At 52.3% G+C, this 230,686-nt stretch carries 185 protein-coding genes, 8 tRNA genes, 1 other RNA gene, 2 pseudogenes and 1 riboswitch (2 of these 197 only partly in view); of the genes and pseudogenes, 75 read left to right on the top strand and 121 right to left on the bottom strand.

Annotated elements, in window-relative coordinates; genetic code table 11:
* The 3 genes from ALIPUT_RS02800 to polA all read left to right on the top strand — a co-directional run.
* Window positions 1–449, top strand: the 3' portion of a protein-coding gene (locus ALIPUT_RS02800; protein WP_004328141.1) for an Lrp/AsnC family transcriptional regulator. The gene continues 34 nt to the left of window position 1, outside the view; only the last 449 of its 483 coding nucleotides appear in the window; its start codon lies off the left edge, out of view; its stop codon occupies window positions 447–449.
* A gap of 116 nt (window positions 450–565) precedes the next feature.
* Window positions 566–1,036 carry a 6-pyruvoyl trahydropterin synthase family protein gene (locus ALIPUT_RS02795; protein ID WP_022460721.1) on the top strand — a complete coding sequence of 157 codons (471 nt, stop codon included), beginning with the start codon at window positions 566–568 and terminating at the stop codon, window positions 1,034–1,036.
* 6 nt (window positions 1,037–1,042) lie between these two features.
* Window positions 1,043–3,922, top strand: coding sequence for a DNA polymerase I (gene polA / locus ALIPUT_RS02790; RefSeq protein ID WP_004328139.1), 2,880 nt, complete (start codon window positions 1,043–1,045; stop codon window positions 3,920–3,922).
* A gap of 259 nt (window positions 3,923–4,181) precedes the next feature.
* On the opposite strand, the gene ALIPUT_RS02785 is transcribed toward polA, so the two are convergent.
* Together ALIPUT_RS02785 and ALIPUT_RS02780 are read right to left on the bottom strand one after the other, a co-directional pair.
* Complete coding sequence (locus tag ALIPUT_RS02785; RefSeq protein ID WP_004328138.1) at window positions 4,182–5,522, bottom strand: sensor histidine kinase; 1,341 nt, start codon at window positions 5,520–5,522, stop codon at window positions 4,182–4,184.
* Entirely contained in the window at window positions 5,506–6,183 is a 678-nt protein-coding gene (locus ALIPUT_RS02780) for a response regulator transcription factor (RefSeq protein ID WP_004328137.1), read from the bottom strand. The genes ALIPUT_RS02785 and ALIPUT_RS02780 overlap by 17 nt, the downstream gene beginning before the upstream one ends.
* A gap of 221 nt (window positions 6,184–6,404) precedes the next feature.
* Between ALIPUT_RS02780 and ALIPUT_RS02775 the strand changes: the two genes are divergently transcribed.
* On the top strand, window positions 6,405–8,636 hold the full coding sequence (locus tag ALIPUT_RS02775; protein WP_004328135.1) for an inorganic phosphate transporter: 2,232 nt from the start codon (window positions 6,405–6,407) through the stop codon (window positions 8,634–8,636).
* A 170-nt stretch (window positions 8,637–8,806) separates the two neighbouring features.
* Entirely contained in the window at window positions 8,807–10,180 is a 1,374-nt protein-coding gene (locus ALIPUT_RS02770) for a porin (protein ID WP_004328134.1), read from the top strand.
* 518 nt (window positions 10,181–10,698) lie between these two features.
* On the opposite strand, the gene ALIPUT_RS02765 is transcribed toward ALIPUT_RS02770, so the two are convergent.
* From ALIPUT_RS02765 to ALIPUT_RS02730, 8 genes are all read right to left on the bottom strand, one after another.
* Window positions 10,699–11,169 carry an ExbD/TolR family protein gene (locus ALIPUT_RS02765; RefSeq protein WP_004328132.1) on the bottom strand — a complete coding sequence of 157 codons (471 nt, stop codon included), beginning with the start codon at window positions 11,167–11,169 and terminating at the stop codon, window positions 10,699–10,701.
* Between the two features lies 1 nt (window position 11,170).
* Window positions 11,171–11,782 carry an ExbD/TolR family protein gene (locus ALIPUT_RS02760; protein ID WP_004328131.1) on the bottom strand — a complete coding sequence of 204 codons (612 nt, stop codon included), beginning with the start codon at window positions 11,780–11,782 and terminating at the stop codon, window positions 11,171–11,173.
* Window positions 11,783–11,792: 10 nt separating this feature from the next.
* Complete coding sequence (locus ALIPUT_RS02755) at window positions 11,793–12,212, bottom strand: hypothetical protein (RefSeq protein WP_004328130.1); 420 nt, start codon at window positions 12,210–12,212, stop codon at window positions 11,793–11,795.
* Between the two features lie 30 nt (window positions 12,213–12,242).
* A complete protein-coding gene (locus ALIPUT_RS02750; protein ID WP_004328129.1) occupies window positions 12,243–13,034 on the bottom strand; it encodes a MotA/TolQ/ExbB proton channel family protein in 792 nt (263 codons plus the stop codon).
* Window positions 13,035–13,346: 312 nt separating this feature from the next.
* Complete coding sequence (locus ALIPUT_RS02745) at window positions 13,347–14,375, bottom strand: asparaginase (RefSeq protein WP_004328127.1); 1,029 nt, start codon at window positions 14,373–14,375, stop codon at window positions 13,347–13,349.
* A complete protein-coding gene (locus tag ALIPUT_RS02740) occupies window positions 14,372–15,235 on the bottom strand; it encodes a TatD family hydrolase (RefSeq protein WP_004328126.1) in 864 nt (287 codons plus the stop codon). Before ALIPUT_RS02740 ends, ALIPUT_RS02745 begins: the two co-directional genes overlap by 4 nt.
* An 18-nt stretch (window positions 15,236–15,253) precedes the next feature.
* Window positions 15,254–15,715 (bottom strand): hypothetical protein, encoded by a 462-nt coding sequence (locus ALIPUT_RS02735; RefSeq protein WP_004328125.1) that lies wholly within the window; start codon window positions 15,713–15,715, stop codon window positions 15,254–15,256.
* Window positions 15,716–15,750: 35 nt separating this feature from the next.
* Window positions 15,751–16,863 carry a DNA-processing protein DprA gene (locus ALIPUT_RS02730; protein WP_004328124.1) on the bottom strand — a complete coding sequence of 371 codons (1,113 nt, stop codon included), beginning with the start codon at window positions 16,861–16,863 and terminating at the stop codon, window positions 15,751–15,753.
* A 194-nt stretch (window positions 16,864–17,057) separates the two neighbouring features.
* Between ALIPUT_RS02730 and ALIPUT_RS02725 the strand changes: the two genes are divergently transcribed.
* Window positions 17,058–17,128, top strand: a tRNA-Cys gene (locus ALIPUT_RS02725).
* Between the two features lie 73 nt (window positions 17,129–17,201).
* On the opposite strand, the gene ALIPUT_RS02720 is transcribed toward ALIPUT_RS02725, so the two are convergent.
* The 14 genes and pseudogenes from ALIPUT_RS02720 to ALIPUT_RS02655 all read right to left on the bottom strand — a co-directional run bounded on the left by ALIPUT_RS02720 (window position 17,202) and on the right by ALIPUT_RS02655 (window position 33,193).
* Window positions 17,202–17,588 carry a hypothetical protein gene (locus ALIPUT_RS02720; RefSeq protein ID WP_004328123.1) on the bottom strand — a complete coding sequence of 129 codons (387 nt, stop codon included), beginning with the start codon at window positions 17,586–17,588 and terminating at the stop codon, window positions 17,202–17,204.
* A gap of 10 nt (window positions 17,589–17,598) precedes the next feature.
* Window positions 17,599–19,638 carry a radical SAM protein gene (locus tag ALIPUT_RS02715; RefSeq protein WP_004328122.1) on the bottom strand — a complete coding sequence of 680 codons (2,040 nt, stop codon included), beginning with the start codon at window positions 19,636–19,638 and terminating at the stop codon, window positions 17,599–17,601.
* Complete coding sequence (locus ALIPUT_RS02710) at window positions 19,638–21,206, bottom strand: ATP-binding protein (RefSeq protein WP_004328121.1); 1,569 nt, start codon at window positions 21,204–21,206, stop codon at window positions 19,638–19,640. Before ALIPUT_RS02710 ends, ALIPUT_RS02715 begins: the two co-directional genes overlap by 1 nt.
* A 6-nt stretch (window positions 21,207–21,212) precedes the next feature.
* Window positions 21,213–22,886: an ATP-binding protein gene (locus ALIPUT_RS02705; RefSeq protein ID WP_004328120.1), complete on the bottom strand. Its 1,674-nt coding sequence runs from the start codon at window positions 22,884–22,886 to the stop codon at window positions 21,213–21,215.
* A gap of 2 nt (window positions 22,887–22,888) precedes the next feature.
* Window positions 22,889–24,079, bottom strand: coding sequence for a hypothetical protein (locus tag ALIPUT_RS02700; RefSeq protein WP_004328119.1), 1,191 nt, complete (start codon window positions 24,077–24,079; stop codon window positions 22,889–22,891).
* 111 nt (window positions 24,080–24,190) lie between these two features.
* Complete coding sequence (locus ALIPUT_RS12030) at window positions 24,191–24,868, bottom strand: hypothetical protein (protein WP_004328118.1); 678 nt, start codon at window positions 24,866–24,868, stop codon at window positions 24,191–24,193.
* An 18-nt stretch (window positions 24,869–24,886) separates the two neighbouring features.
* Window positions 24,887–25,957 carry a relaxase/mobilization nuclease domain-containing protein gene (locus ALIPUT_RS02690; RefSeq protein WP_004328117.1) on the bottom strand — a complete coding sequence of 357 codons (1,071 nt, stop codon included), beginning with the start codon at window positions 25,955–25,957 and terminating at the stop codon, window positions 24,887–24,889.
* On the bottom strand, window positions 25,947–26,303 hold the full coding sequence (locus tag ALIPUT_RS12330) for a plasmid mobilization protein (protein ID WP_004328116.1): 357 nt from the start codon (window positions 26,301–26,303) through the stop codon (window positions 25,947–25,949). Before ALIPUT_RS12330 ends, ALIPUT_RS02690 begins: the two co-directional genes overlap by 11 nt.
* A 73-nt stretch (window positions 26,304–26,376) precedes the next feature.
* Window positions 26,377–27,315, bottom strand: a complete 939-nt coding sequence (locus tag ALIPUT_RS02680; protein ID WP_004328115.1) for a toprim domain-containing protein — start codon at window positions 27,313–27,315, stop codon at window positions 26,377–26,379.
* Window positions 27,305–29,113, bottom strand: coding sequence for a reverse transcriptase/maturase family protein (locus ALIPUT_RS02675; RefSeq protein WP_004308094.1), 1,809 nt, complete (start codon window positions 29,111–29,113; stop codon window positions 27,305–27,307). Before ALIPUT_RS02675 ends, ALIPUT_RS02680 begins: the two co-directional genes overlap by 11 nt.
* Window positions 29,114–29,669: 556 nt before the next feature.
* Window positions 29,670–29,843: pseudogene (locus ALIPUT_RS02670) on the bottom strand (toprim domain-containing protein); the annotation flags it as partial.
* Window positions 29,844–30,100: 257 nt separating this feature from the next.
* Window positions 30,101–31,306, bottom strand: a complete 1,206-nt coding sequence (locus ALIPUT_RS02665) for a primase-helicase family protein (protein WP_004328112.1) — start codon at window positions 31,304–31,306, stop codon at window positions 30,101–30,103.
* 277 nt (window positions 31,307–31,583) lie between these two features.
* Window positions 31,584–31,973, bottom strand: coding sequence for a virulence RhuM family protein (locus ALIPUT_RS02660; RefSeq protein WP_004328110.1), 390 nt, complete (start codon window positions 31,971–31,973; stop codon window positions 31,584–31,586).
* Entirely contained in the window at window positions 31,970–33,193 is a 1,224-nt protein-coding gene (locus ALIPUT_RS02655; protein ID WP_004328109.1) for a site-specific integrase, read from the bottom strand. The genes ALIPUT_RS02660 and ALIPUT_RS02655 overlap by 4 nt, the downstream gene beginning before the upstream one ends.
* 284 nt (window positions 33,194–33,477) lie before the next feature.
* On the opposite strand from ALIPUT_RS02655, the gene ALIPUT_RS02650 reads away from it, so the two are divergent.
* The 4 genes from ALIPUT_RS02650 (at window position 33,478) to ALIPUT_RS02640 (ending at window position 38,630) form a co-directional block, all read left to right on the top strand.
* Complete coding sequence (locus ALIPUT_RS02650) at window positions 33,478–33,921, top strand: Hachiman antiphage defense system protein HamA (protein ID WP_147554507.1); 444 nt, start codon at window positions 33,478–33,480, stop codon at window positions 33,919–33,921.
* A complete protein-coding gene (locus tag ALIPUT_RS02645; RefSeq protein ID WP_004328107.1) occupies window positions 33,914–36,016 on the top strand; it encodes a DEAD/DEAH box helicase in 2,103 nt (700 codons plus the stop codon). Before ALIPUT_RS02650 ends, ALIPUT_RS02645 begins: the two co-directional genes overlap by 8 nt.
* A gap of 495 nt (window positions 36,017–36,511) precedes the next feature.
* On the top strand, window positions 36,512–36,817 hold the full coding sequence (locus tag ALIPUT_RS12315) for a hypothetical protein (RefSeq protein ID WP_004328106.1): 306 nt from the start codon (window positions 36,512–36,514) through the stop codon (window positions 36,815–36,817).
* A 79-nt stretch (window positions 36,818–36,896) separates the two neighbouring features.
* Window positions 36,897–38,630, top strand: coding sequence for a DUF262 domain-containing protein (locus ALIPUT_RS02640; RefSeq protein ID WP_004328105.1), 1,734 nt, complete (start codon window positions 36,897–36,899; stop codon window positions 38,628–38,630).
* An 853-nt stretch (window positions 38,631–39,483) separates the two neighbouring features.
* Here ALIPUT_RS02640 and ALIPUT_RS02630 read toward each other — a convergent pair.
* The 9 genes from ALIPUT_RS02630 to ALIPUT_RS02590 form a co-directional block, all read right to left on the bottom strand.
* Window positions 39,484–40,212 (bottom strand): restriction endonuclease, encoded by a 729-nt coding sequence (locus ALIPUT_RS02630; protein ID WP_004328103.1) that lies wholly within the window; start codon window positions 40,210–40,212, stop codon window positions 39,484–39,486.
* A 359-nt stretch (window positions 40,213–40,571) separates the two neighbouring features.
* Entirely contained in the window at window positions 40,572–41,495 is a 924-nt protein-coding gene (locus ALIPUT_RS02620; protein ID WP_004328101.1) for a helix-turn-helix transcriptional regulator, read from the bottom strand.
* Window positions 41,496–41,725: 230 nt separating this feature from the next.
* A tRNA-Gly gene (locus ALIPUT_RS12665) sits at window positions 41,726–41,827 on the bottom strand.
* A 1,154-nt stretch (window positions 41,828–42,981) separates the two neighbouring features.
* Window positions 42,982–43,440, bottom strand: a complete 459-nt coding sequence (locus ALIPUT_RS02615; protein WP_004328099.1) for a HEPN family nuclease — start codon at window positions 43,438–43,440, stop codon at window positions 42,982–42,984.
* Window positions 43,441–43,445: 5 nt separating this feature from the next.
* Complete coding sequence (locus ALIPUT_RS02610; protein ID WP_004328098.1) at window positions 43,446–45,377, bottom strand: PL29 family lyase N-terminal domain-containing protein; 1,932 nt, start codon at window positions 45,375–45,377, stop codon at window positions 43,446–43,448.
* Between the two features lie 413 nt (window positions 45,378–45,790).
* Window positions 45,791–46,069: a hypothetical protein gene (locus tag ALIPUT_RS02605; RefSeq protein ID WP_004328097.1), complete on the bottom strand. Its 279-nt coding sequence runs from the start codon at window positions 46,067–46,069 to the stop codon at window positions 45,791–45,793.
* Entirely contained in the window at window positions 46,066–46,455 is a 390-nt protein-coding gene (locus ALIPUT_RS02600; protein ID WP_004328096.1) for a DUF6908 domain-containing protein, read from the bottom strand. The genes ALIPUT_RS02605 and ALIPUT_RS02600 overlap by 4 nt, the downstream gene beginning before the upstream one ends.
* Before the next feature lie 410 nt (window positions 46,456–46,865).
* Window positions 46,866–47,987: a hypothetical protein gene (locus ALIPUT_RS02595; protein ID WP_004328095.1), complete on the bottom strand. Its 1,122-nt coding sequence runs from the start codon at window positions 47,985–47,987 to the stop codon at window positions 46,866–46,868.
* 60 nt (window positions 47,988–48,047) lie between these two features.
* Window positions 48,048–48,536, bottom strand: coding sequence for a hypothetical protein (locus ALIPUT_RS02590; RefSeq protein WP_004328094.1), 489 nt, complete (start codon window positions 48,534–48,536; stop codon window positions 48,048–48,050).
* 584 nt (window positions 48,537–49,120) lie between these two features.
* On the opposite strand from ALIPUT_RS02590, the gene ALIPUT_RS02580 reads away from it, so the two are divergent.
* A complete protein-coding gene (locus tag ALIPUT_RS02580) occupies window positions 49,121–49,960 on the top strand; it encodes a hypothetical protein (protein WP_004328092.1) in 840 nt (279 codons plus the stop codon).
* Between the two features lie 165 nt (window positions 49,961–50,125).
* The gene (locus tag ALIPUT_RS02575) at window positions 50,126–50,659 is read left to right on the top strand and encodes a hypothetical protein (protein ID WP_231290532.1); all 534 of its coding nucleotides are present in this window, start codon (window positions 50,126–50,128) and stop codon (window positions 50,657–50,659) included.
* Window positions 50,660–50,722: 63 nt separating this feature from the next.
* On the opposite strand, the gene ALIPUT_RS02570 is transcribed toward ALIPUT_RS02575, so the two are convergent.
* Both ALIPUT_RS02570 and ALIPUT_RS02565 read right to left on the bottom strand, forming a co-directional pair.
* Entirely contained in the window at window positions 50,723–51,928 is a 1,206-nt protein-coding gene (locus ALIPUT_RS02570) for a site-specific integrase (protein WP_004328090.1), read from the bottom strand.
* Window positions 51,929–52,107: 179 nt separating this feature from the next.
* Window positions 52,108–52,180, bottom strand: a tRNA-Gly gene (locus tag ALIPUT_RS02565).
* 122 nt (window positions 52,181–52,302) lie between these two features.
* Here ALIPUT_RS02565 and ALIPUT_RS02560 point away from each other — a divergent pair.
* Both ALIPUT_RS02560 and ALIPUT_RS02555 read left to right on the top strand, forming a co-directional pair.
* Complete coding sequence (locus ALIPUT_RS02560; RefSeq protein ID WP_040293371.1) at window positions 52,303–53,286, top strand: acyl-CoA reductase; 984 nt, start codon at window positions 52,303–52,305, stop codon at window positions 53,284–53,286.
* Window positions 53,287–53,798: 512 nt separating this feature from the next.
* Complete coding sequence (locus ALIPUT_RS02555; RefSeq protein ID WP_004328087.1) at window positions 53,799–54,914, top strand: DUF4595 domain-containing protein; 1,116 nt, start codon at window positions 53,799–53,801, stop codon at window positions 54,912–54,914.
* Window positions 54,915–54,987: 73 nt separating this feature from the next.
* Here the strand turns inward: ALIPUT_RS02555 and ALIPUT_RS02550 are convergent, their stop codons facing one another.
* The 15 genes from ALIPUT_RS02550 to ALIPUT_RS02480 form a co-directional block, all read right to left on the bottom strand.
* Window positions 54,988–55,761 (bottom strand): S1/P1 nuclease, encoded by a 774-nt coding sequence (locus tag ALIPUT_RS02550; protein WP_004328086.1) that lies wholly within the window; start codon window positions 55,759–55,761, stop codon window positions 54,988–54,990.
* 13 nt (window positions 55,762–55,774) lie between these two features.
* Window positions 55,775–57,376 carry a transcription termination factor Rho gene (gene rho, locus ALIPUT_RS02545; RefSeq protein WP_004328085.1) on the bottom strand — a complete coding sequence of 534 codons (1,602 nt, stop codon included), beginning with the start codon at window positions 57,374–57,376 and terminating at the stop codon, window positions 55,775–55,777.
* Between the two features lie 352 nt (window positions 57,377–57,728).
* A tRNA-Leu gene (locus tag ALIPUT_RS02540) sits at window positions 57,729–57,814 on the bottom strand.
* Between the two features lie 48 nt (window positions 57,815–57,862).
* Complete coding sequence (miaA, locus tag ALIPUT_RS02535) at window positions 57,863–58,765, bottom strand: tRNA (adenosine(37)-N6)-dimethylallyltransferase MiaA (protein WP_004328084.1); 903 nt, start codon at window positions 58,763–58,765, stop codon at window positions 57,863–57,865.
* Complete coding sequence (locus ALIPUT_RS02530; protein ID WP_022459724.1) at window positions 58,758–59,264, bottom strand: IS1096 element passenger TnpR family protein; 507 nt, start codon at window positions 59,262–59,264, stop codon at window positions 58,758–58,760. Before ALIPUT_RS02530 ends, miaA begins: the two co-directional genes overlap by 8 nt.
* A 108-nt stretch (window positions 59,265–59,372) precedes the next feature.
* Complete coding sequence (gene thiD, locus ALIPUT_RS02525; RefSeq protein ID WP_004328082.1) at window positions 59,373–60,185, bottom strand: bifunctional hydroxymethylpyrimidine kinase/phosphomethylpyrimidine kinase; 813 nt, start codon at window positions 60,183–60,185, stop codon at window positions 59,373–59,375.
* Window positions 60,186–60,236: 51 nt separating this feature from the next.
* Entirely contained in the window at window positions 60,237–60,887 is a 651-nt protein-coding gene (locus ALIPUT_RS02520) for a TenA family protein (RefSeq protein ID WP_004328081.1), read from the bottom strand.
* Between the two features lie 9 nt (window positions 60,888–60,896).
* The gene (locus ALIPUT_RS02515) at window positions 60,897–61,595 is read right to left on the bottom strand and encodes a class I SAM-dependent DNA methyltransferase (protein ID WP_004328080.1); all 699 of its coding nucleotides are present in this window, start codon (window positions 61,593–61,595) and stop codon (window positions 60,897–60,899) included.
* 25 nt (window positions 61,596–61,620) lie between these two features.
* Window positions 61,621–62,316 (bottom strand): HesA/MoeB/ThiF family protein, encoded by a 696-nt coding sequence (locus ALIPUT_RS02510; protein WP_004328079.1) that lies wholly within the window; start codon window positions 62,314–62,316, stop codon window positions 61,621–61,623.
* Between the two features lie 2 nt (window positions 62,317–62,318).
* Window positions 62,319–63,428, bottom strand: a complete 1,110-nt coding sequence (thiH, locus tag ALIPUT_RS02505) for a 2-iminoacetate synthase ThiH (RefSeq protein ID WP_004328078.1) — start codon at window positions 63,426–63,428, stop codon at window positions 62,319–62,321.
* 12 nt (window positions 63,429–63,440) lie between these two features.
* On the bottom strand, window positions 63,441–64,208 hold the full coding sequence (locus ALIPUT_RS02500; protein ID WP_004328077.1) for a thiazole synthase: 768 nt from the start codon (window positions 64,206–64,208) through the stop codon (window positions 63,441–63,443).
* Window positions 64,205–64,831, bottom strand: coding sequence for a thiamine phosphate synthase (locus ALIPUT_RS02495; RefSeq protein ID WP_004328076.1), 627 nt, complete (start codon window positions 64,829–64,831; stop codon window positions 64,205–64,207). Before ALIPUT_RS02495 ends, ALIPUT_RS02500 begins: the two co-directional genes overlap by 4 nt.
* 210 nt (window positions 64,832–65,041) lie before the next feature.
* Window positions 65,042–65,632 (bottom strand): thiamine phosphate synthase, encoded by a 591-nt coding sequence (locus tag ALIPUT_RS02490; protein ID WP_004328074.1) that lies wholly within the window; start codon window positions 65,630–65,632, stop codon window positions 65,042–65,044.
* The gene (gene thiS / locus ALIPUT_RS02485) at window positions 65,629–65,829 is read right to left on the bottom strand and encodes a sulfur carrier protein ThiS (RefSeq protein WP_004328073.1); all 201 of its coding nucleotides are present in this window, start codon (window positions 65,827–65,829) and stop codon (window positions 65,629–65,631) included. The genes ALIPUT_RS02490 and thiS overlap by 4 nt, the downstream gene beginning before the upstream one ends.
* Before the next feature lie 38 nt (window positions 65,830–65,867).
* Window positions 65,868–65,974: riboswitch (TPP riboswitch) on the bottom strand.
* A gap of 318 nt (window positions 65,975–66,292) precedes the next feature.
* Window positions 66,293–66,502, bottom strand: coding sequence for a hypothetical protein (locus ALIPUT_RS02480; RefSeq protein WP_147554506.1), 210 nt, complete (start codon window positions 66,500–66,502; stop codon window positions 66,293–66,295).
* Window positions 66,503–66,682: 180 nt separating this feature from the next.
* Between ALIPUT_RS02480 and ALIPUT_RS02475 the strand changes: the two genes are divergently transcribed.
* Complete coding sequence (locus ALIPUT_RS02475; RefSeq protein ID WP_004328070.1) at window positions 66,683–67,099, top strand: hypothetical protein; 417 nt, start codon at window positions 66,683–66,685, stop codon at window positions 67,097–67,099.
* Between the two features lie 179 nt (window positions 67,100–67,278).
* On the opposite strand, the gene ALIPUT_RS02470 is transcribed toward ALIPUT_RS02475, so the two are convergent.
* The 3 genes from ALIPUT_RS02470 to lepA all read right to left on the bottom strand — a co-directional run bounded on the left by ALIPUT_RS02470 (window position 67,279) and on the right by lepA (window position 71,112).
* Window positions 67,279–67,350: transfer RNA gene (locus tag ALIPUT_RS02470), tRNA-Gly, on the bottom strand.
* A 64-nt stretch (window positions 67,351–67,414) separates the two neighbouring features.
* Window positions 67,415–69,319: an AMP-dependent synthetase/ligase gene (locus ALIPUT_RS02465; RefSeq protein WP_004328069.1), complete on the bottom strand. Its 1,905-nt coding sequence runs from the start codon at window positions 69,317–69,319 to the stop codon at window positions 67,415–67,417.
* 2 nt (window positions 69,320–69,321) lie between these two features.
* Window positions 69,322–71,112 (bottom strand): translation elongation factor 4, encoded by a 1,791-nt coding sequence (gene lepA, locus ALIPUT_RS02460; RefSeq protein WP_004328068.1) that lies wholly within the window; start codon window positions 71,110–71,112, stop codon window positions 69,322–69,324.
* A 157-nt stretch (window positions 71,113–71,269) separates the two neighbouring features.
* Here lepA and ALIPUT_RS02455 point away from each other — a divergent pair, with 157 nt between their 5' ends.
* From ALIPUT_RS02455 to ALIPUT_RS02445, 3 genes are all read left to right on the top strand, one after another.
* Window positions 71,270–72,145: a UbiA-like polyprenyltransferase gene (locus ALIPUT_RS02455; RefSeq protein WP_040293366.1), complete on the top strand. Its 876-nt coding sequence runs from the start codon at window positions 71,270–71,272 to the stop codon at window positions 72,143–72,145.
* A 60-nt stretch (window positions 72,146–72,205) separates the two neighbouring features.
* On the top strand, window positions 72,206–74,677 hold the full coding sequence (gene pheT, locus ALIPUT_RS02450) for a phenylalanine--tRNA ligase subunit beta (protein ID WP_004328066.1): 2,472 nt from the start codon (window positions 72,206–72,208) through the stop codon (window positions 74,675–74,677).
* A gap of 72 nt (window positions 74,678–74,749) precedes the next feature.
* Window positions 74,750–75,088 (top strand): TIGR04076 family protein, encoded by a 339-nt coding sequence (locus tag ALIPUT_RS02445; RefSeq protein WP_040293119.1) that lies wholly within the window; start codon window positions 74,750–74,752, stop codon window positions 75,086–75,088.
* Window positions 75,089–75,184: 96 nt separating this feature from the next.
* Here the strand turns inward: ALIPUT_RS02445 and ALIPUT_RS02440 are convergent, their stop codons facing one another.
* Window positions 75,185–75,688: a S41 family peptidase gene (locus ALIPUT_RS02440; protein WP_004328064.1), complete on the bottom strand. Its 504-nt coding sequence runs from the start codon at window positions 75,686–75,688 to the stop codon at window positions 75,185–75,187.
* Window positions 75,685–76,932 carry a S41 family peptidase gene (locus ALIPUT_RS12960; RefSeq protein ID WP_004328063.1) on the bottom strand — a complete coding sequence of 416 codons (1,248 nt, stop codon included), beginning with the start codon at window positions 76,930–76,932 and terminating at the stop codon, window positions 75,685–75,687. Before ALIPUT_RS12960 ends, ALIPUT_RS02440 begins: the two co-directional genes overlap by 4 nt.
* 621 nt (window positions 76,933–77,553) lie before the next feature.
* On the opposite strand from ALIPUT_RS12960, the gene ALIPUT_RS02430 reads away from it, so the two are divergent.
* From ALIPUT_RS02430 to ALIPUT_RS02410, 5 genes are all read left to right on the top strand, one after another.
* Window positions 77,554–78,552: an IS110 family RNA-guided transposase gene (locus tag ALIPUT_RS02430; RefSeq protein WP_004328062.1), complete on the top strand. Its 999-nt coding sequence runs from the start codon at window positions 77,554–77,556 to the stop codon at window positions 78,550–78,552.
* Window positions 78,553–78,646: 94 nt separating this feature from the next.
* On the top strand, window positions 78,647–79,435 hold the full coding sequence (gene mazG, locus ALIPUT_RS02425) for a nucleoside triphosphate pyrophosphohydrolase (protein WP_004328061.1): 789 nt from the start codon (window positions 78,647–78,649) through the stop codon (window positions 79,433–79,435).
* A 24-nt stretch (window positions 79,436–79,459) separates the two neighbouring features.
* Window positions 79,460–79,990: a gamma carbonic anhydrase family protein gene (locus ALIPUT_RS02420; RefSeq protein WP_004328060.1), complete on the top strand. Its 531-nt coding sequence runs from the start codon at window positions 79,460–79,462 to the stop codon at window positions 79,988–79,990.
* 93 nt (window positions 79,991–80,083) lie between these two features.
* Window positions 80,084–80,554, top strand: a complete 471-nt coding sequence (locus tag ALIPUT_RS02415) for a Spy/CpxP family protein refolding chaperone (RefSeq protein ID WP_022459738.1) — start codon at window positions 80,084–80,086, stop codon at window positions 80,552–80,554.
* Window positions 80,555–80,695: 141 nt separating this feature from the next.
* Window positions 80,696–83,629 (top strand): outer membrane beta-barrel protein, encoded by a 2,934-nt coding sequence (locus ALIPUT_RS02410; protein WP_004328058.1) that lies wholly within the window; start codon window positions 80,696–80,698, stop codon window positions 83,627–83,629.
* 157 nt (window positions 83,630–83,786) lie between these two features.
* On the opposite strand, the gene ALIPUT_RS12660 is transcribed toward ALIPUT_RS02410, so the two are convergent.
* The 9 genes from ALIPUT_RS12660 to ALIPUT_RS02370 form a co-directional block, all read right to left on the bottom strand.
* The gene (locus ALIPUT_RS12660; RefSeq protein ID WP_004328057.1) at window positions 83,787–84,101 is read right to left on the bottom strand and encodes a hypothetical protein; all 315 of its coding nucleotides are present in this window, start codon (window positions 84,099–84,101) and stop codon (window positions 83,787–83,789) included.
* Between the two features lie 43 nt (window positions 84,102–84,144).
* Window positions 84,145–85,344, bottom strand: a complete 1,200-nt coding sequence (locus ALIPUT_RS02405) for an ABC transporter permease (protein ID WP_004328056.1) — start codon at window positions 85,342–85,344, stop codon at window positions 84,145–84,147.
* 2 nt (window positions 85,345–85,346) lie between these two features.
* Complete coding sequence (locus ALIPUT_RS02400; RefSeq protein WP_004328055.1) at window positions 85,347–86,525, bottom strand: ABC transporter permease; 1,179 nt, start codon at window positions 86,523–86,525, stop codon at window positions 85,347–85,349.
* 17 nt (window positions 86,526–86,542) lie between these two features.
* Window positions 86,543–87,532, bottom strand: coding sequence for an HlyD family secretion protein (locus ALIPUT_RS02395; RefSeq protein ID WP_004328054.1), 990 nt, complete (start codon window positions 87,530–87,532; stop codon window positions 86,543–86,545).
* Between the two features lie 14 nt (window positions 87,533–87,546).
* Window positions 87,547–88,995 (bottom strand): TolC family protein, encoded by a 1,449-nt coding sequence (locus ALIPUT_RS02390; protein ID WP_004328053.1) that lies wholly within the window; start codon window positions 88,993–88,995, stop codon window positions 87,547–87,549.
* Window positions 88,996–89,107: 112 nt separating this feature from the next.
* Window positions 89,108–90,190 carry a dihydrofolate reductase family protein gene (locus ALIPUT_RS02385; RefSeq protein ID WP_004328052.1) on the bottom strand — a complete coding sequence of 361 codons (1,083 nt, stop codon included), beginning with the start codon at window positions 90,188–90,190 and terminating at the stop codon, window positions 89,108–89,110.
* Entirely contained in the window at window positions 90,187–91,359 is a 1,173-nt protein-coding gene (locus ALIPUT_RS02380) for a metallophosphoesterase (protein WP_004328051.1), read from the bottom strand. Before ALIPUT_RS02380 ends, ALIPUT_RS02385 begins: the two co-directional genes overlap by 4 nt.
* A 606-nt stretch (window positions 91,360–91,965) precedes the next feature.
* Entirely contained in the window at window positions 91,966–95,085 is a 3,120-nt protein-coding gene (locus tag ALIPUT_RS02375; protein ID WP_040293363.1) for an efflux RND transporter permease subunit, read from the bottom strand.
* Entirely contained in the window at window positions 95,085–96,146 is a 1,062-nt protein-coding gene (locus ALIPUT_RS02370; protein WP_004328047.1) for an efflux RND transporter periplasmic adaptor subunit, read from the bottom strand. The genes ALIPUT_RS02375 and ALIPUT_RS02370 overlap by 1 nt, the downstream gene beginning before the upstream one ends.
* 392 nt (window positions 96,147–96,538) lie before the next feature.
* Between ALIPUT_RS02370 and ALIPUT_RS02365 the strand changes: the two genes are divergently transcribed.
* Window positions 96,539–97,906, top strand: coding sequence for a DcaP family trimeric outer membrane transporter (locus ALIPUT_RS02365; protein ID WP_004328044.1), 1,368 nt, complete (start codon window positions 96,539–96,541; stop codon window positions 97,904–97,906).
* 220 nt (window positions 97,907–98,126) lie between these two features.
* On the opposite strand, the gene ALIPUT_RS02360 is transcribed toward ALIPUT_RS02365, so the two are convergent.
* Window positions 98,127–99,770, bottom strand: a complete 1,644-nt coding sequence (locus ALIPUT_RS02360; protein WP_004328042.1) for an outer membrane beta-barrel family protein — start codon at window positions 99,768–99,770, stop codon at window positions 98,127–98,129.
* Between the two features lie 490 nt (window positions 99,771–100,260).
* Window positions 100,261–100,548: pseudogene (locus ALIPUT_RS13360) on the bottom strand (carboxypeptidase-like regulatory domain-containing protein); the annotation flags it as partial.
* Window positions 100,549–100,844: 296 nt separating this feature from the next.
* On the opposite strand from ALIPUT_RS13360, the gene ALIPUT_RS02350 reads away from it, so the two are divergent.
* The 3 genes from ALIPUT_RS02350 to ALIPUT_RS02340 all read left to right on the top strand — a co-directional run bounded on the left by ALIPUT_RS02350 (window position 100,845) and on the right by ALIPUT_RS02340 (window position 104,515).
* Entirely contained in the window at window positions 100,845–101,405 is a 561-nt protein-coding gene (locus ALIPUT_RS02350) for a helix-turn-helix domain-containing protein (protein WP_004328039.1), read from the top strand.
* A 145-nt stretch (window positions 101,406–101,550) separates the two neighbouring features.
* On the top strand, window positions 101,551–103,764 hold the full coding sequence (locus tag ALIPUT_RS02345) for a heavy metal translocating P-type ATPase (RefSeq protein ID WP_004328038.1): 2,214 nt from the start codon (window positions 101,551–101,553) through the stop codon (window positions 103,762–103,764).
* Window positions 103,765–104,206: 442 nt separating this feature from the next.
* Window positions 104,207–104,515 carry a DUF4491 family protein gene (locus ALIPUT_RS02340; protein WP_004328036.1) on the top strand — a complete coding sequence of 103 codons (309 nt, stop codon included), beginning with the start codon at window positions 104,207–104,209 and terminating at the stop codon, window positions 104,513–104,515.
* A gap of 49 nt (window positions 104,516–104,564) precedes the next feature.
* On the opposite strand, the gene ALIPUT_RS02335 is transcribed toward ALIPUT_RS02340, so the two are convergent.
* The gene (locus tag ALIPUT_RS02335; protein WP_004328035.1) at window positions 104,565–105,482 is read right to left on the bottom strand and encodes a DMT family transporter; all 918 of its coding nucleotides are present in this window, start codon (window positions 105,480–105,482) and stop codon (window positions 104,565–104,567) included.
* Window positions 105,483–105,575: 93 nt separating this feature from the next.
* Here ALIPUT_RS02335 and ALIPUT_RS02330 point away from each other — a divergent pair, with 93 nt between their 5' ends.
* A complete protein-coding gene (locus tag ALIPUT_RS02330) occupies window positions 105,576–106,679 on the top strand; it encodes a CapA family protein (RefSeq protein ID WP_004328034.1) in 1,104 nt (367 codons plus the stop codon).
* A 167-nt stretch (window positions 106,680–106,846) separates the two neighbouring features.
* Here the strand turns inward: ALIPUT_RS02330 and rbr are convergent, their stop codons facing one another.
* Window positions 106,847–107,425 (bottom strand): rubrerythrin, encoded by a 579-nt coding sequence (gene rbr / locus ALIPUT_RS02325; RefSeq protein WP_004328033.1) that lies wholly within the window; start codon window positions 107,423–107,425, stop codon window positions 106,847–106,849.
* Window positions 107,426–107,625: 200 nt separating this feature from the next.
* Here rbr and ALIPUT_RS12020 point away from each other — a divergent pair, with 200 nt between their 5' ends.
* The 9 genes from ALIPUT_RS12020 to ALIPUT_RS02275 all read left to right on the top strand — a co-directional run bounded on the left by ALIPUT_RS12020 (window position 107,626) and on the right by ALIPUT_RS02275 (window position 117,858).
* Window positions 107,626–108,336, top strand: a complete 711-nt coding sequence (locus ALIPUT_RS12020; RefSeq protein WP_004328031.1) for an energy transducer TonB — start codon at window positions 107,626–107,628, stop codon at window positions 108,334–108,336.
* Window positions 108,337–108,348: 12 nt separating this feature from the next.
* A complete protein-coding gene (locus tag ALIPUT_RS02310) occupies window positions 108,349–109,086 on the top strand; it encodes an energy transducer TonB (protein ID WP_004328030.1) in 738 nt (245 codons plus the stop codon).
* A gap of 234 nt (window positions 109,087–109,320) precedes the next feature.
* Complete coding sequence (gene ettA / locus ALIPUT_RS02305; protein WP_004328029.1) at window positions 109,321–110,994, top strand: energy-dependent translational throttle protein EttA; 1,674 nt, start codon at window positions 109,321–109,323, stop codon at window positions 110,992–110,994.
* Window position 110,995: 1 nt separating this feature from the next.
* The gene (gene hisS / locus ALIPUT_RS02300; protein WP_004328028.1) at window positions 110,996–112,339 is read left to right on the top strand and encodes a histidine--tRNA ligase; all 1,344 of its coding nucleotides are present in this window, start codon (window positions 110,996–110,998) and stop codon (window positions 112,337–112,339) included.
* Between the two features lie 272 nt (window positions 112,340–112,611).
* Window positions 112,612–114,204, top strand: a complete 1,593-nt coding sequence (locus tag ALIPUT_RS02295; protein ID WP_004328027.1) for a S41 family peptidase — start codon at window positions 112,612–112,614, stop codon at window positions 114,202–114,204.
* Window positions 114,205–114,416: 212 nt separating this feature from the next.
* Window positions 114,417–114,737 carry a DUF3276 family protein gene (locus ALIPUT_RS02290; RefSeq protein WP_004328026.1) on the top strand — a complete coding sequence of 107 codons (321 nt, stop codon included), beginning with the start codon at window positions 114,417–114,419 and terminating at the stop codon, window positions 114,735–114,737.
* A gap of 52 nt (window positions 114,738–114,789) precedes the next feature.
* Window positions 114,790–115,809, top strand: coding sequence for an MnmA/TRMU family protein (locus ALIPUT_RS02285; protein WP_004328025.1), 1,020 nt, complete (start codon window positions 114,790–114,792; stop codon window positions 115,807–115,809).
* 363 nt (window positions 115,810–116,172) lie between these two features.
* Window positions 116,173–117,117 (top strand): polyprenyl-phosphate transporter, encoded by a 945-nt coding sequence (locus ALIPUT_RS02280; RefSeq protein ID WP_004328023.1) that lies wholly within the window; start codon window positions 116,173–116,175, stop codon window positions 117,115–117,117.
* Between the two features lie 6 nt (window positions 117,118–117,123).
* Window positions 117,124–117,858 carry a shikimate dehydrogenase family protein gene (locus tag ALIPUT_RS02275; protein WP_004328022.1) on the top strand — a complete coding sequence of 245 codons (735 nt, stop codon included), beginning with the start codon at window positions 117,124–117,126 and terminating at the stop codon, window positions 117,856–117,858.
* Window positions 117,859–118,087: 229 nt separating this feature from the next.
* Here the strand turns inward: ALIPUT_RS02275 and ALIPUT_RS02270 are convergent, their stop codons facing one another.
* Complete coding sequence (locus ALIPUT_RS02270; RefSeq protein ID WP_022459981.1) at window positions 118,088–118,300, bottom strand: putative signal transducing protein; 213 nt, start codon at window positions 118,298–118,300, stop codon at window positions 118,088–118,090.
* A 539-nt stretch (window positions 118,301–118,839) separates the two neighbouring features.
* Between ALIPUT_RS02270 and dnaE the strand changes: the two genes are divergently transcribed.
* The 3 genes from dnaE (at window position 118,840) to htpG (ending at window position 125,123) form a co-directional block, all read left to right on the top strand.
* Entirely contained in the window at window positions 118,840–122,499 is a 3,660-nt protein-coding gene (dnaE, locus tag ALIPUT_RS02265; RefSeq protein WP_040293100.1) for a DNA polymerase III subunit alpha, read from the top strand.
* A 28-nt stretch (window positions 122,500–122,527) separates the two neighbouring features.
* Window positions 122,528–122,842, top strand: a complete 315-nt coding sequence (trxA, locus tag ALIPUT_RS02260; RefSeq protein WP_004328018.1) for a thioredoxin — start codon at window positions 122,528–122,530, stop codon at window positions 122,840–122,842.
* Between the two features lie 220 nt (window positions 122,843–123,062).
* Complete coding sequence (gene htpG, locus ALIPUT_RS02255) at window positions 123,063–125,123, top strand: molecular chaperone HtpG (RefSeq protein ID WP_004328017.1); 2,061 nt, start codon at window positions 123,063–123,065, stop codon at window positions 125,121–125,123.
* Between the two features lie 176 nt (window positions 125,124–125,299).
* On the opposite strand, the gene ALIPUT_RS02250 is transcribed toward htpG, so the two are convergent.
* The 7 genes from ALIPUT_RS02250 to ALIPUT_RS02220 form a co-directional block, all read right to left on the bottom strand.
* Window positions 125,300–125,707: an acyl-CoA thioesterase gene (locus ALIPUT_RS02250; protein ID WP_004328016.1), complete on the bottom strand. Its 408-nt coding sequence runs from the start codon at window positions 125,705–125,707 to the stop codon at window positions 125,300–125,302.
* Between the two features lie 4 nt (window positions 125,708–125,711).
* A complete protein-coding gene (locus ALIPUT_RS02245) occupies window positions 125,712–126,467 on the bottom strand; it encodes an FAD synthetase family protein (protein WP_004328015.1) in 756 nt (251 codons plus the stop codon).
* Between the two features lie 7 nt (window positions 126,468–126,474).
* On the bottom strand, window positions 126,475–127,128 hold the full coding sequence (locus tag ALIPUT_RS02240) for a redox-sensing transcriptional repressor Rex (protein WP_004328014.1): 654 nt from the start codon (window positions 127,126–127,128) through the stop codon (window positions 126,475–126,477).
* A gap of 1 nt (window position 127,129) precedes the next feature.
* Window positions 127,130–128,980, bottom strand: a complete 1,851-nt coding sequence (locus ALIPUT_RS02235) for a LysM peptidoglycan-binding domain-containing protein (protein WP_004328013.1) — start codon at window positions 128,978–128,980, stop codon at window positions 127,130–127,132.
* Between the two features lie 3 nt (window positions 128,981–128,983).
* Window positions 128,984–129,757: a 3'-5' exonuclease gene (locus ALIPUT_RS02230; protein ID WP_004328012.1), complete on the bottom strand. Its 774-nt coding sequence runs from the start codon at window positions 129,755–129,757 to the stop codon at window positions 128,984–128,986.
* A gap of 5 nt (window positions 129,758–129,762) precedes the next feature.
* Entirely contained in the window at window positions 129,763–130,887 is a 1,125-nt protein-coding gene (gene dnaN / locus ALIPUT_RS02225) for a DNA polymerase III subunit beta (RefSeq protein ID WP_004328011.1), read from the bottom strand.
* Window positions 130,888–131,103: 216 nt separating this feature from the next.
* Window positions 131,104–131,979 carry a nucleoside phosphorylase gene (locus ALIPUT_RS02220; RefSeq protein ID WP_004328010.1) on the bottom strand — a complete coding sequence of 292 codons (876 nt, stop codon included), beginning with the start codon at window positions 131,977–131,979 and terminating at the stop codon, window positions 131,104–131,106.
* A 138-nt stretch (window positions 131,980–132,117) separates the two neighbouring features.
* Here ALIPUT_RS02220 and glmM point away from each other — a divergent pair, with 138 nt between their 5' ends.
* From glmM to glmS, 4 genes are all read left to right on the top strand, one after another.
* A complete protein-coding gene (gene glmM / locus ALIPUT_RS02215; protein ID WP_004328009.1) occupies window positions 132,118–133,506 on the top strand; it encodes a phosphoglucosamine mutase in 1,389 nt (462 codons plus the stop codon).
* A 4-nt stretch (window positions 133,507–133,510) separates the two neighbouring features.
* A complete protein-coding gene (locus ALIPUT_RS02210) occupies window positions 133,511–133,936 on the top strand; it encodes a copper resistance protein NlpE (protein WP_004328008.1) in 426 nt (141 codons plus the stop codon).
* Between the two features lie 9 nt (window positions 133,937–133,945).
* Window positions 133,946–135,310: a dipeptidase gene (locus ALIPUT_RS02205; RefSeq protein ID WP_004328007.1), complete on the top strand. Its 1,365-nt coding sequence runs from the start codon at window positions 133,946–133,948 to the stop codon at window positions 135,308–135,310.
* Window positions 135,311–135,795: 485 nt separating this feature from the next.
* Complete coding sequence (gene glmS / locus ALIPUT_RS02200; protein WP_004328005.1) at window positions 135,796–137,640, top strand: glutamine--fructose-6-phosphate transaminase (isomerizing); 1,845 nt, start codon at window positions 135,796–135,798, stop codon at window positions 137,638–137,640.
* Between the two features lie 267 nt (window positions 137,641–137,907).
* Here the strand turns inward: glmS and ALIPUT_RS02195 are convergent, their stop codons facing one another.
* The 3 genes from ALIPUT_RS02195 to glyA all read right to left on the bottom strand — a co-directional run bounded on the left by ALIPUT_RS02195 (window position 137,908) and on the right by glyA (window position 141,014).
* Entirely contained in the window at window positions 137,908–138,864 is a 957-nt protein-coding gene (locus tag ALIPUT_RS02195; RefSeq protein ID WP_004328004.1) for an alpha/beta hydrolase, read from the bottom strand.
* A gap of 176 nt (window positions 138,865–139,040) precedes the next feature.
* Window positions 139,041–139,727: a DUF2461 domain-containing protein gene (locus ALIPUT_RS02190; RefSeq protein WP_004328003.1), complete on the bottom strand. Its 687-nt coding sequence runs from the start codon at window positions 139,725–139,727 to the stop codon at window positions 139,041–139,043.
* A 6-nt stretch (window positions 139,728–139,733) separates the two neighbouring features.
* Window positions 139,734–141,014, bottom strand: a complete 1,281-nt coding sequence (gene glyA / locus ALIPUT_RS02185; protein ID WP_004328002.1) for a serine hydroxymethyltransferase — start codon at window positions 141,012–141,014, stop codon at window positions 139,734–139,736.
* 262 nt (window positions 141,015–141,276) lie between these two features.
* On the opposite strand from glyA, the gene fabG reads away from it, so the two are divergent.
* From fabG to ALIPUT_RS02170, 3 genes are all read left to right on the top strand, one after another.
* Window positions 141,277–142,023 (top strand): 3-oxoacyl-[acyl-carrier-protein] reductase, encoded by a 747-nt coding sequence (fabG, locus tag ALIPUT_RS02180; RefSeq protein WP_004327999.1) that lies wholly within the window; start codon window positions 141,277–141,279, stop codon window positions 142,021–142,023.
* Window positions 142,024–142,100: 77 nt separating this feature from the next.
* A complete protein-coding gene (locus ALIPUT_RS13260) occupies window positions 142,101–144,284 on the top strand; it encodes a S8 family serine peptidase (RefSeq protein ID WP_004327997.1) in 2,184 nt (727 codons plus the stop codon).
* A gap of 18 nt (window positions 144,285–144,302) precedes the next feature.
* The gene (locus tag ALIPUT_RS02170; RefSeq protein ID WP_004327995.1) at window positions 144,303–145,274 is read left to right on the top strand and encodes a PorV/PorQ family protein; all 972 of its coding nucleotides are present in this window, start codon (window positions 144,303–144,305) and stop codon (window positions 145,272–145,274) included.
* Between the two features lie 111 nt (window positions 145,275–145,385).
* Here the strand turns inward: ALIPUT_RS02170 and ALIPUT_RS02165 are convergent, their stop codons facing one another.
* From ALIPUT_RS02165 to ALIPUT_RS13255, 3 genes are all read right to left on the bottom strand, one after another.
* Window positions 145,386–145,865, bottom strand: a complete 480-nt coding sequence (locus ALIPUT_RS02165) for a low molecular weight protein-tyrosine-phosphatase (protein ID WP_004327994.1) — start codon at window positions 145,863–145,865, stop codon at window positions 145,386–145,388.
* A 211-nt stretch (window positions 145,866–146,076) separates the two neighbouring features.
* Window positions 146,077–147,132 carry an alpha/beta hydrolase gene (locus ALIPUT_RS02160; protein WP_004327993.1) on the bottom strand — a complete coding sequence of 352 codons (1,056 nt, stop codon included), beginning with the start codon at window positions 147,130–147,132 and terminating at the stop codon, window positions 146,077–146,079.
* Between the two features lie 11 nt (window positions 147,133–147,143).
* Entirely contained in the window at window positions 147,144–147,707 is a 564-nt protein-coding gene (locus ALIPUT_RS13255; protein WP_004327992.1) for a sugar O-acetyltransferase, read from the bottom strand.
* Window positions 147,708–148,051: 344 nt separating this feature from the next.
* Here ALIPUT_RS13255 and ALIPUT_RS02150 point away from each other — a divergent pair, with 344 nt between their 5' ends.
* Genes ALIPUT_RS02150 through ALIPUT_RS02135 form a run of 4 tightly spaced genes read left to right on the top strand, consistent with a single transcriptional unit; the run spans window position 148,052 to window position 152,047 of the window.
* Window positions 148,052–148,525 carry a DoxX family protein gene (locus tag ALIPUT_RS02150; protein ID WP_050751447.1) on the top strand — a complete coding sequence of 158 codons (474 nt, stop codon included), beginning with the start codon at window positions 148,052–148,054 and terminating at the stop codon, window positions 148,523–148,525.
* A gap of 43 nt (window positions 148,526–148,568) precedes the next feature.
* Window positions 148,569–149,090, top strand: coding sequence for a hypothetical protein (locus ALIPUT_RS02145; protein ID WP_004327990.1), 522 nt, complete (start codon window positions 148,569–148,571; stop codon window positions 149,088–149,090).
* Between the two features lie 9 nt (window positions 149,091–149,099).
* Window positions 149,100–150,332 carry a BamA/TamA family outer membrane protein gene (locus ALIPUT_RS02140; protein WP_004327989.1) on the top strand — a complete coding sequence of 411 codons (1,233 nt, stop codon included), beginning with the start codon at window positions 149,100–149,102 and terminating at the stop codon, window positions 150,330–150,332.
* A 5-nt stretch (window positions 150,333–150,337) separates the two neighbouring features.
* Window positions 150,338–152,047: a phosphoethanolamine transferase family protein gene (locus tag ALIPUT_RS02135; protein ID WP_004327988.1), complete on the top strand. Its 1,710-nt coding sequence runs from the start codon at window positions 150,338–150,340 to the stop codon at window positions 152,045–152,047.
* A 293-nt stretch (window positions 152,048–152,340) separates the two neighbouring features.
* Here ALIPUT_RS02135 and ALIPUT_RS02130 read toward each other — a convergent pair whose 3' ends face one another.
* Window positions 152,341–152,514, bottom strand: coding sequence for a hypothetical protein (locus ALIPUT_RS02130; protein ID WP_022459962.1), 174 nt, complete (start codon window positions 152,512–152,514; stop codon window positions 152,341–152,343).
* 193 nt (window positions 152,515–152,707) lie between these two features.
* Between ALIPUT_RS02130 and feoB the strand changes: the two genes are divergently transcribed.
* The gene (feoB, locus tag ALIPUT_RS02125) at window positions 152,708–155,068 is read left to right on the top strand and encodes a ferrous iron transport protein B (protein ID WP_004327985.1); all 2,361 of its coding nucleotides are present in this window, start codon (window positions 152,708–152,710) and stop codon (window positions 155,066–155,068) included.
* Between the two features lie 788 nt (window positions 155,069–155,856).
* Here feoB and ALIPUT_RS02120 read toward each other — a convergent pair.
* From ALIPUT_RS02120 to ALIPUT_RS02095, 5 genes are all read right to left on the bottom strand, one after another.
* The gene (locus ALIPUT_RS02120) at window positions 155,857–157,515 is read right to left on the bottom strand and encodes a putative transporter (RefSeq protein WP_004327982.1); all 1,659 of its coding nucleotides are present in this window, start codon (window positions 157,513–157,515) and stop codon (window positions 155,857–155,859) included.
* Window positions 157,516–157,648: 133 nt separating this feature from the next.
* Window positions 157,649–158,341, bottom strand: coding sequence for an LrgB family protein (locus ALIPUT_RS02115; RefSeq protein ID WP_004327981.1), 693 nt, complete (start codon window positions 158,339–158,341; stop codon window positions 157,649–157,651).
* Complete coding sequence (locus tag ALIPUT_RS02110) at window positions 158,341–158,676, bottom strand: CidA/LrgA family protein (protein WP_040293354.1); 336 nt, start codon at window positions 158,674–158,676, stop codon at window positions 158,341–158,343. Before ALIPUT_RS02110 ends, ALIPUT_RS02115 begins: the two co-directional genes overlap by 1 nt.
* A gap of 516 nt (window positions 158,677–159,192) precedes the next feature.
* Window positions 159,193–159,596, bottom strand: a transfer-messenger RNA (tmRNA) gene (gene ssrA / locus ALIPUT_RS12305).
* Between the two features lie 713 nt (window positions 159,597–160,309).
* The gene (locus tag ALIPUT_RS02095; protein ID WP_050751445.1) at window positions 160,310–163,498 is read right to left on the bottom strand and encodes a response regulator; all 3,189 of its coding nucleotides are present in this window, start codon (window positions 163,496–163,498) and stop codon (window positions 160,310–160,312) included.
* 314 nt (window positions 163,499–163,812) lie between these two features.
* Here ALIPUT_RS02095 and ALIPUT_RS02090 point away from each other — a divergent pair, with 314 nt between their 5' ends.
* The 4 genes from ALIPUT_RS02090 (at window position 163,813) to udk (ending at window position 168,952) form a co-directional block, all read left to right on the top strand.
* Entirely contained in the window at window positions 163,813–164,556 is a 744-nt protein-coding gene (locus ALIPUT_RS02090) for a cell division ATP-binding protein FtsE (RefSeq protein WP_004327974.1), read from the top strand.
* An 86-nt stretch (window positions 164,557–164,642) separates the two neighbouring features.
* On the top strand, window positions 164,643–165,821 hold the full coding sequence (locus ALIPUT_RS02085) for a hypothetical protein (protein WP_004327973.1): 1,179 nt from the start codon (window positions 164,643–164,645) through the stop codon (window positions 165,819–165,821).
* Between the two features lie 146 nt (window positions 165,822–165,967).
* The gene (gyrB, locus tag ALIPUT_RS02080; RefSeq protein WP_004327972.1) at window positions 165,968–167,926 is read left to right on the top strand and encodes a DNA topoisomerase (ATP-hydrolyzing) subunit B; all 1,959 of its coding nucleotides are present in this window, start codon (window positions 165,968–165,970) and stop codon (window positions 167,924–167,926) included.
* A 405-nt stretch (window positions 167,927–168,331) separates the two neighbouring features.
* Window positions 168,332–168,952: a uridine kinase gene (gene udk, locus ALIPUT_RS02070; protein WP_004327970.1), complete on the top strand. Its 621-nt coding sequence runs from the start codon at window positions 168,332–168,334 to the stop codon at window positions 168,950–168,952.
* Between the two features lie 193 nt (window positions 168,953–169,145).
* On the opposite strand, the gene ALIPUT_RS12010 is transcribed toward udk, so the two are convergent.
* From ALIPUT_RS12010 to ALIPUT_RS02045, 5 genes are all read right to left on the bottom strand, one after another.
* Complete coding sequence (locus tag ALIPUT_RS12010; RefSeq protein ID WP_004327969.1) at window positions 169,146–170,351, bottom strand: WG repeat-containing protein; 1,206 nt, start codon at window positions 170,349–170,351, stop codon at window positions 169,146–169,148.
* Window positions 170,348–173,014, bottom strand: a complete 2,667-nt coding sequence (gene mutS, locus ALIPUT_RS02060) for a DNA mismatch repair protein MutS (protein ID WP_004327968.1) — start codon at window positions 173,012–173,014, stop codon at window positions 170,348–170,350. Before mutS ends, ALIPUT_RS12010 begins: the two co-directional genes overlap by 4 nt.
* A gap of 244 nt (window positions 173,015–173,258) precedes the next feature.
* A complete protein-coding gene (locus ALIPUT_RS02055; protein WP_187117658.1) occupies window positions 173,259–174,170 on the bottom strand; it encodes a GIN domain-containing protein in 912 nt (303 codons plus the stop codon).
* A gap of 127 nt (window positions 174,171–174,297) precedes the next feature.
* Window positions 174,298–174,873, bottom strand: a complete 576-nt coding sequence (locus ALIPUT_RS02050) for a hypothetical protein (RefSeq protein WP_004327965.1) — start codon at window positions 174,871–174,873, stop codon at window positions 174,298–174,300.
* 247 nt (window positions 174,874–175,120) lie between these two features.
* Window positions 175,121–176,536: an ATP-dependent DNA helicase gene (locus tag ALIPUT_RS02045; RefSeq protein ID WP_004327963.1), complete on the bottom strand. Its 1,416-nt coding sequence runs from the start codon at window positions 176,534–176,536 to the stop codon at window positions 175,121–175,123.
* Between the two features lie 70 nt (window positions 176,537–176,606).
* Here ALIPUT_RS02045 and ALIPUT_RS02040 point away from each other — a divergent pair, with 70 nt between their 5' ends.
* The 5 genes from ALIPUT_RS02040 to ALIPUT_RS13355 all read left to right on the top strand — a co-directional run bounded on the left by ALIPUT_RS02040 (window position 176,607) and on the right by ALIPUT_RS13355 (window position 179,038).
* On the top strand, window positions 176,607–177,251 hold the full coding sequence (locus ALIPUT_RS02040) for a hypothetical protein (protein WP_004327962.1): 645 nt from the start codon (window positions 176,607–176,609) through the stop codon (window positions 177,249–177,251).
* Window positions 177,223–177,843, top strand: coding sequence for a DUF3822 family protein (locus ALIPUT_RS02035; RefSeq protein ID WP_004327961.1), 621 nt, complete (start codon window positions 177,223–177,225; stop codon window positions 177,841–177,843). Before ALIPUT_RS02040 ends, ALIPUT_RS02035 begins: the two co-directional genes overlap by 29 nt.
* Window positions 177,834–178,367 carry an RsmD family RNA methyltransferase gene (locus ALIPUT_RS02030; RefSeq protein ID WP_004327960.1) on the top strand — a complete coding sequence of 178 codons (534 nt, stop codon included), beginning with the start codon at window positions 177,834–177,836 and terminating at the stop codon, window positions 178,365–178,367. Before ALIPUT_RS02035 ends, ALIPUT_RS02030 begins: the two co-directional genes overlap by 10 nt.
* A gap of 57 nt (window positions 178,368–178,424) precedes the next feature.
* Window positions 178,425–178,498: transfer RNA gene (locus tag ALIPUT_RS02025), tRNA-Asp, on the top strand.
* A 168-nt stretch (window positions 178,499–178,666) separates the two neighbouring features.
* Window positions 178,667–179,038: an Arm DNA-binding domain-containing protein gene (locus tag ALIPUT_RS13355; RefSeq protein ID WP_081443355.1), complete on the top strand. Its 372-nt coding sequence runs from the start codon at window positions 178,667–178,669 to the stop codon at window positions 179,036–179,038.
* A gap of 500 nt (window positions 179,039–179,538) precedes the next feature.
* On the opposite strand, the gene ALIPUT_RS02015 is transcribed toward ALIPUT_RS13355, so the two are convergent.
* Genes ALIPUT_RS02015 through ALIPUT_RS02005 form a run of 3 tightly spaced genes read right to left on the bottom strand, consistent with a single transcriptional unit; the run spans window position 179,539 to window position 183,710 of the window.
* Window positions 179,539–181,023, bottom strand: coding sequence for a fibronectin type III domain-containing protein (locus ALIPUT_RS02015; protein ID WP_004327957.1), 1,485 nt, complete (start codon window positions 181,021–181,023; stop codon window positions 179,539–179,541).
* A gap of 10 nt (window positions 181,024–181,033) precedes the next feature.
* A complete protein-coding gene (locus tag ALIPUT_RS02010; protein ID WP_004327956.1) occupies window positions 181,034–181,711 on the bottom strand; it encodes a hypothetical protein in 678 nt (225 codons plus the stop codon).
* 10 nt (window positions 181,712–181,721) lie between these two features.
* The gene (locus ALIPUT_RS02005; RefSeq protein WP_004327955.1) at window positions 181,722–183,710 is read right to left on the bottom strand and encodes a hypothetical protein; all 1,989 of its coding nucleotides are present in this window, start codon (window positions 183,708–183,710) and stop codon (window positions 181,722–181,724) included.
* 457 nt (window positions 183,711–184,167) lie between these two features.
* Here ALIPUT_RS02005 and ALIPUT_RS02000 point away from each other — a divergent pair, with 457 nt between their 5' ends.
* The gene (locus tag ALIPUT_RS02000; protein ID WP_004327954.1) at window positions 184,168–185,562 is read left to right on the top strand and encodes a mechanosensitive ion channel family protein; all 1,395 of its coding nucleotides are present in this window, start codon (window positions 184,168–184,170) and stop codon (window positions 185,560–185,562) included.
* Between the two features lie 294 nt (window positions 185,563–185,856).
* Here ALIPUT_RS02000 and ALIPUT_RS01995 read toward each other — a convergent pair whose 3' ends face one another.
* The 9 genes from ALIPUT_RS01995 to ALIPUT_RS01955 form a co-directional block, all read right to left on the bottom strand.
* Window positions 185,857–186,633, bottom strand: coding sequence for an SDR family NAD(P)-dependent oxidoreductase (locus tag ALIPUT_RS01995; RefSeq protein ID WP_004327953.1), 777 nt, complete (start codon window positions 186,631–186,633; stop codon window positions 185,857–185,859).
* A 103-nt stretch (window positions 186,634–186,736) separates the two neighbouring features.
* On the bottom strand, window positions 186,737–187,660 hold the full coding sequence (locus tag ALIPUT_RS01990) for a bifunctional methionine sulfoxide reductase B/A protein (protein WP_040293347.1): 924 nt from the start codon (window positions 187,658–187,660) through the stop codon (window positions 186,737–186,739).
* 245 nt (window positions 187,661–187,905) lie between these two features.
* Window positions 187,906–189,144, bottom strand: coding sequence for an imidazolonepropionase (gene hutI / locus ALIPUT_RS01985; RefSeq protein ID WP_004327951.1), 1,239 nt, complete (start codon window positions 189,142–189,144; stop codon window positions 187,906–187,908).
* Window positions 189,144–190,628 (bottom strand): histidine ammonia-lyase, encoded by a 1,485-nt coding sequence (hutH, locus tag ALIPUT_RS01980; protein WP_004327950.1) that lies wholly within the window; start codon window positions 190,626–190,628, stop codon window positions 189,144–189,146. The genes hutI and hutH overlap by 1 nt, the downstream gene beginning before the upstream one ends.
* A gap of 154 nt (window positions 190,629–190,782) precedes the next feature.
* A complete protein-coding gene (locus tag ALIPUT_RS01975; protein ID WP_004327949.1) occupies window positions 190,783–192,804 on the bottom strand; it encodes a urocanate hydratase in 2,022 nt (673 codons plus the stop codon).
* Between the two features lie 18 nt (window positions 192,805–192,822).
* Entirely contained in the window at window positions 192,823–194,523 is a 1,701-nt protein-coding gene (gene ftcD, locus ALIPUT_RS01970) for a glutamate formimidoyltransferase (protein ID WP_004327948.1), read from the bottom strand.
* A gap of 242 nt (window positions 194,524–194,765) precedes the next feature.
* Complete coding sequence (locus tag ALIPUT_RS01965) at window positions 194,766–196,769, bottom strand: TonB-dependent receptor (RefSeq protein ID WP_040293090.1); 2,004 nt, start codon at window positions 196,767–196,769, stop codon at window positions 194,766–194,768.
* A 156-nt stretch (window positions 196,770–196,925) separates the two neighbouring features.
* Window positions 196,926–197,183 carry a hypothetical protein gene (locus ALIPUT_RS01960; RefSeq protein WP_004327946.1) on the bottom strand — a complete coding sequence of 86 codons (258 nt, stop codon included), beginning with the start codon at window positions 197,181–197,183 and terminating at the stop codon, window positions 196,926–196,928.
* Window positions 197,184–197,195: 12 nt separating this feature from the next.
* Window positions 197,196–197,456, bottom strand: coding sequence for a GlsB/YeaQ/YmgE family stress response membrane protein (locus tag ALIPUT_RS01955; protein WP_004327945.1), 261 nt, complete (start codon window positions 197,454–197,456; stop codon window positions 197,196–197,198).
* 286 nt (window positions 197,457–197,742) lie between these two features.
* Here ALIPUT_RS01955 and ALIPUT_RS01950 point away from each other — a divergent pair, with 286 nt between their 5' ends.
* The 7 genes from ALIPUT_RS01950 to ALIPUT_RS01920 all read left to right on the top strand — a co-directional run bounded on the left by ALIPUT_RS01950 (window position 197,743) and on the right by ALIPUT_RS01920 (window position 208,311).
* Window positions 197,743–200,052: a TonB-dependent receptor gene (locus tag ALIPUT_RS01950; protein WP_004327944.1), complete on the top strand. Its 2,310-nt coding sequence runs from the start codon at window positions 197,743–197,745 to the stop codon at window positions 200,050–200,052.
* Window positions 200,053–200,084: 32 nt separating this feature from the next.
* Window positions 200,085–201,488, top strand: a complete 1,404-nt coding sequence (locus ALIPUT_RS01945; protein WP_040293089.1) for an HmuY family protein — start codon at window positions 200,085–200,087, stop codon at window positions 201,486–201,488.
* Window positions 201,489–201,642: 154 nt separating this feature from the next.
* Window positions 201,643–205,731: a cobaltochelatase subunit CobN gene (locus ALIPUT_RS01940; protein ID WP_004327942.1), complete on the top strand. Its 4,089-nt coding sequence runs from the start codon at window positions 201,643–201,645 to the stop codon at window positions 205,729–205,731.
* A gap of 9 nt (window positions 205,732–205,740) precedes the next feature.
* On the top strand, window positions 205,741–206,481 hold the full coding sequence (locus ALIPUT_RS01935) for a hypothetical protein (protein WP_004327941.1): 741 nt from the start codon (window positions 205,741–205,743) through the stop codon (window positions 206,479–206,481).
* A 15-nt stretch (window positions 206,482–206,496) separates the two neighbouring features.
* Entirely contained in the window at window positions 206,497–207,099 is a 603-nt protein-coding gene (locus tag ALIPUT_RS01930) for a MotA/TolQ/ExbB proton channel family protein (protein ID WP_004327940.1), read from the top strand.
* A complete protein-coding gene (locus ALIPUT_RS01925; protein WP_004327939.1) occupies window positions 207,096–207,428 on the top strand; it encodes a DUF2149 domain-containing protein in 333 nt (110 codons plus the stop codon). Before ALIPUT_RS01930 ends, ALIPUT_RS01925 begins: the two co-directional genes overlap by 4 nt.
* Before the next feature lie 16 nt (window positions 207,429–207,444).
* Window positions 207,445–208,311 (top strand): ChaN family lipoprotein, encoded by an 867-nt coding sequence (locus tag ALIPUT_RS01920; protein WP_022459937.1) that lies wholly within the window; start codon window positions 207,445–207,447, stop codon window positions 208,309–208,311.
* A 91-nt stretch (window positions 208,312–208,402) separates the two neighbouring features.
* Here ALIPUT_RS01920 and ALIPUT_RS01915 read toward each other — a convergent pair whose 3' ends face one another.
* From ALIPUT_RS01915 to ALIPUT_RS01905, 3 genes are all read right to left on the bottom strand, one after another.
* Window positions 208,403–209,695 (bottom strand): cysteate synthase, encoded by a 1,293-nt coding sequence (locus tag ALIPUT_RS01915; protein ID WP_004327937.1) that lies wholly within the window; start codon window positions 209,693–209,695, stop codon window positions 208,403–208,405.
* A gap of 17 nt (window positions 209,696–209,712) precedes the next feature.
* Window positions 209,713–210,843, bottom strand: a complete 1,131-nt coding sequence (gene nspC, locus ALIPUT_RS01910; protein ID WP_004327935.1) for a carboxynorspermidine decarboxylase — start codon at window positions 210,841–210,843, stop codon at window positions 209,713–209,715.
* Window positions 210,844–211,028: 185 nt separating this feature from the next.
* Window positions 211,029–212,219: a saccharopine dehydrogenase family protein gene (locus ALIPUT_RS01905; protein WP_004327933.1), complete on the bottom strand. Its 1,191-nt coding sequence runs from the start codon at window positions 212,217–212,219 to the stop codon at window positions 211,029–211,031.
* Between the two features lie 128 nt (window positions 212,220–212,347).
* Between ALIPUT_RS01905 and ALIPUT_RS01900 the strand changes: the two genes are divergently transcribed.
* Window positions 212,348–212,420, top strand: a tRNA-Lys gene (locus ALIPUT_RS01900).
* A 180-nt stretch (window positions 212,421–212,600) separates the two neighbouring features.
* Here ALIPUT_RS01900 and ALIPUT_RS01895 read toward each other — a convergent pair.
* The 4 genes from ALIPUT_RS01895 to ALIPUT_RS01880 form a co-directional block, all read right to left on the bottom strand.
* The gene (locus ALIPUT_RS01895) at window positions 212,601–213,656 is read right to left on the bottom strand and encodes a site-specific integrase (protein ID WP_040293085.1); all 1,056 of its coding nucleotides are present in this window, start codon (window positions 213,654–213,656) and stop codon (window positions 212,601–212,603) included.
* Window positions 213,657–213,818: 162 nt separating this feature from the next.
* A complete protein-coding gene (locus tag ALIPUT_RS01890; RefSeq protein ID WP_004327927.1) occupies window positions 213,819–214,742 on the bottom strand; it encodes a bile acid:sodium symporter family protein in 924 nt (307 codons plus the stop codon).
* A 32-nt stretch (window positions 214,743–214,774) separates the two neighbouring features.
* A complete protein-coding gene (locus ALIPUT_RS01885) occupies window positions 214,775–215,224 on the bottom strand; it encodes a GatB/YqeY domain-containing protein (RefSeq protein ID WP_004327926.1) in 450 nt (149 codons plus the stop codon).
* 34 nt (window positions 215,225–215,258) lie between these two features.
* Complete coding sequence (locus ALIPUT_RS01880) at window positions 215,259–216,731, bottom strand: sodium:solute symporter (protein WP_004327925.1); 1,473 nt, start codon at window positions 216,729–216,731, stop codon at window positions 215,259–215,261.
* Window positions 216,732–217,307: 576 nt separating this feature from the next.
* Between ALIPUT_RS01880 and ALIPUT_RS01875 the strand changes: the two genes are divergently transcribed.
* Complete coding sequence (locus ALIPUT_RS01875) at window positions 217,308–219,167, top strand: biotin/lipoyl-containing protein (protein WP_004327923.1); 1,860 nt, start codon at window positions 217,308–217,310, stop codon at window positions 219,165–219,167.
* Window positions 219,168–219,525: 358 nt separating this feature from the next.
* Window positions 219,526–219,999, top strand: a complete 474-nt coding sequence (gene mscL, locus ALIPUT_RS01870) for a large-conductance mechanosensitive channel protein MscL (RefSeq protein ID WP_004327921.1) — start codon at window positions 219,526–219,528, stop codon at window positions 219,997–219,999.
* Between the two features lie 41 nt (window positions 220,000–220,040).
* Here mscL and ALIPUT_RS01865 read toward each other — a convergent pair whose 3' ends face one another.
* Window positions 220,041–220,727: a potassium channel family protein gene (locus ALIPUT_RS01865; RefSeq protein ID WP_004327920.1), complete on the bottom strand. Its 687-nt coding sequence runs from the start codon at window positions 220,725–220,727 to the stop codon at window positions 220,041–220,043.
* Window positions 220,728–220,874: 147 nt separating this feature from the next.
* Here ALIPUT_RS01865 and ALIPUT_RS01860 point away from each other — a divergent pair.
* Window positions 220,875–220,948: transfer RNA gene (locus ALIPUT_RS01860), tRNA-Met, on the top strand.
* A gap of 186 nt (window positions 220,949–221,134) precedes the next feature.
* Here ALIPUT_RS01860 and ALIPUT_RS01855 read toward each other — a convergent pair.
* Entirely contained in the window at window positions 221,135–222,712 is a 1,578-nt protein-coding gene (locus ALIPUT_RS01855; RefSeq protein WP_004327919.1) for a M14 family metallopeptidase, read from the bottom strand.
* Between the two features lie 44 nt (window positions 222,713–222,756).
* Window positions 222,757–223,344: an HAD family hydrolase gene (locus tag ALIPUT_RS01850; RefSeq protein ID WP_004327918.1), complete on the bottom strand. Its 588-nt coding sequence runs from the start codon at window positions 223,342–223,344 to the stop codon at window positions 222,757–222,759.
* A 275-nt stretch (window positions 223,345–223,619) separates the two neighbouring features.
* On the opposite strand from ALIPUT_RS01850, the gene ALIPUT_RS01845 reads away from it, so the two are divergent.
* Both ALIPUT_RS01845 and ALIPUT_RS12005 read left to right on the top strand, forming a co-directional pair.
* Window positions 223,620–224,018: a BlaI/MecI/CopY family transcriptional regulator gene (locus ALIPUT_RS01845; protein ID WP_004327916.1), complete on the top strand. Its 399-nt coding sequence runs from the start codon at window positions 223,620–223,622 to the stop codon at window positions 224,016–224,018.
* Entirely contained in the window at window positions 224,015–225,586 is a 1,572-nt protein-coding gene (locus ALIPUT_RS12005; protein ID WP_004327915.1) for a M56 family metallopeptidase, read from the top strand. Before ALIPUT_RS01845 ends, ALIPUT_RS12005 begins: the two co-directional genes overlap by 4 nt.
* A gap of 148 nt (window positions 225,587–225,734) precedes the next feature.
* On the opposite strand, the gene nqrF is transcribed toward ALIPUT_RS12005, so the two are convergent.
* The 6 genes in view from nqrF to ALIPUT_RS01810 are tightly spaced (at most 21 nt apart) and all read right to left on the bottom strand, a layout consistent with a single transcriptional unit that may run on beyond the window.
* Window positions 225,735–226,997 (bottom strand): NADH:ubiquinone reductase (Na(+)-transporting) subunit F, encoded by a 1,263-nt coding sequence (gene nqrF / locus ALIPUT_RS01835; protein WP_004327914.1) that lies wholly within the window; start codon window positions 226,995–226,997, stop codon window positions 225,735–225,737.
* A 21-nt stretch (window positions 226,998–227,018) separates the two neighbouring features.
* Window positions 227,019–227,627 carry an NADH:ubiquinone reductase (Na(+)-transporting) subunit E gene (gene nqrE / locus ALIPUT_RS01830; RefSeq protein ID WP_004327913.1) on the bottom strand — a complete coding sequence of 203 codons (609 nt, stop codon included), beginning with the start codon at window positions 227,625–227,627 and terminating at the stop codon, window positions 227,019–227,021.
* 11 nt (window positions 227,628–227,638) lie between these two features.
* On the bottom strand, window positions 227,639–228,292 hold the full coding sequence (locus tag ALIPUT_RS01825) for an NADH:ubiquinone reductase (Na(+)-transporting) subunit D (RefSeq protein WP_004327912.1): 654 nt from the start codon (window positions 228,290–228,292) through the stop codon (window positions 227,639–227,641).
* Window positions 228,285–229,217 carry an NADH:ubiquinone reductase (Na(+)-transporting) subunit C gene (gene nqrC / locus ALIPUT_RS01820; protein ID WP_004327911.1) on the bottom strand — a complete coding sequence of 311 codons (933 nt, stop codon included), beginning with the start codon at window positions 229,215–229,217 and terminating at the stop codon, window positions 228,285–228,287. Before nqrC ends, ALIPUT_RS01825 begins: the two co-directional genes overlap by 8 nt.
* A gap of 7 nt (window positions 229,218–229,224) precedes the next feature.
* Window positions 229,225–230,331 carry a Na+-translocating NADH-quinone reductase subunit B gene (locus ALIPUT_RS01815; protein ID WP_004327910.1) on the bottom strand — a complete coding sequence of 369 codons (1,107 nt, stop codon included), beginning with the start codon at window positions 230,329–230,331 and terminating at the stop codon, window positions 229,225–229,227.
* A 2-nt stretch (window positions 230,332–230,333) separates the two neighbouring features.
* Window positions 230,334–230,686: the 3' end of a Na(+)-translocating NADH-quinone reductase subunit A gene (locus ALIPUT_RS01810; protein WP_004327909.1), read on the bottom strand. 997 nt of this gene lie beyond the right edge of the window; only the last 353 of its 1,350 coding nucleotides appear in the window; its start codon lies off the right edge, out of view; the stop codon is at window positions 230,334–230,336.

The raw sequence follows: 230,686 nt of genomic DNA, 5'->3' as shown, positions 1-230,686 counted from the left end.
AGATTCTCCAGTACCTCGTCCGGAATGCACGCATGCCGTTCCTCGAGATCGCACGCGAGTGCGGGATTTCGGGTGCGGCCATTCACCAGCGTATCCGCAAGTTGCACGATTCGGGGGTGATCCTGGGAAGCCGCCTGATCGTGGACCCCAAGATGCTGGGTTTCGACGTATGCGCTCTGATCGGTATTTGCGTGCAGGATCCGATGTATATGATGCAGACGATGGAGAAACTCAAGGAGATTCCCGAAATCGTGGAGTGCCACTTCATCACCGGAAATTTCAACATTCTGGTAAAACTCTACTGCCTGGACAACGAACACCTGATGAAAACCATTTTCGACGGAATTCTGCGTATCCAGGGCATTTCGACCACCCAGACCTTCATTTCGCTCAACGAGGCTTTCCAACGCCAGGTGAGCATCGATTTCATCCGGGCTGCGGAGCGTTGAAAAGAGGACGGGAATAGGAAACGACGGGACGTGCCTGCGGGTGCGTCCCGTTTTTTATGGCTCCCGGGTCCTGCATCCTTGCGAATCCCGAAAATTGTGACTACCTTGCAGAGGCTATGGAAAATGAGAAAAAACCGACGATCATTCGTCTTACCAAGGAGTTTACATTCGAGGCGGCTCATGCGCTGGAGGGTTACGACGGCCTTTGCCGCGAGATTCACGGCCACTCCTATCGCCTGTTCGTGACGGTCAAGGGGACGCCTTGCGCCGACGAGTCGAATCCCAAGTTCGGCATGGTGATGGATTTCGGAGAGCTGAAACGGATTGTGAACGAACAGATCCTCTCCCGCCTCGACCATGCTTTCGTCATGCGCCGCACGGCCGAAAGCACCCGTGTAGCGGAACAGATCGGCTGTCGCTTCGGCCGCATCGTGCTGGTCGATTATCAGCCTACGTGCGAGAATATGCTCGCGGATTTCGCCGCCCGCATCGAAGCCAACCTGCCGTCCCATGTCAAGCTCCACGCCCTGCGTCTGCACGAAACGGCGACTTCGTTCGCCGAGTGGATGGCCGAGGATAACCGATAGAATCCGATGAAAAAACTCTTTCTTGTCGATGCCTATGCATTGATTTTCAAGTATTATTATGCGTTCATGGGGCGTCCCATGCGCAATCGTGCGGGGATGAATACCTCGGTGGTGTTCGGTTTCACGAAATTTCTGCGCGACATCCAGAAACGGGAACATCCCGACCTGCTGGGCGTCGCGTTCGACCCGAAAGGCGGCAGTTTCCGCCGCGAAATTTTCCCCGAATACAAGGCCAACCGTGCCGAAACGCCGGAGGATATCCTGTTGTCGGTGCCTTATGTCAAGCGGATCGTCGAGGCGATGTGTATTCCGGTGCTGGAGGTGCCCGGTTACGAGGCCGACGATGTGATCGGCACGCTCGCGCACAAGGGCGTCGAGGCGGGTTACGACGTTTTCATGGTTACGCCCGACAAGGACTACGGACAGTTGGTGTGCGACAACTGTAAGATCTACAAACAGAAAGGCAACGACGGTATCGAAATCGTCGGCCGGGAGGCGATCCGCGAGAAATACGGCATCGAGAATCCGCAGTTGGTCCGTGACATCCTGGCGTTGTGGGGCGATGCTTCGGACAACATTCCCGGCGTGCCGGGCATCGGGGAAAAAACCGCCTGCAAGCTGGTGCAGGAGTGGGGGACGGTGGAAAATATCCTGCAAAACGCCGATCGGATCAAGAGCCGGCAGGGTGAGAAGATCGCCGAGTGGGGCGACAAACTCCTGTTGGCCAAGCGGCTGACGACCATCTGCCTGGACGTGCCGATCGACTTTCGGGAGGAAGATTTGACGGTGTGCGCCCCCAGGATCGACGAGCTGAAGGCCCTTTTCGCCGAACTGGATTTCCGGATGTTCCTGAACGATCTGACGAACCTGGCTCCTGCCGAACCGCTGCCCGAAGGGCCCCGTCAGGCGGCCCAGACCCAGCTGGCCGAAGTCGCGCGCGCGAAGTCCGCAGCGGCTAAAAAGGCGGCGTTGGCGGGGCAGGGAGATCTGTTCGCCCCCGCAGCCGATTCTGGGGAATCCCCGGCATCCGACCGGGAGTCGGCGTCGTCCGATGAACAGACGGCGGAAAGCGAGGAGTTCGCCACGGCGCAAACCACACCCCACGCCTATACGATCGTGCGCAATGCGCAGGAGCTGGAGGCTGTTCTGCGCGAAGTGGCGGCCTGTCCGGAGTTTTGTTTCGATACCGAAACGACGGGATTCGACATTTTCAACGACCGGATCGTGGGGCTTTCGCTTGCGGTACGTCCTTACGAGGCGTGGTATATTCCGTTCAATGAATCCAATACGGCCGAATATGCGGCCCTTATCCGGCCGCTGTTCGCCGACGGGAAGATCGCCAAGATCGGACAGAACATCAAGTTCGACCTGATGGTGCTCGCTCGCCTGGGGGTCGAGATTCGCGGCCGGCTTTACGATACGATGATCCTCCATTACCTGCTCGATCCCGAGTCGCGTCACAACATGGATGCGCTGGCGATGCGCTACCTCAATTACCGGCCGATTTCGATCACTTCGCTCATCGGCAAGGGAGCCCGGCAGCTGACTATGGACATGATTTCGCTGGAGCGGGTGGCCGAATACGCTGCCGAGGATGCCGACGTGACGCTGCGCTTGAAACAGGTGCTGTGGCCGAAGGTCGAGGAGTTGGATCTGGCCGGGCTGTACCTGGAGATCGAGGAGCCGATGATCGCTGTGCTGGCCGAGATCGAGATGGCCGGGGTGCGGATCGATTCGGAGGCATTGGCCGAGTATGCCGTTGAACTCAATAAGACGCTCAACGACCTGGAGGGAGATATCCGCCGTCTGGCGGACGAGCCGTCGCTCAACGTCAATTCGGCGCGGCAGTTGGGCGAGGTGCTCTTCGGGAAGCTCCGCATCGCGGAGAAGCCCAAGATGACCAAAACCAAGCAGTTTTCGACCGAGGAGGAGTACTTGCAGACCTTCGCCCACAAATACGAGATCGTCGATAAGATCCTCGAATACCGGGGCGTGAAGAAGCTGCTTTCGACCTATGTGGAGGCATTGCCTCTGCTGGTCAATCCGGTGACGGGCAAGATCCACACGTCGTTCAACCAGGCCGTGACAGCGACCGGACGGCTCTCCTCGACCAATCCCAACCTGCAAAATATTCCCGTGCGGGACGAGTTGGGACGCCGGATCCGGAAGGCGTTCATCCCTTCGGACGATGAGCACCTGCTGCTTTCGGCCGATTACAGTCAGGTGGAACTGCGCCTGATGGCCCACTTGAGCGGTGACGAGTCGCTGATCGCGGCTTTCGAACACGGCGAGGACGTACATGCGGCCACCGCCGCACGGCTTTTCGGCAAAGAGGTGGCCGAGGTGGACAGCGACGAACGCCGCAAGGCCAAGACCGCCAATTTCGGTATTATTTACGGAATTTCGGCTTTCGGCCTGAGCCAGCGGCTTGACATTCCCCGCAAGGAGGCCAAGGAGATCATCGAAGGTTATTTCGCCTCCTATCCCAAGGTCAAGGAGTACATGGACCGGGTGGTGGAAGAGGCCAAGCGCGACGGCTATGTTTCGACGATCTTCGGCCGCCGCCGCTACCTGAACGACATCGCTTCGCGCAACGCCGTGGCCCGCGGCCTGGCCGAGCGCAACGCCGTGAACGCCCCGATTCAGGGAAGCGCCGCCGACATCATGAAGATCGCCATGATCCGCGTGAGCCGCCGTTTCCGCGAGGAGGGTATCCGCTCGAAGGTGATCCTGCAGGTGCACGACGAGTTGGTGGTCGATATGCTTCGTTCGGAGCAGGAGCGCGTCATCGCCATCGTTACCGAGGCCATGGAGTCCGCCGCTGCGCTGCGCGTGCGGCTGGTGGTGGACTGCGGCGTGGGCGACAATTGGCTCGAAGCGCACTGATGCCCCGTTTCGACAGAATAGAATCCCCTGCCGCCCGATCGGGCGGCAGGGGATTCTATCTGGAAAGTGCATGCGGCAGGGTGCTTCGGACTGTTGTCTTCGGCGATATGTCCTTTGTGTGATTTCGACTTACGCTATGCCGTTTTCTCCGGAGGGGCTTTCGGAAGTTCTGCGCGGCACAGTTTCAGGGCTTGAATCCGTGCGGGAACCGGGCCTTTGTGGGTTGAAACTGCCTGCAAGGGATTTCGAAGGGGAACGGCTATCTCTTCGCCTCCCCCTTCTTGGCGATCGAGAACCGGAACACGAGTCCCCCTTCCGGGCGGTTCGCCACTTCGATTCGGCCGCCGTGGAAAAGTATGGCGTTGCGTACGATCGCCAGGCCGAGTCCGGTGCCTCCCGCCCGGCGCGAACGCCCCTTGTCGATCCGGTAGAAACGTTCGAAGAGGTAGGGCAGGTGTTCGGGATTGACGCCCGTGCCGTTGTCCGAGAATGAAAATTCGTAGCGGTCGTCCGTTTCGTCCGTCAGGGCGATGTCGATCCGGTTGCCGCCCGAGTAGTTGAGGGCGTTGTCCGTCAGGTTGCGGAAAACGGAGTAGAGCAATCCTTCGTTGCCCTCGACCGTCAGGGGACGGTCGCATGTCCAGTGTACCGTAAATCCGCGTCGGGCGCTTTCCGGGGCCGTGTCGGTTATCACTTCGCCGATCAGGGCGCGGAGGTCCACTTCGGTACGGTCGATCATCTGTCCTCCTTCGTCCAGCCGGGTGATCGACGATACGTCCTGCAACAGTTGCCGGAGCCGTTCGGACTGGGTGAAACACTTTTCGAGGAAGGCCCGCTGCGTCGCTGCGTCGATATGCGGATTGGCGATGAGGGTTTCGAGGTAGCCGTGGATGGAACTTACGGGGGTTTTCAACTCATGGTTGATATTGTTGGTCAATTGCCGCTTGATGCGGATTTTTTCCTGCTCCTCGTGCAGTGCGGCGGCATGTTCGCGGTCGCGCTCTGCGAGGGTCGCCTCCATTTGAACCATGTTTTTCGTGAACTGGCGGACCACGTAGTAGCCGACCAGACACAGCAGCAGGGTGACTGAACCCATGAACCACAGAAAGTTGCGGTCGGCGTTCAGCACCTGCGACAACGACACGGTGTAGGGCAGCGACGAGCGGACGATCCGGTCGCCGATGCGGGAGGCGGAGTAGAAGTAGGTGCGCCCGTTGTTCTCCGACTGGCGGCGGATCGTATAGCCGTGACCGTCGGTGAGGGCGGCCGCCACTTCCGGCCGGTCGAGGTGGTTCGACATCTCGGCCGGGGGTTCTTCGGAGTCATAGACGACCGTACCGTCCAGGTCGATCAGGGTGATGCGCAGCCCCTCGAAGAAGTCGGAGTGCGCATCGAAAAAGTCGTGGGGAGTGCGTGCATTGCTCAAAGCCTCTTCCAGTTGGGCGTTGATGATCTGCAACTGCGAATCGAGCAGCTCCGTGCGCAGCTCCTTCTCCCGGTGGTATTGGAAGCCGACGAAGCAGACGATGAGCAGCCACGAGAAGCCCAGCAGCCAGAGGAACGATTGCGTCTGATAGGAGTGTTTACTTTTCAAATCCATAGCCGTAGCCCAGGCGGGTCACCAGATGCGAGCCGTAGGGCCCGATTTTCTTGCGCAGGCGCGTGATGTTTACGTCGATCGTGCGGTCCAGGACGATCACTTCGTTGTTCCAGACCCGGGCGAGGATCTGTTCGCGCGAGAAGATCACCCTAGGGTGGGAAAGGAGCAGGGTGAGGATTTCGAACTCCTTTTTGGTCAGGGGAACCTCCTGTCCGTTCACCCGGCAGACCTTGCTCTGCAGGTCGAGGCAGAGCCCTTCGAAACAGATGGCTTCCTCCTCCTGCCGGGCTTGCGAGCGGCGCAGCACGCTCCGTACCCGGGCCGTCACTTCGCGCATCGAGAAGGGTTTGGAGATATAGTCGTCGGCACCCAGGTTCAAGCCCGCAACGGTGTCGTCTTCGGTGTCTTTGGCCGTGCAGAAGATGATCGGCACGGCAGCCGTTTCGGGCGAGGACTTGAGCATACGGGCCATTTTGAAGCCGCTGATCTCTCCCATCATTACGTCGAGCAGCAGCAGCGAATAACGTTCGGGATGCATCGCCAGCGCTTGTTCGGCGCTGTAAGCCACATCCACTTCGTATCCTTCGAGTTCGAGGTTGAATTTCAGGATTTCACACAGCGACTCTTCGTCGTCCACCACCAGAATTTTGTATTTCCCCATGACCTTCGTATTGATTCGACGCGTCAAAATTAGGGAATAAAACGGTTTCGCAAATCCGGAAGGATCGAAATTTCACGGAATTGTAACAGACGGTTCATAAAAACGAGGCATTTCCCGGATTTTGTAACGGGTTTGTAACAGGTTTGAAACGTCGTTATCATTTCCGCCCGGTACTTTTGTTCCCGAATGATAACTTTAGGCGTAAAACCAATTAAAAAAGTATGGAATCAATCTATTTAGGCATTGTCCTCTTCCTCTTTCTGCTGGCGATTTTCGATCTGGTGGTGGGTGTCAGCAACGATGCCGTGAATTTCCTGGGGTCGGCCGTCGGCGCCCGGGCCGCTTCGTTCAAGTGGATCATGGGTGTAGCTGCGGTGGGTATCCTGTGCGGCGCCGTCATGAGCAACGGTATGATGGATGTCGCCCGGCACGGGATTTTCAGGCCCGAACAGTTCTATTTCCAGGATATCATGTGTATCTGCCTGGCGGTCATGGCAATCGACGTGATTCTTCTGGACACCTTCAATACCCTGGGGCTGCCGACTTCGACTACCGTGTCGATCGTTTTCGAGTTGCTGGGAGGTGCGTTCGCTCTGGCGATGGTCAAGCTGGCCGCAGACGATACGGGGCTTACCTTTGCCGATATGCTGAATTCGGAAAAGGCTTTGTCGGTCATCATGGCCATCTTCCTTTCGGTGGCGATCGCATTCGTATTCGGCGCAGTGGTGCAATATATCGCCCGATTGATCTTTACTTTCAATTATAAGTCGCACATGAAGTGGTCCGCCGCGCTGTTCGGCGGTGTGGCGATGACGGCGATCATCTATTTCATTCTGATCAAGGGTATGAAGGATTCGTCGTTCATGACACCCGAACTGTCGGAGTGGATTTCTACCTATACCCGTCACCTGGTGGCCGGCTGCTTCATCTTCTTCTGCCTTCTCTCGCAGGTGCTCCACTGGTGTCGGATCAATATTTTCAAGGTAGTCACGCTGCTGGGAACTTTCGCCCTGGCACTGGCCTTCGCCGGAAACGACCTGGTGAATTTCGTGGGCGTACCTCTGACGGGCTACTCTTCCTATATGGATTACGTCGCCAACGGCAACGGATCCGAAACCTTCCTGATGGATTCGCTGAACGCGCCTGCCCGGACGCCCTTCATTTTCCTGGCTCTTTCGGGCGTGGTGATGATCGTCGCCCTGACCACTTCGCGGAAGGCCCGGGGCGTTATCAAGACCTCGGTGGATCTGGCCCGTCAGGATGCCGGCGACGAGATGTTCGGTTCGTCGGGGCTGGCCCGGAGTATCGTGCGTGCTTCGTCGTCCCTCGCTACCGGAATCGACAATGCGATGCCGCAGGGACTGAAGCGCTGGCTCGGGAAACGCTTCGATAAGGACGAGGCGATTCTGGAGAACGGTGCCGCTTTCGATATGGTACGTGCGGCGGTCAATCTGCTGCTGGCCAGCTTGCTGATCGCATTGGGCACCTCGCTCAAGTTGCCTCTTTCGACTACTTACGTGGCCTTTATGGTGGCGATGGGTTCTTCGCTGGCCGATAAGGCCTGGGGCCGCGAGAGCGCCGTATTCCGCATTACGGGTGTGATTTCCGTGATCGGCGGCTGGTTCATTACGGCCGGTGCGGCTTTCGTGGCGACGTTCCTGCTCGCGCTTGCTATCTATTACGGCGGTACGATCGCTATGGTCGTGGTCGTAGCGCTGACGATTCTCTTCCTGATACGCAGCAATATCCGCTACCGCCGGAAGATGAAGGCCGAGCACGATGATGTTTTCAAGGGGATGATGACTTCCCGCGACAAGGCCGAAGTGTGGACGTTGCTCCGCCGACATATGACCGAGTCGCTCATGGCATCGGTAACGTTCGCCGAATCGACCTTCCGTCAGATTACCGACGGTTTGCTGAAGGAGGATATCAAGAGCCTGCGCAAAGCTGAACGGGCGCTCGGAGGAGAAAAAGACCTGCTCAAGCGGGTGCGTCGTCGGCAGATGCTCGCCATGCGCCGTATCGACCGCAACCTGGCGCTCGAAAAGAACACCTGGTTCCACACGGCGAGCAATGCTTCCGAGCAACTTTATTACTGTCTCAAACGTCTTTGCGAGCCGTGCAAGGAGCATGTCGGCAATAACTTCAACCCGATGCCCAAAGTTTATCTGCGGGAGTTCCTGCCCATTCGGACCCGGATTTTCAACCTGATGGTCGAGATTCGCCGCATGATGGAGCAGAACGACTATTCGGATATCGAGAACGTGCTGATCGAAGCCGAAGGGTTGCGCGAATCCATCTCGACCGAGCGCAAGACCCAGATGTACCGGGTGCAGGAGGAGGGCAACAGCCTGCATGTTTCGCTCGTCTATCTGATTACGCTGCAGGAGTCCCAGGAATTAGTCGATACGTTGCGTCAGTTGCTGAAGGCTTGTAATAAGTTTACCAAATAAGTAATAAGTCGTATTTTGAACCTGCGATAGACAAAAACAGTGTCATTTGCACTGTTTTTGTCTATATTTGCGGAACACGAGATATTTTGAAAGGGTTAAATAGGTTTCAATCAATGTATTATGCCTGTGGCCCGTATCTGACGACAAGATAAAAGAGAATAGAGTTGCCTATGGAGAATTTTACCCGCAGAGTGGCCGGATGGTTTTTATTATGCCTTGCGATGAGTATGTCGTTGTCCGCAGCGGCCCAGCAACCTCCGGTGGAGAGGGTGGATGTGGAAACGATACCCGTGCAGGACGATCTGGAAGAGATGGTCATCGAGTCGCAGCCGGAGAGTACGAATCACCCGAAACAGGAAAAAGATGTCGATACGGATGACGACGATCGTGCCGCTGCGGTGCGGACGGATGCCGGGCAGGACGAGAACGTCGGGCAGGGCGAGCTTTCGCAGAAGGACAGGAGGCGTGACAAGGGCGACGGTCGTGAGAACGACGATGAGGATGATGACGAAGATGAGGATGATGACGAGGACGAAGGAGTCCGAGTTCAGACTCATTTCGAAATTTCGGCAGCTTCGGGAGCACAAAAGGAGGAGAAAAAGGCTCCACCCGTGACGATCGACCTGTTGGGAACGCTCCGGGCCAAATTCGAGTACCAGCCCGGCGAGGGCGATGCCCGCTTCCAGGTTCGCAACGCCCGCTTCGGCGTGGCCGGCGAGATCTATTCGAAACTGGCTTACTGTATGGAGATCGACCTCTCGGACGAGGGAAAGATCAAGATGGTCAATGCGTATCTGGGGACCAAACTCTATAAGGGACTCGGTTTCACGATCGGATTTATGCGGGTCCCGTTTACCATCGATGCTCACCGTTCCCCCCATACGCAGTATTTTGCGAACCGTTCGTTCATCGCCAAGCAGGTGGGCAGCGTCCGCGATGTCGGAGCCACCCTGGGCTGGAAATTCGGCGAGAAGGTTCCGATCAACCTGCAAGTCGGTATGTTCAACGGGTCGGGTATCGACGACCAGAAGGATTTCTGGACCGACAAATTCAACTATGCGGCAAAGGCGCAGTTCGGTTTTGCCGAGGGGATGAATTTCGTGGTGAGCTACCAGACGACCCGTCCTGCCGATACGCGGATTCACCTTTACGACGTGGGGTGCTCCTACCGCTTGGGCGGTTGGTTCTTCGAGGCCGAGTATCTGCGTAAGGAGTATGCCCGCAATTCGTTCGCGGGCGTGAATGCCTTCGACGGATTTTTCTGTTATGACCTGCCTTTGCGCCGTGTCTTCAAAAAGATGTCGTTCGCAGGCCGTTACGACTATATGTCCGATCACAGCAACGGCATTCCCGACGACAACGGTCTGCTGTTCGTCAATGATCTGGAGCGTCATCGCGTCACGGCAGGCATTACGTTCAGCTTCGGATTGCCTTTTATGGCCGATATCCGGCTCAACTATGAGATGTATTTTTACGACAAGGGTGTCGTCCCCAAAGTTTCCGAACACGACAAGATCGTCCTGGAATTTATGGCTCACTTTTAGCCGTTTTAAGGATTTGAGAAAAGAAAACCCCGCATTCTATATGTGCGGGGTTTTCTTTTGCCGGTTCGGAAACATTTCGTAGCTCGTGTCGGAGAAGTCCGGAAGGGAGGGTAGAGGAGTAGGAGTAGGAGTAGGAGTAGGAGTAGGAGTAGGAGTAGGAGTAGGAGTAGGAGTAGGAGTGTCGGTAATCGCCCCGTTTTTTCTGTTTCGGCTTGGTTTCCGATTCCCGCTCTTGCGACCTCTTTTTTGGCGCTCGATCGTGGGCTTGGCCCTGTTTGTCCTGTATCTTTCTGTTTTTTTGTTTTTTATCCCGAGGCTCTTTCCGAACCGGCGAATAAAAAGACGGTGTATCATAACAGGCAAACCGCTTCGTTATTATCGGTATCGCGGCTCGATTATGTACGGTCAGGACACGTTCTTCGCCGTGAACCTCGATGTCTGTTCTTACATACCTGAAAGGGGATGCGCCAAATTTCTCAATTTGACACATCCCCTTCGGGAATGAATCCTTCCTGAAATTAGTATCCCAGGGTTTTCGCAGCCGCGTAGGAAATTTTCAGGGCATTCGCGCGGCGAAGTTCCTGCTTGATCTCCGTGATACGGCCCATAGTCGTATATCGGTCGGCCTTCAGACAGATCGTCATCAAGGCACGCTCCGACTCATTGAGCTTGTCACGCTCGGCAGCTACGAACTGGCCGATATCCTGAGCGGTTTTGAAGGCATCGTTGAGCTGAATACGGGGTGCAGGACCGTACTGTTCCCGCCAAACGCCGATCGGCTCTCCGATGTGGATGTAACTTACGAGTGATTTCTTCTCCAGTTTCTGCACCTCGGTTGCTTCTGGAACTTGGTATTTTACATGTAATTCCTGATCGCGCATGGTCGTAGATACCATGAAGAAGAACAGGATCATGAAGATCACGTCCGGCAGCGAGGCGGTAGAGATCGGGGGCAAACTTTTGTTGCCTTTCTTTTTAATTACTGCCATACTACTTTTTTCCTCCTAAATCTCTGGGTTCTGCTTCCGAGATACTCATGGGAACGGCTTTGGCTACGATACCGCGCTCCGCTTCTCCGAGATCCGAGAATTTCATTTGGAATTTATTCTTCGAAACTTCGTCACGGATTTCGTTGATCGCACGCGTCAGCTCGTTCTGTACCATGATGTAGATCTGATATTGGGTATCTTTGGTCGTTTGCAGCGAGAGTACGCCTTTTCCGACCGGATAGCTCCATTTGCTGCCGTCGGGGAGCTCGAACTCCTCGACCTCTTTTTCGGGCAGGTTGGGATCGTCCATCACATTGAGGAGGAAGTCCTTCGCCCGGTCCTTCAACTGGTGGATATCGACGTACTCCTGTTCGCCGGCCCTGCCCACGAAGATATCGCCGCGGCCGTTCACCAGAACGGGCAGAAGGTTACGTATCTTCACCTTCATATCCTCGACCTTTTGATCCTCGGGGGGCATCGGCGGCAGGTTACGGGCGATACCCGTATCGACGTTCATCGTCGTAGCCACCAGGAAGAATATGAGCAGCAAGAAAGCGATGTCGGCCATTGAACCGGCATTGATCTCCTGTACTTTTCTTTTATCTATAGGCATCGTTCAAACTCTATTTGAAAGCTTTGTATATCTCTGTGAAAATAGCTGTCAGAACAGCGGCACCCAGAGCTACGTAGGTTACCAGAATGCTGGCTTCCGTGATAACGGTTTCAGGATGCGGGAAGAAGCCTCCGTTCGCGACGTCCGGAATTTCGATCGTATGTCCGCGGGCGATCAGGTAGGCTGCCGCGACGATGACGATGATCAGAAGTGTCGAAAGCAGCGTTCCTTTGATGCCTTTGGAACTGTTGACCATACCCCAAACGGCCGTGAACAGTGCTGTTGCAATACCGACTGCGATCAGGATATAACTCCAGATGAGGTTCAGGTTGATCGCCTCGTTGCTGCCGCCGGCCACCATTGCATATACGGTCAGAATCACCGTAATCAGCAGGATGACGCCCAGCAATATGTTTAATATTTTTTTCATAATAGGGAATAAAGTCTTTATAAGTGCGAATTATTTCTTGTAAGCCGTCAGGATATCCATCAGGGTGATGGACGAATCCTCCATATCGTTTACGAGCGAGTCGATCTTGGAAACGATATAGTTGTAGAACAACTGAAGAATAACCGCAGCGATAAGACCCAGCAGGGTGGTCAGCAGGGCGACCTTGATACCGCCGGCAACCAGCGTCGGAGAGATATCGCCCGCAGCCTGGATGGCGTCGAACGCCTCGATCATACCCACGACGGTACCCATAAATCCGAGCATCGGGCTAAGTGCGATGAACAGACCGATCCAGCTCAAGCCCGACTCCATGCGGCCGGTCTGTACCGAACCGTAGGAAACGACGGCTTTCTCGACACTGTCCAAACCCTGGTTGTAACGATCCAGACCCTGATAGAAGATCGATGCGACCGGACCGCGCTTGTTGCGGCAAACTTCCTTGGCAGCTTCGATACCGCCCTTTTTCAGCGCTTCTTCGACCTGTGCGATCAGTTTCTTGGAGTTGATGGTGGAAAGGCTCAGGTAAAGCATACGCTCGATGGCAATGGCAAGACCGAATACCAAGCAGAGGAGCACCGGAAGCATCCACTCCCAACCGCCTTCGAGGAACTTCTGCATCAGCACCTGGTGCATCGGCTTAGCTTCGGCAAGCTGAGTGTCCGAAGCCGGAACTTCGTCCACTACGGTTTCTTCAACGACTGCGGTCTCCTCGGTTGCAGGCGTAGTCGTCTCCTGGGCGAAAGCGTTAACAGTACCAAGCGAGAAGATGGCGACTGCTACAATCAAAAAAAGTTTTTTCATGGTTGTTTAATTAAAATTTTGATTAGTTGATCGTTTTTTCGTTTGCGTTTTTTATTTCAAAAAATGTAATTTTTTTTTGTCCTGTCTGGCTTATCGCGGTTCAAATTCGTTTTATTTTAGCTTTTTTCGACAATCCGGCTGTCTGGTCGGAAAAATGCCCCGGTTTCTCTTTTCGGCAGTAATATTCTCTGCAATGAATTGAGCGGTAATGTTTTATCCTTTTTCGGACAGTCTGCGTGCCTCTCTCCGAGACCCTGTCGATGCGATTTTTAGCTCCGAAATATACAAAATTATTTTCGTACGCACAATGTTTTAGTCGGTAAATTCTCCTTTGAGGGGCGTGCGGAGCAGGTCGAGCGTTTGCTCGCGGGGCAGTTCGAGTCCGAGGACGTACATCAATTTTGTGACGGCCGCTTCGGTGGTCATGTCGTGGCCGCAGAGCACGCCGATCCGCTGCAGGCGGAGTCCCGTTTCGTAGAGTTCCATCATGACCCGACCGCCCCGGCACTGCGTGACGTTGAGGACGATCAGTCCCCGGTCGATCGCCTCTTCGAGCACGCGGATGAACCATTCGCTGGTCGGGGCGTTTCCTGCGCCGAAGGTTTCGAGCACGACGCCCCGGAGCCCTTCGGCCGAGAGCATCGCGCGCAGGGTCCGTTCCTCGATGCCGGGGAAGAGCTTGACGACGGCGATACCTCCGCTCAGGCGGGCGGCGATGTGCAGGGGTTCGTCGTAGCGCTCCGGCTGGAGAATGTATTCGGTGTGGTAGGTGATATTGACGCCCACGTCGGCCAGGGCCGGATAGTTGTACGACCAGAAGGCGCTCAAGTCTTCCGAACTGCGTTTGGTCGTGCGGTTGGCGCGGAACAGACAGTTCTGGAAATAGAGCGACACTTCGGGAACGGCGGGGCGGCCGTCGATGCGGGCCGAAGCGATTTCGATGGCCGTCATCAGGTTTTCGCGCCCGTCGGTGCGCAGCACGCCGATCGGAATCTGGCTGCCGGTGAAGACGACGGGTTTGGCCAGGTTTTCGAGCAGGAAGCTCAGGGCCGAAGCGGTGTAGGACATCGTGTCGGTGCCGTGCAGCACGACGAACCCGTCGTAGCGGGCGTAGTTGTCGCGGATGATCGCCGCCAGGTCGAGCCAGTTGCGGGGGCTGACGTTCGATGAGTCGATCACGGGGTCCATCGTGAATACCTCGATGCCGATGTTCAGGCTTTGGAGGGTCGGGAACTCCTCGAAGATGCCGCTGAAGTCGAACGGTACGAGGGCGCCGGTCGTCGGGTCGGGCTTCATGCCGATCGTGCCGCCGGTATAGATAATCAGGATCGAAGGTTTCATATCGATTCGGTAGGGCTTGAATGGTCGTTTGTCGTCTGTCGCGCCGCGTCGAAGCCGAACATCCGCCGGGCGTTGCGGGTCGTGGCTGCCGCTACCTCTTCGGGTGTCGTGCCTTTCAGCGCTGCGATTTTGTTGCAAATATAAGGAATATATCCGGATTCGTTTCGCTGGCCGCGATAGGGAACCGGCGTCAGGTAGGGACAGTCGGTTTCGAGCACCAGGTCGTCGAGCTCCATTTCGCGTACGGTATCGGCCAGCCGGCTCTTTTTGAAGGTCACCACACCGCCGATGCCGAACAGGAAGTCGCCGCACTCCTTCAACTGCCGGTAGGTGTCGGCGTCTTCGGCGAAGGCGTGGAAAACACCCCGCAGGCGCAGCCCTTTTTCGCGGGCGGCCTTCGTTTCCGTTTCGACAGTGCGGCACATATCTTTCCAGGCCGCCCGCGTATGGATGGCGACGGGAAGGTCATAGGTCGCGGCCAGGCGGCACTGTTTCGTGAATGCCTCGAGCTGTTCGGCCTTGAAGCGGTCGTCCCAGTAGTAGTCGAGTCCGATTTCGCCCACGGCGCAGAATCGTCCGACGCCTTCGGGTGGCGAGCAGAGGTAGCGTTCGACCAACGCCAGCTCTTCCCGCCAACGGGGATTGTCGTTGATGGAGGTCGGGTGCAGCCCCATCATCGGGGTGCAGTGGTCCGGATAGCGGCGCACGGTGTCGAAGAGGCGCCCGTGGCTCTCGGAGTCGATCGCCGGCAGCAGCAGCCGCTCCACCCCGGCTTCGCGGGCGCGGCGGATCGCCTCGTCGCGGTCGGCGTCGAACTCTTCGGCGTAGATATGCGAGTGGGTGTCGATCAGATAATTCAATGTTTCGGAAATTTTGTCTTAAAATATTTTGTTTATAGAGTTGGTGTCTCGTTGTTCTGATTCGGTGGGTATATTATTTAATTCGGATTTTTTTGCTTTTATTTCATCAATAATGTTGTTTATTTCCTGAATTGAATCTACATCTTTACTCAACAAGTAGTGAGTTGTACTTGATGTACTGCCATATCCGTTTCCGCTGCTTCCAGATACTTTTACATATGCTTGCTCGAATTTCCAACCCAATGCGGACATAATGTTAAGTGCTTCCACCCGGGAATAGAAGATTTCAGCTTTTTCATTTTCGTTTTCGAGTCTGATATCTTTCTTTTTATTGCGTTCTTGCCCGTAATCGAGGTATATTCGAGTTTTTTTCTGACTTACGATTTGTTCAATAATTTCACAGAAAATTTTGTTTTGTGCAAAAGTGAAACTGATTGGGCTGATAGTAAATAAAAGAAATAAGATGACGAATTGTTTCATAGGATTGGGATAGTGTATTTTGTATTTATTTTTTATTAGCGTAGTTTCATATATCGGTTCCCCGGAAGCTGCCGGACGGCTCCGGCCATTTCGAGTCCCAGCAGCAGGGCCGAAAGTTCGCCGAATCCGAGCCCCGAGAGTTCGCAAAGCTCTTCTGCGGATATCGGGTCGTCGGTGCGGAAGCAGCCCAGCAGCCCCTCTTCGTCGCGCGTGAGTGCTGCGGGAGCCGCTGTCGGCCGGTCGATCAGATCGCCGGGGCGGTTCTGGTCCCACATCATTTCCCGCACGATATCTTCGCCCGTGCATACCATTTGGGCACGCTGGGTCCGAATCAGCAGATTGGCTCCGGCCGAGGCGAAGTCCGTCGCGCGTCCAGGGACGGCCATCAGCGTGCGGTTGTAGCCGTCCGCCAGCCGTGCCGTATCCATCGACCCGCCTTCGACGGGCGATTCTACGACGACCGTACCGCCGCTTATGCCTGCCAGCAGACGGTTGCGGGAGTGGTAAAAGTTGCCGTTCTGCCTGGTTTGGGAGTGCAGCTCCGAAACGACGGCTCCGCCGTGTTCGATCATATCCCGGGCGACGGCCGTGTGCTGTGCGGGCGTGATGCCGGGAAGGGCCGAGGCGATGATGCCGACGGTCGGCATGCCGAAAGCGAGCGCCGCACGGTGACAGGCCGTATCGATGCCGAAGGCTAGGCCGCTCACGATCACCGTATCCGCCACCCGGTCTGCCAGTTCGCCGATCAGCCGGTCGGCCATCTGTTGCCCGTACGGAGTCATCCGACGCGTGCCGACCATCGTAAGCGTCGTCTTGCCGAGCGCTTCCGGGGAACCCAGAACATACAGCACATGCGGGTAGTCGGCGGTTTCGCGCAGCAGGGCCGGGTATTGTGCGTCGGTGGAGGCGATGATCTCGATCCCGTGTTTGCGGCAATGTTTGACTTCGCGCTCTGCGTCTGCGAACGCTTTCTTTTGGAGGATCGCCCGCGCGAGTTCCGGTCGGAGTCGGGCTTTTTCGATGAGTTCGTCGGCCGAAGCGGAGAAAACCGCCTCTGCCGAACCGAATACGTCGAGCAGATGGACCGCCCCTTTCGGGCCTATTCCCGGCGTGAGGGTAAGGGCTATGTCTGGAATTTCGCGCTTCATTTTCCGTATCCGGCAATCCCCGAATGAGTTCGGCTCCGCCTCTTTTGGGCGAAACCGTAGGTTCCGGACCCGCTTCGGGGCTTCGGTTAGCGGTTGTAAAGATAGGTTTTTGCCGATAAAAATGCAAAGTTGCCCGGAAGTTTTGCAGAAAAGAGAAATCTTCGTATATTTGCAAACCCGATCCAGGGAATCAGGGTCTGATGGCCGAGTGGCTAGGCAAAGGTCTGCAAAACCTTGTACAGCGGTTCGAATCCGCTTCAGACCTCACAGAAACCGCGTTGCAGCTATCTACAACGCGGTTTTATTTTTGAATTGTCATACATTTGTAATACCAACCTTTATTCGTGGCTGGTTTCTTCAATATAAGATAACAAGCTATAGATATCCAGATGAATTTGGCGGGTTGCTCGATTCATTTTATCATCTAATTCTTGCCATCGTTTTTGGGCTGCATTTGGTTTGATAGCTTCCTCATATGTTCCAACAACATGTTCTACTTCTTTTTCCAAAGTATGCGATAACTGAAATATCGTTTGTTCATCAATATAAGACGGACGACATTTCTCATTCAACTCTACAACCTTATTAAATAATGTTTGAGCATTTGATTTATACTTAAATCCATTCGGCTTTTGAGTACCATAACCATGTACATATTCTCCATAAGGTGCTGCAACTAATGAATCATATAGTTGTTTTATTTCTAATAACAATACATTTTCCATAACAATATATTTATTTGATTTTTTGCGTCCGTCTTAATTCTTTGAGCGGATTTTGGTCATATACTTGTTTTAGTTTATACAGATCCGTATTAGGTTCGATAATAGCTTGTCGATAGCTGACATAATATCCCAGTAACGTATCGACATAAGAATTTCCAGTATGATATGATTTGCTAAAATCATTTTTATGAATAATATTCAACGCCATTTCCCATTCTTTGGATGATACATTTTCCTTGCAAGTACAAAAGGCTTTCCACCACGAGTGGGCCGATGCATTGCATATCGAATCATTTCCTAAAATCTCAATAGCCGTTTTCTTTCCGCCATTTTCCAGCCCAAGCCATTCGAAGAAATAACGATAAATAATCATGGTTTCTGGCATTTCAAGAAGCTTATGGTATTCCTCGATATTTTCGCCAAAAGCTTTCATGAAAAATGATGTTCCCTTGCCAATCTTACCTTTTGTACTATTGAGAACAGCCTGAATAGCTCGGATATACTTACGATTCCAGTATTTGCCAATATAGTCTCGATTGTGAGAATAATCCTCATCCATATCTTCCGTGCGACGGATGGGGTGGTATTTCATGGGAAAAGAATAGATACTCACATTTAATCGATCACACAATTCTACATTGATCCTTAACCGATGATATAAATCATCTGGATGATCATCGAAGTTATATAACAAGTAGTTGGAGAAATCTTTCAATCCAACCTTGCTGCTCATTTCAATCGCGCGAGTATATTGTGCTTCCGTTTTTATATTATCGAAAGCTATTCTTAACGGGCGTATTGCGATTCTGCTTAACTGCTTGACATTCTCTTCGGTAAATAAACGAGCATCTACACCTTGGTTGAAATCGACATAGCGATGACGAGGAGCAGGTTTAAAATGTTTCTTATAAATATCCTTTATTTCGTCATATGCGGCGAGCAGGTGTTCTTTTGTAGTCGTAAGAAGCTTATTAATTTTATATTTTTCAAAAATGATTTTATATATCTCAAATGATTCTTCGCCTTTTAATTTTTGGTAAAATTCCATAATTAAGGACTGGGCTTTTCTAATATTTGCCCGTTCGTTAATCACAGGTGTAGAGCGCAAATGAGCAATGGATAACGCAAGTAAATCTGGTTGAATAAATATAGCGTCTTTACCAAATCCGCAAGCTACAATATCATTGATAATCGTATCGAACTCCGAAGAGGCTAATATGTTATTATCCATTAATAAAAGGTCTTTTTGATCACCGTATTGTTTTCGGGTTTCTTCGATTCTCTCTCGAAGAGGAATATAGGAATTATAAACAGGTTCTAATTTGGGAACAGCGCAAAACGGACATTTTCTTATGCATCCACGTGTGGTATATCCATAATATGCATTGTTCATTGGATATTTATATTCAATTTCATCAAGAATTGAATAATCTAAAGGCAAATTATCGATAATGAGTTGATTCCTTTTATCTAGTTGTCCGGGAATGTTTAAAATTCCTTTAAATGGCTTGATCCCAGTTGCCTCGTAAACCTCTTTTGCTTGAATGGTTGCTAATACACCTCCAACCATCAAATTTTTTGTGTCTTTAACTAGTTTTTTTGCAAAATTGATGGTGTCGATAGTAATGCGCCAATGGAACGTGAACAAAGTTGTTACAAAGACGCGATCCCATTCGGGATCTGCTTCCCAGTTTTTTTTCCAATAATAATCTTTAAACTGATTAATTTTGTTTGTCAAAAGAATCTCCATATTTGTGGAGCTAATCGGGATTTGAACTAAGAAATCCCGCCGCCTTGTACGAATATACTCAACAAACAAATCTTTGTAAAGATTCCAATTAATGTTTTCATCTATTTTATAAAACTCATCAATACATTTATTGGCAATGCGTTCTATAACAAACTGTTTTAAATCCCCTTTATAGAAAACGACTTCATGACCTAACATTTTATGATAGGTCGATAATTTCATAAGCCCAATTGGTGGATACTTATTTGAATAGTTTGGCTCTATAAGCAGTATCTTTAATTTTTTTCGAGGTCTTGCCATTATTCTTCTATAAGTTCTCTTATAGCTTTTCGTTGTAATTCTCTAATTAATTTAATATGTGAAACCGGACAGTTTCTTTGATATGACATACACACTCTGCGAATTAATGCTGCAAGGTCTTCGGGATAGTGATTATTCAATATTTCAAAGTCATCGAGCTCAGGTTCAACCTGCGGGATAGGACTTGATATAGGTAATTCAGATGCAGGTATGCACGGTATCTCTTGGTCCATCTCTGTATGTAAGTCTTTGATTCGCCGTTTATACGACTCCAGTACTTTTTGTGCTACAGGATTGGTTGCATTCTTGGATTTGGTGATACTCTTAAGTTTTTTGCAAGCATCTGTTAATTGTTTTTGAGCATTAACGATATTTTCAGTTGCGGGAGCTTGAATTATTTTGTAAGCATCTATATAACGCTCGACTGCTTTTTTTGTATCATTGGCTAAATGATATAACTTAACTAATCCATCGAAGAAATTTCGAATTAGACACTTTAGGCATTCTGCTTCTGGGGTAGGAGCTAATCCGTCACGGGCACTATTTAGTTTGATTTTTTGATTCGCAATATGGATTTCTCCATAAAAATATTTATTACCTCGGGTTTCATTACGAGGGAAATAAGTTGTTAGCATATCGGCTTCTCCAACTTGAATATTGTGTTTTCGGAGCCGAAATTGGCTGCTTGTATCTGATACGGGAATTGCTTTGGTAAAATCGGTCAAGGCGTACCAGCCCCATGCTAACAATCCGTATGTATCATCTTTTAACGAGAAATACTCTAATCCGTTGATTGTATCATTTGTTCCAACGACACGTAATCCGTATCGTTTTTCTATCGCCGTGCCGTTAATTGAGATTGGGAAATATCCAACATTTTTTTGTAACTCTTCATATTCCCCTGACACACTGGTCATAATCAATTGATTCCTAAATTGAGCTGAATAATCGACTGGAGCAACTTCCCTTAAATAGTCTGCAATAATGTCTTTATTCAACAATGCTGGATATTGTAAATCAATATTGCATAAAGTAACTATAAAATAATGGTCATCTTTATTTTCATCGTATAAATTGCGAGATGACGCGGAATCTATTACATCCGTGGCATCGCGTTTATCGTTTTCGTCATTAAGAATCGCCTTGATTTTATCAATATCGAAAACAATTTCCGAAGCAAACTCTTCTCCTTTGTAGGTTGTTCTAAATGATAATTTTTTACAGAAATAGCCGCCAACTAATCGCCCTATGCCGAACTGACCTGCGGATGATTCTCCGTCCTTATTGGAATCTGCTATATCCAGCAAAACGGATTCGACTCGTTCTACGGGTATGCCAATGCCATTATCCCTAATTTCTATAAACCTCTTGGCAGAATCAATAGTAATAGAAATTCTACCATCGGTTATAGCTCCTAAAATACCGTGATTGACGGCATCATTGATAGCGTCTCGTGCATTTTGAACATATTCACGATAGATCAGCTTTTCATCCCCATACATTTGAAACATGAGCATGTTTATAAGCCCTTTACCAATGCGGGATTTATGCGTTTTCAGCTCTGCCATAGTTTATTATCCGTTGGGAAATTGTTTGTATGTCGGCCTTGGGAATCTAATATTTACAATCGATCGTAATGCCGGATTGGAAATAATATATTCCCCGGGAGATAATCTCGTCATCATATTTTGATAGACCTTAGGCACGTATTTGTAATCGGCTTTTGATATTTCGATAGCATTAGTCCGACCATAAGCATGAGTAGAACAATTGCCCTTAACTCGATCGTGTATAGCACTTCGGAATTGCTCCACCGAAAATAGAATAATGCCTAATGATCGGCCTCGCTCTGTGATTTCCAATAATTGACGTAGAATTGGGGAGTTTTTCGGAATATCGTTCGAAGCATATTTATTCAATTCATCAACAAACAAAATTATCTTATCAGGAATATTATCACGATCAGCGCCCAGTTTCATTTCATATATTGCACGGGCTACACTACCAAAAACGAAACTTTGAGAGTTTTCGTCTAATCGGGCAATATCGATTACCATAACCTGATTAGCTGTCAGATTGTGTTGAATCTCGCTTGTGAGGTCTACTTCTCCTACGTTATCATGTATTACTTTTGAGAAAATATCATTCTTGATCGCTTTACTAACACATCTCTTAAATTTTCTCCAGCTAGTTACTTGAATTTCATTCTTTACACCTCCATTGGCAGCGGTTTTTGTATACTCATCCAATTTATCTTGAAAATCTTTCCAATTATTCACACCGGCAAAATACCCTTCTCCATTTATGACATAATTAACGCAGCTTTCTAAAGTTCCAGTACTATCATCTTCATTGGCCAACAATAAATCCAATTTATCTTGAGATTTGTCATAGGTGAATTTATATGTAAAGGCTTTGTGATTTTTCTTTTGTCGTTCAACGTCTTGAGGATGAGCGTATGATTGCGCATGTTGCATTATTTCATCCTTTGTGTAAGGATAGTAATAGCGAACATTCTTAAAGGGTTCTATTGATAACCCTAAATCCGCATATATCTTTTTATCTTTCTCCGGCAGCTCTGTATTCGTTTCATCAATGGCCATAAGATCTCGTCCTTTGACATTGAAAAACACAAAAGCCACACTACTTCCGTCTATATCTTTGAATTTATGTTGAATTGCATTAAGGAGGAACATTGAATAAGATGTTTTTGCTGCTAATCCTGAAATACCGGATATATTCAAATGCGCTCCGTCTGGTCCAATTAAAAAGTGAGAATTAAGCTCGACTTTAACTTTTTTGGCTGCATTGCCTTGGTACATTTCCAAATAACCGCACACCAAAGGATTTTTTACATCATTTAGTCCTAAAGCCGTTCGAATATCCTCTTCGTCACAAAGCGAGACTTGTTTGCCATCCAGTACTGGGGTATAAATATCATCAGTATTGCAAACGACTTTTGCTTTTACGTAATTCATTCCAAGCCGATTCATTTGCCCAATAGAATCAGCTGTATCACCAAAATTACTTGATATAAAATTAGTGAAATGGCTCGCAGCATCCGTTACATGCGTAATTTCTTCGATAACTCCATATGTAATAGACTTATCGCTATTAGAGGATACATGTTCAACTTTAACTATGTCGAACGGACTCAAAATTTGTCCTTTATCTGTCCAAAAATAGAAATTATCAATGGTAGATGGCATCTTTTCAGTTGCCGATACTTTTCCAATAACCTGTAACATCTTTAGAATAAATTTAATATTATATTCGAATCCACATATTTCGATTTGCAAAACGATTCTGTCAAGAAAATTGGATATAGGTGATTTGCCCAGCGTGTATCAACGCCATAGCAAACTGGATAAGCTTCTCGAATTAAATTTGCGCTTATCATATCAACCTTGTCTGTTTCCAATTTGTCATTTTCATCCATCAAGACCATTTCGCACTTTACGATGTCAGAAAAATGTGTTTCTCGAAAATCGTGGTTACGTAATCGCACATACCACACGGCAAAATATGATTTTCCACCTTTGTGGTCTGATTCATAACGGTAAACTTTAGTTCGTTCGTAAGGTCCTAAATTTGCAATAGTTTTCGATAACCGATTCCCTTCAAAATCCGGCAACAATTCAGGGTCGAAGAGTTTTGAAACGCCAACTACATGCTGATAGTTGCTTCTTAAGTTATCCCATTGAGTTCTGTTTAAATTTGAGAAACTCGGATTATATTCCAAAGAACCATCTTTAATCAACCATGATTCATTATGTAACTTTCCAACTTTACATAATCTCTCAACCATCAATTGTTCTTCATCGGTCATTTCGTTCTGAATACATGCAATGCCCCGATGTTTGTAATTATCCCGGCCTTGTTCTTGTGGATTAATATTAGTCCTGTACAAAAGCAATTTATTGATGCCTAATTGCAAATCTTTTAATTTTGATATCTTATCTATTACTTTAGAATTAATAGTTTCACAAAATGACCGGCAAAAATTCTCACCGCCATCGTCATCGTCATAATCATCTGGCATTGCCATAACAATTTTGTTATTCAGTTGCCAGCATTTAAAGGTATCGCGATCTTTTCGCTTGCAACACCCAACAATAATTTGTCCTGCAATGATTGGAAATATCTTTTTGCCAATACCGATATCATCTATTTTGAAAGTGTGTCGCGATCCATCCAAAAAATATTGAAAAATGGGTGGAGGAACTTTGGGTGACTTGAACAAATATGCGATGGATACTGTTTTTACACGAGAATGATCTGTTTCCGCGAATGTACTTTTAGTAGCATTTGCGATTGTTTTATCATCATAATTATAGGCAATAGTGTCATTATCTACTGAATCAAGACATATCTTTTTTGTCTTGAAGCATTGATATTTGCCCTTTCCTGCCTGTTCTATATAGTCGAGAATCATTCCCATATTTTAATTCCAGTCAGATTATGGCTGCGTTATATTCTTTAAAATTTAATACTCATACAAAATTAAACAATTTATGTTAATCATCAGGCTTTCTAATAGTAAAATACATTTTTAATCTGCCTTAATTTTTTTGAGTTGTTGTTCGAAATATTTTGCTGCTTGCTCATTTAACCGTACTTGTTCGTCATGCACGGCTTTTTGCCTTGCTATTTTTTCAAAGGTTTCAACATCTTTTTTCATCTGACGGATTTTTGCGTTGTCGCGGTTTAGTTCGAATAGCTCTTCCAGTTCGGCAATACGGTCGGGTGTCGCGTCGCCTTTCATCTTTATATAGCGGTATTTCAGGTCGTTGTCGATGCGGTCATGATTCGGTCGGGTAGCGAAATAGAGTGCCGACGACAAAATCATGCAGCTTATAAAAAGAAATAGCACCAAATAAATGACGAATGGGGATTCGGAGCTGAAAATCACTCGGTGTCGGATTATTCTCGGCGGCAGTTCGGCGGGGATTTTGATTGCCTCGACAGATGCTTGCAGATTATCGATACCGGTTTGCGTTTTGGTATAGTTCTGCTCTATGCTCTCCAATCGTCCGGCAAGCTGGATTATTATCGCCTGATGCCGCTCTTGTTCTGTATATACGATTTGCTCCAATCGTTGCGACAAGTCATTGTCGCTTGATTGATTATTGTTTGCTGTTTTTGCCGCTAGTTCGGTCTTGATGGTTTTGACCATCGTCTCCTTGAAGTCCTCATACATTTCGTAGGACATCATATTATTCTCTTTCATGGTTGTATCGCTTCCTGTTTACAATTTCTGCTTGGATTTGGTCATGCGTTCTCGCAAGCGACGTTCCCGCTCCATTGCGGCAATCGCCATCGCTTCGGCGACGGTATTGAGCAATGCCGTGATGCGGGCGAGGTACTCTTCGGGACTCTCGCCGGGTTTGCGTTGCAATTGGGCTTCGGACAATTCGACCGGCGAACTATTCGGCGGCAACGGAAGTTCGCCGATATTACCGCCGAAATTGACCGTCGGCCTATCCGTGTTGGTCTTTCCGCCACCCGTTCCGAACAGATCGGAGAAGGCCGAACGGTAGGAACCTGCCGCCGCATGGAAGTCTTTGACAATAGCGCTTCGATGTCGGGTTTGCTGTTGTGCGTACGCAAAATGCAGATTCAGTTTCGAGAAGCTGAATTGCCGGTCGATCTTCGACCCCGAAAACTCGAAGTCGTTTTTTGAAAATAGAACGCCTTGTTTTCGGTCGGTATTTCCGCAATACTTATAGCGGACGTTGATGCCTTGCTCTTTTAATCTACCTTCCAGATCGTTCCAACTCTTACATTTGGGCAGACATCCTTTGATCGCATCATATATTTCGTATTTGGTCTTGTCCGGTTCGCGCAATCGCTCCCGCCGCACGCTGTCCTTTCCCGGCGCAAGATGCAACCCGTATTTCTCGGTTAGTTCCCGGCAGACTTTCGTATTGCGTATTTTAATATTCTTGTCCGATATAGTCTGCCCCTTGTTCCCGACCCGGTTATAGACCAGATGGCAGTGAGGATGGGGCTGGTCGAGGTGACGTACCAGCAGATATTGCGTGTCGGTAATACCCATTTTCTGCATATATTCTTTGGCGATCTGCGTCATCAGCGCATCGGTCATGTGCGGAGCTTCTTTCGGCGAAAACGAGAAGGAGATATGCCCGACCGTGTTTTTCAACCGAGGGTTCAGTCGGGTCTGATCCTTAAAATCCTCGATTATGTTCTTTACCTCCGGCGGGTTTACGCCTTCGGCATCGAGGATGCGCGACAGTTCCTTCATCACATAGCCGACAGTCCCGGCAAAGGATGAACCGGCAATGATTTTACCGATCATCGCGGATCTGTTTTAGCAGGGCTTCGAGGCATGCCATAATGGCCGCGTGACGGGATGCGACACTTGAAAATCCTTTCGCATGGGCAAGCCGTGTCAGTTGATTCAAGTTGCGAGCTATGCCTTTGAGCTGGGTTACGAAATCCAGATGCTCGCGACGCAGGCGTTCTCGTACCGCTCCTGTCCGAAGCAGTTGTCGGATGATTTCCGCCGGATGCTGCCCCGAAGTACGGGCCAATGACCGAAGACGTAAATAATGCTCCGTATCGAGTCGCGTACTGACGATATATCGGCGAACACGACCTTTACTCAATTCCGGCCGTCCGCCCTTGTTCTGTGCTTGTTTCATCGGTTTGTGTGCAGGAGTTAGACCAGCGGGATGTTCGGTAGGTTTTCGTTTACGAAAACACAAACTTGCCTTCCTAAACCTTTACCCCTTTCCGGCGTTGTGGCTCAACCGCCGCTGTTTTTGCTTTTAGAAGTTGCGGATTATTCCGAACAGATTGAACCGTCTTTGTTTTGGAGGCGTTTTTCTGTGCCGCCAACTTTTTCGCATGGTCTTTTATGTGGGCGATCAGATAGTCGTTGACATCCTTGTGTCCGGAGTAGAAACAGCTTTGATCGACGACTTCGCTGCGGGGGCAAAGACGAATCAACTCGGCGGTCGCTTTACGACCCGCATTGTCATTGTCGAAGAAAGCATGAATCGTCGAATGGCGTGCGAGAAACGGAAGCGCTTTCGGAAGATTGACGACCGAGTTTAATACTATTACGTCGATGCGTAGTTGGTCGGGGTGCTTCGTCGAAAGACAGGAGAGAAAATCCATGAACCCCTCGAAGGCGATTACCGTATCGGTGCAGTTGTCGATCGTCGTAATCTGTTTGGGCGATGCACTTCCTTTGAAGCATTCCGAGCGCAACTCCCATCCGCCGGCATCGTTCGGAAATCCGATGGCGAAATATTTTCTGCCATTGATCGTATAGCGTATCTCCCGACAATAAGTGCAGGCAACCTCCGGAACGATACCGCGCCGCCGTAAATAGTCGAGCAATGCCGAATGACGAAGCGGTGTGTCGGAGAGGATACGGAGCGCGGGAACGGTCGATAAAGGCGACAAAGATCGGGGTGCAGCGATCGGTACCCTCTCTCTGTTTCTCAGCAATCGGACGGCGTGTGCGAAATCGCACCGCTCCAACCGCATTACAAGGTCGATAATGGAACCGCCTTCGCCCAGTCGTAGGCTCGGTACAGAACGCCTTACTGCCTTTCGGCAGTAGGTTTTCCCGTACCTGCCCCCAAACCGTACTTGCATGTCTCCACGCATACGGCTCTCCGTTGATAACATGACTTTATTTAGCATGGCTGTGTATTTTGGCATAACACTTTTCACAGACAACCAATGTCTTCCTATGCTTTTCAAGCATCAGCCTGTCGCATTCAGTTTTTCCTTTAAGCTGATTTAGCTTTCTGACATGACGCATGACTACAGGTCCGACTTTTCCACATAATTCACATGTTCTCGCATCCAATCGCTCAGTAAGTGTCGGCTGTGGAATTGCGATTGTGTAGGATAAGTCGTTTACCTCCGTATAGTACATTGGTGGTTTACGTTTGAATCCCTCATTATAGAATTTCCTGTACCGTAATTTACCTTTTGCATCCTGATATGGCACTATAATGTCATTCCCAACCTTATATTTGTCAATGACTTTGCTTACAGTGCTATTGGTTTTTCCTGCAATGGTATGGTACATACTGTACTCCATGATGTATCCAAACTTTGAGAGCGCGTATGCCACGTTGTTGGCAATGCAGTAGTAGTTGTAGAACCCTCTGATTTCAGAGTTATATGCCGCCACTATGTCCTCGATTTTCTTCTTCATAAGATTGCCTCTGAACTTTGCAAACCAAACTTGTCGGCCATTTTCTACCTTGTATCTGATGGCGCTGTATTCTTCCAGTTTGTTCCGCACCGTTTCTATGGCGACCTTTAGGACTATCTTACCGTTGTAATAACGGGCTGGCACATTGTTCTTGTCCCGCTTGATAGCATCAGACTTACGGACTGAAACATCGAAGCCAAGAAATTTCGCGGGCTTTTGTGCGTTTGTTATCAATGTCTTTTCCTGTGACAGTTCCAGCTTGAGGTTTTCTTCCATATACTTGGTAATGTCCGACTTGATTTTAACGCACTCTGCCTTGCTTCCGATAACACCAATGAGGAAATCATCTGCGTATCTTACGTATCGAAGCCTTCTGTATGTTTCATCCATACTGTCTCTGCTCTCAATCTTTTGCCTTTCACGTCTCAGTTTCTCATACTCATCCCTAAGCTGTAATCTGACATCTGCATCCTGTATGTTCTTGATGCTTTTAAGGATGCGTTGCATCTTATCGCTAAGTTGCTTGTATTCTTTGGTGATGTGTCTTTCTTTTCCCTTATTGAAGCGTAGGGCGTATTCTTCCATATACTTGTCAAAATTATCAAGATAAATGTTTGCCAGTATAGGACTGATATTACCGCCTTGTGGAGTTCCCTTGTTTGTATTATGAAACTTCCAGTCTTCAATATATCCCGCATTCAACAACTTGCGGATAAGCCTTAGAAATCTATCATCGGCAATCCGTTTCCGCAAAGTTGCAATCAATACATTGTGGTCTATGTTGTCGAAGAATCCTTTAATGTCTCCTTCCACAAACCATTTTGTACCTGTAAATGTCTTTTGGATATGGGTCAATGCGGTATGGCAGCTTCTGTTTGGTCTGAATCCATGTGAGGTGTTTGCAAACACCTCTTCATAGACGGCTTCAAGAATCATGCGCACCACCTCCTGTACAAGTTTGTCCTCAAAGGAAGGAATTCCAAGCGGTCTTTTCTTACCGTTTTTCTTGGGTATGTATATCCTTTTTGCCGGATTAGGCTTGTAAGACTCATCTCTCAAAGATGCAATGACTTTGTTTATTCTTTGAAGACTCATCCGATTGATGGTTTTCCCATCCGTACCGGGTGTCATATTGCCTGGTTTGGCGTAAATACGCTGGTAAGCAACATGAAACATCTCCTCATTGAATAAGATACGGTACAGCCTTTCGAACTTGTAATCCGAAACTTTACCATGCTTGTTTAAAGCTTTTAATACTTGCTCAGGACTTCTCATAATGTCTCACACATTTTCCATTATTTGTATTAAGTTATCTAACTGCTTCCCTTCGCCATGTACAAGGCTTTCCCTTGCTCGGACTACTACGGAAGCTCCGTTCCCATGTCAGATATTCAGGGTCCTATGCCCATAGCCTTACGGCATTCTGATTTAGGGAATCCCCATTTGCTTTCACAATAACTGTTTGGCTCGGCAGACTGTCGGATGCGACTTACGTTCCTATTCCACTTATTGTGGTTGCTCTGAAGCCAGCTCCTGCTCCATTGTAATTTCGGTTTACATGGGGTGCTTCAGCCCGACGTGAATCAAATACCTTTCGTCGGGGCTGGTACGTGTGCAGCAGAACTATCGTTCAACCAATCAGGCTTCATCCTTGTGTCTGTCTTTTCCTCTCGCCATGCAGTCGCAGCTTGGTATTTAGCTGACTAATGACTTTACCGACATGCTTTTGTCACCTTTGGATTTCTCCTCCAGCTAAGTCGTTGAGGATAGGTCTGTTGAACTCTAACCTAATCTCTTGCCATAGAGATATTTATTGTGTAGCCTATATGGGCGCATCATAATCGAACCACAGGTTGCGGTCGGTGTTCACCTTGAACGAGGCTTCCGTTTCCTGACGGAACGGGGATTTATACCACAGGCAGTTTCCCTGTTGCTTTACGGGCGAATAACCCAAACTTTGCAGATAGTCCGCAATTTTGATTTGTTTTGCTTCTTGGATGTTCATGATATAATTTCTATGGATTTGATGATGACTGTAAAAACGTTGATTTGATGAATGAGATATGTATTGTCCTATACGTTAATGCTTTATATTCTCAACATCTTCTCAACAAACCACTCACAAATAGAGAATCCAACAAACTGATGCTGTTTCCCTCTCAACTTTTCTTTTCGATTGTTGAGAATTTGTTGAGAGTGTATGCTGTTTATTATCAGTATGGTTATATCATTATTCATCAATTCAACAAAAAAAGAATAGTATTACAGGGATTCAAGTTGTTCCCTTGTGACGGTGTAGAAACGACCGACTCTTTTTATCGGCTCATATCGGCACTCCCGATTGTAATTGAATTGGTAAGTGGTATATGTAAGCCCGTTAGAGGCAGGAGTAAGTTTCCAACATTCCTGCAATACCTTTCTGACTTGGTGCTTCTCCACCTTTACCTGCGAATGTACCAGCAAAAGAAGAATGTCGTTGTGGCAGAACGAGAATGTGTCCGTGCCGACACTTTCCATAATGTCAAGGATAAGTTCGCACATCTCTATCTCCAATCGGTTGCGGTTGCTGCGGATAATCTTCTGCAAGGCTTCGGTATGCAGCAAAGAGGGCGCAAACCACATACGGCTTTCCTTTTCGGTGGAAAGTTGTCTGTATTGCAGGTAATACAGAAAGGCAGGTATCTCAGCTTTCAGCTTTTGCAGGAAGTCTGTGTCATCGGATTGCAGACGGTCTATCTTGCGCACCCAATAGCGTGTTTCACCTGCATCAATGATAACAGGCAGATACTCGTTGTTGGAGCATAGCACGAACTTGGCAAAGAACGCTATCTCGTCACGGTCTTTGCCTTTGGCTTCCACCTTGTAGGAAAGTGTGGTGCTGAGGTTCTTCAACCGCTCGCTGTCCTCCCTGCGGTTGAGCAATACCTCGTCCACCACGATGAGCAGTTTTCCTGCCCAGTCGGAATTGAACTGGCTGCGGAAGTCCTCGTTGGTATTGAAAGTGACATTGTTTTGAAACACAGCTTTCAGGAAGTTCAGGAATGTACTCTTGCCCGTGTTGCGTTCTTCTGATACCAACAGCAGGATAGGCAGTTTCTGCACGGGTTGCAGGTAGAGCAATTGAAGATAGTCCATGCCCAATTCATACTGTTCACCGAAGATATGGCGCACCAATGACCGGATACAGGGAAACTCGCCTTGTTGCGGACGGTGTCCTATCGGCTCGTAGAGGTTCAGGAACTTGTCCACCACGGGACGGTAGTCCACATGGTCGGGGACGGTGCAGAAGCCGTCGTACTTCGGCACGGTGGCGAGATAGTCCTTGCCGTAGTCCTGCCGCAGTGTTTCGTTGTTCCACACGATGCGCTTCTTCACATAGCCTCCGTTCAGACGGGGCTGGTTCACTAACTTGTAGAGGGTAGTACCCACACGGATAAACTCCTCATTTTCAAAGTTGCCTTGTTTCATTAGCACTTCATTTTTTTGTTTAATCAGTGCAAAACTCGACAATTAGCGCAGAACGGATTAACAACTCACGCATACCTCACGTAAGATTTTCTTGGATTTGGCTTTATGACATACAACAAAAGCCCGAAGAAATGCCATTCTAATGGATTTTTCTTCGGGTTTGTCGTAATCGTACGTATGAATGGCAATACACCTATTCACATACTCGTATAAATACATTGTTGGCAATGGGAATACGCATAGGTCTCACTACTTCATGTCGTCATATCATTAGAACTTATGCCTGATAATTAGACATATCCCAACCATTTATACCCAGCGAAAAGAAGATATTTGTTTTCTCTTTTCGCAAGTACAGCCTTTTAAATATGGCATTGCGCACCTGTTCCGCACCGAAGCTGTCAATGCGGAAAGCAAGTGCGACTATCATCGGAAAGCTGAACACATCGGCATGATACCCGTTCTCCTGCCGAACATACTTCTGTACCTCGTATTCTTTTAATGCTCCACTGTTATAGATGTTTCTGATGGCAGAACGAAGTGTCGGAGCAATTACTCCGAACAGTTCCACCAATTCCGGCTCGCTCATCCAAATGTTTGAGACATTCTCCGGCATGATGATATTGCCGGATTCATTCACTGTTATGCTGTTTCTTCTCATACTCATGACATCGTTATTCCGTTAAACGTCTTACTCAGTTTGTCGCCGAACATGGTCAGGTCGTTGTCGAGCTTCTGCGTGGTTATCTTTGCGTAGAGTTGGGTCGTGACTATATTCGTATGTCCCAACACACGGCTTACGCTTTCAATGGGCATCCCCTTGCTCAAAGCTAATGTTGCGAAGCCATGACGACTGCAATGAAATGATATTGACTTGGTTATGCCACATTCCCTTATCATCCGTTTCAACGGTTTGCAGATAGACCAATAGTTCAAGTCGGGGAATATACGATTGTCTTTCTGCATCGGTCGGTAGCGTTCGACTATCTGCAAGGGTATATCCAGCAGCTTCACTTGGAAGGCGACTTTTGTCTTGTGGCGTTTGGACAATATCCACTTCTCGCCGTTCACCTCCACGATGTTGTCATTCGTCAGTTCCTGAATGTCCACGAATGACAAGACGGTGAAACTGGCAAAGATGAAAATGTCACGGATGTATGCGAGCTTGCTGTCTGCAAACTCATGTGTCATGACCGCTTTCAGTTCATCCTCCGTCAGATATTCCCGTTCTTTCACATTGGGGCTGATATGAAACTGGATGAAAGGATTGCGCGGTATCAACCCGTTATAATGCGCTTTCATGACCACGCCTTTCAGCCACATACAGTTTGCCCATATCGAACCGTTCCGCAATCCGGCTTCAGTCGAGAGGTATGCGGCGAACTCCTTGATGAAATCGGGAGTAAGTTCCAACATGGACATATCGCTGCGTCTGTAAAACGACTTGATAAAGGCGGCTACATGGTTTCTTGCCCGTACACGTGCCCGATAGGTAGCCATTACCCTGTCTTTGCCTACCCGTTTCTTGAACACTTCGTTCTCACGGTCGAATGCTTTTAGCAGCGTCTCATACTCGCTGCCGATTCCCTGATAGGCGTTGCGCACCATCTCAGCCGTAACAAATGCCTCGCGGTCTGAAATGCGCTGGTAATGTTTGATGATTTGCGCCTTGATGTTGTCAAGGGCAAGGTTGATGTCTCGTGCCTCGCGGCTCTTGCCTTTCGCCTTGTTTCCTTTCACGTCCCAAAGCGTTTTCGGGATGTTCTGCTTACAACTGAACTGCGCCACAGTCCCGTTGATTGTCACTCGTCCCATGATGGGGACAATACCGTTTTTCTCCTTGCTGCCGTTCACGTAGAACAGAACCTTGAATGTGCTTCTTGCCATACTCGTTTTTTGTTTGCAAAGTTATTACTCAACGAGTTAGACCTTGATATGCCAACCTGTGCCACAAGCTGCCAAATACAACACGGTGTGTTAAAAATCACCATTCGGCGGGTAATGATTTGGAGACCGTTCTTCTTCATAAATCCGCTTTCCTTTACGTTACCTCGATTTTTCGCCTGTCCTCATTTGTCTTCGCAAACGCCTTATTGACAGGCATTACGAAGACATTTGTCCCTTTTTATTCGTCTTTTCCAGAGATTTATAGTAACATCGCCAATGAGCGAATGTACGAGCCTGTCAAGTCCGTATTCGATACTATCAGTACTGATAAGATAAAGAAAGAAAATTCCATTATTACAAGTATTTCGGATTTGCAATATGTCATTCCCGATCCTGATACGAGAAAGTTTGTTCAAACTATTCTCAGACGTGAAACTTCTGTTGACGAAATAAGGAAAAGACTACATGTTCCCATACTATTGCTTCATGAATGCGATAAGACACAGAAAGCAACTGAGTTGTCAGAGACTTATTTGGAAGAGATTAAGCGATACCATTTGGACCGAGCTGTCAACTATTTCAATATTCAGAACGGTAAGCAAAAGAAACAGAATGTCCATGGCTACGATAATATTCAATTCCATTTGATTCTTTTCCCTGTCCCTAATAAAAATGAGATTGTCAATTGGTTTGTAGAACGAGCTAAACAAATTAAGGAAGATGCTTGATTACGAGATATACTCCGAGTGCGATCAGATTAATGATTTGATTGAGAAGCGAGACTTGGCGACGGCTCGCTGTAAAGTGATCAATTTATTGGATAGAATGCAACAAGACGGGAACCAGTATAATCCTATGGTTAATCATTTCATCCGGGTTGTCGGTCTATTCCCATATATCGATAAAAAGACAGCATCATGGGACGATCAAGTCGTGGTCGAGGCATTCAAAGCAGATGTTGGCGATAAAACACCCGTAACACTGCATAGTGCCCAGTCTCGTGTTTTGAAGCGCCTATTGCTTGGCGAGAATATCGCTGTGAGTGCCCCTACGAGTTTTGGCAAAAGTTTTATCATCGACGCTTTCATTTCAATCAGAAAACCGGACAATGTGGTTATAATCGTTCCAACGATAGCCTTAGCGGATGAAACACGCCGCAGGATTGAACATAAGTTTTCTCGTTTCTATAAGATAATTACTACCACGGATGCCACCATTACAGAAAGAAACATTTTTATCTTTCCGCAAGAACGCAGCTTTGCTTATTTCGATAAGCTTGAAAAGATTGACATGCTCATCGTGGATGAGTTCTACAAGGCAAGTTCCATGTTCGATGACTCCAGAAGTTCCTCTCTGCTAAGTGCGATGATAGAATTGGGGAAAATTTCTCGACAACGGTATTACCTTGCTCCCAACATTCATAAAATTTCTGACAACGTCTTTACCGAAGGAATGCAGTTTATGCGTTTAACGGACTTTAAAACAGTCATTACAAAGGCGGCCCATCTTTATAAGAATTTGCCCAAAAGCGCAGACAAGGAGCAATTTAAAAAAGGACATCTTCTGAAAATTTTACAAAAAAAGAGAGCAAAAACGCTGATCTATGCCGGCAGTTATAAGAATATCGATACAATCTCGAATATCCTTGCCAATGATTTAGCGGTAAAAAAGACCTCACTTCTTCAGGATTTCAACGATTGGCTTAGAGTTAATTATGGACGTAAATTTTCGCTATGCAAGTTAAGTGAAAGAGGAATTGGGGTACATAATGGCAAGATGCACAGATCATTGAGTCAAATACAGGTCAAACTTTTTGAGCAAGAAGAAGGTATTGACACAATGGTTTCCACATCTTCGATTATTGAAGGTGTAAATACTCAAGCCGAACAAGTAGTTGTTTGGTCTAACAAGAATGGCTCGTGCAAGTTTGACTATTTTACTTATAGGAACATCATTGGCCGTGCAGGTCGTATGTTCAAGTATTTTGTGGGAAAGGTGTATTTGTTGGAAGAACCTCCTGTACAAGAAAATACAACCCTCGAGATCGATTTTCCGGAAGAGGTTGTTGAATCTCTGGATTCAGCAAATCCGGGCGTAGAAATCAACGAAGAGCAGAATGACCGTATTAAAGAGTATGAGTCTTTTATGATAAAAGCTTTAGGACGAGAAAACTTCAACAACATCCGTAGGCTCCCTGCTTTCAAATCTTGTGATTCCAAACTCATAAAAACTTTGGTAAGAAAGTTAAAGGCAGACCCTGCCTGGCCCCAAAATTATGCTGCCCTTGCAGCAACTAATACATATAATTGGCGTGAACCTATTAAAGATGTCATTAATCTCCTTGGTGATAAAATGGGAGGATTGATAAAACTTGCTATATGGAAAATGCCAAAGAATTGGTCTCATTCTGTGGCATTCATCTATGATGAATTAGAAAAGGACGGATATAAAATTAGTTACGAAGACTTATTCGCAGCTGAACGTTACCTTTCATACAACTTATGCACAACTTTATCTGTCATTAATATTTTGAAAAAATCTTTCGATCCGGCAGCTCCCGACATATCTCTCTTTATAGGACGGGCATCTAACGCATTCCTTCCAAAACTCGTATATCAACTAGAAGAGTATGGGTTGCCAAGAATGATCAGTCGCAAGATTCAAGATTCTGGTTTAATTAATTTGGAGGATGATACTAAGGAAATTTCTGAAATTATCATACAATTTAAAACAATAAGTCCAAAGAACCTCATTTCAAATCTTAAAGATATAATGCCTTTTGACAAATTTATTATTCAATATTTTTATGAAGGTATCAGTTAAATAGAACGGGATTCTTTTTCTCGTTGAAAACTGTTGCTCCACAATATGCCCAAGCAAAAAGAAATAATATTTTAGAAGAAACCGACCACATCGGGCGGTCCCAAAACTATGGTTATGCCGACAAAAGCGACAGATAAGGACAAGAAATTATAAATCTTGCGCAGTTGGCACTCTCACGCATAAAAAATCACTCGGTAGCAAGGTATTGCCGAAACTTTTGATTATTTTTGCGTTGGATTTGAGGTAACTCCTTTCCAAGACATATTAGAAAAGAAAGAAGCGTTATGCTTATCCTGTACTTGAAAACGTAGGAAATTTTCAAATTGGATACAAAGATAGCATAGTGGTTCTCACGCTATAGCGTGGGCTGCTATTGTTACATCTGTATCCAAGGTTTCCTACGACCTTCAAGTAAGAGTGTGGCATACAGTTCCACGCTTCCCATTTTTAACTTTAAAAGGTCCCAAAGGAGCTGTAAGACCACTTAATTTAATTATGGCTATTTCAATGATTGAACGTCGTAGTGCATGGTATGACATCTATGACGAACGTGGAAAAAAACAAAAGACACTCAGCGAAAGTATCGGTGAGGTACTTGGTTGGGCTGCTAATTTTTTCGTTGTAAGGCGAAGCGCATGGTACGATTTATATGATGAATCAGGTAAAAAGTACAAAACGCTTAGTGAATCCATCGGTTCATTTGTGAGTATTTCAGGTGACACTTTCATTGTGAGAAGAAGTGCTTGGCTGGACACCTATGATAGAACTGGTAAAAAGATAAATACCCGCTCTGCATATTAAATGTAAAATAGGGTGTACCAAACATGTACACCCTATTCACATACACTTATAAAATTGTTATTGGAATTTTAAATACAAAATGGACAATCAAACAACTATCGGACGCTTGTTTGGAGAAGATATGATAACTTTCGTTATACCAAGTTATCAAAGAGCTTATTCTTGGAGAGTGGGCAAAGATGGACGTGTTGGTCAGGTTGATATGTTTCTGAATGATATTATCGACCAACCTGATAATTCGAGCTATTTTCTTGGTCATTATCTTTTTGAAAAAACTCAAGGAAATAGATATGAGCTAATTGATGGACAGCAAAGGTTGACTACAACGGTCATCTTTATGAGTTGTTTAGTGAAAGAATTGCGTAAACGTAAGATTGTAAGATTCGATTATAATAATATGCAATATGCTACTGAACAAATATACGAGCGATACCTTCAACCGCGTTATGGAAGCCAAAAGTTTGAGACTGTCCCTGAAGATTCCTCTTTTTTTAACCGATTAATTATTGAATGTGATAGCGATTATAGGATAGAAACTGGAAGAAGATCAGAACGACGTATTCGTGAAGCCTCAAGTTTCTTTGAAGAAAAAATGGCTACACAAACTGAGGAGGGAACTCTTTTTAAGTGGTTTCATGTAATCGACAATGCCATCATAACAACATTTTTATTGAGTGGTGAGTCTGCAAAACTTACGGCAACTCAAATCTTTGCCTTCCAAAATGACCGAGGCTTGGGATTGACTACATTAGAGAAGTTGAAAGCTTTTCTAATGCATCAAATATACAGGAATAATACCACTAATGCAATTAGTAACATCCACTCTGTAGAAGCTAAGTTTGCTTCAATTTACAACTATATTGAAAGACTTGAAACCAAAGAAGATTCAGTCTTAGGATACCATTGTTCGGCATTTCTTTCAAGTTATGATTCTCCATTAGATGCAATAAAAGAAAGTTTGCTTCGTGCTGATGATAAAACGCAGTGGATTAATTCTTTTGTAAGTGAACTATGCTGTTCTTATTCTTTAATGTGTGAAATAGAGAATACTTGGCATCTATTCAATAGCCCCATAGCTGATGTATGTATTCTTGATAAGGCTAATTCAATGCCATTGGTACTCAAACTTTGCCATTATAATAGCAACGGAATAGATGTAAGAAATATTCCAGCTATTGATAACGCACTGAAATTAGTGGAGAAAATATTATTCAAAATGACTTATACACTAGGTGGCTATCGTACCAACAATTTAATATCCATAGCGAAAAAATATAAACCTGATGAATATGACAATCTTATAGCAGACCTTACATACAAGTGCTGCCATGGGTTTAAGGAGTATTGGAATTTTAATGGAGATTGTCTGCGCTACTTCACTGCAAATAAGTATCATTATCGTAGAGAACTGAGATATGTACTCTATAAATATGAAAACTACTTACGTGCTAAGGCACGCCAGCCTTTACTGTCTCCAGATGAATGTACTAATGTATTCCGTGATGTGTCTGTATCGAATACATTAGACCATATTACCCCTCAAACACCTGATTTTGTAGAATATTCCGAAGAATTTTGTAATGAATATCTCAATAATATAGGTAATCTATCGCTTCTTACATGGGGGAATAACTCTGCCAAGAAAAATCACAATCCGGCAAATGATGGTGTAGTGGAGATGTATAATAGTATTTTTTATTCTCACAAAGAGATATATGAGACATTAAAGAGCGAAAAGAAATGGAATGAAATACAAATATCAGAACGCCGAGATAGAATTGTTGCATTTATTAAGGACAATTGGCTAGATTAAAGTAAATGAACTATAAGGATAAATAATATAAACGTCAGAGTCACAATAAAATTACTCAAAATCGCAAATAACACTTTATTCTGCAAGTTATATATATAAGCTGATTATCTACTTTCAGAGTGATAGACTTAGTTAACCCTCTAAAATTGTTGGGTGTTTAAACTTCTTTATTCGTCCTATAAATTTGCAGCGAAAAGAGAAATATGTAGTAAAGTTATCTTCTCTTTTGGCTGTGCATTTATGCAGGGTTGAATGTGGAAATCCATTGAAAAACCAGTTTAGTTTAGTCTATTAGCCTATATATATGCTAAATCAAAGTAAACTAAATTTAGGTAGGCATATTTGCCTTTCCATATGCCTATGACTTGATAGAAATAGTTACCTTTGCGAAGAACAAAATCTAATAAGGATATACCCATAAGACTGACGTTTGTCATTTTCTCTTTTGGCTGCAACAATTCATCAATGCGCTTCAACAATATATTCTCAGAAGAGCGATTAGTTGTCAGGAAAAAATGGCTTGAAAAACACTTTTAGTACGACCAAGTGTAAAGGATGAAACTAAGTGAAATGCGAAAAACGGAGAATCGCTTAAATCCTTGATTTTGTTCCTGTTTTGTTTCCCTTACAAGTTGAACAAAATGCTATTATGATGATATACAAACGATTAATCATTTGTAGAATAACATTTACCAGATTTCCTATCGAGGATTCAGCGAAACACTTTCACTAAACTAATATATTGCCACCCATTCGGGACAGTTCCACAAAATTAGAAAATGTTTTCGACAATAGCAAAACTCACAAAGGGGTATTGTATATCAATGATTCGTGCTGAATTGAACGGTTATATTTACTTAACTTGCGACAGGTGGTTCAACACCATGCTGTAAAGCGGATATTCTTCTGCTAATTCCAATGCCGCAGGCTGTTTTACGAGCCGGAAACAAGGGGCCTGTGAAAGAATCAATACAATACCCGATGACGCGCGTTTTGCATAATTCTGATTAATCTCATCGCGCGTAATCCGTCCTGTCGTAAAGAGCCTGTCCATTGTGAAACGAAAAATCTCAATTCCGATCTTTTGGTGCTTTCCGTTGGATGTGATACGTTCTATACCGCTCCAATCTACATTTACAATGCGATTTGTTTTACCGTTATCGCGCGTCAATGTTTTTCCGGCAAGAGGCATGATGTATTTCTCCCATATGATGTCGGCTAAACTCCACTCAGCCGACGATGCGCTCGGCATGGAGATTTTCCGGTCTGGCTGGATAAATAGAATATCGATTCCGAGTTTATGCGCTACTTCTTTAGCATCGGTAAGCACTTCTCCGTCTGTTGCCAGTACGGCTTTCGTGCAATCGAAATAAGCCGCTGCACCATAAAGTTCCATCATTGTTTGCCGGTTGACCTTGCGCGTTGATCCGCCGTACATCTTGACTTGTACGGCAATCTTCTCTCCTTTTTTCTCTGCAAATACATCGATGCCATAATCATTCGAAGCAGAAGTTGTCTGTACGCGATAGCCTTTTTGCCTATAATGATCGCAGACCAATTGTTCAAATTCATAAGGTTTCATAGATCAACTGTTTTTAATCGTGAAAATATTCATATATCTCTTCGTAGTAGTCTTCGTATAGGTTTTGAGACTCACCATATATTCGCTCGTCCTTAGGGTATTCGAATTTCTGTAATTGCCGTCGGGGTTCCTCATCTCGATAAATAATCAGGCGACGGTTATAGTCGAGTTCCTTTATGTCGGTTACAGGACGTGATAGATCGTCGTTGAGCCAGGGGGCGGCGGTTGTTGTGGGGACAGGACGATTGCAATGATGCACGATCACACTTACTACACATAGCAGCGATAGTATACCTATTGAGCCCCCTAAGCATCCGATCAGCCGTTCTCCTGTCGATTCGTTCCAAAAGCTGTTCCTGTCATTCATTGCATGTAGGTTTATTGCGTTCAAGCGCCTGGCAATAAATTTCGTAAATTCGCTGCCGAAGTGAAACCGGTCTTATGACTTCGACAGAACGGCTGCGAGCTAACAAAGCCATGACGAAATCGTTGGTAATACGCAGTTGTAAACGTATGGTAATCCCGTCGGATGAATCGTCGAGCAACTCCTGCGTCGGATGTATTGGCATAGTCTTAACAAAAGCTCCGTCCAAAACATCATATTTAAGTACAATCTCTTCAACAGGATCTTCTGGGTTATTCCAAATGCCGTAGCTCTCACGGAACAATGCCGGAATATCAATCGTATCGTTACGCATAAATCGCTCCCGGGACAAAATTCGCAAACTGGAAAGCCGGTCGAGTCCGAACGCTTTGAGTTTATCATCGGTATCATATCCGATCAGATACCAGCGTTGTTGGGATTCTTTCAGAAAATAGGGATGTAAACATTTGCGAACCACCTTACCGCCATGGCGGACTAATATATAATCGAATTCTACCGGATGCCGGTTTCTGATGGCATCGAGTAATTCAGCGATATTCGGCAGAATAATCGCCCGATGATGTTCCGGGAGTAGATATTTTTGAATAGTGCTGTCTGAATCGATTGCATTGAGCAGTTCAAAATTCAGCAGCAATGCTTCGTAATCTTCTGCGCTTCCATACCTCTCGTCAATATAGTATCCACAGAGCTTGTCATGACGGATAGTAACCCCGAATAACTCTTCAATCGTTCTGAAATCACGTTGTAAGGTCCGCAGTGTACAGCCAGCCGTATCCGAATAACGTGCCCTGATTGTATAGGAGACATAATCAACTAACTCTTCAGCCGGAACGTAATGTTTGCTGTTAAGTTTTGAAACGATGATTGCCAAACGACGTATTTGATTGATCTTTGCCATACGTATTGGTCTTTTTGGCAAAGATATATGAGTTACACGACAAAATGTGTCGTGATGAAATATTTACAGAAAAAATCACTATATTTGTGACATAAGTTCTTTTTCAAAGTGAGATACCGTGCAATACGGCGCAAAAGATCAGTTAGCAACTCGTTAACCGCTACAAACGAAAAATCCTTACAACTCGCTGATTAGCTTGCTGTAAGGATTTAGTCGTCCGTTTTCGGAGCGGAAAACGAGACTCGAACTCGCGACCCCAACCTTGGCAAGGTTGCGCTCTCAAGCCCCCAAAACGCTACGCGTTTAGGGGTAACCAACTGATCTATTTCCTTTTACGACGATTTTCTCGAATGTGTTTTACCATGTTTTTCGCATTGGTTAAACGGATGGTTAAACATTTGCGTCTGTCTACTGGTTTGTAAATGATTGTTAATTAAAGAATTGTTTAATGGGCTAAATAAGTTCTGTAACACGTTCTTTCTTGTTATTCATTGGCATAGTGAATTTATAGTTTTCAAATAAAAATTCCCGACCGTTAAGCCGAGAATTTGTGTCTGTCTACTGAAAGCAAAAGAAAACGCCGCATTTTTTCGGCCCTCTTTCCCTATTCTTTAAGATATGACGCAATTTAACTCCAAACTAATTGCTATTTATTTTTAATTTTATCTCATTCATCGTTTGATAAAATCGGACCAACTTGTGCAGGGGGTCTTAAAATAGACCATCCTGCAAAGTCGGTCCTAATTTTGAAGTCAAAGGAAAACCGCATTTTTTTCGGCCTGCCCTTAACCTTTTAAGATATATAGTATATATAACTCCATTTTTTGTGGAGTAATATTCTTTACCTCTAATACGTGCGTCTGTTCCGTTACTACCGTACGGTTTCTGCCGCTACTTTGCAAACTGCATCAGATAGTTTTCGCAAAATCCAGCTAACGGGAATTTCACCATCTCGTCCCGTCCGTCGGGTGTAGTGTAATGAAATATTATAGCGTTCGCTTTGACAAGGCAGTCGAATAAATTTACCGTTTCGCTCATGCCCTCCATCTTCATCTCGTTGGCGATTATTATTCCTATTATATCGTTTATCTCTTCAAGGTCGCTTTTTCACCCGATAATTCATTGTTTATTCTTTACAAGTGCGATTTCGACGGGTTTATTTATGTCCGCTGTTTCGGGAGAGAAAACGAAGTAAAATAATTCGGGATAAATCTCATTTTGAGGCTTTATGACAATTAAGCCTATTCCCTCTGTCTTGCTCCATTCAACCAGCTTACATATAGCTTGTTTATCCTCTCATGCTTTGGTCATTCATTCTGTTTTCGGTTGTTTGTATCTGTTCATTTTAGCTAAAATTTAATTGTTATTTTATCTTTATAAAGATAAGATTATTAGTGGAATAAACAAAATAAGAAAGTGACAAACTCTGCAAAAGGGTCTTATGGATTAACCTTTTCACAAAGTCTGTCACTCGGAATTTTGCCAATCAGTTTTGGCTTTTGAATAGTGATTGTTGAGTTAAGGCAAATTGAGCGAATGCCCAAACAAACGTTTTAAATTTCGTCACCTCTATTACCGCCTTAAATGTTTCTGTTTTGTGTCTTTCGTCTTTCCAATCTGTGATTTTAATATGTGTAATGTCTTTTCCGTTATCGCTCCCGAATCGGATTCCATCATGTGCAATGGCATTTCGGATATGCCGAGCCACGTTCTTCACGCTCTTATTGGGTTCTTTTATGCAGCTAATGTCTGTATCGGCAATTCCCCATTTGTCCGCTGAAACAACCTCTGTCGGAAGATGATTGAATAGGCTTTGTTGTGGAATTATCAATAATCCAACACATGCATTGATGAACAATGTATTTTCAAACGGTATTTGGTATCCGTTAACAATTTCTTGTGTCCGTTGGATAAACTCTATTTCAAAAATATTTTTGTACTCCATTGGGCTTACTCTGTAAAATCGTATCCAACAATATTATCGCCTAAATCTTTCCAATATGGAGCTTTTTTATAATCATCAACAGCTGACATCGGAACATAGTATTTACATTTCCATGAAGTTCCCCAATCATTTCCAAAAACGTTGGCACCTCCTAAAAAAGGCGGTGTAAGAGATTTGCAATAGACAAATTCTACATTGCGATTGTGAAATGCATAGTCTCCAATAGATTTGACACTTGCGGGTAGCGTAACACGTAAAGTTGAGATATTGATACTAGATGCTCCATAAAATGCATATGCTCCAATAGTTTCTACATAATCCCCTAATATTATAAATCGGAGTGAGGTACATCCATAGAATGCTCTATCTTGAATATCTGTAATATTATTTCCCCAAGTAACAAACTGTAAATCTGAGCATCCCGAGAATGCATTTTGCTCAATAGTTTTTACATTATCTGGAATAACGATAGTATATAATTTAGAGCAGTCTTTAAATGCCTCTTTTCCAATATAGGTTACCCCGATAAAATATCGTAATTCATTGAATGACGAAATCGCACTACCATGAAAGTAATGGTAATACCCAATATATTTTACATTTGCTGCCTCCTGATACGATAGTTCACCATCAAGATTTTTATCCCACGAATTGAGATTATCTATATTACTACTGTTAAGCCATTGACTAGAACACAAATATTTCGTAATGGGATCAGCAAATTGAATGTTTTGTGTTGTCGTATCATTATTCTGAGGCATAGTTATTACCGTTCCATCTGCCAATTCAAAGTAAACATTATTCTCATCCTGCGTGATTTTGATGCTGTCTGCATCCTTGCCATCCTCTCCCGTGGCTTTGCCCAGCTGTGTCCAGTTTGTTCCGTTATCATAGGAAATCCACCAATAGCCCTCTTGAATTTCGAGTTTCGGCGTAACACCGTCTGAACCATCCGCACCATTATTGCCGTCCGTCCCCTGTGCTTTTATCTTTTGTCCGTCTACAACGATAAACTCACCGTCCAGCGTCCAATAATAGATGCCGTCCGTGTCTTTCTTCACACCGATAACGGGCGTGTTTCCATCAACGCCATCCGCACCGTCTTTACCGTTGTAAATTACAATCGGGTTGCTCTTGGCAAACTTAATCGTATAGCCTACTACCTTGCCGTTCTCGGTCAGCGGGTCTACACTCGTAATATAATCGTTGTTTTGGAGTGCTGTTACAATCGTCTGCAATGCTGAAAGATTGGTATTCGTTTCGTTGCAAAGACGCTGTAAGGCTTCAAAAGCTGACCATGTGGGTAGTTTGATTTGCGTACCGTTCGATAAAGTGAAAATTACATAGTCGGTGCTGGTTTCATAATCCACACCCGAAAACATGGAATCGCCACCAATGCCGTCTTCACCTGTGGCCTTACCTAACTGCGTCCAATTTGCTCCGTTATTATAGGAAACAAACCAATAATCGTTTTCGATTTTGAATTGCGGGGTCGTGCCGTTGGTTCCGTCTTTGCCCTCGGCTTGGATTTTTCCACCATCGACCACGATAAATTCACCGTTCAACGTCCAATAATAGACACCATCAGTATCTTTCTTTACGCTGATAGTGGGTGTTATCCCATCTTCACCGTCTTGTCCGTCTTTACCGTGGTAGATGGTAATAGGGTTACCTTTGCTGAAAGTAATTGTATAGCCGATTTCTTTGCCGTCTTTCATAAGAGGTGTAGTCCCCGTAACATAGACGTTGTTTTGTAATGCTGTTACGATAGTCTGCAACGATGAAATATTTGTGTTCATCTGCTTGCAGAGTTCCTCTAATTTTGCGACACGGTTTTCCAATCCGTGAACGCTGTTCCAAAGGTCATCATCATCGTATTTACACGATGTGAGCGCAACCACCGCAAATAATGCGGCAAAAGCCAATAGTTTTTTCATAGTAAGATTTATTTAAGTTGAACAAGTATTTTAAATCTTACTATCCGCCCCTCAATAGTGGATTCAATAATAAGAAAGCGCAGGGCTGAAAGCTCATTTGAGGATAGTAGGCCGTAGGATTGCCCGAACATTCAAATAAGCAACAACCCCGCGCCGTATCCGTAAAGGATATGACGGGAGATAAGGTCTGCCTATTCTCATGTTCAATGAATTTCCTACGTTCACTATCCGAGAATAAACTTACGCTTCCGTAAATTTCAATATGTCATCCACAAAGGTAAAAAACATATTCTGAAATCGCAATGACCTTATCCCGCTTTTCGGGATTGTTGCCGTATCAAATTTCTGAAAAACAAAGTTTCTATCCAATAGTGGGGAGTATGGAATCGAAACTTTGTTAGTTGTAAGTTGGGTTAATCGTTCCCGCAGATTTCTTGTATTACGCCGTCCATGTAAATCGCCTGTCCGCTGGATTGCCTGCCCCACCAGTAGCAACCGTATTCCTCGATGATAACCTCGCCTTGCTCTTTCAGTCGTTCGGCCAGCCAAGAATCAATCAGCCACCATTCCATGACATCATCCACGAACGGATAAAGATATTCTTCGGAAATAAGGTTTGCCCGTATCATTTCCTCGATAACCGTGCTTTGATTCTTCAAAACACAATTCTGTACTATTCGTTGCGCATTCATATAATCGGTTGTTGCGAGTTCATGCGTATTAGCCATCGGTTTGCAAAATTTGTGTGGTCAGCCTGTCGTTCCTCGGCGCAATTCTCCATTCCGTTTTCTGTCGGGTACGCACTATGCGATTCAATGCGGAGAGTTTTGTTGCAGTAATAGTACGGGATAAACTGCTTTGTACTTGTGTCAAATGCAAAATTCATTTCTGTACTCTGCGCAAGTTTACCTTTAGCTTCGTAGTATTCTACCAGCGAAATAAGGTTGTACTTTCCATTGCGCCCAATCATTGCGGCACGTAAGCGTGTGTAAACTCCGTTCCCGTGGTCGATTCTGTAAGCCCGCACGGCTAACAAGGCTTGCAGAATTTCTGTCGCCCTTTCATTTAATGTTTTCATGGTCTGTAAAGTTTAGAGTTATTCCCCATTACTTGTAAAAAGATAACTCCATTCATAGCCAACTAAACAGGGCGGCATATCTCCATGTAAGAATAGCTTTCCGATTCTATATAATGCAGATAATTCTATGCTGTTATATGGTTTCGGGCATAAATAGGGGGTGGTCTGTTTTATGTGGAATCCTATTAAATAGTAAGTAAAAAATTCGGTTTTCCATCCGAAAATGGGGAGGGGTGAAAAATAGGGATTGTCCGCGCGGGATGTTCGTCGGCAGGTGGTCGGGCGAAGCCCGGCCACCGCTTCGCGGGGCCGTGGCTCGCCCTCTATCTTCTCACGAATTTGTCCCTGATAATTGTCACACACGCGGTCGGTTTACCCTCTATTCGTGTCGGCGCATCCTTTATCTCGTATCATTGCGCAAGGTCTGTCGCTTTGGCTTTTCGTTGCAGACCCAGCGTGTCGTAAATCTCCTGCAAGCGTTCTTTGGCCTTGTTCTTGGCAATCGGCGTCTGTTTCTGAAATGCGTCGTTTATCATCTTCACGATTTTATAGTCGTCGCCGATTGAAAGCCCCTTTACCAACTCGCGGCGGATGTTGCCTACATGGTATTTCAACGCCTGCACTTTGGCCGTTCCCAACTCGTCGTAAGCCTGCTTCACCAGCGGATGCCGCTGTTCTATTACAGCGCATAGTTCGGCGGGGCTTTCTACCACGAAAAATTGCTCGGTCATTGTTTTCAGTCGGCAGTATTCGTCGAACAACTCCCGAAAAGTAGTCCGCGCTGTCGGGTTGGCCGCAAGGTGTTCCACGACTTTGCTGTATGTCTGCACCGTTACCTTGTAGCCGTTTCGTTGCAGTTCGTCGGTAAGGTTTACATAGGTTGCGTAAATATGTCGGCTGATTTTGAAATTCACGATGTCCATGTTGGCGAGGTTCTTTTCCACGACAAGGCGGTTATCGACTATCCGCACATATTGTTCGTTGATATAAGGAATCTTCGATAAGGTTTTAACCCGTGTGGCTTCACTCAGCGAGTTTATCTCGGCGGCATAGCTTTCGGCGTCTGCAAGCGTCCGCTGGGTAGCCGCGACGAATTCGTCGAGCGTTACGGCTTTGCTGTATTTGGTCGTGGAATAGACGTGCACGATTTGCGCCTTGTAACGGGAATCTCGGATGCGTCCGCATATCTGCGTAAAGAGCGTTGAAATATCCAACAGCGTGTGCGCCTTTCGTCCGTCGCTGACGATGAATGTAACACCGTCGGGGTCGAAGATGTCGCACCCCTCGAAGCAGGTCGAGGTGTAGAAGTTTACTTTCTTCGCAGGGTCGGAGGGCTGGCCGATGGGATAGGCATTGCCTAATTTGCGCTGGTTCTCCTGCCTACTCTCCCCGCTCGTGGAGCACACCACTTTGACGGCTTCGGGAGCGAGTTTGAGCGTGTCGATGACCTTTGCGATAAATTCCACGCTGTTGACGAAGATATGCAGGTTGTAGGGCAATTCGTCGCGCAGGACTTTGACGCACTCCGACACGATGTATTTGTCGGGTTTGTTGGTCTGCCGCGAACGTACCTTAACCTCCGTAAGGTCGGGTCAGTCGATTTCGCAGGTTGGCAGGTGGCGCAGTTCCTCCAACATGTATTCCCGTTCTATGGGTGTTGCCGTCATATAGGTTGCCTTGTCGAATTTAGCGGCTTCTGCAAGTAAATTCTTAATGGCATTATGTCGGAACGAATAGGAGTTGAACAGCACGTGCCACTCGTCCACCAGCAGGAACAGCTCTTTGTAGGGGTCTATGCCGATGCTCTGTAAAGCGGAAACGACGCGCGGCAGGGAGTCGTAAGTCGTGGCTATCTTTAAGGGGGAATGAGTACGGGCGAATTGCGTGATGTCCCCCTCGGTAATGTCTTCGTACACGCCCAACACCTCTATATCGTCGGTGCGGCAGACGGTCTTGTTCTTCACCAATGCCACGTAAGGCATAGCGATAAGGGTGGGAATGGAGTTGCGGATTGCCAATTCGGTAGCCCCGCACCCCGTCTTTTTCTTGTTAAAAAGACAATTCACGGGAATTTCGGTCATAAAGTCCCGAAGAAAGTTTGCACCTTTGGGTGCGTCGATGGTTCAGTTTTGCATAAGTAATTCGTTTTTAGTGAAATAAAATCTGTAATTATTTTTAATCCTGTATTGTTATTATTAAAGAGATAGTCCATTTCGGAATCAAAAAATATTACACTCGGAAACAAGAAAAAGAGGTGCTGAAAAACACCTCCCGATTATGGACGGACTCGACATTAGGACTACTCCTTTTTCGTATTATAAAGATAGCACCTTTTTTATTGGGAACAAAGGGCGGACAGCAATTAATCCGAACATTTTTATCTATGTCTTAGATGGCCTTATAGGGCTGTTTACGGGGTGGCGGAGTGTGTTCGACGGGGAAATTAATGTGCAAAATGTAGTATTAGCGGGTATTTTACATAGTCTGTTGTTCTAAAACACCTTTCGTGTCATGCAATTCAGTACTATTAGCGGTTCGGTACATAGTTCGGCTGTTCTGAAATTCCTTTCGAACACGTGTTTTAGGTGCTAATAGCGGTTTTGCATGGTAAATAAGTGCGATGTACACGTAAAAAGCCGTAAATTTGGGTGTAAAACGCTATTTTATGAATGAGAAAGAAGCCGATGCCATCCGTAAGAGTATGTATGAATCCTTACTGATGGATGAAAACGATAAGATTGTGCATTGGGATTTCGACCCGATGCGCCGTGAGTTGCGCGAGTATGTCGATATTGCCTGCGGATGTGATGAACAGACGTATGGAATCCGCACACCGCAGTTTGAATATCGCTACTGTACGGGGAAGATTAAGATGCCCTTTGCCAAGTCGGATTATCTGGCTAACGACGATATAATCGCTACGGTTATGGGATTGGGGCTGGATGTCGAGAAATTTTGGTTTGCGCTGGTCTTTATTTACGATTATGTCGAAACCTCGTTTAAGAACTGCGGCCTTGTGAAACCCGCGTCTTTGAATAAGGCGGTGCAAAATCTGTTCAAAGAGTTAGGCGAGGATTTCACGGACGATGATATTGAAATAACCCTTAAAAAGAACAGAAAGAAAGTCGAGGTTCTGCCCGTTATAAAGCGTGGGATTTTGGACTGGTTGCGGGAAACCTATGAACGGGAATGCAAAGGCAGGAAGATTCAGTATTACGGGATTGACACGGGTAATTTCGACGAAACCTATCCGAGTACGTCGTTTCGGATTTATCGGACTGTGGAGATGTATCGGGATATGCTGAACGCTTTATTGGGCGACAACCGCCCGAAGCAACCCGATAAAAGTGTTTCATTGAATCGGCTGTTGCTGATTTCGCGTATCTGTTACCTCTATGAATTTACCCGTAATGACAGTTATTTATATGGCGACGAAGCAATAAAAGGAATAATTAAGTCCTACAAAAGGCGTACGCCTGCAACTTATTCCGCTGTTTATCTGTAATTTGCAGAGGGAGAGTAAAAACGCCCTTTATTTCACTCCCCGTGTTTGGGGTGCGAAAAGTCAAATCTTTGTAGTGTCGAAAGGGATAAACCCGACGACCTGCAAACGCTTGGGCAAGGGATGCAGCATAATTTAAGCCCCTCTGTAAAAGGAGTATTTAAGATTATGAACACTATTATTGGAAAAAACAACGTAAACGAGCAGACCACGGCAAACGCCGCAACCGCTACGCCTGCTCCCGTTGCCGAACAGAAAGAACAGCAGACTGCGCAGACCTCGCGCCGCCGCCGTTCGACTACGCCCCCGATGTGGCGGGTAATGACGCAGGCGCGGCCCGTTTTCGATGTCCAACTGAAAAAGGATAACGAAATAAAATTGGCCTGCATCAACAAATTTATGAATGCGGCTTACTCGGATGCGAACAAGTTTTGGGCTGATTTCATGGAGCAGGTAAATATCCTGCTTGACAGCCGCAGGTATTGCCGCGAGTGCGAAATCTTGGGCTTGAAGCCTGAATATGTAGCGGAACATATTGTGTTCCTCGGTAGTGCCACGATGAAAAAGGTGCTGAAAGACGGTGTATCCCGCACATTAGGGGCTGATGTGCAACTTTACGGGAAACGCTTCTCGCCCGAAGATGCGGACAGATTTCTGTCGGAAGATATAAAGCGTCTTCCCGAACACGCGACTGTTGCCTAATTTCAGCCTGCTGTCGTTGAAAAAAAGGACACTCCGTATATTCGTCGGAGTGCCCTTTTTCGTTCACAACAAGTTCTGCATTGCCGCGTCGATTTGGCTATTCTCGAAAGAATCCAAATAGATTTGGGTAGTCGATAAATCGGAATGGCCGAGCGATTCGGAAATGATGGCAATATTCACTCCCGACCGCTTCAAGACCGTTGCGAACGTGTGCCGAGCGACATAGGTAGTCAGTTCGATTTTCAGCCCCAATAATCGGCTCCACTCGTGCAGGGCCTTGTTCACGTGTTTCAGCACCTTGCGCACTCGGTCGTAAATCTGTTGCTCGGTCTTGTGTATGCGGCGGTCGAGTATCGGGAAAATATAATCATCGTCCGCATGGTCGGATTTGGCGTATTTGCCGATAATCGCTTTCGACTGTTCCGAGAGGTGGCAGGTCATCTCCTTGCTGGTTTTGTGGCGGGCATAGTAGATTCTTTCCTCGTCCATATCGCAGTAACGCAGGGTGGCGATGTCCTTAAAATTGATGCCTGCCGAGAGGTAGGAAAACAGGAAAATGTCCCGTGCGAAATCCAAATAGGCTGAACCGTCGGCGGGTATCTCCGCCTGCATCAGCCGTTGCACATCCTCCTTGCGGATAGCACGTTTGCGGGTGGCTGTCCACAACCGTCCGATTTTGAATTGCAGAAACGGACTGTGCGGCGTGGTGAAAATCCCCTCGGCAAGAGCCTTATTATAGACGGCTTTCAGAACGCTGAATTTCGTGGCTATCGAATTGCTTTTGTTCCCCTTTTTCATTAGGAACAGTTCGAAATCACGCAGGTAGCCGACCGTAATTTCGTCGAAACGGATGTTGGTCGAGCGGAATTGTTGCAGGAGTGAAAACGTGACCTTGTGTTTTGATGTCGAGCCGATTTTACCGACTGATTCCAACTGTGCAATCGTGCGACGGAAATATTCGGCTATCGTGCAATAGACCCTCCGTCCGTCGGTTTCCAGCACGTTGTCCAGCGTTACGGGGACCTCCAACGCTTCAAGCCGTTTGATGCGCTTGTCGTATTTCTCGATTTGCTCGTAAATCCGTAGCTGAACGGCAGGATTCTGCGTTTTAAGCGTTTGGGTGTCGAAATCCCAATCGTCGGCAGGGATATTGATTCCCGTACTTACATAGCGGCTGCGGCGATTGACGGTAAAACGCAGGTAGATGTTCGTGGTGCGGTTTTGATTGATGCGGTCTTTTCTGCAAATGGCATTGATGCTGACACTCATAATGTTGCGGCATTATGCAGACAGACGCGGGTGGTGTTTTACCGCCGTAAAACATGGTTAAACAAATGGTAAAACATTCTTCGGAAAACGGCGCGAAAAAGGCATTATGGAGAGTTTTATTTCGCACCCGCAAAAAGAAAAACGAGCGATAATTCATTGATTATCACTCGTTTATTAAGAGCGGAAAACGAGACTCGAACTCGCGACCCCAACCTTGGCAAGGTTGTGCTCTACCAACTGAGCTATTTCCGCAAATGCGGGAGCAAAGGTAACGAAAAAATTCGATAAACCAAATTTCTGCCTCTCTTTGTCAAGGCTGCAGTATGATTCAGGCAAACTTGTTTTTGCTCGCGACTTATACTATCTTTGTATCGATGAAAACTCCCGTAGATATATGGGTGGAATTGGATGCACGCCTCTCTTCGTTCGGACAGGATGCTGCGAGCCGCGAGGTGATCGTCCGGGCCTGCCAGAAGAACGATTGGTTCGAGCCGGAAGAGATTGTCGATGCCGTGCGGTCGATCCGCGAGGAGTTCCTATCGCGCGATAAGATCGAGCATTGGCTGGCGTGCTACGAGCGCCCCGCTACCCTGCCGTCCCGCACCGTTCTGGTCGTCATGGCCGGCAATATTCCGCTGGTCGGCTTTTTCGATTTGTTGTGTGTCGTTACGGCCGGACATCGCTGCCTGGTGAAAATGTCGAGCAAAGATGCGGTGTTGATGAGTTTCGTCATCGACCAACTGAAAAAGATTGAGCCGGATATCCCGGTGGCAGTGTATGACGGGACCACACCTTTCGATGCCGTGATCGCCACCGGCAGCGATAATGCCAACCGGTATTTTCGCAGCCTGTATGCCGGGGTCAAAACTCTTTTGCGCGGTAATCGCCATTCGGTCGCGGTCTTGAACGGGCGGGAAACGTCCGGGCAACTGGAGGCTTTGTCCGACGATATCTTCTCCTATTCGGGCCTGGGATGTCGGAACGTTTCTCTGATTTTCGTACCTCGAGGTATTTCTCTTCGTTTTGCTTCTCGACGAATGAACCCCAAATACTTGAATAATTATCGTCAGCGCAAGGCCCTGCGTGAAATGTGTGGCGATCCGTTTTTTGATTTGGGATTCGCGCTGTTGATCCGCCAGTCGGAATTTCCGCAGGCTTTGAGTGAGGTGTCCGTGGTCGAATACGACGATCTCTCCCAGGTCGCAGCTTGGCTTCGGGAACACGATGCGGAGTTGCAGTGCGTGGTTTCCGACTGTATCGACCACAGCCGTCGGGTTCCTTTCGGCCGATCACAGCAGCCTACACTTTCGGACTATCCGGATGCGGTCGATGTGATGGAGTTTCTGTACGACCTGTGACCTGCCGTGACGGGGAGCGTTTCCCTTTTTTCAGAAAGTGCGGTTTTTGCGGAACCGATTAAAAGATAAAAACATCTTGCGTACCGAGTTGCCGCAGGTACGGTTTTTTCGTATCATTCATTTGCCGAGGAACTGACGAAGTAGTTGTCTGTATTTTTAAGACACAAATAATCTGTAAATTTGTCTGCGGCAACAATCCCTAAATTCAGGCGGTGAACACTTCTTTTTCAGGAAAAATCGGTATCTTTGTCCCGTCCGTTTCGGCGGACAGACATATATTTGCTTGAACATGAGAAGTGTTTGAGTTTGTTCTCGTTGATGAATCTGGTAAATTTTTCGAGCAGAGAACAAGCCGAAGCCCTTGCTCTGTGCATTCGTGTACAGTGTGGGATTGTTGCTTGTTTTTATGCTCACGGTTTACCAGAACCTATCAACTAAAAACAAAGTCACGATACCCACACTTCTTTAGTGTTTGTCTTCTTCGGGGTATCGGGAAGAATCAATATTGTATTATGAGAAAGTTTTTGTTTTTCGTCATGGCTGCGGTGTTGTTCTGCGGTTGTGACAAGGAAGAGGGCGGTGATAATCTCCCGTGCCCCGTAACTGAAGTGAGCGTACCCGCATCGAGCGAGGAAAATCCTGTATCACCCGGCTCGTCTGTAACGATTCAGGGACAGGGATTTACCGCAAACAGTGAAATCTGGCTACGGGCCATAACCCGTGCCGCCGATGTACAGGCGGAAGTAACCGACGTAACGGCTACGACCGTGACCTTCACGGCCCCTGATGTGTCGGGCGAGCAGAACATCTTGTTGAAGCAAGACGGCGGCGAATGGATACTGGGTGTTCTTCACTTTCCCGAAGTGCCGAATACTCCCGGCGGGGACGAAGAGGAACCGGCGATTCTGCCGACCCGAATTTCGCATGTTCGCGTTACGTGGGAGGAGGATATGACCTTTGTATTACGCTATACTTACGATGCCGAAGGACGTATCGTAACCATTACGGAAACGGACCAGCAATATAATTTCGAAGGAGCTCCTGACGAATCTTTCGAGGATGAAGTAACGACCATAGAATATGCGCCGGATCGGATCGTCGTAACAGAACCGGAAGGAGCGCAGTCAATATATGCATTAGCAGACGGGCGAACTACCGCCATTACCAGCATACCCGGCGGAGGCGTCTATCTTTCCGACTACACATTCTCTTACGATGAAAATGGATATATCGCTGAAAGTACATGGGTTGAAAATCCCGGTGGCGAATATAGTGCCGAGTCGGTCTATACCGTTATCGACGGCAGTCTTGTTCGAGTGCAAGAAAAAGAAAGCTCTCAAGAGTGGTATGGTGGGAATGCCATCTACGAAAATGACCCGGTACAGCTCAACAATCTGAATATAGACCTGTTCGGTATGAGCGATTTCATAGACGAGACTGATCTCGATCGGATTTATCTGTTCGGCGCAGGTGGAAACCGATTCAAAACCCTGCCGGTCAAGATAGACTATGGAGAAGACGGGGTTACGACTTACCGTTACGAAATGGATGGCGAGTATATTTCCCGGATCGATAAATTTCAAGAAAATGAATTAACAAGTATATTGGAAATTTTTTATGAAGAGTAAATTTCGCTCAACCAAAAAGCCGTCGCTCGAATAGCGACGGCTTTTTTGCGATTTCCTTTTACGGAAAAGAGCGCTATCCGTATATCTCGTTCAGCAGACCTGCCAGGCGGTGTCCTCCACGCAGCAACTGCCGCTCGATTACCGGGGCATACTTAGCGATGTAGTCGTAGGAAAGATCGCTGCCTTCGGGTGTTGCAACGTATATCTCCCGACAGATCGCATTGCTCTCCTCGAACCAGTCGAGCGGTGTGCCGGATTGAATCCGGGCAACCTCTTCTTCTGTCAGGCGGTCGAGTTGGTTCTGCCACTCCGTATAGCTCCACTTGTGGGCCGCTTCGGGCAGGGAGCTGTCCCAAACTGCATGGAGATTGCTCTCCCGGCCGAAGAACCGTACGGGAACGGAGTTGCCGCCCCGATCGCTCAAATGTCCCGTGTGCATCGGCTGGTGCAGGTCGCCGACCAGATGTACCAGCATTTTCAGGTAGAGTTGCTCCTGGGCCGGGTCGAGCTGACCGCCCTTGAGTTCCGCCACGATCCGGTCGATGGCCTCGACGATGTCCCCGTCCGGATTCTTCGTCATGGTCTCGTAAGTGAAACCTTCATCGACATTGGCATAATGCCAGGTCGCGGTGTAGGCATACTCCGGCGTGTGGCTTGCCGAGTCGAGCCAGTTGGCCCAATATACCATCGAGGCTCCGCCGAGGATCTTGTCGATTTTCTCTGCGGCCTCGGGCGTGAGGTTGCATTCGGCGATGTAGGCGACCACGTCGTGCCCTTTTGGTCCCCAAGCCTGTGCCCTGGTCGTTCCCAGCAGGCATAAGAGCGAGATGAATAGCGTCCGAAGCATAGTTTTATAGGATTTAATGGTTCATCGTGGCGAGAAACTCCTCGTTGTTGTCCGTGAGGTTCATCTGTTTTTGCAGGAACTCCATCGCTTCCACCGGGGTCATGTCCGAGAGATACTTGCGCAGAATCCACGTGCGGTTCATCACTTCGCGCGACAGCAGCAGGTCTTCGCGGCGGGTACCCGACGCGATTACATCGACGGCCGGATATATGCGCTTGTTGGCCAGCTTGCGGTCGAGCTGAAGCTCCATGTTACCCGTGCCTTTGAACTCTTCGAAGATCACCTCGTCCATCTTCGAACCGGTGTCGATCAGGGCTGTGGCGATGATTGTCAGCGAGCCTTTCTCTTCCGTGTTGCGGGCCGCGCCGAAGAAACGCTTCGGTTTGTGCAGCGCGTTGGCATCCACACCGCCCGAGAGCACCTTGCCCGAAGCGGGCTGCACCGAGTTGTAGGCGCGTGCCAGGCGAGTGATCGAATCGAGGAATATCACCACGTCGTGTCCGCATTCGACCATGCGCTTGGCTTTTTCGAGCACCATTTCGGCTACCTTGACGTGACGCGAAGCCTGTTCGTCGAAGGTCGAAGCCACGACTTCGGCCTTTACGTTGCGTGCCATTTCGGTTACCTCCTCCGGACGCTCGTCGATCAGCAGTACGATCATATAGACTTCCGGATGATTGTCGGCGATGGCGTTGGCGATCGACTGCATGAGCACCGTTTTACCGGTCTTGGGCTGGGCGACGATCAGCGCACGCTGCCCCTTGCCGATCGGCGAGAAGAGATCCACGATGCGGCACGAGAGGTTGTTGTGGCCGTTGCCCGTGAGACAGAATTTTTCGCTCGGGAAAAGCGGGGTCATGAATTCGAACTGTACGCGGTCGCGGATGTACTCCGGTTCCAGTCCGTTGATGTCCGTCACGCGCACCAGCGGGAAATACTTCTCGCCCTCTTTGGGCGGGCGGATCGTGCCGGTCACCGTGTCGCCCGCCTTCAGTCCGAAGAGCTTGATCTGTGAAGGAGAAACGTAGATGTCGTCCGGGGAGTTCAAGTAGTTGTAGTCTGCCGAGCGCAGGAACCCGTAGCCGTCCGGCATTACCTCCAGAACACCTTCACCGGCGATTTCTCCCGCAAAATCGTCTTTGGTAATGACCTCCTCTGCCGGACGTGTTGCGGGAAGCGGCGGTTGTTCTTCGTGTATTTCCCGGACGGGTTCTTCTTCCCGGGGGATTTTTATTAGCTCTGTTTGGGGTATATCGGTGGCTGCCACCGAAAGGGCGGCCTGCACCTTACGGGGGGGCCTGCCGCGTCGTTTACCGCTCTCTTTTGTCGCTGCGGGAGTCGGTGTCGTCGTGGTCTGTGCGGCGGGTTGCTCCCGTATTTCGACGGAGGCCTGAGCGGATTCCGTCTTGGCAATACGCGGCCGACGGGTTTTCTTGGGAGCTTCGGCGGGGCTTTGTTGCGTTTCGGTATCCGCAACGCCTCCGTCCTGCGTGAAATTCAGAATTTTTTCGATAAGGTCCTTTTTTTTCATCATAAGGTGAGGGATTCCCAGTGCCTTACCTATTTCACGCAATTCAGCCAGACTCTTGCCTTCAAGTGCTTTAAGGTCTTGCATATTTGTCCGAATAAAATGTTGGATATATTAAGTGGGTGATGAAACCGATCGGATGATCGGTTGTCGGATTGTGTGGCAAAGATAGCTAAATATTTTTAATTGCAAATTTCTTGCTTCTAAATAAATATGGCAAGGGCTAAAATCTATTTCCCGGTAGATATAGGTTGGTAGTATATCGCTTTTCCTTATTAAAAGTTAAAACAAGGTTGTTGTTGTCCGAAAATTTATCGTACGGTCGGCAATCGTTTGAAAGTTGAAACCCGGTCGAAAACGTATCGCTCTCTGTATGACGTCAGATTGTGGTCTGTGAAAATAAAACCGACCGCTAATCTTGCGATTAGCGGTCGGTCCGTACTCGGAGCGGGAATCGAACCCGCACGGCCATTGCTGGCCACAGGATTTTAAGTCCGGCGTGTCTACCTATTCCACCATCCGAGCAGCCGTCTTCGGAAAAAGACGGGACAAAAGTAACAAAAATTTACTGATTTACAACGTCCCGTCGATATATGCTATGATTTTATCAGTGTCGCCGGGTGGGGTCCAGAAGATTTCCGGGTCGCGGCGGAACCAGGTGAGCTGCCGTTTGGCGTAGCGGCGCGTGTTTCGTTTGATAAGCTCCACTGCCTCGTCGCGGCTGCATCGTCCGTCGAAGTAGGCGAACAACTCCTTATACCCTACCGTTTGCAGGGCGTTCAGGTGTTTGTAGGGATAGAGCCGACGGGCTTCGACCTCCAGTCCTTCTGCCAGCATTTCGTCCACGCGGCGATCGATTCGCCCGTAGAGTTCGGCACGGGGAACGTCGGTTCCGATTTTAAGGATTCGGAAGTTCCGTTCGCGTCGGGGCTTTGTCCGCTGTTCCGAATAGGGACGTCCGGTTTGCAGACATACCTCCAATGCCCGCACGACACGTGCAGGATTGCTCCGATCGACCTGCGCATAATAAACCGGATCGAGCCGCTTCAACTCTTCGCCCAGCGATTCGAGGCCTTCATTCGCAAGTCGCTGTCGGAGTGTTCTCCGCAATTCCGGGTCGGCTTCCGGCAGGTCGTCCATCCCCTCGCAAAGAGCCTTCACATACAATCCCGATCCTCCGACCGCGATTACCGTATCGTGCCGTACGAACAGTTGCCGAAGCAGTTCGAGCGCCTGCACTTCGTATTGCCCACAGTTGAAGTCCTGCTGTATGTCGAGTGTGGCAATAAAATGGTGTTCAATGGCTTTTAATTGTTCATTCGTGGGCTGTGCTGTACCGATCGGCATTCCCCTATACACTTGCCGGGAATCGGTCGAAAGGATCGGCGCCCGGTAATGCTTTGCCAGGCGAATGCTCAGATCCGTTTTACCCGACCCCGTTGCGCCGACCAAAACGACGAGCCGCTTGTCAGTCATCGTCGCTGTAATTGTCGTCGCCTTCGAACGAACTGAAGTCGCCCATCATCTCCTCGAAAATAGAGCCTTCCGACTCATTGGCGTCGGGATCGAACTGATCGGGAGCCGGGGCGTGCTCGAAAGCTACGCGCGGATATTCCATCCCTTGCTCCGGCTTTTTGGCTTCGGTCAGTTCGAGGTAGTACGCCCGGTCGCCCATGAGGTCGAACTGGTAGATCAGCCGGTCGCGATTGTTGTGAATCAACTGACCGAGCGTTATGTCCGCCATCGGCAGAGGAGCGTCCTCTGAATTATCTCCCATGTCCATCAGCGTGAATTCGCGCAACCGGTTCCACTGCTTGTCGGCCGTGAAGAACGAAGACATCCCCTCTTCATAGCCAAGCGAACGCGTGATGAACTCATGAAACCCGAGCAGCGTCATATCGTACGGCACCTCGTAGTCGCGGACGAAATGGTCGTTTTCATCGCTCAACATTCGGAATTTGAAAACCATTGACATATCTCTTCGTGTTTTGTACATTGTTTGAATAAGCAAAAATAGGGATATTTTCATAAAATATCCCCACTTCGCACAATATTTCCGCCGTTTCGGTGTACTGCCCCGCTCTTATTCCCAGAAGTTGAAGAAATGGTGCACAGGGCCGTGACCCTTGCCGATTTCGTATTCGGCTCCGGCGATGATTGCGGCATTGATGTACTCCTTGGCGCAGACGACCGCTTCGTCCAGAGGCAATCCATGGGCGAGAAAAGCTGCTACGGCCGAGGAGAGCGTGCAGCCCGTACCGTGCGTGTTAGGCGTGTCGAGCCGCATGGAGCGCAGAGGGGTCGCTTTGTCGGTTTCGGCGTTGTAGAATACGTCGATAAGCTCGGTATCGTGCAGGTGTCCGGCTTTGAGCAACACGGAAACTTTGCGTCCGAAGGAGAGTTCGCGTGCTACCTGCGGCAGCTCCTCCTGTCCGGCGATCTTGCGTCCGAGCAGAATCTCCGCTTCGGGGATATTCGGAGTGATGACCCGCACAAACGGTACCAGCTCTTCTTGGAGCGTGGCGATCGCTTCTTCCTGCAGGAGCCGATCGCCGGAGGTGGCGACCATCACCGGATCGAGGACGATGTTGCGGATGTCGTAAGCGGCCAAAGTTTCCCGCACGGCCCGGATAAGTTCCGATGAGTGCAGCATACCGATCTTAACGGCGTCGGCGCCGATGTCATCCAGCACCGACCGGATTTGGCCGGTGACGAAATCCACAGGCACCGGGTGTACGCCCGTGACGCCTACCGTATTTTCATCCACGACGGCTACGATGGCCGACATCCCGTAACAACCGCAGGCCGAGAAGGTTTTCAGGTCGGCCTGAATGCCTGCTCCGCCGCTCGGATCGCTTCCGGCGATCGTCAGGACCCGCTTATAGTGTTTTTTCATAATTGATTTTGTTAATCAGATTATTGGCACATTTACTTGAATGAACGCTTTTTATATTTTCCAACTTTCCAGATACCAGGCGCTGTCCCAGAACAGCCACTCCATCTTGGTACAGCGCAGGAAGATGTCGGTCATCCGGCGCCGGGTTTCCGGCCCGGTTTTTTCGGCCAGTGCGTCGCAGATTCCGATAGCCTGCGAAGTCGCTTCGGTGAAGGAGGGATCGGCGTAGGTCTCGATCCACTGTGCATAGGGATTCCCACTTCCCTGCTGCCGGGCGATGATCTGCCGCCCGACCTGCTGATAGACCCAGAAGCAGGGAAGCACGGCAGCGGCTTCCACTTCGACCGGGGCTGTGGCCTGGGCTTGCAGTACCGAGGTGTAGAGCAGGCATGTCGGGCTGATCTCTTCGGGAGCCGGTACGTCGCCTTTCAGAAAGGAGCCGTGCAGCGCCTCCTCGACCTCTATGCCGTCCGAAGCGAAGCGGATGAAAGCCGCGATGTGCTCCTTCTCGGTAAGACGGGAAGCGATGTGGGTCAATACCCTGGAGTAATGCGCCAGATACAGCGAATCCTGCCACAGGTAGAACAGGAACTTGTCGGCGGCCAACGTACCCCGGGCAAGCTCTTCGACGAACGGATGTTCGATGATTTTCAGGTAGGTAGGCCGAGCAACATCCCAGGCCTCTTCGCTCCATTTTTTCATAATGTCGGTTTATTTGCAGGCGGTAACGGCTACGTAATCTCCCTTTTCGTACCCTTCCGACGGCTGCTCTTCCTGCCGGTTCGAGTAGAGCGGGTGCGTGGTGAGGGTCTGGGCGAAGCGGAGATCCCGGAATCCGGCTTTTTCGAGCAGCTCGATCTTCTCGGCCGTCGTGCGCCAGTTGGCGACCCGGACGAATTCGATCGGATAGGGATTCTCGGGATAGGTCCCTGCGAGCAGCGGATGATCCCACGTGCCGAGGGCTTTGGCCAGGTTGTACAGCACACCGTAGGTGCTCTCTTTCGGAACGTCGATCAGGATGATCCGGCCGCCTTCGGGCAGGGCGTCGTAGGCTTTGCGGACGACGCTTTCCAGATCGGTGATGTAGCTGGGGGTACCGTTGAAGAGAATCGTATCGTAGTCGCCGCAGCCGAAATCGGCTTCTTCGGCGGTCGAGATCGTCACCTTCATCCCCCGCTTGCGGGCGATTTCGGCCATTCCTTCCGACGGTTCGATGCCGTCGGTGATCGTGATACCGTACTCTTTGGCCAGAATCGTTTCGAAGAGTCCGCTGCCGCAACCGACCGAGAGCGTCCGCCCCGGATTTTTCAGCACGTGGGCCACCAGATTGATTTCCGAGTAGAGTACGTTGCGGTTTTCGAGGAACCAGGCGTCGTAAGCCGGAGCATATTCGTCAAATCCTTTTCCCATAGGTTCTTTTTGTGTTTTTTGCAGGTTAATAATCTATGATTTGGGTTTGCAGGGTACGCAGGTCGATTGTGAACAGTCGCCCGTCGAGCGGCTCGCCGAAGCCGCAGAGGTATTTGATCGCCTCGGAAGCTTGCAGCGTTCCGATGACGCCCGGCACTGTGCCGAGTACGCCCTGCGTGATCCGGGGACGGGCGCAAAGTGCCTTCCGGTCGGGATAGAGATCGCGGTAACGACGGCCTTTCCGGCCGTTGAAAACGGTCACCTGACCGTAAAACTCCCCGATCGAGCCGTGCACCCAGGGTTTTCGGCAGGCGGCACATAGGTCGTCGAGCAGGTAACGGGTCGGAAAGTTGTCGCAGCAGTCGAGTATCAGGTCGTAACCGTCCAGAATAGGCCGTGCGTTTTCCGGGGTAATTCCTTCCGGCCGGCATTCGAACGCGGTGTGGGACGAGAGCGCCGCGAGCCGCTCCCGGGCCGCAGCGCTCTTGGGCATTCCGATCTGTCGTTCGGTGTAGAGTACCTGCCGTTGGAGGTTGCTCTTGCTCACCGTATCCGCATCGGCCAGTCCGATGCGTCCCACGCCAGCTCCCGTCAGGTAGAGGGCTGCGGCCGAGCCGAGCCCGCCGATGCCGACGATCAGCACCGAAGCCTCTGACAACCTGCGCTGCCCCTGCTCCCCTATTTCCGGCAGCATCGTCTGCCGTGCGTAACGTTCCTCCATCGTCAGTCGAAGATTTTGTCCCAGTCTTTCCAGACGACTTCGTACCCTTCGCGGCGGATGTCGGCTTCGACCTGGGCCGGTGTGCGTTCGTCGCTGACGGAGAACTGTTCGAGGGACTGGGGATAGGTATGGTAGCCGCCCGGATCGGTTTTCGATCCGGCGCTCATCGATGTCGCTCCGAGCGTGGCGATGTGGTTGCGGAACGAGGGTTTTTCACGGGTCGAGAAGGAGATGTCCACGTCGTGATCGAAGATGCGGAAGGCGAAAGTGAGTTGGGCCAGCTCCCGGTCGGTCATCACCACATTCGGCTGAAAATGCCCTTCCGACGGACACATGCGCGGGAAATTGACGCTGTAGCGCGTTTTCCAGTAGTGCTTGCGCAGGTATTGCAGATGCAGGGCCATCATCGTCACGTCTGTGCGCCACTCTTCGAGGCCGATCAGTACGCCCATGCCGATCTTGTGCACCCCGGCCTGCCCCATGCGGTCGAAGCCGTTCACGCGCCATTCGAATTTGGATTTCATCCCCGCCGGGTGGTAGATGTTGTAGTTGGCGCGGTTGTAGGTCTCCTGAAAGCAGACCACCCCGTTGAGTCCGGATTGGGTCAGGCGGTAGTAATCCTCGCTCGCCAACGGCATTACCTCGATGGTGAGGTTGTTGAAATAGGGACGGCAGACCTTGAGCGCCTGTTCGATGTAATCCACGCCCGCTGCCCGGGGATTTTCTCCCGTTACGAGCAGCAGGTTTTCGAACGGTCCGAGTGCCCGGATCGCCTTGCACTCGTCTTCGATCTGTTCCATCGTGAGGATCACGCGGTCGAATTTGTTATGATGGTTGAATCCGCAGTAGATGCAGGAGTTCGTGCACGAGTTGGTGATATACATCGGAATATACATCGAAATAGTCTTGCCGAACCGCTCCTGTGTGTATCGGCGGCTCAGCCGGGCCATCGGTTCCAGGTAGGCGGCCGCTGCAGGTGAGATGAGCGCCATGAAGTCGTCGAGGGTCAGGTGTTCCTTGCCGAGCGCCGTCTCTACGTCTGCCGGTCGTTTGTGCTGAATTTGCCGGGTCGTCTCCTCCCAGTCGTATTTGGCTAATTCTTCTGAAAACATAGCGCGGCGGAATTAGTCGAGAAATGCGGTGAGAGGGCTCGACGCTTCGGCGCACTGTGCCTGTGCTCCGAGTCCGGCTTCGTAGGCTTCGCGCCCGGCAACGACGGCCTGGGCGAAGGCGCGGGCCATGCGCACGGGATCGCCTGCGACGGCGATGGCCGTATTCACGAGTACGGCGTCGGCACCCATCTCCATCGCCGCCGCCGCATGGGACGGGGCGCCTAATCCTGCGTCCACGATGACCGGGACGTTGCTCTGTTCGATGATGATGGCCAGCAGGTCGCGCGTAACCAGTCCCTTGTTGGTGCCGATCGGTGCCGCCAGCGGCATTACGGTCGCGGCGCCCGCCTCTTCGAGTCGCTTGCAAAGCACCGGATCGGCCTGAATGTACGGCAGTACCACGAAGCCCATTTTAGCCAACTGTTCGGTTGCCTTGAGCGTTTCGACCGGATCGGGCAGCAGGTATTTGGGATCGGGATGGATCTCCAGCTTGATGAAGTTCGTGCCGAAGGCTTCGCGGGCGAGCTGTGCCGCGAGCACGGCTTCCTCAGCGTCGCGTACACCCGACGTATTGGGCAGCAGTTGAATCTCCGGACGGCGTACATGCACGAGCATGTCGTCCTGCGGGTTATTCATGTCGATGCGCTTCATTGCTACGGTGACCATCTCCGATTCCGAAGCGGCGATTGCGCGGGCCATCAGTTCGTTGGAGCTGAATTTTCCCGTTCCTACGAACAGGCGCGAACGGAACGTCCGTCCGCCGATAACTAATTCACTCATTGTTTAGTTCGGTTTATTATATTAATTATTCGTTGAGTTTCTTCGAGGGTGTTTTCCGCTTGCAGCAGTGCGCCCGAGAGCGCTATTCCGGTCACTCCCGTTGCGAGAATATTTTCCACGTCGGCTGCCGTGATGCCCCCGATAGCGACGACGGGCAGCGCGATGCCGGCATTGCGGCAGCACTCCATAATCGTGCGGTAGCCTTCGAGTCCGAGTACGGGACTCAGGTTGCGTTTGGTCTGCGTGAAACGGAACGGTCCGAGGCCGATGTAGTCGGCGCCCTGCCCTGCCCCCCGTTCGATGTCTTCGAAGGTGTTGGCCGTCGCTCCGATCAGGTATTCCGGCCCCAGCAGGCGGCGGGCTTCCGCTACGGGCATGTCGAGCTTGCCCAGATGCACGCCGTCGGCATTCAGTTCGCGGACGAGTTCCACGTGATCGTCGAGGATGAATTTCGCACCGTACTCCCGGCACAGCTTTTCGATTTCACGTCCGATGCGCAGCACCTCTTCCGCCGGAGTGTCTTTCATGCGGAGCTGCACCCAGCGGCAGCCTCCTTCGAGTACGGCCCGGGTGCCGGCGATCTCGTCGTAACGGTCGGTATGGTGGGTAATGAACTGTAACATATTTTTAGTAGTTGTATATTTATTTAATGTACCGTTGTCTGACGTTTGTCGCGTCGAACCGGCGATCGATTATCGCGGCTCTTGGCCGAGCCTGTAATTCCGACCTTCCCCTGCTCCTTCTCGGAGGGGATTTGGTGCGCTGTGCTTTCCAAGAGGTACATTAAAGTATTGTTATTTATCAGACCGATTTCCGGATGGTTTTCCGCCGGTTTATCGGTTGAATTTTCGTATTTCCCGCATGCGCCGCACCAGTTCTTCGGGTGTAGCGCCCTGCCAGATGTACCCGAGAAAGGCCGCTCCCCCGAATCCATACTCCTGTAACGCGGGCAGGTGTTCCGGCCGGATGCCGCCGAGCGCTGCGACGCGCGGATTGATGATGCCCTGCGCGAATGCCTTTCGGAGTTCGTCCGGTGCATACCCTGCTCGGTAGCCGGTTTTGGAGATGCTGTCGAAAATCGGGCTGAGAAAAAGGTAGTCTTCCGTCGGGTGCGATGCGATCTCGCCGAACGAGTGGCACGAGCGGCTTATCAGTCCCCCGAATCCGGCGGGGATCTCCGGGTTGCGGGCGTTCAGGTGTACTCCTCCGATGCCGTACTCTCCGGCCAGATGCAAATGATCCTGCAAAGTCAGACGAGGATATAGTTCCGGCGGCAGCGCTTCGATCAGGCGGCGCATGTCTGCTTCGGCCGATTGCGGTTTACGCAGATGCACCCGATCGACTCCTTCCGAGAGCAGAATCCGAATCGACTCCGCTTCCGATGCGGCGAACGACGTGTCGGTGATGACGATGATACGCATCATCCTCCGCACACGGCGCGTATGACAGTGATTTTCGTTCCGGCCTGCAAGCGGGTCGTCGGCCACTCGCTGCGGGGCACGACCTTGTTGGCGATCGCAACTGCGATTCCGTCGGCAGCGATACCCTCCTGCATCAGCAGTTCGGCAAGCGTCGTTGCTGCGTCGGTTTCGACGGGTGAGTGATTGATGAATACTTCCATGATTTACCGTAATTGCGGAGATGCTTCGACGAGAAAATTACGGTCTATGAACAAGTTCCTCCGGCGGTACTGACCGCATCAGGTTCATAGGGTATGATCTCAGCCTTTCCGGTCTTTCCCGACGAAGGCACCCCTCTTGTGTCTTATGTATGATGCAAATATAGGAAAAATTTCGGAAGGATGTTCGTTTTTTTAATTCATCCTTCCGGCTATGCGTTCGGATTTGGAGGTAAGTTTCCGTCGGCGGGGCGTTTATAGAAAATTAGAGGAAACGGGAAAATCTCCCGTTTCCTCTTTGTATTTCTACTTATTCCGCCTCTCCCGATTGCTCCCCGTTTTTTGTCGGTGAGCGTTATTCGCGCAAAGCATTGTGCGGAAGCACGATGTGGTGGAAGACTTCGTTGCGGTTTGTAATACGACCTCTTTTTTCCGGCTGTTTTCGTTCGCACGAGAGGTTGGGGCGTCAATAATTGATCCAGCGGATTTTTCGGTTCTCCTTGCCGCCCAATTCCATAGCCCGACGGCGGATCCTGTCCGGTTGTGCACCCGTGGTCGGGTTGCTCAAGTTGAGCGCATTATACACGGTATCTACCGTGCACCCCATTTCCATAGCGATCTGTCGTTTCAGATCGGGTGCGATTTCGATTACCTTTTTATATACTTGTCGTCGCATTATCGAAAGAATGATATTATATTTGTTATAATTTTTTTCGTTCGGTTTTTCGAACACTATTCGTTCGATCTGTTTGATACTATAAGTATAGATAATATTCGAAGAATTAAATCTGTATGTCGAGGAATTTTCTATAATTTATTTTTATAAATACGGTTTTTATTATAAACTACTTTTGGTATGACGGTCAAGGACAGAATAATGGAATTTTGTAGGATGAGCGGCATCAAGCCGGGGCGCTTCGAACGCGAGTGCGGACTATCGAATGCCTATCTGTCGAAACTGAAACATGAACCGAGCCGTGATAAACTCGGTAAAATTTTCGCCCGCTATCCCGAATTGAATAAAGATTGGCTGTTGAACGGTGAAGGACCGATGCTGAATGTCGTTCACTATCCGGCAATGGAAGGCGGGAATGAGCTTTTGGTAAACGACCAGGAGTATTATGTCGGGCGACCGGCAGGCTCCGATGAAGTGTTGATTCCCAGGGATGCTTGGGAGGTAATAAAAAAGCAGGCCGACAGTTTCAAGGAGCGGGACGAGCAGATGAACCGGGTAATTTCTTTGCTGGAGAAGCAGATGGATAAAGGAAAATAAGGCTGACTGTTTTTGGAACTTTCAGGGGGCGATCCTGATAATCGTACTTTCGCTGCTGTTCGCTCTTTGTTCCGGTATTAAAACGAAACGATTCTGCATATCATTGATGTCCAGAATCGTTTACTTCTATATTATGTAATCTTGCCTAACAAAAAAGGTCCTTCGAAAAGGACCTCGTGAGCGGGAAACGGGGCTCGAACCCGCGACCCTCAGCTTGGGAAGCTGATGCTCTACCACTGAGCTACTCCCGCATTCGGAGAACAAAGTTACTCCGATTTTTTTATTTATCAACTCTTCGGGCGGTAAAATTTCAGGTTATTCTACCATTTTCCGCAGTGACGCAAGGTTTTTATCGTTTCGCAACTCCCTTCCCTCCGGAGTATAGAGGTAGTCGATCCGGTCGCGGAAATACTCTTCCACCTTGTTGCGGACGATTTTCATCGTACTGTTGATCAGTCCGTTTTGCTCGGTGAATGGCTCGTCCACGATAGCCAGTCCCGCCGGAAGCCACCGCTCGGGAAATTCTCCGGCATAGGGGCCGCCGGCCCGGTAACGGTCGATCTCCGCACCGAGGATGTCGGCGGCCGCAGCCGCTCTACCCTCCCGGATATCGCGGGCGTCGAGCTCGCGGCGCAGGGCGTCGCGATTGGGTACGACGATCGCCCCGGTGAAGGGACTTTGGTTGTTATAGATAATGATCTGGTCGATGAAGGGCGACTTATCGACGATCGCCTCCTCCATTCCTTCGGGGCTGTACTTCTCTCCGTCGCTGGCGATCAGCAGGCTCTTGAAGCGCCCCAATACGTAGAGGAAATCATCCTCCGACACATAGCCCATATCGCCCGTGTGGAGCCAGCCGTTGCGGACGGTCGCCGCCGTCGCATCGGGATTTTTCCAGTAGCCGGCCATGACGTTCTCGCCCCGGATGACGATTTCACCCTTTTGGCCGCGCGGCAGCTCTCGCCCCTCTTCGTCAAGGATTTTCAGGTCGAGCGGTTCGAGAATCTTGCCCGACGATCCGAACTTGTGCCAGTGGTACTTGGGCGAATTGGTCGAAATGACGGGTGTAGCTTCCGAAAGTCCGTATCCCTGGAACATCGGGATCCCGATGGCATAGAAAAAGCGTTGCAGCTCCGAATCGAGCAGTGCGCCGCCCCCGACGAAAAACTCCAGGCTGCCGCCGAATGCCTCCCGCACCTTGCGGAACAGCACGAGGTCGAAAAGTCCCACGACGGGTGCCAGCAGGATCCGCCAGCCCTTGCCCTTGTGGTAGCCGTCCTGATTGTAGATATAGGCCGTGCGGAGCGCGAAGTCGAACAACCGTTCAGTGAAAGGTCCTTTGGCCCGAATCGAAGTTTCGATGTTTTTGCGGAAATTTTTGGCCAGTGCCGGCACCGACAGCAGGAAGTTGGGTTTCACTTCGCGGATATTCTGCGGAATATTCTTGAGTGTCTCCATCGGGGTCGCCCCTATTTGTACGGTCGCCACGCTGGCGCCGCAGGCGATCATGATGTAGAATCCCACCACGTGCGCGAAACAGTGGTCCAGCGGCAGGATGATGAGCGTGCGGTAGCTGGACGGGATGTCGATGCGCGAGAGCGACTGTTCGACGTTGGCCGTGTAGTTGCGGTGGGTCAGGACGACGCCTTTCGGATCGGCCGTCGTGCCCGACGTGTAGGTGATCGTGGCGTAGTCGTCGTTCCGGATTGCCTGCCCTATTTTGAGAAATTCCTCCTTATGCCCGGCCAAATAGTCGCGGCCCAGACGTTTGAGCATGCCGTAGGCCGTTTCGCCGCTTTCGAGCGGAATGTGTCCCAGGACGATGATCTGTTCGAGTTCCGGCAGTTCCGCCCGGATGCGGCGGATCTTCGGAAGCTGTTGTTTCGAAACGAACAGCGCCTTGACCTCGGCGTGGCGGAGCCGGAACAACAGATCGTTCGACTCTTCGAGTTTGACCGACAGCGGAACGCTGATCGCTCCGGCATAGAAGATACCCAGCTCGGAGATGATCCAGCCGTTGCTTCCTTCGGCCAGGATAGCGACCTTGTCTTTGGGGCGGATGCCCAGCGAAGCTAATCCGGCCCCCACTTCCAGGGCCTGTTCCCTGGTTTCCGCGTAAGTCGTGGGCTGAAAGGCGTGATGACGCTTCTCGAGCAGGAAGGTTTTCTTTCCGTATTTTTCAACGGAGGATTCGAACAGGTCGATGATCGTCTTTTTCATAGCTAATCCATTTTTAATACGGCGAGAAAGGCCGACTGGGGTACTTCGACATTGCCGATCTGACGCATGCGTTTCTTGCCCTTTTTCTGCTTTTCCAGCAGCTTGCGCTTTCGGGAGATGTCGCCGCCGTAGCATTTGGCCGTCACGTCCTTGCGCACGGCCTTGACCGTTTCGCGGGCGATGATCTTGGCGCCGATGGCTGCTTGGATGGCGATGTCGAACTGTTGGCGCGGGATCAGCTCCTTGAGCTTCTCGCACATTCTGCGTCCGAAATCGTAGGCGTGGTCGGCATAGATCAGCGACGAAAGGGCATCGACCGGTTCGCCGTTGAGCAGGATGTCCAGTTTGGCCAGCTTGCTCGGACGGAACCCGATGCGGTGATAGTCGAACGAGGCGTAGCCCTTGGAAATGCTCTTGAGCTTGTCGTAGAAGTCGAACACGATCTCTGACAGGGGCATCTCGAAATTGACCTCCACGCGATCCTGCGTGATGAAGGTCTGGTTTTTCATGATACCCCGCTTGTCGATGCAGAGCTTGAGCACGTTGCCCAGGAAATCCGACTTGGTGATGATTTGAGCCAGGATATAAGGCTCCTCGATCGAGGCGATTTTGGTTATTTCGGGCAGGCCCGAGGGGTTGTGCACCTCGAGCACGTCGCCCTGCGTCGTGGTGATTTTATAGGATACGTTCGGGACGGTCGTGATGACGTCCATGTCGAATTCGCGGTAGAGGCGTTCCTGGATGATCTCCATGTGCAGCAGTCCGAGAAATCCGCAGCGGAAGCCGAAGCCCAGCGCCAGCGAACTTTCGGGCTCGAACGTGAGCGAGGCATCGTTGAGCTGCAATTTTTCGAGCGAAGCCCGCAGGTCTTCGTACTGGTCGGCTTCGACGGGATAAACGCCCGCGAAGACCATCGGTTTCACATCCTCGAAACCGGCGATGGCCTCCGTCGAAGGGTTTTCGACCGATGTGATCGTATCACCCACCTTGACGTCCGACGAAGTTTTGATGCCGGAGCAGATATAGCCCACGTCCCCGGCACGGATTTCGTCGCGGGACTGCATCTTGAGCTTCAGCACGCCCACTTCGTCGGCGTCGTATTCGCTGCCCGTGTTGAAGAATTTGACATGCTCGCCCTTGCGGATCGTACCGTTGAAGACGCGGAAATAGGCGATGATGCCTCGGAAGGGGTTGAACACCGAGTCGAAGATCAATGCCTGCAACGGAGCGTTCGCATCGCCCTGAGGCTCCGGAATCCGCTCGACGATGGCTTCGAGCACCTCTTCCACGCCCAGTCCCGTTTTGCCGGAGGCGCAGAGGATCTCGTCCGGGTCGCAACCCAGCAGATCGACTACCTGATCCTTCACTTCGTCGATCATCGCCGAATCCATGTCGATCTTGTTCAGTACGGGAATGATCTTCAGGTCGTGCTCGACGGCCAGGTAGAGGTTCGATATGGTCTGCGCCTGAATACCCTGCGTGGCATCGACTACGAGCAGAGCCCCTTCGCACGAGGCGATGGCACGCGATACCTCATAGGAAAAGTCCACGTGGCCCGGAGTGTCGATCAGGTTGAGCACGTATTTTTCGCCGTTGCGGGCCAGGTATTCCATCTGGATCGCATGGCTCTTGATGGTGATGCCCTTTTCGCGCTCCAAGTCCATGTTGTCCAGGACCTGGGCCTGCATTTCCCGCTGGTTGAGCGTATTGGTCTTTTCCAGCAGGCGGTCGGCCAGTGTCGATTTGCCGTGGTCGATGTGGGCTATGATGCAAAAATTGCGTATGTTTTTCATTGTCGAGTGAAATCCTTATATAATAATGTGCAAAGATAATATCTTTCCGGAGAAAAACAATGGATTTCAGGCGTTGTCGGGGGCTGATTTCTTGCCCTGGTCGTATTCTGCTGCCGAAAAAAATGATTACTTTTGCGACCATAAAATCGAATCGACAATGATACGTCAATATGCCGGACTGGTCAAGTTCGCCCATACGATTTTCGCCATGCCTTTCGCCCTCGTCGGGTTCGTTTATGCGCTGCGTACCGAGGGGATCTCTTCGGACTGTTCGGGCAGGTACGGCTGGGTGGTGCTGCTCTTGCAGGTGTTGCTCTGCATGGTCTTCGCCCGCAACGCCGCGATGGGCTTCAACCGCTGGGCCGACCGCCGCATCGACAAGGCCAATCCCCGCACGGCCGACCGAGAAATTCCGGCCGGAAAGATCAGTGCCCGGGCAGCGCTCCGTTTCGTGATCGTCAATGCGCTGCTGTTCATCGTCACGGCCTCTACCATCAATTTACTTACCGGTCTGCTGTCTCCTGTGGCTCTGTTCGTTATATTGATGTATAGCTATTGCAAGCGGTTCACCGCGCTGGCGCATCTGGTGCTCGGTCTGGGGCTGGGTATTGCTCCGGTGGGGGCGTACATCGCCGTCACGGGGCATTTCGCATGGCCGCCCTGTATCCTGGCGCTGCTGGTGATGACCTGGTGCGGTGGCTTCGACATCATCTATGCGTTGCAGGACGCCGATTTCGACCGCAAGAACGGCCTTTACTCCATCCCGGCCCGTTTTTCGGCACGGGTGTCGCTCCTGTTCAGTATTCTGTTGCATGTGGTGAGCGTCGCGGCACTTTTCTGGTTCGGGTCGTATTGTCCCCAGAACGGTTGGCTCTGGCTCGGCGAAGGGATTTTCACGCTGATCCTCGTCGCCGAACACCTGTTGGTGACCCCGACACGGCAGCGGAATATCGGCATCGCTTTCGGCACGCTCAACGGCATTGCGAGCACGGTGCTGGCCGTCTTCGTAATTACCGCTCTTTTGCGGGGATAAAATCGGGATATTTTTATACCTTTGCTTACTCTTTGTCAATAATAAAATATTACACATACTATGAATATCTCCTATAACTGGCTGAAACGCTACCTTAAAACCGATCTGTCGGCCGAAGAAATGGCGACGATCCTCACCGATATCGGCCTGGAGGTCGAGAGCTTCGAAAAGATCGAATCGATCCGCGGCGGACTTGCCGGCGTCGTGGTCGGCGAGGTGCTGACCTGCACGGATCATCCCGATTCGGACCATCTGCATCTGACGACGGTGGATGTAGGCGGCGAGGCTCCGTTGCAGATCGTCTGCGGTGCTCCCAACTGTCGGCAGGGTCTCAAGGTCCTTTGCGCTACGGTGGGTGCGGTGCTCTACCCCAACGGCGGCGAGGAGGAGTTCAAGATCAAGCGCAGCAAGATCCGGGGCGTGGAGTCGCTCGGGATGCTCTGCGCCGAGGACGAACTGGGTATCGGAGCTTCGCATGAGGGCATCATGGAGCTGCCGGCCGACGCGAAAGTCGGCCAGCCGGCCTGGGAGTACCTGAAGCTGGAAGACGACTATGTCATCGGCATCGGTCTGACTCCCAACCGTATCGATGCGGCGTCGCATATCGGCGTAGCGCGCGATCTGGCGGCTTATCTCAAAAGCCAGGGCAAGCCCGTCGAGCTGCAATGGCCCGACGTGAGCGCTTTCGCCGTCGATAACCACGATCTGAAGATCGACGTGCAAGTGGAAAATAGCGAAGCCGCACCGCGCTATGCGGGTGTTACGGTCAAGAATTGTAAGATAGGCCCTTCGCCCGAATGGATGCAGAACTGCCTGCGGACAGCGGGCATTACCCCCAAAAACAACCTGGTGGACATCACCAATTTCGTGCTTTTCGAGCTGGGACAGCCCCTGCACGCTTTCGATGCAGCGAAGATCGACGGCGGCCGGATCGTGGTCAGAACCTGCGAGGAAGGTACTCCGTTCGTGACGCTCGACGGCGTAGAGCGCAAGCTCACGGCCAACGACCTGATGATCTGCTCGGCTGCGAAACCCATGTGTATTGCGGGCGTTTACGGCGGATTGGATTCGGGCGTGAGCGATACGACGACCGACGTATTCATCGAGAGCGCCTATTTCAACCCGGTCTGGGTGCGCAAGACGGCCAAGCGCTTCGGCCTGAACACCGATTCTTCGTTCCGCTTCGAGCGCGGCGTGGATCCCGACATACAGGTCTATGCCCTCAAGCGTGCCGCCCTGCTGATGAAGGAGCTGGCCGGAGGAGAGATCGCCTCCGAAATTACGGATATTTGCTCCGCTCCTATCGAAAAGTTCAAAGTGGAACTCGATATAAAGCGTGTCAATCGTCTGATCGGCAAAGAGATTCCTGCCGATACGATCCGCACGATTCTCGGTGCGCTCGACATTAAAATCGAGGCCGAGGAAGGTGACCTATGGCGCGTGGCCGTGCCGCCCTATCGGGTCGATGTGACGCGCGAGGCCGATTTGGTCGAGGAGATTCTCCGCATCTACGGCTACAATAACATCCCTGTTCCCTCGCACGTCAATTCGGCGCTCTCCTACGCGCCGAAACCCGACCGGAACAAGCTGATGAACCTCGCCGCCGATTTCCTGACGGCTAACGGCTTTACGGAGATCATGTCCAATTCGCTGACGAAAGCGGCTTATTACGAGGGTCTCACCTCTTACAAGCCGGAGCATTGCGTGAAGATACTCAATCCGCTCAGCAACGATCTGAACGTCATGCGACAGACGCTGCTTTTCAATATGCTCGAAGCCGTGCAGTTGAATGCCAACCACCGCAATGGCGACCTGAAGCTGTACGAGTTCGGCAACTGCTATTTTTACGATGCGACGGCCGCTATGCCGGAAGAGCCGCTGAAGGCTTATTCCGAGCAGTTCCGCCTGGCGATCGCCGTAACCGGCATCGCTGCGCCTCTTTCGTGGAACCGGAAACCGGAGCAGGCATCGTTCTTTACGCTGCGAGCGATTGCCGAGAAGCTGTTGCGTCGTTTCGGGCTAGACCTTTATACGCTCAAGTCCGAATCGCTCCGCAGCGATCTTTACGGGGATGCACTCTCCTTCTCGCTCAACGACAAGGCCAGAGAATTGGTACAGATGGGCGTCGTTTCGTCGAAGCTGCGCAAGACTTTCGACCTGAAACAAGATGTTTATTATCTGGAGATGGATTTCGGGGCCCTGGTCAAGGCTACACGCAAGAATAAGGTCTCGGCTAAAGAGCTTTCCAAGTTCCCGGAGGTAAAACGCGATTTGGCGCTGCTGATCGACAAGGAGGTGACTTTCTCCGCGCTGCGTGATATTGCTTTCGCGGCCGAACGCAAGTTGCTCAAACGAGTTTCGCTCTTCGATGTCTATGAGGGCGACAAGCTGCCCGAAGGTAAAAAATCGTATGCCCTGAGTTTCGTACTGGAGGACAAGACCCAGACGCTGACCGACAAGATGATCGAGCAGGCGATGGCCAACCTGACAGCTCAGTTCGAACGCAAGGCGGGTGCGCAGGTGCGGGCTTGATTTTTGAAACGCCTGTCTGCGGGAGGCAAGTCTGTCCGCCCGCAGAACGGGTTCCGAGCGAAAGACAAGATTATGAAGCGCTGTAAAATTACGATCCTGCAACGGACTCTGAACGAGAAATTGGCACGGGAGTATGCCGCTCCCGGCTTTACGAAGTGCCCGATGATGCGGGAGGGACAGGTCTTTTATGCGGACTATGCCAAACCCGAAGGTTTTTGCGACGAAGCGTGGAAGGCGGTCTATCAATATGTATTCGCCCTGTCGCACGGCGCCGGAAAGTTCTATTTCGGCGATTGGATCACGAAGGAAGGCGTGGCGATCTGTTCCTGCAACGACGGACTCCGCCCGGTAATCATGAAGATCGAGCGTACGGACGAGGGCTCCTCGATCTCTTACGAACCGGTGGAGTAATTTCCGAAGTTCGGGCGGAACGGGTACGGATATTTCAGAACGGCGCTGCGGATTCAACACCCGCAGCGCCGTTTCTCATCTTGCGCCCGAACTCGCCTACTCTTCTTCGGTATTCGCTTCGATTAGGTTCAATGCAGTTTCCAGCACTTCGTCCCGCCCTTCCCGAACGCCTTCGAGGGTGGGTCGTACTTCGTGGTCGATCTTCACACCCTGCCGATTCACCACCCATCCGTCGGGATAATACCACCCTAACCCGGAAAATGCGCCGAGTACTCCCCGAGGCAACGTAAATTTGCTGATATTGCCATCGGCTCCGGCGCTTTGAGAACCGATCGTTATAGTATATGGATTATTTTGGATTTTTTGTACGGATGTTTCCCCGTAACTTTGCGTCCCTTCATTAACCATTATAATGATAGGGGCGTTGTATTTTTCCGTTTTATATGTCGGATAAGAATAGTCTCTCGCGTAAAATACGCCCGGCAATGCAAGATCGGGGTAAGTAAATCGGACCGTATATTTAACACTGTCCGGAACAATGTACTGGCTTACAAATTCATTAAAATCTTGTGAAGGATAATAGCGTAAATCGATAATCAATCCTCTGTTTTTTTCAGGCCGTTTGAGATCTCCGGTATCTCCTCCTCTTTCGAGAGTTTGTTCGGACAGATATACCCGATCGAATCTTCGAGCATCGAGAATGTCTTGTGGTATTTCCAAAGGTAATTCCAACCGAAATGTCCTGGCATCTTTGTTACGTCGGCCAACGTGTCCCTCGTCACTCCGTCACGGCGGTAGCGGATCGATAGCGGCCGATTCTCTTTAGTGCGCAGAATTTGATCGGCCGTAGCTGCCAGCACGTCGTTCTCGTTGGAGCAGGAAATGAATTCCCTGGTTTGTGCCATGTAATATTCGACCGGTTTATCTTCGACAGCGACGATTTCGTCCCCCACCTGAAAGGGAGCTTTCCGCTCGCTCTTCACCGGGACGGTATCGGGCGTTACGACGATGAGCCGCCCTTCGACGAAGCCTGTGTTGAGAGGGACTCGATAACGGCCGAACAATTCGAAGATTCCTCCGCCGTATTGTGCGTGGTTGTCGTCGAGTTCCGCGATCATCCGTCGCGTTTCCCGCAGGTAACTGCCCGTCGGGTGTGCCATACGCCGGATATATTCGGGAAGAACATCGTTCCAGTCCTTGTCGGTCAAGTATTTACTTGGAAAGAAATATTCGACCATGTTCCAGAAACGGAATACCGTGAGCAGACGATAACCGTAGTCGGGATTCGACAAGTCGTAATAGGGTTTTTCTCCGTCGAAACAGGGATTGGGAGACCATTGGTCATAGGTTTCGTAATACGTTTGCGACACGTAACGGTTCCCTGCGGTTCGGTCGGCAGAACGCAGCCGGACCAGACGCTCCGAAAGCTCGCGGCCGAGCGTTGCCGTATCCCGAATCCATCCGATGTCGGTGCGGTGTTCGAAAACCGAATCCGACGCCAGTATCTTCTCGTATTTCTCGGGCGTTGTTTTGTACCGGCCGAAGCCGTCGATCCACTGGGCCAATATCTCGTTGCGAGCGGCAGGAGCGGTATCGGCTATCAGAGGCAGCAACTCGAAAAGTTCGAAATCCAAGTCGTACCGGTCGTCCGAAAATGCCGGATGGTGATATTTCACGAATCCCCACACACGGCCCAATACTTCGAGGTTTCGCAGCGTAGCGCTGTCGATCTCCGTACGGTCGAAACCCGAGTGCCGCGAATAGTCGGCGTACTGTTTCGGCCGGGTGCAGCCCGAAGGGAAAAAATTTGAAACAAGCAGCAGGAATACGACGATTTTTTTCATAACATAAATCTTTTGGCTCCATTCGTAGCAACCGAAAAATTATCGAAAACGATCTCTTGCCGTTCGGCAGCCTATGAGCTGCCAAGCGAATAAAAGTGTCGTTTCGCCGGTGCGAGGTACTTTAACAAAGTTAAGGTTTTTTCCGAAAGGCGCGATCTTTTTTAAGAATTTCGCAATCAAAAAACAATGATTCGGCACGAGTCCGCACGATTGCTCTCATCTTTCACTATCTTTGACATAGTCTTAGATAGGCTGCGTCTCGGAAAAATGGGAACAAGCTCCCATTTTCTCTCGGCTTTCACTATCTTTGCACAAAATCGGCTGTGGCTCGGATCGCCTCGGGCGAATTCGGACTGTTATCCGATCATAAAGATACCTTAGATTTGCGCAGTAAACAGGAGATGAGATAGAGTTGGTAATTTTGTAGAGAAGAGGTTAGCTAAAAGAAAGGGAGGCAGGGAGTGAACCAGGTATCGATAAGAATTCAAGATTCATTTCCATATTAGGACTCTTTGTCTTTCTTGAACCGAGACCTGAATAAGAATTTAACCTTTCATTGTTAAGGTAGTTAGGATAGGTTCAAGTTCCTTTCTCTCAATTTGATGGTCAAAAACAAAAGTAATGGACAATTTTTATTTCATCGGGGTTGACGTCAGCAAAAAGAAACTGGACTTCTGCGTACTATTCGAGGGTAAGGTTCTGCGCGAAGAACAGGTAAGCAACCACCAGCAGGCTGTCGCCAGACTGATCGGCGAGTTGAAGAACGATTTGGAAATGGATAACGAACAGTTTTTAATCTGTGCCGAACATACGGGGCAATATACTTTCCCTCTGGTATGTGCTTGCAAGTCGGTCGAGTGCAAACTTTGGTTGGAGAACCCGTCCCAGATCAAATATTCATCCGGTATGCAGCGGGGCAAGAACGACAAGGTGGATGCAAAGCGCATAGCCATTTACGCTTCACGGTTCGGAGATAAGGTTAAGTATTACGACCGTCCCTCCGAGGAGATAGAGAGGCTTAAACAGTTGGAGAGGGAGCGTGCGCTTTACGTTACCGACCTGGCTAAATACAAAGGCCAGATGTACGATCAGAAAGATTTTATGCCGGCGGCGCTTTATCGCAAGAAAACAAAGCGGATGAAAGGCTTAATACAGGAACTACAAGCGGCTATCGATGCGATCACTGCTGAAATGGAGAAGATCATAGGCTCAACGGAAGTGCTTGCGCGCCAGATGGAACTTTTAATGTCGATAGACGGTGTAGGTAAAGTGGTAGCTCTGAATGTGATTATCGAAACAGAAGCGTTCTCCCGCTTCGACAATCCCAGAAAGTTCTGCTGTCACGCAGGTGTCGCTCCGTTCTCATACACATCCGGGAGCAGCCAGCACTCCAAAAACAAGGTCTCGCATAGGGCCAACAAGAACATAAAGAAACTGCTACATATGGCAGCCGTATCGGTAACTCATCGTAAAGAGGGTGAACTAAAGGCCTACTATATGCGGAAAGTAGAAGAAGGAAAGAACAAAATGTCGGTAATCAATGCGTTACGTGCTAAAATCGTGGCCCGCATGTTCGCCGTCATCAAAAGAAATGAATTTTATACTCCTATTTACTCTTAAAAAACTTGCAAAAACCATAAGAATATGGAAAAAAGGTGTTCGCTTGGATTGCGAATATTCGCTTCGTTATCGGTCAAAATACAGAAACAATACGATGAAACAAGACAAACTGAAGGCGACGGCCCGCCTGTTGGAAATTATGGATACGCTGCGCGAACAGTGTCCCTGGGATCGCAAACAGACCTTCGAAACACTCCGAAACAACACGATCGAGGAGACGTACGAATTGGCCGACGCCATCCTGAACAAGGATCTCGACGGTATCAAGGAAGAGGCCGGCGACTTGCTGTTGCACGTGGTTTTCTATGCCAAGCTGGGCGAGGAGGCCGGGGCGTTCGATTATGCCGATGTGGTGAACGCTTTGTGCGACAAGCTGGTCTATCGCCATCCTCACATTTACGGGGAGGTGCATGCCGATACTCCGGAAGAGGTCAAAGCCAACTGGGAGGCATTGAAACTGCGTAAGAAAAACCGTCGGAGCGGTACGTTGGGAGGTGTTCCCGTGAGCCTGCCTGCATTGGTGAAGGCCTACCGCATCGGTGAGAAAGCGGCGGCGACGGGGTTCGACTGGGAGAAAAAAGAGGATGTTTGGGCCAAGGTGAAGGAGGAAACCGCCGAGGTCGAAGCCGAAATGACATCCGGCGACCGTACGGCGATGGAGGAGGAGTTCGGCGACCTGCTGTTCGCCCTGGTGAATGCTTGCCGCCTGTACGGGATCGACCCCGAATCTGCACTTGAGCGAAGCAATAAAAAGTTCATGAATCGGTTTAATTATATGGAAGAGTGTGCTTCGTCCGAGGGGCATACCCTGCACGAGCTGTCGCTCGACCGGATGGAAGAGTTGTGGCAGCAAGCCAAGCATGCGGCGGCTGAAAAAGAGTAAGAACCAACTAATACATATCGAATTATGGCATATATCAGAGAGATACGGGGACATACCCCGCAGGTGGGTGAAAATACGTTTTTGGCGGAAACCGCCGTGCTTGTCGGCGACGTGACGGTGGGCCGCGACTGTTCGATCTGGTACAACGCCGTGTTACGCGGCGATGTGAACACGATCACCATCGGCGATCGGACGAACATCCAGGACGGCGTGGTGATCCACACCCTGTTCGACGGCTCGAAGCACCCGTCGCAGACCCATATCGGCAACGACGTGTCGGTGGGACATAACGCCGTAATTCACGGCGCGATCATCGAAGACAACTGCCTGATCGGTATGGGCGCCACGGTGTTGGACAATGCCGTAGTAGCGTCCGGGTGCATCGTAGCGGCCAACGCACTGGTGCTTTCAGGCAGCAAGCTCGAACCCAATTCGGTCTATGCGGGTATTCCGGCCAAAAAAGTCAAGGAGATAACCCCGGAACAACGGGACGAGATCGTACTGCGTACAGCCCGTGATTACCAACTGTATGCTTCGTGGTTTAAGGAGGAATAAGTCGTTTTTTCCATTTGTCGGAAGAGATTGGCGCTTGGTTTGCAAGAGTACATTCGGTTATAAAGACCGGTAACAATTAAAATGGTAGTTGATATGAAAGCGAAATTCTTGATCGTCGTACTGGCAGCGCTGGTGCTGGCAACGGGTACGGTATGGGCCCAGAAGGGACACCATAATCGTCGTGCCGAACACAAAGAACTTACTACGGAGCAGGTTGCGAAAAAGATGACCGACCGGATGAAAGAAAACCTGTCGCTCTCTGACGAACAGGTAAAACAGGTTTACCCTATTTGCCTGGAACAGGCTCAAGCCATGAGGGAGCACCGGGCCGAACGCCGGGAGATGGCTGAAAAATCGCGTGAAGCGATGGCACAGCAGCGTGAACAGATGGCCGGCCGGATGAAGGCGGTTCTGACGCCCGAACAGTATGCCCAATGGATCGAATGCCGAGAGTGTCCCGCCCGAAAGGTCGATTGCGCCGGACCGGCATGTCGAAAAGGCGATGCGAATCCCGGACATCACCGCAGACCCTGTAACGGTGCTCCGTGTGTGGATAAAAAGTAGGCGGAAAGTCGAAATAATTCGCCGATATTTCCGTTTATAGGGATGAAACAGGCCGACCTGTTTCATCCTTTTTTCATGTTCTGGACAGTGAAAAAAGTCGATTTTTATCGTATATTTGCCGTGTGACGACAATGATGGGAGATGATTAGAGCAATTTGTTTACTTGTATTTTTGTGTACGATAGGTTTGGCTCGGGCGCAGGCCCAGAGCGGTGTGATTACGCTCACCGTGGTAGATGCCGAAACGGGAGAAGAGGTACCGGGTGCCGTGATAGAAATCGTACCCAAAGCCCACCCCGATCAGAAGAAATATTATACATCGGGTTACAAAGGCGCATTGCAAGTGCGCGGCCTCGCTTATGGTTCATATACCCTGGCCGTGACTTTCATGGGATATGAAAAGGCCGAAAAGGAGTTTCGGGTGACGCAGCCGTCCGAAAACCTGGGAAAGATCGCACTGCGGGAGGCGGCCATCGCCATCGAGACCGTAGTGAAGGAGGTGCAGGCACTCCGCACTTCTCAAAAGGGCGATACGGTAAGCTATAATGCCAATGCGTTCAAGGTGACTGCCGATGCCGACGTCGAGGGGCTGTTGAAGAAGATGCCCGGCATTACGGTCAATAACGGCGCTGTCGAGGCGCAGGGCGAAACGATCCAGAAAGTATTCGTCGATGGCAAGGAGTTTTTCGGCGAGGACGTGACATCGGCGATCAAGTCGCTGCCGGCCGAAGCGGTCGAACGGATCGAGGTTTACAACAAGCTGAGCGACCAGGCCGAGTTTTCGGGTATGGACGACGGCGAAAGCTATAAGGCGATCAACATCGTCACACGCGAAAATATGCGTCAGGGCATATTCGGTAAGGCATATGCCGGTTACGGTTACGACGCCGACACGGAAACCGAAGCCAAAAACAAGTATATGGTCGGCGGCAACGTCAATTTTTTCAGCGGCTCCAGCCGTCTGTCGCTGATCGGTCTTTTTAACAACGTCAATCAGCAGAACTTTTCGTTCGAGGATATTCTGGGTGTTACGGGCAATTCCGGCGGAGGACATGGCGGCGGTCGCTTCGGCCGTGGCGTGGGACAATATATGGTTCGTCACCAGGACGGCGTGGCTTCGGTAAATGCAGTGGGTGTCAATTATTCGGATACCTGGGGCAGTCGGGATCAGGTGACTTTCCAGGGCAGCTACTTCTTCAACGGAACCCGTACGGTCAATCGGGCGCGTACCGAGCGTTGGTACGAGGAGCCGGCACCGATCGATACGCTTTTCACCGACGGTTATTCCCGGATACAGAATTTCAACAACCGCCTGAATGCCCGCATCGAATGGAAAATCGCGGACAACCAGTCGCTGATGATCCGCCCGGGCTTGAGTTTCCAGTCGAACGATCCGTTCAGTACGACTTACGGGCGACAGTTCGGCGAAAGCGGTTACAGCATCATCGACAATTTCGAGGATGCCTTCCGAAACGGTTACAGCGTCAATACTTCGGCCATTTACCGCGTGCGGTTGGGTAAGCCGGGACGTACGCTTACGGTGGACGGCTTTTTCAACTATTTCGACTCCCAGAATAAGCAAAACTCCCATACCAACGATTTCGGTATTTACGAGGATTACCCCGACCTCGATCCCGATCCGGACGAGAACGATCTGAAAAAGCTGATTTACCAGCGCATGATGAATCCTTCGTACCGTTATCGGCTGAACGGCCGCCTGACCTATACGGAGCCCGTATCCAAATATTCGCAGGTGAGCCTCGGGTATCGGACGTCGTACAATTACCAGCAGAGCGACAAGAAAACCTACCGGACCGGCGAGGATTACGATATTACGGGATTGCTTCCCGATCCCTTGCTGTCGAACGCTTACAAGAGCAGCTATACGGTGCACTCTCTCGGCCCCGGCTTCAACTACTCCAAGGACCGCAATACTTTCGCTGCGAACGTCTATTATCAGCGTTCGAGCCTTTCGGGTGAGGTGATCCGTACCGGCTCCGAAGAGATCAAGCACGCCTACAACAATGTGACCTATTTTATGGTGGGACAGTTCAACCTGAACCGGGAGAATACGCTGCGAATGTTCCTGCGCTCCTATACGGACAACCCGGAGGTTACCCAGTTGCAAAATGTCTATGACGTATCGGATGCGCAATACATCACGCGGGGTAATCCCGACTTACGGCCTTCGTACAGCCATAATTTGAGTATGCACTACGTCAATTCCAATGCGGAGAAGGGTCGTACTTTTATGCTGATGTTCCGGGCCGAAACGACCCAGGACTATATTACGACCAGCACCCGCTACCGTCCTACTTTGGAGATCGACAATACGGTTTACCGTCCGTTGCAGTTCACCGAATGGACGAATATGGACGGCTACTGGGATGTGCGGGCGCGGGCAAGTTACGGGTTTCCGGTGAATTTCATCAAGAGTAACCTGAATCTGCGGGGCGGCGTAAGCTATTCGCGTATTCCGAGCCTTGTGGACGGCGAGCGGAACAATACGGGCAACCTCGGTTACGAAGCGGGCGTAGTGTTGGGCAGCAACATCTCCGAGAATGTGGACTTCACCCTTTCGTGGGACGGCACGTACAACGAAGCCGTCAATTCCCTCGCCGCTACCGGAGGAAAGAACCGTTATTTCAACCATCAGGCTGCGGCGTCGTTCAAGTTCATCTTCGGCCGGGGATTCTCCCTCTCGGGCAGCGCTTCTTATATCCAGTATCTGGGTTTCACGAACGATTACGACGACAGCTATCTGCTCTGCAACCTGTTCGTGGGCAAGAAGGTCTTTCGCAACCAGCTGGGGGAAATCAACATCGGCGTAAACGACATTTTCAATCAGAATAAAGCGTTCGTGCGCACGACCGGTTCGGGTTGGACACAAAATTCTTGGAACAGCGTAGTGGGACGTTATTACTGTGTGCAGTTCGTCTATAACCTGCGGTTCTTCGGCAAGAAGGGTTCGAAGAACATCAAGGATTATCAAGGCGTTTCGGACCGCCCGTCGGGAGCCGTCGGTATGGGACGCAGCACCGCTCCCGGAGGCGGGTTCCGTCCGCCGCACCGGTAAAGCGATATGAGTCCCGGTTGCACGATATGATTAAAAAGAGGGGTATTGCCCCCTCTTTTTGTTTCAGCACCTTTGCGATCAGGCCCATAACGTTGCGGAATATGCCTGCCCGAGTCGCTACAACCTTTCGGGATGGAAATGGCACTCCCGGATCCAATTACTTCCGGTCATTCGATTCAGGACTTGCCGTATGATGACTTTTCCGCTGTCTGCTTGCCGGTTCCCATTTTGTTTCTGTACCTGCCGACGAGCCGTTTGAATTGTAATAATATTTGCGTTCCTTTGTTTCGCGTGTCGTGCCTGTGATCCTTCCCTTCGAATCCTTGATTATTTCCCGATTCCCTGTTTTGTGGACGGTGTACTTCACGCGTCCGGCAGCGTCTTTGACAACGCGCGTTTCATTCGGATTTTGAGCGCTGCAAAGCGCTGTTGCCGCAAATACGGTAAAAAGAGTAAAAACAAGCCGTTTCATAGCCTGATTCGATGTTTGGAAAGAAAATCATATTTTAATCGGGCTATTTACCTGCGGCCTGCTTGAGGCGGAGGTGTATGCCGACAGCGGCGAATCCGCCGTAAACTATCGTGAGAATCCACAGGATACGTACCTCGTGCAGCACGTCGCTGAACGAAGCCCCCATACTTTGGATTCGGATGAATCCTTCTACCCCGCTGCTGCTCGGCAGAATCTGGCCGAACAGGTAGAGCCATTCAGGCATCGCTTCGCGGGGTACGGAAGCTCCGCTGAGCATCAGAGCCGGGATCGAACACCAGAGCAACAGCATGATCGACTGTTCGCGCCGCTGGAACAGCGTCGAGACGGCGATGCCCAGGAAAATACAGGACAGCAGATACGGGATGAGAAAGGCGATGATGTCCGCCGTGTGACCGTTGGTCGGGAAATGAAACAATTTGTAGTGCAGTCCCAGAATATAAAACAGGGTGACGGCGTAGATCGACGCATAAACGAACGCTTTGCCTGCCACGACGGGCAGCGTGGACATTCTCCGGCGTCCCGGAGGAATGAGTTTCTTGTAAAGTCCGAATTCGCTCCAGGTGCCTCCGATCATACCGATACCGATCAGCATCGTCTGCTGAATGATGACCATGATGATAGCCGGCATCACGAACGATCCGTATCCCAGATAGGGATTGAACAAGTTGTGGCTTTGGTAAATCACGGGTTGCGTCGTGGCCGTAGCCTGCGGGATGTTGGCTCCTTTTGCGATCAACCGCTGGAATTCCACCATAGCTCCTGTGGTGCCGATGCCCGACACGAGCTCCTGGAACGCCTGGCGGTACATCAGAAAATAGCTGGCATCGACATAGAGCGAAACGACCGCCTGCTGTCCGCCGAGCAGTTTTTCCTCGTAATCGGAGGGGATGTAAACCACGCCGTATATCTCCCGGTCGTAGAAAAGGTGTTTGGCCTCGTCCATGTCGCCGGGTTCGTAGGCCACATAGACGTTCGGTCCGGCATTGAAGGTATTGATCAACTGACGGCTGGTCGAAGTGTTGCTCATGTCGATTACTCCGATCGGCACGTTACGAAGTACCTGCGTCCCGTAAGCCAGCGAATAGAGCGTGGAATAGATCAGCAGGGCGAGCACCAGCACGAGAATCACGCCGGCATCCGTGAAGATCGAGCCGTATTCGTTGCGGACGACGGTGCGGAACTGCTGCCAGTAAGAGGTTATCTGTTTGGTAAATCGACTCATCGCTATAATCTCCCCCAGTATTTTTTATTCGTGCAGATGGTGCGCAGGCGCGGCAGACACAGCAGCGGAAGAATGATGAACAGGGCGATGATGCCCATGTCGGGCAACGAGTATATCGCCGGAGCACCGCGCAGGGCCTGATCGACCATGATGTCGGTGTAGAATGTGAACGGAAAGATGCAGCAGAACCATTGCATGGGTTTGCTCATAGCCATAATCGGGAACGTAAGGCCCGAAAACGTGAAGGCCAGTACCGAGTAACCGCCGCCGATCGAAAGCGACAGGCGCAAATTGCTCAACACGGTGACGATCATCGCACCGAGGGACTGGTAACTCAGGATGAAGAGCAGATTGCTGATGGTGATGACCGTCAGGCTGCCGTTCAGCGGTACGCCGACCACCTTGAAGATGACCAGGAGCATCAATTCCGACATCAGGAACATAATGACCGTAATCGGCAGGATTTTGCCCGCGTAGGCCGCGAAGACCGAGCCTCCGGCCGTGTCGTACCACTCCCTGGCCGTGCCGTTCTTGAGTTCGGTTCCGATGACGAAAATCGTCGCCATGATCGTGAAGATCAGAAGCATCATCGGCATAAAACTCGGCGAAAGGTAATAGCCGTAGTTGATATGCGGGTTGAATAGCACATGTTTGTCGAACCGTACGGGCATCAGTTGCGCCATAGCCTGTTTTTCGGTCAGCCCTTGTTTCATCAGCAGTTGCAGCTGGATACCGGCGGTAAAAGTGGTGACAGTCGTTTGCAAATCCTTCGCCAGCAGACCGTTTACCGTAATGTTCGTGCCGGTCAGGTAGCTTTCCAGATGGGTCTGGCTGTTGTTGAGAATGTTCTTTTCGAAGAAATCGGGAATCAGAACGATTCCCATGACCTTGCCCTGAAGCATCAGTCGTTCGGCCTCTTCCATTCCCTGTACGCCGTAAGCGACCCAAGCCGTAGGCGTCGCGTCGATCATCTGCGTCACTTTGCGGGAGAGGGTGCTGTTGTCCTGGTCCACGACGGCGATCGGAATGTCGCGTGCCACTCCCTTGTATAACAACACCGCGAAGAATGCGAACGCGACGATCGGCAGAATCACCGTCAGCAGCCAATACATCGGCTGACGTGCGACCCGGTAGATCTCTCGCCGCAGGACGGCGAGCGTATTGCTGAAAAAGCCCGGCATACGCTACCCTTTCTGAATTATTTGGCGATGTCTTTCCAGTTCACCAGTACGCTCATACCCGGCCGGATGTATTCCACGTCTTGCGTGGGTTTGGCTTTGACGGCAAAGGTGCGGATGTCGAAGCCGCCCTGCGTGCGTGTTGCGGACCAGGTGGCGAAATCGGCCTGCACAGCGATATAGGTCACCTCGAACTCCACGCTGCGGTCCAAGGCCGGGATATAGCCTGTCATACGGGTTCCGATATGGATGTCGGGCATCAGATCCTCCTTGATGTTGAAGGTCACCCATACGTCGCTCATATCGAGAATCGCCACTACGGGATAACCCGTTCCGACCAGTTCGCCGGCTTCGGCGATGATCGTCGAAACCTCGCCCGTTACAGGGGCGTAAACCAAGGCATCCGAAAGATAGGACTCCACTTCCGAAACGGCGCCTTCGGCCTGCCGTACCTGGGCGGCTGCCGCCTCTTTCTCCTCCTTGCTGGCTCCGTCGAATACCAGTTCGCATTGCGCTTTGGCCGCACGCTCGGTCGCCTGCATCGCCTGCAGGTTGGCGCGGGCTTCATCCAGCTTCTGGGCCGGAACGACGCCTTGTTCATAGAGGTTGTTCACGCGGTCGAAGGTTTTCTGGGCCAACAACAGTCCTGCCTGGGCTTTTTCCCAGAGATTCAGTGCGGCTTCCTTCTGTTGGATACGGGCACCGGTGAGGGCTTTCTGGTCCATGGCCGATGCGGCGCTCTTCACGGCTTCGGCCTGTTGCAACTTGGCATTCAGTTCGGGGGTCGAGAGCGTGTAGAGCAGTTCGCCCTTGGTGACGTGCTGTCCCTCCTCTACTTTCATCTCCTCGATACGGCCGGGAACTTTCGACGAAGCTTTGTATGTAGTACATTCCACCGTTCCCTGGATGTACAGGGGCGTGGCCTTGCGTAAATACCAACTGATGAAGATGACGCCCAGCACGACAGCGGCGGCAATCAGAATGATCGTGACAATGGTACTTTTTTTCATGAGATTATCTATATTTACTCTTTGTCGAAATGAATGGGACGGGCGTCGGTACGGTGCAGGTAGCTGATGAACTCATCGCTGATGCCGGCGGCTTCGAGCAACTTGGCCAGTGCGACATCGTAATTGTAGGCGGTCTGCATACGCTCGGTGCGCACCTTGGCGAGATTCAGTTCGGCATCCACCAGGTCGGAGGAGGAACTCATACCTTCCAGGAATGCCGCATTCTTGGCTTTGAGATACTCCTCCGCAAATGCGAGCGAAGCGTCGATCGACTTCATCTGGTTGGCATAGTTGTTCATTTGGTTGTAGAGTTTTTCGATCAGTACTGCAATGTCCTTGCCGGCTTTCATTTCCAGCACTTCCACTTGCTTGACCGTCTGTTTTGCCGCCGAATATTTGTATTCGCGGTTCAGGCCGTCGAAAATCTTGAGATTAACGCCGACACCTACTGCCCAGCGGGGCATTATTTTAGTTACCTGGTAGTTGTAGAACGAGGCTCCGCCCATCGCCGCGACCTGCGGCAGGAAATTGGCCCGTTGCAACCGAACTCCTTCCTTGGCCAACTGGCGCTTGAGGGCTACCTGGCTGAGCAGCGGATTGAACTTGGCCGCCAGGTCTTTGTAATAGGCTACGTCTTCCAGGTTGCCGAGTACGAACATCGTCGTTACGGGCAGAACCTCTGCCTGCTGTCCGAGCGTATTATTCAGTGCACTGGCGATGGTTTCGACCTGCAACCGGGCGTTTTGAAGCTCCCGCTCCGCCTCGGCCATCTTGAATTCGACGTAAAGACGTTCGCTGTGGGGGATCATACCGTTCTGTTCGAGGGCGATCGCATCCTTCAGATGTTGGCCTACTCCATCCACTACCTGCTGGCGTACTTCGACGACCTGTCGGGCCAGCGCCAGACCGTAGTATCGCTCCACGAGCTCCGAAACCAGCGCGTTGCGGTTTTGGTTTCCCTGCTCGACTGCAGTCTTTTCGTTGATTTTCGCGGCACGGTTGGCCGTGTTGATCTTGCCGCCCATATAGATCGGCAGGGTTACCTGCCCTCCGACGAATCCGAGACTGCGGTCCTGCAATGTCAGGAACCAATCCGCTCCCATGACCGGGGTGAGAAGTTGCTGAATCTGGGGGATCAATTCGGTCGGGATCAGCCCGCTGCCGAGAATGTCGTGGGTGATGTTTCCGACAGGCCCTTTCAAATCGTTGAAGTCGAATCCGATGTCCTTGCCCAAATAGGTGTAGGTTCCGCCTACGCTGATTTGCGGCATACGCAAGCCGATCGCTGCCCGCCGTTCCTGCTGGGCGGCTTTTTCTTCGTAACGCGAGGCTTCGATGACCGGACTTCCGGAGAGGGTGATCTCCAGGGCTTCATCCAGGGAAAGTACCCGGGGTGTTTGCTCCTGAGCCGCCAGAGGTGCGGCAGCTAACAGAGCGAAAAATGAAACGATTATACGGTTCATAAAATGGTCTTCTAAATTTTTATGCGAAGATAGTGCGAATATTCGTACGTATAATTTGTTGTGGCTATTTAGGCCAATATTCGGCGTAAAACAGAACAAAAAATAGCCAAGCCTATCGATGGCCGATATGTGCGTTTATCGTTCGGACCTGATCGGACAGCGTGTCATCGACGCTGACTTCGATCCTGTGGCGACGGAGGTTCAGGGCGCCCTGGCAACAAACGAAACAGTCCGGCTCATATAGAGCAAAAACTACCCGGCGAAATTCGTGCCGAATTATCAATTCCGAACAACTTTCCGGTTCACTTTTTCGTTCGGAGCACGGTTCCATCGAAGAATAGATGGTCGCACCCCGCAGTTCGACACCCGCTGCAAGCGCTTTCAGAATCGCTTCCTGTTCGGCATGGTGGGTCGGGGAGGTTTCGTGAGTATAACCCGTAAATATCTTTCGGTCAGTCGTTAAAATCACTGCACCTACACAATAGGAAGAGGTCGATGGGGTGCATTTGCGGCTTTCGTCGATCGCCATTTGCAGGTAGCGGCGGTCTTCGGCGGTCCGGTCGGGTTTGATCGCATAGGTCGTGACCCGCATTCCTCCCAACGATTCGGTCGAATGCGACGTTTGCAGATAATTGGAACCGATCTCCAAACGGGGTGCCCGGGGATCCCCCACTTTTACGGCCGGATTGACAGCCAGCCGGAAGGTATCGACCAGATTTTCGGCGAAGAACATCCGGAGCGTCGCAGCTCCTCCTTCGACCAGCAGGGAGCGAAGTCCCCGTTTTTCAAGTTCGGTAACGATCAGAGCAGCCGTGATCTCTGCGGCGGGTATCACCGTCGCCACCTGCCGCAGGGGACCGGGGTCGGAGCAGGAGGTGAAGACGATCTTTTCCTGATCTCCCCGGGTGAAGAAATTGGCCTCCGGCGAGAGCCGGCACGAAGCGGTCAGCGTTACCTTGACCGGATCGGGTGAAAGCCCCCGGTCGATTCGTTCCCGACGAAGAACTTCGTCGCCTACCAACAGCGAGGGATTGTCCCGCCGGATGGTTTCGGCCCCGACCAGAATAGCGTCGCAAGCAGCCCGGAGGCGATGCACTTCGGCCCAGTCTTCGGGCGTGGAGAGGATCAGGCGGTCGGGCGAACGGTCGTCCAGATATCCGTCCGCAGAAACGGCGGTGGAAACGGTCACTTTCATTTTTTCAGCGTAAAAAGGGTGATTTCAGGATCGGCGCCGAGCCGCATCGGAAAACCGACGTATCCGATTCCGTCGTTGATGTAGAGCGTATTGCCGGCCGCATCGTCGTAGCGCCCGCTCCAACGGTCGTACATCAGTTGTGCCGGAGAGAACGCCCGTCCGAAGAGATGTCCCTTGATCTGCATACTGTGCACGTGCCCTGCCAGCGTGAGGTTTCCGCGACCGAGGGCGGTGATATTGGGCCACAGTTGCGGCAGATGCGAAACCGTCAGGTTGAACATACCCTCCGGCATGCCTTCGTAAGCGGTTGCGAGGGATATTTCGGGAAGATCGAACGAATGTCGGAATTTTTGCAGCGTGGGATCGAACGAGATGCCCGTCACCGAAATCGAATCGCTGCCCCGGCGCAGGTAGAGGGTCGAATCCAGCAGCATCCGCCACCCGATCTTCCGCTGCCGGTCGATTACCTGCCGGTTGTTTTCAGCACGCGGCAGGGCGACGGTATCTTTGATATAAAGTCCCACGTCGTGATTGCCCAGGGTCGAGATGACACCGTACGGGGCGCGAAGCCTTCCCAGAATAGCCAATACGTCCGATGTGAGTTCCGTGGAGCGGACATTGACCAAATCGCCGCTGAAGACGACGAGGTCGGGTCGCAGCGCATTGATCGTATCCACGAGCCGGTTCATCTCCCGTTCCGGCCGCACGAGCGTGCCGATGTGCAGATCCGAGAATTGCACGATCCGGAATCCGTCGAATGCGGCGGGCAGTGCTGCGGTCCGGATTTCGACTTCGTTCACCCGCAGGGCTTGTCTGCCCCAAGCCGCTCCCCATACGAGCCATACGGCACATCCGACAGCGAAGAGCGCCCCTACCCGACTGAAACTCCGATGCCGATCGAACAACAAACCGAAATAATAGCCGTAACGACAGCCGATCAGCAACAGGAAGACGAAGGTAAACCATTGGGCTGCCTGCATCCAGCCCGTCGTATTGTCCGGTACGGCCTTGAGCAGCAGCACCACGACGATCGGAAGCGCATCCGAAAACACCGCGAACCAGACGAAGGCGCGGCGAAGGCGCTCGGAATGCCGACGCATCCGCACCCGGTAGAAGAGAAAGTCCACCCCGGCAAAAAGCAGGGAGAGGAGAAGCAGAAACCAGATCATATAGCTCGATTTTTTCGTTATCGCGTTCAGTCGCTCTCTGGCATTTTATCGACAGATCGACCGGACGGAATCGTTTTTGCAAAGATAATAAGATGATGGCAATCGCACGAATTGGCACGTACAGATTGCCGAACCGCCTCCTATCTTCTGCAAAGATACGATTAAGCCGAGGGCAAAAACAAATTTATTTGTGCTTTGCCGAGGCGGAGTATCTAAGACGAAGTCAAAGATTGGGATTAAGCCGAGCGCAAAAGCAAATTTATTTGCATTTTGCCGAGGCGGAGTATCTAAGACGAAGTCAAAGATTGGGATTAAGCCGAGGGCAAAAACAAATTTATTTGTACTTTGCCGAGGCGAAGTATCTAAGACGAAGTCAAAGATTGCGATTAGGCCGAGGGCAAAAGCAAATTTTATTTGCGTCTTGCCGCAGCGGAGTACTTCAAAGATAGTGAAAGCCGGGTCCGTTTGCACCCGTCGTTCTGCCCTGCGCCGAAGATCGGGCGAACATTGTGTTGCAGTTGTTCGATGCGCTCGTCGAATATCGACACCGTTCGCGCCGCATCGGTGCGGCACGAACGGTAAGGTATGGCCTGCGGCCGAATCGTATTATTTCGTTTTGATTTTGAAAAACAGGGCGTAAAGTATCGGCAGAAACAACAACGTGGCGATGGTCGAAAAGAACAGTCCGCCCATGATCGTCGCAGCCATTGAACCGAACATCGCATCGCCGAGCAGCGGAATCATACCGAGAATGGTGGTAAGCGAAGCCATCATCACAGGCCGCAGACGACTTTGGGCGCTGACGACCAGTCCGGCTATGAGGTCGGTATCGCCGCTGCACCGCTGGCCGATTTCGTCCAACAATACGATGCAATTTTTAATCAGCATGCCCATCAATCCCAACGCACCCACAATGGCGCAGAAGTCGAACGTCTTTCCGGTCAGCAACATTGCTCCGACGATGCCGACGGCCAATAAAGGAATGCAGCACAACACGATCGTCGGCTTGCGATAGTCGCCGAACAAGAGAATCAGAACAGCGATGATGAGTACTACGGCCAGCGGGACCTGTTTGAAAAGCCAGTACATCGTCTGGTCACGGGCCCCTTTTTCACCATCCCAGCGTATCGAATAGCCGGTCGGCAACGGAATGTCTTCGATCTGTTCGGCAATAGTTTGTCGTGCCGCCTCGGTTTCAACACCCGGTGCGGGGGAACACATCACGCTCTGCATGCGCTGACCGTTATAGCGCGGAATGACCGGATCTTCCCAGCGAATGCCGACACCCCGTCCGACTTGCCCGAGGGGGATGGTCTGCGCCAGCCTTCGGATGATATCGCCTTTGTCGAGCGTGCCGGTCTGAAGGCTTCCCACCAGCTCGTCGTCAAGCAGCGCATTTACATTCGGGAGCATCGGGAAAACGGGTACGTTCTCCGAATTGTCGATGCGCGAGCCGTCGGCCGCCGTACATTTGAGATAGATCGTATTGCGATGTACTCCTTCGTAGAACGTCCCGACGGGAATACCGCCTTCGGCCGTCAGCAACGAGGTGGCGATATCCTGGCGGCTCAGGTTGGCGCGACGGGCGGCCGCCTGGTGGTAATCCACCGCCAAAACGGGAACCGCAGGTTCCCAACCGGTAGTGATCTGCGCAACCTGGGGCGTGCGCGCCATAATCATTCGTGCGGAATCCGCCAACCGGTGCAGTACCGCCGGATCGGGTCCGGAAAATTGCACTTCGATCGGGTATTTTTTGAACATGATATTATAACGCTTCACCTTGACGTACGCGTCGGGGTAACGGGCCGAAAGATCCTCCTGAATGACATCCATGTTTTCCACCAGCGATTCGGGCGATTCGAAATCGACGATCAATTCTCCGTAAGAGAGCGACGGCGTGGCGATACTGCGCACCAGATTATACCGTGCCGGCGTCCCGCCCACGGACGCAACAACGTTCCGGATTTCGGGACGAGTCTTAAGGTACGCTTCGATTTCCCGCAGGTCGGCGGCAACCCGTGTGGAGTTCGTACCTTCGGGCAATTTGTATTCGATATAGAGTTGGTCGTAAACCATATCGGGAAAGAATCCCTGCCGCACGTACCGGAATCCCCAGACGCTCAATCCGAGCAGAACGAGAATGACCGACAGGGCCGCGATACGGTGCCGCAAACCGAAGCGAAGCAGATCGCCGAAACGACGATACAACGTGCTGTCATACAGTTTACCGCTTCCCTCGGTCCTCGACGGTTGCTTCAAAAGCCGATTCGCCATCAGCGGCACGTGCACCAGAGCCAGGACCCAACTCAACAGCAGACTCGCCGCCAGCACGATAAACAGATCGCGCACATAGACGCCTGCCGTATCGGGCGAAAGGAAAACGGGCAGAAATGCGAGGATGGCAATGACCGTAGCTCCGAGCAACGGCATGGCGGTTTTACGACCGATGGCGCACATCGCTTCGCGGCGCGGCTTGCCCAGCTTCAGATCGACCAGAATACCATCTACTATGACGATCGCATTGTCCACCAGCATCCCCATTGCGAGAATGAACGCCGCCAGTGAAACCCGCTGCATCGTGCCGCCGGTCATACCCAGCAGCAGAAACGTGCCGATGACGATCGTAAGCAGACTGAATCCGATGATTACGCCGCTGCGGAACCCCATCGTAATCATCAGAATCGCGATGACGATCAATACCGATTCGACCAGATTGATGAAGAAAGTGGAGAGGGCCCCTGTTACCCGTTCGGGTTGATAGAAGACCTTGTGGCAAGCGACGCCTGCAGGAAAACGTTCCTCCTGTAATTCGGCGAGCCGCCGTTCGACCGCATTGCCGACCTTTACGATGTCGGTTCCCGAGGCGGCGGCTACGGCGATACCGACGGCATGTTCACCGTTATAGGTCATCGAATTGCGTACGGGTTCCGTATAGCCGCTCTCTACGGTCGCAATATCCCCCAGACGCAACTGGTCATCTTCATGGCCCTGAATGACCATGTTGCGGATCTGTTCGACCGTACGCGACTTATCGGTGACCGTTACGCGCACGCGTTGATCCCCGTTGTCGTAGTAACCGGCATAGAAAGTGCCGTTTTGTCCGTTCAGGGTGGCGAGTACTTCTGTTGGCGAAATGCCGAGTGTCGCCATTCGGTCCGCACGCAGCGAAATATCGATACTCTCCTCGCGCTTTCCGTAAAGCTCCACCCGGGCCACGCCGTCGAGATCGGTCAATTCGCGCTGGATCAGTCCGGCATAGTCGGCGAGCTGTCTTTCGCTGAAGCCTTCGGCGGTCAGGGCGTAAAACATACCGTAAACCAGACTGAAATCGTCCTGAACCGTCACGGATGTACCGCCGGGCAACGACGCTTCCGCATCGGAAACCTTGTGCCGCAGCATATCCCAACACTGTTCGAGCCGGTCATCGGGCGTCGTACTTTTGAGTTCTACCTGTATGATGCAGAGGTCGTTGTACGACCAACTCTGCGTATTGTCCACCTCTCCGACGGTACGGATCGCCTTTTCCAGCGGGTCGGTCACTTCCAGTTCCATTTCGTGCGCCGACGCTCCCGGACGAACCCCGACCACCATGGCGATTTTTACCTTGACTTCGGGATCTTCGAGTTTTCCCATGTCGTAGGCCGATTTCAGACCGCCTACCAACAGTACCGCCAACAGAAAATAGACGAGCTTGCTGTGTCCGAAAGCCCATTTGCCCAAGTCGATCATAGCAGCCCTCCTTCATTGGTTTTCGACGGAGCAGGAAGCGGTGCGACCCGCTGGCCTTCCGTCAATTTATGAACTCCGGCCACGACGATCCGTTCGCCTTCGTTCAGACCATCCGCTATCGTCGCCGTTCCGTCCGTATGCAGACGGACTACTTCGACCCGTCGGCGTGCGATCGTCCCGTCCTGTCGGTAAATCCACACGTAACTCGTCTTGTCGCCGTTGCTGAACAGAGCTGATGCAGGAATCTCTACCGATGCCTCCGTTTCCTGCCGCATGGCGACTTCGACCGTTGCGTTCATGCCGGGTGTCGCCGCGATCTCCGTATTCACGGGCAGTGCCAACCGCACGGCGTAAAGCTGATTGGCATTGGCGCTCGGATCGACATGGAGCAGACGCAGCGGAATTTTTTGCCCTTGCAGAAAATCGAACACCGCCGCAAACGAAGCGATCTCCCGACGGCGAATGTAAGTCGATGCCGGAATGAAAAGTTCGACCTCGGGATTCTTGCCCGACAGGAACGTGATGACCGGCATTCCGGCCGCTACGACCGTCGGAGGGTCGAAGCGCCGACGCTTCACGTAGCCGTCGAAAGGAGCATACAGTTTCGTATCGGCCAATTGGTTGCGGGCGTTCTCGTATTTCGCCGTAATCTGTTGCAGCCCGTATCGCGCTTTGTCGTAAGCATCGGCGGTAGCGACGTTTTGGTCGTAAAGCGCCATTACACGTTCGGCTTCGGCCTTGATACTCAAATATTCGGCTTCGACCGCCTGTAACTGAAGTTCGTAATCGCGCGGATCCATTTCGGCAACAAGTTCACCCTGACGGACAAAAGCTCCGTCATCGACATAAATACGTTGCAAGGTTCCGGGTATCTTGAATGCGAGGTGAACTTCTCCGGCAGCCTGTACTCGGGCGGGAAATTCGAGAATATCACAGGTATTCGCTGTTTTTACGGTATCGATGCGCACGAGCGTTACCTGTTCCGTATGTTGCCGCTGCCCGCACCCGACCAGAAACAGCGTTGCCGCAGTCATTGCTATCACTAACTTATGTTTCATATGAAAAATATGTTTTTACAAAAATACAAAAATATCGGATAGCGACCGTTTCGGAAATAACTATTTCGCCGTTAGTTTATCCGATTTGCAGGATTTGCCAACGCCTTCTGTTCATTTTTTACACTTTTTGAGGGAATTTTATTTAGGGAAAGGAGACCGACATCCGTCCGAAGACTTCGGGAATAGGTTCGAACGTCTGGCAGATGCCGTGACCGGTCCGGCTCGCAGGCTGGAGGATCCCGCTTTCCGACCTGCTGCACCTGTTCTTGCCGGGTATTTTGGCATATAACTTGCCACGTTTCGGGCAAATACCAATTGTCTGACTTCCAAAATCGTAATATACATATATAGATGGCATCCGCCATTATCGGAATAATTTAATTTTATTGCTTATGAAAATTTTTCGACTTTTAATCGCAATGTTGCTGGCGGTTTCTGCGGCCTCGGTTTCGGCCCAGACCTACCAGATCCGTAAGGACAGCGTAAAGACCGGCGAATACTCTCCGACGGTTTATTTGGTTTCCGTCAATGCACCTCAACCGCCTGCAGACGAAGAGGCCTTGCTCGAAGCGGCCGTATTGAACCAACTGGCAATCGACAATGCCATTCGGGATTATATCGAAACCCATCATCCCGGTTTCCAGCAGGATGAACTGCCTCACTTCATCTTCGCCACCAAGCAGAACAAATTCTCCTTCTCGCTCGGCGGCCAGGTGACTCTGCGTGCGTCGTATGACTTCGACGGAATCTCCGGAGCACAGGATTTCATTCCGGCCACGATCGCCGTTCCCGGCACCTATGCCACCCGTCAGAAATTCGGCCTGGACGGAACTACCTCCCGCATATTTCTGAAGGCCATCGCCAATTCGAAAAAACTGGGCCGTGTCACCCTCTATTTCAGTACGGACTTCCGCGGCGGAGGAACCAACAGTTATACGCCCCGTATCCGGTCGGCTTACGTATCGTTCAAAGGGTTCACGTTCGGACGCGACGTAACGACGTTCTGCGACCTGAACGCCGCTCCCAATACGATCGACTTCCAGGGTCCCAATGCCTATAACTACTTTTTCTCGACGATGATCCGTTACGAGCATTCGATCTACCGCGATATTCTGAAATTCGGCGTTGCCGCCGAGCTACCGAACGTAAGCGGCACCTACGGCGATTCGTTCGCTTCGATTCCGCAGCGCGTACCTGATTTCCCGGTTTATATGCAGGTGAATTGGGGCCGGAACAAGGAGAGCCATTTCCGGGCATCGGCCGTTTTCCGCGATATGTATCTGCACAACGAATCGACGGGTAACAATACTTCGCTCTTCGGCTGGGGCGTCCAGGCCAGCGGAAATATCAAAGTAGCGGGTCCCCTGCAACTCTTCTTCAACGGTGTGTACGGCGAGGGCATCACTCCCTACATCCAAGATTTATCGGGCATCGGACTGGATTTTACACCCAATCCTCACAATCCGAGGAGTATTCAGACTATGCCGATGTACGGTTGGCAGGCGGCTGCGCAAATCGACCTCGTTCCGAACAAACTCGCCATTTCGGGCGGTTATTCCATGGCGGAGGTTTGCCGCAGGAACGGGGCCTATGCCGATGACGAATACCGTCGCGGTCAGTATGTCTTCGGCAATATTTTCTGGGATTTGGCCCCCTGCTGTCAGCTTGCGGCCGAATACCTGTACGGCACCCGCGAAAATATGGACGGAATGAAGGGCCATGCCAATCGGGTCAATCTGATGGTGCGCTACAACTTCTGATTTCGGAGGGCGGAATTTTTTACGGGCGGCTGCCGGATGCAGCCGTCCGTAATTTTTTTGGTTTTTGCGGCAGATGTGAAAGCGCCGAAATGCTTCGGATTGCCGGGGAGAAAAGCGATGCCAATTCCACTATTCATATATCGAGCGGAAAAGTTTCACAAAATACGGTTCTCGGAAAGCACGTCTTGCGCACTGGATTCGAATACGGGTCTTGAGCGGCCTATTTCAGAATTTCTTCCGGATCTCGTAACGTTTGCACGGTCGATACGCTCTTTTTGGCATTTCGGTTGAACCGGTAGCCGATCGAAAAGACCAGCCGCAGACTTCTGTGTCCCCGAGGTTGCCGCAGGACGGAATAGTAGGAGTTGTCCCAGCGTACCGTTTCCTTTTTCAGTTTGGTCGAAAGGATATTGTTCACGTCGAGGGATATATACAGTTTGTCTTTACAGAATGATTTGGTTATTCCGGCAGCTAAAGCCCAATAGGAATTTTGCCAGGTTTCCAATCTTTTTTGGGGCAGCTCGACGCCTCCGTCCAGATAGATAATCATCGAGGGATGCGGCTGGAACATAAGGGAAAGGCTGAACATCCCACCTCCGGCACTGTACGAAGCCTGCCAGTCGCCATCCACCTCTCTCCGATACCAATATCCGTGAATGAAAGATTTCACTCGGAACCATTTGGTTACCAATGTCGTATAATCGATCCAGATATTATGCGCCGAGCCGTGTTCCCCGTTCACCTTCGTCGTATAGACGATGTTCGGATCGTCGGGGTCATAGAAAGTCATCGTTTCACTGCCGCGCGACCACGTACCTCCGTAAGAGATCGTCAGTTTGTTGCGCAGCGTATAGCTCAGGTCGATGTCGTACCCCCAGCCGGGTTCGAGATTTTCGTTGCCTACGGTATAACTGTATTGCGACTGCCAGACCCGGCGGGGACTCAGGGCGTTGTTGTCGGGCAGCCGGCCGCTGGACCGATAGAGGTCGAGATTGATATTGGTGCCCTTTTCCGGGTTGAACGTGTAGGCCAGGCTGAGTTCCGGGAACAGTCGCCAGTAGTCACGATGTTCGTAGCCCGTATTTTCGGCATTCCGGTAAGCGATGCGGTCCCATTGCAGTCGCAGGCCCGCCTGATAGGAGAACTTGCCGTAGGCGTCGGCCCATTGGGTGTAGGCACCCGTGCTTTGAGTGCGGTCGATAAACCAGGTACTCATCTTCGGGTCCGGGATCCACTCTTCCTCCTCGAAGCGATGCACGGGAGCGTTGTTGTCCGCATACCGCAAATCATAGCTCAACCCCGCGCTGAAGCTGCGCTCTTCCGAAAAATTCTTGTTCAGGTCGAGCCGGGACGCGAACAGATGTCCCAGCAGCTTGTAGCGCTCGCGCCGCAACTCCGTGGAGAAGGGTTCCGCATCCTCCGGCCGGGAAAAATCGCGCGTGTCGTAGTCGTAATTCCGATCGACGTTCTGGTGCAGGTAGTCGGCCTTGAAAGAGAGCCGGGAACCCAACGTGTCGAAACGGAAGATATAATTCAGCGACCCCTGATACTGCCGGTTGTAGAGCGTGCCCCCGTAGCGGTAGAGCGTATATCCGGCTTCGGGCATCTGCGGCGGCACATCGCCCCAGGCCAATCCCGCAGAGGTCGTGTGCACCGTATTGGACGGGTCGCTCGCTCCCATGAAAATCTGTCCCCCGAGACCGATCGAATGGCGGTCGTTTATCTTGTAAACCAGGCTCAGAAGTTCGCGGATATTCCGGGAGGTGATCCGCCCCCGGTCCTCCGAATCGAGCGAGTATCCCGAATTGCGAAATTCGGAATAGGTGCGGTCGAGCGTTTCGTTCTCCCCATAGGAACCCGACACATATATATATTCCCAATCGTCCGCACTGGGCCGAGAACGGCAGGGCGAGTCCCGTAGAATATCCGTCGCGGGAAACGGACGCGGAGGAAGATACGTTGCCGTAAAAACTGCCTGCGGCGAGTTTCTTGAGCCGGATACGGACGATACCGCCAGAAGTCGTGGCGGAATAGGCCGCTCCCGTCTTGTTCTGGACCTCCACGCTTTTCACGTCTTCGGCACGAAGGGCGGAAAGCTCCCCGAGATCCGTCACCAACCGGTCGTCGATATAGACGACCGACACCGGAGTCCCTTTGATGAACAAGGTGTTTCCGGAGACTCGGAGGCCCGGCAGCAGATCCAGCACCTGCATCACGGACCGGTTGCGGACGATCGGATTACCCAACATATTGACTTCGTAGCGGCCTGCCCTGTATTCGGTATTTCGGGCCACCACGACCACCTCGTCGATATGTCGGCTGGCCGGACGTAGAATCACATCGGGCAGGGTTTGCGCCTCCGGAACCTCTACCGTTCGGTAGCAGGATTCGTAGGCCAGATGGTCGTAGCAGAGCAGATAGCGGCCCGCCTGCTCGAAATGCAGGCTGTAACGGCCTTCCGTGTCGGAAACGGCGCCTCCGAGGACCGTGGAGTCGCGCGATTCGAGAATGCTGACCGAACAATAAGGAACCGGAGCGGATTCCGCATCGAGAATACGGCCCCGGACAACGAAGCGTTCCTGGGAAAAACAGGGAACATACAAACAGGTCAGGAGTAAGCTGAAGGTAAGGCGTTTTATCATAGAAAGCGTTATAGTATCAAATAAAGGCGTCATACATAGTATAAAACCATCTTTTTATGACTAAATTAAATAAAAATTGACAGTTATGCAAGCCTGTCAAATGTTATTTATTTTTTGATTGTATATTTCGATTCACCGAATATCGACCTACTCTACCGTAACCTGCCGATATGCCTCGGCTTTTCCTCAATCTTTGACTTCGTCTTAGATACTTCGCCTCGGCAAAATGCAAATAAATTTGCTTTTGCACTCGGCTTAATCGTATCTTTGTCATCGACAAATTCTTTCCGTTGCCGATGAAACTCTTCATTAAGAACATGGTTTGTCCCCGCTGTATTCTGGTCGTGCGCGATATTTTGCGGCAGGCGGGGATCGAGGCCTCGTCGGTCGTTCTCGGCGAAGCCGTGCTGCCCGCAGAACTGACTGCCGAGCGAAGAAAGGAGTTGGACGAAGCGCTCCGCGCCGTCGGGTTCGAGTTGATCGACGACCGCCGCAAGCAGACCGTCGAGCGGGTGAAGAATACGGTCATCGAGCTGGTGCGGGAGAAGGACGCCGCTTTGCGGACCAACCTCTCGGATTATATCGCGGACCGGTTGCATCAGGATTACGGGGCAGTGAGTTCGTTGTTTTCGGAGATCGAAAACACGACGATCGAACAATACTTCATCGCACAGAAAATCGAACGGGTGAAGGAGTTGCTGGCTTACGGCGAGCTGTCGCTCGGCGAGATTGCCGACAAGCTGAACTATTCGAGTACGGCCCACTTGAGCGCCCAGTTCAAGAAGGTGACGGGACTTACGCCCAGCCATTTCCGGAAGATCGGCGAGAACCGTCGCAAACCGCTGGACAAGGTGTAATCCGCCGGTCGTTCCGAAATCTTGTAAATAGTATCCGGAATTATATAACGCCTTCCGCCCTTTTTGTCCCGATCTTTGTATCGAAAGGACACGAAGGGCGTGCGGATATTCCGTGCTCGTCCCTGTCTGTAAAAAATCAAAAAGTATGTCGAAAGGTAAATATGTAAAACGGACTTTTCCCCTTGCGGGGCTGCACTGCGCCGGATGTGCTGCACGTGTGGAAAAAATTCTCAATGCCCAGACGGGCGTCGTCGCGGCTTCCGTCAATCTGGCGGCTTCGACCGCAGCGGTCGAATACGACACGATGCAGACCTCGCCGGAAAGACTCCGGCAAGCCGTGCAGGAGGGCGGTTACGACATGCTCGCCGATTCGGATGATGACACGCCCGACGAGTTGGAGCGGATGAACCGGGAGCGGTACCGGGACCTGAAACGGCGGGCTTTCTGGGCTGTCGTGCTGGCGATTCCGGTGGTCGTGATCGGTATGTTCTTTATGGATATGCCCTACGGCGGTGCGATTATGGCGCTGTTGTCCGCTCCGGTCGTCTTCTGGCTGGGACGCGGATTTTTCGTGAATGCCTGGCAGCAGTTGCGCCACCGTTCGGCCACGATGGATACGCTGGTCGCATTGAGTACGGGCATCGCCTACCTGTTCAGTCTGTTCAACCTCGTTTTTCCGGAGTTCTGGCTCTCGCGGGGAGTGGAACCTCACGTCTATTTCGAAGCTGCGGCGGTGATCATCGCCTTCATCCTGCTGGGGCGCACGCTCGAAGAGAAGGCTAAAGGCGATACCACCGCTTCGCTGAAAAAGCTGATCGGTCTGCAACCAAAAAATGCGATCGTCGTCGCTGCGGACGGTACGCAGACGGAGATTCCGATCAGCCGCATCCGGGTCGGCGATCTCCTGGCCGTTCGACCCGGGGAGAAGATCGCCGTGGACGGTGCGGTTTGCGAAGGCGACTCCTATGTCGATGAAAGCATGTTGAGCGGCGAACCGCTTCCCGTGCATAAGGAGCCCGGAACGAAAGTTTTCGCCGGAACGATCAACCAGAAGGGCAGCTTCCACTTTCGGGCGGAGAAGGTCGGAGCCGCGACGATGCTGGCTCAGATTATCCGCATGGTCCAGGAGGCGCAGGGCAGCAAGGCTCCCGTGCAAAAGCTGGCGGACAAAATCGCCGGCATATTCGTCCCCGCGATCATCGGCATCGCCCTGCTCTCTTTCGTCCTGTGGTTGGTTTTCGATCCGTCGGGAGGCCTGACGCACGGAATCCTGGCAGCTGTGACCGTACTGGTTATCGCCTGTCCGTGTGCATTGGGACTGGCTACTCCGACGGCCGTCATGGTCGGCATCGGCAAAGGGGCCGAGAAAGGAATTCTGATCAGGGACGCCGTAAGTCTGGAGACGGCCGGAAAAATCGACACGGTAGTAATGGACAAAACGGGTACACTGACCGAAGGGAAACCCGTCGTTACCGACATTGTCTGGGCGAACGGGGACGACCGGGCGAAAGCCGTCTTTTTCAGCCTGGAAAAACTCTCGGAACATCCGCTTGCCGATGCCGTCGTGCACTATTTTGCAGGTGTGCCGACGCTGAACGTCGAACGATTCGGAAGCCTTACCGGAAAAGGCATAGAAGGTACGGTCGATGGCGTGCGTTACTTCGCCGGCAGCCGCCGGCTGCTCGACGAGCAGGGAATCGTCGTCGGCAAAGAGTTGAATATCGAAGCGCAGCGGTTGTCGGCAGAAGCCAAGAGCATCGTCTGGTTCGCCGATTCGGAGCAAGCCCTGGCTGTCGCGGCGATCGCCGACCGCATCAAGGATAGCTCCGTAGAGGCCGTGCGCGAACTGCAAGCCGCCGGGATCGACGTTTATATGCTGACGGGCGACAGCCGAGCTGTGGCCGGTCATATCGCGGAAAAGGCAGGTATCCGGCATTTCGAGGCCGAAATACTTCCGCAGGACAAGGCCGCGTTCGTCAAGCGTCTGCAAACCCTCGGTCATAAGGTGGCGATGGCGGGCGATGGTATCAACGACAGTGCAGCGCTGGCTCAGGCCGACTTGAGTATCGCTATGGGCGGGGGCAGCGACATTGCGATGGACGTGGCGCAGATGACCATCATCTCGTCCGACCTCCGGAAGATTCCGGAGGCGATTCAGCTTTCCAAGCAGACGGTTCGAACGATCCGCCAGAACCTCTTCTGGGCCTTTATCTACAACCTCGTAGGCATACCGGTCGCTGCCGGGGCGCTCTACCCTGTCAGCGGCTTTTTGCTGAACCCGATGATCGCCGGGGCAGCCATGGCGTTGAGTAGCGTCAGCGTGGTAGCCAACAGCCTGCGGCTCAAATACCGGCGTTAGGCAGCGCATCTCGATATAACACCCCGGTCGAACAAACCAATTTTGTTTTGCCGGGGATTATATTTTGAGGGCGACGGATAGGATTTTGGCCCGGAAATCTTTACGTGCAATCCCGCATCTATCTTTGTAGAAGATAGGATGCGCCCCGGAAAACTGTGAACAAATTCCCGTTTTCTCTCGGCTTTCCGTATCTTTGACTCCGTCCCGCTTCGGCAAAATGCAAATAAAATTTGCTTTTGCCGAAGCTTAATCCCAATCTTTGACTTCGTCTTAGATACTCCGCCTCGGCAAAGTACAAATAAATTTGTTTTTGCCCTCGGCTTAATCGTATCTTTGCAGCGAACGAACTGCTCATCGACGGGACATTTCCTGCAGCGTGTTCCGTGTCTGTCTTTCCGACGGGGCACGTATTTTGTTCGGAAAAACAAAGAAGAGTTGAACTATGGAATTTTTGATGGAATATCATCTGGCCGGCATCATGATCGGTGTCGCCACGTTTCTCATCATCGGTATTTTTCATCCGCTGGTGACTAAAGGCGAATACTATTTCGGAGTGCGGATCTGGTGGATTTTCCTCCTGATGGGAATCGCGGCGGTCATCGGTTCCGTACTGGTCGAAAACATCGTCTGGTCCACCTTGTTGGCAGTCTGGGGCGCCTCTTCGTTCTGGAGTATCGGCGAATTGTTCGAACAGCGCAAGCGGGTCGAAAAAGGGTGGTTTCCCAAGCGGCCTGAAAAAAAGGAGCGGTAGTCCGTCGCTCCTTGTCGGAAGGTTTCCTCCGCAGCCGTTACTGCCGAAGCTAATGGATGCTTTCGTGCGGGAGGGTTTGCGGATGTTCTTTTTTCTTGGCCTGAAGAATGACGATGATGACCGCCGTGATAATCAGTATCAGGCCCGAGGCACTGTCGAGGCCGAACTTCTCCCCGAAATGCAGCACCCCGACGAGTACTGCCGTCAGCGGCTCCATCGAACCGAGGATCGATGTCATCGTAGAACCGATCTCCTTGATTGCCAGAACGAGCGTCAGGTTGGATACAACGGTCGGCACCAGGGCCAGCAACAGGAGGTTTTGCCAGAGATGCCACTTGCCGGGCAGCGGAGCACCGGTCGTGGACAGAGCGTACACGAGGAAGAAGCAGGCGCTGAAAAGCAGGACATAAAAAGCCTGGATCATCGGATCGAGCCGGGAAATACGGCTTTTTTTCACACCGACGATATAGATCGTGTAGGTCAGCACGGTCGCTCCCGCGAACCCGACGCCGACGATGGCACGGTCGCTCTGCGGACCGCCGATATCGCCCCACGAAAGCAGCGCCACACCCACCAGTGAGATGAGGATCGCAACCAGCAGCCAGACGGAATTTTTTTCGCGGAAAAACAGCGTCATCACGATCGCCACGCCCAGCGGGTATAGAAAGTTGATCGTCGTGGCCACACTGCTGGGAATGTAGGTGTAAGAACGCAACAGCCCGAGGGCCGTCACGGAATACATCGCACCCAGAAGCAACAGCGTGCCGGTTTGCGGCCACGTAATACGAAGCGGCCGCCGGGTCGCAAGGGCGATCAGCCCCATCATCGCGGCGGCCAGTCCGAAGCGGTAGAACAGGATCGCCGGGGAGGACATACCTCCTTGCAGCAGCGGAATCGAAAACAGCGGGATCAACCCGAACGTAGCCGACGAAACGACGGCATACAGCACACCTCGCAAATTATTCATAACAATCTATTTTCGGAATGCGCCCATCAACGCCGACGCAAATCTACGGAGTTTTTTGGATAATTCTGCCCCGTATCGTATTTTTGACGGGAAATGGAGAAATTTTCGAAAATCATCGTTCTGACAATCATCGGATTGTCTGCAGCCGGCGCCCTTTACGTCTGTTGCTCCCACACGCTGTCGCATCGGAGCCGGACAGCCGAAATCGACATACCTTCCAAGCCATCCCTCCCGGAGGTACGGCGTGCCCGGCTGGTCTTCGCCGGGGACCTGATGCAGCATACGCCCCAGCTCACCGCAGCGCGTACGCCGGAAGGCGATTTCGATTTCAATGCCTCTTTCGACTGGGTGCGGGAGCGCTTCCGTGCGGCCGATGCAGCGATCGTCAATCTCGAAACCACCCTTTCCGAATCCGGACCCTATACGGGTTACCCCTGCTTCCGCTCCCCTGCGGCTTTGGCCGAGGCACTCGACTCCCTGGGCGTGGACATTACCGTACTGGCCAACAACCACTGCTGCGACGGCGGATCGAAAGGCATCCGTACGACGATCCGGGAACTCGACCGGCACGGCATCGAACATACGGGCGTTTTTCTGGACAGCTCGGATTTCCGGGCGAGGCATCCGCTCCGTTTCGAAGCGGGCGGCATACGTTTCGCCCTGCTGAACTACACCTACGGTACGAACGGTCTTCCGGTCCCTTCCGGATTGTCGGTCAATCCCATCGACACGGTGCGGATCGCCGCGGACCTGGCGGCGGTCGAGCACGACGGCGTGGATTGCGTGATCGCCTGCATGCACTGGGGCAACGAATACGAACGTCGACCGAACAAGGTGCAGCGGCAGTTGGCCGGGTTTCTGCGAAGACACGGGGTCGATCTGATTGTCGGCAGCCACCCGCATGTCGTACAGCCTTACGAACAGGACAGTAACGGGATCGTACTCTATTCGCTCGGTAATTTCGTGTCCAACCAGCGGAAGCGTTATTGCGACGGCGGAATCGTGGCGACCGTCGAGGTAACCCGTTCTCCCGACGGTTCGCTGCGCTACTCGCTCGAACTGACGCCGGTGTGGGTCCTGACACCCGGCTACCGGATCACCCCTTCGGAGGTCGGCGACACCCTCTCCATGCCGGCCGATTCACGGCTGCGGTACGAGCGATTCATGACGGATACCCGCCTCCTGTTGGGGTTGTAACCGTTTCCATTTTGGATTTTCCGTTCCCGTTTCGGTGGATAATGCCTTATTATCGCTTTTCATCCGCATATCTCCGGTACGACCTGTCCAACCGAAAAAAGCCCTGGATTGTATAAAAAGCCCGGATCCGCTGAACGGATCCGGGCTCGTTCGATAAAAGAACTCCGTTAATAGTTGTCTTTCTTGGGTTCGAAGTATGCCTGCGGGTGCTGGCATGCCGGGCAGATTTTCGGCGCTTCCTCCGCTTCGCAGATAAATCCGCAATTGCGGCACTGCCACCAGATCTTGCCGTCGCGCTTGAAGAAGTTGCCGTCCGTAATGCGGCTCAACAGCTTCAGATAACGGCGCTCATGCTCCGCCTCGACTTTGGAAATCTGCTTGAATGCATTGGCGATTTCGGGGAAGCCCTCCTCTTCGGCTACTTTGGCGAAGTCGGGATAGAGCACGTCCCACTCCTCGTTCTCCCCTTTGGCTGCCGCCAGCAGGTTTTCAGCCGTGGTGCCGATCCGGCCGGCCGGATAACTGGCCGTAATCTCCAGATCCCCGCCTTCGAGGAATTTGAAGAAACGCTTCGCATGCTCTTTTTCCTGATCCGCAGTTTCCGCAAAAACACCTGCGATCTGCTCGTAACCCTCTTTCTTGGCTACGCTTGCGAAAAACGTATAACGAGTCCGTGCCTGGCTCTCGCCGGCAAATGCTTTGAGCAGGTTCTGCTCCGTCCTGGTACCTTTAACACTTTTGCTCATACTGAAAATAATTTATTTGTTTGTGTGGTTGATTTCTCTCTACAAATATACGATAAACGAACGGGAAAAGCCATCGATAACCGTTATTTATTTCTTATGTTCGCATTGGAATTTTTTATATCCGTTGCATTTTGCCGCAGGAATATTTGGACCGCGACGAATTATGTCGTATTTTTAATCAAATATTATACCCAATTCCCATGAAAAAGATCCTGCTCTTGTTTTTATCCTGTTTTTCGTGCACGATTGCGGAGGCCCAAACCACTCCTCCCCTATTTCAAGGTTCGGACGATGTTCAGCTGTTCCGGCAAGCGCTTATGGAACGTGTGACTGAGGTTTACTATAGCGACGGCTATACTCCTGATGACCTTATTCACTACTTCTGGATGAATTTTACCATCGATACGCTGGGACGCTGCATCGATCTGGAAATTCCCGACACCTGTCGCCGCCAAACGATTATCGTGAAAGAACGGACATTGGAGTTGCTTCGCACGGCGTTGGCCGGAATCGATTCTTTTCAGCCCGCGACGGAAAGGGGCGAAAAAGTTCCTTACCGACAGACGATGGAATACAATTTTGCCTATATCCCTGAAGTAACTACCCCGGCTTGTTTTAAAAAGAGCGAGCCGAATGATTTGACTGTGTTTGAAAAATATATTGCAAAAAGAGTTGAATATCCCGAAGAGCTTCGGCCATGGGGTGTTTCCGGCCGGGTAATCATCGTCTTTATTGTCAATACGGACGGTTCCGTCGAAATCGATAAAGTATTGGAATCGCCGCATCCGAAAATGAGTTATCGTGTTAAGAAAATTATTTTATCGACTTCCGGCAAATGGATACCCGCGCTCTATTTTGGCGCTCCCGTCCGACAGAAGTTTGTGCTTCCGGTCGATTTCAGGTTAAGATAAAACATTTACATTATGAGAAAAATAATTTCTCTCATTCTTTGCCTGATAAGTTTGCCGGCAGCAGCGCAGATTATTCCGCCGCGATATGCAGGGTCGGACGACCCGGATGTTTTTCGCAAACAATTCGAGAAGAAGGTGACGAAAGTCATGAAGCGGGACGGCTACCGAATCGAAGAACTCTCGCATGAATTGCTTATGAAGTTTACGATAGACACGCTGGGACGCTGCGTCGATGTACAATATCCCGATTCGCTGGGCGGAGTGCGATTCAATCCGACCCAGCGCAGCCGGGAGCTGTTGAATACGGCATTATCGGAATTGAACCCTTTCACCCCGGCATACAAGGACGGCCGAAAAATCCCGTATGTGCGAAAAATGCTGATCAATATGAATTTCCTGCCGGGAGCTTTCGTCAAGCCGACATTCCGGGGTAAAAAGGACGGATTGATGGCTTTCCGCGAATATTTGAACCGAAATCTCGTATATGATACGAAGTTGTACGAAGCGGGTGTGTACGGCACCGTACGTGTCGAGTTCTATATAGAGCCTGACGGCACAATCACTTTGGTCGGCGCATCGGAATCACCTCATCCTGCACTGACGGAACACGTGCAGAAACTGATTCTCGACACATCGGGACAATGGACGCCGCTTCTCGAAATGGGGCATCCCTGCCGGTATCTGATCTCTTTTCCCGTAAACTTCGATCCGGGCGAAAGCACCAGTTATGCCACAGGCATTCCGTTGTAGTTTTTCAACAAGAGGGCAACGGTCGCACTGCGATTTGTTCGCGTGCCTTTGCGGAAAAGCCGTATTTCTGCGGAGAACAAATAAATTTGGCGCTCCGCCCGGTTTGCGTTATCTTTGTTCCCAAATAGATTCGGACCCGGACAGATCGCGTTTCGGACAAGTCGAAACAGGTTGGCTTGTAGCGCGACCTGCGTTATTCCGGTGTAACTCCGCAAATAATTCAAAAAGAAAAATATGGCAGACGAAAAAATCATCTTTTCGATGGTCGGCGTAAGCAAGACCTTCACCAACCAGAAAAAAGTTCTCAACAACATCTACCTCTCGTTCTTCTACGGCGCCAAGATCGGTATCATCGGTCTGAACGGCTCGGGTAAATCGACTCTGATGAAGATCATCGCGGGTATCGACAAGAATTTCCAGGGTGAAGTGGTCTTCTCGCCCGGTTATACGGTCGGTTACCTGGAACAGGAACCCAAACTCGACGATGCCAAGACCGTGCGCGAAGTGGTCGAAGAGGGCTGCGCCTCGACCGTAGCCCTGCTGAAGGAGTACGAGGAGATCAACCAGAAACTCTGCGAGCCGATGGACGACGAAGAGATGGCCCGACTTATCGAGCGTCAGGGCGAACTGTACGAACAGATCGACCACGTGAACGGCTGGGAGCTGGACAGCGTACTGGAGCGTGCGATGGATGCCCTGCGCTGTCCCGACCCGGATCAGAGCGTCAAGGTACTCTCGGGCGGCGAACGCCGCCGCGTGGCCTTGTGCCGCCTGCTTTTGCAGCAGCCGGACGTCTTGCTGCTGGACGAGCCGACCAACCACCTCGACGCCGAGTCGATCGACTGGCTGGAGCAACACCTGCAACAATATAAGGGCACGGTGATCGCCGTGACGCACGACCGCTATTTCCTGGATAACGTGGCCGGCTGGATTCTGGAACTCGACCGCGGCGAAGGTATTCCCTGGAAAGGTAACTATTCGGGCTGGCTGGAGCAGAAGACGACCCGTATGGCTATGGAGGAGAAGCAGGAATCGAAGCGTCGCAAGACCCTCGAACGCGAGTTGGAGTGGGTGCGTATGTCCCCCTCCGGACGTCACGCCAAGTCGAAAGCCCGTCTGTCGGCCTATGACAAGCTGATGAACGAAGATACCAAACAGAAGGAGGAAAAGCTCGAAATATTCATCCCGAACGGCCCGCGTCTGGGCGATGTGGTGATCGAGGCGCACGACGTATCGAAAGCCTTCGGCGACCGGGTGCTGTACGAGGGACTGAACTTCTCGCTGCCGCCTGCCGGTATCGTCGGTGTGATCGGCCCCAACGGTACGGGCAAGACTACCCTCTTCCGGATGATCATGGGACTCGAACAGCCTACTTCGGGAACTTTCACTGTCGGTCAGACGGTCAAACTGGCCTACGTGGATCAGCAGCACAAGTCCATCGACCCGGAAAAAACCGTTTACGAGGTGATTTCGCAGGGTACCGACCTGATTATGCTGGGCAACCGCCAGGTCAATGCCCGCGCTTACGTGGCCCGGTTCAATTTCACGGGCGCCGATCAGGAGAAGAAGTGCGGCATGCTGTCGGGCGGCGAGCGCAACCGCCTGCACCTGGCCCTCGCACTCAAGGAGGAAGGTAATGTGCTGCTTCTGGACGAGCCGACCAACGACATCGACGTCAATACGTTGCGTGCGCTGGAGGAGGGTCTGGAGAATTTCGCCGGCTGCGCCGTCGTGATCTCCCACGACCGCTGGTTCCTCGATCGTATCGCCACGCACATCCTCTCCTTCGAAGGCGATTCGAAAGTGGTCTTCTACGAAGGTTCGTACAGCGAATACGAGGAGTGGAAGAAAGCGCAGGGCGGCGATACGCAGCCCCATCGTGTAAAATACAGAAAACTGGTGGAATAAAATGGCACAAAAACCCTCCATACCCAAGGGCACACGCGACTTCTCCCCGCTGGAGATGATGCGCCGCCAATATATTTTCGACAAAATCCGGGACGTTTTCCGCACCTTCGGCTTCGGCCCGCTCGAAACGCCTGCGATGGAGAACCTCTCCACCCTGCTGGGCAAATACGGCGACGAAGGCGACAAACTGCTTTTCAAAATCCTCAATTCGGGGGATTACGCCGCCGGACTGAATGACGAAGAGTTGCGCACGGCCTCCCGAATTTGCGAAAAGGGATTGCGTTACGACCTGACGGTGCCTTTTGCCCGTTATGTGGTGCAGCACCAGAGCGAAATCGCCTTCCCGTTCAAACGCTACCAGATACAACCGGTCTGGCGGGCCGACCGTCCGCAGAAAGGCCGCTACCGGGAGTTTTACCAGTGCGACGTGGATGTCATCGGCACCCGATCGCTGCTGTGCGAAGTGGAACTCATACAGATCGTGGAACGGGTTTTCCGGACGCTCGGAATTAACGTATCGCTGAAGGTAAACAACCGCAAGATTCTGTACGGCATTGCTGAAACCATCGGACATGCGGACAAGATGATCGACATTACGGTCGCCATCGACAAGCTGGAAAAGATCGGATTGGAGGCTGTCAAGGCTGAATTGACGGAACGCGGCATCGGCTCCGATGCGATCGAAAAGCTGCAACCGATACTCGAATTGACAGGCGATAATGAACGGAAACTGGCTGTGTTGCGAGATGTCATTGGCGCCTCGGCTGTCGGACTGGAAGGCATTTCCGAGATGGAAACGATCTTCGGGTACGTGAACCGGCTGGGGGTGGAGCTGCCGATCGAGCTCGACTTCTCGCTGGCCCGGGGGCTCAATTATTATACGGGAGCGATTTTCGAAGTCAAGGCGCTCGATTTCGCCATCGGGTCGATCTGCGGCGGCGGACGCTACGACGACCTGACGGGCATCTTCGGAATGCCGAACATGTCGGGTGTCGGCATTTCGTTCGGTGCGGACCGCATCTACGACGTGATGACCGGCCTCGGACTCTTCCCGGCCGATCTGGGCTGTGCGGCCCGGGTGATGTTCGCCAATCTGGGCGAAGCGGAAGAGCATGCCTCGCTGAAACTGTTGCAGGAGGTGCGTGCCGCAGGTATTCCGGCGGAGATATGTCCCGAAAACGGAAAGATGAAAAAACAGATGGAGTATGCCAATCGCCGGGGAATCCCCTGCGTGGTAATCGTCGGCAGCCGGGAACTGGAAGAACGGGTGGCGACGATCAAGGATATGACCTCCGGCGAACAGACCCAGGTGCCGTTCACCCGACTGGCCGAAGCACTCCGTTAGATAATTAGTTATAGATAATCCGAAGCGCCTGTCCGAGCGGACGCGGAATAGCCGCCCCGGCGGTAGTTGAGAGAGCAGAGTTATCGGCGGATACGCCCCGTTCCGAATGTGGGTGCATCCGAGGCGGTATCTATGGCTCTACCGAATCGCCGGAAAGAAGACGGGGTTCACGCCTTTCCTCCCTGCTCGCAGTCGGAAATCATTTCCCGGTGTTTCGCGGTACCTGCTTGGGAGGACGCCGGACGGAAAAATATGCAATCATGTAATTCGATATGAAGCGGAGCATGTGGTTTTTCGGGCTGTTGCTGGCCGTGGCGGGATTATCATCGTTCCGGACGGCCGATATCGCCGTTTCCCGGCCCGACCGGGCACAGCGACGGTCGCTCGCCAAGCTGGAGCGGTCTTACGAATATATCCGCAAGATGTATGTCGATTCGGTCGATATGGCGCCGCTGGTCGAGGAGGCGATCCGCAGCATGGTACAGCAACTCGATCCCCATACCGAATATGCCTCGGCTGCGGAGATGGCTGAATTCTGGAGCCTCTATCGGGGTAAGTTCGGAGGAATAGGCATTCAGACCCAATGGATCCGTGATTCGCTGGTCGTAACCTCCCTCCTGTCGGGAGGGGCCGCCGAAGAAGCAGGCATCCGTCCCGACGACCGGATCGTCCGGGTGGACGGACGCACCGTGAAGGAGATCCCGGCCTCCGAGCTCATCTCCGTCATGCGGGGAGATGCCGGATCGAAAGTAAAAATCCTAGTGATTCGACGAGGAGTCTGCCAACCGATTCTGTACGAAATCGTCCGACGGGAAATACCTCTCCCCTCCGTCGAGCTGGCCTACCGCGTCGATTCTGCGGTGGGATACATCAAACTGATCCGTTTCGGTCAGACCACCATGCGGGAGGTGCAGCGGGCTTACGAAGAGCTGGACCGTCCGAAGGAGTTGATTCTCGATCTTCGGGGCAATGGCGGAGGACTGTTGGATCAGGCGATCGCTTTGTCCGGCTTTTTCCTGCCCAAAGGCTCGCGGATCGTTTCGACCGAAGGCCGCAGCGTACCGTCCGTAGTCCATTCCGCCCGCCGGAATCCGGTATTTCCGGCCGAAGGGCGGCTCATCGTCCTGATCGACGAACGGTCGGCGTCGGCCAGTGAAATCGTGAGCGGAGCGCTGCAGGACTGGGACCGCGCGGTAATCGTCGGGCGCCGCAGCTTCGGAAAAGGGTTGGTGCAGCGCCAATATCTGCTTCCGGACGGGTCGGCCCTGCGTCTGGTCGTCGCCCGCTATCATACGCCTTCGGGCCGGGAAATTCAACGTCCTTACGTCAAAGGCGGGGATCGCACGGCTTACCGAACTCATCCGCTGCCCGACACGATTCCGTCGCCGGCCTACCGGACACTCCGCACGGGCCGGACAGTTTACGGCGGCGGAGGCATAGCGCCCGACGTGTGCGTAATACAGGATACGGTGCAGGCATCTTATCTGAACGCCCTGCTGCGGAAAAATATCTTTCCTGAATTTATGCAGCGCTACCTGGACCGCAACCGGACAGCCCTGGAACGGGATTATCCGGAGTTCGCATCGTTCGAGGAGCGGTTCGAAGTTCCCGATGAAATGTATGAGGAGTTGATCGGACTGGGACTGGAACAGGGCGTAACACCTCCGGCGGAAGATTCCGATGTCGAAGCGGGGACCAGGCGCCTGCTCAAAGCATTGCTGGCAGAGCGGCTTTTCGACCGGGAAGCTCTGCTGCGGATATTGCACGCAAGGGATGATGCCGACTTCATCCGGGCGCTCAATTTGCTGAAAAACTGGGAGGCAGAGGGGCTGCCGCTCCTGGAAGCGCAGCATGAGCGGCAATAAGCGGTTGCATCACGTTATTTCCGAGAGTCGCGTATTCACGACTCGTAATTGAGTTTATAATTCGGCCTGCCCCGAAATTCCCTTCCCGGAAGGGGTTTGAATCGCTGCACGCCCAAAGAGTATATAATCACGGACAAGAATTTGCAGGAAAACGAAATTTGTTTTATATTTACGTATGGAACAAACGAATAACCCTCAAAATATTACCTTGTATGGCTGCTCTGAATACCTTCCGCACGGACGGAGAAGATTTCGGCGAACAGATCCTGTCGAAAGTCGTAAAAGCCGGCCGGCGGACCTATTTTCTGGACGTGCGCGCTACGCGTGCGAACGATTATTTTCTTACCATTACGGAGAGCCGGAAGAAAACGGCGCCGGATGGAACGGTCAGTTACGACCGGCATAAAATATTCCTTTACAAAGAGGATTTTTCCAAATTCCTCGAAGGCTTGGAAGAGGTGATCGGGTTCATTAAACGGGAAAAACCGGAATTCTTCGAAGAAGAACACCCGAAGCCGGAAGAATATGCTTGACAGAACCGGCTGCCGAAATTTCGGCAGCCGGTTCTCATGAAGACAGGAGTTTATGAAGGATAATCGGGTATTGTTGGGTTTCAGCGGCGGAATAGACAGCTTCGCCGCCGTCGGATTGTTGCAGGCGGCCGGATATCATGTAACGGCTCTGACGCTCGACATGAGAGGCGATTCCGCATTGTTGGAAAAGGCGCGTCTGCGTGCCGGAGCACTCGGTATTCCTTGGCGAATGCGGTCGGTGCGGGAGCGGTTCGAACGGGAGGTGGTGGACTATTTTACCGACAGTTACTTCCGGGGGTGTACCCCGGCTCCGTGCACGCGCTGCAACAGTCGGATCAAATGGCCCTGCCTTGCGGCAGAGGCCGACGCACTGGGGATTCGCCACATCGCTACGGGACACTATTTCCGCATTACCTCCGCAGGCGGCAAACGATACGTCACCCGTGCGGCCGACAACCGCAAGGACCAGTCCTACTACCTGTGGGACTTGCCGCAGGAGATCCTCGATCGGGTGCTGACTCCGATGGGAACGGTCATCAAACGAAATATCGTCGAAGAACTCGCCGACCGTCGGGAGAGTATGGGCGTCTGTTTTCTCGAGGGACGCCCGTGCCGCGACTTCCTGCGAAGCCGGGATAAAACGGAAGCGCTCCGGCCCGGCCCCATCATCGACTCTGCCGGACATCGGCTCGGCACGCACGACGGGGCGGCCCTCTACACCATCGGCCAGAAAAAGGGCCTCGACCTGCCGCCGGGCTGGGCGGTGGTCGCTATCGACACGGCGGCAAACCGGATCGTAGCCGGAGAAGAGAAGCTGTTGTTGCATCGTACGCTGGAAGTCGGGGAATGTCGCCTGATAGAGAGCGACGAGGTATTCGGTGCCCGCGATATCCGTGCGGTGATCCGGGGCATCGGCCGCAACCCCGAGGGATACGCAGCGGTCTTCCCTGCCGCTTCGGGGATTCGGATCGAACTGGAGGATCCCGCGTGGGCCCCGGCCGCCGGGCAGCCCGTCGTTTTGTACCGAGGGGAACGGGTCGTCGGAGGCGGAATCCTCGAACGGTATTATTAACGAATTATTAAATCTTCGTTCGGGATGGATTTTTTCAGGGTTTTATCCCGAAAAAATCTTGCGATGTTTCCCGCATATACTATCTTTGCACAAGCAAAACATCGCCGGAAACGGCAATACCTATGCGATGTTATTATAATGCCGTTTTTGCGAAACGTCGTGTTTTCGACGAACGAGATAACTTTTCGTGATTATATACTTTAGTGTACCTCTTTGGGAGTAAAGCGCCTTAAGTCCTTTCCGGGAAGGGATCTGTGGGCAGGAGCATTACCGATACAACCGGGAACAGCGAATAGACACCTCTCGGAATTGTCAAAAGGTACATTGAAAGATGAATTGCCTAACTTTTTATTAGAGCGGATTATGTTCAGATACGTGCTGTTGGCGCTGAAAGGCTGCGCAATGGGAATGGCGGATGTTGTCCCGGGAGTATCGGGCGGGACGATCGCCTTTATTTCGGGAATTTACAGCGAACTGATCGAGTCGATCAAAAGTTTTAATCCGACTGCGTTGAAATTGCTCGGCCGGTTCGAATTCAGGAAATTCTGGCGCCACATCAACGGCAGTTTCCTCTTCTCCGTACTGCAGGGTATCGGTATCGCCATCTTTTCGCTGGCACGGTTGATGACTTACCTGCTGGCGCATCACCCGATCGAAATCTGGTCCTTCTTTTTCGGACTGATCGTCGCTTCGGCGGCTTTCGTCGCCCGGGATATTCGGAAGTGGAACCTCACTTCGCTACTGGGACTGCTTGTCGGCACCGCGCTGGCATTCTGGATCACGATCGCCTCCCCGACGCAAACGCCCAACGACTGGTGGTTTATCATGCTTTCGGGAGCTGTTGCCATCTGCGCGATGATTCTTCCGGGAATTTCAGGCGCCTTCATCCTGCTGCTGCTGGGAAAATACCAATACATTTTACAGGCTGTCAGCGAATTCCGGCTGGGTGTCCTGCTGCTTTTCGCAGTCGGAGCCGTCGCCGGTATCATCAGTTTTTCGCACCTGCTTTCGTGGCTGCTGCGCAAGCATCACGACCTGACGATCTCCCTGCTCATGGGTTTCATGGTCGGATCGCTCAATAAAGTCTGGCCCTGGAAAGAGGTCGTGGAAACTTATACGGATGCCCAGGGTGCCGTTCACCCGTTGGTGGAACAAAACATTACACCGGGACATTTCGAGGCGATCGGTCAGACCGATGCCCACTTGTGGCAGGCCGTAGCACTGGCGCTGGCAGGATTTCTTCTGATCTATGTCATCGAATTCATCGGCAAGCGGGTCGCTCAAAAAATCTCCGCTCCCCAAAACTAAAACCTTATGAAACGCTACGGTCTGATAGGCTACCCGCTGGGACACTCGTTTTCAGCCCGGTATTTCGCCGATAAATTCGCACGCGAAGGCATTGCGGATTGCCGGTACGACCTTTACGAATTGAAAACGATCGAGGAGTTGCCCGCTTTGCTGGAAGCGCAGCCCGAACTGCGGGGATTCAATGTCACGATTCCCTATAAACAACAGATCATACCCTATCTGGACGATCTTTCGCCGGAAACCCGGATGATCGGGGCCGTCAATTGCGTGCGCTGTGAAGGCAGACGTCTGACGGGTTATAATACGGATGTGACGGGACTTCGCGTCTCCCTCGAAACATTTCTCGGCGGGGAGCGTCCCGAACGGGCATTGGTACTGGGCACGGGCGGGGCGTCGCAAGCCGTGCAATATGTATTGGCACAGATGGAAATTCCGTTCGATCTAGTATCGCGGAATCCGGCAACGGGAAATTATACGTACGACGAAGTATCGGATGAAGTAATCGGTTCGCATCGGCTCATTATCAATGCCTCCCCAGTCGGGATGCATCCGAATGTCGAAGAGGCGCCCCGCATTCCGTACGCTTTCGTCACGCCCTCCCACTATCTTTTCGACCTGATCTACAACCCGGCCGAAACGCTGTTTCTGCAATACGGAGCGCAACGGGGAGCACACACGTGCAACGGACTCGACATGCTCGTAGGGCAGGCGGAAGCTGCCTGGGCCATATGGAACCGATAAGGGATCCTCCGACACGGCTCGACCGATCTTATCGAAGCCGGTTTCATTTCCGACGACTTCGTTCTCCGGACCTGAAGCTATGAATCGACGTTTTCGGTACGCAGTTTCGCCCCTTCTCCGAACCGTTCGAAAGTCGCAAGCAACAGAGGTTGTTCCGAGCCGTTCATAAGGAATTCGGGGGCTTCTTTAAGAGCTTCCCGAACTCCTTGAATAGCTGCAAAATAATAAATTACGGCATTTTGTCGAGCAATTCGGCAGCCCGCTTCGCATCTTCCTCCTTGACCACGAGCTGTGCCGGCATCGTGCCGATGGGATAGATCGCCGACATATATTCGTTGCGGATCGTCGAAAAAATTCCGGCTCCGTCCAGAATCGATTTGGCCATTTCGGCTTCGGTGACAGAGTTCCACTCTCTCAACACGACTAATTTTTCATCTTTCATAATCATCGCTGTTTAGGTGATATATTTATTCGGCCATTATATCTTTCGATGTAACAGTTTGACAATCGCAGCATCGAATCCGAAGGACATTTATTCGCATCCTCTGGCCGCATTAAAATTCAGACCTTTCCTAAAATGCGGGTACTCGGAGTACCGTATTTCCAACGAGGTCCACATTTTTTATTAAATCTTTGCATCCCGTCGTTTTTCGGTTCTTCGAACTTCCGTGCTCCCGGTTCCGAACTCCGTTCGTACCCGGCGAAAACGGGCGATGCAGGACCGGATAAATCCGGCTATCAACAAGATACGTTTTTTTTCGGAATGCTGCAAGATTTTTGCCACATATTTCCTATCCCGTCATTTTCAACAACGTAGAATCGTTCGGGCAATTTTTACTTGGAAATACGGAAATTCTTTCATATTTTTTCATTACCTTTGACTTCGCCTTAAGCATCGGCAAGACGCAGATAAATTTGCTTCTGCCCGCGACTTTTCCGTACCTTCGCAAAGGACGGCCCAAAACCATAAATTTTCGAATTATGCCGGATTTCGTCCATTTACACGTACATACGCAATATTCCATCTTGGACGGCGCAGCGGCCATATCGCCGCTCATCAAACGAGCCAAAGCCCTCGGTATGAAGGCTCTGGCCATTACCGACCACGGCAATATGTACGGCGTCAAGAACTTCCACGACGTCGCCACCGATGCGGGCATCAAGCCTATTTTGGGGTGCGAAACCTACGTCGTGCGCAACCGCTTCGAAAAGGACAAGGACGAGAAGGCGGGCGATCACCTGATTCTGCTGGCCAAGAACCTCACGGGTTACCACAATCTCTGCAAGATCGTATCCTACTCCTTTACCGAAGGATTCTATTACAAGCCCCGTATCGACAAGAAACTGCTGGAACAATACCACGAGGGATTGATCTGCTGCTCGGCATGTCTGGGCGGCGAAGTTCCCCAGGCCATCATGCGCAACGACATGGAGGAGGCTGAACAGGTCGTGCGCTGGTTCAAAAGCATCTTCGGGGACGACTATTACCTGGAGTTGCAGCTCCATCCGTCGGGCGATCCGCGCAAGGACGCCGACGTGTACGAGAATCAGTTGCTGGTCAATAAGGCCCTGCTGGAGCTGTCGGCCAAATGCGGAGTCAAATACATCTGCTCGAACGACGTGCATTTCATTCTGGCCGAAGACGCCGTGGCGCACGATCATCTGATCTGCCTCAATACCGGCCGCGACCTGGACGATCCCAATCGGATGCGCTATACGTTCCAGGAGTATCTGAAATCGCCCGAAGAGATGGCGCAGCTCTTCCCCGACCATCCCGAAGCACTCGCCACCACGCTCGAGATCGCCGACAAGGTCGAGGAGTACAAACTCACCCATGCGCCTCTGATGCCCAACTTCCCTCCGCCGCCGGAGTTCCACATGCCTTTCGAGGAGTTGCGCGAATCGCTCGTCAAGAAGATCGAAGATCAGGAAGAGCTGGCGCGAATCGATGCCTGCCACAGCGTCGAAGAACTCGATGCCTGGGCGGAGGAGAGCAAGGAGCGCAGCGAAAAGTTGATGACGGCCAAACAGTTCTGCTACCTGAAAGACCTGACCTACAAAGGAGCCCACCTGCGCTATGGCGCCGAATTGAGCGAAGAGGTCGAGAAACGCATCCGGTACGAATTGAGTACGATCGAATGGATGGGATTCCCGGGTTACTTCCTCATCGTATGGGACTATATCCGCGCGGCTCGCGAAATGGGCGTGTCGGTCGGACCGGGCCGTGGTTCGGCAGCCGGATCGGTTGTGGCCTACTGTCTGAAAATTACCAACATAGATCCGCTGAAATACGACCTGCTGTTCGAGCGCTTCCTGAATCCCGAGCGTATCTCCCTGCCGGATGTCGATGTCGATTTCGACGAGGACGGCCGCGACGACGTGCTGCATTACTGCGTGCACAAGTACGGGCAGAAACGCGTGGCCCAGATCGTGACGTTCGGTACGATGGCGCCCAAGCTGGCGATCCGCGACGTGGCCCGCGTGCAGAAGCTGGCCCTCTCGGAGAGCGACCGGCTGGCTAAACTGGTACCCGACAAGGTTACGCCCGACAAGAAGGCCGGAGAAACGCCTTTCGACTTCTGCTACAAGGAGTCGCCGGAACTGGCCGCCGAACGGGAATCCCCGAACCAGTTGATCCGCAATACGCTCAAATACGCCGAAAAGCTCGAAGGCTCGATTCGGCAGACCGGTGTGCATGCCTGCGGTGTAATCATCGGGCAGGACGACCTGGAGAATTTCGCTCCGATGGCTATCGCCAAGGACGCCGATCTGAACGTCGTGGAGTTCGAGGGCAAAGAGGTCGAGAGCGTCGGCCTGATCAAAATGGACTTCCTGGGACTGCGCACCCTCTCGATCATCAAGGATGCCGTAACCAACGTCAAAAACGTGCACGGCATCGACGTAGATATCGACAACATTCCGCTGGACGACGCCCCGACCTACGAGGTTTTCAGCCGCGGCGATACGACCGGCCTGTTCCAGTTCGAGTCCCCCGGTATGAAAAAACATCTGCGCAACCTGAAACCCAACCGTTTCGAGGACCTGATCGCCATGAACGCCCTCTACCGCCCGGGACCGATGGAGTATATTCCCAACTTCATCGCCCGCAAGCACGGACTGGAGCCGGTGACGTACGACATCGCCGATATGGAGGAGTACCTGAGCGACACCTACGGCATCACGGTTTATCAGGAGCAGGTCATGCTGCTCTCGCAGAAGCTTGCCGGGTTTACCGGCGGCGAAGCCGATACGCTCCGCAAAGCGATGGGTAAAAAACAGCGTGCGGTACTGGACAAGATGAAGCCCAAGTTCATCGAAGGATGCAGCAAGCGCGGGCACGACGCCAAAATTTGCGAAAAGATCTGGGGCGACTGGGAAGCGTTCGCATCGTATGCCTTCAACAAGTCGCACTCGACCTGCTACGCCTACATTGCCTATCAGACGGGCTATCTGAAAGCGCACTACCCTTCCGAATTCATGGCCGCGCTGCTCAGCCGCAACCTTTCGGACATCAAGCAGATTACGCTCTACATGAACGAGTGCAAGCGCATGGGTATCCGGGTGCTTGGGCCCGACATCAACGAATCGCTCAACAACTTCTCCTCGAACAAGGCGGGCGACGTGCGGTTCGGCCTGGCTGCGGTGAAAGGCGTCGGCGAGGCGGCTGTGGAGAGCATCGTCGCGGAGCGGAACAAGAACGGCAAATTCAAGGACATATACGATTTCTTCGAACGGGTGAATTATACGGCCGTAAACCGCAAATGCCTCGAAAACATCGCCTATGCGGGCGGCTTCGACTCGATCTCCGGGTTCCACCGCTGCAAATTCTTCGGCACCGATCTGCGCGACTCCAGTTCGACGACCTTCATCGAGCAACTGGTACGCTACGGGCAGCGGTTCCAAAGCGAGAAAGACAATGCCCAGCAAAGCCTTTTCGGAGGCGGCGAAGGGGTCGTGGATATTCAGCATCCCGTGATTCCGGCCTGTCAGGACTGGAGCACGCTCGAAACGCTGGGCAAGGAGCGCGAGATGATCGGACTCTACCTCTCGGCTCACCCGCTGGACGATTATGCGGTGATTATCCGCAATATGTGTAAGACGCAGCTTTCGGATCTTGACAACCTGGAATCCCTGCGCGGACAGGAGATTGCCGTGGCGGGGATGGTGATCGCCACGCAGAACCTCGTTACCAAGACGGGCAAACCCTGGGGAAAATTCACGCTTGAAGACTACAACGGCACGCACGAATTTGCGCTTTTCAGCAAGGACTACGAAAATTTCCGCAAATACCTGTTCAACGACTATTTCCTCTTCATCCGGGGCAAGGTCCAACCCAAGCCCTACAACGACAAGGAGCTGGAATTCAAGATTACTTCGATGGTACAGCTCTCCGAAATGCGCGACACGATGATTAAGGAGATGTATATCCAATTGGCGATCGAAGACATCACGCGTGAAATGATCGAGGAGCTGACGCACCGCATCAAAGAGTCCGAAGGATCGACCACGCTGCGGGTGAATGTCTATGACCGGGATGCGCAGGTAAGCGTGAATATGTTCTCCAAACGGCACAAGGTGAGCCTCACGTCGAACCTCGTTTCGTTCCTCGAGGACAATGAAATCAAATATACTATCGTTTAATACTTATAATCAAAACATCTAAAAAATTATGGCATTAGCAATCACAAAAGACAATTTCGAGGAGATCTCCGCATCCCAGCTTCCGGTAGTCATCGACTTTTGGGCGGAATGGTGCGGTCCCTGCCGCATGATCAGCCCGATCATCGACGAGTTGGCCGGCGAATACGAAGGCCGTGCGGTCATCGGCAAATGCGACGTGGACAACAACGACGACATCGTGGGCAAGTTCATGGTCCGCAACATTCCGACGATCGTGTTCATCAAGGGCGGACAGGTCGTGGACAAACAGGTGGGTGCCTGCACGAAAGCCGACCTGGTAAAGAAACTCGAAAAATTGCTCTAATACTTTCGGCAGACGAGCCGACGAAACACGTACGGCGGCGGGGAGGATTCCCTGCCGCCTCTATTTTGTCAGGAAGCGTATGACAGAATGTCATATCGGAGGAGGTGGCACACCGTTTGTTGAATCCATGCGAGAGAATGGCTCTCTTCGGCAGCGGCAACCAAAGTCCGCTGTATCAAAAAAACGATAAATAATTCAATTAAAAAAATACCATGATACGATGAAAAACGGAAAAATCGGGGTTACCACCGAGAATATCTTCCCCGTTATCAAAAAGTTCCTCTATTCGGACCACGAAATCTTCCTGCGTGAGCTGATCTCCAACTCCGTGGATGCCACGCAGAAACTCAAGGCCCTGGCCTCGATGGGCGACGTAAAAGGCGACCTGGGCGACCTGACGATCCGCGTCTCGGCGGATAAGGATGCCAAAACCCTGACGGTCACCGACCGGGGCATCGGCATGACTGCCGACGAGGTGGAGCGCTATATTAACCAGATCGCCTTTTCGAGCGCCGAGGAGTTCATGGAGAAATACAAGAACCAGGCGATTATCGGCCACTTCGGACTGGGCTTCTACTCCGCTTTCATGGTCGCCGACAAAGTGGAGATTTTCACCCGCTCCTACAAGGAGGGCGCCAAGACGGTACACTGGAGTTGCGAAGGATCGCCCGAATACGAAATGGAGGAAACGACCGAGCAACGCGACCGGGGAACCACGATCGTACTGCACCTTTCGGCCGATACGCTCGAATACGGCGAAGATTCGAAGGTCGAAGAGCTGCTGCGCAAGTACTGCCGCTTCCTACCCGTTCCCATCGCTTTCGGCAAGGTGAAGGAGTGGAAAGACGGCAAATACGTCGATACCAACAAGGACAACATCATCAACAACATCGCCCCGCTGTGGACCGTAAAACCCACCGAGATCACCGCCGAGCAATACAAGGAGTTCTACCACGAACTCTATCCCATAGGTGAAGAGCCGCTCTTCTCGATTCATCTGAATATCGATTATCCGTTCCACCTGACGGGTATCCTCTACTTCCCGAAGATTCGGAACAACTTCGAAATTCAGAAAAACAAGATCCAGCTCTACTCCAATCAGGTGTATGTGACCGACCAGGTCGAGGGGATCGTACCGGAATACCTCACCCTGTTGCACGGCGTGATCGACTCGCCGGATATTCCGCTGAACGTATCGCGCAGCTACCTGCAGAGCGATTCGAATGTCAAGAAGATTTCGAACTACATCACCCGCAAGGTGGCCGATCGCTTGCAGGAGCTCTTCACGACGATGCGTGCGGACTACGAACAGAAATGGGACGATCTGAAGATCTTCATCGAATACGGCATTATCACCGACGAAAAGTTCGCCGAGAAGGCAGAGAGTTTCATGCTGTGGAAGACGACCGAGGGCAAGTATTTCACCGCCGAAGAGTACAAGGAGGTCGTCAAAGGTAACCAGACCGACAAGAACGGTACGGTCGTTTTCCTCTATGTGGACGATCCCGTAGAGAAAAATTCGTTCCTCGAATCGGCCAAGGCCAAAGGCTATGACGTGCTGGTTATGGACGGACAACTCGACAACCACTATGTCAATTGGTACGAGTCGAAACACAAGGACGCCCGCTTCGTGCGCGTGGACAGCGACGTGATCGACAAGCTCATCCAGAAAGACGAAACGCTCAAGATGTCCCTGAGCGAGGCCCAGCAGGAGATCATGCGTCCCGTATTCGAAAGCCAGATGCCCAAGGACGAGAAGATCCACTACAACATTTCGTTCGAAGCGATGGCGGCCGATGCTGCGCCCGTGGTGATTACGCAGAACGAATTCATGCGGCGCATGAAGGAGATGGCAGCCATCAGCAGCGGAGGTATGAGCCAATTCTACAGCCAGATGCCCGATAACTTCACGATCGCCGTCAATGGCAACAACCCCATCGTGATCGACATCCTGGCCGATGTGGAGAAGAGCTACGGCGACAAGCTGAAGACCATCACCAAAAAGATCGATGCTGCGGTTGCCGAAGAGCGCCGTTTCGACGAAGTGGTCAAAGGCAAGAAAGAGGAGGAACTCACGCCCGAGGAGAAATCGACGCGCGAGGAGCTTTCGAAGAAGATCGTTACCCTGCGCGACGAGCGCGATACGCGCCTGCGCGAAATCGGCGGCGAGAACAAGCTCGTCAAACAGATCATCGACCTGGCATTGCTCTCCAACGGATTACTCAAGGGCAAAAACCTGACGGAGTTCATCCAACGCAGTATCTCACTGATCGAGAAATAGCAGTAAATTACCGTATATCGAAGCGGCGGCTCCTTTTCGGGGCCGCCGCTATTTTATATCGGATAAAATCGTACGGAACTCCCATCCGGGGTTCTCCATCGACGAAAATCCGAAATATCTTCCTCTTGGGAAAAACCGAAATGATCGACTGGCGATTCGTAAAAAAACAGCGTGAATTACAGGTTTTTTTCCAACAGCTCCATAAATCCTTTCGGAGCCCGGCAGGGACGCCGCGTATCGCGGTGGATGAAACCCAGAACCGTAGAACCCGTATTGAGCAGCTCGCCCGCTTCGTTGTAAATTTCGTATTCGAACGTAATACGCGCTTTCGGCAACTCCCGGAGGGAAATTCGAACCGTGATCAATTCGTCGTAATGAGCCGGACGCAGGTACTTGGAGTGTACTTCGAGAATCGGCATCATCACGCCGTCCTTCTCCTCCATATCGGCATACGAAGAGCCGAAACTGCGGAGCAGCTCCGAACGGGCTGCTTCGTAATAGCAGATGTAATTCGAATGGTGTACGATACCCATCTGATCGGTATCCTTATACCAGACTCTGAATTTGAAATCTCTTGTCAGCATGGCGTTAAAACTCGATTAGTATATGGCCCGACGGCATTTTTCCCGCCGTCCTCAATAATTCCGGAGTACCTTTGGCGGTTATCCGAAGCACACCGGGCCTACCTTCGATCCGCACGGGATATTCACCCGGAGGCGGAAGCAGCTTGAGAGCCTCTCCCGAGGCGATATGTCCTGCGCAGTCCACATCGCCTGCCAACAGATACGGATGCGACAGCATCCGGGCAGCTTTATTCATCTCTCCCCGCTCGATCAGACGACGAATGACCGTCGAACTCACCTTCTCGGCATCGACATCCTGTTTCTCGATCTCCGTCACACGGAAGCCGAACTCGTCATGCAATCCGTTGAGCAGCCGGTAATCTCCCTCCTTGTCGTGGCCGAAGCGGTGGTTGAAACCGACGACCAGATTCTTCACCCCCACCTTCCCGATCAGATAGTCCTTTACGAAACTCTCGGAAGGAATCCGGCTGAAGGCCCGGTCGAACGGAATCACGATCAGATTGTCGATTCCGAACCGGTCGAGCAGGTATATCTTCTCTTCGAGCGAAGTCAGCAGCCGCAACCGCTCCTGTGTACCGAGCGTCACGCGGGGATGCGGGGCGAAGGTCAGCACGATACTTTCTCCCCCGACAGCGGCCGCCTCCCGGCGAATCCGGTCGAGCAAAACCCGGTGTCCGCTATGAACTCCGTCGTACGATCCGACGGTAGCCGCCGGCGAACGGAACGAAGGCAGATTTTCGAAGCCGTGGAATACTCGCATCGACACCTTAATTATTGTCGTTATTCTCTTCGGATTCCTTGACGCAGTAAGCAACCTTTTCCAGAAGAGTCGTAATATCGTAATTCTCCACGTAGATACCTTGCGGGAAATTCAGGCGTGTCGAGGTAAAGTTGAGTACGCCCTTGATGCCGGCGTTGATGATCGGCACGACCAGTTCGGGGGCGACTTTGGTCGGCGAAGATACGATGACGATCGAGATGTCGTTCTCCTGGACGACCTTCTCGAAACACTCCATGTGGTAGCACGGAATGTTGTCGATCGCAGTATCCACTTTTGCGGGATCGACGTCGAACGCGACCGTGATCCGCAGCTTCAGGCTCTTCCCGTTGAAATATTTGGTGATGGCCTGCCCCAGATGTCCCATACCGATTACGGCGATATTCACCGGATTTTCGCTGTCGAGGATGTTGCTGATAAAATCGATCAGCACCTTCACGTCGTAGCCTTTCTTGGTATCGCTCGAGAACCCGATCAACATCAGATCCCGACGCACTTGCACAGCCGTAATGCCGTGAATCCCGGCCAGCACGTGCGAAAAAATGTGGGTAATGCCCTCCCTGTGGCAGGCGAGCAGCGTACGGCGATACTCGCTGAGCCGCTCGATCGTTTTTTCGGGAATTCCGTTGGGTATTAAAGCCATTTCAATCTACGGTAATGGTGAAGTCCGGTCGGTAGCTCACACGCATCCAGTTTTGGTTGACATGGTTGGACCCTCCGGGCATTTGCTGGAACGTATAAGAGGTTTGCAGCGGCGTGTAGCGGCGTCCCTCCATATCGTACTGGATGTCGGAATACATCGCCGGAACGAAGATCATCGCCGCATCGTAACCCCGGTAAGAGTAGAGCGACGGCAACGCCCCGAAAGCTTTGATGTAGTCGCTGTCGAAAGTCTTGATTACCTCGGCATCGCGTTTGGCGTGATAAGTCGAGAAGAGCACGAGCCGGTCCTTGAAGTAGAGCGCCCGATCGAGGTTCCCGAAGCGGTTCCAACGCGAATTGCCGACGATCGTGAAACGGGGAGGCGTCTTGCCGCGGGCTACGAGGTTGGTATTGGCCGAAGCGATGGCTGCCAGAATACGGTCCACTTCGAGCCCGCTGTCGCTCAAAACAATCAGCAGGTTGTCCTTGCCATTGGCCAGCAGCGACGAAAGCCCCTGGTCGCCCTCCTTGACAGCGTAACGATAATTATGCCGCGCGTAAGGTACACCCTGCAGTGCAGCCAGAATTTCCCGTTCGAACTCCCGGTCGTTCTTCTCTCCGTAGATCAAGGTAACCTGTTTGTGCTCACCCTGAGTCAGTTCTTCGATTTTGGCATATTTCCGCATCTGGGGCGGTGCCATCTGAAACAAAACATCGCTATCGACGTTCTTGACATCGGCCAGAGGCGATACGACCGGCACGGCATACTCCTCGGCATACCCGATTACGGCAGGAAGTTCCTCTTCGTAAACCGGGCCTACGATCAAGCGGGCCGCCCGAAAATCGGCGTCGTCCACAATCGTACGGAGTCGGTCGCTTTCCTGCCGGGTATTGAACAGATCGACCCGAACGGAGTATCCGTATTGGGTCTTTATCTTTTCAAGCCCCAGGAGAAATCCCTGGTAGAAATCGAGATAATTCGGATTCTGTTTGTCGCCATCGGTCATCGGCAACAACAGCGCCACACGAAGCGGCTCTCCGCTGCTCAATGCCAGAAAATCCACCTCTTTCACCTGGGGTTCGACCGTCGTCAAGGTATCGCTCTCCGTTGGCTCGGGCTGTCCGAATCGCTCTTCCGGCGCCGGCTCGGTCGCGGACTTTGCATCGCCGGGGACTTTCAGCATACTTCCCGAACGGAGGTCTTGCGCTGAAATACCGTTCAGCCGCTCCAGATTTTCAACCGTCGTACCGAAGCGACGGGACAGCGCGTACATCGTCTCCCCGGGAGCGACGATGTGGTACATATAACCCTCCTCGGCAACCAGGTTCAGGCGATCCTTGTACTGCTCCCAGGCCGCCGTGTTTTCCGCTGCGTCGGTCTTGCCGACCGCCTTTTTGCGAATCAAAATGACCGAACCCGGTTTCAGGTGAATCGGATCCAGACCGGGATTGTCCTCCATGATGGTTTCGACCGAGATCGCATAGCGCTTCGAAATTCCATAAAGAGTTTCGCCCTTCTGCACCGTGTGCTGATCGAAGGTCTTCTTCAGCTTTTTAGGAGAAAGCTGCTCCTGTACGACGACACCCGTTTCCACGACCGGGATTTTAAGGCTCTGGTCGGCTTTGAGCCCTTGAGCGAGCTGCGGATTTTCGGCGGCGATCACCTGTTCCGCCACTCCATAGGTTTTGGCCAGCGAATAGAGCGTTTCCCCGTGCCGGACGTTGTGGACATAGTATTTTGCACCGTTGATATAAACGATCGTCTGCGATTTCTCGATAGACTGCGGCTCCTGGGCATAAAGGTTCGCCCCGGCCGTCAGCAACATCGCGGTACAACACAGTTCCTTCAGCATAGTCTATTGTTTCTCGTTTTTCTCCCGGCAGCGGATTTCGGTAATAATTTTCTTGGTATAGAGCGGGAAATCGCCGTTCATCATCCAGGAGTAATAGCTCGGCTCGACGCGGAAAACCTCCGCGACCGAACGGCCCTTATATTTGCCGAATCCGAAGACCTCTTCCCCTTTTTCGTTATAGAGGATGCGTCCTGCAAAGTCGGCGGATTCCGCCCGCGTGGAAAATTCAGCCAGAGCCGCGACATCGTTCTGCAACTCCCCGTAACGGTCCAACTGGGCTTTCAGCACTTCGTACGTCGCCAACGTATCGGCTTCGGCCGAATGGGCATCCGCGAGATCCTTGCCGCAATAGAACTTATAGGCCGCCACCAGCGTCCGTTGCTCCATTTTGTGAAAGATATTCTGCACGTCGATGAATTTACGTTTGCGGAAATCCACGTCCACACCGGCCCGCATGAACTCCTCGACCAGCATCGGCAGATCGAAGCGGTTCGAATTGAAACCGCCGAAGTCGCATCCCTCGATAAACTGGGCCAACGACTTGGCGATTTGCGGAAAAAGCGGGCAATCCTTCACGTCTTCGTCCGTAATGCCGTGAATGGCCGTAGCTTCGGCCGGAATCGGCATTCCCGGATTGATCCGCCGCGTACGGACGATCTCCTCGCCGTCGGGCATAACCTTGACCATCGATATTTCGACGATGCGGTCCCGTGCGATGTCGATGCCGGTCGTTTCCAAGTCGAAGAAAATGATCGGCCGCTTGAGGTTGAGCTCCATCCGGGTTATGCGTTAATCATCATCGGCATAAGCAGCATGAGCGTCGCGCTCGACTGCTTGTCGTCATAGACGGGTTTGAATACGCCGGCACGGGTCGAATCGGCCAATTCGATGACGATGGTCGGCGTATCGATATTGGAGAGGATTTCCACCAGGAACGTCGATTTGAAGCCGATCGTGATATTCTGACCTTCGTAGCTGCAACTGATCGTTTCGTTGGCCGATACCGAGAAATCGATGTCCTGCGCCGTAAGGTTGATCCGGTTGTCGGCGATGTCCATGCGGATCAGGTTGGTCGTGGGGTTCGAGCAGACGGCCACACGCTTGATGCCATTGACCAGTTCGATACGATCGACGAGTACCTTATTGGGATTCGCGGTCGGAATCACCGCATTGTAATTCGGGTAATTGCCTTCGATCAGGCGGCACACCAGCGTATGGTTCTTGAGCTGGAACATGGCGTTTTTCGAATCGAAGCTCACCTTGATCGCGTCTTCCTCCTTGAGCAGCACCGATTTGAGCAGGTTGGCCGGCTTCTTGGGCAGGATGAACGACGAAGCCACTTCATTAGCGGTTTCCACCTCGTATTTCACCAGCTTGTGGGCGTCGGTACCCACGAATGTAAGCATCGAAGGGGCCAGGTTGATATAGACGCCGTTCATCACGGGACGCAGCTCGTCGTCGGCCGTGGCGAAAATCGTTTTGTTGATGCCGTTCACCAGCACGTCCACATCGAGCGTCAACTCCTTGCAATCGGCCGAAAGAGCCGGGATCGCCGGATAGCTCACGGCGCTGGCGCCGGGAATCGAGAGCGAACCGCTTTTCCAACTCAAACGGATCTCCCAGTTCTGATCGTTCACTTCGATCGTCAGAGGCATTTCGGCGAACTCCTTCAGCGAATCGAGCATCAGTTTAGCCGGAGCTGCGATGGTGCCTTCGCTTTCGACGCCGTCCACGCGAATCGAGCCCACGAGCGTGGTTTCCAGATCGGAAGTAGTCACCCGCAGCTCATCCCCCTTGAGCTCCATCAGGAAATAATCCAGGATGGGCAATGTATTTTTATTGCTGATTACTTTGCCGGTCGTGGCCAGGAGAGAGAGCAATGCAGAACTTGATACGGAAAATTTCATAGGTTTTAATGTAATTTATTTTCTGTTAGTCTTTTGAAGCCTTTTGTTTATTGGTTGGGTATTCCGAGGCAGCCCCCGCGTCTGAAGTTTCCTATTTCGTTTTTACTACCTGAAAGAATCGGGAAACCATCCTATCCCGCTGCGGTGCCCGGGTATTCATCGAACTCGGCTCCGGGTTCGCGTCGCTGCCCGGAACCATTCCCGAAATCCGGTCGGTTACAACGTCGCCAGTTTATCGAGCGCCGTCTGAATCATCTTTCTGACGAAAGGTTTATAATCCGTGCAGGCGTCCAGCGCGATCCGCTGAGCGATGATCGTACAGATCGTGGCGGCTTTGTGGCCCATGAGAGCGGCCAGCCCGGCCAAAGCAGAACTTTCCATCTCGAAATTGGTGACCCGGCGTCCGTGATAGTCGAACGACTCGATCTTCTCGTTCAGATGGATGTCGGCCGGTTCGAGACGCACCCAGCGTCCCTGCGGCGCATAGAAGCCGGGGGCGGCGATGGTGATGCCTTCGATGGTTACGTCGCGGAAAAGCTCGGCCAGCGAAGGATCCGCATCGATGAAATAGGGCTTCGGAAGCAAATCGCTCCAACCCGTATGTTTCATAAAAGCCTTCTCGATCTCCAGGTCGCAAACCTCGTTGCGCCCCTTGTAGTAATTCAACAGACCGTCGAAGCCGACCGAAGTGCGGGCGAAGACGAACTGCCCCACTTTGATGTCGGGCTGAATGGCGCCCGAAGTACCCAAACGGACCAGCGTGAGCTGCCGCTTCTGCGCCTTCTCCTGCCGCGTGGCGAAATCCACGTTGGCCAGCGCATCGAGCTCCGTAACCGAAATGTCGATGTTGCCGATGCCGATACCGGTCGAAAGCACGGTCATCCGCTTGCCTTTGTAGGTACCCGTCACGGTATTGAATTCGCGGTTGGAAACGCTGTACTCCTGCGTATCGAAAAAGGAAGCGACCATGGCTACGCGGCCGGGATCCCCCACGAGGATGACGATGTCGGCAAGCTGCTCCGGCTTGAGGTGCAGGTGGAAAATCGATCCGTCGTCGTTGATTATCAATTCGGAAGAAGGTATGGTTCTCATAGTGTCGGTTTTTATATTTTCATAATTGGCATAAAAGTACTACATTTACCTCGAATTTCAAAAAATACGCCACGATAAATTTTCCATAAATATATTGTATCCCGCTCGGCGGACTACAAGAAAAGAGATATTTGCGACATGACTCTCATCAAATCCATTTCCGGCATCCGGGGAACGATCGGCGGCCCTGCGACGGAGAACCTCACCCCGCTCGATATCGTTAAATTCACCACCGCTTACGTGCGTTTCATCGCCGAATCCGCACCCGGGAAAAGGCTCAAAATCGTCGTGGGCCGCGACGCCCGTATTTCGGGCGAAATGGTCGGCGACATCATCGAAGGCACGCTGCTGGGCTGCGGCGCGGACGTAGTGAACATCGGACTCTGCACTACGCCGGGAACCGAACTGGCCGTTACGGCGCACCGGGCCGACGGCGGCATCATCATCACCGCATCGCACAACCCCCGCCAATGGAACGCCCTGAAGCTCCTGAATGCCGAGGGAGAATTTCTGAGCGACGCCGAGGGCAAGCGGGTGCTGGCGCTGGCCGAAGACGAGAACTTCGTTTTCCCGGATGTGGACCATATCGGCAAGGTCGTTTCGCGGGAATCTTACAACGACGAGCATATCCGTCGGGTATTGGCCCTGCCGCTGGTCGATGCGGAAGCCGTGCGGAAACGGCACTTCAAGGTGATCGTGGATGCGGTGAACTCCGTCGGCGGCATCGTCATACCCAAGCTGTTGCGGGAGTTGGGATGTGAAGTCGTGGAGCTCAACTGCGAACCGACCGGAGAGTTCGCCCATAACCCGGAGCCGCTGCCCGAGAACCTGACCGAAATATCGAAGGCGATCGTCCGCGAAAAGGCCGATCTGGGCGTAGTGGTCGATCCCGATGTGGATCGGCTGGCCTTCGTCAGCGAAGACGGCTCGATGTTTGTCGAGGAATATACGCTGGTCGCCGTGGCGGACTATATCCTCTCCCGCAAAACCGGCAATACGGTGTCGAATCTGAGCTCTTCGAGAGCTTTAAGCGATGTAACGCAAATGCACGGAGGAGAATATTTTGCATCGGCGGTAGGAGAAGTCAATGTAGTCGCCAAGATGAAAGAGGTCGGGGCCGTCATCGGCGGCGAGGGCAACGGCGGAGTCATCTACCCCGAACTGCACTACGGCCGCGACGCACTGGTCGGCGCCGCGCTTTTCCTGACCTATCTGGCCGAAAAAGGTATGACCATGACCGAGCTGCGCAAGACTTATCCGGCCTATTTCGCCTCGAAGAACAAGATCGAGCTGACACCGGCCATCGACGTGGATAAAGTATTGCGTGAGATGAAATCCCGTTATGCCAATGAAAAGGTGAACGATGCGGACGGTGTTAAAATCGATTTCCCGGAGAATTGGGTACACTTGCGCAAATCGAATACGGAACCGATCATCCGCGTATATACCGAAGCGAAAACGATGGCGGAGGCCGATGCGCTGGCCCGGCGGATCATTGCGGAAATAAAACAAATTTGTAATATATAAATCGATGAAAAACATTTTATTGATACTCGCTGCCGCAATTATGCTGACAGCCTGCGGAGGAAACTCCCGCCAAAAGACGACTGCCGGGGTACCCGACATGCACAATGCCGAAAACGCACTCGACTACCAGGGAACTTACAAAGGGGTTTTTCCTGCTGCGGACTGCCCGGGCATCGAGATTGAACTCACGCTTCACAACGACAACACCTATACGATGAATTCCAGCTATATGGATCGTTCTGAAGAGCCGATTCAACAGACAGGAAACTATACGGTAAAAGGCAACCTGCTGACGCTGCGCGCCAAAGTCGGCATAGGGCTTCCCGCCCCCGAGTACTACAAGGTGGAGGAAAACCGCCTGCGCCGTCTTAATGCAAAGAAGCAGCCTATCACCGGAGAACTCGCAGACCAATACGTACTCACCAAATAATCAAATTCCATGGATAAAGTAAAGAGTTACATAGAGAAGAACAAAGACCGTTTTCTCAACGAATTATTCGAGCTGTTGCGCATCCCTTCGATCAGCGCGCAATCCGATCATAAACCCGACATGACCCGATGCGCCGAATGGCTGGCCGCTTCGCTGATGAAGGCCGGTGCCGACCATGCCGAGGTACTTCCCACGGAAGGCAATCCGGTTGTTTTCGCCGAACGAATCGTCGATCCCAAAGCCAAGACCGTATTGGTGTACGGCCACTACGACGTGATGCCGGTCGATCCGGTGGACGAATGGCGCACCTCGCCGTTCGAACCGGTCGTGAAGGACGGACGCATCTGGTGCCGGGGTGCGGACGACGACAAAGGCCAGCTTTTCATGCACGCCAAGGCGTTCGAAGCGATGTGCGCGACCGACAGCCTGCCCTGCAATGTGAAATTCCTGCTCGAAGGCGAGGAAGAGATCGGGTCGCCCAGCCTCTACAAGTTCTGCGCCGACAACAAGAAGATGCTCAAGGCAGACATCATTCTGGTTTCCGATACATCGATGATCTCGATGCAGATACCTTCGATCACCTGCGGTCTGCGCGGTCTGACTTATATGGAGGTCGAAGTGACAGGCCCCAACAAGGACCTGCACTCCGGCCTGTTCGGAGGTGCGGTGGCCAATCCGGCCAATGTCCTGGCCCGCATGGTGGCTTCGCTCATCGATGAAAACGGACACGTGACGATTCCGGGCTTCTACGACGACGTGCGCGAGCTGACGGCCGCCGAGCGCAAAGCCTTCAACAAGGCTCCGTTCAACCTTACAGAATACAAGAAAGCGCTCGAAATCGGCGATGTCGAGGGCGAAGCGGGCTTTACGACCATCGAACGCACGGGTATTCGCCCCTCGCTCGACGTGAACGGCATTTGGGGCGGCTATATCGAGGAGGGGACCAAGACGGTGATCCCGTCGAAGGCTTCGGCCAAAATCTCGATGCGTCTGGTTCCCGGACAGGATTTCAAAAAGATCGCCAAGCTCTTCGAGAAACATTTCAAGGCGATCGCTCCCAAGAGCGTCAAGGTGAAGGTCAAGTTCCTGCACGGCGGTATGCCCTACGTGGCTCCGACCGATATGCCGGCTTACAAAGCGGCGGAAAAGGCCATCGCCGACACGTTCGGCAAGAAACCACTGCCGTTCTATTCGGGCGGCTCGATTCCGATCATCAGCGGATTCGAAAATATCCTGGGAATCAAGTCCCTCCTGATCGGATTCGGCCTGGCGGAGGACGCCATCCATTCGCCCAACGAGAGCTACGGACTCGACCAGTTCTACAAGGGGGTCGAAACGATTCCGCTGTTTTATAAATATTTCGCTGAAAAGTAAACAGGCAATACGATTTCAAAAACGGGACAATATCCGAAGGATATATCCCGTTTTTCGTACATTACGGATACGTTTGTTCAAAAAGATAGGATCTTTGATTTCGTTGTAGATACTTCGCCTCGGCAAATGCAAATAAAATTTGCTTTTGCGCCCGGCTCATTCGTATCTTTACAAAAAAAGAAGATGGAAAGGTTCGAACGAGTTCAAACAACCCACGCTCGAAGCATACGCGGAGGGCACTTGTGAACTCTACGATGCAAGGAGTAGGAAAACAGAAAGTTAAGTTTGGCTCTCACTCACCTTGCACTATTTTTATAGAAGATAGGATTCGGTTCAGCAATCTTTGCGTGCAAGTTCGCACGATTGCTCTTCCCTTTCACTATCTTTGACATAGTCTTAGATAGGATGCGCCTTGGAAAATTGAGAACAAATTCCCGTTTTCTCCCGGCTTTCACTATCTTTGCAAATCGCAAAAAGAATACATTATGTGTGGAATTGTAGGTTACGTGGGTAAACAGCAGGCTTACCCCATTCTGATAAAAGGACTTCACCGCTTGGAATATCGCGGTTACGACAGCGCAGGACTCGCACTGGTCAATCGGGAAGGAGTTCTGAACGTGTTCAAAAGCAAGGGCAAAGTCGCCGATTTGGAACATTTCGTCGAATCCAAGGATCTGGACGGAACGATCGGCATCGCCCACACCCGTTGGGCGACACACGGCGAACCGAACGACATCAACGCCCATCCCCACTACTCCGATTCGGGCAATATCGCCCTGATCCACAATGGTATCATCGAAAATTACCGGGTGTTGAAAGAGGCGCTGATCGAAAACGGTTACACGTTCAAGAGCGACACCGACACGGAGGTACTGGTCAATCTGATCGAATACATCCGTACGTCGAACAACTGCACGTTGCTGGAGGCCGTCCAGCAAGCATTGAAGCAGGTGATCGGCGCATACGCTATCGCCGTAGTGGAGAAGGGCAACCAAGATCAAATCATCGCGGCACGCCGCAGCAGCCCGATGGTCATCGGTATCGGCGACAAGGAGTTTTTCCTGGCATCGGACGCGGCGTCGATCGTGGAATATACGGACAAGATCGTCTATGTCAATGACGGCGAGGTAGTGGTCATGGATCGCAACCACCCGCTGAAGATCGTAACGCTCGACAACCAGGAGAGCAAGATCGACATCAAGAAGTTGCAGCTCAGCATCTCCCAGCTCGAAAAGGGCGGCTATCCGCACTTCATGCTCAAGGAGATCTTCGAGCAGCCCAAGACCATCGTGGACTGCATTCGGGGCCGGATCAACCCCGAGACGTACGACGTGATCCTGTCGGGCATCATGGACAACCGAGAGCGGTTTCTCAACGCCCGGCGCATCATCTTCGTGGCTTGCGGCACCTCGTGGCACGCATCGCTCATCGGGGAGTACCTGATCGAGGATTTCTGCCGCATTCCGGTCGAAGTGGAATACGCTTCGGAGTTCCGTTACCGCAATCCGGTGATTTATCCCGACGACATCGTGATCGCCGTATCGCAGTCGGGCGAAACGGCCGACACGCTGGCCGCTATCGAGCTGGCCAAGCAGAACGGTGCGTTCGTCTATGGCATCTGCAACGTGATCGGCTCGTCGATCGCCCGGGCTACCGATTCCGGCACTTACATCCACGTAGGGCCTGAGATCGGCGTGGCTTCGACCAAAGCCTTCACGGGACAGGTAACGGTACTTACGATGCTGGCGCTGATGATCGCCCGTGTCAAGGGTACGATCGACCAGGAGTGCTCGCGCAAGATCGCCAAGCATCTGCTCGATCTGCCCGCCGTGTTGGAAGAGGTGCTCCGCCTGAACGACCGGATCGCCGACTTCTCGAAAATCTTCACCTACGCGCACAACTTCATCTACCTGGGACGCGGGTACAACTACCCCACGGCGCTGGAAGGTGCGCTCAAACTCAAGGAGATCTCCTACATCCACGCAGAGGGCTACCCTGCCGCCGAAATGAAACACGGTCCGATCGCCCTGATCGACGCCGAGATGCCGACCATCGCCATCGCGACGCCGGATCACACCTACGAAAAGACCGCCAGCAACATCGAGGAGATCAAGGCCCGGGGCGGCAAGGTTATCACCGTGATCGCCAAGGGCGACGAGCAGGTACGCAAGAGCTCCGACTACTTTATCGAAGTGCCCGTCGTGGCGGAGTGCCTGATGCCGATCGTGGTATCGGTGCCGTTGCAGTTGCTGGCGTATCATATCGCTGTCAATAAAGGGCGCGACGTGGACCAGCCCCGCAACCTGGCCAAGTCGGTAACGGTGGAGTAATGACAAGACCGATACAACAAGAATCAGCCGCAACCTAAAGGTTGCGGCTGATTTTATATTATTGATGATTTCGGAAGGTGCGTTCGCCGATCTATTCCCGACTCTACCCGCAATCTGAACAGCAGCGGAAACTCCATACGGAATATTCTCGACAGCAATCCGTCGCCGAACCATCACCGAGCATACTCATCGGACACATCGCATCATTGTCCAGCCGGCATAAATCGAGGCCGATTCGAACCGTAAGCACACACTTCCGCATCCTTTTTACAGGAAATTCGATGCGATGTATTCGGCCAACGTGAAGTTCTTGCGGACTTCAGGGGCGCCGATCGTCGTTTCGTCGGTTTCGATCATCAGCGGTTCCTTATCCACGACGAGTTTCGAGAGGAAAGCATCGATCGCATCCCGGTTGCCGTCCATCGGCGCCGTGGCGATGACGTGTGAGGCGTTCTCGACCGAATAGAAATAATACGGGGAGTTCATCGCGCGGAGCTGTCCGGCGATGTACTTCGAGCCGAAGAAACCGACGCCGCTCTCGCGAATCACATTATACGGTACGTTCGCATCCGCATCGCCGTGAAAAAGCATCATCGGCGCAGGCTGCGATGCCCAGCGGAGCTCCTCGCCCATTTCGAAGATCGCCCCGGCGAAAGAAACGATACCCGCGTAGCGGAAGCCGGCAGGCAGGTGTTGCACCAGCGGCGAAGCGTTGCAGAGGGCGTATTCGCCGTGCAACACGGTGATCGCTCCCGCACTCGACCCGCAGGCCACGATCTGCGAGGAGTCGATACCCCACTCGTCTGCCTTGTCCACGATAAAAGCGGTAGCGTCGTAAAGATCCTCGACAGCCATCGAGATCGTCCGGGTCATACCGAGCATCATATTTTCGGGTGAGAGGTCCCCCGAAGCGACGACCTGCTTCAGACCAAGACGATAGTCGATCGATACCACGTCGTACCCCTGATTAACCATGTAATGAAAGAACGGAAGGTACCGCTCCGCATCGCGCTCCCCAGCGATGAAGCCGCCGCCGAAAACGAAGACCAGACAGGGCCGGGCATCGTCCTGCTCGACCGAAACGGCCGTATAGCGATCCAGGAAGAGGCTGTCCGTACCCTTTACGGCATAGAGATCCGTATATTTGGCAATCCGGGGCGCCTGCTCCGTACAAGCAGTAACGAACAGCATCGAAACCAACAAGAGGTAAATTGCTTTTTTCATATTTTCTAAAATTAAACGTAGTCATATCCTTCGGTGCATCTATTCGGGAATATAACGATCCACATTCCCACCGAAAAGAGGATTCGGGAAAGAGTCTGCCTTACGGACAAGGCCATGAACCGCAGATAAGCACGTCTTCGGTTCGATACTGCGACCGTCGGATAAAGTAATAATTATCAAATCATTTCGTCGTATGCGAACTGCACAGCACGGTTCAGAATATCCGAAAAATGTTTCGTCTTACGAAATTCGTGCAGCGTGTTCTTCAATAACTCCTTGTCCAACATAAACTCCGGCGCGAGGCGTTCGGTGATATAGACATCCTTGAGTTTCAGCCATTCGTCGTACGGACTGCCGGGGGCATACCCTTTCGGCAGACGCTTGAGTTTGTTCGACTCGTCGAGAACGAATCCTTTCGCCTCACGGATGGCTGCTTCAATTTCCGCGCCATTGTCCAGGATCTCGTCCCGCACGCTGCGCAGCACTTCCGGCAGCGGACAGTAAAGCCCCGTAGTGAGCTGATGCCCCTGCGACCAGGAGCGTTCGTCCCACACCGGTTCGACGTGGAAATAGTAGCCCGAATAACCGCCTTTCTTGCCACGGGGAGCAACGAAAGCCCCCATGTGGGTCTTGTACGGTGTCTTGTCGGGGCTGAAGCGGGTGTCGCGGTAGATGCGCCACGTGCAGTCCTTGACCGTAAGTCCGCGCACGGACGGATCGAAAGCGGCGATGCCGTCGATCAGCTTCGCCGTAAACACCTCGAAACAGGACAAGGCCCGTTTGTACATCTCCTTGTGAGAGTCAAACCAGGCCTTGTCGTTGTTTTCGTGCAGGAGCGTGAGAAATTCTACTACCTGCTTCATATTATGCTACCATGCGAAGAGCGGATAGTTAGCCATCATAGCGTTGACCTCCTTGCGAACGGCGGCGATGTTCGCCTCGTTCTCGGGATCGCTCAATACACGGTCGATCAGCGCTACGATCTCCTCCATCTTGTCCTCCTTCAGACCACGCGTGGTGATAGCCGGAGTACCGAAACGCAGACCCGAAGTCTGGAACGGCGAACGACTGTCGAACGGCACCATGTTCTTGTTGGTGGTGATGTCGGCGGCAACCAGGCACTTCTCGGCCAGCTTACCGGTCAGTTCGGGGAACTTCGTGCGAAGATCGACGAGCATCAGGTGGTTGTCCGTACCCTCGGAAACGATCTTGTAACCGCGCTTGGTGAAGGCCTCGGCCATCGCCTTGGCGTTCTTCTGCACCTGCTTCTGGTACTCCTTGTAGCTGGGATCCAGCGCTTCGCCGAAAGCGACTGCCTTGGCTGCGATCACGTGCTCCAGCGGACCGCCCTGGATACCGGGGAATACGGCCGAATTGAGGATCTGCGACATCATCTTGGTCACGCCCTTCGGAGTCTTGAGTCCCCAGGGATTCTCGAAATCTTTGCCCATCAGGATAATACCGCCACGGGGACCGCGCAGGGTCTTATGGGTGGTAGAAGTCACGATGTGAGCATACTTAACCGGATTCTCGAGCAGACCGGCAGCGATCAGACCGGCCGTGTGAGCCATGTCGATCAGCAGGATGGCGCCTACTTTGTCCGCGATCTCGCGCATACGCTTGTAGTCCCACTCACGCGAATAAGCCGAAGCACCGCCGACGATAAGCTTGGGTTTGTGCTCCAGAGCCTTGCGCTCCATATCGTCGTAATCCACGCGCTCGGTCTTCGGATCGAGCTGGTAACCGATGGCTTTGAAATAGGTACCCGACATATTCACCGGCGAACCGTGCGAAAGGTGGCCGCCGTGCGCCAGATCGAGGCCCATGAACGTATCGCCGGGTTTCAGCACGGCGAAGAAAACGGCCATGTTGGCCTGTGCGCCGGAGTGGGGCTGTACGTTGGCGTACTCGGCGCCGTACAGTTTGCAAACACGTTCGATGGCAAGGTTCTCGACCTTATCCACCACCTGACAACCGCCGTAGTAACGTGCGGCAGGATAACCCTCCGCATACTTGTTGGTCAGTACGGAGCCCATGGCCTCCATCACCTCGTCGCTGACAAAATTTTCAGACGCGATCAACTCGATGCCGTGCATCTGACGGTTCCGTTCCTCAGAAATGAGGTCGAATACTTGAGAATCTCTCTTCATGATCGATATATGGTTTATTAAGAGTTTTTTTCGGATTCCAAAGGTAGTAACATTTTACGAAACTACAAAAACTAAATATTTCTAAATATTTTTTGTATATTTGGCGACAGAAAAATACGACGCATCCGACAAACGGAACATTTTTCTTCGGAACGGGCACCTTTGCGATACGGGCAGCCGACGCGGGCCGGATTTCCGACAGAAAGATCGAATATTACGGATAAAACGAAAAATTTAACCATCAAAAAAACATTTCAGCAAGATGAAATTACTCGAAGGAAAAGTGGCCGTCGTAACCGGCGCAGCCAGGGGCATCGGCAAAGCGATCGCCATTCAGTTTGCAAAAGAGGGAGCCAACGTCGCGTTCACCGATCTGGCGATCGACGAAAACGGCAAGAAGACGGAGGAGGAGCTGAACGCCCTGGGCGTAAAAGCCAAAGGATACGCTTCGAACGCCGCCAACTTTGAAGATACGCACAAAGTGATCGACCAGATCATGCAGGATTTCGGCCGCATCGACATTCTGGTCAATAATGCCGGCATCACCAAAGACGGCCTGATGATGCGCATGAGCGAAGCGCAGTGGGACGCCGTGCTGAACGTCAATCTGAAATCGGCTTTCAACTTCATTCACGCCGTTACGCCGATCATGGCGCGCCAGCGCAGCGGTTCGATTATCAATATGTCGTCCGTGGTGGGTGTCAGCGGCAATGCCGGACAGTGCAACTATTCGGCTTCGAAAGCCGGTATGATCGGACTTGCGAAGTCCATCGCTAAAGAGATGGGACCGCGCGGCATCCGTGCCAACGCCATTGCTCCCGGCTTCATCATTACCGAAATGACCAACGCCCTGCCCGAAGAGGTAAAACAGGGCTGGTACCAGCAAATTCCGCTGCGTCGCGGCGGTACACCCGAGGATGTGGCGAAGGTGGCTCTGTTCCTTGCCTCCGACCTCTCCTCTTACGTGAGCGGACAGGTAATTCATTGCTGTGGAGCGATGAACTGTTAATCTCTCTGCGATTTCATACAAGAGAGGAAGGTTGACGAGAGTCGGCTTCCCTCCTTTTTTCTAAAAAACATACACTTATGAAGTTGAAAAATCTACTTTTCGTTTTTTGTCTGGCACTGCTCGCCGGTTGTCAGAAAGATCCCGACACAGAAAGTACTCCGGTACGGGATACCGATAAGGTCGAAGGAGTGATCCGCATGAAGCTCGACCGGGAAACGGCCGAAGCGCTGAACGTAATCCGCACCCGCAGCGGCAGGGTCCTGACGGGCAACATCTCTTTCGATGAACTGTGCGAACGGTACAACGTGACCGGAATGGAGCGGTTGTTCGCCGACAACGGCTGCGCCGAGCGAACACGCAAGGCAGGGCTCGATCTGTGGTATATCATTCGCTTCGAAGGTTCCGCCGAGCAGGTCGCCGAAGACTTCGGGGAGATAGCCGGCGTGAATCATGTCGAAATTCCGCGCAGGATTACCAAAGTCGGCGGAATGAGCCGGAAAAGCGGGACTCCATGGCGAAAACTGATGGCCCTGCCGAAGGCCGCTCCGTCGAACTACCCTTTCAACGATCCGCTTTTCGGAGGACAATGGCCGCTTTACAACGACGGAACGATCAATGCAAACGCCCAAGCCGGCGCAGACATCAATGTGCTCCCGGCGTGGGAAAAGACGGCAGGCCGCAGCGATGTGATTGTCGCCGTCGTGGACGAGGGTGTGGAATATACCCATCCCGACCTGGCGGGCAATATGTGGAGCGGAATCGGTAAGAATTTCTGTGACAGAGATAACGACGACATTACCTGGGGCGAAGGTCACGGCACCCACGTGGCGGGAACGATCGCTGCCGTAAGCAACAACGGGATCGGCATTTCGGGCATCGCCGGCGGTACGGGAGGAGGTAACGGAGCGAAGATCATGTCGTGCGAAATTTTTCATCCGACCGACGGACACTACGATGCCAACTCAAACGCAACGGCCGACGCCATCAAATATGCCGCCGACAACGGCGCCGTAATCTGCCAGAACAGCTGGGGATACGCAGCCGGAGCTTTGAGCTACGACCAATGGTCAAGCGCGGATCGGGCCACTAAAGAAGCTATCGACTACTTCATCCGCTACGCGGGTATGTCCCCCGACGGCGAAACCCAGACCGGGCCTATGGCGGGTGGCGTCGTGATATTCGCGGCAGGTAATGAAAACAGCGGACAGCCCGGATATCCGGCCGCTTACGAGCCTTGCATCAGTGTGGCCGCCGTCTCCTGCACTTATGAAGCCGCTTGGTACACCAACTATGGTCCGACCGTCGATATATGTGCGCCGGGCGGAGGAGACGCAGCCGATTTTTCCAGGCCTATCCATTATAACGAAGGTTATAACCTGAGCACGCTTCCGACCGACCTGCAAAACGGGATGACTTTCGTCTATACAAATTTCAGAGGAGAGGTGGAGACCCACACGATCGACTACGTCTCGGAGACTCTCGGGTATGGCTACATGCAGGGGACCTCGATGGCCTGCCCCCACGTATCGGGTGTTGCGGCCCTGATCGTTTCGCAATTCGGGGCACCAGGATTCACGAACAAACAGCTCAAAGAGAAGCTTTTCTCGACAGCACGCGACATCGACAGCTATCAGGGACCAATATACAATGGTCGGGGGACCTATGCCGGAAAAATCGGCAAGCTCGTCGATGCGGGTGCAGCCCTGGATTCGGGCGAGGTGCCGCCCGTTTCCGACCAGCCGACGATCACGCCAGCCACAGGACAGAACGACACCTTCACGCTCGGCGCCTCCGAACGGAAAACGCTGCAATATACGCTGGCCGGCTACATGGAATGGCGTCTGGACGACCCCTCGGGCAAGATCGCGAAGTCGATCGACGGTGACGTAGTCACGCTGACCATTGACGCATCGCAATACGCAGCAGGAAGCTATACGGCAGAATTGCTGGCTATGAACGGAACAAAGACAGCAAAACGAACCATTGCCTATACCGTTAGCAAGGGAGACAATCCGACCGGTATTTCAATGGACTTTTACCCCAACCCATGTACCGACGTACTGAACATACTGCCGAACTACTCGGGAGAAAGCACGATCCGTATCCGTAACTCAATGGGAACGGAGGTAATGAACATAACACTTGGACTTATCAACGAGGAACCTGTCAAACTCGACGTATCGGGACTCGCTTCGGGAACCTATCTGGTACAAGTAACCTACAACGGCATTCAAATTACCCGCACCATAGTCAAACGCTAAAAACAGACGTTACAAATTATGAAAAAGATCTTCATTCTCGCAATAATCCTCCTGTCGGGCACAGCGGCGGCATCGGCTCAGGAGTTCCTGACGATCAACCCCGATGTCCGCACAGCGGGTATGGCCAACGCTTCGGTAGCGACTACCGGCGGAGCTTACTCCGTATTCCAGAACGCGGCCTCGTCGCTCTTCAGCCACAACCTGTTCGAGGTGGGATTCTCCTACTCGCCCTGGATGCGCGACGTGAAAAAGGGCTACGACCTGATGGCCTTCGGCGGATTCTACTCCTTCAACCACAAACATTCGATCTCGTTCGGCACCCGTTTTTACCGGGAGCCGAAGCTCAGTCCGGACGACGAGGACTACCCTTTCATTCCCAAAGACGAGAATAATAACCCAATCGTCGGCATCGAAGCGTTCCGGCCGCTCAGCGTTTCGGCGGATCTGGCCTACAGCTATCGGATCGGCCGCTATCTGGGTCTGTCGGTGACGGCCCGCTACATCCGCTCCTCGTACGGAGAACTGTTCACGAACAACGCCCTCGGGTTCGATGTCGCGGCATACGCGCGGATTCCGCTTAACCGGATGCTCGAAGGCGCCTGGGTGAGTGCGGGTGCGAAAATCTCCGACTTCGGCTTCACGTTCGACGATTCGAATTACGACCTGCCCACCAAATTCAGTGTCGGCGGTTCGCTCTTCGCCCCGATCCGGGATTCCCATTCGCTCGAAGCTTCGGTCGATCTGGGCTACCGCTACTCTTCCTCGGAGAACAAGTCCTTCGGGATGGGCATCGGCGTGGAGTATGTGCTGATGCAGATGATCGCTGTCCGCGGCGGCTACCACGTCGCCGACAGCCACGGATACGACTACGGTACGATCGGTGCGGGACTGCGGTTCATGCATCTGGAGCTCGATTTCTCCTACCTGTTCGCCGCCAAGAAGTGCCCCTGGCGCAACACCTACCAGGTGGGAGTTGGACTTTACTTCTGATTCGGACGTCCGACGGACCAAATATTCCGGATCGCACCGGCATACAGACTCGATTCGACGAAAAAGAGTGCATTTTTCAATGCACTCTTTTTCGTTCTCTGCGATTTCGAGCTACCTCTTCTCCAACTCGTCGAGCAGCGTGCGGCAGCCGTCCTCGAGCATATCGAGCACCAGCTCGAACCCTTCATGCCCTTCGTAGTAGGGGTCTGGCACATGGGTCCATTTCGGATGTTCCCGGAAAAATTCAGACATCCTGTAAATACGGTTTCCCGCTTCACGGGAAGGGGCCAGACGATAAAGATTATGGTAATTGGTATCGTCCATCGCCACGATGCGATCGAACTCCTCGAAATCCCGCAACCGCACCTGCCGGGCCCGGTGCGTCAGCAGATACCCCCGGGCATAGGCCGCATTCCGCATGCGGGAATCGGGTTGTTCGCCGGTGTGTCCGGCATAGGTTCCGGCGGAATCCGCCTCCAACTTCTCCCCCAGCCCCCGTTTTTCGACCATTTGCCGGAAGATGCCTTCGGCCGCCGGAGAGCGGCAGATATTTCCGAGGCAAACGAACAGTATCTTATACTTATCACTCATAATCAACAAATTATAATCACAAAAAAAATCAGCTCACAGGCATTTTACAATCGATACGCTCAACAATTGTGCAAAGATACGATTAAGCCGAGCGCAAAAGCAAATTTTATTTGCATTTTGCCGAGGCGAAGTATTTACATGCGTAACCGAAATATGAAAAGCCTGCGAACAGATCGCAGGCTTTTACTATTGTATCTATCGAGCGCTACGCTTACTTCAAATACTCCCGATAAAATGCTGCTATTTCGTCGAACGGGATTATCTCCATCTTGTCGTAAAGGTCGGTATGATTGGCACCGGGTACGATGAGCAATCGTTTGTTGTCGCCTTGCAATTTCTTGAAAGCGTCCTCTCCCATATAGCGAGAATGAGCCTTCTCACCGTGTACCACCATCACTGCACTGCGAATCTCTGTGGCATAGGCAAGGATAGGTGCATTCAAAAAAGCGAGGTTGGAGGTCGCATTCCACCCCTGCGTGGAATTGAGCGAACGGGCGTGATAACCTCGGGAAGTTTTGTAATAAGCATGATAATCGCGTACAAACTGCGGCGCATCGGCCGGAACCGGATCGACCACCCCTCCTGCACGGACATACGAACCGTTCCGATAATCTTCGGTGCGCTGGGCATTGAGCCGGCGGCGCATCTCATAACGTGCGTCGGCGTTGTCCGCCTGGTCGAAATATCCGTTGGCCGTACAACGGCTGATATCGTACATAGTAGATGCGACGGTAACCTTGATGCGCGTGTCGTTAGCGGCAGCGTTGATGGCAAAACCACCCCAGCCGCATATACCGAGGATCCCGATACGTTCCGGATCCACACGGTCTTCGTTGGCGAGAAAATCGACCGCTGCGCTGAAATCTTCCGTATTGATGTCGGGCGAAGCCACGTTGCGGGGCACACCGCCGCTCTCCCCCGTGAACGACGGATCGAAAGCGATGGTAAGGAAACCGCGTTCGGCAAGCGCCTGTGCATAAAGCCCCGACGATTGTTCCTTCACGGCTCCGAACGGTCCACTTACGGCGACGGCCGACAACTTGCCGACAACCTCTTTTGGGACATACATATCGGCGGCGAGCGTTACACCGAAGCGATTTACGAAAACCACCTTGCTATGCTCGACCTTGTCGCTCTTCGGGAACGTCTTATCCCACTCCTGTACCAGTTCCAACTTTTTCATATCCATATTCGTTTTTTGGTTTGTCTGTGCAACGGCGGAAAGACCGACAAACGCCAATGCCGCCGCAATTATTCCGATTTTCATAAAACTTAATTTTATTCCGTTTTTATACTTCTCACGATACGAGCCGGATTGCCGGCCACGATTACCCCGGCAGGCACGTCCTTGGTTACGATGGCTCCGGCTCCCACGACGGCATGCTCGCCGATCGTCACGCCGGGCAATATGACAGCTCCCGCACCTATCCAGACACCGTGCCCGACGACAATGGGTTTGGCATATACGTTACGCCGAACGGCCGGTTGCTCCGGGTGGTTTTCAGTAACGAGCAGCACTCCCGGCCCTATGAACACACCGTCTTCCAGTGTAATACCGCCCCGGTCGAGGAAGGTACAACCGAAATTTATGAACACACCCCTGCCGACACGGGTAAACTTACCGAAGTTGGTATAGAACGGCGGAAACATACGTACCGATTCGTCCAATGGCTGTCCCCAAATACGGCCGAGCAGATCCCTTATCTCTTCCGGTGTATGGTAACCGCTATTGAGTTGAGCCACCAACTTCATCGTCTTCTCGAATTCTGCATAGAGCGACGGATATTCAGGGTCGGTATCGAAAATCAATTCCCCCGCCCTCATTCTTTCCAATATATTCATACGATTCATATTTTTTACAAGGCAAAGTTACACAGGCCCCACTTGCCGGTCAGTATATGAATTACGGAATCTATAACCCGAATTACGGATTTCCCGACTCTCTGTCGTTCGGAATGAAAAGACTCTTTGCGGCTCGACCACACCCCTGTTATGGATCGTATTTATCCCTCGATCCGCAAACATCGAAAACCCGCGATATTCGACTCGCTGTCCCACTCGGGATTTTTCTCCTCAAAAACACCGAAAAATCATCCGATCAGGCAGAATTACCTGCGCTGAACACACAAAATGATTTTTTGGAATACGAATTGCTTGTATTTTTTCAATCGGAATTAGTTATACATATGGAAAATAAACTGCAAACCTGGTTCAAAAGCCACGAAGGAGCCGATTGGGCGATTCTCTATCTGCGTCTGTTCATCGGTACGATCATTCTCCTGCATAACGTAGGCAAAATGCAGGCCTACAATGAAATTATCAACTATTACCCGTCGTGGGGAATATTCGGCAGCGCTTTCATTTTCGTTGCGATCGCCACGATCGAAGTGTTGTGCGCCATTTCGCTCATGCTGGGCTACAAAGTCCGCCTGTCCGCCGCGATCATGGCCGCCAGTCTGCTCATCTCGCTGTTATTCCTCTTCCCCGGCAAAGGATTCGGAACCTCCGAACTGCTGTTCGTCTATCTGGGAATCCAGGTAGCCCTGGTAATTTCGGGCGGCGGAGTCTATTCGCTCGACGCCCTGGCTTCGGCCAAAAGAGCGAAGTCTCAACGAACCCGCAACTCTTCCCGACGAATAGAAGATTCAACAAAAAAATAATTTCGTATCTTTGCGCCTACCAATCTCCTAAAATGTAATAAGTATGAAACTGAAACTATGGCTTCTTTTACTGCCGTTGCTTGGTATGTCGGTTGCCGTATCCGCACAGTCGTCTCTTCCCCGCAAGGTATCCGACGTTACGTTACTCGATCTGAACGGCGACCCTACGCAGCTCCCTTACTGGGGTGAGAAAAACCTGATGATCTTCTATATCGACCCCGACCACCACAAACAGAACGAGGATTTCACAACGGATATGGAGGAAAATCACCGGGTGGAAGGCGAAAACCTGTTCGGTTTCGGGGTAATGAACCTGAAAGACGCTCCGATGATTCCCAACGGTATGGCTCGCAACATGGCTCGCAAACGCACAGCCTCCAACGGCGCTACGGTACTGGCCGATCAAAACAATACCCTGCGCGATGCCTGGCAATTGGGCGACTGCAACAATATGTTCGTCCTGCTGCTGGTCAGCAAGGAGGGCGACCTGGTGTTTATGCGCAAGGGTCCTCTCTCCGATGCCGATAAAAAAGAGTTTTATCAAGTCGTACAGAAGTACAGATAAGACTTCTCCATGTCGAAATTCCTGACGGTCTTTTGCGGATTGCTACTCTTCGCATCGTCTCTGTATGCACAAGATAATAAGGTGTATATCGGAGAAAACGATACGATTCGGTATAGTTACACCCCGTTGCAGACGGATTCGATCCCTGCATCACAGCCGTCGGACACCCTGGCCGCCGCCCCGAAGAAAAAATCGTTCTGGCGGCGGCTTATCGATTACTTCGGAGAGTCGAGCACGGACAAAACTTTCGAAAAAAAGATCGACTTCACCTTCATCGGAGGGCCGAGTTATTCGAAAGACACTCAATTCAGCCTCGCGGTTATGGCTGCAGGTCTTTACCGCCTTGACCGCACGGATTCACTGACACCGCCGTCGGACATCACGGCATTCATCACGGGCGGTACGACAGGATTCTACATGGTGGGAATCAACGGTAACAACATATTCAGCCACAATCGCCACCGAATTTCGTACAAGCTCTCCTTCTACTCGCAGCCGACCGACTACTGGGGTATCGGCTATTCGGCCGGAGCGAATAATCCCAAAGGGTCGTACGTCGAAAAACGCTACGATGTGGACGTAAGATACCTCTATCAGGTCGTACCCAATATGTTCATCGGCGCCTCTGTCAATTTCCGCAACAGCCGGGGCATCAAGTTCACCCGGCCGGAATATATCGAGGGCCAAAACCCGGAGAACACGACTACGGGCATCGGTGCGATCGTGGAGTACGATACAAGGGATTTCATTCCAAATCCCTACAAGGGACTTTATTTAAGTCTGAAGGGAACCTGGCGGCCGGATTTTCTCGGGTCGAACGCCAAATCGCTCTGGCAGGCGATATTCACGGCGAACAGTTATCATCGGGTATGGAAAGGCGGTATCGTAGCCACCGAGCTGTACGGCGAATTCAATGCCTCGGGCACACCCTGGCTGATGAAAGCCCGCCTGGGTGGTTCGAAGCGTATGCGCGGCTACTACGAAGGACAATACAACGACAACGATATGATTACCCTCCAGGTCGAACTCCGGCAGAATATCTGGCGACGTATCGGCTGTGTCGTATGGGGCGGTGCGGGTAACGTATTTCCCTCGTTCGAAAAGTTCAAATGGGGGTACACCCTCCCCAACTACGGCATAGGCCTGCGGTGGGAATTCAAAAAACGGATCAATATCCGAGTAGATTACGGATTCGGCAAGCACACGAGCGGATTCCTGTTCAATATCAACGAAGCGTTCTGAAAGATATGGCAGTTCACGAAAAAAAAGAGAGTTTCAAGGAGCATAACGACAGAGGGTCCATCCTGCTGGCGTTCTACTTCGTTCTCACGCTGCTTATCCCCAACCTCGTATTACTATATACGGAGCCGTACTCCATCTGGTCGGCCGAAGCATCGCTCTTTATCCCGATGGGTTTCTACCTGATGTGGAGCGCCGTGCTGAAACGCTCCGGCATCATGATCTGGCTGGCCTTTCCGCTCGTCGTCCTCGCCGCCTTCCAAATCGTACTGCTCTACCTGTTCGGCAATTCGATCATCGCAACGGATATGTTCACCAACCTGCTGACGACCAATCCGGAAGAGGCTGGCGAGCTGCTCTCAAACATCTATCCATCGATCATCATCGTCTGCGCCATCTATCTGCCGCTACTCTGGTTCGCCTCACGCGACATCGGACAAAGGCACTGTCTTTCGAAAACGGCCCGCAAGAATATCGCCCTGATCGGACTCTCGTCCTTCATTCTCGGAGGGTTGTTCCTGGCCCCGGCCTATAAAGTGAGCGAAGACAAGCGGGTATTGAAAACCGACATTTTTCCGGTCAATGTTTTCTATAATATCGGTCTTTGCGGTTCGGAGTTCCGCAAAATGTACCGTTTCGAACACACCTCGGAGGATTTCACATACCATGCACGGCGCACGGCCGAGGCTTCCAAACGCGAGATTTACGTCTATGTAATCGGAGAAGCATCCCGGGCCGCCAACTGGCAACTGTACGGTTACCACAGGGAAACGAATCCCTGTCTGACCCACACAGAGGGTCTGGTCGTATTCCGGAATACAGTCACACAGAGCAATACCACGCACAAAAGCGTGCCCTTGATTCTTTCGTCGGTAAAAACCGATCAACACGAAGAACTATACCGTCGCAAGGGGCTTCCGGCACTCTTCAAGGAGGCTGGGTTCAAAACCTGGTTTCTTTCCAACCAGCGCCCCCAGGGAGCCATGATCGACAAGTTGGCCAAGGATGCAGACAGCCTGGTGTACCTTCCGGAGCCACGTTACGATATGCAACTGCTGGAAGCGATGAAACAGGTTATCGCCGAAGATCCGGAACACGACCTGCTCATCATCCTGCACTGTTACGGCTCTCATTTCACCTATCACCAACGATACCCCCGTGAATTCGCCCGCTTCCTGCCGGACGATAACGTGGCCATCAACCGAAAGAACGTCGAGAAACTCGTCAATGCCTACGACAATTCGATCTACTATACAGACCACTTCCTCTCGCAGACGATCGAATATCTCCGCTCGCTCGAAAACGACTGTTCGGCGCTGCTCTACTGTGCCGATCACGGCGAAGATATTCTCGACGACGAACGGGAGCGCTTCTTGCACGCCTCCCCTACGACCACTTTTTATCAGCTCTATGTCGCCAATCTGGGATGGTTTTCGCCGGAATATCGACGGGAATTCCCGGAAAAAGTCGAAGCGGCCCGCAACAACGAATCCGCACCGGCCACAACCCACTCCATGTTTCAAAGCATGGCCGATATCGCTTCGATCGAAGGCGACTTCATCGATCCGGCCTACTCGTTGGTCAGTCCGACATTCGACTACCGGGCACCGCGCCGCTATCTGAACGATCACAACCTGGCCGTTCCTTTCCCGAAAACCGGCCTGTCGGATGAAGACCTCGAAAATTTCCGCCGGCACGGTATCGATTTAAGCTACTAAAAAACAGACGCAATCTTTTCGATATTCCGGAGATTCCTCTGTATCGCATACCGAATTTTCTGCCGGTTACGGTCTGCTCCTGTTCGAACAGTGAAGAATTATATAAATTATATGTTATTATGGGAATGCAGCACGCCAAATTTCCTCAAACAGGGGGGGGGTAGCATTACAAACACGGTCACAGGCCGAATAATCGGATAGTACATCGAAAGATATAATTGCCAAGTTGTACACCCATAACAAAGGGCCGCATGTATCCCATGCGACCCTTCATTTTCAAAAAAGTAATAAACTTATTTCGAAGCTTCGACGGAAACCTTCCGGAACTCCTTCATCAGCTTGCTCAATTCCAGAGCGGCCTTGCGTGCGCGGGTTCCGGCTGCCTTGTTTCCTTTTTCTACCTGAGCGTTGGCATTACTTACGAATACTTCGTATTCGGCATTGATTTTTTCAACTAAATTTTTCATAATACGTATAATAATTTGGATGTATGTCGCAAAGATATAAAAAAATTTCAATTTCCAATTTTTTCGCCCCCAAAAAGCAACGCAACCATAAAATAGCCTGAAAAACCGTACTGAGCCGGATTATCCCCATATATGGGGATGTCCGTTCCTGAAATATTTCCCTATCTTTGCCCCGTAATTTCAGCAAAAGAACATGCGTTTATCGGATTTGAAAACAGGCCAGTCGGCCACGATTCTCAAAGTACTCGGACATGGCGGATTCCGCCGCCGAATTATGGAAATGGGGTTCGTACGCGGCAAAAAAGTCGAAGTGGTTCTCAATGCCCCGCTGCGCGACCCGATCGTTTACAAAATCATGGACTACGAGGTTTCGCTGCGCCGCAGCGAAGCTCACATGGTCGTAGTTATCACCAACGAAGAGGCCGAAGGCCTGATAAGCGAAGAATATAACGGAACACGCGAAGGCGACCAGCTCCATGAGGTCATCGCCCAAAGTTCAAAGCGGATCAACGTCGCACTGGTGGGTAACCCGAACAGCGGCAAGACCTCGCTGTTCAACGCTATTTCGGGCGGTCACGAACACGTCGGCAACTACAGCGGCGTCACGGTGGACGCCAAACGGGGACACTGCACCTACAGAGGCTATCGTTTCGAAATCACCGACCTGCCGGGCACCTACGCACTCACGGCTTACTCGCCCGAGGAACTTTACGTACGCCGCCATTTGGCCGAACATACGCCGGACGTAATTATCAATGCCGTCGTAGCTTCGAACCTGGAACGCAACCTCTACCTCACTACCGAACTCATCGACCTGAATCCCCGAGTGGTTGTAGCGCTCAATATGTACGACGAGCTGGAAGCGAGCGGCGCCGAACTCGACTACGACAGTCTGGGACGAATGCTGGGTGTGCCGATGGTGCCGGTCGTCGCCCGTCATGGACGGGGTATCGAAGCCCTGCTGGACACGGTGATCGCCGTCTATGAGAACGAGGACGACCGTGTGCGTCACATTCATATCAACCAGGGACCGGTTATCGAGGAGAGCCTGCGGACAATCACGGGAGCATTGAAGGAATCCAGAGAATTGCCCCCGCAATTCCCGCCGCGTTATATCGCAATGAAACTACTTGAGGAAGATAGTTATATAAAGGATCAACTGAAGCATCACCCGAAATACCCCGAATGGGAGGAAGCGAGCAAACGGGAAGCGCAGCGGATCAAGAACCTGCTGGATGAAGACATCGAAACGGCCTTTGCCGATCAGAAATACGGATTCATCTCCGGAGCTCTGCGGGAAACCTACACCCCGGGAAAGAAGGAACAGACACAAGTGACGAAAATCATCGACGCTTTCGTGACCCACAAACTCTGGGGTTTTCCGATCTTTTTCTTCCTAATGTGGCTGATGTTTTACTGCACGTTCAACCTGGGAGCTTATCCCCAGGAGTGGATCGAGCAACTGGTCGGACTGATCGGTCAGGGCGTGGATGCCTGGATGCCGGACGGAGCGTTGAAAGATCTGCTCGTGGACGGCGTAATCGGCGGAGTGGGAAGCGTCATCGTGTTCCTGCCGAATATCATGATCCTATACCTGTTCATCGCTTTCATGGAGGATTCGGGCTACCTAGCTCGCGCAGCCTTCATCATGGACCGGATCATGCACCGCATAGGACTGCACGGCAAGTCGTTCATTCCGCTCATCATGGGTTTCGGTTGCAACGTACCGGCCATCATGGCCACACGCACGATCGAAAGCCGCAGCAGCCGGCTCATCACCGTACTGCTCGTCCCCTTCATGTCGTGCAGCGCCCGCATTCCTATCTATATCCTGCTGATCGGCACGTTCTTCGCCGCTTACGCCAGTTGGGTGATGCTCGGACTGTATCTGCTGGGAATCGTCGTGGCTGTCATCACGGCCCGGCTGATGCGCCGTTATCTGTTCAAGAAGGACGAAACGCCGTTCGTCATGGAGCTACCGCCCTATCGGGTCCCGACGATGCGGGCCACGCTGTCGCACATGTGGGATCGCTGCGCGCAATATCTGCGCAAGATGGGCGGACTGATTCTGGTCGCTTCGGTAGCTGTCTGGTTCTTGAGTTATTATCCGACGCCGGACGCAGCCGCCCCGGCAGAAACGACGGAGGAGCATTATGAAAATTCCTACCTGGGACAGGTCGGGCAGGCATGTTCGCCCGTATTCGAACCGCTCGGCCTGAACTGGAAAGCCAGCATCGCTATTCTCACGGGCCTGCCGGCCAAGGAGATCGTCGTCAGCACGCTCGGCGTGCTCTATTCGGAACAGGGAGACGCCCCGGAAGCCGAACTCGACTCTCCGGCCCTCTCCCAGCGGTTGGTCGCAAGCGGGGATTTCACCCCGGCATCGGCCCTCGCTTTTCTGGTCTTCATCCTGCTTTACCTGCCATGTATCGCCACGATCGTAGCGATCGCCGCAGAGATCGGCTGGCGCTGGGCCTGTATTTCGGTACTCTACAATACGGCTTTGGCATGGATAATGGCTTATCTGACGTATCACCTTTTCTCCTGGTTATAATATGACGGACTGGCAAAATATCGCTGTAATAGGGATCGGCATCCTCGTCCTCGGATTCAGCGTCCGCTGGATTGTACGGATTGTCCGACATCGAGAGGATGTCGGATGTTCGTGTTGCTCGAAAACCGAATGTCCGCATTGCAAGTCCCGGCACCCGAACAAGGGGTGTTGTTCCTAAAAACAGCGCTGTAATCTTTCTTCCGATTACAGCGCTGTTTTATTCCCCCAAAAAAATCAAAATCGCATCTATACTGGCAAGTAAATACCTTTCAATGTATCCCTTATCCGACGGCCGTTTATTTACACCTTGCGACCTCGTTTATAATTTGGCCTCTTTCCTAAACCCTTTCTGAAGAGAGTGGAGTTGCCTGCTCCCAAAAACATTAAATTATATAACGACTGCTCGCAGATTCCAGCAGGAACCCTCGGTCCTGCGGGTCGTTATCCGATGCCAAATTCCACCCGAACCCTCTCTTGGGCCGATTTTCGACTTTTCCTCGAAGCATATCGGTCAATTCCGGGGCAACTCAGGTCAGGGTATTGAAATATACGATTAGCTATTTTCCCCTAAATAATTTGGAATTTTGTTATTTTTCATTTAATTTAGAGATAGCAAAATGCGGAAAATAGAGCTGAAAATATCGAAATTAACCCTCCCATCAAAAAACTGGCCCGATTTTCCGATGCAGGATTACAACCCTTCTGCAATATTTGCGACAACTCCCGCAGCACGACTGCGGGAGTTGGTATTGTTACATAAGCCCCGACCGGGGCCGCGTCGTAGAGTTCTACAACGCGAACAGAATGAATATCTGAGCTGTAAGCACCCGCAGGAACATCACGACGGGATAAACCGTCGAATAGCTCAAGGCCGGCATATCGTTGCCTGCCGTGCCGTTGGCATAAGCCAGTGCCGGAGGATCGGTCATACTACCGGCCATAAGTCCCATGAGCGTATAGTAATTCATCTTTAGCCGGGCGCGGGCGAAAATACCGACCAGCAACAACGGGATCACCGTAATCAGCGCACCGTATCCGATCCAGCGGTAACCGCCGCCAACGATCGCATCGATGAACCCGTCGCCGGCTCCCAGACCGACTGCCGCCAGGAAGAGCGCAATGCCCACTTCGCGCAACATCAAGTTGGCACTCATGGTAGTATAGGTCACCAAATGGAACCGGGGACCGAAGCGGCCGAGCAACAGCGCCACGATCAACGGACCACCTGCCAAACCCAGCTTAACGGGCTGCGGCACGTTCAACAACGGAATGGAACCCAACAGAACACCGAGCGCGATACCGACGAAGATCGTCACCAGATTCGGCTCACGGAGTTTTTTGAGCGAATTACCCAATACGGCGGCGACCTTCTCGATCGCATTCTCCGGCCCCACGACCATCACGCGATCGCCGATCTGAAGCTGCATTCCCTGATAGGGAATCAGATCGACTCCGGCACGATTGACACGCGTAATGTTGATGCCGTAGCGGGTTCTCAAGCGAAGATCGGCGAAAGTCTTGCCGTTGATCTCCGGCTTGGTAATCAGAATACGACGCGAAACCAGCTTCGAATCCGGCGTATCCCACTCCTTCTCCCCCATTTCGATCCGATTACCGATGAAAGCCGTCACCGCTTCGCAATCTTCGGATGCACAGACGACCAATACCTTATCCCCGAGCGAAATAATACTGTTGCTGTCCGCCAATACGATCGTACCGTCGGGATGAGCGATCCGGGAAATAACGAATTTCCGATTGATCAACTCATTGACATAGGAGATGTCGTGTCCGCTCAACATCTTGTTCGTACACTCGATCGAAACGATTTCGGCCATCTTGTGTTCTGCGGAAATCGCAGCGAGCGCCTCATCCTCCTTCCCGAATTTCACCCGCAGAGCATAACGGATGAAGATCATCGAGAAAATGATACCGATCACGCCCAGCGGATAAGCTACGGCATAGCCCAGGGCAATACTGGGGTCTTCGACTCCCGAAGCGTCCGCATAAGCCTGCTGTGCTGCACCCAGTCCCGGCGTGTTGGTCACCGCACCCGAAAGGATGCCGACCATCGTGGGAATCGGCGTACCCGATACCAAATGAATCACGTACGCCACGCCTACCCCGAGCAAAACGATCGTCGAAGCCAGGCAGACGAGCGTCAGCCCGCCATGCTTGAACGAAGCGAAGAAACCCGGGCCGACCTGCATACCGATTGAAAAAACAAAAAGGATCAGACCGAACTCCTGGATGAAATGACGTACTTCGGCCGGGATTCCCATACCGAAATGCGCGGCGATGATGCCGACGAACAAAATCCAGGTGATACCGAGCGAGATACCGCAAACCTTGACTTTGCCCAACAGAATACCTGCGGTAATCACCAATGCGAGCGTGAATACGGTGTGGGCTATCCCGCCACCGACAAATAAAGAGTAGAGCCAATCCATACCATTGATTTTAATAAAATGGCGCGAAACATACCGCGCATTGCGTCCGGAACGGACATCGCCGCATCCGAGCGTTACGCTTCCGCCCGAAAAAATTTTTGCAAAGGTAATCCTTTTTCCGGAAGACAAAAAATCAGTAGAGGAATTTCTCGATCACCGGCAGCAGCAGGGCCGTCATGATCCCCATCAGTGCCATAGCCAAACCGCTGAGCGCCCCTTCCAGCGCACCGATTTCGATCGCACGGGCCGTTCCGATGCCATGCGCCGCAGACCCCAGCGCGAATCCCTGTGCCATAGGATCCGTGACCCCGCAACGCCGAAGCAGCCAGGGACCGACGAGACTGCCGAAAATACCGACACAAAAGACGACGACCGAGGTGATCGTAATGATGCCGCCGAGCGGTTCCGCAACCGATACGGCGATCGGCACCGTCACGGATTTCGGAGCAAGCGAAGTTTGCAAAATCCGATCCGCCCCCAGCATACGCGCCAGATAAACCACACTAAGAACTCCGACCACGCAGCCGACGACGACCGACACGAGAATCGGAAGCAACCGTCCCCGCATATGCTCGAGTTGTTCGTACATCAGATAACCCAGAGCCACGACCGAAAGTCCCAGTCCGAAATTGAGCAACTCGGTCGAACGACGGTAATGCTCGTAACCGATACCGAAAAGTTTCAGATAAAGGATCATCGCCACGAAACCGAGCAGCACGGGGTGCAGCAGGGCGAACTTGGTTCGACTGTATAACGCACTTCCCAGGCAATAAAAGCCGACCGTGAGGGTCAGCAACACCAGATCCGATCCGACGAACTGCTCCATCACGCCTTTTTATTCAGTTTTTGAAAAACCCTTCCGACGCAGACCAGCACCAACATCGTACTCACTCCGCCCGAAATAACGATCGCCCAAAAATTATCGAGCAGGACTTCGTAGGATACCATCAACCCCACCCCGTACGGGATGAAAAACAGGGCCATAGCGCCCAGCAGAAAACGAGCGGCGGGCCGGATCATCTCCGCATCCACGATATGCAGGCAGAGAGAAGCGAACAGCAGGATCATACCGACGATACTCCCCGGCAGATACCCGCCGATAAGCAGACTGACGCCGTTCCCCAGCGCCCAGCAAAAAAGAATATAGAAAAGTCCTGCCAGCACGTGGCAAAGATACGAATAAGCCGAGCGCAAAAGCAAATTTTATTTGCATTTTGCCGAGGCGAAGTATCTAAGACGAAGTCAAAGATTACGAATAAGCCGAGCGCAAAAGCAAATTTTTATTTGCATTTTGCCGAGGCGAAGTATCTAAGACGAAGTCAAAGATTACGAATAAGCCGAGTGCAAAAGCAAATTTTTATTTGCATTTTGCCGAGGCGGAGTATCTGAAACCGAGTTAAAGATACGAATTTATCCGTATCGGAGTACTGCTCCGGATTACAAAGAACCCGCAAAAGATCGGAACACGACGCATCCGATTTACGACAGACTCATGGATCTCTGTATCCGGAACTGCGGGATACCCCGCCCGATCAAAGAATTCCTCGAAATACCGATAAAAATAGTATTCCCCCTCCGACCGAGTGCTGCTGAAGTCTGAAAAGCGGGATGAAGCTTTGCAAAGTAAGATGCCCCGCATACAAAAAGCGACGTTCTGGAAAACCGGAACGTCGCCGAATGTGGAGGTGGCGGGAGTCGAACCCGCGTCCAAACAAGGAACCCGAAAGCTTTCTACACGCTTATCCGCCGTTTCGTCCTTCTATCCGGGTCTGGCAGGCGGCAACCTAACCCGGATCCCAGTTCCTGAATTTTCGCACGACAGCCGGAACCCTCCGCCGTACTATCTCTAAATGATCGATACCCCGTATGGAAAACCGTTAAAGAGCGGAACGGCCTTCCGGGATACTCGTCGTCGAACCGCCTTGGATCCAACGATTAAGCCAATTTTCCTTGAAAATTAGGCAGCGAGTGCATAGCTATTATTGCCATTTGTAGTTCGAGTGTTGATATTTACGAGCCACCACACAATGCTCGACGTGCTTACAATCAAACTCTGCCTGCTGTCAAAACCGGTCACCCCCTTCGTAGGGATAGAATTTCATTGAAGTGAGTACAAAGATACGAAAAACCGGGCAGAAAGCCAAATTTATCGGAACTTTACCAAAATGTCCTCGTCACTATTGAAAGTTTTATACGGAACCAATCAATCGCCATATACCATATAAAGTTGGAATATAGCACAACCAATCAGAATGATAGCTGTAATTAAATGCCAATAACTGGGATAAATCTTTTCTATTTCATTATTAGGATCTGTTTTGTTCATCTTCAGACCCGTAATGAACCAAAGTAAACTAAGACTTCCAATAAGAAAAAAGAAAAAAACCATTCTTCGATTATATTAACCAACGAATTATATATTGGTATTAAGCAAAGGGCCTAACAATCATACAATATATAGCACAAGCATAAAAAAATAGCCACAAACAGATGCAAAAAATTCGGATAAAACTTTTCCGTTTCATCTTTGAACTCTGCTTTTTTTTGCCTTAAACGCAAAATAAAAAAAAGCAAACTAATACTCCCAAAAAAAATACATAAAAAAGCCATTGCTACTGTCAATGATGTTCCACCACCTAATGCAGACATTACCTGCACGTATCGATATAACACCGAAAATTCGTCTGCTTATTTTCCAAAGGCCCCACCTCTGCCTTGTGCGCATCCAACATAAAAATTCACCCGATCGGCATTGCATACAAGAATATTTTCACGTACCATGCCTGCGGAACCGCTACCGTTTCAGATGCTTACGCAGCTTCTTTTTCAGAACATCCCCCGTTAATGGTTTGGCAATATAATCATCGCACCCGACATCGAGCGCTTTCGCACGGTCGCTGTCGTATGCATATGCTGTGACGGCAATGATGGGAACGGAACTTCCCGCCTCCCGAATCTGCCGCGTAGCTTCCAAACCATCCATAACGGGCATCTTCATATCCATCAACACCACATCCGGAGCGAACTCCCGGCACATGCGCACCGCTTCCGCTCCGTTATGGGCCCGAAGCACTTCATACCCTTTCTTAAGAATCAGCGACACCAGCAGAAAATTGCTGTCGGTATCTTCGGCAACGAGAACGACGGGCATTTTCCCCTCCGAAACGCCTGGTTGCCGCATCTCCGCATCGGAAGCAACCGCCGACACAGACCGGGTCCGGATGTAAGGATGCGTAAACCAAAAACAAGAACCCTTTCCCGGTTCGGAGTTCAGGCCGATACGACCGCCCATCTGTTCGACGATACTCTTGCTGATGGCCAGTCCCAACCCGGTCCCCTGGACAAAACTGTTGAGTTTCACGAAACGCTCGAAGACAGACTCCTGCTCCTGCTCGGGAATCCCGGTACCGGTGTCTTCGACATAAAAGGTAAGCATCATCCCGTCATCGCACCGGTAGCCTAATGTCACAGACCCTTCACGAGTGAATTTCAACGCATTATTAATAAAATTAATCAACACCTGCGTAATCCGGGTCTTGTCGCCTACCAACCGACATTCGGGCAGATGATCGCCGAAACGCAACTCCACCGGTTTATCCAGGACCTTGAGGCTCAACGACCGTACAATCTCCTGACACATCTGATTCACATCGAATTCCACATCGTTGAATTCGAGCGTTCCGGCTTCGATCTTCGACAAATCGAGAATGTCGGAAATCAGCTTCAACAACAATTCGTTATTTTCCTGAACAATGGCTACATACTCCCGTCGTTCGTCGGGATCTTCGGTTTCAGCGATCAGATTCGAAAAGCCGACGATGGCATTCAGTGGCGTGCGGATTTCATGGCTCATATTAGCCAGAAAAGCCGATTTCAGACGATCGCTCACTTCGGCTTTGTTCTTCGCTTCGATCAAATTCTTCTCCGTTTCCTTCAACTCGGTAATGTCGTAATTGACACACACCATTTCGATCTTCGAAGGATCGTTATTCAGGGGATTGCGCATCACATTGATACGGGTCCACTTCTGTCGTCCGTCCGCATCGATCCGAAGATCATGGCTGAAACTGTCGATCTCGCCGGCTTTCACCTGTCGGATGGACTCCAGAACTTCAGCCCGGTCGGAGGAATTGACATGTTTATACACACCGAGGATCTGATCGAGCGGCGTATCCTCCTTCTCGCCCAGGTTATAATACCACTGCGGCACGCCATACCCCTCTTTCGAAACCAGGTCGAAGCGACAGTATCCGACCTTGCCGAAACGACTGACCAGCGAAAACGAGCTTTCGAACTCCGCGATACGACTATGCGCCCGATTGATTTCCGTATTGTCGATATTGATCAGGAAGAAATTGCTCAACCGCCCCTGCGCATCGTAAAGCATACACACCGAACTGTATATTTCGAGGCGGCCCTGCTTGGAGGTAACATAATAACCGTTCAAACGATCGAAGGGATAATACGCCTTGAACGAGAACTCCTCCCGGTTCCGCACCCGGCGCCAGACCTCCTCGTCGAGAATGGGATTCTTGAAAAAATCGACCCCGAGCACATCCTCCTTGTCCCGAATCCCGAAAATCTCCAGATCCTTGTTATTCAGATCGACGAGCAAGCCGTTCCTGTCGTACAGTTCGATACCGACGGGAATATTGTCATAAATATTACGCAATAGCTTTTCACTGCGGTCGAGCGCCTCGTGCGTTTCATACATTTCGGTCATATCCGAAAGCAGGCAAATCACCTCCTCGGGAGTGGTCGAATACATAACGACATGAACATACCGGCCGGAAGCCAACAAACGGACCTCCTTTTCGACATGCTGCTCCACCTGCAATACTTTGGCGAAAACTTTCAGGTACTCGGGCATATCTTCGATCTCCAGCTCGCTCGCCAGCCGCCCCACATAGTCGGCTTGGGATTTTCCGATAATCTTTTCCGCAGCATAATTCGAATCGAGCACCTTGTAATCGACCGGCGTCCCCGTCTTGTCGTAAATCATCCGGAAACGGACATACCCCAGCGGCATGTACCGGTAGAGGTTTTGCAAATAATCGCGTTCGATTTGCGCCTCCCGCTTCGAACGCTGCAATTCGATACAGATATTGATGATATTGACCAGCGATGCGAACCATTGGTAATCCTCGTTCTGCCAATCGCGGTGCTCCCCGATCACATCGATTCCCGCATACCCCCAAAGTTTATCACGAAATGTCATCGGCAGCACAAACAGCGAACCGATATTTTGTGCAGCCAGAATATCATGCTCGTTCCTTGCCCGGGAAGGAAGGTCGTCCAAACAGGAAAGAGCAATAGGACTCCTTTTTTCGAGCTGCTCGACCCACCAGGGGGTTTCGTCCATCGAAAGTCGATCGAACCGATCCCGGCCGCTCTCCACGCCCTTGTCCGTCACTTCGTACGTACAAATATGCCTGCGGTTATCCCAGTCGAACTCCGCGATATAGGTCCGGCTGCCACGAAATATCTTGAGGACATCGGTCAGAACCTTGTTGATCGCCTCGTCGATGGAACCAATATGAAGGAAAGAAAGCAGCGTATGCGAAATATTGTTCAACCGATAAAGAAGCGTATTCATCCGCTCGATCGAGCAAAGATCGACCGGCAAAGCCTCCCTTTCGCTGATTTCCTGGGCATATCCCGAAACAACCAGCCCCTTGTCGGCTGCCGTTTCCCGGCGCAGGACCTTCCAGCGGAACCACACCTCACCCCGGGGACCACACAGCGAAAAAATCTGCTCGGCGGAGAACAGGCTCGCATCCGTGGACATCAGGCTTTTGAGCGAAGCCCGGAACGGCTCTCCGACCGACTGCAGAAAACGGTCGTAACCGATCTCGGACTCCTCAGTTCCTATCGTCTTACAGAGATAATCGGACAACAAAAGAACCCGTCGGGCCATATCTACTTTCCACCACCCGATCTTCGTATCCCACAATATCTCCTGCAACATGGATTCACTTCCCATTATCCCCTTATTGTCAATTTATACCATAATTAATAACAAAAATACTATTCATTACCGGGAGTTCCAAAAAAAATACGGATTATTGTCCGGCACGATGACCGAAACGGACTATTTTTCGGACATTTTCATTACCTTTGTGGAAGGTAGGATATGATCGGTGTAAAAAACAGAAGAGTTTGTTTTATTCTGCCTTCATTTTCATTACCTTTGCTCCCGTCCGAATCGGAGTGCGACGGCACGAAACGAAGAACATTCGTCCTGCATCGGCCGATCGGCACACACGGACACCACGAACCTTTCAACCAACTCGACTCATGGGCGAACAAAACGTAATCCGGCTGCGCGGCGTAACGATATACCACACGGACGATCCTTTCGGCAGCCGCTCCGAAAAAAAGTTGCTGCAACAGGGAGAACTGATCTTGTCCGATCTGAATTTCGACATCAACGCCGGTGAATTCGTCTATCTGATCGGGCGTGTGGGAAGCGGTAAAAGCTCCTTACTCAAAACTTTATATGCCGAGCTTCAACTCATTGAAGGCGAAGGATACGTCGCAGGCTTCGACTTGCGAAAACTCAAACGACGGGAGATTCCGATGCTGCGACGTAGAATCGGCATCGTCTTCCAGGACTACCAACTGCTCACCGACCGGAACGTCTTCATGAACCTATACTATGTAATGAAGGCAACGGGATGGAAAAACGAATCAGAAATCCGCAAGCGGATCGACGAGGTACTCAAGGTCGTATCGCTGGAAGCCAAAGGCTACAAGATGCCGTTCGAGCTTTCCGGCGGCGAACAGCAGCGTCTGGTCATCGCCCGCGCCCTGCTGAACCGTCCCCGCCTGCTTTTGGCCGACGAACCTACCGGCAACCTCGATCCGCTGACGGCCGAAGGCATCATTCGGCTGTTCCAGGAAATCGCTCGTCAAGGTTGCGCCGTAGTCATGTCCACGCACAACACGGCCCTCATCGAAGAATATCCGTCCCGCACGATCCTCTTCTCGAAAGGCAAGATCAAGGAGGTTCCGGTACAAACGATGCTGCAGGATATTTAACGAATGCCCGCACAAACGGAAACCCTGCGACCTAAGTTTCATCGTTGCCAGGTACAGATAATTCCGAATAAAAACAGGTTTGGGTTATGAGACTCCGTACTCTTTTCCGGTTGTTCCTGTTATTGGCGGCAGTGGCCCCAATAACCACGGCAAAAGCCGACAGTCTTATCATCGGCACAGATACGCTCAGACTGGACTTACATTGGTTGGACGACACTCCGCTGGACGAGTTGGCCCGCAACGACCGGGTATTCGAAAAAAAATTCCAGGCACTTATTCATCAGCCTACCGCAGAGGGATTCGTTATCTACATAGACGGTGATCACGAACACCATTCCTACTGGCGACTGATCGACGACAAACTCTACCTGGATCACACGATACGCAAATCAGACTACTCCGAAATAGATTTCAGCGGCATTTTCGTCCGCGACCATACCGGTTATTATCCGGCCACCTTCTATTCAGGCACACTTCCTATATCAGGCATATTCTACCAGGACGGAACGAAACCCATATTCGTTTTCGAGGAGGGGCGATTGACCTATACGAATTGGACATATCCTTCCTTTCCCTGCCCCTCTCCGATGCTGGGCGATCCGCTGTTTCTGCACTTCGACTACATGCAATTCGCACAATTCACGGACGGGCTGTGGACCTGTTGGATGCGTATCCTCCCGGATCCATCCGGAAACCCCATTACCATACAGCCCTTGATAGTAGCTCATAAAAGCGGAATCATCGATGCTTCGGATGCCGCTAAAAAAAGACTGAAAACTGCAATCGCCGACAGTCTGAAAACAGTAGATTTCATTTGCGACGTAAATTTTTCCCGGGGCAGCATACAGGCCGTTCTCAAAACATTCGAAATTCCCCGGCCGATATTATACCGCAAAGAAATCAGGAAAAACGGCCGACGGTTGGTCGGATATGAAAATGCGACCGGACGTCCAATCGTCCCTTTCGGGAAATACGCCCGATGCCACACACCCATCATAAGTGAAAACAGAATCGGGATCGTGGAAACAGACGAAGGAAAGTTTATAGCCATAGACCATACGGGTAAAAAGCTGTTCGAAATCATGTTTCAGTCCCCGGTACTTTCGGTCGAAGATTTATTCCGGTACGGTTATTTCATCTATGTCACCCGAAACGGCCGACAGGGAGTCGCCACCATCAGCGGATTGCGATACACGCAACCGACCCACAAGCCGATCGATCTCTCCGACGTCGATCGGGATGTTATCAAAGCTCTTATCCACTGATCCGGCTACGCTTCCGGTATCCGATATTTCGCCCGAATAAGCACCCCGCAAATCCGGCTGCGGCAAAAATCAATGGCAAAGGGGTGCTTGATTATTGCATCTTACGAAACTTTTCCGTATATTTGTACGATATATTTAAGGTCAATATGAGTACTGAAGGAAAAGAGATAAAGAAGCAGGAAGAGGAGTATTCCGCCTCCAACATCCAGGTCCTCGAAGGTCTGGAAGCGGTCCGGAAGCGTCCGGCCATGTATATCGGCGACATCGGAGAAAAAGGTTTGCACCACCTGGTTTACGAGGTGGTGGATAACTCGATCGACGAGGCGTTGGCAGGACACTGTACCGACATCGACGTTACGATCAACGAAGACAACTCGATCACAGTCAAGGATAACGGCCGAGGCATCCCGACCGACTTCCACGAAAAAGAGGGCAAGTCCGCACTCGAAGTCGTGCTCACCGTGCTCCATGCGGGCGGCAAGTTCGACAAGGGCAGCTACAAGGTTTCGGGCGGTCTGCACGGCGTGGGTGTTTCGTGCGTGAACGCACTCTCGACGCTGCTCATCGCCGAAATCCACCGCGACGGCAAAATATTCCGCCAATCGTACAGCAAAGGCGCTCCGACTTCGCCGGTCGAAGTGATCGGCACCTGCGACGATCGCGGAACCACGATCACCTTCAAACCCGACGGCAGTATCTTCACGCTCACGACGGAATACAAGTACGACATCCTGGCCAACCGCCTGCGTGAGTTGGCATTCCTGAACAAAGGCATCCACCTGAACCTGCTGGACAAACGCCAGCGGGACGAGAACGGCGAATACGTCGGCGACCATTTCTATTCGGAAGAGGGCCTCAAGGAGTTCGTCGAATACCTGGACGCCACGCGCGGTCAGGCCATCACCGAATCGATCATCTACATCGACACCGAAAAGAACGGCGTGCCGGTCGAGGTGGCCATGCAGTACAACGACTCCTTCTCGGAGAACGTACACTCCTACGTCAATAATATCAACACGATCGAGGGCGGTACGCACCTGACGGGTTTCCGCCGCGCCCTGACCCGCACGCTCAAGAAATACGCCGAGGATTCAGGCATGCTCGCCAAACTCAAGTTCGATATCAACGGCGACGACTTCCGCGAGGGTCTGACGGCCGTAGTTTCGGTCAAGGTCGCAGAACCGCAGTTCGAAGGGCAGACCAAGACCAAACTGGGCAACGACGAGGTGTCGGCAGCGGTCGATCAGGCGATGTCGACGGCCTTGAGTCACTACCTGGAGGAGAATCCGCGCGACGCCAAAGCCATCGTACAGAAAGTCATCCTGGCTGCAACGGCCCGGCACGCGGCGCGCCATGCCCGCGAAATGGTGCAGCGCAAGACCGTGCTTTCGGGTGCGGGCCTTCCGGGCAAGTTGGCGGACTGTTCGAGCCGCGACCGTTCGATCGCCGAAATCTTCTTCGTCGAGGGCGACTCGGCAGGCGGTACGGCCAAGCAGGGCCGCGACCGGAACTTCCAGGCGATCATGCCGCTGCGCGGTAAGATCCTGAATATCGAAAAAGCCCAGGAGCATCGCATGTGGGAGAACGAGGAGATCAAGAACATGTTCACGGCACTCGGCGTGACGATCGGCACGGAGGAGGACAGCAAGGCGCTCAACCTCGAAAAACTCCGCTACGACAAGATCATCATCATGACCGATGCCGATGTCGATGGCAGCCACATCGCCACGCTGATGCTTACCTTCTTCTTCCGCAAGATGAAAGAGCTGATCGAAAACGGGCACGTCTATATCGCCACCCCGCCCCTGTTCCTCGTGAAAAAGGGCCAGCAGGAGCGCTATTGCTGGACGGAGAAGGAGCGTGACGAGATCACGGCCGAAATGGGCAAGGGCGTACACGTCCAGCGCTACAAAGGTCTCGGTGAAATGAACTCCCATCAGTTGTGGGAAACCACGATGAACCCAGACACCCGGATTCTGCGCAAAGTAACCATCGACAACGCTGCCGAAGCCGACCGCGTATTCTCGATGCTGATGGGCGACGAGGTTCCCCCGCGACGCGAGTTCATCGAAAAACACGCTCACTACGCCAATATCGACGCATAATCGAAAATTACAAAGGATTGCACCCCGCAGGGGAGCAATCCTTTTCCATATCCGTTTGGCTGGCGGGAGCTACCCCATCGTTCGATTGCGACGGAAAGCTAACCCGATGCGTTCATCGGAAAGGACGAAGTTGGCAGCACACTCGGAGTTCGGCCATACGGCAAACGGGAAATGAGAAAACGAAACATACCGTTTTTTTGACGTAATTTATCCGAAATCCGACGGCGGGGAAAAAGAAAAAACAGATTCCGGGACGCTTCATCGGACAGATGAAATCGGAAATACCTACCGACTTCGTGCGGGTGCAAATACGGGAAAAAATCACACCGTTTTCGGAGAAAAACCGGTCAGGCGGTTATCGCACGCAGAAAACGGAGAATAAAAAAGAACCACAAATCGGGAATTATGAATGTGACAGTCATCGGTGTCGCAGGCGGCACAGGATCGGGTAAAAGCACGCTGGTAAAACGATTGCAGGAGGCTTTCAAGGAGGAAGAGGTAGTCACGCTCTGCCACGACTACTACTACAAAGCCCATCCCGAACTGACGTACGAAGAGCGCACGAAACTCAATTACGACCACCCTCAATCGTTCGATACAGATATGCTCGTCGAACACATCCGCACGCTGAAAAACAACGTTCCGATCGAACATCCGGTCTATTCGTTCGTCGATCACAACCGAACGGCCGAAACCGTGCTGGTCAAACCTTCGAAGGTAATCATCGTCGATGGTATTCTGATCTTCGAGAACAAGGAACTCCGGGACCTGATGGACATCAAGGTATATGTCGATACGGACGCCGACATCCGCCTCGCCCGCCGCATCCTGCGCGACGTATGCGAGCGGGGGCGCACCATGCAGTCGGTCATCTCGCAATATACCACGACAGTCAAGCCCATGCACGAGGAGTTCGTCGAGCCGTCGAAGAAATACGCCGACGTAATCATCCCGGAGGGAGGTTTCAATTCCGTTGCCGTAAGCATGTTGATCCGCAGCATCCAGTCGCAGATCAACGCCAAATAGGAGCACGCGAATCCATTCCCCGAAAATCGATTTTCGCAACAGGCAGTCTGTGTAACTCGCCTCGACACGCAGTCCATTACGACAAAAAGGAACCGTCCGACAACTCCCCGAATTTGAAAATCACCCCTGCCAAGAATGTCTTCCGGCAGGGGTGAAAACGTTAGAATCGGACTTGTCAGATACTCTCTTCCATTTATTCCCCCCGGCGCAAGGCAAACGGATACTTTTTCCCCTTCACTTCGGCGATTCCTCGCTCCACGTAAGCGGTAGCGGCCGAATCCCACTCCGAAAAGATCGTTATGTCATCGTATTCGAACGGTACGATAACACGTCCGCGACCGTCCAATACTCCGAATCGAAGCAACCCGGTAGAATCGGGAACACCTGCGGAAGCATGCCCGAATTTTCCGCTCGGGTTCACCTGATAGACCTTATAGTCGATCAACGGTTTGCCGGAAACATCGAGCAGGGTACAGGCCCGGGAAGCGAAATCCTCCCCTTCTCCGACCCAGGTCGTTCCGAACGGCGTGGGCTGCACCCAATCGTAAATACAAGGTAGGATTTCCCGTCCATTCCGGTCGATACTGCCGTACTTCAAAGCACCGCCGGAAACAATGCAGACGACCGCACGGCCATTTCGGAACGAAGAAACCTCGTAATACTTGCATGGGATGACCAACGTCCCTGCGGCATCGACAAATCCCCAGCGTACATAATATTTCCCCATCTGTCCGACAGCGGCCAGCACTTCGGAAAAATCGGCCGCACCGTCGTATATCGGAGCAATCACTTCGTTACCCCGACGATCGATGAATCCGTATTTCCCGGTAAATTCAAAATCCCTTTTTCCATAGCCGGACTTACCGCTCCATTCGCCTTTGGCTACGACTGCCATTCCTTCGGAAAAATCCCGGGCATAATCGTATTTCAATGGAATTACGACCTGTCCCAGCGTATCGACATACCCATAGCGGCGGACGGAATCCGTCCCCTCCTGTACCCGGGCAAGGCCTGACGAAAAACCCGCGACATCCGCATAGATACAGGGCACGACTTCACGCCCCTGACGATCGATAAGCCCGAAACGACGATCGTTCTTTTCCCCTTTGCCGACCACGGCAAACCCATTGGAAAAACTATCGGCATAGTCATAGATGAGCGGGAAGACCACCGTACCGCAGGTGTCCGTATAACCGAAACAGCCGTCCGTATAAAAACGGCCCATACGGGGATTGCTACCCTCTCCGCCCCGGTGTACGAGAATACGTCCGTCATGCACTGCACCCACATAATCGTATTTCGTTTTCCAATCTTTTTTAGCGGCTGCACGGCGTTGTGCCGACACCCCGGCCGGAAACAGGGAAAGAAGCAGTACAACTATAAAGTATCGCTTTATCATAATCCAGTTATCTTTTTGATTTCATTTAATTTATTAAGCGCCTCGATCGGAGTGAGAGCATTGATGTCCAACCCCTTGATCTGATCTCGGATCTGCACCAGCACTGGATCGTCGAGTTGGAACATCGAAAGCTGCATACCCCGCGTCTGATCCCCCGCTTCCGCCGCCTCGCGAACTCCGGGGAGCGCTTTTCGGTCGCGGCGTCGAGGACTCTTGCTGGGCACGATCTCGTTGTTGCCATATACCAGCTCCAGATTCTTCAGGATCTCTTCGGCGCGGGCTACGACCGAGGCCGGCATTCCGGCCATCCGGGCAACGTGAATACCGAACGAATGCTCCGTTCCGCCCCGCTCCAGCTTGCGCAGGAAGACGATCGTCTTATCCACCTCCTTGACGCTCACATGGTAGTTCTTCACGCGCGGGCACATCTGCTCCATCTCGTTGAGTTCGTGGTAGTGGGTCGCGAAAAGCGTCTTGGCACGGGCCGTCGGATGGTTGTGCAGGTATTCGACCATCGCCCAGGCGATCGAAATACCGTCGTAGGTGCTCGTACCGCGTCCGATTTCGTCCAACAGGACGATGCTGCGGTCGGAAACATTGTTCAGGATGCTGGCCGACTCGAGCATCTCGACCATGAAGGTCGATTCGCCCTGCGAAATGTTGTCGGAAGCCCCGACTCGGGTGAAAATCTTGTCCACCACGCCGATATGAGCCGCTTTCGCCGGGACGAACGACCCCATCTGGGCCATCAGGATAATGAGGGCCGTCTGCCGCAGCAAAGCCGACTTACCCGACATGTTGGGACCCGTAATCATCACGATCTGCTGCTCCTTATCGTCCAGCAGCAAGTCGTTGGGGATATACTCCTCTCCCACCGGCATCAGGGTTTCGATCACCGGATGCCGTCCCTGGCGGATTTCGATGCGCGTGCCGTCGTCGAGCGTCGGACGGACGTAGTTGCGCTCCCGAGCGATACGGGCGAAAGATTGCAGGCAGTCGATACGCGCCACGACGGCGGCATCCCGCTGCAAAGCTCCCAGGGAATGCGTAATGAACCCGATCAACTCGGCGTAAATCCGCTGTTCGATCAACAGCATCTTCTCCTCGGCACCGAGAATTTTTTCTTCATACTCTTTCAGCTCTTCGGTGATATACCGCTCGGCGTTGGCCAGCGTCTGCTTGCGGATCCACGACTCGGGAACCTTGTCCTTGTGCGTGTTGCGGACTTCGATATAATAACCGAAGACATTGTTGTAGCTTATTTTCAACGGAATTCCCGTCGCCTCGCTCTCCCGCTGCTGAATACGGTTCAGGAAATCCTTGCCATGCAGAGCGATGCGGCGCAGATCGTCCAGTTCGGCGTCCACGCCGTCGGCGATAATGCCGCCCCGCTGAATTTGATTGTTCTGCGGGTCGGGGTAAACCTCGCGGGCAATACGCTCCCGAACCTCCGCCAGCAGATCGATCTGTTCGGCCAACGCGTGAAGACGCTCGTCGTCGGTCGATTCCAACAAGGCTTTGAGGAGTTCGATCGCCGAAAGCGAATTTTTAAGCTGTACGATTTCGCGGGGGGTTACCCGAGCCGCCGCTATGCGCGAAGCGATGCGCTCCAGGTCGCCGACCTGCGAAATCTGCTCGGCGACGCTTTCGGCCAAATCGGGCTCGTCGTAAAACCGCTGCACGACATCCAGACGTTCGTTGATGCGATCAATCTCCTTGATCGGCAAGGCGATCCACCGCTTGAGCAGACGCCCGCCCATCGGCGTGAGGGTGCGATCGACCACGTCTGCGAACGCGCACTTCTCGCGCGAACCGTTCGAAGAGAAGAGCTCCAGGTTGCGGATCGTGAATTTATCGACCCAAACGTAATCCTCCTGGTCGATACGCGAAATGGACGAAATATGGGCCGTATTCTTATGTTCGGTAAATTCGAGGTAGTAGAGAATGGCCCCTGCCGCCGAAATGCCGCTGCTGAACTGTTCGATACCAAAGCCCTTGAGCGACTGAGTGCCGAACTGCTTGCAGAGCTTGTCCCGGTTGACCGACTCCGAAAAGACCCACTCATCGAGCCGATAGGTATAGTGCCGACTGCCGAACGCATCGGAGAAGCGGTCTTCGTATCCGCGCTGGTAGATGATTTCCTTCGGCGCCAGGTTGGAAATGAGTTTGTCGATGTAAGCATCGCTGCCCTCGGCGGCATAAAATTCGCCGGTTGAAATATCGAGAAAAGCCACGCCGGTATTTTTCCGGCCGAAATAGACCGCCGCCAGATAGGTATTTTCCTTGTTGGCCAAAATATTATCTCCCAGCACCACGCCCGGCGTAACCAGCTCGATGACGCCCCGCTTGACCAGCCCTTTGACCTGTTTGGGATCCTCGAGCTGTTCGCAGATCGCCACGCGTTCGCCCGCTCGGACCAGCTTGGGTAGGTAGGTGTCGATCGCATGATAGGGAAACCCTGCCAGCTCGACGAATGTCGCGGCTCCGTTGGCACGTCGCGTCAGGGTGATGCCCAGAATTCCGCTGGCCTTGATCGCATCATCGCCGAAAGTTTCGTAAAAATCGCCGACACGAAACAGGAGAATCGCATCGGGATGCACCGCTTTGACCGCATAATATTGCTTCATCAGCGGAGTTTCAACATATTTTTTTTCTATTGCCATTACCTTTCAAGATAAAGTCGGAAACATCGGAGTAAACCCTAAAAATCCGGCGGCGGACGACTTCGCTCATGCCGGTCCACAGGATTGCTCCACGTCCTGCAAATATACGAAAAATCCGGAGCAAAAGGACTTCAAAATAACGAATATTGAAAGAATATTGCATTCATTCATAATTCATATAATCTGCAATAAATGGGTGTACGACAATATAGTACACCCTTACAGGAATCGGCCCCGCAGTCGATCAACGGTGTCGAACCGTGGCGTTATCGACCGATGTCGAGATAACCACAGGTTCGCCCGAATAGTTGAATTCGCTCATACCGCTCACACAATATTTCAGCGATCCCGCCGCTGCGACCGAGGCGGTACTCATACCGGAAATGTCACAGTCGGCAAGTCCCGAAGCCAAAAACTTTCTCCCTTTGAACTGACTCATGCCCGACACTTCCAGCATCAGGTCCCGAGCTGTTCCCGAAAAGGTACATTCGCTCGAACCATCCACTGCGACCTCGGCTTTCTGCCTGCAATTCACATTTCCATTATAAACGGACATACCGGTCAGCGTACAATCCAAATCCCGGCACATAAAATCCGCGACGGCCTGGCTCATTCCGGATGCCTCCACCGTCGCTGTATCCTCGCATACCACCTGCCCTTTGTAAATCGACATACCCGAAACAGACATCGTCAGGCTTCTGCAACGAATATTGGATTCGAACTCGCTCATTCCCATACATTCGACCGTAACCGACGGTTTATCGATCTCGGTCTCGGAAAAAACGGAGGACATCCCCGACAACGAAAACGACTCCAGCGGAGCGGCGCCCACATACACTACAACCCGCTTGGACATATCGTTCTTTCTCTTGGACGACAAGGCTCCGGGGTCGCACGCGAGCACGAGTTCACCGCGCCGCACCCGCACGGAAACCGCCTCGGCAGGCACATTTTCGGTTTCGACCCGGACCGAAGCGGGATTTCGGTCGGCTTCGAGTACGACCTGAATCATATTACTCACATTCAACCCGAAATAAGGTTTGTCCAGCACGATTTCGGCATCTGTCCGAAAATACACCCCTCGATTTTTCTTTTTTGCGTCACACACGCCGATCCCCAACGCCAAGCAGAGCAAAAGCAGAGTTAATTTTCTCATAACGGTCATAAATTATAGATTTAACTCTATAAAGTTAAAGAAAAATTCGGGGAAACCAATATTTTCCCCGAAAAAACTCACAGCGGACAGATCGCCGCAGTACGATTTCATCCAATCGGAAATTCGATCAGAGCATCCCGCACACGGCGAACATCCGCCGGTAATAGTCCGCCTTCCACTCCACCGATTTCGGATAGGCCCGCGACGAAGAGGGCATGCGATAAAACCGAAGCATACGGTCCGCATAGGCGAACTCCACACTCCCTCCCACAGGCGGCTCGGCGCAACCGGTAAGGCGCACGATCACATCGGTAGCCTTCTGTCCCGTCGTCACGATCGCCCGGCAGGTCGGAACCGCAGCCAACAACTGCGCCAGATCGACCTCGCGCACTACTTGAAGAAAATTGTCGGAAGCATTGTTTTTCAATCGGATTATCTCTTCGGCCGTATCGTAAAGAGCCAATCCTTTCTCCTCGCAGAAACGCACGATCCGTTCCTTGTCGAAACGTTTCGCGTCGGGTGTCAGAAAATACCCCTTGTCCCCGAAAAATACCAGTCCGACGATACGCCACATATCGTTCTGCAAGTTCGGGTAAAAAAAGTCCATCGACCACCGCACCCGCTGCGGCGGGAAACTTCCGAGCATCAGCAGACGTGCCCCGACAGGCAGAAAAGGTTCGAGAGGATGCAGTTCGCTTGTCATAATTTTTAATTTATCGTATTATTTATTTCCAAATGATCCTGTTTCAACCCCTATTTTGGGGCGCTGTGCAAGAGACTCACTCTTCGCCCGGCATCACCGGCAATCCGATCCGGCCCATGCAGAATCGCGGGAACAACGCCTCCGCAACCGACAGCCGCCCACCACCCGACCTCGCAGATACTTGGCGATCGCACGCATCCGGAAATGCTGCGGATGCAAAGCCCCGCTCGCAACCTCCGAACGAAGGTCATTCGTAAAACCGTTCATCGAAATTCACCAGATAGAGTTTGTCGGTCGCACGGGTCAGCGCCGTATAGAGCCAGCGCAGCATGTCGCGCGTCATCGGCTCGTCGCCGAACAGACAGCGGTCGATGAAAACCGCCCGCCACTGACCACCCTGCGCCTTGTGGCAGGTGACGGCGTAGGCGAACTTCACCTGAACGGCATTAAAGTGCGGATTCTCACGAATTTCTTTGAATCGCTTGAGCTTGCTCTTGATATCGAGATAATCCTTTTCCACCTCGCAAAAGAGTCGGTTGCTCTCCTCCCGGGTCAGCGACGGGGACTCCGAGGCAATGGTATCGAGCAGGATCTTGCACTCCAGCTCGGCGTCGTTATAGTCAGCGAAGGACAGCACAGCGGTAGCAAAGCGAAAGCCGTAAAAATCCTCGAAACGCCTCAAGCGGCGCAGTTTGGCTATATCGCCGTTGGCCAGAAAATTCATCGGACAATCTTCGGTGCGCTCCGTAAAATGGTAGTTGTTCTTGACGACCATCAGCAGATCGCCGCTCTCGATCTCCTCCTCGGCGCCCAGCACGTAACGGCGAATACCGTCGTTGTAGCGGTTCGCCCGTTTGTTGGAACGGGTGATGACGATGGTTTCGTCGCGTCCGTAACGGTCATAGCAATCCTGCAACTTCTCCATGAACTCACCGCCTTCTACCACCTCGATATCAGGGAAATCCATCCTGAATCGCGGTACTTCGCAGATGCCGTTCTCCAGCATGCAGCGTACCAGGGTGGCGTTGAACAGAATACCCGATTCGGCCTCCTGGCGCACCACTTCATCCAGCGACGTGTAAACCACCTCCCCATAGACGGACAGAGCTTTCGGATCGAGCGCCGGGGAGTAGTCCACCCCGATCGGCGGAAGCTGCGCATCGTCGCCCACGAGAATCAACCGGCAGCCCTTCCCGCCGCGCACGTAACTCACCAGATCGTCGAGAAGCGCCCCGCTGCCGAAGATCGCCCCGTCCGAAGAACCGTTTGCCAGCATCGAAGCCTCGTCCACGATGAACACGGCCCCCCGCTCCTGGTTGATGTTGAGCGAGAATTTCGACTCGTAGTCGGCATTGGTGCGCTGGCGGTAGATCCGCTTGTGAATGGTCAGGGCCGGTTCTCCCGAATAACGGGACAGCACCTTGGCCGCCCGTCCCGTCGGAGCCAGCAACACGGGTTTGATGCCGCAATCCTTGAGCGCCCCGACCAGAGCGGCGATCAACGTCGTCTTTCCGGTACCCGCGTAACCGTTCAGTACGAAAATGGCCGCAGGATCGCTTTCGGACAGATACTCGGAAAGCGATTCGATGATTTTTTTTTGACCAGATGTTGTATTAAAACAAATTTTAGCGTAAATTTGGGTCGCAATATGAGTCTTTAGCATCTTCGGATCGGTAAAGGACGGCGGTATTGCCGACGGATTTTGATACAAACTTACTAGAAATAACTTAAAAATGACAAAAAGAATCATCCAAATCGTACTTGCCGTAGTTATCGTATGCCTGATATACGTTATCTACAAACAGATTTCGACTCCGATTATCTTCGCCAAGGAGAAGGCGGCCCGCGAAGCACGCGTCATCGACCGCATCAAGGACATCCGTACTGCGGAGCGCAGCTTCAAAACGAAGTACAACCGGTTCACCGGCGATTTCGACACGCTGATCAATTTTGTGCTGACCGACTCGCTGGAGTTCGAGCGCAAGATCGTCGATGAGGATGACTCGGTGGCAATGGCCCAGTTGAAAAAGAGCGGCCGCAAGAACAGCGAAAAGGTATGGGTACACGTGATCGACACGATCTTCACGCCGAAAAAGCTCACCGCAGAACAGGTTCGCAACCTGCGTTACGTGCCCGGCACGAACAACCAGACGGAATTCGAATTGGAAGCAGGTCTTGTGACCACCGAATCGAAAGTGGTCATCCCCGTCGTAGAGTGCCGCATACCTTATAAAATGTTCCTCGACACGGTACGCTTCCGTCAGGAGGTAATCAACCTGGTGGACGATCAGGAGAATAACTTCAGCAACTACGGAGGCATCAAGTTCGGCTCCATGGAGAAAGGTAACAATGAAGCAGGTAACTGGGGCGACGAATAACAAGCCCGAAATCAAGAATGTGTCCATCCGGCTCAGGCTGGATGGACACTCTTTTTCTGAAGAGAAGCTCGACATACCGGCCAAAGAGAAAAAAACGGTCGAAATAGAGGTATTGACGGGCAAAACCATGCTGGTTCCCCGGGAAGTGTTCGACGCGAAGGCCGCTCCCGCCCTGATGCGTATAAACGGAATGGAACCGACGGAGAAGGAGTGTATTCTCACCTCCGATCCGCAACAGCCCGTCATCGCTTTGATGGCTGCCGACAAAGCCTCCGTAGAGAAAGTCCGTGCCCGGCTGAAGGAGAAGATACGCTGGACCTCCCCGTTGCTACGTACCGGGGAATTCACGGCATCCTGCCTCTGGATATTCCGTTATGAAGAGCTGGCCTACCTGAAAGTATGGGAACGGCAAACCCTGCGGCTGGCGGAGACATTCATCGCCCCCACGGGGGAAGATCTGCTCTTCTACGTCCGGGAGCTGACGCAGGAGCTGCAGATCGAAAACTGCGAGATCCGGCTGGAAGGAAACCCGACCAAACAGGACGGACGCCTGTTGCGTGAATATTTCAAACACGTCGCCATATGCGAATAGTCAGCGGAAAATATCGGGGACGGGCAATCAACCCGCCCAAGAATCTGCGGGCACGCCCGACGACCGACTTCGCCAAGGAGAACCTGTTCAATGTACTGGGAAACCTGGTCGATTTCGAGGAGTGCGACGTGTTGGACCTATTCGCCGGGACGGGGTCGATCAGCTACGAATTCGCTTCGCGGGGCGTGCACAGCGTCACTTCGGTCGAAATCAATCCCGTACACTATAACTTCATCAAAAAAACGGCCGCCGACCTGGGAATCGACAATCTGTTCGCCGTCAAAGCCAATGTATTCCTCTACCTGAAAAGCTGTGCGAAGCAGTTCGACCTGATCTTTTCGGACGCGCCCTACGATCTGGAGGGCAGCGAAGAGGTCATCCGGCTGGTACTGGAACGCGATTTACTCAAACCGGATGGGTTTCTCGTTTTCGAACATTCGAAAAACATAAATTTTTCGTCCGACCCTCACTTTTGGCAATCAAGAAGTTACGGAAGCGTGCAATTTTCTTTCTTCAAAAAGTGAGAAAAAAGTTTGGAGATACAGATTTTTGTACTACCTTTGCATTCGCAATCAGCAAACGGTGTGGTAGTTCAGCTGGTTAGAATACCTGCCTGTCACGCAGGGGGTCGCGGGTTCGAGTCCCGTCCATACCGCAAAATATCGAAGCAAATGATTGCAAAGCCTTGTAAAGTATATTTACAAGGCTTTTTTCTTTTTCTGTATCCTAAAAAAGGTTCGAAATGCTCTCCAAAAGCAGCTAATAATCAGAGGAAGAGCCCCCCCCTATTTTGTGCTCGAAGCATTCAGCTACTGCACTTTGAATCTTACCAGCCATAGACTGTAAGTTCGTAACTAAAAAGATATATTATGGAAAGACCTCTTTCAGCGTTTTATTCTACCTGTGTAAAACAAAGACAAATCGTAATGATGAAGTTCCTATCACATTACGACTCACAGTAAATGGAGAAAGAAAAGAGATGCGTATCCATCGGTTTATCGATCCGAAACAACGGGACGCAGCAAAAAGGGGAGCAAATAGGAGTTGCAAAGCGCTCAACTTATCCCTCGATACCATAAATCTGCGTCGCTTCGCACATATCGAGAGCTGGATAAGGCAGGGAAACACGTTATCGCTCAAACGGGATCGGATCGTTATCTGGAACAAAATGTTCCGAATGCCATTCCTTAACTGAAACATTCAAAGCACACAATCAAAAATCAATACGATAATTATATATCTGCCGGTTTCAAAGGTCTTCGAAGAAAGAATCAGGTATTGCAAAACGACAAGTGAAGAGCATTCAAGTCCCGAAAAAAGCACCAAGAAGATTTCATGATAGCTATAAAATTCCAATGGCAAATATATTTTCGTACCCAATGATAAAATTCGATATGAGTTTGAAACAGTTTCAAAAACCTATATCATAGGACAAAAGACTTGTATTAATTCTAATGACTTATTCCGCGACTCGTTAAAAACTGTGAAAATTATGTTTGAGACTAAAGCAACAATACTCCGATCGTCCAAGCACTTCGAATAACAATTCGGATCGCTTTGCAGGCAAAAATCAGGTATGGCCCCCCCTTGACAAGGCAACAAACCGACAAATCTTATAAAAACAAAAAAGAGAGCGATATCTTAATTCGGATACCGCTCTCTCAAATTCAAATCCCGAAAAGTTATCGGACATTATCAACGTTTCACACTGAACACCTCACGAGGAGTATTCGCCTGCCGCACACTCTGCAGTGCATTCAACAGCCCGGCAACGTCGGCATCCGGTTCTTCGGTATCGGGCAGTTGCAACACAAGACCGTCCGCCACATCCTTTCTTATCAAATAATAAGGACCAACCGGATCTTCATATTTGTTATTAAGCAGTTTGTCTTGCTCGACATCTCCCGTAGAACTGATTCCATACGGCCACATAGACATTATATAAGCACCTTCATTGTTCCCATCCATATAATACAGCGGACAAATCTTAATCACAGTCTTATTGAGATTTCCCATAAAACCGATGAATCCTTTCGACCACGAAGGCATATTCTCATACATTTTATCATCATAAGGCAAATAAGTATACACTTTTTCGTCACCGACAGTTCCGACAAAATTGTACCAGGAAACATACTTCCATACAATATCCCCCTCCGTCTCTATGTCCTGAGGAAAAGATATACCTATCTTATGATAATTGTCTTCCGCCGGTTCGAAATCCATTTTTATCGCAAAATCCCGGAATTTGTTTCGATCCCCGCCCCATCCCTTGAGATAAAACGATTTCTTATCATCAGCAGGAGAAATGGTAACCGGAAATTCTTCACCCACTTCCTGTACATCGAGTGATCCATTCTCCTCCTTTACAGTACCGGATGTCTGCAACAGCCACTCTCCGGCAAACTGTTCGTAAGTCGATTCATGCAGCATCTGCACTTCCCGAGCCTCGTACCAAAATCTATAACTACGAGAAACCTCGCCACTGACGACTATTTCAGAAAGATTTTTTCCAACCGGCGCAACAATAAAATAATAATGATCGTAACCGGTGAAAGCAAAAGGAACACTTTCGGCATCACCTTTCAAAATCAATTTATCCGCCACAAGATCGTCCCAAGTTTTGCCCAACTCCATATAATAATCGATATCCTCCTGCATCCACTCCTTCGGATCTCGTTCGCTATTGGAAGGAATAGCACTTACCCAATAATATACCTCGGAATCGGAAGGCTTCACTTCGGCGTAAGGATAAATAAACGCATTCTCAATATAGCGCTCATAAGGTGTAACGGTAAATGTTACGCTTTCACCTCCTAAAGTCCTTACAGTTCCGGAAAACCAATCCGAAATGGTCTTTCCTCCGGCCTTTGCAACCACTCGGACCGAATAATCCGTAGCAGGCAGAAGCCCGTCCAAAGAAAAAGTCGTCGTCTCGGTGTTCTGTGCAGCAACAGCAACGACTTGGCCGTCTTTCTCATACGAAACCTCGTATCTGTATGAATCCGCTGTTTCCAAGGCATTCCACCCGGCAGTAAAAGAGACACCGGTAATCGCGCTGAATGTCACTTCCGGTGCCGGAAATTTATTATCATCTCCTTTCGTACCGTCGTCGTCACTATCGCATGCCACAGTAATACAGGAAATACAGGCGACGAAAAATAACATAATTTTTTTCATACCAAAATATTTAAAATTTAAAATCAGCCATAGCCCGGAATTTGTATTTCATCCCCTTATCCAGTTCCTGAGGCATCTCGATCATGGCTCCGGATGCCATATCGAACGCATAAGCCATCCGCGCCGAGCATTCGGCGGAAGTCCAATAGACTGCATCGGACAACGGGACACCGCCCTTCTCCTTGAGAGTGTCGTTAAACAGCTGTTTGTTCTTCCTTATTTCGTCGTCAGACAGGCTGCCTCCTCCTCTCACTCCGGAATAAGCCTCGTACAAAAGCCCTAACTCTCTCTGATCCGGCACATACCAGTTTTTAACTCCCATAACATCCTTTTCACTGCACCACAGGAACCCGGGATAATTCTCCCGCCATCCTTCCATATTATATACACAATCCGTATTATATCGCCCCGTCTGTGGGAAAGAAGCCATCGGTTCTTCGTATTTGTAAGACCATATGGCTTCAGTTTCATCGAGCGAAACCACAGTTCCACTCTTACCCTCCGAATCAATATATATCACGATTCCTTTTACAAAGCCGTTCTCGTAATAATCCCCTATTTCGTAAGTCGTCGTCACGGGAGGAATCGGATCTTCCGGTTTTGTAGGAGTCTCCTCGGAATCCTTGCCGCAACCGGTCATAAGACCGGCTGCAACAAGCATCATCAAAAATAAGATTTTAGTTCTCATAAAAACATCACTATTCGGACAACTCCTCGATGTCCACTGTTATTGTTCCTCCTGTTATATTATCGAAACCGTCTCCGGTATCCGCAGGGCTTGTATGCCAAAGTTTATAGACTTTCGTGGGAATTCCCGCCTCGTCATAAGCGACGGAATAGCCATACCAAGTCTGTCCGAATTGTGCGTCCACTTTGTATGAGCTTGAACTGGGCCACTTGGACGCTTTGAGCAGCTCCCTCACTTCGGAAGCCGTCTTGCCAGCCCACTCGTCCTCTCCGACAAACGACTGAAAATAGTGCTCTTTCGAATTATTCGCATACGTCCAAACCCTATACATATTCCGGTTCTCCTCCGGATAGCCGTACGACATTACGATGAACTCCAGGGAAGCCAGGGTCACCTGATCCGCAACGGTAGTGAATTGGGTCGTAACCGGCTCTGTCGTATAGGTACCGTCGGCCTTGAGTCCAAAAACATACAGATAATACGTAGTACCAGGAGTAAGCCCGCCGATCTCTATCGGCACAAACAGATCCTCCTTGCCGTTCATGAGAGCACGAGAAAGGAACTCTTTACGCGTCATCACGCCCGAATTCGGATGAGAATCGTTCCAATCTTTCACTCTGGCATCGATAAATGCGTCCATATGAGCCTTCAGACCGGCAGTCTTGTCCCCCGAAATAGCGTCGTATTCGGCTTTCGTGATATAATTGAAAAGGAATGTTTCATTTTCATAATTACCGTCAGCCCTTACCGTAACCATCGCATCGATCTTGGCTATGCTCGATACGCTAAGTTCGTATTGGACCGAGGACATCACTGCCGGCGACGTATTGACCTCGACTTTCTTGAGATTTATCTTGTCGTCGAGTTTCGGCGATCCGTCCGGATTGCATGCAAAGATCAAAAGATAATATTTGTCGTTGGGAATAAGGCCTCCGAACGAAACATTCGCAACATCCGCATAAAGATATTTGGAAATATTCTGGTTATAAGCATCGTAAATCGTCTGAATGATTTCGGCATCCGATTTGGCGTCGGCAAAATACTCCTGAAGCTCCATCATAACGGCAAAAGCCTCACTCTGCTCTGCCGTGACTATAGCCGAATAAGCGACATCGGTAACGACTTCGGAGGATACCGTATAAGAATTTTTAGGAGATTCGCTCGTCCTAATAGTTTCTACCGTAGCCTCCGAAATACAGGTTCCGTCATTGGCCACACAGACTGCGAAGGCATAATAAGTTCCCTCCGGCAGAAGATTTTCAAACGAGGAATCGGAAGTTTTGCCGCTAACAGTCACTTCAGCAATGAATTCCGGCAACGTGTAAGTCGCATACCGCTCGGTTTTTTTCCACTCTGCAAGATAGTTCTCGACAAAAGCCGGTAAATTTGCCGGATCACCTCCACAGTAATCCATATATACGGCAGGGAGAAGAATGTCGTAATAATATACGCAATCCGTTCGGTCCGGCTCGACATTCAGCGTAAACGACGTCGGCGTCACGTCCGAAGCCGTAATCTTGAAATTCACCTCTACTTGCTCGACGACCAATGTCTTGAATTCATAAGTATTGACAGTCGTAAGAATCTCCAATTCGGTCGATAATCCATAGGCGTAAAAGACATAATCGGTCTCCGGAACAAGCGTATTATATTTCCACTCCTGCTCTCCTTTAAGCAATGCCTCCAGCAAGAACTCCTCGACCCCGACTCCATTAGCCTCCGCGAGGGCTTTTATATTTTCGATGTTTGCTGCCTGCAAACTCTCAAGATTTTCAAACTGGCTGAAATCCGACTTTTCGAGCACTCCGAAAAAGTAAGTCATATTCTTGTCTTCGGGAGTTATCTTCACCTTGAACGAACCTTGCGTCAGCTCCAAAGTCTCGAATTGAAAGTCAGACGTCGGCTCTGGCCCCGTTCCCTCGGTATCATCGTCGCTACAACCGACCAAAGGAAGCAGGCAAACCGCTCCCATGAACAAAAAACGTAAAAACAAGTTCATAACAATAATAATTTAAAATTAAACAACCTTCGAAGAGATCCTTTAGAAGCAATTTCTCCTTTTCGAAATTTAAATTATAAAAAAGGTCATGGAAATCCAAGCTCAATTTCCCCCCCCGAAAAAAGCAACAAATAGAAAAGTAAAAACAACAAAACAGACAAAAATCATCCGATCAAATTCTATTTATTTTTGAAAAAAACAAATATTAGACATACACGTACTATAATACTCAAAATCCCTGCGATCTTTTTAATTTCAATGAATATCAGAAAAACCAAAATACTCCTTTATTATCTGCAGCAAAACATCTTTAAGCCGCAGATTTCTCATCTTTTAACCGAACACTCCGACTTATAGCCCGACCGATCCTCGTTAGGAATAATTATTGCATAATAATTAAGATAAGATTCGAAATGACGAATCCACACACGACAAACTTCGATTTTTCCAACCGTTTATGAATACAAACGACTTTGCATTGACCATCCTGTTCGGAATCAAAAAATTCCTCGCCTGGATCGGCATTCCGTCCCATATGCTCGACAAAATGGACGAACTCCTGTTTCTGATCGTAATCGTGATTATCGCATTCATCGTCGCGGGAATCGTCCACGCCGTATTGGTGCATCTGGCGAAAAAGATTCTGAAACGCAAACGCGTCGGATTCTTCGAATCGATGTTCAAATACGGCGTATTTCGGAAGCTGACGGCCATCATTCCGCCACTGATGGTTTCCGCCCTGCTGCCATTCGCTTTCAGCAAAGATTCCGCCTGGTTCATCCTGAGCGAGAAGATCACCTGGATCTATTTTTTCATCGCCCTGATTATCTCCGTAAATGCCATACTGAACACGGTCGGAGATGAGCTGAAAAAGAACAAGCAACTGAAAAACCGCCCGATGAAGGGCTTTATCCAGATATTCCGCGTGGTTTTCTACTGCGTCGTCGTGATCGTTATCATTTCGATCCTGATCAACAAATCGCCGCTCAACCTGATTACGGGACTGGGTGCTTTCACAGCCGTATTGATGCTGGTGTTCAAGGATACTATTCTGGGACTGGTCGCAGGCGTAATGATCTCCGAAGACGACATGCTGCGCATCGGCGACTGGATCGAAATGCCGCAGAACAACATAAACGGCACCGTTATCGACATATCCCTGGATGTCGTGAAGGTTCAGAACTTCGACAACACGATCGTAACCGTCCCACCCTATTCGCTGGTTTCGGGTTCGTTCATCAACTGGCGGGGCATGAGCGACTCGGGCGGACGGCGCATCATGCGCGAATATACCCTGAAACTCGATTACATCAAACCGTGCACGCCGGAATTTCTGGAGAAAATGAAAGCCTTCGACAAAGAACTGGCGCAATTCATAACCGAAAAGCAGAAGCAGGCAGCCGATGGAAAAGTCGCCAATACGGACAATCCAGAAGGACTGGTGAACGGAACTATCGACACGAATCTCGGTCTGTTCCGGGCCTACATGGTGATGTATCTGCGGCGCCATCCTTTCGTCAGCAAAGAACTGCTGCTGATGGTGCGGACACTGCCGCCGGTAGCCAACGGCCTTCCGGTCCAGATCTACTGTTTCTCCTCGAACAAAAACTGGCCGAGTTACGAATCCATCCAGGCAGAAATCATGGAACACTTCGTTTCCGTATTGCCGGCGTTCGAACTCTATCCGTTCCAAAACGCAGACGCCCGCGATATGATCCTGAGCAGCTACATCGAATCCGCCAAAGTCGATCTATCGACACTGATCGGAATCCCCTGGCATACGACCGTCACGCAAAGCAACCCGTTCGATGTAGAAAAACAGGAGGCGCAAGACTCATCTCCGAAAGCATAACCGATTCGGGATTTCACCCGCTACCGACAAGGCAATATCGGGATAAGCGAACTTCGGGAACAGGCATAGGTTCGCCGAGGTTACAACAGCCGGACGGACCCGCCCCCGACCGATTAGGACCAAACGAGAAACACCCTGCCGGAATCGGCAGGGTGTTTCTCGTTACTCGCAGGGCAACGTCCGGTAAAAACCGCATTTTCACCCCCCCCTTCTCGACACGCTTCTCCGTTTATATGGTCATGGCGAAAATCTGCCCGCCATAAAACAGACCGCCCCTCGTCGGCTGCTCTTCCGTCAGACGATGCTGGCACCGCCATCGACGACCACGTGCTGACCGGTGACATAACTCGAAGCGTCGGACGAAAAATAGAGGATCGTACCGTTCAGTTCGCCCCGGCGACCGGGACGGCTCATCGGATCGGTGAAATTGTACATCCTCATGAACTCCTCGTTTTTGAAAAGCGTATCTTCGGTCATCTCGCTCTCGAAAAGTCCGGGGCAAACAGCATTCACCGTAATACCATCGACGCCGTACGAAGCGGCCATTCCGATCGTCAATCCCAAAACCGCCGCCTTCGATGCGTTGTAAACATGTCGGGCCAGCAACGGACTCTTGTCCGCGATCAGTGCGTTCACGGAAGAGATATTGACGATCTTGCCGTAACGGCGTTCGCGCATGTGAGGTACGACGTATTTGCAGACCAGATAAGCACCCCGCACGTTGGTATTCATCTCTTTGTCCCATTCATCGGTGGTCAGTTGCTCGACAGTACCCGGCACGGCGACACCCGCATTGTTGAGCAGAATGTCGATCTTTCCAAAGCGAGCCACGACCTGCCCGATCGCTTTGCGGACCTGCTCCTCGTCGGTCACGTCGCACCCCACGACAAGCACTTTACGCCCCGTTGCGGCTATTTCGTCGGCTACGGTCTTCAGTTTCTCGACCCTGCGAGCCAACAGTGCCACGTCAGCTCCCTGACCGGCATAAGCCCGGGCTGCATCCGCCCCCAGACCGCTCGACGCACCGGTTACGACAGCAACCCGTCCCGTCAAATCAAACAAATTATCCATATTGCATTCGATATTAGTACAACAATTCCCGCTTCGTGCCTTCTCCGTACCCGAACGCCGACCGACGCAGCTCCCCCTGCCGACTATTCACGAACGCCGTCCGTCAAAACCGTTTGGTATAACGATGACAGTACGGCTGCGTACCTTTACGGTTGTAGTAGTTCTGATGGTATTGTTCAGCCGGCCAGAAGCGGGAAGCCGGAGTTACGTCGGTCACCACGCTATACCCTTTCTCCTTCAGGATACGGATCAGCCGTTCGGCAACCTCCTTCTGCTCAGGGGTAGTATAGAAAATCTCCGACCGATACTGATCGCCCAAGTCGGGTCCCTGTCCGTCGAGCTGGGTCGGATCGTGTATCTCGAAAAAGAGCCTGGCAAGAGTTTCGTAAGAGACTTTCGAAGGATCGAACTCGACTTCGACGGCCTCGGCATGGCCCGTTTTATGGCTGCACACCTGCTCGTAGGTGGGATTCTCGGTATGGCCGCCGATATAGCCCGAACGAATGCTCTTCACTCCGTCCACCTTACCCAGCATATACTCCACGCCCCAGAAACAACCGCCGGCGAAAATAGCCCGTTCGGTTTGCACCGATTTCGGCGGCTCGGCTGACGAAGTATTTTCAGGCTTTTCGGCAGAAGCCGCTGCCGGTTCCGCGACCGGCATGGTCGGAATGGCCGCCGGTACGAAATCGAGGGAGAGGGAATTCACGCAATGGCGCGTATTTTTAGCGGTAAATCCTTCGTCCGTAAAGACGTGGCCCAAATGGGCTCCGCACTTGGCGCAGAGAATCTCCGTACGGCGTCCGTCGGCATCCGGTTCGCGGCGCACGGCACCCGGAATTTCATCATCGAAGCTGGGCCAGCCGCAGCCGGCATCGAATTTATCCTGCGAACGGTACAACGGAGCACCGCACCGGCGGCAGCGGTAGGTGCCGTCTTCGTCGTGGAGGTAATATTTACCGGAAAAGGGAGCTTCGGTTCCTTTTCGAACGATCACCCGCTCTTCTTCGGGAGTCAATGGTTTCATATTCTGTGCATTTAAAGTTATTGCCATGCCCGTAAGCACGGTCGCAATCGACAAACAGCGTATCATATTTTTCTTTCCTGCAAAAAATACACCGAAATTGTCCGAAAACGTATTCATCCATACGTAAGATAACGACCTCTTCCGTGCAACCGGAAATCCGGCCGGTATCAGCGAGGAATGAAGTAAAAAGAACAAAAAGCCGGAGCAGAATACCCTGCCCCGGCTTCGAACGATATATCGGCGAATTACTTCACCTCTTGCCCCCGGAGGAATACCCGGTGGATAAGCAGAGAGGTATAGGCATACGGCAGATATGCCACCGAAGGAATCTTCGTCGTGAGGAAGAAGTTCGCCTTCTTGCCTACGGTGATCGAACCGTACTCGCTGCTCAAGCCCATGGCGTAAGCACCGTTCAGTGTCGCGGCGTTGATCGCTTCGGCCGGCGTCATACGCATCTTGATGCAGGCCAGCGAAACGATCATCTTCATACTGCCCGAAGGCGATGAACCGGGGTTGAAATCCGAAGCCAAAGCCACGCTCAAACCGCCCTCGATCATTGCCCGTGCAGGAGGATACGGCATCTCCAGGAAGAAAGCGGCACCCGGCAGCATCGTCGGCATCGTACCGGACGTACGCAGCACTTCAATCTCCTCGGCCCCCATGCGCTCCAGATGATCGACGGACAGCGCCTTGTTGCGGACACCGACCTGCACACCGCCCGAAACGGCCAGCTCGTTGGCATGGATCTTCGGCACGAGACCGTACTCGGCACCCGCACGCAGGATCTGCTCCGTCTCTTCGACGGTGAAGAACCCCTGGTCGCAGAAGACATCGACGAACTCGGCAAGCTTCTCCCTGCCGACGGCAGGGATCATCTCCCGACAGATCAGGTCCACATACTCCTGCTGGCGGCCTTTATAGGCCCGGCCTACGGCATGAGCTCCGAGGAAAGTGGCACGGACGGTGATCGGCGAAGTTTCGCGGATGCGACGGATCACCCGCAGCATCTTGAGTTCATCCTCGGTCGTAAGACCGTAGCCGCTCTTGATCTCGACGCAGCCCGTACCCATTGCGATAATCTCGCGGATACGTTCCATCGCCTGCTCGTAAAGCTCGTCCTCGGAAGTTTCGTGCAAGCGGTCGGCGGAATTCAAGATGCCGCCGCCCCGCTTGGCGATCTCTTCGTAGCTCAAGCCGTTGATCTTGTCCAGGAACTCCTGTTCGCGGCTTCCGGCATAAACCAGATGGGTATGCGAATCGCAGAACGAAGGGAAAAGCATGCCTCCCTCCGCATCGACGACTTCCGTGTCGGGAGCCACCTCCGGCATCTTGTCCATCGTGCCGTATGCAGCGATACGATCGCCGTCGGCCAGCAGCCAGGCGTTGTCGATCTCGCCGAGTACATTCATGTCGCGCCCCTTGACCCGAAGACGGCCGCTCTCGTCCACGCCGACGATCTTGGCTATGTTCTTAACGAGTAACATTACAATTTCTCGGTTTGAAGGAATTTCACCGAAGCGTCGATCAACGTGTACATCACCTGATCGTTCTCGACGAACGGCACATGCTTACGGTAAGCTGCCAGCAGATCCTCGATGGGCTTCGAAGAACGCAGCGGACGGCGGAACTCGAGGGCCTGTGCCGCATTGAGCAGCTCGATAGCCAGCACACGCTCGGTGTTCAGCACCACACGGTAGAGCTTCGTGGCAGCGTTGGAACCCATGCTGACGTGGTCCTCCTGACCCTGCGACGAAGGAATCGAGTCGCACGAAGCGGGCCAGCAAAGACCCTTGCTCTGGCTCACGATCGAAGCGGCCGCGTACTGCGGAATCATGAAACCGCTGTTCAGACCCGGCTTGGCCACCAGGAACGAGGGCAGCTCGCGTGCACCCGAAATCAGCTTGTAAATACGACGCTCGGAGATGTTGCCCAACTCCGCAACAGCAATAGCCAGGAAATCCATCGCCAGAGCGATCGGCTGTCCGTGGAAATTACCGGCCGAAACGATGATATCCTTCTCGGGGAAGATCGTCGGGTTATCCGTAGGGCTGTTGATCTCGGTTTCGAGAACACCGCCTACATAGTCGATCGTATCTTTCGACGCACCGTGTACCTGGGGAATGCAACGGAACGAATAGGGATCCTGCACGTGCTTCTTCGGACGGGCGATCATCTCGCTGCCTTCGAGCAGGCGACGGAAATTGCGAGCCGTAGTAAGCTGTCCCTTGTGGGCACGGATTTCATGCACCTCGTCGATGAACGGGTTGATGCGGCCGTCGAATGCGTCGAGCGACATCGCGCCGATCAGGTCGGCCCACTCGCTCAAGCGACGAGCCTTGATAAGCGAATATACGCCGAAAGCCGACATGAACTGCGTACCGTTCAGCAGGGCGAGGCCCTCCTTCGATTGCAGCGAAATAGGCTTCCAGCCGAACTCCTTGAGGACTTCGTCCGAAGGACGCCGTGCACCCTTGTACTCCACTTCGCCGAGGCCCAGCAGCGGCAGGCACATGTTGGCCAGCGGAGCCAGGTCGCCCGAAGCGCCCAGCGATCCCTGCTGGAACACGACCGGCAGCACGTCGTTGTTGAAGAAATCGACCAGACGCTGTACGGTTTCGAGCTGCACGCCCGAATTGCCGTACGAAAGGGACTGGATCTTGAGCAGCAGCATCAGCTTCACGATCTCGGCAGGAACGCGCTCGCCCGTACCGCAGGCATGCGACATCACCAGGTTCTTCTGCAACTGCGAGAGCTGGTCCTTGTCGATCGAAATATTGCAGAGCGAACCGAAGCCGGTCGTAATACCGTAGATGGGCTCTTTCTGGGTTTCCATCTTGTTATCCAGGTATTCGCGACAACGCACGATGCGTTTTTTCGCATCTTCGCTCAAGTCGATTTTGATATTGTTTTCCAGAATTTCGCGGACACGATCGACCGTAAGATACTCCGCGCTGATATGATGAATCATCGTTGTATTTCTTATTAAAGGTTAATACTCAAAAATAAGTCGAATTGTTTTTCGGTGCTCTCGACGTCCGGCGTACAGGGAATCCCCTCCGCTTCAGCCAATCGAAAGCATTCTCTCCGTCCGGCAGCAACCGAACGGAGAGAAGACCGATCTATTATTTCACTTCGTCGATAGCCTTGCGAACCAGCTTGTCGTCCGCCAGGTTGGGAAGGGTCACCTTCAGGCCCGGGGTACGCTCCATCTCGCGTTTGATAGCGAACATCGCGCCCTCGTTGCGGGCCCAGCTGCGGCGTGCGATACCGTTGTTCACGTCCCAGAGAAGCATCTCCTTGATATGACGCGCGGAATCCTCCGATCCGTCGATCACCATACCGAAGCCGCCGTTGATTACCTCGCCCCAGCCTACGCCGCCGCCGTTGTGGATCGAAACCCAGGTAGCGCCGCGGAACGAGTCGCCGATAACGTTCTGCACAGCCATATCAGCCGTACGGTTCGAACCGTCGTAGATGTTCGAGGTTTCACGGTACGGAGAATCGGTACCCGACACGTCGTGGTGGTCACGACCCAATACGACAGGTGCGGAAATTTCGCCGCGTGCGATAGCGTCGTTGAACGCGAGCGCGATCTTGGTGCGGCCCTCGCTGTCGGCATACAGGATACGTGCCTGCGAACCTACGACCAGCTTGTTCTTGCCAGCCTCCTTGATCCAGTGGATATTGTCGTCGAGCTGTCCGGCGATCTCCTTCGGAGCGGTCTTGCGAATCTCTTCGAGCACTTCGGTAGCCAGACGGTCTGTAGTAGCCAGGTCTTCGGGTTTGCCCGACGTACATACCCAGCGGAAGGGACCGAAGCCGTAGTCGAAGAACATCGGCCCCATGATATCCTGCACATAGGAAGGATAGCGGAAACGACCGCCCTCGCCCATGATGTCGGCACCGGCACGCGAAGACTCCAACAGGAAGGCATTGCCGTAATCGAAGAAATACATACCCTTGGCGGTCAGCTTGTTGATCGCAGCCACCTGGCGGCGCAGCGACTCCTGAACACGCTTCTTGAACTCCTCGGGATCCTCTGCCATCATGCGGTTGGACTCTTCGTAGCTCAAGCCGACGGGATAGTAACCGCCTGCCCAGGGGTTGTGCAGCGACGTCTGGTCGGAACCCAGATCGACATTGACGTTCTCGGCAGCCAGACGCTCCCAAAGATCGACCACGTTGCCCTGGTAAGCCAGCGACACGGCCTCCTTGTTCTCCTGTGCCTTCTTCGCACGGGCCAGCAACTCGTCGAGCGAGGTGTACACCTCATCGACCCAGCCCTGCGAATGACGCGTATGCACCGCTTTGGGGTTGATCTCGGCCGTGATGCTCACCACACCGGAGATATTACCCGCCTTCGGCTGCGCACCCGACATACCGCCCAGACCGGCCGTCACGAAGAGCATGCCGCGAATGTCTTTCTTACCCTCGGTAAGACGTTTGCGGGCTGCGTTGAGCACCGTGATCGTCGTGCCGTGCACGATACCCTGCGGGCCAATATACATATAGGAGCCGGCGGTCATCTGACCGTACTGCGAAACGCCGAGCGCATTGAAACGCTCCCAATCGTCCGGTTTCGAATAGTTCGGAATCACCATACCGTTGGTTACGATCACGCGCGGAGCGTCGGGATGCGACGGGAACAGGCCCATCGGGTGTCCCGAATACATCACCAGCGTCTGATCGTCGGTCATCTGGGACAGATACTGCATCGTAAGCAGATACTGCGCCCAGTTCTGGAACACGGCACCGTTACCGCCGTAGGTAATCAGCTCGTGGGGATGCTGCGCCACAGCCTTGTCCAGGTTGTTCTGGATCATCACCATAATCGCAGCGGCCTGACGCGACTTGTGGGGATACTCCTCGATCGGACGGGCATACATCTCATAATCGGGACGGAAACGATACATATAGATACGACCGTACTTGTGCAACTCCTCGGCGAACTCGCGGGCCAACACTTCGTGGTGCTTGGCCGGGAAGTAGCGCAGGGCATTGCGGATGGCCAGCACGCGCTCCTCCTCGGTGAGTATCTCCTTACGCTTGGGCGCGTGGTTGATGGTGGGATCGTACGGTTTCGGTGCGGGCAGCACATCGGGGATACCCGCCTTGATCTGCTCCTGAAATTCCTTTACAGTCATTGTTTTATATGTATTAAATTATTTAATCTTGCTCTCGACGATTTCCAGAATCTCACGCTCGGCTTTCTCCGCATCGGCGACGATCCGGTTGGCCTGGCCGATCAGGTCATCGGCGACGGCACGGTCTTTCAGACCGGCGGCATTGATCTTCACGTTCAGACACGCACCCAGCACGGCGCTGCGGGCAGCCAGCGCTCCGACGCCGGCGTCGGTTACCGAATTGGGATTTCCCTGTTCGGCCATCGCCTTCACGATTTCGAACACCTTGAACGAGGTCTGCATCGTACGCAGAGGCACCTGCGTAGCGTAGAGCGTAGCCTCCTGCAATGCGGCGCTACGGGCAGCTTTCTCCTCGTCGGTACCCTTCGGCATCGAGAATACGTTCATGATCCGGTTGAACGCTTCGGTATCCTCATCGACCAGGTGCAGCAACTCGGTCATCAGCTTCTGGCCTTTGTCCGCCCAGTCGGAGAACTCCTCCCAACGTGCGTCCCAGCCGGGTTTGTGCGACGACAGGTTGGCGACCATCGTACCCAGGGCAGCGCCCAGCGCACCCATGTAAGCGGAAATCGAACCGCCGCCCGGAGCCGGGGACTCGCTGGCGGTCTCCTCTGCGAAGCCGGTGCAGGTCAGATCGACCAGTTTCTTCTTCTTATTGTCCGCTTCGATCAGGTATTCGATCACCTTCTCTTCCGGTTTGAACGGCTTCAACTCGTCCAGACCCATCGACTTGATGGCGATACGGATGATCTCCTCCTCGGAAATACCGGTCGAACGCTCCTGCTTCTTCAGGAAATAGCGGCCCGCCTCGATCAACGTGCGCTTCGGAATCAGGCCGACGATCTCGGTACCGGTCACACGCACACCGCGTGCGTTGGCGGCGCGGCAAACCTCGTCGAAAGCCACGTGGAGCGGCGTAACGGAAATATTGGTGATATTCATCGAAACCTGGGCGATCTGGTACTCGTCGATGAACCAGCCGATCGCCTTGGTAGCCTTCAGCGTACCGGGCTTCATGATGGTCTTGCCGTTCTCGTCCTTCAAGGGTTTGCCTACGGGCGAATTGCCTTCGCGTACCGGACGGCCCTTTTCGCGCACGTCGAACGCGATGGCGTTGGCGCGACGCGTCGAAGTGGTGTTCAGGTTGTAGTTCACGGCGATCAGGAAGTCGCGTGCACCTACGGCGGTGGCACCCGTGCGTGCTACGCCCTCGTCGAAGGGACGGTCGCCGAAATCGGGAGCTTTGCCTTCGTGATTCATCTTCTCGGGCAGCGCCTCGTACTCACCGGCACGACATACGGCCAGGTTGCGGCGCTCCGGCGTAAAGGCAGCCGCCTCGTAGCAATAGGTCGGCACATGCAACTCGTCGGCGATGCGCTTGGCCAACTGACGGGCCAGCTCGGCGCACTCCTCGAGCGTAATACCCGCGATCGGGATGAGCGGACATACGTCCGTGGCACCCATACGGGGATGCGCTCCCTTATGATTACGCATATCGATAACCTCGGCAGCTTTCTTGACGCCCTGGAAAGCCGCTTCCAGCACGGCTTCGGGTTCTCCGACGAAGGTAACCACCGTACGGTTGGTCGCTTCACCCGGATCGACGTCGAGCAACTTGACTCCGTCAACCGCCTCGATTGCGGAAGTAATCTGCTGAATAACAGCCTTGTTACGGCCCTCGCTAAAGTTGGGCACGCATTCAATAATACGTTTTTCCATGTATTTTAGAGTATGTTAAGAATTTGTATTCGCTTCAGAATTAGCCCGTAAAACAGACCTACAAATATACGAAATAAATAAATATCCCTCCAAAGAAAGTTACAAATCTTTTATCGAAACGGACTATACGGTTACAAACTATCACGTATTCCACGGCCGAATCTCACAATACGACACTTTTCGCAACGATAAAACGGGCCGGGATTCGATCCCGGCCCGCCGCAAACAAACTTTTCCGGACATTACCCGATCGTCACGACGATACCGCCCGAAAACCAGACGCCGGGCATCTCCAACCCGCCGAAATCGAAATAACGGGTATCGGTCATGTTCATCACGTCAAAATAGAGCTTCCACCCCTTCTTTTCCCACGACAGACGGCCGTCCAACAGGAAATAAGGCTTGAAGTCACGCACTTCGGTCATCATCTTGCCGTCGGGATCCAACATCAGGGAACCGTCCGCATTACGCAAATAATAGGTATAGCTGCCGTTGCGGTCATATACCGCACCGGTCAGCGTGAGCGAACAGTTACGCAGAAAACGGAATTCGACCGTCGCCGCCGCTTTGTGCTTCATATAATCCAGCGCACTGGAAGTGATGACCCGATCGACTTTGCTCGTATGGATATAGCCGTATGAAACCGAAATCCGGTGCAGAAACCCGGTCGTCGTATAACCGCCCGAAACCTCCAGTCCATAGGTGTCGAGCTTGCTCTCCTGCTCGGAGTGCCACTTGCCCAGCTCCTCGCGCCAAACCCAGTCGATGATGTCGCGCCCCTGCCGGTAGTAAGTAAACAGCGAAGCATTCCACCCGCTGCGGGCGTAATCCGCCGCGAAACGATAGGTAATCGCATGTTCAGGCTTCAAATCCAGATTATTGAGCTGTGCAGGGGATGTGTAATAAAGATCGGTGAAGGTAGGCAGTCGCATCGACTGGGCCGCACCGACCTCGAGCCGCAGCCCACGCACCGGACGATAGCCTCCCGAAAGACTCCACAGGGCCGAAGTCCCATAAGGCGTGAAGCTCACCCCGGCCGAACCGGAAACGTCGAAACGCTCCCACTGTTTGACATGCCGCAGCCAGAGATTTCCCACGTGACGGTCCTTGGCATGGGTATATTTGCCGTGCGGAGTCGGAAGCGGCTCGCCGAGATTGGTGCTGTAAATGTGGTTGTAGGTGTAATCGCCTCCCAGGGAGGTCACACCGCCCTTCCACGTACAGTCGGCCCAGAACTCGGCTCCCGCATTGTCCGTATTGTGATGATTCATCGGCGTACCGCGCGTCCAGTCGTAACGGTCGAAATTCTTGCGGTAGCTGACCGACGAATTGAGCGTGAAACGCCCGACGGATTTCACCCATCGCAGCGAAGAGAGCACCGTCGAAGTATGCTCGAACTGATCGGGATTGTACGCGGCATAGAAACCGTTCGAACCGAACGACCGGTTCTGATAACCGGCCTGGAAATCGAAAAATCCGGCCTTTTCACTGTCGTAGTTCATCCGCAAGTAACCGTTGTAGTTCTCGAAATCGGTGTTGTGGATATACCCGTCGCTGCGACGGTACGACCCGGCGGCAAAAAGGGAAAAACGTCCCTTGGTCACGGCCCCCGAGAGATTGCCGTACGCATAGCCGTCGTCGCCGCCCGCCGCCTCGATGCGCAGATAGCGGGATTTGAGAGGCATCGTGCGGATATTCAGGGCCCCTGCATACGCACCGACGCCCGATACGCCGTCGATCAGATCGATTCCCGCGATGCAATCTATGTCGATCGGCAGCGAATGCGACTGATGACCCGTTCGGGCATCCGTAAAGTTAATACCGTTGAGCATGACCATCGTCTGGTCGAAGGAACCTCCCCGGATCATAATGTCCGCCTGCGTTCCCCTGCCGCTCCGTTCCCGAAGATCGATCGCAGGGCTCAAACGCAGCACAGACTCGAGGGTCTGGACCGGCGCCGAAGCACCCGCCTTTCGATCGAAAACGGAGGTGGACGACATCGCACTGCGCGTGGGGGTGGCTTTCACCCCCGTCACCTCGACCGTTTCGATCTCCAGCTCTCTGGCGATCGTAAGCGAATCGACGGTCTGCGCCTGCACGGGCGTCGTCGTGGACAGGAGAATGGTGGACATCGAAACAGAGAGGACTCCGATGGTAACCTGGCGCCGAAGGCTCGCGAAAGCGGCGTAACCCTTGCGACACCAGCGCCTGAAGCGCGGAGTACGCTTTGTTTGGATCTCTTTCATCCTGTAAAAATTAAAGTGATTAATAATATCGGCCTCGGTTCCTCTGTAGCGGAACTTCGGCCTGTCGGGGTGCAAAGATAATCCATTTGTCCGGACACACAAACGAAAAGGCCGGCCCTATGGCTGGCCGGCCTCTCTTTTCCATTCTATTTTTTATTACCACTCTTTCACCTTTTCGGATGCCTTATCGACCAATTCCTTGGTCTTGTCAAGCACTTTGCCTGCCTGCTCCTTGGCCTGTCCTTTCAGTTGCTGCGCCTGCTGGCGGGCGCTTTCCTTGACCTGGCCGGCTTTCGCTACGACCTGTTCTTTCACCTGACCGGCTTTCGCGGCCACATGCTCTTTCACATCCTGTACCGTATCGGACAGATCCGCCTTCAGACGCTCTTTGTCCGCATTCAATTTCTCATTCATACGAATAATTTTTTAGTCTATCTTTTTCTCTTTTTTATTGCCTACGGCAGCTACGATCCACAACAATACGATAGCACCGACTACCGAAGTGACGATACTGCCGATGGTTCCTACGGCGAAAAGTCCGAACAGCGAGAAGATCCAGCCGCCGAGCACCCCGCCGACGATGCCGACAACTAAATTGACGATCAGGCCGGACCCCCGCCCTTTCACGATCAGGTTGGCGAGCCATCCGGCAACCAAACCTATCAATAAATACCACAAGAAAAACATAATCGATAATTTTTTAAGTTCTTTCGATACTGCTTGTACAAAATCTCCGCCAAACCCGAAAAACGACCGGACTTTATCGCAACCGCCCCAACGCCACCTCCGGCCGGACAAAAATCAAGGGACCGCTCCGCAAACCGAACGGAAGATCCGGGAAACAGCTCAGGAATCCGACAGACGGGCAAGCTCACCACATTTGACTACCTCTCGCCTCCGAAATACCTAAAACGGGTGATTGCCCGCCCGTTTTACCCCCCCTACTTTTGCAAACGAATAAAACCAAAAGCCCATGATTAAAAATATCTGCACTGTCATCCTATTATTATTGTCCGTCCTGCCCGCAGCGGGACAAAACCGGGTAAAGGTCAAAATCTCGGGCAATGTCATCACCACAGACGGCGCTCCGGCCGAATACATCACGGTTTCGCTGAAAAATACGGTATTCGGCGGGATGTCCGACGGGGACGGCAATTTCGAATTTGCGGCTCCCCCGGGCGAATATACGATGGTCGTCCAATCCGTAACCGCCCACCGCAAGGAGTTTCCGGTCACCATCGAAACCGGTCGGGAAAACGTATTCCCGAACATCGAAGTCAAGGAAGATATCAACCAGTTGGAGGAGGTGGTCGTCACCGGACAGTTCTCGCCGCAATCCATGAAAAACTCCTTATATAAGGTACGGTCGGTAAACAGCGATCAGATCCGGCAAAAGGCACCCCTGGATGTACAGTCGCTTCTCAACACCGAAATCGGCATCCGCCTCTCGAACGACATGGCGCTCGGAGAAACGGACTTCGAGCTGATGGGTATGAGCGGCAACAACGTCAAAATCCTCATGGACGGTATTCCGATGATCGACCGAGGCTCGACCAAACAGAGCCTCAGCCAACTCGACGTAAACCGGATCGAACGGGTCGAAATCGTCGAAGGTCCGATGTCGGTAGTCTATGGCACGGATGCCCTTGCGGGAGTCATCAACATCATCACCAAAAAGGGACCGGGCTATTCCGGCGAAAGCACCTGGCGCGTGGGCGCCCGCATCCAGGAAGAAACGATGGGCAAGGAATACCAGTTCTTCAACGGCGAAGGTCTTCACAACGAAAGCATCGACCTCGGATTCAATCTTAAAAACGGACTCTACTTCAACGGCGGCTACACCCGCAACGACAACGGCGGCTGGCAGGGCGACCTGACCGGACGCGAAAAGCGCTGGCATCCCAAAGACCAGTCGCTGGCCAACGGTATGATAGGGTTCCAGCGACGCAACCTGAACGTCTGGTACCGGCTGGATTTCCTCGACGAGAAAATCTTCGGTCCTCTGAACGGTACCGCCATCGAACCGGAGAAGGTTTCCGACAAGGACTATCTGACCAAACGATACACCCATCAGTTACAGGCAGACTGGAGACTGGACAACCGGTTGAGCGTCAATCTCGCCCTCTCCTACCAGGACTACAAGCGCCGCACGCAGACCACCTGGACAGACCTCTCGACCGGAGAGAAATGGCTCTCGGCCGAAGATGCCAGTCAGGATGTCACCCAGTACAAAGCCTGGATCGCACGGGCGACGGCAACCTGGAATATCGGCCCGAAGATCAGCCTTCAGCCCGGTTTGGAATACCAATGGACCGAAGGCAAGGGCGGACGCATCGACGGCACCCCCACGATCTCCGATCTGGCATTCTTCATCTCGGCCGAATACAAACCCTGGAGCTGGATGAGCGTACGCCCCGGCGTTCGGGCTTTCCTGATGGCCGACTACGAAGCTCCTGTGGCCGTACCTTCGATTTTAACGAAGTTCGATCTGACACCCGATATGGACATCCGCCTCTCCTATGCCTACGGCTTCCGTACGCCGACCCTGCAGGAGCTCTACTTCTCGTTCCACAACGACAACCACGACATCGACGGCAACCCGGACCTGAAAGCCGAATATTCGAACAATGTCACGGGATCGTTCACCTACCGCATCCTGCATAACGCGCGGATCCGGCTCACCACCACGTTGAGCGGTTTCTACAACGTCTTCAAGGACAAGATCAGCCTGGCGCAGAACGTCGATATTCCCAACTACAACACCTACTACAACATCGGCCGCTACAAAACCCTGGGCGGGGCACTGGAAACCTCGCTGGCATGGGGCGGATTACGCGTGAACGTCAATGCTTCGCTGATCGGACGCTACAACAAATATGCCTCCGACGATAAAAGCCTGCCCCAGTTCCGCTATTCGCCCGAAGTGAGTACGACCATCAGTTACCATATCGCCAAGTCGGGAACGGACATCAGTTTCTTCTACAAATACACCGGCCAGCGCAAGGAGTACTATTACCACGAATACACGACCCCGGACAACAAGAAAGAGAGCGAAATTTACCTGAGGGGACTCCCCTCCTACCACTACGGGGACATCACCGTCACGCAGAAGCTGACCTCGTTCCTGAGCCTGAACGTAGGTGTCAAAAACCTCTTCAACCTGACCGACATACGCACGATCGTAGAATCCGCGAACGACACCCCTTCGGTCAGCTATCTCGGCTGCGGACGCAGCTACTTCATCGGACTGAACTTGATGCTGAACGGAAAATTCAAAAAATAACAAATTCAATATTAACTAATTAAAACCATTCTATGAAAAGATTACTTTACTTACTGTCAGCCTGTCTGATGACCTTCGGATTCTCGGCATGCAACGACGATGACGACAACCTGAAGTTGCAGGACATTTCGGTCGAATTCGCCGTATCGGAAGCCGGCATGGACGGCGAAACCGTCAGCCTCGGCCTGAAACTCAGCCGCGCTACGACCGAGAGCTTGGACGTAACGATGGAAATGACCTCTTCGGACGTATCCGACGCGGACATCACGACGACCCCGGCCATGACCGACGGCAAGATCACGGTCAATATTCCGGCCGGACAGTCCACGGGCACTTTCACCGTAGCCAAAGCGACGGGTAAAAACCCCGAGGGAACGGCGAAATTCCAGATTCTCTCCCTCTCGCTGACCGAAGGCTACAAGATCGGCACGACCAAGGAGATGACCCTCTCGTTCACTCCGATCGTCTCCACGGGCGGCACGATGACGCTCGAAGGGAAAGTCGGTGACCAGAACTACGCCAACATGGTCTATGTCGATCTGAGTAATAACAGCCAGATGCAGATCGACCGCAAGAGCTGGAACCTGGGCTTCTACTGCGGCGATGAGTTCCGCGTGGTACTCAACTCTTCATACGCAACGGTAGCGGCCGCTTCCGAGAAAACGGACTTCGCAGCCGTAACCCTCGAAGATGCGCAGAGCGCACCCAACATCGCCGCAGGCAGCATGTCCGAAGACTTCAAGGCGGAATGGATCGACGACGTCACGGGCGACCTGTCGAAGACCGCATTCGGCGAAATATCGGCTACGGATGCGAACAACAAGGTATTTTTCGTGGCCTCGGCCGACAACAAGACCAATACCGACGGTACGGAAAACCGGAGCCTCTGGTACAAAGTGAAAGTCACCCGCAGCGGCAACGGCTACAAGGTAGAGTACGGCAAGGTGGAAGATACGACCCCAAAAACCGTCGAAATCACGAAAGACCCGATTTACAGCTTCATCGGACTCTCGCTCGAAACCGGCGAACAGGTGCTCCAGCCCGCCAAGAGCAAATGGGACATCATGTGGGCCTACGCCGCCTCTTCGACCATGATGGCATCGGGACCGGTGATCTCGTTCACGCAGGATGTAATCACGATCAACCACCTGGGCGGCGCGGAAACAGCGATCGTCATGACGGACACCAAGTCGTATGCCGACTTCAAACGTGCGGACGTGGCATCTGCGGAGTTCCAGACGGAAGCGAACACGATCGGCACCAACTGGCGCACCCCCGCGATGCCGGGCGTGGAGAATCCGGGTGTCAAGGCAGACCGTTTCTTCGTCATCAAGGACTGTGCGGAAAACTACTACAAGCTCCGGTTCCTCAAATTCGGTTCGGGCGACGACGGTGAGCGCGGACGTCCGCAACTGGAGTACGAGTTGCTGAAATAGACGAAATGATGCGATCGGATTGGCTGGCAGCACCGGAACTACGGGACTGCCGGCCAAACCACGCAAAAAGAGTCCGTTTTCAAGATACGGCCCGTCCGGTATGGATCCGGACGCCGGCAATCCTCAAGAATCTTAACAATTTACACTTCGAATAATGGCAAAAAACAAGAAATGGATCCTCGCGGCCGTCGCCGTACTCGCAGTGGTCCTGTGCTGCTGGGCGGCGTGGAGCAAATGGGCATCCACGACCCGGATCGGACTGGTGAACTTCCAGAACTATCAGACGGCCAGCCTCGTCAAATCCAACGAAGACAACTTCATCGAATACGAAGAAATACCGCTCGACCGGCTCGACCGGCTCGGACGTTACGACCTGGTGCTGGGATTCGGCATGGGTCTGAAAATCACTGAAGAGCAGCGAGCGCAGATCCTCGCGGCAGCCGACGAAGGCACCCCTATCTACATTTACGCCGCCACCAATCCGGAAAACGACATCTGTAGCCTCGACAGCCTCACCAAGGCCGGAATCTCGGCCTACATCGGCAACGGCAACAAGCGGAATTACCGGAATATGGCCCGCTACGTCCGCCAGCATATCGACGCGAAGCGCCTCTTCGTCACACCGGCTGAAGAAGCTGTCGAGAGCGCTTCGGACGTGCTCTACCACTTGGACGAAGACCTCTCATTCAAAACCGTCGCGGACTATGAGAAATACCTCCGGGAACAGGGAATTTATCGGGAGAAAGCCCCCAAAATCGCAATCGTAGGCGGTCTGAACGACCCCTTCAGCGGCAACCGGGCCAACATCGACAGCCTGATCGTATCGCTGCAAAACGCAGGAATGAACGTCTATCCCGTTTCGTCGTACCGCCAGCGTCTGACGTTCCTGCGGGAAATCGGCCCCGACGCGGTCATCCACTTCGCGCACGGGCGCATGGTCATGGGCCAGGCCGACGCAGCCGTGGAGTGGCTGAAGGAGCGGAACATCCCGATCTTCTCGCCGCTCTCCATGCTGGAAACGCAGGAGGAGTGGGAAAGCGACCCGATGGGGATGTTCGGGGGATTCATGTCCCAGAGTATCGTCGTACCCGAACTGGACGGCGCGATCTACCCCTACGTGCTGAACGATCAGGAACTGGACGAAGAGGGAATCTACCTCTTCAAGGCCATTCCCGAACGGCTGAAGAATTTCACCCGGATCATCGGCAACTTCATCTCGCTGAAACGGAAGCCGAATGCTGAAAAGAAAGTAGCGATCTACTACTTCAAAGGCGCCGGACAATCCTCGCTGACGGCCCAGGGACTGGAAACGGTGCCGTCGCTCTATAATCTCCTGAAACGGCTCAAGGCCGAAGGCTACACGGTGAAAAACCTGCCTGCGACCGAAAAAGAGTTCGAAAAGCTGCTGATGACACAGGGTGCCGTATTGAGCACCTATGCCGAAGGAGCTTTCGACGACTTCCTGAAAAACGGCCGTCCGGCACTGGTCGGAAAGTCGGAATACGAATCCTGGGTGCAGGACGCCCTACCCGAAGAGCTCTATGCCGACGTCGTGCAACTGTACGGCGAAGCGCCGGGCCGCTACATGAGTACGGTCCGGGAGGGCGAACCGTGCCTGGCCGTAGCCCGCATCGATCTGGGCAACGTCGTGCTGCTGCCGCAGCCCATGGCCGCGGTCGGCGACGACGCCTTCGCCATCGTACACGGCGCCAAAACCGCTCCGCCCCACCCCTACATCGGCGCCTACCTCTGGGCGCAATACGGCTTCGGAGCCGACGCGATGATTCACTTCGGCACACACGGCAGCCTGGAGTTCACGCCCCGGAAACAGGTGGCGCTCTGCCGCTACGACTGGCCCGACCGTCTGGTGGGCACCATTCCCCACTTCTATTACTACACCATCGGCAACGTCGGCGAGAGCATGATGGCCAAACGCCGCTCGTACGCCACGACGATCTCCTACCTGACCCCGCCGTTCACGGAGAGCAAGACCCGGGGACAGTACAAGGAGCTGATGAACAAAATCGAAGCGTACTACAAGACCGACGAGGCCCGCCAGCCGGAGGCATCGATCGCCGTGAAAAAGATCGCCGTGAAGATGGGCCTGCACCGCGACCTGCGGCTGGACAGCCTGCTTACGCAGCCCTATTCCGCCGAGGAGATCGCCCGCATCGAAAACTTCGCCGAGGAGATCGCCAACGAAAAGATGACCGGGCAGCTCTATACGACCGGCGTTCCCTACTCGCCGGAGAAGATCCGTTCGTCGGTAATGGCCATGAGCGCCGACCCGATCGCATACAGCGTGGCGGCCCTCGACCGCCAGCGCGGAAAGGTAACCGACACGCAGCTCAAGAGCCAGGCGTTCTTCACGCAGCACTATCTGGAGCCGGCCAAGCAACTGGTTCGCCAGGTGCTCGGCGGACAGAAAGCCGATGACGCACTGGTCTGCCGCGTAGCGGGAATCACCCCGGAGAAGCTCGCCGAAGCGCACACGATCCTCACTCCGCCCCGGCGAGGCATGATGATGATGGGCCGCGCAGTTACTCCTGCGGAATATACGGCCGATCAGAAGCGCGAAGCGCAGGCCATCGCCGAAGTGGAGCGCACCGTAACGAATATCCAGAACTACAAACGGGCGCTGGAGGAGAGTCCGGAAATGGAGATGCGCTCGATTCTGAACGCTCTGGCAGGCGGATACGTCGCACCGACCTCGGGCGGCGATGCCGTGGCCAATCCGCAGGCGGTGCCTACGGGCCGCAACCTTTATGCAGTGAACGCAGAGACCACCCCGTCCGAACAGGCCTGGGCCAAAGGCAAGGAGCTGGCAGAGAATACGCTTGCACAATACAAGAAAACGCACGGCGACTATCCGCGCAAAGTCAGCTACACCTTCTGGAGCAGTGAATTCATCGAGAGCGAAGGTGCGACGATCGCCCAGGTGCTCTACATGCTGGGCGTAGAGCCGGTACGCGACGCTTACGGCCGCGTGTCCGACCTGCGGCTGATTCCCTCCGAGCAGTTGGGCCGACCCCGCGTGGACGTAATCGTACAGACCTCGGGCCAGTTCCGCGACCTGGCGGCATCGCGCCTGGCACTGATTTCGCGGGCCGTCGAGATGGCGGCGGCAGCGACCGACGACCGGTACGGCAACCGCGTGGCGGAAAGCACGGTGGAGACCGAACGCTTGCTCGTCGAGCAGGGCGTATCCCCGAAAGACGCGCGTGAAATGTCCACACAGCGGGTATTCGGCGGTGTGAACGGCATGTACGGAACCGGCATCCAGGACATGATTACCAGCGGGGACAAGTGGACCGACGAACAGGAGATCGCCGACGCCTACATCAACAACATGGGTGCCGTGTACGGCAGCGACGAAGAGTGGGGAGAGATGAAGGCCGGGCTGCTGCGGGCCGTGCTCCACAACACGGACGCCGTCGTACAGCCCCGTCAGAGCAACACCTGGGGCGCGTTGAGCCTCGACCACGTCTATGAGTTCATGGGCGGTATGAACCTGGCCGTGCGCAATGTCACGGGCAAGGACCCCGACGCCTATTTCGCCGACTACCGCAACCGCAACAACGTCAAGATGCAGGAGCTCAAGGAGGCTATCGGCGTGGAATCCCGCGCCACGATCTTCAATCCGGAATATGTCAAGGAGGTGATGAAGGGCGGCGCATCGAGCGCATCGCAGATCACCGAAGTCGTGACCAACACCTACGGATGGAACGTCACCAAGCCCGATGTCATCGACAAGGAGATGTGGGACCGGATCTACGACGTGTATGTCGAGGACAGCTACGGCCTGGGAACCGAACAGTTCTTCCGTCAGCAGAATCCGGCAGCCCTGCAGGAAATCACGGCCGTAATGCTGGAAACTGCCCGCAAGGGAATGTGGAAAGCCTCGGAGCAGCAGCTCAACACACTGGCGAGCCTGCACACGGAGCTGGTCGAAGAGTTCGGCTCGACGGGTAGCGGCTTCTCGGGCGGCAACGCCAAATTGCAGGAGTTCATCGCCGGACGGGTCGCTCCGCAGCATGCGGCGGCCTACAAACAGCAGATCCAGACCATGAAGACCGTACAAAGCCCGGATAACAAGAACGGGATGGTACTCAAGAAAGACGAAGTGTCCAGCGGTGAACAAGGTCGGAAAAACGCCCTGAACGGCGTATGGATCGCCGGCGGAGTACTGGTGTTGTTCGTCGTCCTGCTGCTGGTGCTCCGCAAAAAGAGAAAAGACAACTAATACGATACTATGCAACTAATCATCAGCGTACTCATCCTGTTCATCCTCATCAACTGCGTGCTCAAACTCAGTTTCTGGAGGATCTGGCAGGCCGCTCTGTTCGGAGCGGTGTGCGGCGCCTTCGTCATCGCGACCTACCCGTACGCCATTCTGCAATCGAAGACACAGTTGGCCGACTACCTGCAAAACACGACGGCTCTGCAAAATATGGCCGTTATCATCACGCTCGAATCGGTCGTCTGCTTCGCCTACTGCATCGCCGTGCTGCGGGGTTGGTTCGGACAACAGGAACGGTGGTGGGTGAAACCCCTGAAGTGGTACCCCAGCCTACTCGTCTTCCCCGTGCTGTTCTACCTGCAGACCGAATTGGTGTTCAGTTTTCCCGGAACGTCGTTCTCGGCGATCTCCTATGCGTTCGCCGCAGCCGTCGTCGTGCTGTTCCCGCTGCTCTGCCACCTTTTCCGGCTCCTGCTGCCGGAAAAGGAGATGCGGCTGGAGACGCACTTTCTGGTGAGCCTCTTCGTCTGCATCATCGGTCTGCTGACCACCGTCAACGGCAATGTAACCTATCCGGCGGTCGATGAGCCGACGAACTGGCGGGCACTGGGATTCGCCTTCGGACTGTTCCTGGTTCTCTTCGTGCTTGGGGCGCTCTGGAACCGCATCAAATGGATCGTCCTGCAAAAGCGAAACGCCCGCAAAAAACATTCGGCACAACCCCGAACCGTCATAAATTCCAAGAAATCGTAAAACAAATAAACTTATATGGAAACCATTTCACAAGTACTTTTCTGGGTGGCCAACAGCCTGCTTATCCCGGATATTCTGCTGCTGTTGCTGCTGTTCATCCGCGCCCTGCTGCTCGTGGGCGGCATCTACAACCAATACATGGCCAAACGCAAGAACGACAAGCGACTGAACGACCTGATCAAAAACCTGACACCGGACAAGGTGGACGACCTGCGCAAAGCGCTGCCCGCGAAAGACAACTCGCTCTACATCCGCTATCTGCGCGACCTGCTGACCAACCCGGCCAGCCAGGATTACGCAGACTACCTGATCTCGAATTTCGAGAACGACGCCGAGAAGGACGTGATCCTGTCCAAACTTCTCACCAAGATCGGCCCCGTACTGGGTCTGATCGGCACGCTGATCGCCATGAGCCCGGCGCTCGTGGGACTCTCGACGGGCGACATCGCAGGTATGTCCTACAATATGCAGGTCGTATTCGCCACGACGGTCGTGGGCCTCGTGATCAGCGGCGTGGGCCTGGTATCCCTGCAATTCAAGCAGCGCTGGTATGCCAAGGATGTCAATAACCTGGACTACGTATCACGGAAACTGATCGAAAAAAACACGGAAGCATGAAACCGACCCGAAGAAAAAGCAAGTTCGCCGTACAGGAAGACTCCGATCCGCTGAGCGTGGTGGTCAATCTGTTCGACGTGGCGATGGTCTTCGCCGTAGCGCTGATGGTCGCTATGGTAATGCATATGAACATGACCGAAGTATTCACGCAGGAAGATTTCACCGTAGTGAAGAACCCCGGCAAGGAAAATATGGAGATCATCATGAAGGAGGGCAACAAGATCAACAAATACACCCCCTCCGAACAGCAGGGTTCCGGTGCGAAAGGCAAGCGCGTCGGCATCGCCTACGAACTGGAAAACGGAGAAATCATTTATGTACCAGAATAATAAACAGAACGGAAAAATGAAAAAGATCCTCGTATCGTTGATCTGCTGCCTGACCGCAACGCTCGGTTGGGCACAGGAGAAAAATGCCTACACGCTGTTCGACGCCCAGGGCAATCGGGTCGATTACACGCAGATGATGGACGTGCTCGAACGGCAGGATGTCGTATTCATCGGCGAAATCCACAACTGCCCCATCGCCCACTGGATGGAATACGAAATCGTCAAAGACCTTTACGACCGGCACGGCGACCGGCTGATGATCGGCGCCGAAATGTTCGAGCGGGACAATCAGCTGATCCTCGACGAATACCTGGCCGGAATGATTACCCCCGAACGGTTCAACGCCGAAGCCAAGCTCTGGCCCAACTACAAGACCGACTACTCTCCGATCGTCGAATTCGCCAAAGAGCACAAGATTCCCTTCGTCGCCACGAACGTAGCACGCCGCTACGCCAACATGGTCGCCAAAGGCGGATTCGAAGCGCTGGACGGGCTTTCGGACGAGGCGAAACGGTATATCGCACCGCTGCCCCTGAATTACGTGCCCAACAAGAGCGTGGATGAATATTTCGGGGCCATGAAGATGCCGGGGATGAAACAGAGCGCCGCAGAAAACCTTTCGAAGGCACAAGCGGTCAAAGACGCTACGATGGCCTGGTCGATCGCCGAACGGATGCAGTCGAAACTCGTCCACATGAACGGCAACTTCCACTCGACGGACCACTGCGGCATCATTACCTACCTCAATCAGTACCGTCCCGGTCTGAAGATCGGCACGGTGGAGGTCATCCGGCAGGAAAATACCGACAAGCTCGATCCCGAAGCACTCGGTAAGGCCGATTTCTTCATCTGCGTACCCAAAGACATGACCTCGACGTTCTGATCGCAGACAAACGAAAAAAGAGGGGACGATTTTCCGTATCGTCCCCTCTTTTTTCGTCGCGCCGGCCTTTTCGGATCGTCCGAACGCTATTTTATGCGAACAGGGCTTCCGTTTTGGCGATCACCTCCTCCGGGTCGGGATCGATCGGGAAAACATGATCGGGCTTCAGGTACCACAGCGTTTTATCCTCCTTGAAATGGAGTTCGCCGCCGCCCGTAATATTCAACATCACCACGGCATCTTTGGCGATCTTGCCCTCTTCTACGGCCTTGATGAGCGATGCGGTGGCGATGCCGGCCGCCGAATAGATATCGACGCCTTCCAACTCGAGGAACAGACGCCGCGCTTTGCGGGCGTGGGCATTGGTCAGCGCGAACATCTCGCCGTCGGTGGCTTTCAGCGCATCGTAAAGACCGCCGGCGATACTATAAGGCGGTTTGCGGTTCGACAGCACCTTGGCGTCGATGATCTCCACATCGCGGCGGGCTTTGTCGTCGTCGTAATGGAGCATGTCGCGCGAATCCTCCCGCCAGGCGTTATACATCGGCACGAACGGCGCGTTCTGCGAAACCATCAGCTTCATCAGGTGACTACCGAAACGGCCGTCCTCGATAAGGCGCATATTGGCTTCCCATGCGGCAATGGCACCCGTACCACTGCCGACGGCCTGGAAATAGTAATCGGGGATCCGACCGATGATCGTCGCTGCCGACAGTACGGTAGTCGCCATACCGTCGCGGCGTGCCACGTTCTTCGCACCGCCCTCGGCATAAAACTTATCGCTCTTGAGTGCCAGGTTGCTCAAATGGATCGCATCGAAATAATCTCCGCCCTTCTCCGAACAGATCAGTTTCACGCAAGGATCCAGCGGTCCGTCGAACCACAGGGCATCGAGGTTGTCGGCAGGCACCGACAAGAGCAGCGGAATCCGGTTGTCGGAGCAGACCTTGGCGAAGGCGCGGGCCGTATTGCCGGCCGACGCCACGACAAGCACCCGCTTCTCGTTCTCGTCGATACGGGCACAGACGCTGTAAGCCTCCGTTTCCTTGAACGAACAGGTAGTCATGTGCGCCCCGATAGCCGGGTAATAGCCGTTGAAGGTAATGTAGAGATTTTCCAGCCCGAGGTGCGCAGCCAACCCTTTACTTTTGTAGGTCACCGGAGCCTTCGAATTTTCCAGCATTCGCCGAACAGGCAACCAGTCGGCGAACTTGTAGAACCCGTATTCATCGGATTTGAGTTCGAGCTGCTTTTTTGCATAACGAGTACGGATCAACGAAGGACACTTGCACTGGGCATCGTCCAGCGTCCACCCTTCGTCCGGAAACTCCCGGCCGGTAGCGACACACTCCAGCGTGTAGGAAGTAGGGGTAAAATCTTTCATCTATTGCGGTTTAATTATTACGACATACGGGACTTGAAATCCTCGTAGCCGAATTCTCTGATTATTTCTATTGCTCCGTCGCGGCGCACGATGGCGATCGCAGGATGCGCCACGCCGTTGAACATCGTGGTCTTGACCATCGTATAGTGAATCATATCCTCGAACACGATGCGATCGCCGACCCGCAGGTCGCGGTCGAAGATCCAATCCCCGTAGTAATCCCCGGCCAGACAACTGTTGCCGCCCATACGCCAACCCTTCTCTCCCGGTTCCGGATCGCGGGCCCCCAGGATCGCCGGTTTATAGGGCATCTCCAGGCAGTCGGGCATGTGGCAGGCGAACGACACGTCGAGCATCGCCGTACGCACGCCGCCGTTCTCAACGATGTCCTCCACGGTCGAAACCAGGTAACCCGTCCGCCAAGTGAAGGCGCTGCCGGGCTCCAGGATCAAGCGCAGGTTCGGATATTTCGCCTTGAACTCCTGCAAAATGCGGATCAGCTCGTCGCAATCGTAATCCTTGTGGGTCATAAGGTGTCCGCCGCCCATATTGAGCCATTTGATCCGGTCGAGGAAACGACCGAAACGCTTTTCGACGGCATCGAGCGCCAAGCGCAAATGTTCGGGGCGGGACTCGCACAGCACGTGGAAATGCAATCCTTCCACCCCGGCGGGCAGCTCCTTCAGCTCCCCGGCAGGAATACCCAGCCGCGAACCGGGCACGCAAGGGTTATAGAGATCGGTTTCTACCGGCGAATAGCCGGGGTTGATCCGCAGGCCGCACGAAATACCGCGCAGCAGGGCCATCTGTCCGAACCGTTCGAACTGCGCAACGGAATTGAAGGTGATGTGATCGCTGCAATCGAGAATCTCTTCGATATTCCGGTCGGTATATACCGGAGCGTACGTATGCGCCGGACGGCCGAACTCCTCGAAAACCAGCCTCGCCTCGGCCAGCGACGAAGCGGTGGCTCCGTCGGAATGTTGCGCAAGCTCCGGGAAAATACTCCACATGGCACAGGCCTTCAAAGCGACGATCACTTCGGCACCGCTCTCCCGGCGAACGCGGTCGATGACCGCCAAATTCCGATCGAGCAACTGCTCATCCAGCACAAAGCAGGGAGAAGGTAATTTTTGAAAATCGATCATGGATTTCCGATGCTGTTTCAAATTCACGCAAAAATAGAAAAAACCTCCCAACCGGGATTCAAAAATCCCGGCTATTTGGAATAAATAAGTATTTATACCTACCTCTTTTCACACCAATACAGACCGATAAAAAAGTCCGGACGGTACATACCATCCGGACTTTCAAACCAATTATCGAAACCCGATCAGACTTCCAGATCGACGTCGAATTTCTCGACCCAGGGCAATCCCTGCGGTCCCAGTTCGGCCAGGAACGGATCAGGATCGAACTCCTCGACGTTGAACACGCCCGCACCGCGCCAAAGCCCCTTGGCCCACATCGAAGCGCCCAGCGCCGCCGGAACGCCCGTAGTAAAGCTCACGGCCTGCGTACCGGTCTCCTGGAACGCCTTCTCGTGATCGCAGTTGTTGTAAATATAATACGTACGCTCCTTGCCGTCCTTGATACCCCGGATGCGGCAGCCGATCGAAGTCTGGCCGTGATAGTTCGCACCCAGCGACTTGGGATCGGGCAGCACGGCCTTCAGGAACTGAATCGGCACGATCTCCACACCGTTGTAAATGATCGGATCGATACGGGCCATGCCGATATTCTGAATCACGCGCAGGTGGGTCAGGTACTCCTGTCCGAAAGTCATCCAGAAGCGGGCTCGCTTGATCGTCGGATAGTTCTTTACCAGCGACTCCAGCTCCTCGTGGTAGATCACATAAGATTCGCGCTCGCCGATTTCAGGATAATGAAGCGGCTTGTGTATCTCGTGCGGTTCGGTCACCACCCACTTGCCGTTCTCGTAGTAACGGCCTTTTTGAGTCACTTCGCGGATATTGATTTCCGGATTGAAATTCGTGGCGAAAGCCATGCCGTGATTACCGGCGTTGCAATCCACGATATCGAGGTAGTGAATCTCGTCGAAATGGTGTTTGGCGGCATAGGCGGTGAAAATAGCTGTCACTCCCGGATCGAAGCCGCAGCCCAGAATAGCCGTCAGCCCTTTCTCCTTGAAGCGCTCCTGATAGGCCCACTGCCACGAATACTCGAAATGCGCCTCGTCCTTGGGTTCATAATTCGCTGTATCGAGGTAGTTCACCCCGCACTCCAGGCAGGCGTCCATAATGGTCAGATCCTGGTACGGCAGCGCCACGTTCACCACGATATCGGGCTTGAAGGCCCGAAACAACTCGCACAAATCGGCTACATTGTCGGCATCGACCTGCGCAGTCTTCACCCGGTCCCCGCCGATTGCCGCAGCAATGGCATCACACTTCGCTTTTGTTCGGCTGGCCAGCATCACGTCCGAAAAAATCGGATTGGCAGCAATTTTCTGCGCCACGACGGTACCTACGCCTCCTGCGCCGATAATCAGAGCTTTACACATAAAATTTATCTTGTTTTAAGATTTACGATAATCAATATTCCGTACAAAAATATCGTTTTATTTTGGCAAAACAAAAATTTTCTATACATTTGCACCACCAAAACGGATAACTCCGGATTGGCGCGGATGATTCCGTAGCTCAGCTGGTAGAGCACAACACTTTTAATGTTGGGGTCCTGGGTTCGAGCCCCAGCGGGATCACAAAACGCTGGACAGAAATGGACAGTAAATGTACAACTCCTACAATACCTTGATATTGTAGGAGTTTTTTTTTGTATAATGTCTGTGACCTAAGACACGAAAGGTCACAAAAAGACACACTTTCGTTACCAAATCGTTACCCATTTAAGAGAATGAGGACTTTAATTGATTGTATCTCAATTAGAAAGTAGAACTTGGATGTCTCCAGATATGAAACGAGATGTGTTTGGTTATTCCGGCGACTTTCGCCCAGTGTTGCAGCGTATCATTCACCGTTCCCTCGTGCGTCAGCGGAAAGATATAATCACTGTCGTTCGCCTCGCCGCGCTCCGGCAGCCATTTCAACGCCTCGTCCGAAATCGGCAGGTAAAGCGGTTCTTTGGTTTTCTGCATCGTGATTTCGATACGGACACGCCCGCCGCTCCGTTGTAAGTCGCACCACCTCAATTTGCGAATGTCGCTTACGCGCAACCCGCACAGACAGCTGAACAGAAAAGCCCGCTTGACGATCTCGTGCCGGCACTCGGTATTTATCAGCGTTTTCAATTCGTCGATTGTCAGATACTCGCGGCGGCTCGGCTCCTGCCGCACTTTACTTGCGAAATCGAACTCTTTGGTCGGATTGACGGTAATGATTCCCTCTTTGTAGGCACGGTTGATGGCCGTTCTCAAAGTACCGTAATAGGAAACAACCGAATTGGCGCTTAACCGCCCTCCGGTTTTCAATACGCCGTATTTGCTGGCCTTCGGCATCTGCCGCAGGTAATCGGTAAACTCCGAAAGAAACTCCTTATCGACGTCCCGAAAAGCGATATAGTCGCCGCGAAACAGCTTCAATGCCCGGACGGTATTGAGCACCGTTCGGGCATAGTTCCGGCTTCCCTGCTCGGCGGACTGTTTTCCGATATTTTCCAGATAATCGAGCAGGTTCACTCGGGACTTGTTCGTGTTCTGGAATCCGTGCGCGTCGTTCTGCACCTCGACGATCCGTTTGCTCTGAATCGCTTTGGCAAGGGCGAGCGTCACTTCGTTCTTCGCCTTGTCCTCCCGCGTTCGTTCGGGAATAAGGTATAGCTTCAGAAACTCGTATTTCCGTTTGCCGCCAACATAATTTTCCTTGCGGATCACGTCACCCGTATAGTAGTCCAAATAGATGGATTGATTTCCGTTGGATAACTGCTTGAACCGGATTCGCACCGGCTCCTTCAATTTGACCGTCTGTTTCTGTTTCGCCAGACCCTTCCCGTTTGTTGCTTCAACGGCAAATATAGTGAATTTGTTTTGTTACCGCAGCATTTTCGAGTAACAAATATTGGGCAATTATGGGCTTAGCTGAGAAAATTGCAAAAACATACGAAAATTTCCGCAATCGAATATAAATTACTATATTTTAATAATTTATATTTGATTTTTCATCACTTTTCTATCCTTTTTATATATTTGGTAGGAGTTCACGAAGTTCTGCCACACGATATAAGCGGTCGGAGCAATCGAGGAGATCGGGTTCAGAAACGACTGGGCCATCCACACGGCGAGCACCGTATTCTTCTGTCCCAACGACTGCCCGCCCGCTGCGGCATCACCGTAACGGCGTCCCAGCATCCGTCCCACTCCGAACTGAACCACGCAGATCACCATCGCAACGAGCCCCAGTGCAATTTCGGTCCAGGGTTCAGCATTCTCCAGGTCGATGATAAAAGCGGTCGTGCGGCCAATGACAAAAACCAGCGACACCAGCCACATATAAAATGAAATCTGGCTATGCTTCGACACCCAGAATGCCACTCCCGGCAAGAATTTTCGGCACAACTGGGCACAGACGAACGGCAGCACCAGCACCGGTCCCACACGGGAGAGAATTGCCAGAAACGTGGCATGGTCGGAGCCCACGAACGAAAGCAGCATCGGAGCCACCAAAGCGACGACCATGTTGCAGATCAGGCTGTACGTAGCCATCGTGGTTACGTTGGCCCCCAACATACCGCCGATCACCACGGCTGCCATCGCAACCGGAGCCAGGACACAAATCATGGCCCCCTGCGCCAACAACGGATCGAACCAGACGAACGACAGGTAAACCACTATGCTGCCCACGATCTGAAATGCCAGCAGCCAGACATGCAGCATCTTCACCCGCATCTGCCGAGGCTTCACCCGACAGAAAGTGAAAAACAGCATCAGAAAGATCAGCGTCGGGGTAATCATCCCGTTCGACATACTCTCGGCCGCTGTCACCGGACGGCATAACAAGGCTCCGACCACCATACCCATCGGCATGGCGATCGTCTTGACATTCCGATGCAGGGAGTGCAACAGACTCATTTCCGCGGAATATTGTCAGCTCAACAAATTATTTAAGAAAGAAGCTCTTTTACTTTGGCCGATATATCCTTACCATCAGCCATACCTGCCAATTTTTTCGATGCGACACCCATCACCTTCCCCATCTCTTTCATCGAGGTTGCACCGACCTCGGCAATGATCGACCGGACAGCCTCGGTCAACTCCTCACCGGTCATCTGTTTGGGCAGGAACGTCTGCAGCACGGCGACTTGAGCCGACTCTTCGGCAGCCAGATCGGGACGGTTCTGTTGCGCATATACCGCAGCCGACTCGGCCCCCTGCTTGGCCAGCTTCGCAATGATCTTCAGCACCTCGGCATCGGACAATTCGGTGATACCCGCCGAAGCGGTCTTCGCCTCGATAATATACTTCTTCACGTTGCGCAACGTCGTAAGACGTACGGTATCCTTGGCCTTCATAGCCTCCATGATTCCTTTGGAAATTTCCTGTTCTAAAGCCATAATATCAACTATTTTAAGTCTGTTTGTCTATCTTTCATATTCGATCATTCAACGCCGGTTTCGGACGCCGCTCGACAAGCAGCGACATTCCGATTACGGTAAACAGCGCGTTGTAGGCGATCAATTCGAAGCCGATATGGTAGTCGTACTTATACGCGACGAAACTTTGCAGGGCGACCGACAGCAACGGAGCCGCGAAAGCCACCAGCGGAACCCAGCGGTCACGAATCCGCCGCCGGGTGCAGATGCCGAATGCGAACATTCCCAGAATAGGCCCGTACGTATAACCCGCAACCTTGAAAATCAAGTTAATCACACTGTCATTACCGAACCGGCCGAAAAAGAGAACCACACACCCCATCACGAGTGCCATTACGACGTGCACCCCGATACGTACCTGCGTCAACCGCCCTTCGCCCCAACGCTTCGGACCGCGCAAGATATCCACGGTGAACGAAGTCGTCAATGCCGTCATGGCAGCCCCGGCAGATGAATAGGTACTCGATATAAGTCCCACAACGAACATAATACCAACGATAAGCGGCAATCCGCCGTTCACGGCGACTACGGCGAACAGTTGATCGCCTTTCTCGGGCATCGGCAATCCAGCATGTTCTGCATAGAGGTAGAGCAGCACGCCGAGCACCAGAAAAAGCAGGATCACAGCCATCTGGCTGAAGGCCGTAATCACGATGTTGATCTGCGAATCCCGGGGCGAGCGGCAGCTCAAGTTCCGCTGCATCATATCCTGATCCAAACCGGTCATGGCGACCAGCGTGAAGACACCCCCGAAAAACATTTTCCAGAAATAACGGGCCGACCCGGTATCCTCGAAAAAGAAGATGCGCGACATCGGCGAATCGCAAACGGCCTGCACAACTCCGGCCGATGTCAGACCGAGGCTCCGCATGATAAAGACGATGCAGAGCACGATACTCCCCACCAGACAACACGTATGCAGAATATCCGTCCAGACGACCGAACGGACACCGCCCCGCCAGGTATAGAGCCAGACCAATCCGACCAAGAAAGCCGCATTGACTGCGAACGGCACGCCGAACGGGTCGAACACCAGCACCTGCAGCACGGTGCAGACGACATAAACTTTCAATGCCGCGGCGAACATTTTGGATATGAAAAAGAACCAGGCCCCCGTAAGGTGGGTCGTCATACCGAAACGTCCGTCGAGATATTCGTACAGGGAGACTACCTTCAACCGGTAGAAAAGCGGAATCAGCACGAAGGCGATCACCATCTGCCCGACGGTAAAACCCAGCACCATCTGCAGGTAGGAGAACGAATCGGCCGCAACCGACCCCGGCACCGACACGAAAGTTATGCCCGACATCGCCGCCCCGACCATTGCCAAAGCCGCCACATACCAGGGATTCTCCCGGTTACCGGTAAAAAAGCCCGTGTTCGACACCCGCCTTCCGGCGATTCCCGCAACGACGAAAAGCATTGCGATATACCCGAGCACGGTGAGCAGTACGGCCGTAGGAGTCATTGTAAATCGTAAATTTTCCGAAAATGAGTAACGGACAAGGCCGCGCTCCTCCCGCGAATCGTAAAACACCTCCGAAAGGATCGACGCCCGCCCATACAAATGACAAAGATACGAATAAGCCGAGCGCAAAAGCAAATTTTATTTGCATTTTGCCGAGGCGAAGTATCTAAATAAAAAGGCAGCGACACGATCGGGAATCCCAGATACGAAATTCGAAAAATCTGTTCCGGCATAAGGTTCGACATCTCTTTCGGAACCGGCGGCACGAATTCCCACGCTCCCGCATTCCCCGAAACCCGGTCAGGGACAGAGGCAAATCCGGTGTCCGGAACCGACTCTCGGCAACACGCCGTAACCTATTGTTTCACAACGATTAAAAAAATCCATTCGACGCCTTTTTCCGCTTCGTTCGAAACGATCACCGGGGCAGAAATTATTTATTAAAAATTTTTGCACAAAATTTGGAAATTCAAATTTGTTCACTATATTTGTTATTCGAATAACAATACGGCCCTTCTCCGAAGAAAAACGGAGCGAGCCCAAAGGAAGGGAAATAACCATTAAAAATTCAATACAATGGCCAAATCATTAAAAATCAGAGATCTTACGTTGCGTGACGGCCAACAGTCGTCTTTCGCTACACGAATGAACCAGGCCCAAATCGACCGCTGCCTTCCTTTCTACAAGGATGCGAACTTTTACGCCATGGAAGTTTGGGGCGGCGCAGTGCCCGACTCGGTAATGCGCTACCTGAATGAAAATCCCTGGACCCGCCTGGAAACCATTCACAAGGCAATCGGAAACGTATCGAAGCTCACGGCCCTTTCGCGCGGCCGCAACCTCTTCGGTTACGCCCCCTATACGGACGAGATCATCGACGGCTTCTGCCGTAATTCGATTCAGAGCGGCTTGGGCATCATGCGTATCTTCGATGCCCTGAACGACGTGAACAACGTCAAATCGACCGTAAAATACGTGAAGCAATACGGCGGTATCGCCGATTGTGCTGTGTGCTATACGGTAGATCCGAAATATCCGGAAATCGGGTTCTTCGGCAAATTGATGGGCAAGAAGAACCCGAAGCCGGTATTTACGGACGAATACTTCCTCTCGAAAGCCAAGCAAATGGAGGCGCTGGGAGCCGATATGATCACGATCAAGGATATGTCGGGTCTGATCCCGCCCCACCGCGTGAGCAAACTGGTGAAACTCTTCAAGCAGAATCTGAATGTCCCCATCGATTTCCACACCCACTGCACCCCGGGCTACGGTCTGGCATCGGTGCTGGCGGCGATCGTCGCAGGAGTCGATATCGTCGATACCAACTGCTGGTACTTCAGCGGCGGTACGGGAGCGCCGGCTATCGAGTTGATCTACGTCTTCTGCAAGAAACTGGGGATCGACACGGGTGTCAACATGGAAGCCGTTGCCAAGATCAACACCCAGCTCAAGGAGATCCGCAAAGAGCTCGAAATTTCGGTCTTCGGCAAAGAGAAGCCTATGCCGAAGCCTTTCAATCCGCTCACCGACGAACTTCCGAAGGAGATCGACGCCGAATTCGACCGTGCGATCAAAGCAGCGCAGGCGGACGACGAAGAGACGCTGCTCGACGCCTGCCACAAGATCGAGGCCCATTTCGGATTCCCGGCACCGAACGAACTGGTCAAGAAGGCCGAAATCCCGGGCGGCATGTACTCCAACATGGTGGCACAGCTCCAGCAGCTCAAGGCCGAGGAGATTCTGCCCCGCGCCATGGAGTTGATCCCGACTGTACGTCTGGCCGCAGGTCTGCCGCCGCTGGTGACCCCTACCTCGCAGATCGTGGGTGCCCAGGCCGTAAGCTGCGCATTGGACGAAAAGGCCGGACGGCCGATGTACACGACCAAGAGTTCGCAATTCGTTGCTCTCGTAAAGGGCGAATACGGTGAAACGCCGGTGAAGATCGACCCCGAATTCCGGTTCAAGATCTGCGGTGTACGCGAAGAGATTCCCTACGATACGTCGAAATACCAGATGCAGCCCAATCCCGAACTGCCCGAAGCAGGAGGCGTAAAGCTCGCTGCCAATGAAAAAGAGGTGCTTCTGCTCGAGCTCTTCCCGATGGTTGCCAAGACATTCCTCACCGACCAGAAGAAGAAAGCCTACGAAGCGACGGCAGCCAAAGACACTCCGAAAACTGCCGCCCGGAGCGAACACAAGGTCGAAGCCAAAGCCATCACGGGCCACAAGGTGACCGCTCCCCTGCCGGGCAAGATCATCGCCCTGAAGGTGAAGGTCGGCGACAAGGTAAAAGCCGGACAGGAAGTGGTTATCCTCGAAGCGATGAAGATGGAAAACTCGATCACCAGCGACGTGGCGGGTACGATCAAGCAGATTCTCGTACAGGAAGGCGACAACGTCGCAACCGATGCCATCCTGGTGGAAGTGGAAGAATAGCTCCTTTCCGGAAATATCATCCGACCGGTCCCGAAAAATCAACGGGACCGGTTTTTCTTTTTGCAAATAAATAGTATCTTTGACTTCGTCTTGGATACTTCGCCTCGGCAAAATGCAAATAAAATTTGCTTTTGCACTCGGCTTATTCGTAATCTTTGACTTCGTCTTAGATACTTCGCCTCGGCAAAATGCAAATAAAATTTGCTTTTGCACTCGGCTTATTCGTAATCTTTGACTTCGTCTTAGATACTTCGCCTCGGCAAAATGCAAATAAAATTTGCTTTTGCACTCGGCTTATTCGTATCTTTGTATATTATCGTATTGCATTTGCCACAATTAACCTTAAAAATCAACGTATATGTCTTTTTTCAAAGAATTTCGGGAATTTGCCCTCAAGGGCAACGTAATGGACATGGCTGTCGGCGTAATCATCGGCGGTGCGTTCGGAAAAATCGTTTCATCGCTAGTCAACGACATCCTGATGCCGCCCATCGGCGCCCTCATCGGCAATACGGACTTCTCGTCGCTGCGGCTCGACATCAGCAAGGTGCGCGACCTCTCCTCGAAAGCGACACACGTAGTGACCGACGCAATCGGGTCGGGTACGGCGGAGAGTGTTCCTGCGGAACCGATCTGGTGGAATTACGGCGCATTCATCCAACAGTGCGTGGATTTCGCTATCCTGGCCTTCTGCGTCTTTCTGATGGTCAAGATGATGAACAAGCTGATGAAGAAAAAACAGGAAGCCGCGCCGGCACCGGTGCCGGAACCGTCCAAGGAGGAGTTGTTGCTTACGGAGATTCGGGACCTGCTCCGGGAACAAAAAAAATAATCCGTCCGAAAGCGGATCCCATGCGCAAAGTCCGACTCCGATCAAGAGTCGGACTTTCTGTTGCGCGTATAAATCTGAGTGACATACACCGTGAAAATCGGGAACATCATCATTCCCAACGTAGGGAGCAACACCGTCAATATCTTACCGACGGCCGTCACGGCAAAGATATCGGCACCGACAGTCGTAAGGTTCATACTGGCCCACCAGATCGCATCGCCGAAATCGTGCAACGCAGGATTGACTTCGATCTCGTAATCATAAAAAATCAAAGCGGCGAAATAGGTGAACACCAACATCGACAAGACGTAGGAGGTCAGCAATCGCGTAACCCGATTATTGATGATCCAGGTGAAAAGCACATACAGCCCCAGCAAAGCCCGCAAAAGAGGTACGAGTCCCATCAGCATCGCTTCCGCATGCGAAAGTTCGATCCCCATCCAATCGACGATATTCAAATAGGGAACGGAAAGAAGAAAGAAATAGAGATTGCGAAAGAAAAAACGCCAACTGTGGTCAGCCATCCACATCCGGGCAAAGAAATCGGCCAGAAAAACAACACAGACGATCCCTTGCAACAGCAGGTAGTCAGTCGAATAATGCCGCGGGTCCCCCAGGAGAATCTCCCACGAAACGGCCACGAGCAGAGATGCTCCGGCCAGGAGGGACAAGACATTGAGTATCTTGAGCGGCAGAGGTTGAAAGTCGGAAGTCTTCGCTTGCACCATATACGATTCTCATTTTACTTCCCTTTACCCGTCAAAATCAATGCCATACGATTCAACATGCATTTTCAGGACATATTTTTCGGAGAAAGATTTGGTCCGTTCAACTTTTTGGTTTATATTTGCACTCGCTTTGAAACGGAAAGCTATGGCGAGATAGCTCAGCTGGTTAGAGCGCATGATTCATAATCATGAGGTCGAGAGTTCAAGTCTCTCTCTCGCTACAAACGATGAAGAAACCCCACAGTCAGGCAACTCTTGAAGAGTTGCCTGACTTTCTTTTTACCAAGTGAAAGCCTGACAAGTCAAAAATTCCAATTGCAGCGAGCCGTTCAAAAAATTCCCACTTCGAACACAAAAATAAGCGCAGAAGACACAACTTTACAATTTTTGTCCCCTTGTACTTCACCCTATCGCTCCGATTTAGGTACGAGCAAAATCACATCCAGCACATCGCCCGGAGCCGCAGCCTGGTAACGCCACACGAGCCGCCCCGCCTGCTCCTGCACGACCTCGCCGATCGGCTGCCACCGGTTTTCCTCGCGTGCGAATTTCTTATCCAGCGGTCCGGGAATCCACTTGAACACTTCATACCGACCTTCGGCCACATCGGGAAAAACGAACGATACGGAGGCCCCTTTCCGCTCCGCGACCAGATAGGAACCGCCGAAAAACTGACGGTCCTTCGCCGTGCGGCGCAACCATTTGCCCCGCGCCTTCATCCGCTCCGAATCAGCCTGCCGTCGCTCGCTGCCGCCCAAATCGAGCAGGTCGCTCAAGGCCAACAGCGACGCATGTGCCAATTCAGCCAAACTCTCCCGGGAAACCCATTCCCCTGCCGGATCGTTATTATAATAAGTATAGGGCGTTTCGAACGTCACGGCCAGCGTTCTCTCGCCGAAGCGCTGCCAGAACCAACCCTCGGCATACCGGGGAGCAGCTTCCGAAAAACGCTGGTCGATGGGACGGTAATACGGCGTATGGGCGACCGTCAGGGCCGACAGCAGCATCTTGCGTCGATACATTTTTGCAGAGGTCGATTTCGCCGTATGAATCCAGTACGTCACGAACGGCGCACTCTGGGAGTGAAGATTCAACGCTACGTCGAAAGGACGCTCTGTCGAAAGGCTGTCGATCGTGCGTTTCAGGACCCTCACTTCAGGCTGTGTCAGGGAGTCGGGCCGATCCCAGTTGATTTCAAGATTGACACCTTGCGCCGTGGAACGGGAATAACCGCCCCGAACACCGTCAGGATTGGTCTCGGGAACCACGTAGAAAACCGTGCGGCGCAAAATCTCCCGCGAAAGAGGCGCATCGGAAAGCAGTTCGTCGATCATTGCCTCGAGATACCATGCAGCAGGTGCTTCGCTGGTATGCACACGGGAGTGAATCCACACCCGGCGCTTGAGGCTGTCCGGAACAGTGGCATCCGTGAGGATCAGCATTTCGATCGGACGTCCTTCTCCGCTCCGGCCGATCCGCTGACGTCGCACGAAAGGCGAACATGCCCACTCGTCGGCTTTGGCTTTATGTCGGGCATGACTGTAAGGCAGGAAATAAGCGACATAAACCGTGTCGTGCAGGAAATATTTATAGACTGTCTGCGGCAGCGAACATTCACCTGCATCGAAGCGCAGGTATTCCTCCCCGTCGTACGAATAAAACGGCCGCACCATCTCGGTATTGGGAATACGCAGAAACATCAGCTTTCCCTTCACCCCTTCCAGGCGAAAATGGAACCAGCGGCTGCTGGGCAGAAGGGCCGTATCGACGGGATTGAGTGGGTCGATGCGCGACCGTATTCCGAAGCTCATCACCTCCAGCGAATTTTTCGCGGCATGAAGCATCCGCACCGAATCGATCCGGCGGACCGACCCGATGCTGCCCGTATCGAAATCGGCAGAGATGGTTACCTGCGCCGCAACATTTCCCCAAACGCCCGGTAGTGCGACGGCCAATAGGACAATTTTTATCCACAACGCCTTCATAAACGAAAATTTATGATTTCGGCTCCGAGCCGGGAGCGCCCGTTTCACAACAGCATTTTCCGCAACTCATCGCAGCTCCGCTGCGCTTCGCGGTGACGGAACAGAAAAGTCGAAATACCGAATGTACGGGCGGCTTCGAGATTCACCGGACGGTCGTCGATAAAAAGGGTTTCGGCCGGATCGAGCGAATAACGATCGAGCAGACGACGGTAGATCTCCGGCTCGGGCTTCACGACCTGCTCTTCGCAGGAGATGACCTCCCCGTCGAAACAGCGGTAAACCGGCATCTTGCGCAGGAAGTCGATGAACTCCCGCGACATGTTCGACAGCACATATAACTTATAACCGACCCGTTTCAGGTCGCCGACCAACGCACGGGTTTCGACGATCTCCTCCTGCCGGTCGATCGCATCCCGAATAAAACGGGCCGTGACCCGCTCATCGCACGCCTTTTCCCGGCTCAATATACGGACGACCTCATCGAGCGTAAGGGTGCCCCGGTCGTAATCCACCCAAAATTCCGGCATTTTCTCCGCATGGATGAACGCGAAGAACTCCATAAATTCCGGCTCCCACTTACGTGGATCGCGCCCGAAAACCACACCTCCCAGATCAAATACGATATTTTTCATACGGCAAAGATAGTGAAAGGTGAGTGCAATCGTGCGGGCTTGCACGCAAAGATTGCCGAACCGCCTCCTATCTTCTGCAAAGATAGTGAAAACCGAGAGAAAACGGGAACTTGTTTACAGTTTTCCGAGGCGCAACCTACGTAAAATCGTACAAGGCACGGGCAAATTAAAATATCGCTTCCGAACAAAACAACCTTTTCATCTAATTTTTTAGTAGATTTATTTGCACATCTAAAATTTTAGTACTAAATTTGTAGTAAACCAATAAAAACACAATGAAAACAGACAATACCACCCTCAAAAAACTGACACGCGGCGAAGAAGAGGTCATGCAGATCCTCTGGCAACTGGGCGCAGGTTCCATCAATGATCTCATCGCCGCAATGCAGGAGCCCAAACCGAAATATACGACCATCGCCACTTTCGTCAAAATACTCGAGAACAAAGGCTACGTCGGACGTACGGAACGGGGCAAAAGTTACGAATACTACCCGCTCGTTCCCAAAGAAGAGTACGCCAAGACGGTTGTTTCTTCGATATTGAACTCCTACTTCGACGGGTCGTTGGCCCAAATGGTTTCTTTCTTCTCCCGGCGAGAAGACCTTTCGATACAAGAAACCGAACAAATCCTCGCCATCATCCGGCAAGCCCGACATAAAACCGACAAGTCATGAAAGAGATCGTCCGATACATCCTCGAAACAGTCGTTTGCAGCGGCATACTGTACGGCGCATACCTGCTGTTTCTGCGCAATTGCACGGGGTACCTCGCAGCACGGCTCTGCCTCACGGGGTCGCTCCTCGCGGCGGCTCTCATTCCCTTGCTCCGAATTCCGGTCTGGCCGGGCAAGGTGATTTACGCCACCGCAGGCACTCCCGCCAAAACCACCTTCACCGCCCCCTCCGTTTCCGCCGCCGCGTTCGATTACGAGGCAGCGATATGGATCGTGTACGGTTGCGGAGTACTTCTTCTACTCTCTTCCATGTTCCGGCAAGCGCTTCTGATCCGACGCCTGCGACGACACAGTACACAGGAACGAATCGGACGTATCGTATTGGTACGCCCTACTGCTCAAATCGCATCGTTCTCCTTCTTCCGCACGATTTATATCAGCCGCTCCGTCGCAGAAAAAGACATTGCGGCGATCTTCGCCCACGAAAAGAGTCACGTCATCCACCGCCATTCGCTCGAACGGATCGTTATGGAGAGCCTGAAAGCCCTGCTGTGGTGGAATCCTTTCGCGTGGCTCGCAGCACGCGCACTTACCGAAGTGGAAGAGTTCGAAGCCGACCGCGACGTACTCGCCGAGGGGCACGACACAGGAAATTATCTGAAAACCATCTTCACGCAGCAGTTCGGTTACAGTCCGGACGTAGCCGACGGTCTGTCCAATTCATTAACCAATTCATTAACAAAAAAACGAATCCAAATGATGACAACGCCTATGAAGAGCAGATACGCTCTGCTCCGCCTGATCGCAATGCTCCCCATCGTCACCGGCCTGCTGGCAGCTTTCGGATTCACCTCCAAAGCGGCAGAAATCCGCATCCAGGACAAATTGCCGTCAGCTTACACCCCGACCGACCCGCCAGCGGAAACCGCCGAAAAAACCGCCTCCCCGGAAAACGAAGACTACGACCTACTGCTCGTAGTCGATGGGGAAGTCACCGATTTCAAGACGGATCCCGTCACCGGCCTGCGCTCTCTTACACTTCCCAGTGGTACCTATAGCATCGTAGGAACAGAGAATCTCACGCCCGAAATGCGCGAGAAATACGCCGCCTATCTTCCCGGAAAGGCCGCCGTCTTTTTTTACAAAAAAGACACGACAGGGAAAGCTTCGAAAGTCCAAATACGGGATGAAACCGCTTACTCCCAGATCGCCGTCTGCAATGCCACGCTCGCACTCGAACAGACAGAACAGATGCCCTCATTCCAGAGCGGAGATATGAAGGCTTTCCACAACTGGGTAAACAGTCAGATTCGTTATCCGGCGGAGGCTTTCAAAAATAACCTCGGCGGGAAAGTCGTAGCACAATTCACTGTCGATCAAGCCGGCAGCGTCGGCGACATAAAGATTTTGCAGTCCCCGGATAAATGCTTCAGCGATGAAGTGACCCGGATACTGGAATCCTCGCCGAAATGGACACCGGGCCGCGACGAAAAAGGTGACGCCGTAAAGGTCAGTCTCGTCATTCCCGTCGATTTCCGAATGACCGCAGAAAAGCCTTCGGAAAATTAACAGGACTCTTTACAACCCCCGCAGGACAAGAATCCCTGAATTGGCCGGGAATTTTCCGATCCATACCCTTGTCAAGCAGCTTCTACCAACAAAAAAGAGGTTACGGTTTACACCGTAACCTCTTTTTACATCAGAATATAGACCTCTATCAGCTGCCGAAATTATCGTAAAGAATATTCTCGGAAGGCACGCCCAGGCTGTCGAGCATCTTCACCACCGACGAAATCATCATCGGAGGACCGCACATGAGGTAAATATTGTCCTCGGGAGCCTGATGGTTCTTCAGGTAATTCTCATACAGCACGTTGTGCACGAATCCGGGCGTATATTTCACTCCGGCGGCATCCGCCTGGGGATCCGGACGGTCAAGCGCCAGATGGAACTTGAAATTCGGGAACTCCCGCTGGATTTCGAGGAACTCATCCATATACGGCACCTCCTTGAGCGCGCGGGCGCCGTACCAGAACGATACGGGACGCGAAGTCTTCTCGGTCTTGAACAGGTGCATGATGTGGCTGCGCATCGGTGCCATACCTGCACCGCCGCCGATGAATACCAGCTCCTGCGTCGCGGGCAGGTTGTCAGGCAGGAAGAACTCGCCGTAAGGACCCGAAATCGTCACCTTGTCGCCCGGCTTGCGGGAGAAGATGTACGACGAGCAGATACCGGGATTCACCTTGGCGAAAGTACCCGTAGCCCGGTCGAACGGAGGCGTGGCGATACGGATGTTGAGCATGATGATATTGCCCTCGGCCGGATGGTTGGCCATCGAATAGGCCCGGAACGTAGGTTCGGGATTCTTGGTCACCAGATCCCACATCTTCATCTTATCCCAATCCTCGCGGTAAGGCTCTTCGATGTCCATGTCGGAGAATTTGATGGCATCGTACTTCGGAATGTCGATCTGGATATAGCCGCCGCTGCGGAACTTGAGGTTCTCGCCTTCAGGTAATTTCACCACGAACTCCTTGAGGAAGGTCGAGATATTGCGGTTCGAGATCACCTCGCACTCCCACTTCTTGACACCCAGCACCGACTCCGGCACGTGGATCTTGAGATTTTCCTTGACTTTCACCTGACAGCCCAAGCGCCAATGCTCCTTGGCCATCTTGCGGTTGATAAAGCCCGTTTCGGTCGGCAGCAGTTCGCCGCCGCCCTCCAGCACCTGACATTTGCACATGCCGCACGAACCGCCGCCGCCGCATGCCGACGGCAGGAACACGTTGTTGTTGGCCAGCGTCGAAAGCAGCGTGCCGCCGCTCTCGGCGATGAGCACTTTCTCCCCGCCGTTGATGTCGATGGTGACATCGCCCGAGGTGGTCAGTTTCGCCTTCGCAAAGAGAAGCAACCCCACGAGAACCAGGGTTATCACCAGAAAGGCAACGATCGCTATGATAATTGTTAACGTCATCTTTTTATCTCTTTTAAAGGATTACAACTTGATACCCGAGAAGATCATGAACGCGATACCCATCAAACCCGTGATGATGAATGCGATACCGGGACCCCGGAGTGCAGCGGGAATCTGCGAGTAGGTCGTCTTCTCGCGAATGGCGGCCATCATCACGATCGCCAGCCACCAGCCCAGACCAGAACCCAGACCATAGACGATCGACTGCCAGAGCGAAGTGATCTCCAGCGCATCGACCTTTTGCTGCATGAAGAGCGAACCGCCCAGAATGGCGCAGTTCACGGCGATCAGCGGCAGGAAGATACCCAACTGATTATAAAGCGTCGGCGAGAATTTCTCGACGGCCATCTCCACGAGCTGCACGAAAGCGGCGATCGTGGCGATAAAGACGATGAAAGTCAAAAAGCTCAAATCGACTCCCGGGACCAATACATCGGCTTTGAGGACGTATTCGTACAAAAGGTAGTTCAGAGGCACGGTCATCACCATCACGAACGTAACGGCCAGACCCAGGCCGAGGGCCGTCTTGACGCTCTTCGATACGGCGATGTAGGAACACATGCCGAAGAAGAAGGCGAAGACCATGTTGTCGATAAAGATCGACCGGATAAAGATATTCAATGATTCCATACGTTACCCTCCTATTTTTCCTGTAAATCCTTGTTGTGAGAACGATGTACCCAGATGATGCACCCTACGATGATCAGCGCCATCGGCGGAAAGAGCATCAGACCGTTGTTGGAATAACCGCCGCCGTTGGCGATGTACCAGTTTTCGGGAACGATCTGGTAGCCGAGCAGCGTTCCCGAACCGAACAGTTCGCGGAAGAAGGCCACGATCACCAAAATCATACCGTAGCCCAGACCGTTGCCGATACCGTCGAGGAATGCGGGCCAGGGCTTGTTGCCCAGAGCGAATGCCTCCACACGACCCATCACGATACAGTTGGTGATAATCAGACCGACATAGACGGAAAGCTGTTTGGACACTTCATAGACGTATGCCTTCAGTATCTGGTCCACGAGAATCACCAGCGCGGCGATCACAACCAGCTGAACGATAATACGGATACGCGAAGGCACGCCCTTGCGCAGGCAAGACATCACCATACTCGAAAAACCGGTCACGACGGCCACCGAGAGGGCCATTACGATCGCCGGCTTCATCTGCACGGTTACCGCCAGGGCCGAGCAGATACCCAGGATCTGCACGATGACGGGGTTGTTCGCAGAGAACGGACTGGTCAGGTATTTCAAATTCTTAGCCGAGAAGATCGACTCCTTTTCATTACTCATGGCTCTCGTTTACGTTTTGCTGGTTAGACACTTCCGAACTTGCAGCCTCGTTCGCGGCAGCGGGTGCCGACTGTGCTGCGGCCTGATGCTGACTTTCGAAGTAAGGCAGGTAAGCCGACAGGCAATCGCGGAGCATGGCCGTCACGCCGTCCGAGGTTTTCGTACCGCCCGAAATACCATCTACCTCGTGCTCGGGATCTTTCGCACCGCCCTTGCGCAGGCTGACCGATACGAACTCGCCGCTCTTGAACAGCTTCTTGCCGGCGAAATGCGCCTGGAACTTAGGCGTGGCGATCTCGGCACCGAGGCCCGGGGTTTCGCCCTTGTGGGCCATGACGATACCCGACACGGTATCCATATCCTTTTCGAGCGCCACATACCCCCAGATATCGCCCCAAAGACCCATACCGATCAGCGGAATGACGACGCGACCGTCTTCGGTCTGAAACAGAATAAGACGCTTGGCATCGTAATTATCGCGGATATTCTGGTTGGTGGCGAGCATCGCGAAGACCTCCTTGGAGGGAGTTTCGGTTTTCACGCCGTCGGCATCGAGGACGAAGGATTTGACCTGGTTGTCGAAATCGGCCAGCGCCCGGTCGAACTCCTGCGGATTTTCGTCGGGGCTGTACCCGAGCGACTGGAGAATATTGCTCTTCTTCTCCTGCAACTCGTTCTCCGCCTGACGCTTTTGCAACGAGAGCGAAGCCACGGCCAGCAGAGTCGCCACGATGACGACCATGACCGTAGAATAGACGATGATATAAGTGTTGCTGTTGGGATTGTGCATCCAGCCCTTTTTCTGGCCGGACCGATCCTCCGTAAATGCCGACGAGGAAGCCTGGCAGACGGGGCAGGTATCGGGTGCGGAGTTACCTTCGTGGACATGTCCGCAAATGCTGCATACGAATTTTTTCTTTGCCATATCTCCCCTATTTTACCAATTTAACACGTTTCTTCCGGCGCGAGATGCTGGACTCGACCACGCAGTAGTCCACTAGCGGAGCCAATGCGTTCATGAAGAGGATCGCAAGCATCATACCTTCGGGATAGGCCGGATTGACCACACGGATCAACACGGCGAGCGCACCGGTGAGGAACCCGACGATATACTGGCCCGTACGGGTCTGGGCCGACGTGACGGGATCGGTGGCCATGAACACGGCGCCGAAAGCGAAACCGCCGACGATCAGATGCTCCCAAGCGGGGTAGGTCGTCACGCCGAGTGCCTGGAAAAAGTATCCCATTGCCAGGCCGCCGATAAAGACGAACGACATCGTGCGCCACGAAGCGACGCCCGTAAAGAGCAGAATCGCTGCGCCGATCAGAATCGCCAGCGTCGAAGTTTCGCCCACGCAGCCGGGAATGAATCCCAGGAAAGCGTCCGCCGTCGAATAACTCATCGCACCGCTCGTAGCGAGCTGTTCGAGGGCCGTAGCACCCGAGACAGCGTCGTCGGCGAACCAGACCTTCTCACCCGAAATAAAGGGCGTGTAGGCGAAAAACACGAATGCACGCGCCACCAGCGCGGGATTGAAGACATTCATACCCGTACCGCCGAAGACCTCCTTGCCGAAGATGACGGCGAAAGCCGTACCCAGCGCGATCATCCAAAGCGGCGTACCGACCGGCATAATCATCGGGATCAGCAGACCCGACACGAGGAAACCTTCATTGACTTCGTGTCCGCGCTTCTGGGCGAAAAAGAACTCGATGCCCAGACCGACCACGTAGGAAACCACGATCATCGGCAGCACCTTGAGAAAACCGAACCAGAAGGCTGCCCAGCCGGTCATACCCACCTGATAGCCTGTATTGTACATACCGAACAACAAGGCCGGCATCAGCGCCACGACCACCACGATCATCGTACGCTTCATATCGTTGCAATCGCGGATATGGGCTCCTCTGCTCGTGGTCGTATTCGGCACGAAAAGGAACGTTTCGAACGCATCGAAGGTCGATGCGAGGAACGAAAGCTTGCCGCCTTCGGAGAAGGTCGGCTTGATTTTATCTACGAATTTTCTTAAACCTCCCATCGTTATGCCTCCTTGATCATTAAGTTAATACCGTCCCGGATGATCTGCTGCATCTCGATCTTCGAGGGATCGACGAATTCGCAGAGCGCGAAATCCTCCTCGACGACCTCGTAGATGCCGAGGTTCTCCATCTTGTCGATGTCGCCCGCAAGAATCGCCTTGAGCAGGTAGGTGGGATAGATGTCCATCGGTAGGTATTTGTCGTACAGTCCCGTTACCACGAACGGGCGCTCGCCGCCGTTGAGATTGGTATCCAGGTCGTAAACCTTCTTCGGGCAAAGCCATGAGAAATAGGCCCTGGAAACCGAAAACTTGTTCAGACGAGGCATCGCCCAACCCAGCAATTCATAATGGT

Origin of the sequence: Alistipes putredinis DSM 17216, from assembly GCF_000154465.1 — a bacterium.
In the GTDB taxonomy this organism is placed as follows: Bacteria; Bacteroidota; Bacteroidia; order Bacteroidales; family Rikenellaceae; genus Alistipes; species Alistipes putredinis.
Note: the sequence above shows the minus strand (reverse complement) of the source record. Positions and strands in the feature narration are given on the sequence as shown.

Coding starts and splice junctions, on each gene's coding strand:
- mutS (WP_004327968.1), bottom strand. CDS start 173,014: ATGGCAATAGAAAAAAAATATGTTGAAACTCCGCTGATGAAGCAATAT.
- ALIPUT_RS02250 (WP_004328016.1), bottom strand. CDS start 125,707: ATGCTGACAAGAGATTTCAAATTCAGAGTCTGGTATAAGGATACCGAT.
- rbr (WP_004328033.1), bottom strand. CDS start 107,425: ATGAGCAAAAGTGTTAAAGGTACCAGGACGGAGCAGAACCTGCTCAAA.
- ALIPUT_RS01960 (WP_004327946.1), bottom strand. CDS start 197,183: ATGAATGAGAAATTGAATGCGGACAAAGAGCGTCTGAAGGCGGATCTG.
- ALIPUT_RS01865 (WP_004327920.1), bottom strand. CDS start 220,727: ATGGTGCAAGCGAAGACTTCCGACTTTCAACCTCTGCCGCTCAAGATA.
- ALIPUT_RS02510 (WP_004328079.1), bottom strand. CDS start 62,316: ATGGAGGAACGTTACGCACGGCAGACGATGCTGCCGGAAATAGGGGAG.
- ALIPUT_RS02380 (WP_004328051.1), bottom strand. CDS start 91,359: ATGATCTGGTTTCTGCTTCTCCTCTCCCTGCTTTTTGCCGGGGTGGAC.
- ALIPUT_RS02165 (WP_004327994.1), bottom strand. CDS start 145,865: ATGAGTGATAAGTATAAGATACTGTTCGTTTGCCTCGGAAATATCTGC.
- ALIPUT_RS01950 (WP_004327944.1), top strand. CDS start 197,743: ATGATTAAAAATATCTGCACTGTCATCCTATTATTATTGTCCGTCCTG.
- ALIPUT_RS12020 (WP_004328031.1), top strand. CDS start 107,626: ATGAAAAAGATCCTGCTCTTGTTTTTATCCTGTTTTTCGTGCACGATT.
- htpG (WP_004328017.1), top strand. CDS start 123,063: ATGAAAAACGGAAAAATCGGGGTTACCACCGAGAATATCTTCCCCGTT.
- ALIPUT_RS02465 (WP_004328069.1), bottom strand. CDS start 69,319: ATGAAAAAGACGATCATCGACCTGTTCGAATCCTCCGTTGAAAAATAC.
- ALIPUT_RS01965 (WP_040293090.1), bottom strand. CDS start 196,769: ATGAAAGAGATCCAAACAAAGCGTACTCCGCGCTTCAGGCGCTGGTGT.
- dnaN (WP_004328011.1), bottom strand. CDS start 130,887: ATGAAATTTTCCGTATCAAGTTCTGCATTGCTCTCTCTCCTGGCCACG.
- ALIPUT_RS02710 (WP_004328121.1), bottom strand. CDS start 21,206: ATGGCAGAGCTGAAAACGCATAAATCCCGCATTGGTAAAGGGCTTATA.
- ALIPUT_RS02720 (WP_004328123.1), bottom strand. CDS start 17,588: ATGGAAAATGTATTGTTATTAGAAATAAAACAACTATATGATTCATTA.
- ALIPUT_RS02405 (WP_004328056.1), bottom strand. CDS start 85,344: ATGAGTCGATTTACCAAACAGATAACCTCTTACTGGCAGCAGTTCCGC.
- ALIPUT_RS02230 (WP_004328012.1), bottom strand. CDS start 129,757: ATGGAGCTCAACCTCAAGCGGCCGATCATTTTCTTCGACTTGGAAACG.
- ALIPUT_RS01940 (WP_004327942.1), top strand. CDS start 201,643: ATGGCAAAAAACAAGAAATGGATCCTCGCGGCCGTCGCCGTACTCGCA.
- rho (WP_004328085.1), bottom strand. CDS start 57,376: ATGCAAGACCTTAAAGCACTTGAAGGCAAGAGTCTGGCTGAATTGCGT.
- ALIPUT_RS02515 (WP_004328080.1), bottom strand. CDS start 61,595: ATGGGAAAAGGATTTGACGAATATGCTCCGGCTTACGACGCCTGGTTC.
- ALIPUT_RS02350 (WP_004328039.1), top strand. CDS start 100,845: ATGAAACTCTTCATTAAGAACATGGTTTGTCCCCGCTGTATTCTGGTC.
- ALIPUT_RS02650 (WP_147554507.1), top strand. CDS start 33,478: ATGTACGAGCCTGTCAAGTCCGTATTCGATACTATCAGTACTGATAAG.
- ALIPUT_RS02210 (WP_004328008.1), top strand. CDS start 133,511: ATGAAAAACATTTTATTGATACTCGCTGCCGCAATTATGCTGACAGCC.
- nspC (WP_004327935.1), bottom strand. CDS start 210,843: ATGATCGATTTTCAAAAATTACCTTCTCCCTGCTTTGTGCTGGATGAG.
- glmS (WP_004328005.1), top strand. CDS start 135,796: ATGTGTGGAATTGTAGGTTACGTGGGTAAACAGCAGGCTTACCCCATT.
- ALIPUT_RS01995 (WP_004327953.1), bottom strand. CDS start 186,633: ATGGATAATTTGTTTGATTTGACGGGACGGGTTGCTGTCGTAACCGGT.
- ALIPUT_RS02340 (WP_004328036.1), top strand. CDS start 104,207: ATGGAATTTTTGATGGAATATCATCTGGCCGGCATCATGATCGGTGTC.
- ALIPUT_RS01915 (WP_004327937.1), bottom strand. CDS start 209,695: ATGAAAGATTTTACCCCTACTTCCTACACGCTGGAGTGTGTCGCTACC.
- ALIPUT_RS01890 (WP_004327927.1), bottom strand. CDS start 214,742: ATGAGTCTGTTGCACTCCCTGCATCGGAATGTCAAGACGATCGCCATG.
- ALIPUT_RS02390 (WP_004328053.1), bottom strand. CDS start 88,995: ATGAACCGTATAATCGTTTCATTTTTCGCTCTGTTAGCTGCCGCACCT.
- ALIPUT_RS02550 (WP_004328086.1), bottom strand. CDS start 55,761: ATGCTTCGGACGCTATTCATCTCGCTCTTATGCCTGCTGGGAACGACC.
- ALIPUT_RS02030 (WP_004327960.1), top strand. CDS start 177,834: ATGCGAATAGTCAGCGGAAAATATCGGGGACGGGCAATCAACCCGCCC.
- ALIPUT_RS02330 (WP_004328034.1), top strand. CDS start 105,576: ATGGAGAAATTTTCGAAAATCATCGTTCTGACAATCATCGGATTGTCT.
- ALIPUT_RS02785 (WP_004328138.1), bottom strand. CDS start 5,522: ATGGATTTGAAAAGTAAACACTCCTATCAGACGCAATCGTTCCTCTGG.
- ALIPUT_RS02730 (WP_004328124.1), bottom strand. CDS start 16,863: ATGAAGCGCGAAATTCCAGACATAGCCCTTACCCTCACGCCGGGAATA.
- ALIPUT_RS02270 (WP_022459981.1), bottom strand. CDS start 118,300: ATGAAAGATGAAAAATTAGTCGTGTTGAGAGAGTGGAACTCTGTCACC.
- ALIPUT_RS02590 (WP_004328094.1), bottom strand. CDS start 48,536: ATGACCGAAATTCCCGTGAATTGTCTTTTTAACAAGAAAAAGACGGGG.
- ALIPUT_RS02085 (WP_004327973.1), top strand. CDS start 164,643: ATGAGACTCCGTACTCTTTTCCGGTTGTTCCTGTTATTGGCGGCAGTG.
- ALIPUT_RS02275 (WP_004328022.1), top strand. CDS start 117,124: ATGAAACGCTACGGTCTGATAGGCTACCCGCTGGGACACTCGTTTTCA.
- ALIPUT_RS02420 (WP_004328060.1), top strand. CDS start 79,460: ATGGCATATATCAGAGAGATACGGGGACATACCCCGCAGGTGGGTGAA.
- ALIPUT_RS02605 (WP_004328097.1), bottom strand. CDS start 46,069: ATGAATGCGCAACGAATAGTACAGAATTGTGTTTTGAAGAATCAAAGC.
- ALIPUT_RS02690 (WP_004328117.1), bottom strand. CDS start 25,957: ATGATCGGTAAAATCATTGCCGGTTCATCCTTTGCCGGGACTGTCGGC.
- ALIPUT_RS12010 (WP_004327969.1), bottom strand. CDS start 170,351: ATGATAAAGCGATACTTTATAGTTGTACTGCTTCTTTCCCTGTTTCCG.
- ALIPUT_RS12315 (WP_004328106.1), top strand. CDS start 36,512: ATGGCTATTTCAATGATTGAACGTCGTAGTGCATGGTATGACATCTAT.
- ALIPUT_RS02295 (WP_004328027.1), top strand. CDS start 112,612: ATGAAGCGGAGCATGTGGTTTTTCGGGCTGTTGCTGGCCGTGGCGGGA.
- ALIPUT_RS02015 (WP_004327957.1), bottom strand. CDS start 181,023: ATGAAAAAAATTATGTTATTTTTCGTCGCCTGTATTTCCTGTATTACT.
- feoB (WP_004327985.1), top strand. CDS start 152,708: ATGCGTTTATCGGATTTGAAAACAGGCCAGTCGGCCACGATTCTCAAA.
- ALIPUT_RS02035 (WP_004327961.1), top strand. CDS start 177,223: ATGAAGCAGGTAACTGGGGCGACGAATAACAAGCCCGAAATCAAGAAT.
- ALIPUT_RS02780 (WP_004328137.1), bottom strand. CDS start 6,183: ATGGGGAAATACAAAATTCTGGTGGTGGACGACGAAGAGTCGCTGTGT.
- thiH (WP_004328078.1), bottom strand. CDS start 63,428: ATGTTTTCAGAAGAATTAGCCAAATACGACTGGGAGGAGACGACCCGG.
- ALIPUT_RS02285 (WP_004328025.1), top strand. CDS start 114,790: ATGAAGGATAATCGGGTATTGTTGGGTTTCAGCGGCGGAATAGACAGC.
- ALIPUT_RS02765 (WP_004328132.1), bottom strand. CDS start 11,169: ATGGCAGTAATTAAAAAGAAAGGCAACAAAAGTTTGCCCCCGATCTCT.
- miaA (WP_004328084.1), bottom strand. CDS start 58,765: ATGACTGACAAGCGGCTCGTCGTTTTGGTCGGCGCAACGGGGTCGGGT.
- ALIPUT_RS01930 (WP_004327940.1), top strand. CDS start 206,497: ATGGAAACCATTTCACAAGTACTTTTCTGGGTGGCCAACAGCCTGCTT.
- nqrE (WP_004327913.1), bottom strand. CDS start 227,627: ATGGAATCATTGAATATCTTTATCCGGTCGATCTTTATCGACAACATG.
- ALIPUT_RS01845 (WP_004327916.1), top strand. CDS start 223,620: ATGAAAACAGACAATACCACCCTCAAAAAACTGACACGCGGCGAAGAA.
- ALIPUT_RS02045 (WP_004327963.1), bottom strand. CDS start 176,536: ATGCTAAAGACTCATATTGCGACCCAAATTTACGCTAAAATTTGTTTT.
- ALIPUT_RS01855 (WP_004327919.1), bottom strand. CDS start 222,712: ATGAAGGCGTTGTGGATAAAAATTGTCCTATTGGCCGTCGCACTACCG.
- ALIPUT_RS12005 (WP_004327915.1), top strand. CDS start 224,015: ATGAAAGAGATCGTCCGATACATCCTCGAAACAGTCGTTTGCAGCGGC.
- ALIPUT_RS02475 (WP_004328070.1), top strand. CDS start 66,683: ATGACGGTCAAGGACAGAATAATGGAATTTTGTAGGATGAGCGGCATC.
- ALIPUT_RS02480 (WP_147554506.1), bottom strand. CDS start 66,502: ATGCGACGACAAGTATATAAAAAGGTAATCGAAATCGCACCCGATCTG.
- ALIPUT_RS12330 (WP_004328116.1), bottom strand. CDS start 26,303: ATGAAACAAGCACAGAACAAGGGCGGACGGCCGGAATTGAGTAAAGGT.
- ALIPUT_RS02760 (WP_004328131.1), bottom strand. CDS start 11,782: ATGCCTATAGATAAAAGAAAAGTACAGGAGATCAATGCCGGTTCAATG.
- ALIPUT_RS02280 (WP_004328023.1), top strand. CDS start 116,173: ATGTTCAGATACGTGCTGTTGGCGCTGAAAGGCTGCGCAATGGGAATG.
- ALIPUT_RS02600 (WP_004328096.1), bottom strand. CDS start 46,455: ATGAAAACATTAAATGAAAGGGCGACAGAAATTCTGCAAGCCTTGTTA.
- ALIPUT_RS02050 (WP_004327965.1), bottom strand. CDS start 174,873: ATGACAAGCGAACTGCATCCTCTCGAACCTTTTCTGCCTGTCGGGGCA.
- ALIPUT_RS02530 (WP_022459724.1), bottom strand. CDS start 59,264: ATGTCAATGGTTTTCAAATTCCGAATGTTGAGCGATGAAAACGACCAT.
- ALIPUT_RS02630 (WP_004328103.1), bottom strand. CDS start 40,212: ATGAAACCTTATGAATTTGAACAATTGGTCTGCGATCATTATAGGCAA.
- ALIPUT_RS02455 (WP_040293366.1), top strand. CDS start 71,270: ATGATACGTCAATATGCCGGACTGGTCAAGTTCGCCCATACGATTTTC.
- ALIPUT_RS02570 (WP_004328090.1), bottom strand. CDS start 51,928: ATGAGTGTCAGCATCAATGCCATTTGCAGAAAAGACCGCATCAATCAA.
- ALIPUT_RS02160 (WP_004327993.1), bottom strand. CDS start 147,132: ATGAAAATCGGAATAATTGCGGCGGCATTGGCGTTTGTCGGTCTTTCC.
- ALIPUT_RS02370 (WP_004328047.1), bottom strand. CDS start 96,146: ATGAAACATAAGTTAGTGATAGCAATGACTGCGGCAACGCTGTTTCTG.
- ALIPUT_RS01955 (WP_004327945.1), bottom strand. CDS start 197,456: ATGTTTTTCTTGTGGTATTTATTGATAGGTTTGGTTGCCGGATGGCTC.
- ALIPUT_RS02755 (WP_004328130.1), bottom strand. CDS start 12,212: ATGAAAAAAATATTAAACATATTGCTGGGCGTCATCCTGCTGATTACG.
- ALIPUT_RS02715 (WP_004328122.1), bottom strand. CDS start 19,638: ATGGCAAGACCTCGAAAAAAATTAAAGATACTGCTTATAGAGCCAAAC.
- ALIPUT_RS02560 (WP_040293371.1), top strand. CDS start 52,303: ATGAAAACTCCCGTAGATATATGGGTGGAATTGGATGCACGCCTCTCT.
- ALIPUT_RS02245 (WP_004328015.1), bottom strand. CDS start 126,467: ATGCGAGTATTCCACGGCTTCGAAAATCTGCCTTCGTTCCGTTCGCCG.
- ALIPUT_RS02195 (WP_004328004.1), bottom strand. CDS start 138,864: ATGAAAAAAGCAATTTACCTCTTGTTGGTTTCGATGCTGTTCGTTACT.
- ALIPUT_RS02290 (WP_004328026.1), top strand. CDS start 114,417: ATGGCTGCTCTGAATACCTTCCGCACGGACGGAGAAGATTTCGGCGAA.
- ALIPUT_RS02170 (WP_004327995.1), top strand. CDS start 144,303: ATGAAAAAGATCTTCATTCTCGCAATAATCCTCCTGTCGGGCACAGCG.
- hisS (WP_004328028.1), top strand. CDS start 110,996: ATGGCACAAAAACCCTCCATACCCAAGGGCACACGCGACTTCTCCCCG.
- ALIPUT_RS02615 (WP_004328099.1), bottom strand. CDS start 43,440: ATGGAGTACAAAAATATTTTTGAAATAGAGTTTATCCAACGGACACAA.
- ALIPUT_RS02775 (WP_004328135.1), top strand. CDS start 6,405: ATGGAATCAATCTATTTAGGCATTGTCCTCTTCCTCTTTCTGCTGGCG.
- ALIPUT_RS02445 (WP_040293119.1), top strand. CDS start 74,750: ATGAAGCGCTGTAAAATTACGATCCTGCAACGGACTCTGAACGAGAAA.
- ALIPUT_RS13260 (WP_004327997.1), top strand. CDS start 142,101: ATGAAGTTGAAAAATCTACTTTTCGTTTTTTGTCTGGCACTGCTCGCC.
- ALIPUT_RS02040 (WP_004327962.1), top strand. CDS start 176,607: ATGACAAAAAGAATCATCCAAATCGTACTTGCCGTAGTTATCGTATGC.
- dnaE (WP_040293100.1), top strand. CDS start 118,840: ATGCCGGATTTCGTCCATTTACACGTACATACGCAATATTCCATCTTG.
- thiD (WP_004328082.1), bottom strand. CDS start 60,185: ATGAAAAAACACTATAAGCGGGTCCTGACGATCGCCGGAAGCGATCCG.
- ALIPUT_RS02415 (WP_022459738.1), top strand. CDS start 80,084: ATGAAAGCGAAATTCTTGATCGTCGTACTGGCAGCGCTGGTGCTGGCA.
- ALIPUT_RS01905 (WP_004327933.1), bottom strand. CDS start 212,219: ATGTGTAAAGCTCTGATTATCGGCGCAGGAGGCGTAGGTACCGTCGTG.
- ALIPUT_RS02240 (WP_004328014.1), bottom strand. CDS start 127,128: ATGGCTTTAATACCCAACGGAATTCCCGAAAAAACGATCGAGCGGCTC.
- ALIPUT_RS02120 (WP_004327982.1), bottom strand. CDS start 157,515: ATGGATTGGCTCTACTCTTTATTTGTCGGTGGCGGGATAGCCCACACC.
- ALIPUT_RS02365 (WP_004328044.1), top strand. CDS start 96,539: ATGAAAATTTTTCGACTTTTAATCGCAATGTTGCTGGCGGTTTCTGCG.
- ALIPUT_RS02660 (WP_004328110.1), bottom strand. CDS start 31,973: ATGAGTATGAGAAGAAACAGCATAACAGTGAATGAATCCGGCAATATC.
- ALIPUT_RS02575 (WP_231290532.1), top strand. CDS start 50,126: ATGAACACTATTATTGGAAAAAACAACGTAAACGAGCAGACCACGGCA.
- ALIPUT_RS02395 (WP_004328054.1), bottom strand. CDS start 87,532: ATGAAAAAAAGTACCATTGTCACGATCATTCTGATTGCCGCCGCTGTC.
- ALIPUT_RS02735 (WP_004328125.1), bottom strand. CDS start 15,715: ATGAAACAATTCGTCATCTTATTTCTTTTATTTACTATCAGCCCAATC.
- ALIPUT_RS01990 (WP_040293347.1), bottom strand. CDS start 187,660: ATGAAACCATTGACTCCCGAAGAAGAGCGGGTGATCGTTCGAAAAGGA.
- lepA (WP_004328068.1), bottom strand. CDS start 71,112: ATGAAAAACATACGCAATTTTTGCATCATAGCCCACATCGACCACGGC.
- ALIPUT_RS02010 (WP_004327956.1), bottom strand. CDS start 181,711: ATGAGAACTAAAATCTTATTTTTGATGATGCTTGTTGCAGCCGGTCTT.
- ALIPUT_RS01945 (WP_040293089.1), top strand. CDS start 200,085: ATGAAAAGATTACTTTACTTACTGTCAGCCTGTCTGATGACCTTCGGA.
- ALIPUT_RS02520 (WP_004328081.1), bottom strand. CDS start 60,887: ATGAAAAAATGGAGCGAAGAGGCCTGGGATGTTGCTCGGCCTACCTAC.
- glyA (WP_004328002.1), bottom strand. CDS start 141,014: ATGAAGAGAGATTCTCAAGTATTCGACCTCATTTCTGAGGAACGGAAC.
- thiS (WP_004328073.1), bottom strand. CDS start 65,829: ATGGAAGTATTCATCAATCACTCACCCGTCGAAACCGACGCAGCAACG.
- mscL (WP_004327921.1), top strand. CDS start 219,526: ATGTCTTTTTTCAAAGAATTTCGGGAATTTGCCCTCAAGGGCAACGTA.
- ALIPUT_RS02005 (WP_004327955.1), bottom strand. CDS start 183,710: ATGAACTTGTTTTTACGTTTTTTGTTCATGGGAGCGGTTTGCCTGCTT.
- fabG (WP_004327999.1), top strand. CDS start 141,277: ATGAAATTACTCGAAGGAAAAGTGGCCGTCGTAACCGGCGCAGCCAGG.
- ALIPUT_RS02130 (WP_022459962.1), bottom strand. CDS start 152,514: ATGAAAAATTTAGTTGAAAAAATCAATGCCGAATACGAAGTATTCGTA.
- ALIPUT_RS02310 (WP_004328030.1), top strand. CDS start 108,349: ATGAGAAAAATAATTTCTCTCATTCTTTGCCTGATAAGTTTGCCGGCA.
- ALIPUT_RS01850 (WP_004327918.1), bottom strand. CDS start 223,344: ATGAAAAATATCGTATTTGATCTGGGAGGTGTGGTTTTCGGGCGCGAT.
- ALIPUT_RS02745 (WP_004328127.1), bottom strand. CDS start 14,375: ATGAAACCTTCGATCCTGATTATCTATACCGGCGGCACGATCGGCATG.
- ALIPUT_RS12960 (WP_004328063.1), bottom strand. CDS start 76,932: ATGAAAAAAATCGTCGTATTCCTGCTGCTTGTTTCAAATTTTTTCCCT.
- ALIPUT_RS02090 (WP_004327974.1), top strand. CDS start 163,813: ATGGGCGAACAAAACGTAATCCGGCTGCGCGGCGTAACGATATACCAC.
- ALIPUT_RS12030 (WP_004328118.1), bottom strand. CDS start 24,868: ATGAAAGAGAATAATATGATGTCCTACGAAATGTATGAGGACTTCAAG.
- ALIPUT_RS02235 (WP_004328013.1), bottom strand. CDS start 128,980: ATGCTGAAGGAACTGTGTTGTACCGCGATGTTGCTGACGGCCGGGGCG.
- glmM (WP_004328009.1), top strand. CDS start 132,118: ATGACTCTCATCAAATCCATTTCCGGCATCCGGGGAACGATCGGCGGC.
- ALIPUT_RS02750 (WP_004328129.1), bottom strand. CDS start 13,034: ATGAAAAAACTTTTTTTGATTGTAGCAGTCGCCATCTTCTCGCTTGGT.
- udk (WP_004327970.1), top strand. CDS start 168,332: ATGAATGTGACAGTCATCGGTGTCGCAGGCGGCACAGGATCGGGTAAA.
- ALIPUT_RS02645 (WP_004328107.1), top strand. CDS start 33,914: ATGCTTGATTACGAGATATACTCCGAGTGCGATCAGATTAATGATTTG.
- ALIPUT_RS01880 (WP_004327925.1), bottom strand. CDS start 216,731: ATGACTCCTACGGCCGTACTGCTCACCGTGCTCGGGTATATCGCAATG.
- ALIPUT_RS02640 (WP_004328105.1), top strand. CDS start 36,897: ATGGACAATCAAACAACTATCGGACGCTTGTTTGGAGAAGATATGATA.
- ALIPUT_RS02500 (WP_004328077.1), bottom strand. CDS start 64,208: ATGAGTGAATTAGTTATCGGCGGACGGACGTTCCGTTCGCGCCTGTTC.
- pheT (WP_004328066.1), top strand. CDS start 72,206: ATGAATATCTCCTATAACTGGCTGAAACGCTACCTTAAAACCGATCTG.
- ALIPUT_RS02490 (WP_004328074.1), bottom strand. CDS start 65,632: ATGATGCGTATCATCGTCATCACCGACACGTCGTTCGCCGCATCGGAA.
- ftcD (WP_004327948.1), bottom strand. CDS start 194,523: ATGGAAAAACGTATTATTGAATGCGTGCCCAACTTTAGCGAGGGCCGT.
- ALIPUT_RS02150 (WP_050751447.1), top strand. CDS start 148,052: ATGGAAAATAAACTGCAAACCTGGTTCAAAAGCCACGAAGGAGCCGAT.
- ALIPUT_RS02140 (WP_004327989.1), top strand. CDS start 149,100: ATGTCGAAATTCCTGACGGTCTTTTGCGGATTGCTACTCTTCGCATCG.
- ALIPUT_RS02335 (WP_004328035.1), bottom strand. CDS start 105,482: ATGAATAATTTGCGAGGTGTGCTGTATGCCGTCGTTTCGTCGGCTACG.
- ALIPUT_RS02675 (WP_004308094.1), bottom strand. CDS start 29,113: ATGAGAAGTCCTGAGCAAGTATTAAAAGCTTTAAACAAGCATGGTAAA.
- ALIPUT_RS02205 (WP_004328007.1), top strand. CDS start 133,946: ATGGATAAAGTAAAGAGTTACATAGAGAAGAACAAAGACCGTTTTCTC.
- nqrC (WP_004327911.1), bottom strand. CDS start 229,217: ATGGCAAAGAAAAAATTCGTATGCAGCATTTGCGGACATGTCCACGAA.
- ALIPUT_RS02620 (WP_004328101.1), bottom strand. CDS start 41,495: ATGGCAAAGATCAATCAAATACGTCGTTTGGCAATCATCGTTTCAAAA.
- ALIPUT_RS01815 (WP_004327910.1), bottom strand. CDS start 230,331: ATGGGAGGTTTAAGAAAATTCGTAGATAAAATCAAGCCGACCTTCTCC.
- ALIPUT_RS02705 (WP_004328120.1), bottom strand. CDS start 22,886: ATGTTACAGGTTATTGGAAAAGTATCGGCAACTGAAAAGATGCCATCT.
- ALIPUT_RS02495 (WP_004328076.1), bottom strand. CDS start 64,831: ATGTTACAGTTCATTACCCACCATACCGACCGTTACGACGAGATCGCC.
- ALIPUT_RS02680 (WP_004328115.1), bottom strand. CDS start 27,315: ATGCTAAATAAAGTCATGTTATCAACGGAGAGCCGTATGCGTGGAGAC.
- polA (WP_004328139.1), top strand. CDS start 1,043: ATGAAAAAACTCTTTCTTGTCGATGCCTATGCATTGATTTTCAAGTAT.
- ALIPUT_RS02400 (WP_004328055.1), bottom strand. CDS start 86,525: ATGCCGGGCTTTTTCAGCAATACGCTCGCCGTCCTGCGGCGAGAGATC.
- ALIPUT_RS02190 (WP_004328003.1), bottom strand. CDS start 139,727: ATGAAGCAGGTAGTAGAATTTCTCACGCTCCTGCACGAAAACAACGAC.
- trxA (WP_004328018.1), top strand. CDS start 122,528: ATGGCATTAGCAATCACAAAAGACAATTTCGAGGAGATCTCCGCATCC.
- ALIPUT_RS02555 (WP_004328087.1), top strand. CDS start 53,799: ATGAGAAAGTTTTTGTTTTTCGTCATGGCTGCGGTGTTGTTCTGCGGT.
- gyrB (WP_004327972.1), top strand. CDS start 165,968: ATGAGTACTGAAGGAAAAGAGATAAAGAAGCAGGAAGAGGAGTATTCC.
- ALIPUT_RS02795 (WP_022460721.1), top strand. CDS start 566: ATGGAAAATGAGAAAAAACCGACGATCATTCGTCTTACCAAGGAGTTT.
- ALIPUT_RS02430 (WP_004328062.1), top strand. CDS start 77,554: ATGGACAATTTTTATTTCATCGGGGTTGACGTCAGCAAAAAGAAACTG.
- ALIPUT_RS02700 (WP_004328119.1), bottom strand. CDS start 24,079: ATGGGAATGATTCTCGACTATATAGAACAGGCAGGAAAGGGCAAATAT.
- ALIPUT_RS01875 (WP_004327923.1), top strand. CDS start 217,308: ATGGCCAAATCATTAAAAATCAGAGATCTTACGTTGCGTGACGGCCAA.
- nqrF (WP_004327914.1), bottom strand. CDS start 226,997: ATGACGTTAACAATTATCATAGCGATCGTTGCCTTTCTGGTGATAACC.
- ALIPUT_RS02095 (WP_050751445.1), bottom strand. CDS start 163,498: ATGGGAAGTGAATCCATGTTGCAGGAGATATTGTGGGATACGAAGATC.
- ALIPUT_RS12660 (WP_004328057.1), bottom strand. CDS start 84,101: ATGAAACGGCTTGTTTTTACTCTTTTTACCGTATTTGCGGCAACAGCG.
- ALIPUT_RS02135 (WP_004327988.1), top strand. CDS start 150,338: ATGGCAGTTCACGAAAAAAAAGAGAGTTTCAAGGAGCATAACGACAGA.
- ALIPUT_RS02655 (WP_004328109.1), bottom strand. CDS start 33,193: ATGGCAAGAAGCACATTCAAGGTTCTGTTCTACGTGAACGGCAGCAAG.
- ALIPUT_RS01935 (WP_004327941.1), top strand. CDS start 205,741: ATGCAACTAATCATCAGCGTACTCATCCTGTTCATCCTCATCAACTGC.
- ALIPUT_RS02145 (WP_004327990.1), top strand. CDS start 148,569: ATGAAACTGAAACTATGGCTTCTTTTACTGCCGTTGCTTGGTATGTCG.
- ALIPUT_RS02580 (WP_004328092.1), top strand. CDS start 49,121: ATGAATGAGAAAGAAGCCGATGCCATCCGTAAGAGTATGTATGAATCC.
- ALIPUT_RS02055 (WP_187117658.1), bottom strand. CDS start 174,170: ATGAGAAAATTAACTCTGCTTTTGCTCTGCTTGGCGTTGGGGATCGGC.
- ALIPUT_RS13255 (WP_004327992.1), bottom strand. CDS start 147,707: ATGAATATATTGGAAAGAATGAGGGCGGGGGAATTGATTTTCGATACC.
- ALIPUT_RS02610 (WP_004328098.1), bottom strand. CDS start 45,377: ATGAAAAAACTATTGGCTTTTGCCGCATTATTTGCGGTGGTTGCGCTC.
- ALIPUT_RS02345 (WP_004328038.1), top strand. CDS start 101,551: ATGTCGAAAGGTAAATATGTAAAACGGACTTTTCCCCTTGCGGGGCTG.
- ettA (WP_004328029.1), top strand. CDS start 109,321: ATGGCAGACGAAAAAATCATCTTTTCGATGGTCGGCGTAAGCAAGACC.
- ALIPUT_RS01885 (WP_004327926.1), bottom strand. CDS start 215,224: ATGGCTTTAGAACAGGAAATTTCCAAAGGAATCATGGAGGCTATGAAG.
- ALIPUT_RS01925 (WP_004327939.1), top strand. CDS start 207,096: ATGAAACCGACCCGAAGAAAAAGCAAGTTCGCCGTACAGGAAGACTCC.
- ALIPUT_RS01920 (WP_022459937.1), top strand. CDS start 207,445: ATGAAAAAGATCCTCGTATCGTTGATCTGCTGCCTGACCGCAACGCTC.
- ALIPUT_RS01975 (WP_004327949.1), bottom strand. CDS start 192,804: ATGACTGTAAAGGAATTTCAGGAGCAGATCAAGGCGGGTATCCCCGAT.
- ALIPUT_RS02385 (WP_004328052.1), bottom strand. CDS start 90,190: ATGAAAGTGACCGTTTCCACCGCCGTTTCTGCGGACGGATATCTGGAC.
- ALIPUT_RS02770 (WP_004328134.1), top strand. CDS start 8,807: ATGGAGAATTTTACCCGCAGAGTGGCCGGATGGTTTTTATTATGCCTT.
- ALIPUT_RS02000 (WP_004327954.1), top strand. CDS start 184,168: ATGAATACAAACGACTTTGCATTGACCATCCTGTTCGGAATCAAAAAA.
- hutH (WP_004327950.1), bottom strand. CDS start 190,628: ATGATTCATCATATCAGCGCGGAGTATCTTACGGTCGATCGTGTCCGC.
- mazG (WP_004328061.1), top strand. CDS start 78,647: ATGAAACAAGACAAACTGAAGGCGACGGCCCGCCTGTTGGAAATTATG.
- ALIPUT_RS02220 (WP_004328010.1), bottom strand. CDS start 131,979: ATGAGAACCATACCTTCTTCCGAATTGATAATCAACGACGACGGATCG.
- ALIPUT_RS02665 (WP_004328112.1), bottom strand. CDS start 31,306: ATGAAACAAGGCAACTTTGAAAATGAGGAGTTTATCCGTGTGGGTACT.
- ALIPUT_RS02115 (WP_004327981.1), bottom strand. CDS start 158,341: ATGGAGCAGTTCGTCGGATCGGATCTGGTGTTGCTGACCCTCACGGTC.
- ALIPUT_RS02410 (WP_004328058.1), top strand. CDS start 80,696: ATGATTAGAGCAATTTGTTTACTTGTATTTTTGTGTACGATAGGTTTG.
- ALIPUT_RS01825 (WP_004327912.1), bottom strand. CDS start 228,292: ATGAGTAATGAAAAGGAGTCGATCTTCTCGGCTAAGAATTTGAAATAC.
- hutI (WP_004327951.1), bottom strand. CDS start 189,144: ATGTTACTCGTTAAGAACATAGCCAAGATCGTCGGCGTGGACGAGAGC.